We start from the raw sequence: 225,558 nt of genomic DNA on the forward strand, positions 1-225,558 counted from the left end.
CACGGCGGCCGCCCCGCCTTCGAGGTCCGCGCCGTCCTCGCCGCCACCCTCTCGCCCACCTGGGGCATCTACAGCGGCTACGAACTGTGCGAGAGGATCCCGCTGCGGGAGGGCAGCGAGGAGTACCTCGACAGCGAGAAGTACCAGCTCCGCCCCCGTGACTGGGAGGCCGCCGAACGCGAGGGCCGCACCATCAGCCCCCTGCTCACCAGGCTCAACACCATCCGGCGTGCCCACCCCGCTCTGCACCGGCTCAGGAACCTCCGCTTCCACGAAACCGACAACGACGCGCTCATCGCCTACAGCAAGCGCACGGGATCCGACGTCGTGCTGGTGGTCGCCAACCTCGACCCCCACCACACCCAGGAGGCCACGATCTCGCTGGACATGCCGCAACTCGGCCTCGACTGGCACGAGTTCACGCCGGTCCACGACGAACTGACGGGCGAGACCTACGACTGGGGCAGGACCAACTACGTGCGACTGGAGCCCGGGCGGGCCCCCGCGCACGTCTTCCATGTCCAGCGATCGTCCGCCGCCCCGCAGAACGGAGGGCCAGGAACGTCATGACCGTGAACGAGCCCGTACCGGACACCTTCGGGGACACGCCCGTCAAGGACCGGGACCCGGAGTGGTTCAAGCGCGCCGTCTTCTACGAGGTCCTCGTCCGCTCCTTCCAGGACAGCAACGGTGACGGCGTAGGCGACCTGAAGGGACTGACCGCCAAGCTCGACTACCTGCAGTGGCTCGGCGTGGACTGCCTGTGGCTGCCGCCCTTCTTCAAGTCACCGCTCAGGGACGGCGGCTACGACGTCTCCGACTACACCGCCGTCCTGCCGGAGTTCGGCGACCTCGCCGACTTCGTGGAGTTCGTCGACGCCGCCCACCAGCGCGGCATGCGGGTCATCATCGACTTCGTCATGAACCACACCAGCGACCAGCACCCGTGGTTCCAGGAATCCCGCAAGGACCCCGACGGGCCCTACGGCGACTACTACGTGTGGGCGGACGACGACAAGCAGTACCAGGACGCCCGGATCATCTTCGTGGACACCGAGGCGTCCAACTGGACCTACGACCCGGTCCGGGGTCAGTACTACTGGCACCGCTTCTTCTCCCACCAGCCGGACCTCAACTACGAGAACCCGGCCGTCCAGGAGGAGATCCTGGCCGCCCTCCGTTTCTGGCTGGACCTGGGCATCGACGGCTACCGGCTGGACGCCGTGCCCTATCTCTACGCGGAGGAGGGCACCAACTGCGAGAACCTGCCCGCCACGCACCAGTTCCTCAAGCGCGTCCGCCGCGAGATCGACCTGCTGTATCCGGACACCGTGCTGCTGGCGGAGGCCAACCAGTGGCCGGAGGACGTCGTCGACTACTTCGGCGACTACCCGAGCGGCGGCGACGAGTGCCATATGGCGTTCCACTTCCCCGTGATGCCGAGGATCTTCATGGCGGTGCGCAGGGAGTCGCGCTACCCGGTCTCCGAGATCCTCGCCAAGACGCCCGCCATCCCGTCGGGCTGCCAGTGGGGCATCTTCCTGCGCAACCACGACGAGCTGACCCTGGAGATGGTCACCGACGAAGAGCGCGACTACATGTGGGCCGAGTACGCCAAGGACCCCCGCATGCGCGCCAACATCGGCATCCGCCGCCGGCTCGCACCGCTCCTCGACAACGACCGCCACTGCATCGAACTGTTCACGGCCCTGCTGCTGTCCCTCCCCGGCAGCCCGATCATCTACTACGGCGACGAGATCGGCATGGGCGACAACATCTGGCTCGGCGACCGCGACGCCGTCCGCACGCCCATGCAGTGGACCCCGGACCGCAACGCCGGGTTCTCCTCCTGCGACCCCGGACGGCTGTGCCTGCCCACGATCATGGACCCGGTCTACGGCTACCAGGTCACCAACGTCGAGGCCTCCATGGCCTCACCCTCCTCGCTGCTGCACTGGACCCGCCGGATGATCGAGATCCGCAAGCAGAACCCGGCCTTCGGTCTCGGCTCCTACACCGAACTGCAGTCCTCCAACCCGGCGGTGCTGGCCTTCCTGCGCGAGGCGCCCGCCACCGAGGAAGGCGGGGACGACGTGGTGCTGTGCGTCAACAACTTCGCGCGGTTCGCGCAGCCGACCGAGCTCGACCTGCGCGCGTTCAGCGGACGCCACCCGGTCGAACTGTTCGGCGGGGTCCGCTTCCCGGCCATCGGTGAACTGCCGTACCTGCTCACCCTCGGGGGCCACGGCTTCTACTGGTTCCGGCTCACCCGAGTCGCATCCCGCATCGGCCGGCGACTGTGAGCGTACGCCGACGAGAGGAGGCGTCACCATGACGAAGACCGCATTCCTGCGCCCGAGAACCGCCCATCTCTCCGAGCCCCTGGAGTCGCTCGGCGGGCTGCTGCGTGAGTGGCTGCCGCGGCAGCGCTGGTTCGCGGGCAAGGACCGGCCCGTCACCGACCTCAGTCTGCTGTCGATGACCGAGCTGTTCCCGGGCTGTCAGCATCTGCTGGTCCACACCGGACACGGCCCCCTGCCCGGTGGTGCTCCCTCGGCCGGCGACTGCTACCAGCTGCTGCTCGGCGTACGCAAGCACCCGTCGCCGCGGCTCGGCCGGGCCCTGATCGGCCGGGTGGAGGACGGTCCGCTGGCCGGCCTCACGGTCTACGACGCGCTCCACGACCCCCGGTCGGCCCAGCGACTCCTCGATCGGCTGCGGCGCCCCGGCACGGCCGGCCCGCTGCGCTTCGAATGCGACCCTTCGCTGCCGGTGCCCGCGGGCCTCGTGCCGCGTCTGCTGGACGCCGAACAGTCCAACTCCTCGCTGGTGTACGGCGACGAGTACATCCTGAAGGTCTTCCGGCGCATCCAGCCCGGCGTCAACCCCGACCTGGAGGTGCCGGGCGCACTGGCCCGCCAGGGCTGCCGCCGGGTCCCCGCACCCGTGGCCTGGTACCGGACGACGCGTCCCTTCGAGGCGACCCTGGGTGTGCTGCAGCCTTTCCTGCCCAACGCCTCCGACGGCTGGACCCTGGCCCTCCACGCGCTCGCCGCGGGCGACGACTTCACGCCGCAGGCCCACGAGCTGGGCCGGGCCACGGCCGAGGTGCACCTCGCGCTGGCCGAGGCCTTCCCCGCCGGCGCCCCCGGCGAGAACGGCCGGACCGCGGCGGCGATGACCGAGCGCCTCGACATCGCCGCGCACTGCGTACCGGCCCTCAGACCCTTCGTCCCCGGCCTGCGGGCCGCCTTCGCCGCGCTCGCCACCTGCGACGTCGGACCCCCCGCCCAGCGCATCCACGGCGACCTGCACCTGGGGCAGGTACTGCGCGCCGGCCGCGAGTGGTTCGTCATCGACTTCGAGGGCGAACCGTCCCGCCCGCTCAGCGAACGGGTGAGCACCCACTCCCCCGTGCGGGACATCGCCGGCATGCTGCGCTCCTTCGACTACGCGGCCCGGCAGCGCCGCCCCTGGCGCCCCCAGTGGGCGCGCCGCTGCCGGGAGGCCTACTGCGCGGGCTACGCCGCTCACGCCGGGTGGGACCCGCGCAAGAAGCACGGCCTGCTGCGCGCCTACGAGACGGACCGGGCCGTGTATGAGGTGCTGTACGAGGCCCGGCACCGCCCGGACTGGCTTCCCGTGCCGATGGCGGCGATCGAACGACTCGCCGTGAGAGGAGACTGAACCGTGGCTCTGCGCAACACCTCCCCCTTCGAACCGGCCGGCCCCGGGCCGTGCGGAAACGCTCCGCCCCTGGATCCCGCCGACCGGGACCGCCTCCTGGCCGGCGCCCACCACGATCCGCACGCACTGCTCGGTGCCCACCCGGTCCCCGGCGGGATCGTGTTCCGGGCGCTGCGGCCCTTCGCCCGTGCCGTGAGCGTGGTCGTCGACGGCGCGCGCACCCCTCTCACCTCGGAGGGCGGCGGCCTCTTCACCGGCGTGCTGCCGCTGTCCGAGATCCCCGCGTACACCCTGCTCGTGTCGTACGAGAACGGAGAGCACGAGGTACACGACCCGTACCGGTTCCTGCCGTCCCTCGGCGAGTTCGATCTCCACCTCATCCGGGAGGGCCGGCACGAGCAGCTCTGGAAGGCGCTCGGCGCGGAGCCGATGACGCACCAGGGCGTGTCCGGCACGCGCTTCACGGTCTGGGCGCCGAACGCGCAGGGCGTACGGGTCGCCGCCGACTTCACCTACTGGGACGGGACGCAGTTCCCGATGCGGTCGCTGGGCGCTTCCGGAGTGTGGGAGCTGTTCCTGCCGGGCGTCGGCGAGGGCACCCGGTACAAGTTCGAGATCACTTCCCGGTACGGCCACCGCTTCCTCAAGGCCGACCCGATGGCACGCCGCACGGAGGAACCGCCTCACACGGCGTCGATCGTGACGGCGTCCCACCACCGGTGGGGCGACCAGGACTGGATGGCGCACCGCGCGGACACCCCGGTGCACGAGGCGCCCTTCTCGGTGTACGAGGTCCATCTGCCGTCCTGGCGGCCGGGCCTCACCTACCGGCAGCTCGCGGAGGTGCTTCCCGCGTACGTCAAGGACCTCGGCTTCACCCATCTGGAGCTGATGCCGGTCGCCGAGCACCCCTTCCACGGCTCCTGGGGCTATCAGGTCACCGGCTTCTACGCGCCCACGGCCCGCCTGGGCTCCCCGGACGACTTCCGGTACTTCGTCGACGCGTGCCACCGGGCCGGGCTCGGCGTGATCGTGGACTGGGTGCCGGCGCACTTCCCGAAGGACGACTGGGCGCTGGCCCGGTTCGACGGGGACCCGCTGTACGAGCCGGGGGACGCGCGGCGTGCGGAGCACCCGGACTGGGGGACGTACGAGTTCGACTTCGCCCGCACCGAGGTGCGCAACTTCCTCGTGGCGAACGCGGTGTACTGGTGCGAGGAGTTCCACATCGACGGGCTGCGCGTGGACGCGGTCGCCTCGATGCTCTACCTGGACTACTCGCGCGAGGACGGCCAGTGGGAGCCCAACGCTCACGGCGGCCGGGAGGATCTGGCCGCGATGGCGTTCCTGCAGGAGATGAACGCGACCGTGTACCGCCGCTGCCCGGGGGTGGTCACCATCGCGGAGGAGTCCACGGCGTGGGGCGGGGTGACCCGGTCCACCGACAGTGGCGGCCTCGGTTTCGGGCTGAAGTGGAACATGGGCTGGATGCACGACTCGCTGGAGTACATCGCGCACGAGCCGGTGCACCGCAAGTACCACCACCACGAGATGACCTTCTCGATGGTGTACGCCTACAGCGAGAACTACGTCCTGCCCATCTCGCACGACGAGGTGGTGCACGGCAAGCAGGCGCTGGTGTCGAAGGTGCCGGGCGACTGGTGGCAGCGGCGCGCCACCGTCCGTGCCTACCTCGGCTACATGTGGGCCCACCCCGGCAAGCAGCTGCTCTTCATGGGGCAGGAGTTCGCGCAGGGCGCCGAGTGGTCCGTGGAGCACGGGCCGGAGTGGTGGCTGCTCGACGACGACTACCACTCCGCGGGCGACCACCGTGGTGTCCGTGACCTGGTCCGCGACCTCAACACGGTGTACCGGGCGACTCCGGCGCTGTGGCAGCGCGACACCGACCCCTGCGGCTTCCGGTGGGTCGCCGTGGACGCCGCCGACGACAACGTCTTCGCGTTCCTGAGGTTCGACGCGGACGGCACCCCGCTGCTGGCGGTGTCGAACTTCTCCCCGGTCGTCCGGCACGACTACCGCCTGGGAGTTCCGGACGACGTCGTCGCCTGGCAGGAGGTCCTCAACACCGACGCCTTGCGGTACGGCGGCAGCGGCGTGAGCAGTGCCGGCCCCGTGAAACCGGAGGACGGCTGTGTCCGGATCACGTTGCCGCCGCTCGCCACGGTGTGGCTGATGCCGTTCGCTCTGTGAAGCCACGCGGCGCGACCAGGTGTTCGACCCGCCTCGGTGGGGCAGTCGGGGTCGTACGACCGGGACACACCTCGTCGTCGCTGCGGTAGGCCACAGAAGGGCGGCATCACGTGCGCACCGTCGGAGTGGAGGAGGAGCTCCTCCTGGTGGACCCCGAGACCGGCGAACCGCGGGCGCTGTCCGCCGCGGTGCTCGCGCGTGCCTCGCAGGACGCTGCCGAGCAGGACGTCTTCGAGAAGGAACTCCACGACCAGATGCTGGAGTTCGCCACTCATCCGCAGTCGGACATGGAGCGTCTCAGGGCGGAGATCGTGCGCTGCCGCAAGGAGGCGGCCCGGCACGCCGGGGAGATCGGCTGCGCCGTCGCCGCGCTGGCCACCTCTCCCCTGCCGGTCAGCCCGGCCGTAGGGATGAACCACCGGTACCAGTGGATGGCGGACGAGTACGGCATCGCCACCCAGGAACAACTGGTCCTGGGATGTCATGTCCACGTTTCGGTTGACTCCGACGAAGAGGGCGTCGCGGTCGTCGACCGGATCCGTCCGTGGCTGGCGGTGCTGAACGCGCTGAGCGCGAACTCGCCGTTCTGGCAGGGCAAGGACTCGGGATACAACAGCTATCGCAGCCGGGTGTGGCAGCGCTGGCCGTCGGCCGGCCCGACCGAGATCTTCGGCTCGGCCGAGGCGTATCACCGGCGGGTCACGGACATGCTGGCCACCGGCGCCATTCTCGACGACGCGATGGTCTACTTCGACGCGCGTCTGTCCCGGCGGTACCCGACGGTGGAGATCCGGGTCGCGGACGTCTGCCTGCACGCGGACACCGCCGCACTCGTCGCCGCCCTGGCCCGCGGGCTGGTCGGGACCGCCGCGCGCGAGTGGCGGGAGGGCCTGCAACCGGTCGACCACAGCGTGAGTCTGCTCCGGCTGGCCGACTGGCGGGCGGCCCGGTCGGGTCTGACGCAGGAGCTGCTCCATCCGGCGACCATGCGGCCCATGCCCGCGGAGACGGTCGTGCGGGCCCTGCTGGACCACGTCTCCGACGCGCTGGCCGACACGGGTGACCTCGACCGGGTCCGGGAGGCATGCGCGGATCTGCTGCGGCACGGCAACGGCGCCCAGGTGCAGCGCGAGCTGCTGCGGCGCACGGACAGCCTGCGGGACGTCGTCACCGGGTGCGTGCGGCACACGCAGGCGTGAGGCGTCTCGTTTCCTTCCGGCGGCCCGGGGCTCACAGGATCAGCACGAGGGCGTACACGAGGAAGAAGGCCGCGATCAGCACGACGAGGACGAGGATCAGGGACAGCGGTCCCTTGGCCCAGCCCTTGGGCGGGTTGTGCGTCTCGCGCGGGCCGGCCTCGGGCAGGCTGCTCTCCGCGGGCGGGGTTTCCCCCGGAGGCACACCGCCGCCGGGTTCCAGGCCGGGAGTGCGCTCGGGTTCGGGGTCGGGGTTGGTGTAACTCATGCCGTCCGGGTCCCCCGAACCCGCCGAGAACATCAGCACGGGACCACTTCTGGCGTTCCATGCCCCCGTCGGCCTTCACCTCGGCTACATTCGAGCACCGCCGATAACGGTACTCGTCGGTGAAGTCACACCCCGTACACGTCAGGAGCAGTGCATGCGCGACTTGGCCCTCGCTCGCCCGGCCGTCTCGCCCATGACCGGAGGGCTCGCCGACAGTCTCTTCGAGACGGCGGAACGCAGTCCCGCACTGCCGATGCTGGCCCGTCGCCCGAGCTCCTCCTCCGAGGCCTGGGAGGAAGTGACGGCGGTGGAGTTCCGCGACGAAGTGGTCGATCTGGCCAAGGGGTTGATCGCCTCCGGGATCGCGCCGGGACACCGCGTGGCGATCATGGCGCGTACTCGTTACGAGTGGACGGTGCTCAGCTACGCGCTGTGGACGGTGGGTGCCGAGATCGTCCCCGTCTACCCGTCCTCGTCGCGGGACCAGGTCGAGTGGATCCTCCGGGACGCCGGCTGTGTGGCCGTGGTGGTCGAGGACGAACAGGGTGTGATGACGGTCGGTTCGGTGTGCACCTCGCTGCCGCTGCTGCGCCATGTGTGGCAGCTGGACGCGGGTGCGCTGGAGCAACTGGTGGCCCGCGGTGACGACGTCCCGCTCGCCACGGTCGACTCCATGCGCCGTATCGTGATGCCGGACTCCACCGCGGCGATCACCTACACCTCCGGCACGACGGGCCACGCCCTGGGGTGCGCCCTGAGCCACCGCGGCGTGGCCAGCCCCTGCGACACGCTGCTGGCGGGGTGGGGCCGGACCGTGGCCCGCCCGGGAGAGCAGGGATCCGTCCTCGCCTTCCTGCCCTTCTCCCATGCGTACGGCCTGATGATCCAGAGTCTGTGCGTGCGGGGCGGCCTGCTGATGGGGCACGAGCCGGAGGTGAGCGAGAAGGCGCTGTCCTCGGCTCTGCGCTCCTTCCGTCCGACGTACCTGTACGCCGTCCCGTCGCTCTTCGAGAAGATCTACAAGAACTTCCTGCGCACGGCCCAGCGGACCGGCCGCGGCGCGCTGTTCGAGCGGGCCGCCGACACGGCACGGGCCTTCGCCGCGGCCGCGGAGCGCCAGCGGCTGGGCAGGGGGCCCGGGCCCGGCTTCGACCTGCGGCTGCAGCACGCCCTGTACGAGCGGACGGTGTATCGCAGGCTGCGGGCCGCGCTGGGCGGGCGGGTGTGCCGCGCGACGTCCGGCGGCTCGCCGCTCAGCCGTGAACTGTCCCTCTTCTACGAGGGCATCGGCGTCTACGTGCACGACGGCTACGGGCTGACGGAGACCGCCGGCGGGGTGACCATGCAGCCGCTGGGCCGGGAGAAGTCCGGGACCGTCGGGCAGGCCCTGCCGGGCTCGGAGATCCGGGTGGCCGAGGACGGGGAGATCCTGGTGCGCGGGCCGTCGGTGTTCCAGGGCTACGTCAACGACGAGGCCGCCACCCGGGCGGCACTGCGCGGGGGCTGGCTGGCCACCGGGGACCTCGGCCGGCTGGACTCCGAGGGCTATCTGACGATCACCGGCCGCAAGAAGGACATCATCGTCACCAGCGGCGGCAAGAGCGTCGCCCCGGCCGTTCTGGAGCAGCGGCTGCGGATGCACCCGCTCATCCACCAGGCGGTGGTCGTGGGCGACAACCGGCCGTGCGTGGGCGCCCTGATCACCCTGGACCCGGAGTTCCTGGCGCACTGGCGGGCCGGCCTGGCGCTGCAGGGCGACGCGCCGATGAGGGAGGCGCGCGAGGAGAACGCCCTGCGGGAGGAGGTGGCCCGGGCCGTGGCCGCCGCGAACAGCGCCGTGTCCCGCTCGGAGTCCATCCGGGTGTTCCGGGTCCTGCCCGAACCGTTCGACGTGGCCAACGGGCTGCTGACGCCGTCGATGAAGCTGCGCCGGGACGAGATCGCGCGGCACTACGCGTTCGAGATCGACGCGATGTACGAGGCGCGCTCGCGGTCCCGGCGGCCGCGTATGCCGGACGAACTGTCGAACTGGGACGAATCCGACAACGTATTCCTCCGGTGAGAGCGGGGCGCACCCGCCCTCACCAGCACCGGCGGGGCGCGTACGGCCCGTCGTGCACGACGTACGCGTAGGCCACGCGCCCCCGGGAACTAGCAACAGTGGCGACAGAAGAGAAAGCGAGCGAGAACGACAGCCCTGCTGACGCCGGGCCGGAAAGGCGACATGGCAACCGAGCCGCGTGGGGACGACACACTGGCCTCCGAGGAGATCCCGAGCCGCACAAGCAGCTTCGCGGGCGAGCCGCACGACGTGACAGGTGCACGCCTCGCCGCGGAGGAATTCCTGCACGTGCTCGCCCGGGCCTCCCCGCCGGCCGCCCCCGAGTACTGGGACGACATCCTGCTGGTGGTCACGGAACTGGCCGCCAACGCGGTGCAGTATGCGCCGGGGCCCTTCGCCCTCAAGATGCGCCGCACCTTCGACGGCGTGCACGTGACGCTGCACGACACCAGCACGACGCCGCCGGCGCCGCGCCCCTTCGATCCGCGCAGCGGCGGCGGCGGCATCGGCTGGCATCTGATCCACACCCTGTGCGACCAGGTCAGCGTGGTGACGGGCGAGCGCGGCAAGGACGTGCACGTCTTCCTGCCCTGGTGATCCCCGGCCCGCCAGGGCGGCACCGGGTCACACCGCGGTCGTCTCCCGCGGTGGCAGCCGGTGGTAGTAGTCACCGACGGAGGTCAGGTACTCCCGGTCCATGGTCTCGCTGTCGGTCCTGAAGCGCGGGGCGGCCTTGGCCTCTCCCCCGGTGCACGACAGCGTGATCCTGCGGGCCCGCGGATCGACGCCGGTCACGATCCCCACCGGCACCAGCACGCTCCGGCCGAACACCCAGACGCCGGTGTCGACGACGAGGTGCCGCATCCCGTGGGGGGCGGCCTCGCGGTCGACGTGACCGATCGTGCCGTCCGTCCCCGCGACGGTGAATCCCGTCAGGTCCTGTCCCTCGACGTGACCGCTGTCCGGTGTGTACGACCAGATGCTGTCGATGGCCACGCTGCTCCTCCTCCCGAGCGGTGGACGGCGGGCGGTTCCCGCTCGCCGTTGCCCCACAGCAGCCAAATACCCTTCTCTCGCACCCCCATTCGATGCGTGCCGGAGGTGTGCATCACCCCTGCCGGGGCACTTGGACGCCTGCGATGCCGCCCGGTGATCACCGGCGTTCTCCCCGGAGGTGCACGATGACCGACGCCCGCCAGCAGCAGGACCCCACCCGGCAGCATCCCCGGCCGGACTTCCCGCAGCAGGACCAGCCCCACCCGGGCTGGACGGGACCCATGGACCCGCCGCCGGACCACGGGGAGGAGTCCTACCGGGGCAGCGGACTGCTGACGGACCGCAAGACCGTGCTGACGGGCGGTGACTCCGGCATCGGCCGCGCCGTGGCGATCGCCTTCGCCCGCGAGGGCGCCGACGTGCTCTTCACCTATCTCCCCGAAGAGGAGAAGGAGGCTCGGGAGACCGCTCGCCTCGTCGAGGAGGCCGGCCGTACGGCGCTGCCCGTGGCCTGCGACATCCGCGAGGAGCAGCAGTGCCGGGATCTTGTGGACCGTGCGGTCTCCGCCTTCGGGCGGATCGACGTGCTGGTCAACAACGCGGCGTACCAGATGTCCCAGCCGGACGGCATCGGCGCCATCTCCACCGAGCAGTTCGACCGGGTCGTGCGCACCAACCTGTACGGCATGTTCTGGCTGTGCAAGATGTCCCTGCCGCACATGCCGTCCGGGGGCTCGATCATCAACACCACGTCCGTGCAGGCCTACAAGCCGAGCCCGCACCTGCTGGACTACGCCACCACCAAGGGCGCCATCGTCACGTTCACGCAGGGGCTGGCGCAGATGGTCGCCGAGGACGGGATCCGGGTCAACGCCGTCGCTCCCGGGCCCGTGTGGACCCCGCTGATCCCGGCGACGCTGCCGGACACGCAGACGTTCGGCAAGCAGGCGCCGCTCGGGCGGCCCGCCCAGCCGGCCGAGATGGCCCCGGCCTATGTGTTCCTCGCCTCCCAGCACGCGAGTTTCGTCACGGCGGAGATCCTCAACGCCACCGGTGGCACACCTCTTCCCTGAACGGCTCCTTCGGTGCCGGGCATGAGGGACGCATTCCGGGGTAACCGCCGGGCGCGGTGGACGACCGGCACCGCCATGCACCGCGGGCGCCCCCAGGGGTGACCGCAGTGGCCGTCAGCACTCGTGGGAGGTATTCGTGCCCCTTGCCCAGAACCCGCTGTCCGTCGAGGTGGACGTGCCCCGGGAGGACGTGGCCCTGGTCACGGTCGAAGGGTATTTGGACGTCGACACCGCGACCGAGTTCCAGCATCATCTGGCCAACCAACTCCACCACGGCCGACGGCATTTCCTGCTCGATCTGTCGGCCGTCCCGTTCATGGACTCGTCGGGCATGAACATCATCCTGCGGGTGTATCAGGAGACCCGCCGCACCGACGGAAGCGTGCACGTGATCCATCCCACATCGGCAGTGCGCCGAATCCTGGACCTGACCGGCGTCAGCATCACGGTGCCGGTCTCCGAGAGCGTCGAGGAGGCACTCGAACGCGTCGACCGGCAGCCGGAGGTGCCGCCGGAGGATCAGGAGGCCTGACCGGTCCGGGGAGCGGGCCGCGGCACGCCCGCGCCGTGTCCGGGCGGCCGTCGTGCCCGCCCGGGCCGAACGGCGGTTCCCTCCTCGGACGCACGTCACGGCGGCGTCAATTCACCGTGCCGATCAGCCGGATCACTTGTGCGGGACGCGGTGTCGTACGAGGTAGGCCGGTGGTTACAGTTGTCGCCCGGCAGGAGTCACGCCACCGTCTCGTTGCCTCCAACGTGCGGTGCGACGCAATGCGAACGAGGAGAGAAACAGGTGCCGGAGCACGTAGCGGAGGGTCAGCTCGGATCGCCGACGCAGGAGGTGAGGGACTTCCTGCGGCGCCGCCGCGAGCAGATCGCCCAGAGATGGGCGGACGAGCCCCTGTTCCGCACCGTGTTCACCGTCTCGCGGGACGAGGCGGTGGAGGCGGGCAAGGCCGTGGTCGACGCACTCGCGCAGGTGGCCGACGGGGACCGGGTGGAGGACCCGGACGCCGCCGGATTCACCGTGGTGCGTGAGCAGTTGGCCCGGATGCAGGTGGCCCGCTCCCGTGCGGGTCTGAGCACCGCGCAGGTGTCGACCGAGCTGGACACCCTGCGGCCCCCCGTAGAGAACCTGCTGGTCGACGACCTCGCGGACGCGCCGGCCGAGCATCTGCGGGCGTGCACGAACACGCTGATCGTGCTGCTCGGGACCCTGCGGGTCGTCGTGATGCAGACGGCGCTCAGTGAGGGGCAGGCCCTCATCGACCGGCAGCGGCTGCAGCTGCTGGAGGTGGCGACGCCCGTCATCAAGCTGTGGGACGGCATCGTGGCGGTGCCGCTCATCGGGACGCTGGACAGCGCCCGCAGCCAGGTGGTGATGGAAACTCTGCTGGAGGCCGTCGTCGAGCAGCACGCCCGGTTCGCGATCCTCGACATCACCGGGGTTCCGACGGTCGACTCGCTGGTGGCCCAGCATCTGATGAAGACGGTGGCGGCCGCGCGGCTGATGGGCGCGGAGTGCATCGTCTCCGGCATCCGTCCGGCGATCGCGCAGACCATGGTCCATCTCGGTCTGGATCTGGGCACGGTGGTCACCCGTTCGGGGCTCGCCGACGCGCTGGCGTACGCCCTGCACGAACTCGGCGCGGGCATCGTGAACGCCAAGCCCCACGGTGCGGGTCAGCGGTGAGCGACGCGTTCTCCGGCTCCGTCCCGGGGCACGTGCCGGTGCTCCGGCTCGGCGACGTCCTCCTGGTCACCCTCCAAGGGGATCTGCACGACAGCACGGCACAGCAGCTCCAGCAGGACATCGCCGAGACCATCACCAACAGCAGGGTCACCGGCGTCCTGCTCGACATCTCCGGCGTGGAGATCGTCGACTCCTTCCTGGGCCGGGTGCTGGCCGAGATCGCGGCGCAGGCCAAGCTGCTGGCCGCGGACACCGTGGTGGCCGGTATGCGTCCCGCGGTCGCCATCACCCTCGTGGAACTGGGTCTGGAGCTGCCGGGGCTGCGTACCGCGCTGAGCACCGAGGCGGCGATGGACCTCCTCACGAACGGCAACGCGTCGTTCCGCTCCCGCGGCCTGCGCCAGGAGAGTCCGTGATGTCGACAGCAGCGGGCGTCGAAGCCCGCCTGCCGATCCGTTCGGACATGGATCTGGTGTGGGTGCGCCAGCACGTGCGGCAGGCGGCCGCCCAGCTCGGTTTCGGCCTGGTCGATCAGACCAAGCTGATCACCGCGGCCAGCGAGCTGGCCCGCAACACGCTCGTGCACGGCGGTGGCGGCCACATGGAGGTGGCGGCCGTCAGGAGTGGGGAGGTGCCCGGGATGCGGCTGACCTTCACCGACGAAGGGCCGGGCATCGCGGATGTGGAGCAGGCGCTCAGCGACGGCTACACCTCCGGTGACGGGCTGGGTATGGGTCTGGGCGGCGCACGGCGCCTGGTGCACGACTTCGCGATCGAGAGCACGCCGGGGTCGGGGACCACGGTGCGGGTGACGTCCTGGGTGGCCCTGCCGCCGCGTCCGCGTGAGGGGTCCTGATGCCGCGGGTGTGGGATGTCCCGGTCCACGACTCCACCCGGGTGCGTGATGCCCGGGTGGCGGCGGAGCACGCGGCCGCCCTGGCCGGGCTGGACGAGAAGCGCACGGCGGCCGCCGCGCTGGTGGCGACCGAGCTCGCGACCAACCTGCTCAAGCACGCGGGGGGCGGCCAGGTCCTGATCGACGTGGTGGCCCCGCCGGTCCTCACGCAGTGCCGGGACGGGGCCCGGGCCGTGCAGATCGCCACGGTCGACCACGGCCCGGGAATCGCCGATGTGCCCGCGGCCCTGGGCGACGGGTTCTCCACGACCCGCTCGCTCGGCGCCGGTCTCGGCACATGTCTGCGGGTCGCCGACGAGTTCGACCTGCACAGCGTCCCGGGCCGGGGCACGGTGGCGCTGGCCCGGCTCGGCAGCGGTGACGCGACCTCGCGCGAGGCGGTCGGTCTGCGGGCCGGCGGGGTGAACATCCCCTTCGCCGGGGCGGAGTACTCCGGTGACGCCTTCGCGTGGGTCCGGGCGGACGACCGGCTGACCCTGATGCTGGCCGACGGACTGGGCCACGGTCCGGAGGCGGCCCGCGCCTCGACCGCCGCGGTGGAGGCGCTGCGCCGCTCGGCACACCTGGGGCCCGCCGAGTTACTGCGACAGCTGGACACGGCACTGGGCGGCACCAGGGGTGCGGCCGTCGCCGTGGCCCAGGTCGACACCCGCGCCGAACGGCTGCGGTTCGCCGGGATCGGGAATGTGGGGGCCCGGCTGCGCGAGGGCGACAGGTGGCGTCATCTGGTGTCCCGGCCCGGCATCGTCGGCGTGCACCGGCACGCGTCCCTGCGCGAGGAGGAGGTGGCCTGGGGGGCCGACCGGCTGCTGATCCTGCACAGCGACGGCCTGCCCAGCCGCTGGGTCCCGCCGTCCGACGGCTCTCTGGCGACGGCCGACCCGGCCGTGACGGCCGCCGTGACGATACGTGACGCCAGCAGTCCCGCCAGCCCGGTGCGGGACGACACCGCCGTGGCCGTGCTGACTTCGACCCCGCCGGACCGCCCATGATGCGCACTTGGCAGATCACCACCGTCACCGACGCGGCGCGAGCCCGTATCGCCACCGCGCGCCTGGCCGCCGCGTACGGCGTGCCGCCCCTGGACCGCACCCGCCTGGCGGCCTCCCTCAGCACTCAGCTGCGCCAGTGCCTGACCAAGGGCGGCACCTGGGAGCTCACCCTGGAGGCGAGCGCGGTCCCCGGTGAGGGAGGCCGGCTGCACGCCGTGGTGACGCCGACGCGGGACGCGTGTGCCGCCGGGGAGCCGCCGTGGCGGATGACGGTCGCCTGTCCCGAGAGCACGGAGGCCGCGGACGGCGGCGGCGTGCCGGAGGACTCCGCCGTGCTGGCCGAGGCCCTGCTCGGGGCGGACGAGGACACGGCCGTCGTCCTGGAGAAGCTCACCGAGCAGGAGCAGCTGGTCGCTTTCCACCGGGAGGAGCTGCACCAGACCAACCAGGGCGTCGTGGCGCTGCATGCCGAGCTGGACGCCGCGGGACGGGCCCAGCGGGAGGCGTTCGCCGCCGAGCGCAAGGCCCGCAACGAGGCGGAGAACGCCCGCCGCAGACTCACCTTCCTGGCAGACGCGAGCGCCGTGCTGACGGCGTCGCTCAACCACGACGAGATCGTGCGCCGGCTGCCCGACCTGCTGGTGCCCGAGTACGCCGACAGCGTCGACGTATGGCTGTTCGACAACGACGACGACCGGTACCGGGCCACACCGCACGCGGCCGCCGCCGTCGTCGCGGCCCGTACCGGCCGGCCGCAGTACGCCGCCGACCATCCCGGTGGCCTGCCCGGCGTCGACGACCAGCCGCCCTCGGCGCTGAATCCCACACGGCCCCTGCTGTGCATCCCGCTGCCGACCCGGCGGGCACCGCTGGGCGTGCTGACCCTGTCGCCGCCCGGGGAGCGCTGGGACCCGGACGACGCCGTGATGCTGATCGAGCTCACCCGGCGGGCCAGCATCGCGATCGACAACGCCCGGCGTTTCGAGCACAACCGCGACATCGCCGAGACGCTGCAGCGCGCCCTGCTCACCGACCTGCCCGCCACGCCGGGCCTGAACCTGGCCGCCCGCTATCTGCCGGCCACGCACGGGCTGAACATCGGCGGAGACTGGTACGACGCGTTCCGTCAGCCCGACGGCAGCGTGATCACCGTGGTCGGCGACGTGACCGGGCACGGGCTGCACGCGGCCGTCATGATGAGCCAGCTGCGCACCGCCCTGCGCGCCTACGCCGTCGACGGCGGCAGCCCGGGCCGGCTGCTGACGCGGCTGCACATGTTCCTGCACCATCTGCAGCCCGACCTGTACGCCACCGCGGTCATCGCCCGCTTCCACCCGGACGACCCCACGATGACGTGGGCCGCCGCCGGCCATCCGCCGCCCGTCCTGCGCACCCCCGACGGGCGGGTGCGCATCCTGGACGCCAAGCCGGGGGCCATGCTCGGCATCCCGCTCCGGCAGGAGATCGACGACCACACCGTGCGGCTGTCGCCCGGTTCGACGCTGGCGCTGTACACGGACGGGCTGGTCGAACGGCGCGCCCTGGGCATAGACCCGGGCATCGAGCGGCTCGCGGCGGCGCTCGGGGGGTTCCGGTCGGCGGAGCTGGACGCGGACCTGGAGGGTTCGGCGAACCGGATCCTGCACCCGCTGCTGAGCGACTCCGAGCGCGACGACGACGTGTGTCTGCTGCTGTGCCACTTCCGCGGCCCCGAATGAGCGCTCTCCGCCACTGAGCCGTGATCACATCAAGACCGCACGCACACACGGCATTCACTTCCGGCCGGTGCGTTTCGGCCGTCGGGCGGGCATGGTGGTCATCAACGCGTTCGTCCGCGCCGTCCAGGGGCACGCGAATGGCGTTCGAGGCAGACCGCGTGGAGCCGCAGAAAGGGATGAACACCGTGACACGACCCAGGATCCTGGTGGTTGGCGCAGGCTTCGCCGGTGTGGAGTGCGTCCGCCGCCTGGAACGGAAACTCTCCCCCGACGAGGCCGACGTCACGCTGGTGACGCCGTTCGCCTACCAGCTCTACCTGCCACTGCTGCCCCAGGTCGCCTCCGGCGTGCTGACGCCGCAGTCGATAGCCGTGTCCCTGCGCCGCAGCAAGAAGTACCGCACGCGCATCATTCCGGGCGGGGCCATCGGCGTGGACCTGAAGTCCAAGGTCTGTGTCATCCGCACCATCACCGACCGGATCGTCGACGAGCCGTACGACTACATCGTGCTGGCCCCCGGCAGCGTCACCCGGACCTTCGACATCCCCGGGCTGACGGAGCACGCGTTCGGCATGAAGACGCTCGCGGAGGCCGCCTACATCCGTGACCACGTCATCGCCCAGCTCGACCTCGCCGACGCCAGCCAGGACCCGGCCGAACGGGCCTCGCGGCTGCAGTTCGTGGTGGTCGGCGGCGGCTATGCGGGCACCGAGACCGCGGCGTGCCTGCAGCGTCTGACGCACGCCGCCGTCAAGCGCTACCCGCGCCTGGACCCCGGGCTGATCAAGTGGCATCTGATCGACATCGCGCCGAAGCTGATGCCCGAGCTGGGCGAGAAGCTCGGGAGCAGCGCACAGGAGATCCTGCGCAGGCGCGGCATCGACATCTCCCTGGGGGTCTCCATCGCCAAGGCCGGTCCCGAGGAGGTCACCTTCACCGACGGCCGGGTGATCCCGACCCGCACCCTGATCTGGACCGCGGGCGTCGTCGCGAGCCCGCTGATCGCCACGCTGGGCGCGGAGACCGTCCGGGGGCGGCTGGCGGTCACCGGCGAGATGTGCCTGCCGGGCCACGACGGGGTGTTCGCGCTCGGCGACTCGGCCGCCGTGCCCGATCTGGCGAAGGGCGAGGACGGCGCCGTCTGCCCGCCCACGGCCCAGCACGCCATGCGGCAGGGCAGGCACGTCGCCGACAACGTCATCGCCACCCTGCGCAACCAGCCGATGCGGCCGTACGTCCACAAGGACCTGGGGCTCGTCGTGGACCTCGGCGGCACCGACGCGGTCTCCAAGCCGCTCGGCATCGAGCTGCGCGGCCTGCCCGCGCAGGCCGTGGCCCGCGGCTACCACTGGTCGGCACTGCGCACCAACGTGGCCAAGACGCGCGTGATGACGAACTGGCTGCTCAACGCGGTCGCCGGCGACGACTTCGTGCGCACCGGCTTCCAGGCCCGCAAACCCGCCAAGCTGAAGGACTTCGAGTACACCGACCAGTACCTGACACCGGACAAGGTACGGGCGCACGTCGACGGGACCGACCGGCAGGACCAGTGACCTGCCAGAAGGCCTCCGCTCACGGCATGACATGCTGAGCTGCGGATCTTGACGTGAAACGGAAGAGAGTACGGCGGCGTGAGGGCAGCGGGACGCTCGGTGCGGACACGACTGCGGGTCCGACTGGCGGCGTCCGACCCTGGCCTGCTGCGGCTGACGGCCGGGCTGCGGACGGTCGGCGCCATCGCCCTCACGCTGGCCGTGCTCGCCCCGCTGGGGGCGGACATCACCCATCTGGTGGCGGGGGCGATGGCGGCGATGGTCGCCACCTTCGCCATCCGGGAGAAGCAGCGCGGCCCGCAGGCCGTCACGCTGGCGCTGGGCCTGCCGGTCGCGCTGGCCTCGGTTTCACTGGGCGCCCTGCTCAATGCGCGGGTCGTCGTCGGTGACGTCTTCTTCGTCGTCCTCATCTTCTGCGCCGTCTACGGCCGCCGGTTCGGCGACCGCGGCACCGCGCTCGGGCTGATCGGCTTCCAGGTCTACTTCCTGTCCCTGTTCGTCGGCGCCACCGTCGCGGCGCTGCCGGAGCTGTGCGGCGTGATCAGCGTCGCGTTCGGGTGCAGTGCCGTGATGCGCTTCGCGGTCGTCGCGGTGTCCCCCGCTGGGATCCTCCAGCGGCTGCGCCAGGCGTTCCGCGCCCGGCTGTCCCAGCTGATCTCGGCGCAGATCGATCTGCTGGACGCCGCACCGGACGACGTCGACAAGGCGCTGGAGGCCGTACGCGAGGGCACCGGGCGGCTGCACGAGACGGCCCTGATGATCCAGGCCCGGCTGGAGGAGGGCACCCCGGACGAGTCCACCGCGCGGCTGGTGCAGCGCCGTGTCGCGGACGCCGAGATCGCCGCCGAACGGCTCGGGCTGCTCCTGCTGTCCGCCCGCAGCGCCGAACGGGCCGACACCCTCACCCTGCACCTGCCGGGCGCGCCGGCCCCCCCGGTGGGCCGGCTGCCCGCGCCGGACGAGGCCACGGCCACGCTGCGCCGCGATCTGCAGGCGCTGCGCGAGCTCGTCCTGCGGGCCGGTGCCGGGGACTCGGGCACCGCGCTCGCCCACCTGCGCAACCGGCTCCTCGGCTACCGCGACGAGGAGAACCTGCCGGTCGCGCCGCCCGCCGTCCAGGACGTGTTCCGGGCCATCGGCGAGGGCGCCCGTGCCGTCCTGGGGCTGCGGACCGCACTCGACGGCCCGCAGGACGAGTCGGACGACACCCCGGCGACGACCCGCTCCCGCGAGGAGCTGGACGCCGAGGACGCCGCCATCGACGCCCGCGAGGAGACCGAGGGCGAAGAGGAGCTCGCCGGGCTGCAACGGCCCACCACACGCGCGGCCGTCCAGGTAGCCGTCGGCTCGACGCTCGCCATGGTCGGCGGCGAACTCCTCTCCGCCCAGCGCTGGTACTGGGCGGTTCTCGCCTGCTGGATCGTGTTCCTCAACACCGCCTCCACCGGCGAGATCCTCGTGAAGGGCTACCGCCGGGTGCTGGGCACCGTGCTAGGGGTCCTGGCCGGGATCGTGCTGGCCGGAGTGGTCGGGCACCACACATGGACGGCGTTCGCGCTGGTGCTGCTGTTCATCTTCGCGATGTTCTACACGGCCCCGCTGTCCTACACCCTGATGTCGTTCTTCGTCACCGCGGCGCTGGGACTGCTGTACACCCTGCTGCACACCTACAGCCTGTCCGTGCTGGTGCTGCGGGTGGAGGAGACGGCGCTCGGCGCGGCCTGCGGGATCATCGCGGCGGCGTTCGTCCTGCCGGTGCGGACGGACCGGCGCACGAACGAACTCCTGGTCACGGTGCTGGAGCGGCTCACCGACGTCACCGAGGGGGCGGTGGACCAGCTCAGCGGCGGGCCCGCGGCGGACCTGCTCGACAAGGCGCGCGACCTGGACCAGGCGCTGGGCGACCTGCGCGCCGCCACCCAGCCGCTCACCCACCCGATCACGCCCCTGCGGGCCCGGCGCGACACCGCACGCTACGTCGTCGCCCTCCTGGAGACCTGCGCCTATCACGCGCGGTCCCTGGCGGCGACCGCCGAGCTGCTGCCCACCCACCCGTCGATCGCGGCGGACCCGCGGCTTCGCGGGGCGGTGCGGCGCACTGTGCGCAACATCGAGGCGATCGCCGCGCGGGTCGGGGACGAGCACGCCGTCGCGGAGGTCGAGACCGGGCCGAGCATCGCCTCGCTGCTGGAGCCCGACGCCGCCGGGACACCGCGCTACGGCCGTATCACCGGCCGTGTGCTGCGGCACCTGGAGCGCCTGGACGAGGCGGTGGCCGGCCTGGCCCGCCCGCTGGGCGTGCCCGTCGTCGCACCGAAGAGGTGACCGTGGTCGTTCAAAAGTCCGTGGGCAGGCCGCTGACTTCCGCGATGCCGCGCAGCTCCTCGTTCTGGCGGTGCCGTTCCCTCAGGTAGTCGGCGATCTCGCTGAGGCGCACCGGGTCGGAGGCGGTGGTGGCGTCGGTGACCACCCTGACCGGGCCGGTCTCGTCGGTATGGATCTCGATCACCTCGTTGTCCAGCCGGCCGGTGACGGCGGTGGCGATGACCAGGGCGGCCTCCTCCCGGATCTCCTGGGGCAGATCCTCGGCCTCCTCGCCGTCGAGCGAGAAGTCGAGGGTCGGCAGCTGGTGTTCGTCGATCGCCCGCAGCACTGGTTCGACCACGCTGAGCAGGAGGCGGTAGTCCTCCGTGTCCATCCGGATGCGCAGCAGGTCGAGGTAGACGTCCACGGGACGGCCGTCCGGCGGAATCTCGTGTTCGTTCATTCGATCCGTGTTCCCCGTGGTGCGCCCGTCAGACCCTGCGCCAGCGGGCCATCGCGAAGGAGAACACCCCGAACAGCACGAGACCGGCGGCGACGCAGACCAGCAGCCAGGGGCCCAGCGGGGTGTCGGCGAAGGAGCGGAGGGTGTCGTCGAGCCCCTTGGCCTTGTCGGGTGAGTAGTCGGCAGCGGCACGGATCGCGAAGGCGCCCGCCGCGGTGAACACCACTCCGCGGGCCACGCCGCCGGCCACACCCGTCACGTCGACCAGCCGCCGCGTCCGGGAACTCATCTCCCCCATCTTCAGCTTGCGGTGGTACGAACGCCGCACGGCCTGGATGCCGATCCCCACGCCGGTCACGACGATCGCGGCCCCGGCCACACCCACGAGCCACTGCCCCGCGGGCACCTCCATGACCCTGGCCGTCACGTCCCGGGACTGCTTGTCGCTTGAGCCGCCCCCGCCCCCACCCGGGCTCGCCGCGAACGACAGGACGGAGTAGGCGACGAACGCGTAGAAGCCGCACCGGGCGGCCGCGAGCAGCCGTTTCCGTGCCTTGCGGCCGTCCGGCCCGACGGAGCCGAAGAGCACTTCGGACAGTCGCCACAGGGCCATGCCGGCGAGTCCGAGACCCAGCGCCCAGAGCAGGACGGCGCCGAACGGCTTCTCCGACAGTTCGGCCAGCGCGCCGCTGCGGTCCGCCTGCTCGTTCTTGTCGCCGAAGGCGATCTGCAGTGCCAGCGCCCCGACCAGCAAGTAGATCACGCCGCGTGCGGCGAGTCCGGCGCGTGCGGCGCTCTCGGTCGCCGAGCCGTTCGCCGCCCGCCGGGCCCGAGCCCGCCCCACCCTTGCCATGGCTTCCGTGTCCATGTCCACCTCCGGGAGTCCGGATGCCCCGGCTCGGCCGCCGCACACGCCCGGTAGCGACACGGGTACGCAGCGGCGCACCGGAGGCGGCAGGGCACCACACCAGTCATGAAACTCCCTCGCCTCCGATCGCGTGACGCGATCGGAGGCGAGGGGCGTGTGTCACTCGGCCGCGGCCACCGGCACGGGCTCGTGCCCGGGTGTCGCGGACGCGTACTCGGGGACGGCGGAGAGCCAGCGCCGCGCGGTTTCCAGGGCCGCTCTCACGTCCCGGGTGCCGGTCGACACGCACAGCGTGTACGCCAGGTCACGTGCCCGGGGGCCGGGGCGGGTACCGTCGGCGGGCTCGGTCGCCGACACCGCCCGGTACTCGTCGACGAGCCTGCGTAACACGGCGGGATGGGGCCTCAGCAGCATGTGTCGTGGTCCTCCTTCAGGCTGTCGTGTGTCCGCCGGTGGTCCGGCGGTTCGCCCGCTGTCCCAGCACCTCGTCGCGCACCCGGGCGCAGCTGCGGCTGATGAGCCGGGAGACGTGCATCTGGGAGATGCCCAGCTGGTCGGCGATGCGGCTTTGTGTCATGTCCTCAAAGAAACGCATGTAGAGGATGGCGCGCTCGCGTTCGGGCAGGCGGCGCAGGCCTTCCTTGGCGGATTCGCGGTCGACCACGACGTCGTACGAGGAGTCCGACGCGCCGAGGGTGTCCGCGAGGCTGTAGCCGTCGTCGCCGGCCGACAGCTCGGCGTCCAGCGACAGGGTGCTGAAGCTCTCCAGTGCCTCCATTCCGGCGCTGACCTCTTCCTCGGTCAGGCCTGTGTGAGCGGCGATGTCGGCCACCGACGGTTCCGGGGAACCCGGGCTCTGTGTGAGCTCGCGCCGTGCAACCCGTACCTTGTTGCGCAGTTCCTGCACCCGGCGGGGCACCCTGAGGGCCCACATCCGGTCGCGGAAGTGCCGCTTGATCTCCCCCGTGATGGTCGGCACGGCGTAGCTCTCGAAGGCCCCCCGGTCCGGGTCGAACCGGTCGATGGCCTTCACCAGCCCCAGTGCCGCCACCTGCCGCAGGTCCTCGACGGACTCTCCGCGGTCGCGGAACCGGCCGGCGATCCGGTGGGCCATGGGCAGCCAGGCCGTGACGAGCTCGTCGCGGACGGCATCCCGTTCGGGCCCGTCCTCAAGGGCCGCCAGCCGGATGAAGAGCTCTGCGGTCTCGGGGGCGTCGTCGTGCCGCCGCCGGGCGGACGAGGTCGGCGTCTCGGGCGTGCCGGAACGGTCGGTGGGCGTTTCGATCAGCATGCGGAATCGCTCCTGAACGGTCGTTTCAGGGACTTACCGCGGGAGGGGCGCTGTCCGGTTCACCCGGAGGGGGCCCGGAGCAGCCACACCGCTCCCGCTGGGGGCGCCTCCGGTCCGAAGCACGATCCTCCGTTTGCCCTGCCACCGCTGGAACAAACTCCGCTTTCCCGAAATCTCATGACAGCGGCACCACGACGGTGATGCACTTTCCGCCCGAGGGCAGATCCGAGACACGGACGTCACGTGCCAGCCGGCAGACGATGGGCCAGCCGCGGCCGCCTACCCGTCGGCGCCCCTGCCGATCGGTCGGCGGCATGGCCACGGGCATCTCGTCGCTGCGGTCGCTCACCGAGACGCGGACACCGGGCCCGACGATATCGACCCGGAAGTCGGTGATGCCGCCGCCGTGCAGGATGGCGTTGGTCGTCAGCTCGGAGGCGACGAGCACGGCGTCCGAGAGGGCGTCCGCGTCGCAGGGTGTGTGGGTGGCACGGCAGCGTTCGGTGACCGCGCGCACCACGGCCCTGCGTGCCTCGGCGGGCTTGCATGGTCGCGGCTGCCGGGCCCGGTCCGCGCCGGATCGCGCGATGGCGGATTCGGTCGTGTGCTTCTCGCACATCCGTCTGCTCCCTGGTCGGTGGAGAAGAATCCGGAACCGGCGTTCCCCCGCGGCGGCCGCGCTGGACGGGCGCGATGTCCGCACCCGGCAGGCGGCTCTCGCCTGTCGCACGTCGTGTGCGTGCCGCGGGTCTCTTTATGTCGGCTGACCTCTCCCCGTGCTGCCAAACCCCCTCGTCCGTGCGAACCATGGCCATTGAGCCGTGTTGTCGGGGGTACGCGGAGTGCATGACCGATGTTGTGGACTCGGACGAACTGCTGCGGCGGATGCAGCGGGCCAGGGCCTGCGCGGTGGACGAGGAGCGAACGTGGCGGGCGCGAAGCGACGAGCTGCGGCCGACGGACCCGGACGGGGCACGTGAGGCGGCCGTACGGGGGACGGCGTACGAGGTCGTCGTCCGCGTGCTGGACGAGGTACTGACCCCCGGGCGGCACGGCGAGGGGTGACCGGCGCTGATTGGTGACGGCCCGCACCGGGAAGCCGGATGTGCATGACCGTCGACCACAATCGAGCACCTGTACTGGAAGCGCTGGAGGACTATCGCCGCCGTGGGCGGTTGTCGTTCACCCCGCCCGGGCACAAGCAGGCCCGCGGAGCCGATCCCGCGGTGCGGGACGTGCTCGGCGACGCCGTGTTCCTCGGTGACGTCCTGGCGTCGGGCGGACTCGACGACCGGCTCACCCGGGGCCGTGTGCTGCAGCGCGCCCAGGAGCTGATGGCCGACGCCGTGCACGCCGATCACACGTTCTTCTCGACGTGCGGGAGTTCTCTGTCGGTGAAGGCGGCGATGCTGGCCGTCGCCGGGCCGCACGAGAAGCTGCTGATCGGGCGGGACGCCCACAAGTCCGTCGTGTCGGGCCTGATCCTGTCCGGCATCGAGCCGGTCTGGGTCGAGCCCCGGTGGGACACCGACCGGCACATCGCCCACCCGCCGTCCGCCGAGGAGTACGCGCGGGCGTTCGCCGCCCATCCCGACGCCAAGGGCGCCCTGGTCACCAGCCCGACGCCGTACGGCGCCTGCGCGGACCTCCGGGCGATCGCCGAGGTCTGCCACCGGCGCTCGGTCCCGCTGATCGTGGACGAGGCCTGGGGGGCTCATCTGCCCTTCCATCCCGATCTGCCGTCCTGGGCGATGGACGCGGGCGCCGACATCTGTGTGACCAGCATCCACAAGATGGGCAGCGGTCTGGAGCAGGGCTCCGTCTTCCATCTGCAGGGCGACCTGGTGCCGCCGAAGCTGCTGGGCATGCGCGCGGACCTGCTGGGCACCACCAGTCCGTCGGTGCTGATCATCGCCGGGCTCGACGGCTGGCGCCGGCAGATGGCCCTGCGGGGCAAGGACCTCATGGGCGCCACGCTGGAGCTCGCGCACGACGTCCGTGCGGCCGTCGAGGAGATCGACGGGTTGCACGTGAACGACCGCGCCGACTTCTGCGGCCCGGGGCTGGCCGACGACTTCGACCCGCTGCCCGGCGTCATCGACATCAGCGGACTCGGCATCACGGGCTTCCAGGCGGCGGACTGGCTGCGCGAACACCGGGGCGTCGACGCGCATCTGACGGACCATCGGCGGATCGGGGCGCAGATCACCCACGGCGACGACCGTGAGACCGCCGGCGAGCTGATCGCAGCGCTCAAGGACCTGGTGCGGGCCGCCCCCGGCCTGGGTTCCGCCCCGCGGGTCGACGTGCCCTCGCCGTCCGAGCTGCGGATGGAGCAGGCCCATCTGCCCCGGGACGCGTTCTTCGGACCCACCGAGGACGTTCCGGTGAGCCGGGCGGCCGGCCGTGTCGCGGCGGAGATGATCACGCCGTACCCGCCCGGCATCCCGGCCGTTCTGCCCGGTGAGCTGCTGACCGAGCCCGTCCTGCGCTATCTGCGGACCGGTCTCGCCGCCGGAATGCATCTGCCCGACCCCAGCGACCCCGAGCTGGACACGATCAGGGTGATGGCCCGGCGGGCGGAGTGACACGGCGTGAAACCGGTCACGTGGCCTGGTTCCGATTGGGCGGAAGCCGCGGAGATGGTTTACCGTTCATTCATACGTGGTGACGGAGTCGACCGGAGCGTCCTTCGTACACCACCGCTGACGGCCCTGGCTGGCTTCCCCCGTCCAGCCAGGGCTTTCTCATGTTCTCTCGGTGACGCGCGCGGTCCGGTGCGGTCCGGCGTGGTCCGAGGAGGTGCTCTCGGGGCCGACAGCGGCTGAAATGGGCGTAGGGAAAGCACCGGAACCGAACCGCCGGCGAGGAGCCCCGCGTCATGACCAAAGCGATCAAACTCCTGACCGCCCTGCCTCCGCCCCAGCGCGGGCGTCTGATGGCCCTCGCCCGGGAGGTCTCCTTCCCCGAGGACGCCCGGATCTTCGAGGCGGGAGGCACCGCCGACCGCTTCTGGGTCATCCGCTCCGGTGCGGTCTCCCTCGATCAGCGGGTGACCTCCCTGCAGCGGGTGACGGTCGCCACGCTCGGCGCGAACGACCTGCTCGGCTGGTCCTGGCTGTTCCCGCCGTACCAATGGGACTTCGGCGCCGAGGCCTTCAGCCCCGTCCGCGCCTACGAGTTCGACGCGGCGGCGGTACTGGAGCTGTGCGAGGAGGATCCCCGGCTCGGGCTGATCCTGGTGCGGACCGTCGCCGAGATCCTCGCACACCGGCTGGAGACGACCCGGGGCAAGCTCATGGAGCAGTACGCGTTGCAGCGGCGGGGTGCCCGGTAGGTCGCCCCGGACGGATACGCCGCGGCCGCGGGCCCCGACTGGGCACGGCGGCTCGGAGGCCTCAGTCGGCTGAGGGCCCGCCAGGGGACCACTGGCTCACCCGGCCGGCGTCCGCCTGGGCGTACCCGGCTGTGCCCCTTCAGCCGACTGCGGCCCGCCACCGCCCACTCGGCCCGCCCCCACCCAACTGCCGTCCGCCACCGCCCACCCCGCCGAGACCCCGCCACCGCGCACCCGGCCAACAAGGACCGCCGCCAACGCCACGGCCCGCCCGAGTCACACCCGGTACCGCCGAAGCGCCGGTACCGAGAAAGCCAGGGTCAGCATGACGGCGACGACCAGGAGGCCGCCGCCCGCGACGGCCGGGCGGGCGCCGAAGGCTGAGCCCGCGGTGCCGTGCAGGACGTCGGCGAGGCGTGGGCCGCCCGCGACGACGACGGTGAAGACGCCCTGCATGCGGCCGCGCATCTCGTCGGTGGCGGCGGACAGCAGGATCGCCCCGCGGAAGACCATGGAGACCATGTCGGCGACGCCGGCGAGGGCCAGGAACAGCACGGCGAGCCACAGGTTGCCGCTCAACCCGAAGCCGGTGATGGCGGCGCCCCAGGCGACGACCGCGCCGATGACCATCCAGCCGTGCCGACGGGCGCGGGAGAACGTGCCGGAGAACAGTCCGCCGAGCACCGCACCGACGGGGATCGCCGCGAACAGCAGGCCGAGCGCGAGCCCTTCGCCGTAGGGCGCGTAGGTCTGGGCGGCGAGCTGTGGGAACAGGGCTCGGGGCATGCCGAGGACCATGGCGACGATGTCGGCGAGGAAGGACAGCAGCAGCACCGCGTGCCCGGAGATGTAGCGGAAGCCGGCCGCGATCTCCTTCACCCCCGCGCGCCGCGTCACCATGGCTGCCGTCGGCGGCAGCGAGGGAAGCCGGTAGACCGCCCAGACCGTGACGCACAGGGTGAGGGCATCGATGAGGTAGAGCTCGGGCAGGCCGATCACGGGGATGAGCGCACCGGCGAGCAGCGGCCCGACGACCTGGCCGGTCTGCATGACGGTGGAGCCGAGGGCGTTCGCGGCGGGCAGTTCGTCCCCGGGTACCAGGCGGGCGATGGAGGCGTTGCGGGCGGGGGAGTTCAGGCCCCAGAAGGCCTGCTGCACCGCGAGCAGGAGCATCAGCGCGGCCACCGACTCAAGGCCGGTGACGGCCTGCAGCCAGAACAGCAGCGAGGTGACCGCGATGCCGCTGTTGGTGATCAGCAGCAGCTTGCGGCGGTCCATGCTGTCGGCTATCGCCCCGCCCCACAGTGCGAACACGATCAGCGGGACCAGACCGGCGAGGCTCGCGGCGCCGACCCACGCCGAGGAACCCGTGATGTCGTAGATCTGCTTGGGCACGGCAACGGCGGTGAGCTGGCTGCCGACGGCCGTGACGATGGTCGAGGACCACAGCCGGCGGTAGGCCGGGCGGCGCAGCGGGCGGGTGTCCATCGCCCAGCGGCGCCGGCCGCGCCGGGCCGGTCTCGCCGGGTCGGGTGCCGTCTTCTCTGATCCGGTGCTGTTCTCGCTGGTGTCCACGGGCGTCCTGAGTGGTCGTTACATCTTTCGGGTCCGGGGTTCACTATCGCAGCACGCGCTGGGTGTGCTTCAGGGGCCCGCTCAGCTTCCGGCGATGAGGGCGACGCCGAGGGCGACCATGGTGGCGGCGACCAGGCCGTCCAGGACCCGCCAGGCCGCGGGCCTGCTCAGGAAGCGGCCGAGGAAGCGGGCACCGAAGCCGAGTGCGGCGAACCAGCACAGGCTGGCCAGGGCGGCACCGAGGCCGAAGTTCCAGCGCAGCGGGCCGCGGTCGGCGGCGACGGAGCCCAGCAGGAACACGGTGTCGAGGTAGACGTGCGGGTTGAGCCACGTCATCGCCAGACAGGTCAGCACCGCCCGTCGGCGCGAGCCGGCGGCATCGCCGTCCGCCCGCAGCGCACCGCCCGGCCGGAACACCCGCCGGGCGGCGAGAGCGCCGTAGCAGAGCAGGAACACGCCGCCGACCCAGCCGACCGCCGTCAGCGCGCCCGGCCAGGCCGTCACCACCGCGCCGACGCCGGCGACGCCCAGGGCGATGAGCACCGCGTCGGACAGGGCGCAGATGCCGACGACGGCGAGGACCGCGTCGCGGCGGATCCCCTGGCGCAGGACGAAGGCGTTCTGGGCGCCGATGGCGACGATGAGCGAAAGGCCGGTGCCGAAGCCGGCGGCCGCGGCGGTCAGTGCGTTGGTCATGCCGTCGACGCTAAGCCGGTGATCATCGGGAGTACAGCTAAAGATTCTTACCTATCATTAGCTCTCGTGATGTCCAGTCATCCCGGAGATCTGCCGCTGGACCAGGTGCGAACCCTGCTCGCGGTGGTGGACGAGGGCACGTTCGACGCGGCCGCCGCCGCGCTGCACCTGACACCGTCCGCGGTCAGCCAGCGGGTCAAGGCGCTGGAGCAGCGCACGGGCCGGGTCCTGCTGCAGCGCACCAAGCCGGTGCGGGCGACGGAGTCCGGGGAGGTGCTCGTGCGGCTCGCCCGCCAGGTGGCGCGGCTGGAGCGCGACGCGTACGCGGAGCTGGGGCTGAGCACCTCCGGGGAGCCGACCCGGGTGTCGGTGGCGGTGAACGCGGACTCTCTGGCGACCTGGTTCCTGGGCGCCCTCACCCGTGTGCCCGAGGAGATGCGGCTCTGTTTCGAGCTGCGCCGCGAGGACGAGGACCACACGGCGGCGCTGCTGCGTGAGGGACTGGTGATGGCCGCGGTGACCTCCTCGCCCGACCCGGTGCCGGGCTGCTCGGCGCGGGCCCTGGGGCGTATGCGCTACCTCCCCGCGGCGAGCCCGGACTTCGCAGCGCGGTATCTGGACGGACCGCTGCCGGAGGTGCTCGACGAGGCGCCGGTGGTGTGTTTCGACCGGCGGGACGACTTCCAGGACGGGTTCATGCGCCGGCTCGGGCGTGGCGGCGCGAGCGCGCTGCGGCACTACGTGCCGACCTCGGAGGGCTTCGCCGAGGCCGTCGCCGCCGGCATGGGATGGGGCATGGTGCCCGAGGCGCAGGCGGACCCCCTGCTGCGGGCCGGCCGGCTCGTCGCCCTCGACGCGGACCCGGTCGAAGTCCCGCTGTACTGGCAGCAGTGGAAGCTCGACTCCCCCGCGTTGGCGACCGTGGCCGAGGCAGTGCTGTCGGCGGCCACCGGAGCGCTGCGCCACTAGATCCCGCGTTCGGATCAGGCCGGCCGTGAGGGGCGGTGCGGTCCGACAGTGGCCGAATCCCAGGGTTCTCGGCTGTTTCATCCACGCGTCGGCAGGTGACCCGAAGGCGAGCAAGGCATTCACGAGGGCACATACACATTCGATCGTAGGTGATCTACTGATGGACAACTGGCGAGACCACGCCGCGTGCCGGCAGGAGGACCCCGACCTGTTCTTCCCGATCGGCACCACCGGCCCGGCCCTACTGCAGACGGAGCAGGCGAAGGCGGTCTGCCGGCGCTGCCCCGTGCAGGAGGAGTGCCTGCAATGGGCGCTCGACACAGGACAGTCCATCGGTGTGTGGGGCGGGACCAGCGAAACGGAGCGACGCGCGCTGCGGCGGCGCATCGGTTCCCGCAGGAGTTCCTGACAGCCCGGCTTCAGGCCCGGCTCGCGAGCCTCAGCGGCCGGTGCGGCGCAGCGGCCCCCACGGCTTCTCCTGCCGGGCCACCTCCGCCCGTGCCTCGTCGATGACCCCGGATTCGATCCAGCACCGGGGCCGGACGTCCACCACCAGCGGCTCGTTGTCGGGCCCCCGCCCACTCTCCCGGCCCTCCAGTGCCCAGGGCCGTACGCCAGGCCCCTTGTCGTGCGGCAGGTGCGCGTAGTCGTGCAGCCGACGGGCCACCCACACCCGGACGGGCCGGTCCTCCCACCACTCCTCGACGTCGAGCGGGTTGGCGGACAGGCCTGGCATCGGCGCGCCCGTCAGTTCATCGGTGCTGGACACGTCGGCGAGGTCGGTCTCGGGACCGCGCGACCAGCGGACGTACAGGCCCTGGTGCCGTTCGACCAGGTCGGTGAGTTCGTCGAGTGTGCGCACGACCGGCAGGTCGTCCGAGGTGCTCATGTCGTGACCTCCCTCGTCGCCGTCAGGCGGACGGAGTACCCGTACGGCGGAAACGGAATCGGAGGTCGTTCGCCGCGTCGGCGGTGCTGAGCAGGTCTCGGATCCCTGCCGGTTCAGCGGGACAGCGACCTCGCGTCGCCCATGACGACGACGGGGTGCCGGCCGGGGTCCAGGGCCCGGAGCAGTTCCCGCATGTGGTTCTCGGCGATGCCGACGCAGCCGTGGGTGGGGCCGCCGTGGTCGACGTGCAGCCATATGCCGCCACCGCGGTCCGCGCCGAGGGGGCGGGTCCGGTCCAGGGGTGACGTGCCGGGCCTGCGGTTGTAGTTGATGGCGATCACGTAGTCGAAGGCACCCGCCAGCGGCTCGCCCTCGAATCCGGTGCCGGGTGCGATGAAGCCGTCGGAGCGGTCGTACGGCAGCCGGGTGCCCGGGTCGGCGCGCCGCCCGCCGGCGTCGGTGAGGGTGAACACGCCGATGGGCGAGCGCAGGTCACCGACCATGTGGTGGTCGGTCCAGCCCTTGAGCGCGTTGTGCGCGGGCCAGTTCGCCTCGGCCTTCCAGCCGGCCGCGGTGCGCTCGTACAGGACGACGGTGGAGCGCGGGGAGTTCCTGCCGCGGCCGGTCACCACGACGGCCTGCCGGGTACGGGAGGGCACCTTGGCCCACGTCCTGGCTCCCAGTCCCGGCAGTCGCCGCGGGGCCGCTTCGAGACTGCGCGCGGGTGGAGGTGTGCGGGGCTCGGCGTCCGATGTCGCCACGGCGCCGCTTCCGCAGCCGGTGAGCAGCACGGAGGCGGCGAGCAGCGCGACAGGGGTGCTGCGTGTGATCATGAATTTGCCTGGTCGACAGTGGTGCGGAGCATGTCGGTTTCTCAAGGCCGGTCCGGTTTGCCGGGCGCGTACAGCCAGGTCCGGAAGAGCGCGTCCAGGTCCTTGCCGGACCGCCGTTCCGCGAGGCGGACGAACTGCGGGGTCGTGCCGTGCCCGTCCCGGTGCTCGGTGGCCCAGGCGCGCAGGATCCGGTGGAACGCCGGGTCGCCGACCGCCTTGCGGAGTGCGTGCAGGGCCATGGCGCCGCGTGCGTAGACGGGGGTGCCGAAGATGTGGGCGCCGCTGCCGGGATCGCCGGGCGGGAAGGCCCACAGGTCGTCGCTCGCCGGGCGGGCGTAGAGCTCGTCGAAGGTCTGCTGGGCGCTCGCGCCGCCGTGCTGTTCGCTGTAGAGCCATTCGGCGTAGGTCGCGAAGCCCTCGTTGAGCCAGATGTCCTTCCAGGAGGTGAGGGTGACGGAGTCGCCGAACCACTGGTGGGCGCTCTCGTGGACGAGGGTGCTGAGGTCGGGTGCGGCGGAGTACACGGGCCGCGACTGGGTCTCCAGCGCGTACCCCACGTTCGGGGCCCGGTCCACGATGGCGCCGGCGGCGCGGAACGGATAGGGGCCGAACAGCTTGCTCTCCCATTCCAGGACGGACGGCAACTGCTTCAGGACGGGTGCGGCCGCCTTGGCCTCGCGCGGGTCGACGGCGTTGTAGACCTGGATGCCGTCGCGGGTGGTGTAGCGCTCGGCCTTGAACTTTCCGATCGTCGCCGTGGCCAGGTAGGCGGCCATGGGTTCGCTCTGGCGCCAGCGGAACGTGGTGCGTCCGTGTGCGGTTCGGCGGCCGAGGAGGACGCCGTTGGCGACGGCGGTGCGCCCTTCGGGCACGGTGATCGTGAAGTCGTACGACGCCTTGTCGAGGGGGTGGTTGTTCGCCGGGAACCAGGTCATGGCCCCCTGCGGCTCGCCGGCGACGAAGGCTCCGTCGTCGGTGGGGATCCAGCCGTCGAGGGAGCCGTCGGGGTCGGTGACCGGACCGGGGGTGCCCTGGTAGGTGACGGTGACGCGGAACTCCTGTCCCTTGCGCAGAGCGCGGCGCGGGGTGACGACGAGTTCCTGGCCGTCACGGCGGAAGTCCGCCCTGGCGTGGCCGACGGTGAGGCCCGTGACGTTCAGGCCCTTCAGGTCGAGGTGGAAGCGGGCGAGGGACTGGGTGGCTCGGGCGGTGAGCACGGCCGTGCCGTGCAGATGACGGCTCTTCGGGTCGTAACGGAAAGTCAGGTCGTAGTGGCGGACGTCATAGCCGCCGTTTCCGGCGAGCGGGAAGTACGGGTCGCCGACGCCTGCCGCGCCGTCGGTGCCCGCCGTCGCGGGCCCGGCTGCCGCGAGCAGCGCGGCGAGGGCGACGGGGACGGTCGCGGGCACGGTTCTGCGGCGGAGTACGTCGGTACGTCGGGCGGACTGCCTCACGTGCGCTCCTGCGAGGTGGGGGGTGATCGATGGCCACAGCGTAGGATCCGCCTGCCCCGGGAGTCGCTCACGATCAGGTCAAGTCGTGCCGCTTCCCTGTCCTTCCGTTCCCCGGCAGTACGCTCGCGGCACGACCCGAACACCGCAAGAAGGGGCCGACCGTGAGCGTTCGCCTGCGCCGTGTCTACGAACCGCCCGAGCCGGACGACGGCGTGCGCGTCCTGGTGGACCGGCTGTGGCCGCGCGGCCTGGCGAAGGACGCGGCCCGCGTGGACGAGTGGCCCAAGGCACTCACCCCGTCGACGGAACTGCGCCGCTGGTATCACGCGGGCGAGGGGTCGTACGAGGAGTTCAGCGAGCGGTACGAGGCGGAGCTGGCCGCTCCCGAGGCGGCGGAACTCCTCGAAGACGTCCGGGAGTTGGTGCGCAAAGGGCCTGTGACGCTGCTGACGGCGTCGAAGTCGCCCGAGCAGAGCCACGCCGCGGTGCTGGCCCGCCTCCTCGGAGGGTAGGAGACGGGCAGCTTTCGTGAGCAGGCCGCTGACAGTGACTCAGCCGGTCTGCCGGGCCGCGGCTCGTCCCGCCGCACGGCCCGAGAAGAGGCAGCCGCCGAGGAAGGTGCCCTCCAGGGCGTTGTAGCCATGGACGCCGCCACCGCCGAACCCGGCGACCTCGCCCGCCGCGTACAGCCCCTCGATGGGCTCGCCGTCGGTGCCCAGGGCGCGGGAGTCCAGGTCGGTCTGGATGCCGCCGAGGGTCTTGCGGGTGAGGATGTGCAGCTTGACGCCTATCAGGGGGCCGGCCTCCGGGTCGAGGATGCGGTGCGGGGTGGCGACCCGGCCGAGGCGGTCGCCGATGTAGCGGCGGGCGTTGCGGATGCCCTGCACCTGGGCGTCCTTGCTGAACGCGTTGGCGATCTGCAGGTCGCGGGCCTCGATCTGACGACGGATCACGGCGGGGTCGAGAAGCGGCTTGTCGGTCAACTGGTTCATCCTGCCGACCAGTTGCTCCAGATCGGGCGCGGTCACGAAGTCCGCGCCCTTGCGCAGGAAGGCGTCCACCGGTCCCGGTGCGCCCTTGCCCAGGATGCGTTCCTTCAGGAACCCGGCACGGTCCTTGGCGGTGATGTCCGGGTTCTGCTCGGAGCCCGACAGGGCGAACTCCTTCTCGATGATCTTCTGGGTGAGGATGAACCAGGAGTGGTCGTACCCGGCGATGTCCTCGGTGGTCCGCAGGTGCTTCAGGGTGCTGAGGGTGTCGTAGCCGGGCAGGCAGGGCTCCGGCAGACGGCGGCCGAGGGCGTCGAACCACATCGAGGACGGCCCGGGAAGGATGCGGATGCCGTGGCCGGGCCAGATCGGGTCCCAGTTCTGCAGGCCCTCGGTGTAGTGCCACATCCGGTCCCGGTTGACCAGCCGTACGCCGGCGTCGGCGCTGATGTCGAGCATGCGCCCGTCGACGTAGGCGGGGACGCCGGTGACCATCTCGGTGGGCGGGGTGCCGAGGCGTTCGGGCCAGTAGCGGCGGACGATGTCGTGGTTGGCGCCGATGCCGCCGGTGGTGACCACGACGGCCTGGGCGGTGAGCTGGAACTCGCCGATCCCGTCACGGTTGGAGGCGACGCCCCTGGGTGAGGTGTCCTCGGCGAGGACCGTGCCGCGTACGCCCCGCGCGGCGCCCTCCTCGATGACGAGCTCGTCGACCCGGTGCCGGTGGTGGAAGGTGAGCAGCCCGTCCCGCGCGGCCTGCCTGGCGTAGCGGACGAACGGTTCCACGACCCCCGTACCCGTCCCCCACGCGATGTGGAAGCGGGGCACGGAGTTGCCGTGCCCGCCCGCCGTGAGGTCGCCGCGCTCGGCCCAGCCGACGGTGGGCAGCAGCTTGATGCCGTGGCTGTCCAGCCAGGACCGCTTCTCCCCCGCCGCGAACTCGACGTACGCGCGGGCCCAGCGCACTGCCCAGGAGTCCTCGTCCTCGACCCGGTCGAAGCGCGCGCTGCCCTGCCAGTCGCTCCAGGCGAGGTCGAAGGAGTCCTTGATGCCCAGGCGCCGCTGCTCCGGGGAGTCGACGAGGAACAGCCCGCCGAAGGACCAGAAGGCCTGGCCGCCGAGGTTGGCGGCGTTCTCCTGGTCGACGAGGGCGACTCTCCTGCCCCGGCTGGTCAGTTCGTGTGCCGCGACCAGGCCCGCGAGGCCCGCTCCGACGACGATGACGTCCGCGTCCATGGCGACCGTTCCCTTTCTCATTCGGGGTTGCCGCTGCCGTCGGTGAGCAGCGCGGTGAGCAGTTGCTTGAGCCAGGCACGGGCGTGCTCGACGTCCCGGTCCAGCAGCAGTTGGGTGGTGACGCCGTCGTACGCGGCGACCACGGCGTGCGCCGCGCCCTCGACGTCGCCGAGCACGACGGGCAGTCGCGTGTGGCCCCGCGCCCGGGCGAGCCGGTCGGCGATCGCGCGGCGCAGGCGAGCCCGGTGCTCCAGCAGGGTCTGGGCGACGGCCCGGTCGCGGGCGGCGTGCACCAGGAAGTCCGTCTTCACCAGGAGCCAGTCCCGGTCGAGGAGCAGCACCTCGGTGACGCGGTCCACGGCGGTCGGCACGTCCAGGTCCGGTCCGTCCAGGGCGAGCACCCCGGACACCTGCTCGGCGATGAGGTCGGCCCGCTCGCGGTAGAGGGCGAAGAACAGCTCGTCGAGGCTGCCGAAGTTCGAGTAGAAGGCCCCTCTGCTGTAGCCGGCGGCCTCGCAGACCTCCTCGATCGACACATGGCCGAACCCCTTCGCCGCGAACACCGCGAACGCGGCGTCCAGGAGGTTGGCGCGCGTGCGGACCCGGCGCCTGGTCACCCGCCCGGACTTCGCCTCCGCCGCCATGCCACCGCCCTCCGTTCGATACGGGAATGTATCCGATACATCGATGTATCCAAAGCCCCTGCGCCACGGCGATCCAGCCCCGCCGCGGTGACCGACCCCGCCCGCCCGATATATAGAACGCACTTTCGATTCAGGAGTACGCTGGGTCCATGACCAGGCACCTCCAGGGCTCGCTCTTCGACCAGACCGACGAGGTACGGCTCGGCCCCCTCGACGGGCTGCGCCGCACCGAGCTGGGGTTCGGCGCCTGGATCGACGTGCTGCCCGGCTGGCTGAGCGGATCCGACGTCCTGTTCGAACAGCTGGCGGCCGAGGTGCCCTGGCGCGCGGAGCGGCGCACGATGTACGACCACGTCGTCGACGTCCCTCGCCTGCTCGCGTTCTACGACATCGACGACGCGCTGCCGCACCCGGTGCTGGCCGAGGCGCGCGACGCGCTCTCCGCCCGGTACAGCGAGGAGTTGGGCGAGCCGTTCACCACGGCCGGGCTCTGCTACTACCGCGACGGCCGGGACAGCGTGGCCTGGCACGGCGACCGGATCGGACGGGGCGCGCACGAGAACACGATGGTCGCGATCCTCTCCGTGGGCGCACCCCGGGACCTGCTGCTGCGCCCGATGCGCGGCGGCCGCGCCACGGTACGCAGACCGCTGGGCCATGGGGACCTGATCGTGATGGGCGGGTCCTGCCAGCGGACCTGGGAGCACTGCGTACCCAAGAGCACGCGCGCCACGGGACCGCGGATCAGCATCCAGTTCCGCCCGCACGGCGTGCGCTAGGCACTGTCGTTTGGATCAGGCCGGCCGTGAGGTGCGGTGCGTTGCAGCCGGGATGATCCAAACGACAGTGCCTAGTTTCTAGGCCGCGCCCGAACCACCCCTGGCAGCACAGCCGGTGGTACCGGACCCGTTGCCCGCGCGGTCGTCGCGGTCTGCTTTGCTGGTCGCCGACCGGGCAGACAGCAGGACGCGGGGCGATCATGCGGGCGGATGTGCGACACGTTGCGGACGGCGTTTATCTGGTGCACGGCACCAACACCAACTGGGTGATCCTCACGGAAGGCGACGCCGTCACGCTGGTCGACACCGGCTACCCCGGCGACCGGGAGCAGGTCCTCGCGTCGCTGGCGGAGATCGGCAGCTCACCGGAAGCGGTCGAGGCGGTGCTGATCACCCACGCCCACAACGACCACCTGGGCTCCGCCGAGTACCTGCGCGGCACGTACGGCATGCCGGTCTACCTCCACGAGGCGGAGGTGCCGCACGCGCGCCGGGAGTTCCTGCACCAGGTGGGCGTCGGCGAGGTCCTCAGGAACGGCTGGCGGCCCGGTGTGCTGCCGTGGGCGGTGCACGCGCTGCGCTCCGGCGGCACGGCTCACATCCCGGTCACCACTCCCCAGCCGTTCCCGACGGCGGGCCCCCTCGACCTGCCCGGCCGCCCCGTGCCGGTGCACACACCCGGCCACACCGACGGGCACTGCGCCTACCACCTGCCGGGCGCGGGAGTGCTGCTCTCGGGCGACGCTCTGGTCAGCGGCCACCCCACATCGCGCGCCAAGGGGCCGCAGCTGCTGCTCGGCGTGTTCCATCACGATCGCGCCCGTACCCTGGCCTCGCTGGACGTCCTCGCCGGGCTGGAGGGCGACCTGATGCTGCCGGGGCACGGGCCCGCGCACCACGGTTCGCTGCGGGAAGCGGCGCAGCAGGCCAGGGAGCTTGCCCTCGGCGACCGGGGAGCGCGCCCTTCGACGGGACATGCCCCGTAAAGTTGTGCCGATCACCGGCGAGGCAAGGACACCCGACCCATGGCACTGCAGATCAGCGCGACCAACCCGGAACATCCGGCGCTCCTGCTGGAACTGCCGTGGCACCTGCCCCTGGAGGAGTGGCCGGACGAGTACCTCGTGCCGCTGCCGCGCGGCATCTCCCGGCACGTCGTCCGCTACGCCCGCGCCGGCACCGAGGTGATAGCGGTCAAGGAGCTCGCGGAACGGCCCGCGCTGCGCGAGTACGAGCTGCTGCGCGACCTGGACCGCCTCGGCATCCCCGCCGTCGACGCCCTCGGCGTGGTCACCGGGCGGACCGACGCGGACGGCGCCCCGCTGGAGCCGGTACTGATCACCCGGCATCTGCGCGGATCCATGCCGTACCGGTCCATGTTCGAGACGACGATGCGTCCCGCGACCATGCACCGCCTCATGGACGCGCTGGCCGTGCTGCTGGTACGGCTGCACCTCGCCGGGTTCGCCTGGGGCGACTGCTCGCTGTCCAACACGCTGTTCCGGCGCGACGCGGGCGCGTACGCCGCGTACCTGGTGGACGCCGAGACCGGCGATCTGCACCCGCAGCTCAGCACGGGGCAGCGCGAGTACGACCTCGACCTCGCCCGGGTGAACATCAGCGGCGAGCTCCTCGACCTGGAGGCGTCCGGCGCGCTGCACCCCTCGGTCGACCCGGTGGACTTCGGCATGGAGATCTGCGGGCGTTACCGGGAGCTGTGGGACGAGCTGACGCGTACCTCCGTCTACCCGGCGGGCAAGTACCACTACATCGAGCGCCGGATCCGCCGCCTCAACGACCTCGGTTTCGACGTGGCCGAGATGCAGATCGAGCACGCGTCGAACGGCGACACGGTCACGTTCGTGCCCAAGGTCGTCGACGCGGGCCATCACCAGCGGCAGCTGCTGCGCCTGACGGGCCTGGACGCCGAGGAGAACCAGGCCCGGCGGCTGCTGAACGACCTGGAGAGCTGGATGGCCACCCAGGACGACTACGCCCCGGGCGACACCCTCGGCGCCCGCCCTGAGGTGCTCGCCCACCGCTGGGTGCGGGAGGTGTTCCGGCCGACCGTGCGTGCCGTGCCGCCCGAGCTGCGCGGCGCCATGGACGCGGCGGAGATCTACCACGAGCTGCTGGAACACCGCTGGTATCTGTCCGAGCGGGCGCAGCACGACATCGGTCTGGACACGGCGGTGCAGGACTACATCGACAACATCCTGCCCAAGGCCCGGGAGACGCTGCAGCCCACGGTGGGCGAAACGCCGGCGCCCACCGCGGAGTGAGTCACGCGTGCGGGACCACGGCCACCGGGCATCCCGCGTGGTGCAGGACCCCGTGTGCCACCGAGCCGATGCGGGCGCCGACGGCCGTACGGTGGGCGCGGCGGCCGACGACCATCAGCTGGGCCTGCCCGGCCACCGACAGCAGCACCTGGCCCGCGCTGCCGATCTCCACGTGCTCGATCACCGGCACCTCCGGGAAGCGTTCCCGCCACGGCTTCAGCGCCTCGCCGAGCGCCTTCCTCTCGTAGGGCTCCAGTCCCCCGGCCTCGTCGAGGAGCTTCATGGAACCCGGGCTGTAGGCGAACACCGGCGGCAGGGTCCAGGCCCGTACGGCACGCACGGTGGCACCGCGGACCGCGGCCGTCTCGAACGCGAACCGCAGCGCGTCCGCGCTGTCGTCGGGCGCGCCCTGCTGGCCCACGACGATCTCGTGGCCGGCGACCTCGGCGGAGGGCTGGTCGCCGGCGCGCACGAGGACGACGGGCCGCGACGCCTCGGCGATCACCTGCTGGCCGACGGAACCGAGCAGGAAGCCGACGACCGGCCCGTGGCCGCGGGAGCCCAGCACCAGCATCTCGGCGTCGGCCGCCGCGGCGACCAGGGTGTCGACGGTGTCACCCTCCAGGACGTCGGTGGTGACCTCCAGGTCCGGGTGCCGCTCGGTCACGGTCCTGGCCGTCTCGGCCACCGCGTCCCGCACCCACCGCTCCTGGGTGTCCCGGTCGCCGGCGTCGATCGCCTCGTGGGACTGGAACCGCCAGGCCTGCACCACGCGCAGGGCGAGCCCCCGGCGCACCGCCTCGCGCGCCGCCCAGGCCAGCGCGGCCAGGCTCTCCTCCGATCCGTCCACCCCTGCCGTGATCGGGCGTGTCATGACGGCTGCCTCCCTGTGTCGCGGTCATGTCGATCGGGCCCAGTCTTCACCACGCTGCCCTCATGGCGCTGGATTGGGAGCAGGTGGTCGTCGACGCGGCCGATCCCATGTCCCTCGGTCGCTGGTGGGCCGAGGCGCTCGGCTGGGTGGTGGTCAGCGACGCCCCCGACGAGTACGAGATCCGGCCCGAGCAGGTGACCCTGGCGGGCCCCGAGGGCAACGAGTTCTGCGCGCTCGGCCCACGTGGGGGACTTTCGCATACCTGAGCGAAGCGAACCGCACGGATCTACGATGGGGATCAGGTCGGCGCGGTGACGGGCACGCCGTGCCGGGATCCGACCGCCCGACGTGGGGACCGTATGGCACAGGCCGGCGACGCGGCGCGCACCGTCATCATGACCGTCGACGACGACCCCGGGGTCTCCCGGGCCGTCGCCCGGGATCTCCGGCGGCGCTACGGCGCGTCGTACCGGATCGTGCGCGCCGAGTCCGGCGAGTCGGCCCTGCAGGCGCTGCGTGAGCTGAAGCTGCGCGGCGACCTCGTGGCCGTGATCCTGGCGGACTACCGGATGCCGCAGATGAACGGCATCGAGTTCCTCGAACAGGCCCTGGACGTGTATCCGGGCGCCCGGCGGGTGCTGCTGACGGCGTACGCGGACACCAACGCGGCGATCGACGCGATCAACGTCGTCGATCTCGACCACTATCTGCTCAAGCCGTGGGATCCGCCCGAGGAGAAGCTGTACCCGGTCCTGGACGACCTGCTTCAGGCGTGGCGCACCAGTGACCACCGGCCCGTGCCCAGCACCAAGGTCGTCGGGCACCGCTGGTCGGCGCGTTCCTCGGACATCCGCGAGTTCCTGGCCCGCAACCAGGTGCCGTACCGCTGGTACTCCTCCGACGAGCCCGAGGGCCGGCGGCTGCTGGCCGCGGCGGGCGCGGACGGGCAACGGCTGCCGCTGGTGGTGACGCCGGACGGGACGCCGCTGGTCGCGCCGGAGGCGCCCGAGCTGGCCGCCCGGGTGGGGCTGGCGACGACGCCGACGGCCGACTTCTACGACCTGGTGGTGGTCGGCGGCGGCCCGGCGGGGCTGGGCGCGGCCGTGTACGGCGCCTCGGAGGGGCTGCGGACGGTACTGGTCGAGCGGTCGGCGACCGGCGGGCAGGCCGGGCAGAGCTCCCGGATCGAGAACTACCTCGGCTTCCCCGACGGCGTGTCGGGCGCTCAGCTCACCGACCGGGCACGGCGGCAGGCGGCGAAGTTCGGCGCGGAGATCCTCACCGCGCGGGAGGTGACCGGTCTGGAGGTCAGCGGGGCCGCGCGGACCGTACGGTTCTCGGACGGCTCGGCGGTCGCCGCGCACAGCGTGATCCTGGCGACCGGGGTGTCGTACCGGCAGCTGGACGCGCCGGGCGCGCGGGAACTCACCAGCTGTGGCGTCTTCTACGGGTCGGCGCTGACGGAGGCGCCCTCCTGCCAGGGGCACGACGTGTACGTCGTCGGCGGCGCCAACTCCGCCGGTCAGGCGGCGATGTACCTGTCCCGGGGCGCCAAGTCGGTGACCCTGCTGGTGCGTGGTCCGTCCCTGGCCGCGTCGATGTCGCACTACCTGATCCAGCAGATCAACGAGGCGCCCAACATCTCGGTGCGCTGCGGCACGGTCGTGGAGGCGGCTCACGGAGAAGGCCATCTGGAGCGGCTGACGCTGCGGGACGTCGGGACGGGCGAGAGCGAACTCGTCGACGCCCAGTGGCTGTTCGTGTTCATCGGCGCCGCCCCGCTCACCGACTGGCTGGACGGCACGGTGCTGCGGGACGAGAGCGGGTTCATCCTCGCCGGCCCCGATCTCACCCCTGACGGCCGGCCGCCGGCGGGCTGGGAGCTGGACCGGCCGCCGTACCACCTGGAGACCAACATCCCGGGCGTGTTCGTGGCGGGCGACGCGCGCGCCGAGTCCGCCAAGCGGGTCGCGTCAGCCGTCGGAGAGGGAGCCATGGCCGTGATGCTCGTCCACCGGTACCTGGAGCAGTCGTGAGCGGCCGGCCGATGCCGTGCAGCCCGCGGGAGATCGGGGCGCTGTTCCTGTTCGAGAAGCTGACGCCCGAGCAGCTGGGCCGGCTGTGCGCCGAGGGCCGGGTGGAGCTGTTCGAGCCCGGGCCGGTGTACGCCGAGGGTGACCCCGCCACCTGCTTCTACGTGATGATCGAGGGCACGGTCGTGCTGTCCCGCCGGGTCGGCGGGGACGACGTGGAGGTGAACCGGACCTCCCAGCGCGGGGTGTACGCCGGGGCGATGCAGGCGTACCTCGGGGACCGGGTGCCGCAGGTCTACAACAACTCCATGCGCGTCACCGAGCCGACGCGGTTCTTCGTGCTGCCCGCCGACACGTTCGCGAGCATCATGCAGGAGTGGTTCCCGATGGCGGTCCACCTGCTGGAGGGGCTCTTCTTCGGCTCGAAGAACACCCAGCGGGCCATCGGGCAGCGTGAACGGCTGCTGGCGCTCGGTTCGTTGTCCGCCGGTCTCACGCACGAGCTCAACAACCCCGCCGCAGCGGCCGTACGGGCCACCGCGACCCTGCGGGAGCGAGTGGCGAAGATGCGTCACAAGCTCGCCGTCATCGCCGAGGGCCCCTTTTCCCGTGACGTCCTGGCCGGCCTCATCGACATCCAGGAGCGCACGGCCGAACGGGTCGCCAAAGCGCCGGTGTTGAGCCCCCTGGAGGCCGCCGACCGGGAGGACGCCGTCACCGACTGGCTGGAGGACCACGGCATCGCGGAGGGCTGGCGGATCGCCCCCACCTTCGTGCAGGCGGGCCTCGACCTCGACTGGCTGGACCAGGTCGCGGCGGCCGTGGACGAGGAGATCCTCCCGGGGGCGATCGGGTGGCTCAACTACACGGTCGAGACAGAGCTGTTGATGGACGAGATCGAGGACTCCACCACCCGCATCTCGCACCTCGTCGACGCGGCCAAGCAGTACTCACAGCTCGACCGGGCCCCCTACCGGGTCGTCGACGTGCACGAACTCCTCGACAGCACCCTGCTGATGCTGTCGGGCAAGATCGGCCCGCGGATCAAGGTCGTCAAGGAGTACGACCGTACGCTCCCGACGATCCCGGCGTACCCGGCGGAGCTCAACCAGGTGTGGACCAACCTGATCGACAACGCGGTCTCCGCCATCAACAGCGCGGGCGGGGACGGCACCTTGACCGTGCGCACCGCGCGCGACCACGACCGTCTGCTGGTGGAGTTCCGCGACACCGGCGTCGGCATTCCGCAGGAGATCCGGGGGCGCATCTTCGATCCCTTCTTCACGACCAAGCCGGTGGGTGAGGGGACCGGGCTCGGCCTGGACATCTCCTGGCGGATCGTCGTCAACAAGCACCGCGGCAGCCTTGAGGTCGAGTCCGAGCCGGGCGACACGCGCTTCCACGTCCTCCTTCCGCTCACCACCGCGGACCCCGACACGCCCGAGGAGCCGACATGACCGACGACACCGGAATCGATCCCAGCGTCCCGCCGAGCGGCACCGGGTGCGTCGAGTGCGACGCGGCCGGCGGATGGTGGTTCCATCTGCGGCGCTGCGCTCAGTGCGGGCATGTCGGCTGCTGCGACAGTTCGCCTGCGCAGCATGCCACCGGGCACTACCGGGCCACTGGGCACCCTCTCGTGCAGAGTTTCGAGCCGGGTGAGGGATGGTTCTGGAACTACGACACGAACGAGTTGTACGAGGCCGGTCCAGAGCTGGCTCCTCCGGCGAGCCGCCCTGCGGATCAGCCGGCGCCAGGGCCTGCGGGGCGGGTGCCGGTGGACTGGGCGAAGACATTGCGCGCCTAGGCCGTGTCCGCAAAGTCCCTCCTGCGGACACGGCCTAGGAGGTGCAGGTCGGCCCAGACGCTGTCGATCACGAGTGACAGGATGTAGGCGTGTCGCCAACCTCATTCGTCACGCCGTTCGTCGGCCGGGAGAACGAACTCGCCCGCCTCACCGGTGTATTGGAACGTGCCCGTGGTGGTGAAGCCCGAGCGGTGCTGATCGCGGGGGACGCCGGGGTCGGGAAGACACGGATGCTGGACGAGGTCGCGGGACGGGCCGTCGAGGCCGGTACGACCGTGCTCACCGGGCACTGCGTCGATCTCGGTGACGTCGGTCTGCCGTATCTGCCGTTCACCGAGATCCTGGGCGCGCTCGCCGGAGACGAGCGGTTCGCGTCCGCGCTGGCCGCCCACCCTGTGGTGGACCGGCTGCTGGGGGCCGGGACGGACGCCGTGCCGGAAGTGGGCGGGCGGCTGCGGCTCTTCGAGGGCATGGCGGGGCTGCTGGCCGACCTGGCGGACATCGCGCCGGTGCTGCTCGTGCTGGAGGACCTGCACTGGGCCGACCAGTCCTCCCGTGACCTGCTGAGGTTTCTGCTCGGCAGGGGCGTCCTCCAGCGGTCGGCGGGCGGTGCGCCCACCCGTCGGCCGGCGGTGTTCGCCTCGTACCGCGCCGACGACCTGCATCGCCGCCACCCGCTGCGTCCGCTGCTGGCCGAGCTGGTGCGGTTGCCCGCCGTGGAGCGACTGGAGCTGCGGCCCCTGGCCGACGACGACGTGGCCCGCCTGGTGCGCGCCCTGCACGACCGTCCGCTGCCGGACGGGACGGTCCGGCGGATCGTCGAGCGCGCCGAGGGCAACGCCTTCTACGCGGAGGAGTTGCTCGCGGCCACGGACACCGAGGCGGGGGGCGTGCCGAGCGGGCTGGCCGACGTTCTTCTGATCCGGTTCGAGCAGCTGTCCGACACCGCCCAGCAGGTGCTGCGCACGGCCGCCGTCGCCGGGCGCCGCGTCGAGCACGATCTGCTGAGGGACGCCGTGGGGCTGCCCGAGGAGGAGTTGGAGTCGGCGCTGCGCGAAGCCCTGGGGCGGCAGCTCCTCGTGCCCGGCGACGACGGCACGTACGCCTTCCGGCACGCCCTCGCCCGGGAGGCGGTGTACGCCGACCTGCTCCCCGGTGAGCGGGCCCGGCTGCACGGCACGTTCGCCCGGCTGCTGGCCGGGCGGGAGCACCGTGCCGAGAGCGCGGCGGAGCGCGCCCACCACTACCGCGAGAGCAACGACCTGGCCGAGTCGCTCGCCGCGTCCCTGGAGGCCGCCGACCACGCCCGGCTCCTCGGCGCGCCCGCCGAGGAGCTGCGGCACCTGGAGGCGGCCCTCGACCTGTGGTCGGGGGCGTCCACGCGGCCTCCCGGGACGGACAGCGTGTCGCTCACGCTGCGCGCCTCGGCCGCGGCCGCGCACGCCGGGGAGCTGCACCGGGCGGTCTCCCTCGCCCGGTCCGCGCTCGCGGGCATCGACCCGGACGCCGACTCGGAGCTCGCCGCCCGGGCCCGCTACACGCTCGCCGGGAACCTGCTCAGCGTCGACAGCCTGACGTCCGCCTTCGCCCACAGCAGCGAGGCGCTCGCCATGATCCCCGCCGAGCCGCCGTCGCGTACCTGGGTGTGGGCGGCGTCCACCCATGTCCTGGCGGCACGCCAGGTCGGGGAGAACGAGACGGCGCTACGGCTCGCCCGGCAAGCCCTGCGCGTCGCCGAGGAGTTGCAGGTCACGGATGCCATCGCCGACCTCCTGACCTCCCTGGCCGTCCTGGAAGGGGGCGGCCGGCGTACACCGGAGGGCCGGGAGCGGCTGCGCGAGGCCCGGGATCTGGCGCGGCGGTCGGGCAACGCGCCGGTGGAGATGCGCGCCCTGTTCAACCTGGCCGTCGGCTGCTTCGAGTCCGGCGACCTGGCGGGGTGCCTGCCGTGGCTCACCGAGGGCCTGGACCGGGCCCGCCGTGCCGGGCTGCTGTCCTCGCCGTATCCGCTGGAGATGCGGTATCTGCAGCTGCTGGCTCTGTACACGCTGGGCCGCTGGGACGAGTGCGTGCGCGCGGCGGCGGCCGATGCCGAGGTGCTGCCCGCCGCGGGCGGTTACACGGCCGGCCCCGCGCTGTACGTGGCGCTCGCGCGGGGCGACGCCGACGTCGCCGACCGGGCGCGTGCCCTGTTGGAGGGGCCCTTCGACTGGATGGCCACGCTCGTCGCGGGCCTCGTGCTGACCGGCGCCGCCGCGCTGCGCCGTGACGCGGAGGCGGCCGTGCGGCGGATGCGGTCCACGGTGGAGGCGCTCACCGACGAGGCGGGCACGCCGCCCTCCGTCACGGTCCGGCTGGCCGCCCTCGCCCTGTCCGCGGTCGCCGACACGGCCGCCGAGTTGCGGCTGGCCGGCGACGAGGGCGGGGCGCGCCGCTGGGCGGACACCGCGTCGGAGCTGGTGGAGCAGGCTCGGGCCTCCGCCGCCCGTGGGGAGGACGGCACACCGCAGGGACCGGAGGGTCAGGCGTGGCTGGCCCGCGCCGAGGCGGAGCGGATCCGTGCCGAGTCCGGTCCGGACGCGGCGGCCTGGGCGAAGGCGGTCGCCGCGTTCGACTACGGCGACGCCTACGAGCGGGCTCGCTGTCAACTGCGCCTGGCGGAAGCCCTGCTGGTGGCCGAGCGCCGTGCGGAGGCGGCCGCCGAGGCCGCCGCGGTGCGGGAGACGGCCGCGCGGCTCGGCGCCACACCCCTGCTGGAGCAGGTGGACGCCCTGGTCCGCCGCGGCCGGCTGTCGGACGACGCGGTGGCCGGCGACCGGGCTTCGGCGCTCACCGCCCGTGAGCAGGAGGTGCTGCGACTCCTCGCCCTCGGCCGCAGCAACCGGCAGATCGGCGAGGAGCTCTTCATCAGCGGCAAGACCGCGAGCGTGCACGTGTCCAACATCCTCGCCAAGCTGGGCGCCGCGAGCCGTACCGAGGCGGTGGCGATCGCCTACCGGCAGGGGCTGGTCGCCCCGGAGCCGACGGCTTAGGGGTCAGGAGCGGGCCTCAGCGCCGACGACCGCAGTCGAGGTCCGTCAGGTCCACGGCGTCGGCCATCGCCTGCATTCCCCTGTCGTTGGGGTGCAGATGGTCGCCGCCGTCGAAGGCGGGGCGGATCCGTTGGTGGTCGTACGGGCTGCGCAGGACCCGGTCGAAGTCGGCGACGGCGTCGAACTCCCCGCTGCCGCGGATGAAGGCGTTGACGTCCCGGCGGACCGCCTCGGCGGCCGGGTCCCATTCCGACCAGCCCTTGAAGGGGGCGATGGTCGCGCCGACGACGCACTTCCCGGCCGTGTGGGCACGGTCGATGATCGTCCGGTAGCCGTCGATGAGGTCCTGGGCGGTGACGCCGGTGTGTGCCTTGATGTCGTTGACGCCCTCGAAGAGGAACACGGTGCGCACGCCCGGCTGGGCCAGGACATCCCGGTCCAGCCGGTTGAGGGCACTCTGGCCGTCGCCGTCCGCCAGGATCTTGTTGCCGGCGATCCCTTCGTTGGCCACGCCCTTGACCGCCGTGCCGGCCCGTTGCAGTCGCCGGGCGAGGTAGTCGGGCCAGCGGCGGTTCCGGTCGGAGGTGGAGTGCCAGCCGTCCGTGACGGAGTCGCCGACCACGACCACGGCACCGGTGCGCGGGCGCGTGCGGACGGAGACGGCGTCCAGGTAGAACCAGGAGCCCATCCTCCCCGTCCAGTGGGCGCCGCTCTCCTCGGCGGTGTGGTCGCCCTGGGTGGCGTACGACGTCTGCAGGGCCATCCAGTGACCGGTCACCGGGCCCTCCGCGTCGGGCGAGTGGATGCTGATCACCAGGTTGCTCGCGGCGGGCAGTCTGCCCGGCCGCGGGTCGCTGAGGGCGGTGGCACCGGCGGGCACCGTGACGGAGCGCTCGCCGGCGAAGGTGAGCCGCCGGTTGCTGCCGCGGACCAGTTCCGGGCCCTCCTTCTGGAGGCCGGCGTAGACGCTGTCGAAGGTCACCGGCCGGTCCCCGTAGGCGTTGGAGAGCCGGATCCGCAGGCCGCTGCCGCCGACGCTGGTGTGCACGACCATGCGGTAGCCGCGGTCGGCGCCGGCTTCGCCGACGCGGTCGGCGCTCGCTCCCCAGGTGATGACGCCGTCCGGCGGGTCGGCCGCGGCCTGCACGGCCTGTCCGGGAGTGGCGTCCAGAACGGCGGCGGCCAGGGCGACGGTGAACAGGCGGCACGCCCGCTGGTACCGGCCCGTCACGGGGCGAAGTCCTCGGGGAGGGATTCCGGGTGGTCGGCTCGGGTGTGCAGCAATATCTCGATCATGGCTGTCGGGGTACCCCAGATGGGCCGTCGACCCGGACGATACCGCAGCGCTTGTCCGACTCCCCCACCAGGTACCTGGCCTCGATCGGGGGCCGGATCTGTCCTGACGGGTGACGCACGCACCCGTAAGACCGAATATCCACTCTTCATCCCTTTCCCGGCGATACCTTGCGAACTCTCCGCTCGTTGATCACCGAGCACATCAGCTGACGCGCCGGCAGAAGGCGCCGCGAGGACGGGAGAGAGCCGGATGCTCTCAGCAACACTGCGCCGGGCCACGACGGCGGGCACGGTCCTGCTGTCCCTGCTGGCCGTCCCCGCGCACGCAGCGTCCAGGGAGTCGGCCCCGCCCACGGTCGGCGAGCTGCCGGAGCCGGACCCCACGGGCCTGCGCCGCGTCCTGAGCAGAGCGCTGACGCAGGGCGCGCCGGGCGCGATGGCACGGGTGGACGACCACGGCACGGTCCTCCAGACGGCCGACGGGGTCGCCGACCGCACGACCGGACGGCCCCTCACCCACGCCGACCGGTTCCGCATCGGCAGCGTCACCAAAACCTTCTCCGCCGTCGTGCTGCTGCAACTGGCCGACGAGGGGAAGCTGAACCTCGACTTCCCCGTCAACCGCTACCTGCCGGGTCTGCTGCCCGACGACCGGATCACCGTGCGGCACGTGCTGAGTCACCGCAGCGGCCTGTACGACTACACGAACGACATGTTCGCAAGGACGGTCCCCGGCTTCGAGGCGGTCCGCGGCCGGGTCTTCACGTACCGCGAGCTGGTGGACCGTTCACTGCGGCGCCCCCGGACCACCGGGCCCGGCGGAGCCTACTCCTATTCCAACACCAACTTCGTGGTCGCCGGGATGCTCATCGAGAAGCTGACGGGCCACTCGGTGCGGACCGCGTACCAGGAGCGGATCATCACCCCGCTGCAGTTGCGCGACACCTTCTACGTCCACCCCGGCATGCGGATCCCGGGCCGTCACGCCCGCGGCTACCTCACCCCGGACGAGGCCGACACGGCACTGGTCGACGCCACCGAGCAGACGGTGTCCTGGGCGCAGAGCGCGGGCGCCCTCATCTCCAGCACCCGGGACCTGAACACCTTCCTCGCGGCCCTCCTCGGCGGCCGGCTGACCTCCGCCGAGCAGTTGGCGCAGATGCAGCGGTGGGTACCGTCGGGCGGCTCGCAGGCGTACGGGCTCGGTCTGCGGCGGCGCGACCTGTCGTGCGGGGTGTCGGTGTACGGGCACACGGGCGCCGTTCAGGGCTACTACACGTACGCGTTCGCGTCGAAGGACGGACGGCGCAGTCTCGCCGCGCTCGCCAACACGTCCAACAACGGCAAGGTGCTGAACACCATGCTGGGGACCCTGGAGTCCGCCTTCTGCGGCAAACCGGTCAAGGTCCGGCCTGCCGCCTGACGGGAACCCGCTCGCCCCGCCGGACGTTTCCCGGACAATCCCCTCGGGGCGCGAACAACGACACACCAGGGCGGCACGATGGGCGAGTTGGTCCCCGGCGGCAATCTGGTGCTCCCGGGTGGTTCCGTGACCGTCCGGGTGCCCGGCCGTTTCGACGTGTCGGCGCTCATCACGGATGACGGCGGCAAGGTCAGCGGCGACGGGGACTTCGTGTTCTACAACCAGCCGCAGGCTCCGGGTGCCCGGTTGCGGGGTGACACGCTGACCGTCGACCCGCCGAGACTGCGGCCCGGGGCCACCCGGGTCACGGTGGCGGTCAGCCCCGCCGAGCCGGAAACTCCACTCGGTCGTCTGCCCTCCCCCACGCTGCACGTCACCGACGCGGTCGGGCGTCCCCTGGCCCGGTTCACCCCGCCGCGCCCGCGGCAGGAGACCGTCCTGCTGCTGGCGGAGATCTACCGGCGCGGCGACCACTGGAAGCTGCGTGCGGTGGGCCAGGGATACGCCGACGGACTCGCGGGCCTCGCCCGGGACTTCGGGGTGGACGTCGTGGACGACCCACCGCCGGCGCCCTCGCCGCAGGCCCCCTGCTCCGGCTCCGACGGCGCCCCTGGCCCGGTCGGCTCCTCCCCTGCCGTCGGCTCCCCTCCCGGCTCCTGCGACCCCGACGGCTTCCTCGGCCTGGTCAACTCCGCCCGCACCGGGGCCGGTTCTCCTCCCGTCTCCCTCGACGCCCGGCTGACCTCCGCGGCCCGGGACCACGCCACCGCCATGGCGACCGCCGGTCGCCCGGGCGTCGAGGGCCAGGACGGCGTCTCGGTTCACCAGCGCGTCATCGCCGCCGGATACCGGTACCTCACCGTCGGCGAGCACCTGGTCTCCGGCCCGCGCACACCCGCGGAGTTCGTCGCGTACTGCCTGCGCACCGACCAGCCCCGGCGCGTCCTGCACGACCCGGCTTTCCTCCACGCCGGTGTGGCGTCCGTCGCCGCCGGACCTTCCGGGGACACCTACTGGACCGCACTGTGGGCCCGGCCTCTCACGCCGGGCGGCCTGGCCCGGACCGAGGCCGACGTCATCGGCCTCACCAACCGGGAGCGCGCCCGGGCGGGGCTGCCGCCCCTGGCCCCCGATCCCCTGCTCGCCACCGCCGCACGGGCGCACAGCGCGGACATGGTGGCCCGTGACTTCTACTCCCACACCTCGCCCGACGGCAGCAGGCCCTGGGACCGAGCCGCCGCCGCGGGCGCCACCCGGCGCGCGATCGGCGAGAACATAGCCTGCGGTCAGCGCTCCCCCGCCGAGGTGGTCGAGGGGTGGATGAACAGCCCCGGTCACCGCGCCAACATCCTCGGTCCCGAGTTCACCCACATCGGAGTTGGCTTCGCCGGCGGCGGCCGGGCCGGCACGTACTGGACCCAGCTCTTCGGCGGCTGACGGCCGGTCGGCTCGTCCGCGATCTTGGCGGAACGAAGTCGTCCGGGCCAGGATGCCTGCATGAAGGGTGACCTCTTTTCCAGCGAGCACATGGTGCAGCCCGCCACCGCGCCGGGCATGATCGTCGAGAACGCCAAGTGCATCAGGTATGCCGTGAGCGGCGAGATGCTCGCCCGGCAGGGCGCGATGGTCGCCTACCGCGGCAACCTCCAGTTCGAGCGCAAGGGGCAGGGCCTGGGCGGCATGCTCAAGCGCGCGGTCACCGGGGAGGGGCTGCCGCTGATGTCGGTGCGCGGGCAGGGCGAGGCCTGGTTCGCGCACGAGGCGCAGAACGTCTTCGTCGTCGAGGTCGACCCGGGCGACCAGTTCACCGTCAACGGCCGCAACGTCCTGTGCTTCGACGCGTCGTTGTCCTACCGCATCGAGACGGTGAAGGGCGCCGGCATCGCCGGTGGCGGGCTGTTCAACAGCGTCTTCTCCGGGCACGGCCGGCTGGGGCTGGTGTGCGAGGGCAATCCGCTGGTCATCCCGGTCTCGCCGCAGTACCCGGTGTACGTCGACACGGACGCGGTCGTCGGCTGGACCGCGGGCCTGGGGACCTCCCTGCACCGCTCGCAGTCCCTGGGCTCGATGCTGCGCGGCGGCTCCGGGGAGGCCGTGCAGCTGATGCTCCAGGGCGAGGGGTACGTCGTCGTACGGCCGAGCGAGGTGACACCTCAGAAGGCACAACAGCACTGAGGGGCAGGTGATCTGCGCCTCACAGGCAACCCGCCCGGTTCCGCCGACGTCTTGATCGACAACAGGTGATGCCCTGGCCTCCTGGGCCAGGGCTGGATCTCCATGTGCTATACACGCCGTGTATACGCTCTGTGTATACACGGTGTGTGAGCGGAACCGAAAGGCATGCATGTACGGCAAGGCATTCGCCCCGGAGTATCAGGGCGCCCTCACCACCCTGTCCGTCAACTCCTCGCTGACCGACGTACTGGCAGCCGGAACCGAGCAGTTACGTGCGGCCGAGCGGGCCGGGCGGCACGACGAGGCGGCGCGGTCCGGGCTCGCGGTGGCCGAGGCCCACCGGCGGCTGGGCCGGATCGGCGAGGCCGACCGGGCGTGGAAGGCGAGCTACCGGGCCGCTCGCACGGCCGGGGACACCGCGGCGATGGCCTGGGCGCTGTGGAGCGGCGGCACCCTCGCCCGGCAGCGCGGGGCCTTCCGGCTCGCCCGGCGGCTGCTGGAGCTCGCGGCCGGACTCGGCGAGCGCGGCGGCGACATCGTGGTCCGCGGCTACTCGCTGGCCGGGCTCGCGGAGACCGGCCGGATCCAGGGCGACTACGAGGCCGTCGGCAGGCTGCACGAGCAGCTGCTGGCCGAGGCGCGCAAACGCGGGGAGGCCCGGCACACGGTGTGGGCGCTGGAGGGCATCGCCCAGATGCACCGCAACACCGGCCGGTACGACAGCGCGTACGCGCTGTTCGAGGAGGCGGCCGGGATCGCCGCGCGTGCCGACGACCGGCGCGGTCACGCCTGGGCGCTGCGCGGGCTCGCCGACGTCGTCTCCGTGCGGGACGGTGACGTCGGGCGGGCGCTGGAGCTGCTGTCCGAGGCGGAGGTGACCTGCCGTGCGATGAAGCTCACCAGCGCGCTGGCCTACAACCACAAGATGCGCGGCAACGTCCTGTACCGCGCCGGGCGGTACGCCGAGGCCCGCGACCTCTACGAGCAGGCGCTCGCGGAGTTCCGCGAGATCGGCGAACCGCGCGGCGAGGCGCTCTCCCGGCTCGGGCTGGCCAAGTCCCTCGCCCGGCTGGGGCGCGACCGGACCGAGACGGCGGCCGAACTCGCCGACCTGGCCCGGACGCTGGAACGGATCGGCCTCAAGCACGCGCGCGAGATGGTGGGGCGGGCCCAGGAGGAGTTCGGCATACAGAGCGGCCCGGCGGTGGCGGCGGAGGCCGTACGGTGAGGGCGCTCTCCTCGACGGTCCACGCGCCCGCCGGTGCTCCCCGGCTCCTCGCCCGCTGCCGCGCGTTGGTGCGGCCCGCGCTGGAGGAGGCCGTCGGGCGGATGCATCCGTGGGTGGGTGAGATGGCCGCGTACTCCTTCGGCTGGTGCGAGGTGGGCGGCGCCCCGGTCGTCGCCTCCGGCGGCAAGGGCGTACGGCAGGCGCTGGCCGTCCTCGGGGCCGAGGCCGCCGGTGCGTCCGGGCGGGCCGGGGTGCCCGCGGCGGTCGCGGTGGAGCTGGTGCACACCTTCTCCCTGCTGCACGACGACATCATGGACGGCGACCCGGCCCGGCGCCGCCGCCCCACGGTGTGGAAGGCGTACGGCACCGGGCCCGCGGTCCTCGCGGGGGACGCTCTGTTCGCGCTGGCCGTCGAGACGCTCGCCGCCACCGCGGCGGGCCCGGAGGCTCTTCGGGTGCTGTCCGCCGCGCTGGGCGACCTGGTGCGTGGGCAGGCCGACGACCTGCTGTTCGCCGCGCGGCCCTGGACCGGACCGGAGCGGGTGCGGCCGGACCAGTACCGGACGATGGCCGAGCACAAGACGGGAGCCCTGCTCGGCTGCGCGGCCGCGCTGGGCGCGCTGCTCGGCGGCGCGGCGCCCACGACGGTCGACGCCCTCGACCGGGCCGGGCGGCACCTGGGGATCGCCTTCCAGGTCGTCGACGACCTGCTGGGAATCTGGGGCGATCCGGCCGTCACCGGCAAGCCCGTCCACGGCGATCTGCGGGAGCGGAAGAAGACGTTTCCGGTACTGACCGCACTCGGCGCCCCCGTACCCGCCGCCCGGCGCCTCGCCGCGCTTCTGGAGTCCGGCGCCGAACCCGAGGAGGCGGCCGTGCTGATCGACGAGGCCGGCGGCCGGTCGGCGGCCCTGGCGGAGGCACGCCGTCAGATCCTCGCGGTGGAGGCCGCGCTGGCCGACGTACCGCTGGAGGCCGGCGCGGCCGGTGAGCTGCGGTCGCTGCTGGACTTCCTTGTGCGGCGGGACCTTTGAGCCGGGTGTGGTCACTGCTCCCGGACCCACCTGCTCCGTCCCACCGACGGGCAAGCCGAGTTGACCTGCGTGGCCATGGGCAGCAGGGTTCCACCGTGCGCGGATCCCCGCCCCGCGCCGGGAGGATGACTGTCTTGATCGGAATCACGGAGATCCAGGCCGCGGCCGAGCGGATCGCCGGACACACCGTGCGCACCCCGACCGTGTCGAGCCCCGGCCTGTCCGCGCTGCTGGGCGCCCCCGTCACGGCGAAGCTGGAGCTGCTGCAGCGCACCGGCTCGTTCAAGGCGCGCGGGGCGACGGCGAAGCTGCTGTCGCTGAGCGAGGCCGAGCGGGCCGCCGGTGTCGTGGCGGTCAGCGGCGGCAACCACGGCATCTCCGTGGCGGTGATGGCCTCGGCCCTCGATGTGAAGGCCACGGTGGTCATGCCGCGCTCGGCGCCCGCCCGGGCCGTGGAGATCGCCCGGGACGCCGGCGCGTCGGTGCGGGTGACCGACGACATGGACGGCGCGTTCGCGCTCGTGGGCCGGCTGCGGGAGGAGGGGCTGACCCTGGTCCACCCCTTCGACGACCCGGTGGTGATCGCCGGGCAGGGCACCGTCGGGCTGGAGTTCGCCGACGACGCCGGCGAACTCACCGACGTACTGGTCAGTGTCGGGGGCGGCGGGCTGATCGCCGGCGTCGCGGCTGCGCTGCGGGCCCGCCGCCCGGACGTGCGGGTCTGGGGCGTGGAGACCGAGGGGGCGCAGGCCATGTCCGAGGCGCTGGCGGCGGGCGGCCCGGTGCCGGTCGCGCTGTCGTCGATCGTGTCCACGCTCAGCGCGCCCTCCGCGTCGCAGCTGACGTACGACCATGTGTCCGCCCTGGTCACCGAGGTGCTGGTGGTGCCGGACCGGGAGGCGGTGCAGGGGTCGCTCGACCTCGCCGACCACGCGAAGGTGTGGGCCGAGCCCGCCGCCGGCTGCCTTCTGCCCGCGGCCCGGCGGGTGCTGGAGCGGGTGGGTGACGGGGCACGGCTCGGCTTGGTGGTGTGCGGAGGCAACGCGACCACCACCGATGTGATGGCCTGGTCGGCTCGCTTCGGCCTTCGCTGACGGCTCGGGCGCCCCGTCGATTCGCCGGTGAATTCCGGCCGGGGGCGCGCGAGTTCGTTCACACGCCATTTTACCGGTGGTTACCCCCAGGTCGGCCGAAGATATTCGTTTCCGCGGCCACCGGTGGTGGAATTCCACGCCGTCGGCAGCCGAGCGGGAGGCCGAGGTCGGGCGCGCGTATCACCCCGAATGACTCCCTTCTTCGCACACTTGCACGCATCTTTTGAATAAAAGCCAGGAGCGCCCGGGAGTTTCGGATCCATTTGAACGCAGCCCACCTCACTCGTCGTACCTCTGGGAAAGCTGAAAGCCACGGTGCAACGAGGGATGGCCATGGGCAGGGCGCACGTCTCCACACACGAGTTGGTCGCCGGAAGGTATCGCCTTCTCGAGGTCGTCCATCGCGAAACGAACCGCATGTGCTGGTACGCGGAGGACACCCAGGACGCACGCCCGTGCCTGGTCACGCAGATCGGCCTCCCGGACGACCCCGACGGCACCGCGGGCCGGGTCACCAGCCGCTTGGTCCACACGAGCGAGACCGTGGCGCGCCTGTGCCCCGGGCGGGTCGCCACGGTCGTCGACGCCGTCGAGGAGTACGGCTCCCTGTGGACGGTCACCGAGTGGATCGACGGTGTTCCCCTGGGCGACATCCTCGCCGAGCGGGGCCCCTTCGATCACGTGCGGACGGCGCGGACCGGGCTGCAGATCCTGGAGGTGCTTCAGGCCGCGCACGGGGAGGGCATCACGCACGGCGAGCTGAGTCCGGGCCAGGTGTTCGTGCGCGAGGAGGGCTCCATCGTGGTCACCGGCTTCGGGCTGGCCGGCGCGACCCTCGCTCCCCGGCTCGCCGCGCCGTCGTACGCCTCCCCAGAGCAGGCCCGCGACGAGCGGATCGGACCGGCGGCCGATCTGTGGGCGCTCGGCGCGATCCTCTACACGATGGTCGAGGGGCGCCCGCCCTTCCGGGACCGGGGCCGGCCCGAGGCCACGCTGAAGGGCGTCGACCGGCTGCCGCTGCGCACGCCGGTGCGGGCCGGTCCGCTCGCCCAGGTCGTACAGGGGCTGCTGCGCAAGGACTCGCGGGAGCGGCTGACCCGCCCCGTGGTCCGCGAGGCGCTGACCCGCGTGCTGACGGAGGACCCCGACGTGGCCCTGCAGGCCGCGCCCGGTCCCCGCCTGCGCGGCGCGTACGCCGCCGCCTTCCACATGGGCCGGGCGTGGAGCAGACGCACCATGGTCGCCGGCACCACCCTGGCCGTCGTCACCGTCGCGGTGGGCGTCCTCGCAGCCACGCAGGGACTGCCCGGTACCGACACCGGCGCCGACGACTCCGCCACCGGAGCGCAGCAGCTGCCCTCGGCCCCCGCGTCCGGGATTCAGCCCAGCCCCTCGGCCTCCGCACCCGGTACGCGCACGCCCAGCCCGTCGGCCTCCGTCTCCCCGCCGGGCGACAGGACCGAGGAGAGCACCCCCCGCCCGACCGCCACCCCGTCCCCGTCGGCCCCCGCCCTGCCGCCCGGCTACCGCAGCCACCACTCGCCGGAGGGCTTCTCCGTAGCCCTGCCCGAGGGCTGGAAGCCGCTGCAGACCAGGCGCGCGGAGGATGCGACCCGCGTCATCTTCGGCGCGGACGGTGACCATCGCACGCTCACGGTCACCTACAGCGAACGCGGCGTCGAGGATCCCGTGGCCGTCTGGCGCGACGAGGTCGAGCCCAATCTGAAGCAGGCGGGCGGCTACCGGCGGATCGGGGAGATCCGCGCGACGACGTACCAGGGCCGCGAGGCCGCCGACATGGAGTGGGTCGCCACGATCGACGGCGTCCAGCTGCGCACCTTCGGCCGCGGCTTCCTGCTCGAGGGGGGCCGGAGCTTCTCGCTGCGCTGGACGACCCCGGCCGACGACTGGGAGGACGCGGAGAACGAGGAGGCGCTCAAGACCTTCCTGCGGACCTTCCGGCCGGCCTCAGACTGAGTGACGTGGGGCGCGCAGGGTGCGGAGCGGCCCGGCGTGCAGGGGGCTCGTGCGCCACCGCGCCGTGAACGTCCCGTCCGCCAGGGAGCACGTCACGATCAGATGGTGCGGTGTCTCCAGGAACGCCACGTCCACGACAAGGGTGCCGGCGTCGGCCCATCCGCCGCTCACCGCCGTTGGAACCGGCTCCTCGGTGACGGTCCACCCCTGCGCGCCGAGCCGCAGCTCCAGCCGGTCGCCGTCCTCGGTGAGGCTGAGCGTCCAGCCGTCCGGACCCGCTGTGACGTCGGCCGCGGTCACGCCCGGCTGGTCCGCGCAGACACCGCCGTACGGCGTGAACGCGGCGCCCGACCAGTCCTCGGCCCGCTCCTCGGGCGCGGACTTGCCGGCGGCCGGCGGCAGCGCGAGCCGGGCCAGCCGCTCCCGCAGGGACGCGTCCTGCTCCTCGCGTCCGGTCAGCGGCGCGGGCCGGAACGCGGGCAGCAGGTGTTCCCAGGCGAAGTCGAGCACCTGCTGCATCCTCACGGTCTCGCCCGTCAGAGCGATCACGGCGTCGTGCTCGGGCAGCACCAGGCAGAACTGGCCGTACGCGCCGTCGCCGCGGTAGCCGTGCCGGGACTTCCAGAACTGGAAGCCGTAACCCTGGTGCCAGTCGTTGCGTTCCGTCTCGCCGAAGGCGTCCGTCGTGGCGATGTGCGGGCGCGTGGCCTCGGTGACCCACGCCTGGGGAAGCAGCCGCTCGCCCTCCCAGACCCCGCCCCGCAGATACAGCTGGCCGAGGCGGGCGACGGCGTCGGTCGTGGCGTGCAGACCGCTGTAGCCGAGCTCCCGGCCGGAACCGTCCCGCAGCCAGGCCACGTCGCCGATGCCCAGCGGGTCCAGCAGCCGGGGCCGCAGATAATCGGTGAGCGGCTGCCCGGTCACGCGCTGCACGATCGCGGCGAGCGTGTACGTGGTGGGCTGGTTGTACGCGAACACCGTGCCGGGATCACGGTCCGGCGGCAGCAGGAGGAAGCCACGCACGGGCTCCGCCGGATCGAGCGCGAGCGTCTGCTCGATGGTCTCCGCCTCGTGCCCGCTGGCCATGGACGCCACGTGCCGGACGAGCATCGCGCGGCTGCGCGGGTCGGTGATGTCGGCCTCGAACTCCGGGAAGTACGAGAGCACCGTGTCGTCGAGGCCGATCAGTCCCTCCGCCACGGCGAGCCCGGCGGCCGTGCCGGTGAAGCTCTTGCTGATCGAGTACAGCAGCTGGGGGCGCTCGGCCGTGTACGGCGCCCACCAGCCGGAGGCCACGACATGGCCGTGGCGCAGGATCATCAGGCTGTGCGGCTCGATGTCCGGGGCGGCTTCGAGTGCGTCGAGGAAGGCGTGGACACCGGACGCGTCCACTCCCTGGTCGGCGGGGGCGCTGGAGGGCAGCGGGCGAACACTCATGCGAGCATCCTGCCCCTCAGACCGGTGGTGATCGAGAGGTTTGTTCGCGCCAGAGGTGCCGGTTTTCACCCCCGGCGGCCCGGGGACTCGCCCCGCATGGTGCGAATCGGATACACGATGATGACCGAGCAGGCCGGTCCCCGTGAGCTCGTCGACCATGTGGTGCGGGCCGAGGAGGCGGGCTTCGACTTCTCGGTGACCTCGGACCACTACTTCCCATGGCTGCGCTCGCAGGGTCACTCGCCGTACGCGTGGAGCGTGCTGGGCGCCGCCGCCCAGGCCACGTCCCGCATTCCGCTGATGACGTACGTGACGTGTCCGACGTTCCGCTACCACCCCGCGGTGGTGGCGCAGAAGGCGGCGACGCTGCAGTTGCTGTCCGAGGGCCGGTTCCGGCTGGGGCTCGGCTCGGGCGAGAACCTCAACGAGCACGTGGTGGGCGGCGGCTGGCCGTCCGTCGACGTACGGCACGAGATGCTGGAAGAGGCGGTGCAGATCATCCGGGCGCTGTTCAAGGGCGGCCATGTGAACCACCGCGGCACGCACTTCGACGTGGAGTCGGCCCGGCTGTGGGACCTGCCGGACAGCCCGCCGCCCATCGGCATCGCCGTCTCCGGCGAGCAGTCCTGCGCCCTGGCGGGCAAGTACGGCGACCTGGTGATCGCCACGGAGCCCAAGGCGGGGCTGCTGGAGGCCTTCGACCGCAACGGCGGCGAGGGCAAGCCCCGCGTGGGCCAGCTGCCGGTGTGCTTCGACCCCGACCGGGACACGGCCATCAAGCGCGCCCACGCGCAGTTCCGCTGGTTCGGCAGCGGCTGGAAGGTGAACTCCGAGCTGCCGCACCCGGATGCGTTCGAGGCGGCGACCCAGTTCGTCACGCCGGACGACGTGGCCGACTCGATCCCCTGCGGCGACGACCCGGAAGCCTTCGTCGAGGCCGTACGCCCGTACGCCGAGGCCGGATTCACCGAGATCGCCCTGGTGCAGATCGGCGGCGAGTCGCAGCCGGCGTACCTGGACTGGTCGGAGAAGACCCTGCTGCCGGCGCTGCGGGACGCCTTCGGCTGATCCACACCCGGTCGGCGCGGACCCGTCCTCAGGAGCGGATAGGCTTCCCGCCTGCACGTTCGTGCAGGGAAGATCAGTGAATACCCTGTCCTGACCAGGAGAGCCATCCGTGACACTGGCGATCGCCCCGTCCGAGACGTCCCCCGTGCCCCTGTCCGACCTCGTGGCGCGGGACGCCCGTGAGTTCGGGGTCTACGCCCGGACCGGAGGCTGGGCCTTCGGGCTGATGGTGGCGCGCAGCGTGCGCCCGGGCGGGCAGAGCGCGAGTGAGACGCCGAAGGTGTCGGCGAAGGAGTTCGCCGAGCTGGCCGGGTGCTCCCCCGAGCGGGTCATGCGCTACTACAAGGCCTGGGACCGGGCCGCCGACGACGGTCTCGTTCCGCACTTCGAAGCGCTGACGCCGGGTCAGGAGGTGCAGCTGCCGGACGCCGACGTGTGGCTGAGCTACTACGTCTCCCGCTCCGGCGCCACGTCCGAGCGCGGCACCGCCATCGCCGAGGCCGCCGAGGCGGAGGGCATCCGCCCGACGAAGGCGCTGGAGGTCGCGGAGAACCCCACCGCGCTGCGCGCCGCGATCCTCGCCGACCCCTCCACGGCCCGGGCCGCGCGCCGGGCGCTGCTGGACCGGGTCGGTGATGACCCGGAGCTGCAGGCCGAGTTGGCCCGCGACATCGTGCGCGCCGACGACCTGAAGAAGGCCGTCGCCAGCGAGAGCAGGGCGGCCGACCGGATCGGGTACGTACGCCAGATCGCCGAGTCGGGGCAGATCAGGACCCCCGCCGGGCAGACCGTGGACGCACCCGCCGACCTGCGCCAGGAGGCCGAGCGGCATCTGTCGCTGATCGACGGACTGGACGAGGACGAGGACACCGGCGAGTGGGCGTCGGAGGCGTACGACACCCTCAGGACCCTCGTCGCCGAGACGGTGGAGGCCGATCCCGAGCTGCGCGTGACGGAGCGGCGCACGCGGTTCTACAGCAGTGTGCAGAAGGCGACGCGGGCCTTCGAGGAACTGACCTTCGACGATGCCCGGGAGTTCTACGAGGACGACATGGTGCAGCGGCTGGAGGAGTTGCAGCGGGCCGTGGCCACGTGCATCGAGGCACTTCGTGGGGCGCGGGTAAATCACCCGCTCGATTGAGCATCTTGTGCGCGGACGGGGTACTAGAGGGCTCTACGTCTGTTCTCCGCGGAGGCCCTGTCGTGAACTCGTTCGTGCACAAGACCCTGGTGGTGCAGCTCCAGTCGGGCGTCACGGACCGTTTTCCCGTGCTCGCCCATCTGAGCTACGACATCGCCGACCCGTTCGCCGTCACCGTGGTCTTCAGCCATGACGGCCGCGTGCTCGCGCGGTGGCGGCTGGACCGGGAGATGCTCGCCGAGGGCCTCGCCGGCCCGGTCGGCGTGGGCGACGTGCGGTTGCGCCCCGTCTCGCGCGGCGTGTGGGAGGAGCTGCGGATGGAGCTGCTCGGCGACGCGCGTCCCGACGGGGGCCGCCATCACGCCGTGGTGTTCGCGTGGGCTTCGGCGATCGACGCCTTCCTGCGGGAGACCCACAGGATCGTGGAGCCCGGGCGGGAGGAAGTCCACGTAGACGACTTCCTGGCGGAGATCCTCGCCCGGGGCTGACGGAGGCCGGCCGAAGGCCGTACGCGTGCCATCGGCCGTGCCGTCCGTCATGGGTCACCGCGACGTGTGGCGGTGCCGCGTCCACAGCGGCAGGGCGAACCAGCACAGCAGGTACCACCCCACCACGGCCGCGACCAGAAAGGGCACGAAGCCGTCGTGGGTCGCGACCCGCAGGATCAGCAGCAGTGAGGCCGTCGTCGTGGCGAGCAGCAGCACGAGGCCGAGCAGGGTCAGCCGGGACGCCACCTGTACCGCCTGCGGCTTCACACGTCGCCCGGAGACCAGGCGGTGCAGGGACACCGGGCCGATCAGCGCGCCGGTCGCGCAGGCGCCGAGGACGACCGTCACGATGTAGATGACCCGGTCCGTGTCCGCCAGGTCGTCGTACTTCGGTGTGAACACGACGGTGAGCAGGAAGCCGAACAGGATCTGGACGCCCATCTGAGCGACCCGGACCTCCTGGATCAGCTCCTGCCACATCCGGTCCGCTCTCTCCTCCTCGGTCTCGTCGCGCCCCCTGCGCCTGCCCGCCCCGCCTGCCGTGTCCGACACAGTGCCTCCTCGTTGCCGGCGACCTTCCGTCCTTCTCCTTCCGCGAGTTCCCCGTGCGCGGCCGTCCTGTCGCCTGTTTGAGCGATCAGCGGGCGGTTACACGGACCGCGGACTGAACACGACAGGCCGAGGAGGTCCCAGGCGATGACCGACACGCAGCTCACCGTGACGCTCAGCGGTGGCGGCATCGAGGACGCGCGCGAGGTCGTGCGCACACTTCAGGGCGTGTTCGGGGAGCCGGACGACCTTCCGGCCAACGAGCACGCGACGGTCCGTACGGCCGTCTTCACGTCCCCGGCGACGGTGGAGGCCTCGGGTTCGCCGCAACCGGGCGCCGTCCGGCTGTCGGCACCCGTGACGGTCACCGTCCAGGGCTCCCCGCAGGCCGTCGCAGCGGCGAGCGACACGCTGGCCCACGCCTTCAGGACCCGCGACGAGGGGGTGGCCTCCGGCGACCAGGAGCAGGAGAGGCAGCTGCTCCTGGTGCCGTGAAGAGGCTGCCTACCAGCGGCCCTCGACCTGGTCCTTGATACGCCGTTCGTACAGGTCGCGGATCTTCGTGAGCGTCTCCTCGGACAGCTCCGGCAGCCGGGCCGCGTCCGCGTTGGCGCGGGCCTGCTCGGGCGAGCGGGCTCCCGGGATCACGGTGGTCACACCCGGCTGCTGGATGATCCAGCGCAGCGCCAGCTGTGCCGGGGTGCATCCCAGCGGGGCGAGTGCGGCGAACTCGGCGGCGGCCTCGACGCCGGTCACGTAGTCGACGCCGGAGAAGGTCTCGCCCACGTCGAAGGACTCGCCGTGCCGGTTGTAGGTGCGGTGGTCGTTCGCGGGGAAGACGGTGTCCTTGGTGTACTTGCCGGACAGCAGGCCTGAGGCGAGCGGCACCCGGGCGATGATGCCGACGCCCGCTTCCCGCGCCGCCGGCAGAACCTCGCGCAAGGGCTTCATACGGAACGGGTTGAGGATGATCTGCACGCTCGCCACGTTCGGCCGGGCGATCGCGGTCAGCGCCTCCGCGCAGGTCTCCACACTGACGCCGTAGGCGGCGATCCGCTCCTCCTCGACAAGGGTGTCCAGGGCGTCGAACACCTCGTCCGTGGAGTAGACAGGCGTCGGCGGGCAGTGCAGCTGCACCAGGTCGATACGGTCGACGCCGAGGTTGCGCCGGGAGCGGTCGTTCCAGGCCCGGAAGTTGTCCAGGACGTAGTTCTCCGGGATCTGGTCCACGCGGCGGCCCATCTTCGTGGCGACCAGTACGTGCAGATCGGGCCGCGCGCTCAGGAACGTCGCGATGGTCTGCTCGCTGCGTCCGTCGCCGTAGACGTCCGCCGTGTCGAAGAAGGTCACCCCCGACTCGGCTGCCGCCTCCAGCACGGCCAGGGCTTCCTTGTCGTCGACGTCTCCCCAGTCGGCCCCCAGCTGCCACGTGCCGAGACCGACCACGGAGGCGTGCTGACCCGACCTGTCGAATGTGCGCTCGTCCATGGGCGTCAGTCTGACATCCGTCACGTCCGTGCGTGGAAGTACCCGCTCCGGCGCGACTTGTGAAAGTTTCACTCACAGGAGTGATGAGACAGGTCAGGAGCAGGGCTCTTGTGGACCCGGCTCCTAGCGTGAGTCCGTGACCGACCTCCACCTGCCCTCGGACGACTCGGACGACAGCCGTCCCGCTCCCTGGACCCGTCGGGGTTTTCTCCGCACCGCCGCCGCTCTGTCCGCCGTACCCGTGGTGCTCTCGGCGGACCCGGCCGTCGCCGCGCAGGAGTTGCCTGACTTCCCTGCGGGCGTCGCCCTCTACCGCTCGGCGTACCGGAACTGGGCCGGCGAGATCACCGCCGACGGCCTGTGGGCCTGTGCTCCGGCCGACGCGGACCAGGTGGTCGCCGTCGTCAACTGGGCCTGGCGGCACGGCTGGAGGGTGCGTGCCCGGGGTTCCTCGCACGGCTGGTCGCCGCTGACGGTCACGGAGGGGACCCGGTCGGCCGCGCCCCTCCTCCTGGTCGACACCGCCACCCACCTCACCGGCCTGGCCCTTCGGTCCCCGACCGCCGTACGGGCCGGGACCGGCGTCACGATGGAGGCCCTGCTCACCCACCTGGAGCAGCACGGCCTCGGAGTCACGGCCACGCCCGCGCCCGGCGACCTGACCCTGGGCGGGGCGCTGGCCGTCGACGCGCACGGCACCGCCGTACCGGCGGAAGGCGAACAGCGGCCGCCCGGCCACACGTACGGCTCGCTGAGCAATCTCGTCCTGTCGCTGACGGCGGTGGTGTGGGACGAGGCGAGCGACGCCTACGTACTGCGGACGTTCCGCCGCGACGAGGAGGACTGCGCCGCGTTGCTCACGCATCTCGGGCGGTCCCTGGTCACCGAGGTGGTGCTGCGGGTGGGGGCGAACACCCGCCTGCGGTGCGTGAGCCGTGTCGACATTCCGGCCGGTGAGCTCTTCGCGGCCCCCGGCAGCGGCGGTCGCACCTTCGAGAGGTTCCTTCAGGAGTCCGGACGGGTCGAGGCGATCTGGTTCGCCTTCACGGAGTTCCCGTGGCTGAAGGTGTGGAGCGTCTCCCCCAGCCGGCCGCCGACCTCGCGGCGGGTGACGCGGCCGTACAACTACCCGTTCTCCGACAACGTCCCGACCCCGGTGGCGGACCTGGCCGGGCGGATGGTCTCGGACGGGGCCTGGCATCTGGCGCCGGCGCTCGGCCAGGCGCAGTACGACACGGCCGCGCTGGGGCTCGTGGCGACCCTGTCGGCGGACATCTGGGGGCCGTCCAAGAACACCCTGCTGTACCTGAAGCCCACCACGCTGCGGGTCCACGCCAACGGGTACGCCGTGCTCACCCGCCGGTCCCGAGTGCAGCGCGTGATCGCCGAGTTCACCTCCTTCTACCGGGAGCGGCTCTCGGCGTACGCGGCCCGGGGCCGCTTCCCGGTCAACGGCTCGGTGGAGATCCGGGTGACGGGCCTCGACGACCCGGCCGACACCGGACTCGACGGCGCCCGCGCCCCGCTGCTGTCGGCGCTCCGGCCGGCCACGGAGCATCTCGAGTGGGACACGGCCGTGTGGCTGGACGTGCTGACGCTGCCCGGCACACCGTACGCGGAGGCGTTCCTGCGTGAGATCGAGCGGTTCCTGCTGGGCGCGTACGACGGTGGCCACGCCCTCGCCCGGGTCGAGTGGTCCAAGGGCTGGGCCTACACGGACCAGGCGGTGTGGAGCGACGAGGAGGTGCTGGGCAGGGTGGTGCCCGGCTCCTTCGGTACGGCCGTGTGGCAGCGGGCGTCCGGCGTCCTGGACCGGCTCGACCCGCACGGCGTCTTCGCCAACGCCTTCCTGGACCGCCTGTTCGGCTAGGGCGTGAGGTGGGCCTGCACCGCGGGCGCGTACCGGTCGACCAGAGCGTCGACGGTGGTGGCGCGCAGGTGGGTGCCGCGGGCGATGCCGTACATCACGCCGAGGCCGAGCAGGGTGGCGACGGCCAGTTCGGCGCGCAGGCCGGTGTCGGGGCCGGTGAGGCGCTCGGTGAGACGGTCGGTCACCTGGGTGCGGAAGTTGGCGCGCAGGATGTCGCCCTGTGCGCCGTGCAGGGGCGCGAACACGATACGGAGGAGGGGGTCGGCGCCGTGCTCGGACTGGCTGACCAGCACATGCCGGACCATGTGCCGGCCGAGTTCCTCCAGCGGGGCGTCCAGCAGGGCGTCGGCGTCGGACTCGAAGGACATGACGCGGGCGAAGAGGGCGTCCTTGTTGCCGAAGTACTTCAGGATCAACGGCGGGCTCACCCCGGCGCGTTCGGCGACGGCCTTGAGCGTGATGTCGGCGTGGGCGTGACGCGCCAGGAGGTGGCGGGCCGCCTTGAGGATGGCCGCCTTGGTGGCCTCGGCGTCCCGGCGTGGGGGCGCGGACGTGGGGGGTGGGGTGCTCACGGCACTCATGCTCCCTCCATCGCCTCGTCCCGGGCACGGCGGGTGCGGCTGCGAGCGCTGTCCGGCACGCGGTCTCCGGGTATGGACAGTGCCGTCGCGCAGGCCGCCAGGGCGACCGCGCCGGCCATCGCGAAGGCCAGCAGATAGCCGTGCAGCGTCGGTACCGGCGCCCCGCCGACCAGGCTGGTGCGGTGCACCAGAACGGCGGCCACGGCGGCGCTGGAGACGGCCTGCCCGATGGTGCGCATCAGGACGTTGACGCCATTGGCGGACGCGGTCTGTCCGGCCGGTACGGCGCGCAGGATGAGGGTGGGCAGCGCCGAGTAGGCGAGGGTGGTGCCGGTCGCCACGACCGTGGCACCCAGGATGATCATCCAGAGGTCACGGCTGTCGACGATGCGCAGCCCGTAGCCGAGGGCGATGACGCCGGCCCCGAGGGCGAGGGTGACGCGCGGCCCGCGCGCCGCGGAGACACGGGCCGACAGCGGCGAGAACAGCAGCATGGTGACGCCCCCGGGGAGCAGGCACAGGCCGGTGGCGACGATGGACAGCCCGAGCCCGTACCCGGTGGCCTCGGGCGCCTGCACCAGCTGGGCCGTGACGAGGGAGTTGGCGTAGAACGCGAACCCGGTCAGCAGGGCGGCCACATGGGACAGGCCGACCCTGGGCCGCGACACGAGCCGCAGGTCGACCAGGGGCCGTTCGGCCCGCAGCTGCTGCCACCACCACAGGGCCAGTACGACGACGGCGCCGGCGAACAGCGCCACGATCCGCGGGCTGCCCCACCCCCACTGCCCGCCCTGGGACACCCCGAGCAGCAGGCACACCAGTCCGGCCGCCAGCCCCAGCGCACCCGGCACGTCGAACCGGCCGGGCTCGCGCACCGGCGACTCCCTTACGGCCCACCGGACCAGCGTCACCCCCGTGGCGCCGAGGGCGCTGGTCACCCAGAACATGGTGTGCCAGTTCGCGTACTGCACGATCACCGCGGCGAGCGGCAGGCCCAGCGCGGCCCCGATGCCGACGGTGGAACTCATCAGCGCGACCGCGCTTCCCCGGCGCTCCGGCGGGAGTTCGTCCCGCAGGATGCTGATGGACAGGGGGACGACGGCGGAGGCGGCGCCCGAGAGGGTGCGGGCGGCGATGAGCACGCCGATGTCGGAGGTGACGGCGCACAGGACGGAGCCGGCGGTCATCAGCCCGAGGGCCGCCATCAGTACCCGTCGCTTGCCGTACATGTCACCGGCCCGGCCGAGGACCGGGGTGAGGACGGCCCCGGACAGCAGGGTCGCCGTGACCATCCAGGAGACCGCGCCCGCCGAGGCGCCCGTCAGCCGCGGCAGGTCCGGGAGCAGCGGGACGACGACGGTCTGCATGACGGCCATGAGGATGCCGCCGAACGCCAGCACCGGCACGGTCGACCGGGCCCGCAGGCCGGTCCGTCCGGTGTGCGGTGTCGGGGCGGCCTGGTCCATCGGCCCTCCAGGGAGCGGACGAAAAGAATGGTGAATGGCAATTCACCTTAGCCGGTGAATTGCCATTCACCCAAGGCCGGGTTCCGTCATGTGAGGCGCACGGGCAGGCGCAGGCCGCCGAGGCCCGCCCGCGCGATCGCGTCAGCTTCGCGGCGTGAGGCACGCCACTGGCGGCACACCGGCCCGCGAAAACAGCCCCCGAACTGGCCCTCCAGGGGGAGGAATTCCCCCTTCCGGGGCCCTGCGACCCCTGGGCGCGACAAGATCATCTTCGTTCAATCTTGCACGGCATGTGGGCAATTGTCCTGATCACAGCCAACCAACTGTGAGGGATTTCTCCCGGTCTCGGCCGGGCCGATAGGCATGCGGCGTCGTCCCACCGAACGAACCCAGGAGGTCCGTATGCCGGAACTCAGCCGCCGTCGCGCACTCACCGCCGCAGCCGCCCTCGCCGCGGCCGCCGGAGCCCAGACGGTCACCATCCCGTCCGCGTCCGCCGCGGAGCACCACCACTCCCCCGAGGCCTTCGACGAGGTCTACAAGGGCCGCCGCATACAGGGCCGGCCGGTCGAAGGAGCCGGTCACCACCACGGCTCCGGCTACGCCGTGTTCATCGACGGGGTGGAGCTGCACGTGATGCGGAACGCCGACGGCGGCTGGATCAGCGTCGTCAGCCACTACGACCCGGTGACCACGCCGCGCGCGGCCGCCCGCGCCGCGGTCGACGAGTTGCAGGGCGCGCCACTGCTCCCCTTCCCCGCCAACTGACGCCTTCTCGCACGCATCCTGTTCTCGTACGCACCCTGGGAGCCACCCGCACATGACCGTCCGCAAGAACCAGGCGAACCTCACCACCGACGAGAAACGACGCTTCGTCGCCGCGGTTCTGGAACTCAAGCGCAGCGGCCGTTACGACGCCTTCGTCACGACACACAACGCCTTCATCGTCGCCGACACCGACGACGGCGAGCGGACGGGCCACCGGTCACCGTCCTTCCTGCCCTGGCACCGCAGATTCCTCCTGGAGTTCGAGCGGGCGCTGCAGTCGGTGGACGCCTCGGTGGCGCTGCCGTACTGGGACTGGAGCACGGACCGCTCGGCGCGGGCATCGCTGTGGGCGCCGGACTTCCTGGGCGGCAGCGGGCGCAGCCTGGACGGGCGGGTGATGGACGGGCCGTTCGCCGCGTCCACGGGAAACTGGCCGATCACCGTGCGCGTGGACGGGCGTACGTTCCTGCGCCGTTCGCTCGGCGCGGGCGGGCGGCAACTGCCGACCCGGGCCGAGGTCGAGTCGGTGCTGTCGATATCCACGTACGACATGGCGCCCTGGAACAGCGCCTCGGACGGTTTCCGCAACCATCTGGAGGGCTGGCGGGGCGTGAACCTGCACAACCGGGTCCACGTCTGGGTCGGGGGGCAGATGGCGACCGGCGTCTCGCCCAACGACCCCGTGTTCTGGTTGCACCACGCCTACATCGACAAGCTGTGGGCCGAGTGGCAGCGCCGCCACCCCGGATCCGGCTATGCGCCCACCGCCGGGACGCCGGACGTGGTCGACCTGCGGGAGCCGATGAAGCCGTGGAACGACGTGACGCCGGCCGACCTGCTCGACCACACCGCCCACTACACCTTCGACACCCACTGAGCCCCCTCGACGCCGGCCGACCGCCCGAATCGACGGTTCGCTCCGCAGGTCAGGGGTACCCACGCGGGGCAGAACGGAAGATGTCGAAGGCACTGAAGGAGGAGTCGCGTCGTGTCGAAGGTCGAGGAATCCATCGAGGTCGGCGTCCCCGTGCACACCGCGTACAACCAGTGGACGCAGTTCGAGTCGTTCCCGGAGTTCATGAGCGGCGTGGAGCGCATCGAGCAGCGCACCGACACGCTCACGCACTGGGTGACGAATGTGAACGGCGTTCACAAGGAGTTCGACGCGGAGATCACGGAACAGATCCCGGACGAGCGGGTCGCCTGGACCACGATCGCCGGTGAGGCCAGGCAGGCCGGTGTCGTCACCTTCCACCGCCTCGACGACGACCACACCAAGGTGATGCTGCAGATGGACTTCAGTCCCGAGGGCATCACCGAGACCGTCGGCGACAAGCTCGGATTCGTGAAGCGGCAGACCAAGGGCGACCTGGAGCGCTTCAAGTCGTTCATCGAGGAGCGCGGCCGGGAGACCGGCGGCTGGCGCGGCACGGTCGTGTGAGCCGCCCGGGGGCTACCCGGCCGCCGCCGTGCGGCACTCCGGGTGGCCCCAGCCCTGGTCGTTCTTGGCGATGGGTTCCCCGGCCGCGTAACCGCGTCCACAGACGCAGCGGCCGGGGAACTTCGCCTTGATGGTGCGGGACGAGCTTCCGCCGCGCGACCGGGACGCGGCGGGCCGGCGGCGCGGGGCCTTGGCCGGCGGGGCGTCCGGCGCGGACGGCGGCTCGGGCGAGCCGAGGGCGCTGCCCGCGGGCTCCTGGACGGTGGCCGCCTGGCTGGCGGCGCGGTCGGCGAAGTCGTTGAGCCGGTCTCCGTCGACCTGGTGGGCGGGGACGTAGCGGAACTCGACCGTGCGACCGTCGAGCAGCTCGTCGATGCGTACCACCAGGTCCCGGTTGGCGACCGGCTTACCGGCGGCCGTCTTCCAGCCGTTGCGCTTCCAGCCGGGCAGCCAGGTGGTGACGGCCTTCATGGCGTACTGCGAGTCCATCCGGATCTCCAGCGGCACGTCCGGGTCGGTCGCCGCCAACAGGCGTTCCAGCGCGGTGAGTTCCGCGACGTTGTTGGTGGCCTTCCCCAGCGGCCCCGCCTCCCAGCGGGCCGGGATCTCCGTCTCGTCGGCGACGACCCAGGCCCAGCCCGCCGGCCCGGGGTTTCCCTTCGAAGCCCCGTCGCACGCGGCCACAACACGTTCACGCATGGACACGATCATGCCATGGGCGGGCCGGGTGGTCGGCACGGGTCATGCGTCCCGGGTCGTTCAGGAGACGTCGGTCATGGCCGGCATCTCGCCCTCGGTCCGGGTGACGTCGATCACCGAGAAGTTCGCGCCCTGCGGGTCGCTCAGCGCCGCGAACCGGCCGAACGGGGTGTCCATCGGCCCGAACCGCAGGACGCCGCCGAGCTTGGTGGCCGTGGCCACGGCGTCGTCGCAGTTCTCCACGGAGAAGTAGACGTTGATGTAGGGCGGCACCTCGGGCGGGAAGTCCTCCGTCATCTTCATCCGGCCGAGGGCGGGGCGCTCACCGAGGTTGTAGACCCGGAAGTCCATCGCGTCGTCCTGCATCTGCTGCGCCTTGTAGCCGAAGACGGCGGGGAAGAACGCGTCGGACTTCTCCGGCTCGCGGGTGAAGACCTCGGCCCAGCAGAAGGAGCCCGGTTCACCCATCTCCACCTCGAACCCCTCGTGGCTGCCGGCCTGCCACACTCCGAAGGCGACGCCGCCGGGATCGCGGGCCAGGCACATCGTGCCGAAGTCGCCGACCTGCATCGGCTCCATCAGCACCTCGCCGCCTTTGTCGCGGATCTTGGACGCCGTGGCGGCGGCGTCGTCCGACGCGAAGTAGAGGCACCACTGGGGCTGCTCCTCCTGACCCGGCATGGGCGGGACGACGGCGGCGGCCGCCTTGCCGTTCACATAGGCCTGGGTGTAGTTGCCGTACTCCGACTGCGACTCGCCGAAGGTCCAGCCGAGGACGTCGCCGTAGAAGGTCTTGGCTCCCTCCAGGTCACCGAACATCGCGTCGGCCCAGCAAGGGGCTCCCACAGGTTGTACGGCCATGGCCGCCTCCCCAATCGGTGGATGGTCCGTTCCTCACGCTAGCCACCGCTGGGCCGACCCGCGCGCCGAGCGGCCCGGACCGCAGCAGACTGGAGGGCGTACGGCGAGGCCTGCGGCGGGACGGGGAGCGGGATGGCGGACGGGACGATGCACGCGTGGTCCGTGGTCGAGCCGGGGCCGGTCGGTGAGGGCCCCCTCCGGTTCGTCGAGAAGCCGGTGCCGGTGCCGGGCGCCGACGAGCTGCTGGTGCGTGTGCGGGCCTGCGGAGTGTGCCGCACCGACCTGCACGTCACCGAGGGTGACCTGCCGGTGCACCGGCCGGGGGTGACGCCCGGCCACGAGGTGATCGGCATGGTGGCGGGTTTCGGAGCGGCGGTGGAAGGCTTCGCCGTCGGCGACCGCGTCGGGGTGGCGTGGCTGCGCCGCACCGACGGGACCTGCGTCCACTGCGCGCGGGGCGCGGAGAACCTGTGCCCGTCCTCGCGGTACACGGGCTGGGACGCCGACGGCGGATACGCCGAGTACACGACGGTCCCGGCCGCCTTCGCCTACCGGCTGCCCGGCGGCCTCGACGACGTGGCGGCGGCGCCGCTGATGTGCGCGGGCATCATCGGATACCGCGCTCTGCGGCGGACGGCACTGGCGCCGGGCGGACGGCTCGGTCTGTACGGGTTCGGGGGCAGCGCCCACCTGTGTGCGCAGGTGGCGATCGCCGAGGGCGCCACCGTGCACGTCCTGACCCGGGGCGCTGCCGCGCGGCGGCTGGCGCTGGAGCTGGGGGCCGACTCCGCGCAGGACGTGTACGCGGTGCCGCCGGAACCGCTGGACGCCGCGATCCTGTTCGCGCCGGCCGGTGAGCTGGTTCCGGTCGCGCTGCGCGCCCTCGACCGGGGCGGTGTGCTGGCGATCGCCGGGATCCACCTCAGTGACATTCCGCCGCTGCGCTACGAGAGCGAGCTGTTCTACGAGAAGGAGCTGCGCAGCGTCACCTCCAACACGCGCGAGGACGGCCGCGAGTTCCTGACCCTCGCCGCCCGGCATGGCGTGCGCGCCACCACGCACACCTATCCGCTGACGCGGGCGGACGAGGCACTGCACGACCTCAAGGCCGGACGCTTCGACGGGGCCGCGGTGCTGGTGAACGACATCGAGGTCTGACCCGCCGTCACTCCGTGGGCCACGGCACGCTCCCTGGCCGACGGGTGTCTTCCCCCTCGGGCCCGGCTGTGCTTGCCTGGGGAGCCGTTTCGGTGGCCGGGGCGGGAGTTGCCGTATGCGCAAGCCGTGGATCGTGGGGGTACTGGTCGCCGGGGCGCTGCTCGGCGCATGCGGCGATCCGTCGTCCGGGCCCGAGGGGCCGCCCCGGGAGCCCACCGCGCCGAGCGCGTCGGCCACCACCCACCAGCGGGCCGCCGCCTCCCCGAGCGCCCCGGCGAAGCCCCCGGCCGTGCTGTACCTCGGCGACTCGCTCGCCATGGAGAACCAGAAGGTCCTCGGGCAGGAACTCCGCAAGGACCTCAAGGCGGAGTACACCAGCGCCCCCTACTCGGGCACCACCCTGTGCGACTACCTGGAGGGCACGGCCGAGCGGTCCCTCGTACCGGCCGGGGACAAGGCGGCCGCCCTGGTGCGGGCGCTGCGCCCGGACGTCGTGGTGCTGCAGTTCTGGGGCAACGCCTGGGGATACACGCCGTGCATGGACGGGATCACGTACGACGCCTCCCGGAAGAAGTACTTCGAACGGTACGAGGCCGACGCGCGGAAGCTCACCGAGCAGATCACGACGGCCGGCGGATCCCACCGCCCGCGCATCGTCTGGGTGCTGCAGGGCCCGGACCCCATCACCCCCGACCGGGTCCGCGAAGTGAACGCGCTGTACGAGCGGCAGGCCGCCGCATCGGGCGACCGCGTCGCCGACGCCGGGAGGGCGGTGAGCCCGGCCTCGGCCCGCTACACATGGACACAGCACCTGCCGTGCACCGCCTACGAGCGCGCCCACCCCGACTACTGCACCCAGCCGGGCCGGGACCGGACCGCGCTCCATCGCGACGACGACTACCTGCACTTCTGCCTCGCGCCCACGACATCGACGCCGAAGCCCTGCCCGGTCCGCTCCCCCGGGATCCTGCGCATCGCCCGCGAAATCACGAAAAGCGTTCGACAGGCCGTGAGTTGAGCGCTGAGATGGGCCGCATGTGTGCCATGAAGATGCGCGAGAACGAGGTGGACATCGACGACCACCTCGTCCGGCGGCTGATCGCCGGGCAGTTCCCTCAGTGGGCCGGTCTGCCCGTGCAGCGCCTGGAGTCCTCCGGGACCGAGAACGCCATGTTCCGGCTGGGTACGGACCTGGTGGTACGGCTCCCCCGGCACCCCGGTGCGGTCGACAGCGTGGAGCACGAGCAGCGATGGCTGCCCCGGCTCGGACCGCACCTGCCCTTCGCCACGCCCGAGCCGCTGGCCGAGGGCGGTCCCGGCGAGGGTTTCGCGTGGCCCTGGTCGGTGTACGGCTGGCTGGACGGCCGGAATCCGGTCGTCGGCTCCCTCGATCAGGCCGAGCTGCTCGCGAAGGACCTGGCGGCGTTCATCCGCGCCCTGCGCCGGATCGACCCCGTGGGCGGGCCGACGGGCTACCGGGGCGTCCCGCTGGCGACGCGGGACACGCTGACGCGTGAGGCCATCGCCCAGCTGGAGGGAAGGGGGGTCGACACGGCGGCGGCGACAGCGCTGTGGGAGGAGGCGCTGCGCGTCCCTCAGTACTCCGGGCCGCCGGTCTGGGCCCATGGCGACCTGATGCCCGGGAACCTGCTGGTCCGCGAGGGGCGGCTCTGCGCCGTGATCGATTTCGGCGCCGCCGGCGTGGGCGACCCGGCCGCCGATCTGATCGTGGCCTGGAACCTGCTCCCCGCGGCGGTGCGCGGCGCCTTCCGCGAGGCCGTGGGCGCCGACGACGCCGAGTGGGCGCGCGGGCGGGGCTGGGCACTGTCGATCGCGCTCATCGCGCTGCCCTACTACTGGGTGACCAATCCGCCGGTGGCGGAGAACTCCCGGTATGTGATCAGGGAGATCCTGGCAGAGAAGGAGTAGCGGCGGACGGGCCGCCGCTCTCCCGGGTGCGTCACTCGCCCGCGTACGCCTTCTCCAGGGGGGCGATGTCGAGCTTGCCCATCGCGAGCATGGCTTTGGTCGCGCGGGCCGCCTTCTCCTGGTCGGGGTCGCTGATCATGTCGATCAGAACGCTCGGGACGACCTGCCAGGACACGCCGTACTTGTCCTTGAGCCAGCCGCAAGGGCCCGGCTCCCCGCCGCCGTCGGTGAGCCTGGTCCAGTAGTAGTCGATCTCCTCCTGGTTCTCACAGAGGATCTGGAAGGAGATCGCCTCGGTGAACTTGAACTCCGGGCCGCCGTTGAGCGCGACGAACTTCTGCCCGTTGGCCGTGAACTCCACGGTCAGCACGGACCCGGCCGGTCCCGGGCCGGCCTCGCCGTAGCGGACGACCCGCCCGAGGCTGGAGTCCTTGAAGACCGAGACGTAATGGTGCGCGGCTTCCTCGGCCTGGCCGTCGAACCAGAGACACGTGGTGAAACCGTCGGTGGTCATGAGTACCTCCTGGGGCGTGGAACGCGGTCATCAGTGTCGACCGGTCCACGCCGCGGAACTCATCGGTCGGGCGAGCTGTTCCTACGAGTCACCCGGACGGCCGCGCCCACCTAGGCCCTGTCGTTTGGATCATCCCGGCGTCGCAGGGCCTGGCCCCGCCGGGCCGGCCGACCGCTCTGCCCGCAGCAGATCGGCTGCGGGCAGAGAAATCCCCGGCGGGGGCCGTCCCCGGCCGAGAGTGGGGAGCGCGGTGCACATCAGCCGCGTACCACCAGCCTCGACGACTCGACAAGGAGCGCCGATGTCTCCACTCACCACCGGCCCGGTGCCGGCCCTGCTGCCCCGGGCCGAGGAGGGCGACACCCCTCCGACCCGGTTCGACGACCACCTGGCCGCCCAACTGCTCGCGCAGCGCATCGTCCTGCTGGGCACCCAGGTCGACGAGGTCTCCGCGAACCGGGTCTGCGCCCAGCTGCTGATCCTGTCCGCGGAGGACCCGCGCACCGACATCAGCCTGTACATCAACAGCCCCGGCGGCTCCGTGCACGCGGGACTGGCCATCTACGACACGATGCGGCTGATCCCCAACGACGTCTCCACGCTCGCCATGGGCTTCGCGGCCAGCATGGGCCAGTTCCTGCTCAGCGTCGGCACGCACGGCAAGCGCTACGCCCTGCCGAACGCGCGGATCATGATGCACCAGCCCTCCGCGGGCATCGGCGGAACCACCGCCGACATCGAGATCCAGGCGGAAAACCTGGAGTTCACCAAGAGGACCATCGAGCGCATCACCGCCGAGCACACCGGGCAGACCCCCGAGACCATCTCCCGGGACGGCGACCGCGACCGCTGGTTCACGGCCGAGGAGGCCAGGGAGTACGGCATGGTGGACCGGGTCGTGGAGTCCCTCGCGGACGTCCGCCCGGCCGCGTCGAAGCGACGGATGGGGCTCTAGGCATGGGGACGTACACGATTCCGAACGTCGTCGAGCGCACCCCGCAGGGCGAGCGGTCCTACGACGTGTACAGCCGGCTGCTGGCCGAGCGGATCATCTTCCTCGGCACCGAGATCGACGACGGCGTCGCCAACGTCGTCATCGCGCAACTCCTCCATCTGGAGTCGGCGGCTCCGGAGAGCGAGATCGCGATCTACATCAACTCCCCCGGCGGCTCGTTCACTTCGCTGATGGCGATCTACGACACGATGACGTTCGTGCAGGCACCCATCTCGACGTTCTGCGTCGGGCAGGCGGCCTCCACGGCGGCCGTGCTGCTGGCGGGCGGGGACCCCGGGCGGCGGTTCGTGCTGGAGCACGCGCGGGTGCTGCTGGGGCAGCCCGCCACCGGGGGCAGCCGCGGCATGGTCTCCGATCTGGCGCTCCAGGCCAAGGAGATGGTGCGGATCCGCTCCCAGGTCGAGGAGGTGCTGTCGCGGCACACGCACCACGACGTGGCGACGCTGCGCGCGGACATGGACCGCGACAAGGTGTTCACCGCGCAGGAGGCGGTGGCGTACGGGCTGGCCGACGAGGTGCTGGGCCGCCGCCTCGTCGGCCTCTGACGGCCGGTCAGGCGGCCAGGCACATTCCGTCGTACCGGGGAGTGGATGTGCTGCGGCCGTGGTTCGGGTGCCGTGTGGTGAGCCGGGTGAGGCGGCCGTGGGCCCGCGCCAGCAGGTCCTGCAGGCTCAGGCCGAGGGCCTGGGCGGCGGCCGCGAGAACCTCCGACGAGGCCTCCTTGCGGCCGCGTTCCACCTCCGACAGGTACGGCATGGAGATGCGGGCGGCCTCGGCGACGTCCTTCAAGGTGCGTTCCTGCGCGAGGCGTTCGCGGCGCAGGACGTCGCCGACCAGGTCCCGCCACAGCGGTTCCCTGGGGGCGGGGCGGGCCCCCGGGCCGGGCTGCGGGCGCGTGGCCGGCGGACGCAGGGGGATGACGCGGGCTTCGTTCGGCGCTTGGTTGCTCACCACTTCAGCCTAGGAGCCGTGCCCCGGAAGGGAACGGAGAAAGAAGGGATCAGCGTTCTGCCCTGAGTGGAATCACCGTGCAGAGTTGCGTCACCAGGTGTCAACCGCCGGTGCATACAGATATCCTGTGGGGGCAAAACCGAACATATCACCAGAAGCTCCACCGATTTCGGCCGTGCGGTCGGACGGTGAGCATGGTCGGCCACGACCTGGGTACCCGCAACCGCGAGAGAGCTCAGGGAGACGTCAGCACCGTGACTTTCGTGGGAGAGGTAATGGACACCGCCGTGATCCGGTCGGAGGCACAGGTCGTCGAGCAGACCGCCGGGACCAGGGCGGGTGACGAACCACTGCCGGGAGTCGTGGACCCGAGGAGTGTGGCGCCGCGGGACGCACGGGAGCTGTCCCGACAGTTCTTCCAGCGCCTGACGGAACTGGAAGAAGGCACGCACGAGTACCAGTACGCGCGCAACACGCTCATCGAGATGAACATGTCGCTCGTGCGGTTCGCGGCCGGCCGTTTCCGCGGCCGTGGCGACGACATGGAGGACATCGTCCAAACGGGCATGATCGGCCTGATCAAGGCGATCGACCGGTTCGAGCTGGCGCGAGAGGTCGAGTTCACCTCCTTCGCGCTGCCGTACATCGTCGGTGAGATCAAGCGCTTCTTCCGTGACACCACCTGGGCCGTGCACGTGCCGCGGCGGCTGCAGGAGCTGCGCGTGGAGCTGGCCAAGGCCCGCGAGGAGCTCGCCAGCCGCCTCGACCGCGAGCCGACGGTCGCCGAGCTGGCCACGCTGATGAACATCAGCGAGAAAGAGGTGATCGAGGCGCAGATCGCCTCCAACGGGTACAACTCCGCGTCGCTGGACGCCGCGCTCACCGGTGACGGGCCCGAGAACGGCGAGGCGGTCCTCGCCGACTTCATCGGCGTCGAGGAGGACGGGCTGCGGCTCGTGGAGGACTTCCACTCGCTCGCCCCGCTCATGGCCGAACTCAGCGAACGCGATCGGCGGATCATCCATATGCGGTTCGTCGAGGAGGCCACGCAGGCGGAGATCGGGGAACAGCTCGGCTGCTCGCAGATGCACGTCTCCCGGCTGATCAAGCGGATCATCACGCGGCTGCGTGAGGGCATGCTGGGCGAGCTCGGCTGCGCCTGAGCAGGAACCGGCCGGGCCCGGCCCACCGGCACATGGGTGCCGCCCCACATCAGATGTGGGGCGGCATTTGTGTCCTGGCGAACGAGGAGTCGGCCGCGCGGCTCACCCGCCGTTCAGTTCCACCACTGCGCGCACGCGCTTTCCGACCGGCACCAGCTCGACGCTGACCTCCTGGGCCAGGGCGTGGACGATCTCCAGGCCGTGCCTGCCGATGCGTTCGGGGTCGCGGGGGAAGGTCCGGGGCAGTGCGGCGCTGCTGTCGTAGACGGACACCGCCACCGAGGCGTCCGTACCCTCCAGCTCCAGGATGTACGGCCCGTTGCTGTGCCGGTCGGCGTTCGTGACCAGTTCGCTGACCACGAGCTGGACCGCGCCGTCGGCCCGGTCGCCGATCGTGGCGCACCACTCGGTCCTGAGCTGGTCCAGGAAGTGCGCGGCGAAGGACCGTGCCTCGGCTATGCATCCTGCCTCGCCGGTGTAGTGCGCCGCCCGCCGTAGCGGTTCCACGGGCACGTCGAAACCAGTCGGTATCACTGCCCCGTCCAGGTGCTCGATCATGCGTTTCTCTCTAGGACGCCGGACTGGCCGGACGCTGCTGCACCAGTGCTCGTACCCCGAGCCGGGCCGCGCAGTCCCGTGACCCGTGCCGCGGGCATCGTCACAGCCGGGCGGGGCACCCGGAAGACACCGGGAGCCGTCTGGGGCAGCCCGGGCCGCGACGCCGGAGGTGGACGGTGGCCTGGTGGGTGTGGTTGGTCGTGGTGATCGCGGCGGTGGCCGCTGTGGCGCTGCTCGCGCTGGGCGTACAGGCCCGCAGGCGTTCGGGAACGGTGATCGCGGTACGTCGCGGGCGCCGGGTCGGCGGAAGGGGCATGCGATGAACGAGCTGATGGCCGCGCGGAGCCTCACGACCCTGCCGGTGGTCACGCTGGGCGGGGACGCGGTCGCCCAGGTCAAGGACACCGTCTTCGACGACTCCGCCGGACGTGTCACCGGCTTCACCCTCAGCGGACGGGGCCTGCTGGCGGGTCCGCTGAAGCAGAGCCTGCCCTGGTCCGGGGTGCACTCGCTGGGCCATGACGCGGTCATGGTCCGCGACCGGTCGGCCCTGGTCGAGACGGCGGTGGTGGTGGCACGCCGGGAGGCCCGGCAGGGGCGGGTGCTGGGGGCCGAGGTGCTGACGGACGAGGGCGCCGAGGTCGGCACGGTGCTCGACGTGGTCGTGGAGGGCGGCACCAGCGGCCGTGTCGTCGGCTTCCGGATCGCCGCGAGCAAGGCGCTCGTGGAGGGCTCGAGACGTCACCGGCGCAGGGTGTACGTGCCGCGTGGGGAGACCTTCGCCGTCTCCGGCCGGGCACTGGTCATCCCGGCGGACGCCACCCGGTACGTCGCCGAGGACCTGCCGACTTTCATCGCCCGTGTGGGTGCCTTCCACGACTCCCGCAAGGACTCGCTGCAGTGATGCTGTTCTCTCAGGTCAAGGGCCTGCCGGTGGTGACGCTGACCGAGGCGGCCGAGCTCGGTGTGGTGACGTCCCTGGCCGTCGACGCGGCCTCGGGGACGGTCACCCATGTCCGCGTTCACGGCAAACGGCCCCGCAGGGACACGGTGCTGGCCTGGGACGCCCTGCACGCGGTGGGCGCCGACGCCGTCCTCGTCCGCTCGACGGCCGACGCGGTCGAACCGCCGCCCGGCCACGAGGTGCTGGGCCGCAGGGTTCTGGCCGAGACGGGCGACGAGCGCGGCACGGTCCAGGACGTGGCGTTCGATCCGGCCACCGGCCGCGTCCTGACCGTCCTCACGGCGCTCGACGAACTGCCGGCGGATCGCCTGCTGGGTCTCGGCGACCACGCCCTGGTCGTCCGGGCCGACTGAGTCAGGTGGCCGGGGAGGACCCGGTGAACGGGTCGGGGGCCCCTCCTGACCCCCGTCCGAAGGAGTACCTCGCGAGCGCGCGGCCGGCCCGGAACCGCAGCGGCCGTGGTGTGCCCCGGTCCCGTGGCGTGGGCGAGCCGATCGCGCGCGGGCGCGGACGGCCCTCCCGGCAGGCGCACCGTCCTGGTGCTGCTTAGCGTGGCAGCGTGAGTTCGCAAACACCCTCCGACCGGGCAGTCACCCGCCACTCCGCCCAGGCGGTCGCCCGCCACGGGTGGGTGCAGGCTCTCCTCACGGTGCTCGCCGGGCTGGTCACCATGGGGGTCGTGGCGTCACTCGGACTGTGGGCGGCAGGCGCCACGGACCTCCCCGACAACGCGTTTCCCCGGGTCGTCGCGGCGACCGTCGTCACCGCCGTCGGGGGCTCGATCGAGCTCTCCGGCAATGCCGGAGCCCTGGCCGAGACCGATGTCGGGCTGACCGTGATCCCCCTGTCGGTCACGCTCGCCGGGGCACTGGTGACCGCCTGGGGCTTCCTGCGGCCGCTGCGCCACCGGGCGGAGGCCGGCACCGCGGAGCTGGCCGGCTGGGCCGCGAGGATCGCGGTCCTGTGGCTGCTCGGCCTGCTCGGGGTGGCGCTCGCCGCCCGGCAGACCTTCGCCATCTCCGTCGGCGGCGAACTGGAGGACCTGGGCGACCTGTTCGGCATCTCCCCCGAGGTGGGCTTCACCACCGACGTGCCGCTGACGCTGGTCTTCGGCCTGCTGTGGCTGGCGGGCGTACTGGTCCTGGCCCTGCTGGTGTCACGCGGTGCCCCGCTGCCCGGGCGGCTGGTGCCGTTGCAGACGTCGGTGCGGCCGGCGGCGTACGCGATGGTCGCGCTGCTGCTGGCGTACGTGGTCCTGGGCCTCGTCGTCGCGCTGGTCGTCGCGGCGACGCGGGACTACGCGGCGGAGACGTTCGCCCTGATTCTGCTCGGCCTGCCGAACCTGGTGTGGCTGGCGCTCACGATCGGTCTCGGCGCCACCTGGAACGGCAGGGTGCAGGGGCCGTTCGCGCTGCCCATGCCGCACGTGCTCGACGAGGTGCTGCGCGGGCCGGAGGTCTCCGAGCTGAATCTGGGCACGCTCGCCGAGTACGACGGCCGGGTGTGGTGGCTGGTGGTCGTCGACGCGGTGCTGTTGCTGGCCGCCGCCTTCGTGATGGCGGCGCGGTCCCCCGCCGGGATGCGGGCGTGGCAGCACGCGGTGCACATGGCGGTCGCGCTCACCCTCACGGTGCTCATGATCTGCCTCGTCGGCCGGATCTCCGCGCACTACGGCCTGTCGGTGCTGGGTATCGGCGACCTGGGCTTCCTGTCCGGGGACCTGTTTCTCAGACCGCAGTGGTGGACCGCTCTCGGACTGGCCCTGTTGTGGGGTCTGGTCATCGGCTTTCTCGGGGCGCTGCTGGCGCGGACGGTGAGCCGTAAGGGCCGGGCCGGAAAGGAATGGCAGCGATGACGTCGGGCAGGGGAGTGTACGCCGAGTCGAGGGAAGGGCAGAACATGGCGTTGGCTCTCGAAGACCGCCTGGCCATCACCGAGTTGATCGCCCTGCACGGGCACCTGGTCGACGAGGGGGAGCTGGACCGCTGCCAGGAGGTGTTCACTCCGGACGTGGTCTACGACCTGTCAGACGTCGCTCAGGGGCCGGTCACCGGGCTGGCCGCCCTGAAGCAGGCGGCCTTGGCGCTGGGCGCCGCCAATCCGGTCGCGCACCACGTCACCAACGTGGTGATCGAGGAGGTGGCCGACGGCCGGGTCCTCGCCCGGTCCAAGGGGCTGGGGGTGATGGCGGACGGCTCGTGCGGGTCCGTGACGTACGAGGACACCGTGGTCCGCGTCGAGGCGGGCTGGCGGATCTGCCACCGGAAGGTCTCGGCACGGCGCGCGCCGCTGGGCGGCCTGGGCCAGGAGCGGCGCGGGAACGGCGGGTCCTAGCTCCCTCCGGGAGGCGGGCGAGTCCGGGCGGCGGCCTCCCGCGCGGGCATCGCGTGCTGCGGGACGACGTGGGTGGATCCGCGCACATGGGCGCCTGGTGTGACGGGCGGGGTTCAGGCGACGGGCATGACCAGCGCCGGGAGGATGCGCTGCATGCGTACGGCGTCGACCGACTCGGCGAGCAGTTCGTACTCGGTGGTGTCGTCGCTGGTGGCGATGCGTACCAGCCGTCCGGCGGCCAACTCCTCGGCGACCAGCTCCTGCTGGGCGACGTCGCCGCACCAGGCGCGCAGTACGGTGGGCACGTCGGGCACGGTGTCGGTGACCGGGACCAGCGCGCCGGACGGTAAGTGCTCGGCGTCGGGCTGCGGGTCGAGGCGCTCGGCGATCCAGGACGCGCGGTCCCGTAACCACCACAGGGCCAACGCGAGGGTGGGAGCCCGGTAGGTTCCCAGGGGTACGCCGATGCGGCGGCCGCCGCAGACGCCGTACGCGGTGACATGGCACAGGAACTCGTCGTGCACGATTCACTCCCCCGTTGCATGGCTCGCCTGCCGGCCGGCCTCGCTCTCCGTGCGGCTCGTGTGCTGCGGCTCCGTGCTGAGCGTGAGGACGCTGTCGCGCGACGTGAAGCGCTCTCCAGTCGAGTATGTTCACCAATGAAACACTGTCACCACGGCTTTCCGGCCAGTCTCCTGGCATATTCACGGCCCTTGTTGGCCGAAAAGCAGTGGTACCTGCCGGGACCGCCTCCGTTCCTGATCGCCGTGCGACGTCCCACGGCTTCGCCGGGCGGGCGGCCTACGACTTGATCACCGCGTCGATCCGGTCCAGCTCGTCGGCGTCGAAGTCGAGGTTGCGGATCGCCCCGACGCTGTCCTCCATCTGCTGCGCGCTGCTGGCACCGACGAGGGCGGAGGTCACGCGGCCGCCGCGCAGCACCCAGGACAGCGCCATCTGGGCCAGGGTCTGGCCGCGCGACGTGGCGATGTCGTTCAGGGCGCGCAGCTTGCCCACCAGATCCTCCGTGACCGCGTCGGAGTTCAGGAAGGGGCTGTCGCTCGCGGCCCGCGAGCCCTCGGGGATGCCGTCGAGGTAGCGGGCGGTGAGCAGCCCCTGCTCCAGCGGGGAGAACACGATGGAACCGACCTGGAGCTCGTCCAGCGCGTCCAGCAGGCCCTCGTCCTCCGGGCGGCGGTCGAGCATGGAGTAGCGCGGCTGGTGGATGAGGAGCGGGGTGCCGAGGTCGGCGAGGATGCGGGCGGCCTCGCGGGTCTGCTCGGCGGAGTAGTTGGAGACGCCGACGTACAGCGCCTTGCCCTGCTGGACCGCCGAGTGCAGGGCGCCCATCGTCTCCTCCAGAGGAGTGTCCGGGTCGGGGCGGTGCGAGTAGAAGATGTCGACGTAGTCCAGGCCCATCCGCTTCAGGCTCTGGTCGAGCGAGGACAGCAGGTACTTGCGGGAGCCCCACTCGCCGTACGGGCCGGGCCACATCAGGTAGCCGGCCTTGGTGGAGATGATCAGCTCGTCGCGGTACGCCGCGAAGTCCGCCCTCAGCGCCTCACCGAAGGCCGACTCGGCGGCGCCCGGCGGCGGGCCGTAGTTGTTGGCCAGGTCGAAGTGGGTGACGCCGAGGTCGAAGGCGCGGCGCAGAATGGCGCGCTGGGTCTCGACGGGGCGGTCCGGGCCGAAGTTGTGCCACAGGCCGAGCGAGAGCGCGGGGAGCTTCAGGCCGCTGCGTCCGGTGCGCCGGTAGGGCATGTCCGCGTAGCGATCGGGGTGTGCGGTGTACAACGCGACTCCAGAGGGGTTGGCACGAGGGCACCGTGTCCGGGACAAGTCCGGATCACCGGGGCCGGGAAACCGGGGTCCACTCTTTCGCGACCTGCGGCCAGTGGTCCAACAGAAGAATCCGATGGGATTCAGCGGATACGCTTCTCAGTCATGGAACTGCGCCATCTCCAGCACTTCGTCGCTGTCGCCGAGGACCAGCACTTCACCCGGGCGGCCGAACGGCTGCTGGTGTCGCAGTCGGGTCTGTCGGCCTCGATCCGCGCGCTGGAGCGCGAGCTGCAGACGCCGCTGTTCGTGCGGACCACCCGCCGGGTGACGCTCACCCCGGCCGGACGGGCGCTGCTGGGTGAGGCGGAGCGGATCCTGGCGCAGGTGCGGGCGGCCCACGAGGCGGTGGCCGCGGTGCAGGGCGTGCTGCGCGGCATGCTCGCGCTCGGCACCGAGCAGTGCATCGCCGGGGTGCATGTGGCGGGGCTGCTGGCGGCGTTCCGGCGGCAGCACCCGGACGTGGAGATCTGCCTGAGGCAGGCGGGCTCGGGCGCGCTGGCGGAGGAGGTCGCGGCCGGGCGGCTGGACCTGGCGTTCGCGGTGCGCACACAGGAGGACACCGACCAGCTGAGGTCCGTACCGCTGACCAGTGAGCCGATGACGGTGCTGTGCCACTCCAGCCACCCGCTCGCGGCCGTCGGCGCCGCCGTCACGCCGGAGGATCTGGGCGGTGAGGTGTTCGTCGACTTCCACCCGGACTGGGGGCCGCGCCGCACCACCGACGCCGTGTTCGCCGCGGCGGGCGTGCGGCGCAGCGTCGCGCTGGAGGTGAACGACGTGCACAGTCTGCTCGATCTGGTGGACGAGAACCTGGGCATCGCCGTCGTCCCCCGGCACTTCGCGCACAAGCGCGCATCACTGACCGCCCTGCCGGTGAAGGGCACCGGCGAGACGGTGTACGAGACGGTCGCCATGCTGCCGCCCCCGCAGGCCACGAGCCCGGCGGCGCGGGCGCTGATGGCGCTGATGGAACAGACAGGGGGTCCGGCGACAGCCCGGGAGGAGGCCCGGGCCTCCTGACCCGGCCGTCCTCCGCCGCACTCTCCTGACCGTCCCCGCGACCCAACCGCGGTCGGGAGAAGGGACCATGACGATGGCGGACCCCACACGACGGAACGTGCTGCGCGGCGCGGCCGATGCGCCGTCGCCCACGTGCGCAACCCTGGCCGCCCGGGCTGCCCCGGGAGCCGGGTTCCGGGCGCATGACGGGGTGCGATGCGCGATGGTGGACGTATGTACGCGAAGGACATCCTCATCGACGGCTACGGCCGCATCCAGGAAGAAGTCCATGCCACCGTCGAGGGCCTCGGCCCCGACCACCTCAACGCGCGTCCCTCCCATGACGCCAACTCCATCGCCTGGCTGGTCTGGCATCTCACCCGGGTCCAGGACGACCATGTCGCGGACGCCTTCGAGCTCGACCAGGTCTGGCTGTCACAGGACTGGGATAAACGCTTCGGGCTCGGCCTGCCGCGCCACGACACCGGGTACGGCCACAGCTCGACGAAGGTCGGCAAGGTGCGGGTGGATTCCGCCGACCTGCTGACCGGCTACTACGACGCCGTCCACGAGCAGACCCTGGGGGCTCTGCGGCAGCTGACCGCCAAGGACCTGGAGCGCGTCGTGGACGACAACTGGGATCCGCCCGTCACCTTGGGCGTACGGCTGGTCAGCGTCCTGTCCGACGATCTGCAGCACATCGGACAGGCCGCCTATGTGCGGGGGCTCGTTCAGAGCACCCACTCGTAGCCCGGCAGGACCACGTCCCGGATCAGGGCGTTGCGCTCGTCGAACGGGATGAAGGCGCTCTTCAGGGCGTTCACCGTCACCGTGCGCAGGTCCTCGGCCGTCCACCCGGCCTCTTCGACCAGCAGGGACATCTCGCGGGTCATCGTCGTGCCCGACACCAGCCGGTTGTCGGTGTTGAGGGTGACGCGGAAGCCGAGGTCCTTCAGGGCCGTGATGGGGTGCTCGGCGATCGAGGTCGCGGCGCCGGTCTGGAGGTTGGAGGTCGGGCACATCTCCAGGGCGATACGGCGATCGCGCACCCAGCCGGCGAGGCGGCCGAGCTTTCCGTCCACTATGTCGTCGGTGATGCGCACCCCGTGGCCGATCCGCTGGGCGCCGCACACCTGGAGGGCCTGGTGGATGCTGGGCAGGCCGTGGGCCTCGCCGGCGTGGATGGTGAAGGGCACGTTCTCGCGGCGCAGGTGTTCGAAGGCGGCGAGGTGGTCGGCGGGCGGGAAGCCGTCCTCGGCGCCGGCGATGTCGAAGCCGAGGACACCGGCGTCGCGGTAGGCGACCGCCAGGTCGGCGACCTCCCGGCTGCGGTCGAACATCCGCATCCCGCACAGCAGGGTGCCGACCCGGACCGGGGTGCCCGCGGCCGCAGCCTTCGCCATGCCCGCCGCCAATCCCTCCTGGACGGCCTCGACGACCTCCGGCAGGGCCAGCCCGCCCTTGGTCATCAGCTCCGGGGCGTAGCGGACCTCGCCGTAGACGACACCGTCACAGGCGAGGTCGAGGACGTACTCCTCGGCGGTGCGCAGCAGGCCCTCACGGGTCTGCATCACGGCGAGGGTGTGCTCGAAGGTGGCTATGTAACGGACCAGGTCACCGGAGTCGGCGGCCTCGACGTACCAGGCGGCCAGCTCGTCCGGGTCGGTGGTGGGCAGGGGGTGGCCGACCGCGTCCGCGAGCTCCACCACGGTGGCGGGGCGCAGGCCGCCGTCGAGGTGGTCGTGCAGCACGGCCTTGGGCAGCCGGCGGAGGGTGTCGGTGTCGATGCGGGGCGCGGTCATGTGCGTGTTCCTCAGCAGGTGGATCAGTGGGTGGCGGGCTGGAGCAGGTCCCAGCGGTTGCCGTACAGGTCCTGGAAGACGGCGACGATTCCGTACGGCTCGTGGCGCGGCTCCTCCAGGAAGGTCACGCCCGCGGCGATCATCCGGGCGTGGTCGCGGGCGAAGTCGTCGGTGTGCAGGAAGAAGCCGACGCGCCCACCGGTCTGGTCCCCGACCCGGGCACGCTCGGCCTCGTTCCTGGCGCGGGCCAGCAGCAGCGCGGTGCCCTGTCCCGGCGCACCGGCCTCCACGACGACCCAGCGGGAGCCGTCGGGCCGGGGCGTGTCCTCGGCGAGCCGGAATCCGAGGGCCTCGGTGTAGTGGCGGATCGCCTCGTCGTAGTCGGCGACGACGAGGGTGACCAGGGCGATACGGGGCATCGGGGCCTTTCGGGGCAGGTGATTGACCGGAGAGGTTATACGTAAAACGCGGCACGCGCCAGTCGGCACCCGACCGGCCTCTCGATGGCTGTCGGACCGCCGTCCCGGGCCTCCCGCCCGAGGCGCCCGGACCCCGCCCCCGGTTGGCGTCCCGCCATGGAGATCACCGGTCCGCAGCGCAGTCGCGAGCAACGCAAGCAGGATGTCCCGGCCCGCCTCCAGCGGGAGGCCGGCATCTGGGTGGCCACGGCGGACGCCGGCGGGTTGCCGTGTCCGGTCCTCCTGTGGTTCGTCCGGGACGGCGAGTCCGTGTGGCTGTCGACGCGGCTCACCAGTCCCACCGGCCGCAATCTGCGCGACGGCGGCCGGGACCGGCTGGCGTCGGCGGCGGCCGACGCGTTCCTCGCGAAGCACGGCCGGGACCCTCGCGAGGACAGCCCGTCGTACGCCTCCTTCCAGGTGCGCCCGCGGGCTGTGCAGGCACGGTGCGAGCACCATGAGCTGCCGCAGCGGCATCACATGCGGGACGGGGTCTGGATCGACTAGCTCGTCGAGCCGCCCCGGGGACTCAGGGCGCCGAGTCGCGCCACTTCCTCGTCGGTGAGGTGCAGCGCGCCCGCGGCGACGTTCTCGGCGAGGTGGTCGGGGTTGCCGGTGCCCGGTATGGCGAGGACGTGCGCGCCCTGTCGCAGGGTCCAGGCGATCCGGACCTGTGCGGGGCTCGCACCGTGCGCGCGGGCGACAGCGAGCACTTCCTCGCCATGGGCCGTGGGCGCGCCCTGCGGACCTCTCTCGCCGGCGATGGCGAAGAACGGCACGAAGGCGATGCCCTGTTCGCCGCAGATCCGCAGCAGTTCGTCGGTGGCGGGGTCGCGGAAGCCGATCCCGTACTGGTTCTGCACGCACACCACGGGCGCGATGGCCTGCGCCTCAGCGAGGTGGCGGGGCTCGACGTTCGAGATGCCGAGGTGACGGATCAGTCCTGCCTGACGCAGTTCGGCGAGGGCGCCGAAGTGTTCCGCGATCGAGTCCTGTCGCATCCGGCGGAGGTTGACGACGTCCAGGTGGTCGCGGCCGAGCTGGCGGAGGTTCTCCTCGACATGGCCGCGCAGGTCCTCGGGCCGGGCCGAGGTGCCCCACTCCCCCGACCACGTGCGGTAGGGGCCGACCTTGGTGACGATGACCAGGTCGTCCGGGTACGGGGCCAGCGCGCTGTTGATGAGTTCGTTGGCGGAACGCAGCGACGAGAAGTAGAAGGCGGCCGTGTCGATGTGGTTCACACCGAGGTCGGTTGCTTTGCGCAGTACGGCGATCGACCGGTCTCGGTCGCTCGGCGTGCCGAGGTGGAAGGCGGCGCTGCCGGTGAGCCGCATCGCGCCGAGGCCGATGCGGCTCACGGGCAGGTCGCCGAGTTTCCAGGTGCCCGCGGAGTCCGCGGTGATCGTTTCCGAGCTCATCGGCGGAGTCTCGCACACGCGTCCGACGCCACAGGGTCGGCTTTACGCACACATGGCCGGGCCTACCCGCCCTGGGGGTGCCGGCCCGTGGTCGCAGAGCCGGCGCGGTCGCTTCGTGGGGTGGCGCGGTGTCCACCGCCGTGGTCGGCGAGGCGCCAGCCCGGTTCCACGCCACGGCAGCGAAGCTGGTGGAGCGCGGGAGCACCGGGCCGGCGGCCTGACGCACCGGCGCAACAGGGTGACTACCGCTTGAGTGCGTCCCGGCGCCCGACGAGGAACGCGCGCTGCGCCGGGCTCTCGGCGAGCGCGATGGCCGCCTCGTACGCCCGTACCGCATCCGTGCCGCGGCCCAGGCGGCGCAGCAGATCGGCGCGGACGGCGTGGAAGACGTGGTACGTGCCGAGGTCCAGCGCGTCGACGAGGCCGAGGGCCTGGCTCGGGCCGTCCGTCTCGGCGACGGCGACCGCCCGGTTCAGGGCCACGACCGGGCTCGGGGCGAGGGCCATGAGCTGGTCGTACAGCCGCAGGATCTGCCCCCAGTCCGTGGCCTCGGTGCTCCGCGCGTCGCTGTGGACGGCCTGGATGGCGGCCTGGATCTGGTACGGCCCCGGCCGGTTCCGGCGCAGGCAGCGGCGGACCAGCTCCTGTCCCTCGGTGATCAGGTCGCGGTCCCAGCGCCCCCGGTCCTGCTCGGGCAGCGGCACGAGGGCTCCGCTGTCGTCCTGCCGAGCGGCCCGGCGCGCGTCGATGAGGAGCATCAGTGCGAGCAGGCCGGTGACCTCGGGTTCGTCCGGCATCAGCTCGGCCAGGAGACGGCCGAGGCGCACGGCCTCCGCGCACAGGTCGGCCTGGCCCTCGTACCCCTGGTTGAAGATCAGGTAGACGACGGCCAGGACCCCGTTCAGCCGGTCGGGAAGGTCGGCGTCGCGGGGCACCCGGTACGGGATCCGGGCGTCGCGGATCTTGGCCTTGGCCCGGACGAGCCTCTGGGCCATCGTCGGCTCGGGGACGAGGAAGGCGCGGGCGATCTGGGCCGTGGTCAGCCCGCCCAGCAGCCGGAGCGTCAGCGCGACCCGGGCCGGGAGGGCGAGGGCGGGATGACAGCAGGTGAAGATCAGGCGGAGCCGGTCGTCGCGCACGGGGCCCTCCTCGGGCGGGGCGTCGGGGGCGTGCAGCAGGGCGGCCTGCGCGTGGCGTTCGCCACGTCCGGCCTCCCGTCGCAGCCGGTCGATCGCCCGGTTCCGCGCGGTGGTGATGATCCACCCGGCCGGGCTCGGCGGGACACCGGTCTCCGGCCAGCGCCGCACGGCCGTGGTGAAGGCGTCCTGCACCGCTTCCTCGGCGAGGTCGATGTCGCCGAGGAAGCGGACGAGGACGGCGACCGCGCGGCCGTACTCCGCGCGGAAGACCGCCTCGACGTCCGTGGTCATCACGCCTCTGCTTCGTGCATGAACGGGCGCACTTCGATGGGCAGGGTGGTCGCCAGGGCCGCCTTGCGCCCCCAGTCGAGGGCCGCGTCCAGATCGGGCGCCTTGATGAGGCAGATGCCGCCCAGCATCTCCTTGCCCTCGGCGTAGGGGCCGTCGGTGACCAGGACGTCGCCGTCGCGGGGCCGCAGCACGGTGGAGGACTCGGGGCCGTGCAGTCCCCCGGCGAACACCCAGGCACCCGCCTCGCGCAGCTCACGGTGGAAGACGTCGAGATTCCTGCCGATCTCCGCGAGGATCTCCGGGGCGGGCGGTTCCCCGACGGGCTGCATCACACTGAGCAGGTAGTACTTCATGACGGCCTCCTCGGATTCCAGACGCCCCTGCCGGCGTCGTGGCGTTCTCTCACCTCCTACACGAACGGCACACCCCCGGATCGACACCTCGCCCCACCGCACCGCGAGAATTCCCTCATGACCACCACGACACCCCACTCCCTCGTCACCCACGCCCGCCGGCTCGCGGACGACCTGCTCGTCCCGCACGCCGAGCGCGTCGACCAGGAGGGCGTACCGGTGAGCCACATCGAGGCGATCAAGCGGTCGGGGCTGCTCGGGGTGGGCGCGCCGGAGGAGTACGGCGGGGCCGACGCGCCGGCTGCCGTGGCACGGGAGACGGCGGAGATCCTGGCCGGGGCGTGCTGCTCGACGTGGTTCGTGCAGACACAGCACCACACGCCGGTGAAGCTGCTGGCGCAGTCGGACGGGCCGGTGCGGGAACGGCTGCTGCGGCCGCTTGCCACGGGAGAGCTGCTGGCCGGGATCGCGTACGCCCATGTCCGCGCCTTCCCCCGGCGTCCCGTACGGGCCGCTCCCGAGCGGGGCGGCTGGCGCTTCGACGGCACCGTGCCCTGGTACACGGGCTGGGGCCTGAACGACGTGATGCTGCTGGCGGGTGTCACCGACGGCGGCGAGGTGGTGTTCGCGTTCGCCGAGGCTCGCGAGCAGCGGGGACTGCGCCCCTCGGAGCCGATCCGGCTCGCGGCGCTCACCGCCGCCCGCACGGTGTCCCTGGAGCTGGACGGCCTGTGGCTGCCGGAGGAGGCGGTGGTCCTGCGGGCGCCGTTCGAGCGGTGGAGCGCCGCCGACCGCACGAAGACGGTGAGCGCCTCTCCAGCGGTGTTCGGCATCGCCGAGGCGGCGCTGACCCTGCTGGACGAGGACGTCGCCGGACCACTGCGCACCCGCCTCGCCGAAGTCCGCAGCCGGGCCTACGCCCTGGCCGACCACCCGGTGCCGGACGCGCACCTAGAGGAACGACTGGCCCTCAGGACGCAGTCGTACGAGGTCATGCGGACGGCCACCACGGCGGCCGTGGTGGCCGGGGGCGGCCGGGCGATGACGCTCACGAACAAGGCCCAGCGACTCGCCCGAGAGAGCATGTTCCTCTTGGTCCAGGGCCAGACGGAGCTATCACGCAGGGCACACTTGAACGCCCTGACGGGCGACGCCCCGTAAGCCACGTCCTCGTGCTCGACGCCGTTTCCTCGACGGGAACGCCCACCCGGGACGGTTCACTCCTCGTCGCGGGCCGGTACCACCACCAGGAAGGCGTCCGTCTTCAGATCCATCACGACGGTCGCGGGCTTGCCCTCGGCACGGCAGCGCGCCGCGTACTCCTCCGCCGGCCACGATCCGCGCGGAGCTCCCGCAGGAAAGCGCTCCAACACCTTCGCGCCCATAGCGGCAGACACCTCCATTGTTCTTCTGTTCTTCGTCCGTCGTCGTACAGGTGTGGTCGTACACATCCACGTGCCCCCGATCCGCGAGGACATGTACCGGGCACCCCCTCCACCCTCTACACATAAAGGAAAAATAAGGACAGAATGGGCTTACGTGGCGCTTTTGAAGGAGACAGCTCATGGCCAACGTCTCGCACACCAGAGGTGACATGTCGAGTCACCCTGATGTCTTGGAAATGCGGGCGCGCTACGCCCGCGTGCTCGGCGGTCGCGATGTACCGCTCGTCGACGGACCGGTGTTCCTGCTCGGCCTGTACTGCGCGGTGTCGCCGTGGATACTCCACTACACGACGAGTCAGCCGCCACTCGTGACGCACAACCTGATCGTGGGCATCGCGATCGGCCTGCTGGCCATCGGGTTCACCACGACTCCGGAACGCATGTACGGCCTCAGCTGGGCCATGTGCGCCATGGGCGTGTGGATGATCATCTCGCCGTGGATCGTCGGCGACAGCCCGGACGCCGGCGTCATCTGGAACAACGTCGTCATCGGCGCCCTGGCCGTGCTCCTCGGGATGGTGTGCGCCGGCACGGCGGCGAGGGCCACCCGCAGGCCGTAGGGCCTCACCAGGAAGGAACGCCCCGTCGGCCGGCCCGTGACCTCCACGGACCGGCCTCCGCGCCTCCGCACCCCCTTGAGCGCTGGAGCCCGCCGCCGACCGGGTCATGGTCAGTACAGGCAGGCGCCCAGTTCCCGCCGATGGGCGGCGACCCAGTCGTGGGCGCCGCGTACCTCGGCCACGACGCCCCGCTCGCGCAGCGCGGCCATGGCCGGCTCCCCACGCTCCGCCCCCGCCTCGATGCCCCGCCGGCACCGGTCCTGCCACCACAGGACGGTGTCGAGAAGCCGGTGACGGCTTTCGAGGCCGTACGCGCGGCAGATGAGGCCGATGCGGCGTGCGGCTTCCGGCACGTCGGTCACGCCCGGGCCGAGGTCCAGGTACTGCCAGCAGACGTGGGCGACGTCATGGATGCGCTCGCCGGGGGCGGCGATGTCCCAGTCGATGACGGCCAGTGGGCGCCACTCGGCGCCTTCCACGGCGTACACGGTGTTCTTGGGCGCGAGGTCGTTGTGGCAGACGACCTCCTGGTCGCCCGCCGCCTCGGTGCCCCGGGTCACGTCGTGGAACGCGCGCACCAGTCGCGCGACGCCGACGAGACTGGCGTCGGTACGGGCCGCCGCCCGCTCTCCGGCACTGAGCGGGACCCGTCCCGCCACATGGGTCAGCACCTCCCGCCCCTTCTCGTCCGTCCCGAGGAACCGCGGCGCCCCGGGCCACCCGCGCCGCTCGAACAGCCTGAGCAGGTCCTGCACGTACTCCGACCGCTGTGACGGCGTGCGCCGTACGGTGGCTCCGACGCGCACCACCGTGCTGACCGCCCCGCCGTGGAGGACGGACTCCTCGGGATCAGGATCGGGATCGGTGTACGACGACCTCTCACCGGGCGGCAGAGGCACCGACGGGGTCATCGGCCGGCCGCCCGCAGCGCGGCGAGGCCCTCGCGGCTGGACGCATGCACCGGCGTCCAGCCCAGTTCCCGTTCGGCCTTCGCCGTGGACACCCGCAGTGTCGTGGACATCATGGCGTGCGCGTACGACATCGGTCTCATCAGCCACAGTGGTACCGTCACCGGCTTCGGCAGCCCGAACTCCTCGGCCACGCTCAGGACATGGGCGCGGAACCCGAACGGCGTGCGGTCGGCGATGTTGTACGCCTGGCCGGGGCGGCCGCGTTCCACGGCGGCGACGACCGCGCGCGCCGCGTCGGTGAGTTCCACCCACGGCAGCACACGGCCCCGGTCGGCGGGCACGGGCAGTTGCCGCCGGCGCAGCAGGGGCAGGAGGGCGTCGGTGCCGCCGGGGCCGTAGAACAGGCCGAAGCGGAGCGCGATGCCCTCCAGTCCGGGAGTGTGGAGGGTGAGGTGCTCCTTGGTGCGCATGCCGGCGATGTGCCGTTCCAGCTCCGGGGTGCGCCCGGGTGGGCCGAAGGGGTCGCCCTCCTCGGTGAGCGTGTGCTCACCGTGGTCTCCGTAGCCGTATCCGAAGACCATCGACTCCGAAACGAACCGGCGGGCGCCGGTGACCCGGGCGGCCTCGACGAGGTGGGCGGTGCCCTCGGTGCGCAGCGCGTCGGTCGCATACATGTCGCGGTGGCGCAGGGGCGCCTTGCGCAGGGCGGTCGCCACGTGGATCACGGTGTCGAAGTGGTGCCCGTCGACGGCGCGCAGCAGCGCCTCGCGATCCATCAGGTCGGCCCGGATGCCGCTGTCCGGTCCCCGGCCGAGTCCGGTGACCTGGTGGCCCGCCTCGCTCAGGGCGTGGGCGATGTGCCGGCCGAGGACACCGCCGGCGCCGGCGAGAAGGACGCGCCGGCTCGTGTCCGTCCGCTGTGTCTGGTTCCCGTGGTTCGGCCTCATACCTGTGCGACGGACCGGGCGCCCTCGGGTGTGACATCGGGTTCGTACATGTACGGCGTCGTCGTGGTCAGCGGGGCGAAGCCGAGGCGTTCGAGGATGGGGCGGCTCTGGCTGGAGGCGTCGACCTGGAGGTAGCGGTAGCCGCGGTCGGCGGCGGCGCGGGCCCGGTGGGCGACCAGGGCACGGTAGATCCCGCGCCCCCGCCAGCTTTCCACGGTGCCTCCGCCCCACAGTCCGGCGAACCTGGTGCCCGGCACGAGTTCCATGCGGGCCGCGCTGACCGGCTCGTCGCCGGCGAGGGCCACGACGGCGACGACGGTGTCCGGGTCGGCCGTGAGGCGGGCGAGCAGTTGGTGCCGCAGCCGTGAGCTGTCCGTGCCGAACGCCTTGTCGTGCACGTCGGCCACCAGGTCGACGCCCGCCCGGTCGGTGACGGGGAGGATGTGGATGCCCGCGGGTGGCTCGGCGTCCAGGGTCAGGTCGGCGACCTCGCCGACCATCAGTGTCTCCTCCTGCCCGGGCGTGAATCCGGCCGCGAGGAGACGCTTCCCGAGGTCGACGGGCTGGTCGTGCCCGTACAGCTTCCACTCGAACTCCCGGCCGAGCCCGGTGAAGCAGCCGATCTGTTCGGCGATCGCCGCGTCCGCCGTCGAGTCGTCCAGGGCCGACCAGACGACGCCGTTCCAGCCCTGGGCGGAGGCGACCTGGCGCACCACTCCCCCGGTCCGCTCGATCCGGGCGTCCGGGCCGTCCGGCTGCGCCCCCTCGCGCAGATCCCGGTCGAACAGGGCGAGCACGCCTTCATGATCCATGGGCTCACTTCAACACGGGCCCGGGACGGTGGCAACGGGATTACGGCGTGGGCGCCACGGCGAACGTAGGGTGCGTTGTGGAGATCACCGCGTGAGGGAGGGCCTGCGCCATGGTTGTGAAGGATGCCGAACTGCCGCACCTGCGCCGCTGCGTGGAGCTCGCGGCCGAGGCTCTTGAGGCCGGGGACGAGCCGTTCGGTTCGGTGCTGGTGGGCGGGGACGGCACGGTGCTCGGCGAGGACCACAACCGGGTGGCTTCCGGCGACCGTACCCGGCACCCAGAGTTCGAGCTGGCTCGCTGGTCCGCCGCCCATCTGACGCCCGAGGAGCGGGCGGCCGCGACGGTGTACACCTCCGGCGAGCACTGCCCGATGTGCGCGGCCGCGCACGCCTGGGTGGGCCTCGGACGCATCGTGTACGTCGCTTCGTCGGAGCAACTCGCCTCGTGGCTCGGCGAGTTGGGCGTGCCCGCCCCGCCGGTGCGGACGCTGCCGGTCCACGAGGTCGCGCCCGGCGTGACGGTGGAGGGCCCGGTCCCGGAACTCGTGGGCGGCGTACGGGAGTTGCACCGCCGTTTTCACCTCGGGCGAGCCTGACGCGGCACGCCGGGCGACCGAGGCCCCACCGGTCGGCGGCACGGTGGGGCCTGTCCTCGTCCGTCAGCTGTCCGCCCTGGGGCGGAAGCGCCGGTAGAGGACCGCTCCGCCCAGGACGAGCGCGGCTCCCCCCGCGAGCGCGGACAGGGCATGGTCCGCTCCCGTGTGGGCGAGGGACGCCGTGACCCGGGGCGGGGAGTGGGGGGTCGGCTCGGTGTGCGAGCGCCCCTCGGGTGGTGCGGTCGGCTTCGGCGCCGGCCGGATGGGGCGCTCGGGCCGGTCGGGGCGGTCGGGGCGGTTGCCGGAGGTGTTCGTGGACTCGTTGCCGTCGGCGGAATTGCCGACGCCCACCCCGTTCACGCTGTTTCCGCTGACGTTCACCGGAAGGTGGACGGGGAGCTGTGCGCTGTTGCCGGAGAGCACGCCCGGCGAGTCCTCTCCGCCTCCCTGGGCGACCGCTCCGCCGGGTGCGTCCGCCCCGTTGCGCGCCTTGTCCTCGTTGGCGCACTTGTTGCCGACGGCCGGATTGAGGATGCCCGCCACGTTCACGGTGTTCCCGCACACGTTCACCGGGACGTGCACCGGGAGCTGGACGGTGTTTCCGGAGATCACCCCGGCTGAGCCGGCCGCGGTGCCGGCGGCCTCGGAGTCGGCGTACGCCGGGAACGTCACGGCCATCGCGCCCGAGGCGGCTGCGACGGCGATCACACCGTTTCGGGTAGCCCGTCTCATAGGGTCCCTGCCTTCCAGACATGGTCGCGGGCGCTCGCCCGCACCGGGTAAAACGCAGGAGAACCATCCGAGTTATGGCTTATCCGCCTTTCACCCCATCGAGTGGCACGTTTGTCGAACGAGACACAAAGAGGCCGCATCCGGCCCGAAAGGGTCGGAGTGTAAGGCGCTCCGCACGGTCCCGCTCGTCCGGAGGCGAGCCCTCCGGACGCCGCTTATGGTGAGCGAGGACGCCGTTCCCCGGTCCGCGACGGGGCGTCCCTGGAGGCATCGATGCTGGCCAAGCTGTCGTCAGAGCCCAGGCCCTCGGTCCGGCGCTGCGCGGTCACCGGTGCGGCCGGACTGGCCCTGCTGGGCGCGGGGCTGCCCGCCGTGGCGGCGGACGGCGCCGAGCCCGGTCTGGCCCGGTTCTACGGCCAGAAGGTCACGTGGTCGGCGTGCGAGACCACCGACGCACCGAAGGACCTGCAGTGCGGGAAGGTCACCGTCCCCCTGGACTACTCCAGGCCCGAGGCGGGTACGCTCGACCTGGCCCTCGCCCGTTACCGGGCGACCGGCGAGTCGAGGGGCTCCGTGCTGCTGAACTTCGGCGGGCCGGGGGGTGCCGGCGTCCCGGAGCTGGCGGCCGCCGGCAAGGACTTCCTGCCTCTCACGAACGGCTACGACGTGGTGACCTTCGACCCCCGGGGCGTCGGCAGGTCCTCCCCGGTCACCTGCGGCGAGGAACCGACCGGCGTCCTGAACGCCACGGACGGCGCCGAGAACGTCGGTCACCCGCAGGACGTGCTGCGGAAGGTGCGGAAGGCGGCCGCCGAGTGCACCGAGCACGCGGGACCGGTCCTGCCCCACATCGGCACCGTCAACGCCTCGCGCGACCTGGACGTGATGCGCCAGGCGCTCGGCGACAAGAAGCTCAACTACCTGGGGTTCTCCTACGGAACCCGGCTCGGCGCGGTGTACGCGGCCCAGTTCCCCGACAAGGTGGGCAGGATGGTGCTGGACGGCGTGGACACGTTGACGGAGACGCTGTCCGAGCAGGCCCTGGCCGGTGCGAAGGGGCAGCAGACCGCGCTGGAGAACTTCCTCACCTGGTGCGTGGAGGACATCGCCTGCCCGTTCGGCCAGGACGCGCGCGACGCCCGGCGGCAGGTCGTACAGCTCGTCGCCTCGCTCGACGACGAGCCGGTGCCGTCGGCCTTCGGGGAGGCGTTCACCGGCCAGGACCTGGTGGGCGCCATCGGGCAGGCGCTCTACAGCAGGAAGTTGTGGCCCTCGCTGGAGCGGGCCCTCGCACAGCTCGTCGAGGACGGGGACACCCGCGGCGTGGAGAGCTTCGCCTCCGGCGGAGTCGGGCTCCCGGTGCGGGGGAAGGGCGGCGGTCTGGTCGACGAGGAGGACGTGCCGCTCGACAATCTGCCGGCGGCGCTGATGGCGGTCAACTGTGCGGACGACCCCGACCGTCCCACCGCCGAGCAGATCACCCGTGACCTCGGCCGGCTGCGCGCCGCGTACGAGAAGGCGTCGCCGGTGTTCGGCCGGTACCGGCTCATCCAGGTCCTGATGTGTTACGGCCGCCCCAGGGGCACCGACTTCATCCGGGAAGAGGTGAAGAACGTCGACACGCCGAAGATGCTCCTCGTCGGCACCCGCGGCGACCCGGCGACGCCGTACCGGTGGACGGTGGAGACCGCCGAGCGGCTCGGCTCGTCGGCGGTGGTGCTCGACAACAAGGGCGAGGGGCACACCGGGTACGCCTCCTCCAAGTGCGTGCACCGCAAGGTCGACGCCTTCCTGCTGTTCGGCACCCTGCCGCCGAACGGCAGCTCCTGCGGCTCGGAGGACGACGGCGACTGAGGGGGCGACGGCGGCCGGTGCGGGGAGCCGACGCGCCCCCCGCACTCCTGAGCGGCTCAGTCGAGTGAGATCTCCGGCGTGTAGAGGTCCATCCACAGCGCCAGGTCCAGGGTCCGTTCCAGGCCGCGCCGTGCGGCCTGGGTGCTCACCGGGGTGTCGCGGTGCGCAGCCCGCCGGACCCGTTCCCGGTCGACGAGGTCGAAGACCGGGTGGCCGGAGCGGGCGAGGAGGTCCCTGGCCTGCTCCTGGAGGGCGGCCGCGTACGCGGGGTCCTGCGTGGACGGGTAGGGGCTCTTGACCCTGTCGTACACGGACTTCGGGATCAGGTCCGCGGTCGCCTCCCTGAGCAGGCTCTTCTCCCGGCCGTCGAAGGACTTCAGCGCCCACGGCGTGTTGTAGACGTACTCGACGAGCCGGTGGTCGCAGAACGGCACGCGGACCTCCAGGCCGACGGCCATGCTCGCGCGGTCCTTGCGGTCGAGCAGGATCCGTACGAACCGGGTCAGGTGGAGGGGGCAGATCTGCCGCATCCGGTACTCGAAGTCGCTCTCGCCGTCGAGGCGCCGGATGTCCGAGACGGCGGTGCGGTAGCCGTCGGCCACGTACGACTCCAGGTCCAGGGCCTTGGTCAGGTCCGGGCGCAGTACCTCGGCGTCCTCGCCGAAGTCCCGGCCGAACCGCACCAGCCAGGGGAAGGTGTCGGCGCTGCGGGCCTCCTCGTCGAAGAACTGCAGGTAGCCGCCGAAGACCTCGTCGGCGGACTCGCCGGACAGGGCGACCGTGGAGTGCTCCCGGATGGCCTTGAACAGCAGGTACAGGGAGGCGTCCATGTCACCGAGGCCCGCGGGCAGGTCCCGGGCGCGGATCACCTTGGCCCGTACGTCCGGGTCGGCGAGGGCGTGCGCGTCCAGCACGATGTCCTGGTGGTCGGTGCCGGCGGTGCGGGCCACGTCGTGCACGAAGGGCGTGTCGGGGGTGCCGCGCAGTTCGTCGGCGACGAAGTTCTCGGCCTGTCCGAGGAAGTCGACGGCGAAGCTGCGGACCTTCTCGCCGTGCTCGGCCAGCTGCCGGGCGGCGAGCGCGGTCATGGCGGAGGAGTCGAGCCCGCCGGAGAGCAGGGTGCAGCGCGGCACGTCCGCGACGAGCTGGCGGCGCACGATGTCGTCGAGGAGCGAGCGCACCCGCGCCACGGTGGCATCCCGGTCGTCGGTGTGGGGGCGGGTCCGAAGCTCCCAGTAGGCGCGGCGGTGCACGCCCGAGCGGTCGACGGTGACGACGGTCCCGGGCTCCACCTCGCGCATGCCGTCCCACACGGCGTGTCCCGGCGCCTTGATCATGGTGAACAGCTCGCGCAGGCCGTCCAGCCGCACCCGGCGGCGGGCCAGGGGGTTGGCGAGGATCGCCTTGGGCTCGGAGCCGAAGAGGACGCCGTCGGAGGTCGGGTGGTAGTAGAAGGGCTTGATGCCCATCCGGTCGCGGACCATGACGAGCTTGTCCGCGCGGCCGTCCCAGACCGCGAAGGCGTACATGCCGTTGAGGCGCTCAGCGAGCGCGTCGCCCCATTCGAGGTAGCCGCGCAGGACGACCTCGGTGTCGGAGTCGGTCGTGAAGCGGTGGCCACGCCCGGAGAGCTCGCGGCGCAGCTCGGTGAAGTTGTAGGCCTCCCCCGAGTACACGAGGGCGACCGTCCCGTGCGGGGTGTCGGCGGTCATCGGCTGACGGCCCCCCGGCAGGTCGATGATCGCGAGCCTGCGGTGCCCGAGGCCCGCGGGTCCCTCGGCCCAGGTGCCGCGGTCGTCCGGGCCGCGGCAGGCCATCGTCTCGGTCATCGCATCCAGTGTCGCGGCCTCGGCGCGCAGGTCACGGTCGAAGGAGACCCAGCCGGTGATGCCGCACATGCTCTACCTCCTGCATTCCTGTCCGTGCGAAAGCGCGCTCACCTGCGGCTCTGCGGGCGGGGGCAGCACTTCGCCGAACAAGTTGTATCTACCATCTATATGACGAGCGTGCGTCATACACGGCGGGCCGGTCAACGCGGATCGCACGCACACGGCTCCGCCACCCCCGCACTTTCAGCCGGGCTTTGCACATGCGATACCGCTGAACCGCTCTCTCCCGGGGGATCACCGTGGGGAATCAGCCAACGGCAAAGACTTCCTCAACTTCCGGGCGACCCGTTCGGCATCGGAGTGGGAGACGGCGAGCCGGGCGAACGGGACCGGCCGCCACAGATCCACGAGCACGACGGGCACGCCCACCCGTACGGCGGCGAAGTCCCGGCCCTGCGGATGATGCCGCTCCCCCACGCGACCCCGGCCCGAGCACGGCGTCCCTCGCAGAGCACGCCACCAGTCCGGCTCGACCCGCACGTCCTTCACGTCCGCGAGAGGGACCCGCACCTCGCGGCGCCGGGCCCGCAGCCGCTCCCGCCACGTCAGACGGACGACGACGTCCTTCCCGGTCACGTCGAGACGTGCCATCGCACGACACCTCCTCCGCAACCTCGACCCCCGGAACAGCCTCCTTGGCGAATTACCCCAAATGCCCGACACGCGAATCGGTTCTATCGTGCTGACATGGAGCACGATCTCAGCCCCGCGACCCTCGCCGAGCTACGGCGCCCCCGCCCCTATCCCGCGGTGTCCGTACTGACGCCGACACACCGCCGCGAGCCCTACAACGCCCAGGACGCCGTCCGGCTGCGCAATGTGGTGACCGAGGCGAAGAGGCAACTGGAGGCCGATCCCGCGGTCACCCGGGACCGGCGCGTCGAGGTCGCCCGGCAGCTCGACCGGGCCCTCGCCGAGGTCGACCTGACGCACGCCGAGGACGGCCTGCTGATCTTCGCGGCCCCGGGCGAGCACCAGGTGTGGACGATCGCCCGCAGCGTGCCCGAGCGCGTGGTGCTCGCGGACACCTTCCTGACCCGCAACCTGGTCGCCGCGCAGGCCGCCGAGCGCCCGTTCTGGGTGCTGTCGGTCGCCGCCGACCGCGTCACGCTGTGGAGCGGCGGCGTGGACCGCGTCGTCGAGGACCACACCGGCGGCTTCCCGCTGACCAGACGCGCCGAGAACTTCGACCCCGAGCGCCGGGAGCGGATCGGTGACGTGCGGAGCACCTTCCGCGACGAGGGCATCCGTCACTTCCTGCGCGAGGCCGACATCGCGATGACCGCCGTCCTGCGCGAGCATCCGCGGCCGATGTACATCACCGGCAAGCCGGCCGCGCTGACCGCGCTGGAGGAGGTCGGCGGCATCGCCAAACGCGCGGTGCACGTCCCGCACGGCGGGCTGGCGCACGGCTCCCCCGAGGCCGTGTGGCAGGCGGTGCAGCCGGTCGTCGCCGCCGAGGAGCGCAGGTCGGCCGACGACGTGACACGGGAACTCACCTCGGCCCGCGGGCGCAGGGACTTCGCCGCCGGTGTCGACGAGCTGTGGCAGAGCGCCCGGGCGGGCCGCGTCCGGCTGCTGGCGGTCGAGGAGAACTACCGGGTGACGGTGCGCGACGCCGGTGACCATCTGCTGCCGGCCGAGAGCGGCGATCTCGACGCCCATGAGGACATCGTGGACGAGATCGTCGAGCAGTGCCTGGAGACCGGCGCCGACGTCCGCTTCGTACCGGACGGCACGCTGGGAGAAGCGAGCGGAATCGCGGGGGTGCTGCGGTACTGATCCCCCACTGAACCCGTCGGCCACTCTCCCCGCTCCAGCCCTCGCCGCCCCCATGGAACACAAAGGCGTCGAACACCAGAATGGAATGCCCCGAGCCGCCCCGCCGTTCCGTCAAGTAACGTAGAGGGCCTACGTGTTGACCTCTCACGGACGTACGCCATCCATGCGCCGGAATCACTCCGTGAAGACTGTGGCATATGCCAGAAGCACCACCGTATCGTGTGGTGCCAAATCCCTTACAGGCCGTCGCGGGCTGTGCAACAGTCGTAACGGTCCTTCCGTCAGCCTTGGTCGTACCGTCCCGCATCGGAGTGCGTCATGCCGTCCCATCTGTCTGCGGACCACCCAGCCGCCCAGCCGCCAGGGCGCGGTTCGGTCGACGCGCTGATCTCGCAGGCCCGGCGGCTCAAGGGCGACGTGGACGCCGTCCGGCGCGACACGCAGGGTGACGGATCGGACCCCCAGGAAAGGTGGCAGCGCGCACTGTACGACCTCGCACTGCACCAACTCAACGACCTCGACGAGCACTTGGCACAGTTGCGGGACGGACCGCTGCCCGTGCCCGCGGCTCCTGAGGCGCCGGCCGCCGCGCCCCGCCCGGGCTCGCTGCTCAGCCGCGTCGGCAGCGCGGAGTGGAACCTGCTGACGGACGAGGCCAGCTGGTCCGGGGAGCTGTACCACATCCTCGGTCGCGACCCCGCCGCTCCCGCGCTCACCCTCGACGAGCTGCCGTCCCTGGTACTCGCCGAGGACCGGCCGAAGCTGACGGCGATGGTCACGGACTGTCTCGTCGACGCCCGGCCCATCGACGGGGAGTTCCACATCGTGCGCCCGGACGGCGAGGTGCGGACCGTGCACATGATGGGCGAACCCGTGATCGACACGGACGGCAGCACCGCCTCCATGTGGGCGGTCCTGCGGGACGTGAGCGAACTGCGCCGCAGTCAGCTGGCGGTGAGCGAGACCCGTGACTCGCTCCACCGCCACGAGCACCGCGCGCAGACCGAGCACCGGGTCGCGGTCGAGTTGCAGGAGGCCGTGCTGCCGCCCTGGCGCGGCTCCCTGCGGCTCCCGCGCCAGGGACGCCAGAGCCTGGACCTCGCCGCCCACTACCTGCCGTCGTCGACGAACACGCTGATCGGCGGTGACTGGTACGACGCCCTCGAACTCACCGACGGCGAGACACTGCTCAGCGTCGGCGACCTGACCGGGCACGGCATCGCCGTGACGTCGGGCATGGCGATGCTGCTGGGCGCCGTGCGCGGGATGGCGATGGCGGGCTCCCAGCCCGGGCAGGTGATGTCCTGGCTCAACCAGTTACTCGACGCCACCGTCCAGCCGGCCCTGGGCAGCGCCGTGTGCGGCCGCTACCGCCCCAGCAGCCGCACCCTGGTGTGGGCACAGGCCGGACACCCCGCCCCACTGCTGTTCCGCAACGGGACGGGGCGCAGGCTGCACGCACCGGACGGCGTCCTGCTCGGCACCACCTCGGGTGCCGTCTACGGGCAGGCCGAAGAGATGCTTGAGGTGGGCGACCTGCTGCTCCTGCACACCGACGGACTGGTGCCGCAGCACACGGGGACAGCGGCCGTGAACCGCCTCCTCGACCTCGCCCCGCGGTTCGCCGAGGGGTACACCGCACAGGACTGCGTGCGGACCGTGGTGGAGGAGTTCGGCGAGACCGAGCGCGAGGACGACGCCTGCGTGCTCATCGCCAGGGTGATGCCGTGAGCGATGTCCTGAGAATGCCGGCACAAACCCCCTGTGCCTGGGCACAACCCCCTACGCCTGAGCTGTGCTACCGCCGCCCCTCGCCCTGGCCTGGGACTTGGGCAGTGCCAGTCTGATCTCCTCCCGCAACTCCTGGATCTTCGGGTAGCCGGCGTACTCGGCGGTGAGCCGGTACATCTGGCGAAGCCGGTCCCAGGTCCGCTGGGAGGAGTTGGATCCCATGGACACCAGGGCCAGCCGCGCGTACCGGTCCGCCTGTTCGGGGTCGTCGGCGATGAAGCAGGCGGAGGCCATCGACAGATAGTCGAAGATCTTCGACCGCTGCCGGCCGTCGATCCTGAGGGCCAGGGCCTTCTCCGCGTAGTGCTGCGCGTGCACGGCCGCGCCCGGCTCGAACTCCGCGAGCGTGCGGTAGGCGAGGGCCTGCATGCCGTACAGGTCCTCCTCCTTGAAGGTCTGCATCCAGTCCGGCGGCGGTACCTCGGCCTTGTCGGAGACGAAGAGATCCTCCGCCTGTCCCAGGGTGCGGCGCATCGCCTGGCCCTTTCCCATGGAGGCCTGAGCCCAGGCCTCGACGGTGTAGAGCATCGCCTTGGTGCGCGGCAGCACCTCTTCGCCCGAGCCGGACATGGCGAGCTTCATCAGGTCCAGCGCGTCGTCGGGCCGGCCGAGGTGCACCATCTGGCGAGCCGCCCGGGAGAGCGCCTCCCCGGCGCGCGGCCGGTCACCGCCCTCTCGCGCGGCATGGGCGGCGATGACGAAGTACTTCTGGGCCGTGGGTTCCAGGCCGACGTCGTGCGACATCCAGCCCGCGAGGACGGCGAGGTTGGCGGCGACGCCCCACAGGCGCCGCTGGAGGTGAGGGGGGTGACGGTAGGCGAGCATGCCGCCCACCTCGTTGAGCTGGCCCACCACCGCCTTGCGCTGGAGCCCGCCACCGCGGGCGGCGTCCCAGGCGCGGAACACCTCGACCGAGCGCTCCAGTTCCTCGATCTCCTGCGACCCGATGGGCGCGGCCTCGTAGCGGTCGAAACCGGCGGGGTCGGCGTGCAGGGGGTTGTCCAGGTCGGGAGCGTCGGCAGCCAGGGCAGGGTCGGTGTGCAGCCAGTCGTACATGGCGCTGCTGAGTGCGGATCCCGCGGCGAGCGCAGCGCCCGCGCCCACCAAACCGCGTCGGTTGAGCATGAGGTCCATTCCCGTGAATTCGGTGAGGACCGCGGCGGTCCGTTCGGGCGCCCACGGCACTCCGTCGGGATGCTCCACGCTCCCGCCGCCCTGCCGTTTCCCCGCACGCCCGTGCCGGACCAGACCGAGGTCCTCGATGGTCACGACACGGCCGAGACGCTCGGTGAACAGAGCCGCCAGCACCCGCGGTACGGGATCGCGCGGGATCTCTCCCATGTCGATCCACCGCCGCACCCGCGAGGTGTCGGTCGCCAGCTGGGGGTGGCCCATCGCCGCCGCCTGCCGGTTGACCAGCCTCGCGAGCTCGCCCTTGGACCAGCCGGCCAGGCCGAACAGGTCCGCGAGCCGGGTGTTGGGTTGTCCGCTCACAACAAGCCCCCAGGTTCTCGGCTGAGTTGACAGTAGCCCGGCCGGAGTTGCCGGGCGACTATTCGCCAGGGTTCGCCAGGCCTCGCCAGATGGTGTGCCACTGGGCATCGCGTGTGAGGTAGGAACGCGCCACCCCGACCCGGTCGCCACAGGGGCATTCCCCAGGTGTATCCCCGTGCGGCCGGGCCGGGTGGGCGATGACTTCAGGCAGGCACAGCAGGCACACGAAGGGATCTGTCTCTCCCATGTACGCAGCATCGTCCTCCGTGTCCGCTCCGCCCCGGTCGCTGCACCCCCGTCCGGCGGGGAGCGGCCCCTACCTCGCCCCCGCGCGCCCGGCGGCGCCCGTGCTCGGTGCGGGCAGGACGCGGCGCGTCGCGGGGCCCGGCACGCAACCGCTCAGCGGGAGACTCGACTTGTCCGGCCCTCAGGGCGCCCAGCTGCGCACGGCCATCGCCTCGGTGCACCGGATCTGCCCGGAGTTCGCTCCGGTGCAGGTGCTGCGCCGCAGCGGGCGGTCCGTGCTCCTGGTCGGCACGACCGGGCGCAGCACGGCCGTCGCCAAGTGTTTACTGGACCACTCTCCCGCGTGGGCCGAGCGGATCAGGCACGAGATAGCCGCATACCGCTCGTTCGTCCGGCACCGCCCTCCGGTGCGGGTGCCCCGGCTGATCGCGGCGGACCCGGACAACTGCACGCTGGTGATCGAGCGGATGCCGGGCCGGGTGGCGGCCCTGCAGCGGCACCCGGCGGAGACGCCGCCGCGGGCGGACATCAGGGCGGCACTCGGCGCCATCTGCCGGCTGAACTCCTGGCGGCCGCCGGCGGGCACGTTCGACGCCCCGCTGGACTACGGGGCACGGATCTCCCGGTACCACGAGCTGGGCCTGCTCACCGACCGGGACATGGGCGATCTGCAGAAGCTGCTGCACGACATCGCACAGGCAGCCGGGCGCCAGGGGATGCGCCAGTTCTGCCACGGCGACGCACTGCTGTCGAACATCCTGCTCTCACCGGCTGGTCCAGTGCTGGTGGACTGGGAGCACGCGGGCTGGTACCTGCCGGGCTACGACCTGGCGACGCTGTGGTCGGTGCTCGGGGACGCACCGGTGGCGCGTCGTCAGATCAGTCAGGTCGCCCAGTCGGCGGGGCCCGCGTCGCGGGACGCGTTCCTGGTGAACCTGATGCTCGTGCTCACCCGCGAGATCCGCACCTACGAGACGGCCGTGCAGCGTTCGATGCACGACACGACCCCGGCGGCACCGGGAGTGGCCCACCCGGGTGCTGCGCCGTCCGGCGAGGAACAGCGGCTGCTGCTGCGGCGGCTGCACGACGACTGCCAGATGGCCCGGAGGGCCGTGCGTGCGGCGGTCGGCACTCGCTGAGGGGGACGATGGTCCGTGGTGCCCCTGGGGCGGGGCACCACGGACCATCGTGTCATCGTGTGTCAGCCTCCTTCTGCTCCAGCAGAAGGACCCAGGCCCCCCGGCGACGACCCGGTCGCCCTGAGATTCGCCCGATCAGTCTCCTGGTGACGCGCTAATCGCCTTCCTGTGGGCATGCTTGACGGGTCGTCGGCTCACAGGAGGCTGCCTTGAGACGATCCGTCACCGTCGCCGCGGCCGCGGCGGCCCTGCTCCTGCCGCTGCTCGGCGCGGCGCCGTCCGAAGCCCGGCGCTCCGCGGACGACCTCCAGTCGGCGTTCGCCGCCGCGGCCGCCGAGTACCAGGTGCCGCAGAGCGTGCTGCTGGGCGTCTCCTACCTGCAGTCCCGCTGGGACGCGCACGGCGGAGCGCCGAGCGTGACCGGCGGCTACGGCCCGATGCACCTCACCGACGCCCGCACCGCGCTCGCCGAGGTGCCGCACCACAGTGAGGGCACCGAGGACGCCCGTGGCGACGACGCCCGCCCGGCGCTGCATCCCGTCAGGAAGATCCCGGCAGGCGGCGAACTCCCGGCCCGCCTCCGAACACTGCCGAAGGCGGCCGAGCTGACCGGGCTCAGGCCGGACGACCTGCGGACCGACCCGGCCGCCAACGTGGCGGGCGGTGCCGCTCTGCTGGCCGCAGCCCAGAAGGAGCTGGGCGAGCGGCCGAGCGCCGATCCGGCGGACTGGTACGGGGCGGTGGCCCGCTTCTCGGGCGCGGACGACACCGCGACCGCGGCGGCGTACGCGAACGATGTGTACGAGGTGATCCGCACCGGCGCGGACCGCACCACGGACACCGGGCAGCGGGTCGTCCTGACGGCCCGGCCGGGCGTGGACCCCGACACCGCGCAGCTGCGGCGCACGGGCCTGCGCACGGCCTCCGCCGCCGGCACCGAGTGCCCGTCGACGGTGTCCTGCGAGTGGATCCCGGCTCCGTACGAGCAGTTCGGGGACGGTGACTACGGCAACCACGACCTGGGGAACCGGCCCGCCTCCCCGTCCATCCGGTACATCGTCGTCCATGACACCGAGGGAGCGTGGGAGGGGGTGCTGAACATGGTGCAGGACCCCACCTATGTGTCGTGGCACTACACGCTCCGCTCCACGGACGGCCACATCGCCCAGCATGTGAAGGCGAAGGACGTGGCCTGGCACGCGGGCAACTGGTACGTCAACGCGAAGTCGATCGGCCTGGAGCACGAGGGGTTCCTGGCGCGTCCGGACGCCTGGTACACGGAGGCGATGTACCGCTCGTCGGCTCGGCTGGTGACGTATCTGGCGAAGAAGTACGGTGTCCCGCTGGACCGGCAGCACATCCTCGGCCACGACACCGTGCCGGGCCCGACGACGGGAACCATCCCGGGCATGCACACGGACCCGGGCCCCTACTGGGACTGGCGGCACTACTTCGAGCTGCTCGGGCACCCGTTCGAACGCGCCGCCCAGCAGAACGGCGGGCTGGTGACGATCCTCCCCGACTACGCCGCCAACCGCCCGGTGTACACGGACTGCGTCACCAAGGGCGAGCCCTGCGCGGTCCACGGCTCCAGCGCGGTGCGGCTGTACTCCGGCCACGACGAGAACGCCCCTCTGATCAAGGACATCGGGCTCGGCACGACCCCGACCACCGGGGTGAACGACCTGTCCTCGCGGGTTTCCACCGGCCAGCAGTACGCGGTCGCCGGCCACTGGGGCGACTGGACCGCCATCTGGTACCGGGGTCAGAAGGCGTGGTTCCGCAACCCGCGCAAGCAGCCGACGGCGGTCCCGGCGTCCGGCCGGGTCGTGACGCCGAGAGCGGGCCTGGAGAGCGTCCCGGTGTACGGGCGCGCGTACCCCGAGCAGGCGGCCTATCCGGCGGGGGTGCCGGCGCAGTCCGTGTCCCCGCTGCCGTACCGGCTCCCCAAGGGCCAGAGGTACGTGGTCGGTGACAGGGTGCCCGGCGAGTACTACTACGCGGTCACCTTCGACGAGGCCTCGCACAGGGTCGTGGTCGGCAAGGACCTGTACTACGAGATCCAGTTCGGCCACCGGGTGGCGTTCGTCCGCGCCGCCGACGTACGACTCCTGCCCTCGGCCTCGTAGCCGGACCTCAGCCCTGCTGGAAGAGCTCCGCGGGCAGCGGCTTCAGCAGGGCGTACAGGTCGTCGGTGATGGGACGGTCCCAGGCGGCGATGGTCACCAGGACTTTGTCGCTGCGGTCGAACTGCACGCAGGAGATCCGGCTCTCGGAGAGCTTGACGCGGCGCACGATCAGCAGGTTGTCGCCCTGCATCACCGGCACGTCCTCGGTGCCGACGACGGTCACCTCCTCGTCGTTCTCCAGGGCCAGCAGCAGCTGGGCCACCTCGAACGGGACCTGCCCCTCGGGGACGTCGCGGGCCGGGGAACCCTCCGGCAGATTGCCGATGATCATCGCGGGGCCGCGGCCGCCGAACAGGTCGTAGCGCAGGAACACGCCCTGGCAGGTGCCGTCGGGGGCGGGCAGCAGCCCGGCGCCCAGGTTGCCGGGCCAGTCGCCCGGGTCCATGGCCAGTACGTCGAAGTCGGGCCCGGCGGGGGTGGCACTGCGGCGGCGGAGGAACGACATGTCGCCATGGTACGGCGTGCCGTCCGGCGGCGGGGCGGAGGGAGCGTCCGGGTGCGAGGGCGTCGTTCGGGTGCGGGTTGTCCGTGGCTGGTCACGCACTCTTCTTGTGCCGTTCGTGGTGACGGGCCACGCGTGCCCGGTTGCCGCAGGACGGCTTGCACCACTCCTGGCGCGGATGATCCTTGAGGAAGTAGCGCACGCAGCGCGGTGCGTGGCAGGCGCGCAGCCGCTCCCGGTCGGGGCTGGCGAGGAAGGCGATCACGGCCTGCGCGAGGGCGGCCGTGAGATCGTCCTCGCCGTCCCGAGGCTGCCGGTGTACGGCGGGGCCCGCGTCCTCGGTCCAGTGCAGGACGGGGACGGTGGGGGTGCGGGCGGCCGCCGCGTTGAGACGCCGTACGGCTTCGGGGACGGGCAGGAGGCGGGCCGCGTCGGCGGGGCTGGGCTCGGCGGGGCGCACGGCGTGGGCGAAGAGGGCGCGGACGGCGGCGCGCAGGTCGCGGACGGCGGCGAGGCTCGCGTCGTCGGCGACGAAGCGGCCGGCGTCCGGAAGGGTCTCGGGGTGGGTTCGCACCCAGGCGGTGAGCCCCGCCGGGTCGGTCAGGTCGTCGGCGACCGAGCCGTTGCCGTCGTGCCGGATGGTGACGGCGAGGTCGAGGGCGAGCCGGGCGTCCCTGGTGATCGAGGCCTGCATAGGGCTAATGATAGGAGCGGCGTCAGCCATTAGCCGCAGCGGAGGTGCTCACTCCTCCGGCGGGGCGGGCGGCACCACCGCGACGGGGCTCGCGGCGTGCAGCAGGACGGAATGGGTGACCGAGCCCATCAGACGGGCGGGGGCGAGCAGGCGGCGGCGGTGGCGGCCCACGACGACGAGCTCGGCGTCCTTCGAGGCGGAGACGAGGTGACCGGCCGCGTCGCCGGGCAGCACGTACGGCTCGGCCCGGACATCGGGGTGCCGTTCGCGGTGCGGGGCGAGGAAGCCCTCGGTGAGGGCCCGCGTCTCGCCCTCGACGGCGACCTGGTCGATCACCGGCGGCACCGGCCCGGCGGCGCCCGCCCAGGACGCCACCGGCCACGGGTAGGCGGCGATCACCTGCAGGCGGGCGTCGCGCAGGGCCGCCTCGGTGAAGGCGAAGGCCAGCGTGGCCTCGTCGGGGCTGTCGGCGTGCAGGCCGACGACCACCCGGGGCCCGGGCTCGGCCAGTCCCTCGTCGTGGACCTGGCGTCCGGGGCGGGGAACCACGACGACGGGGCACTCGGCGTCGCGGGCCGCGGCCATGCCGTTGGAGCCCAGCAGCAGGCTGGCGAAGCCGCCCCGGCCCCGGGAGCCGAGCACCAGCAGCTGCGCGGTGGAGCCCAGTTCGGGCAGCAGGGCCTCGGAAGCGCCGTCCAGGCCGACGTACTCCGTCTCCGGCAGGCCGGCGTGTCCCTCCAGGCGGGCGCGCACCTGGGCGAGCACCGGGTCCTCCTCCGCGTCCGGAGAACCGGCGACCAGGACGTCGGGCTGCGCCCACACGGCGTACTGCCGTACGTGCACCACCCGCAGCGGCGCCGCGCGCCAGCGGGCGGCGTCGAGGGCCCACTCCAGGGCGCGCAGGCTGTCCTCCGAGCCGTCGACCGCCGCGATGACCGGCTGGGTGCTCATGGGTCTCTCACCTCCGGAACAGGACCGTCCCCCTCCCGGGGCCAGCCTGGCTCAGGCGTGGGCCCCGGGAGCGTGCTCAGGGTCGCGTGTCCGGAAAAACGGGTGGAACACACCCGGATCGGCCGGTCGGCTCAGGTCCGGCTCCGCCGGTTCACGTGAGGTCGAACTCTCCTTCCCGCGCTCCCGACACGAACGCGCCCCACTCCGCGGGGGTGAAGATCAGGGACGGGCTTTCGGGGCGGGCACTGTTCCGCATGGCGATGAACCCCTCGACAAACGCGATCTGGACATCCCCCAGGCCGCGGCTGCTGGACTGCCACTGCGCGTTGCTGAGGTCCAGCTCCGGCTTGTCCCAGCCGATGAGCGGGCGCTGTTGGGTGGTGGTCTCGGCCACGTCCGTGCTCCTCCCGAGTCGTCGTCCGCGGCCAGCCTAGCGATCGGTTCCGATGGCCAACAGGCCACGTGAGGGGTACCTTTCAGGCGCTCGGCGGCTGTGATCCCACCAGCCACATGGAGAAGAACTGCGATCCGCCGCCATAGGCGTGTCCGAGCACCCTGCGCGCCCCGTCCACCTGGTGTTCCCCGGCCTGTCCGCGCACCTGGAGCGCCGCCTCCGCGAAGCGGATCATGCCGGAGGCACCGATGGGGTTGGTGGACAGCACGCCGCCCGACATGTCGACGGGCAGGTCGCCGTCGAGTTCGGTCACCCCGGACTCGGTGAGCTTCCAGCCCTCGCCCTCCTCGGCGAAGCCGAGGTTCTCCAGCCACATGGGCTCGTACCAGGAGAACGGCACGTACATCTCGACGGCGTCGATCTCCCGGCGCGGGTCGGTGATCCCGGCCTGCCGGTACACGTCGGCCGCGCAGTCCTTGCCGGCCTGGGGCGACACGCAGTCCTTGCCCGCGAAGAGGGTCGGTTCGCTGCGCATGGCGCCGCCCAGCATCCAGGCGGGCGGCCGGGGCGCGCGGGCGGCTCCCGTGCGGTCGGTGAGGATCATGGCGCAGGCTCCGTCGGAGGAGGGGCAGGTCTCCGAGTAGCGGATGGGGTCCCACAGCATCGGCGAGGACTGCACCTTCTCCAGCGTGATGTCGTGCTCGTGGAGGTGGGCGTAGGGGTTCTTCAGCGCGTTGCGCCGGTCCTTGTACGCGACCAGGGCGCCGACCGTGTCGGGGGCACCGCTGCGCCGCATGTACGCGCGCACGTGCGGGGCGAAGAAGCCTCCCGCGCCGGCCAGCAGGGGCTGCTGGAAGGGGATCGGCAGGGACAGGCCCCACATGGCGTTGGACTCGGACTGCTTCTCGAAGGCGAGCGTCAGCACGGTGGCGTGCACGCGGGCGGCGACCAGGTTGGCGGCGACGAGTGCGGTGGACCCGCCGACCGAGCCGGCCGTGTGCACGCGCAGCATGGGCTTTCCCACCGCGCCCAGCGCGTCGGCGAGGTACAGCTCCGGCATCATCACGCCCTCGAAGAAGTCGGGCGCCTTGCCGATGACCACGGCGTCGATGTCCGCCCAGGTCAACTCGGCGTCGTCGAGGGCCCGTCGGGCGGCCTCCCGGACGAGTCCCGCGATGGACACGTCCCGGCGTGCCGCGACGTGCTTGGTCTGGCCGATGCCGACGACGGCGACGGGCTCCTTGCTCATCGGGGATCCCCTTCGAGTACGGCGACCAGGTTCTGTTGCAGGCAGGGGCCGGAGGTGGCGTGGGCGAGGGCCCGGTCGGACGCGCCGCGGTGGATGGCGGCGGCGGCCTCTCCGATGCGGATGAGTCCGGCGGCCATCATCGGGTTGGCGGCGAGGGCGCCGCCGGACGGGTTGACGCGCACGCTGTCGCCGAGGCGGAGGGCCTTGCGCAGGACGATCTCCTGGGAGGTGAAGGGGGCGTGCAACTCGGCGGTGTCGACGGGCCGATCGAAGGCACCGGCCCGCTCGGCGGCCAGACGCGTGGACGGCGAGTCGGTCAGGTCACGGACGCCGAGGCCGTGCGCCTCGATGCGGTGGTCGAGGCCCCGGATCCAGGCGGGCCGCGGGCACAGCTCACGGGCCCGCTCCCCCGCCGCGAGGACCACGGCGGCGGCCCCGTCGCCGATGGGCGGGCAGTCGCCGGTGCGCAGGGGCCGTACGCGGTACTCGCCCTGCGGGGCCGGACCGCGAAGCTGCGCATGGGGGTTGGAGGTGGCCGCCTCCCGGCTGCGGGCGGCGACGGCGGCGAGGGCGGGTTCGTCCGTCTCGCCCGCGTCGATGAGCGCCTGTGCCTGGAGGGCGGCCAGGGCGACGGAGTCGGGCCACAGGGGGGCGACGTAGTACGGGTCGAGCTGCCTGGTCAGGACGTCGCGCACGGAGCCGGGCGAGGACTTGCCGTAGGAGTACACGAGCGCGGTGTCGGCGTCCCCGCTGCGCAGTTTGACCCATGCCTCGTACAGCGCCCAGGCGCCGTCCATCTCCACGTGCGACTCGGAGATCGGCGGCCAGGCGCCCACCCCGTCGAGGGCGAGCGTGAAGGAGAAGGCGCGGCCGGCGAGGTAGTCGCTGGAGCCGGAGCAGGTGAAGCCGATGTCGGCGGTCCTCAGTCCGGTCCGGTCGAGGACCTCGTGCAGGACCGGCATGAGCATCTCCACCTCGGAGAGCTCCTCGCTGGTGCGCCGGTGGACGGTCTGAGCGAAGGCGACGACCGCGATGTCCCTCGTCACAGCAGCTCCTTGTACGTCTCGTAGTCGGCGTCGGGTTCGCCGGTGGGCCGGTAGTGGTCGGGATAGCGGGCTCCCTCGGTCCACACCGGCTCCACGCGCAGGCCCATCCGTACCTGGTCGTAGGGGATACCGGCGATACGGCCGTGCAGGGCGAGGTCGGCGCCGTCGAGGGCGATGTGGGCATAGACGTAGGGCACCTCGATGTCGAGGTTCCTCGCTTTGATGTTGACGATGCAGAACGTGGTCACCGTGCCGCGCGGACCCACTTGGACCTGTTCGGATGTGGCCACCCCACAGGTCGGGCACGCCCCCCTGGGCGGGACGTACACCTTGCGGCAGACCGGGCAGCGTTCGCCGACCGTGCGGCGTTCGGCGAGGGCGGTGATGTAGGCGGACTGCGCGCGGCCGGGTGAATAGGTGTAGTCGAGGCGGGCGGCGGCGACGATCCCGGTGACCGGGTCCGCGAACTCACCGGTGTGGCCGGAGGGTCGGTGCGGATCGCCGTGGTGCGGCTCGAAGCAGGCGATGTCCGTGATGGCCCCGGTGCGTTCGGTGGCCCAGCGGACGCGGACGCGCATGCCGGTGTGCACGGCGTCGGGGCCGGGGGCGTCGAGGGCGTGCAGGAGGGCGGTGTCGGCGCCGTCCAGGCGGACCAGGGCCCAGGCGAAGGGGGTGTCGAGGGGCTGGCCGCGGCGGGGTTCGTGGTTCCAGGCCCAGGTGGTGACCGTGCCGGTGGGGGCGACCTCGACGAGGTCGCGGATCTCTTCGGCGGTGACGGGGTCGTACTCGACGGGCGGCACGAGGGTGCGGCCGTCGTTGGTCTTCACACCGAGGAGAACGCGTTCGCGCAGGCCGCTCAGGAAGGCGCTCTGCACGGGGCCGAGGGAGCGGGTGAAGGGGAACTCGACGACGAGAGGGGCTTTGAGGACTTCGGGCATCGAGCGCGTGCCTCCTTCGGAGGTCGGCGTGCTGGGGGCGGGCGGTGGCTGAGCAGGATCGGCACGGCGCGCCGCCGATTGGGCGCGTGGCAGCGACCTGGGCGGCTCCGCGGCGTGAGCGCGGCCGGCACGAGCGGATCGCAGCGTCCGCACCTGACGGCGGAGCGCCTACGCGCGCTTGTAGACGGGCGGTCGCTTCTGCGCGAACGCGCGGGCGCCCTCCTTGGCGTCGGCGGTGTCGAAGATCGGCCGGCCCCGCTCCAGTTCGGCGGCGAGGCCGTCGGTCTCGGTCATCTCCGCCGTCTCGTACACCGACGCCTTGACGGCCTCGACGGCCAGCGGGCCGCAGGCGTTGATCTGTTCGGCGATCTCCAGGGCCTTCTCCAACGCGCTGCCGTCGGGGACGACATGGCCGATCAGGCCGATGGCCGCGGCCTCCCGGGCACTGTAGGGGCGGCCGGTGAGCAGCATCTCCAAGGCGTGGGTGCGGGGGATCTGGCGTTGCAGCCGGACCGTGGAGCCGCCGATGGGGAACAGGCCGCGCCTGACCTCGAAGAGCCCGAAGGTCGCGGACTCGCCCGCGACGCGGAGGTCGGTGCCCTGGAGGATCTCGGTGCCGCCCGCGACACAGTGCCCCTCGACGGCGGCGACCACCGGCTTACGGGGCCGGTGGTGGCGCAGCATGGCCTTCCAGTGCAGGTCGGGGTCGGCCTTGAGCCGGTCGCGGTACTGCTCGCCCTCCATTCCCCGCCCCGCGAGGGCCTTGAGGTCCATGCCCGCGCAGAACGCGCCGCCCGCCCCCGTCAGCACGATCGAGCGGACCGTGTCGTCCTCGTCGGCTTCGACCCAGCCGTCGTACAGGCCGACGAGCATCGGCAGCGAGAGCGCGTTCTTGGCTTCCGGCCTGTTGAGCGTGAGCACCAGTGTGGCGCCTTCGCGCCGCACGGTGAGGTGTTCGGTCCCACCCATTGCCGTCCTCCCGTCTGACGGAACGAGAACAGGTTGCAGTAGTGGCCGGGCCAGTACAAGGGTTTTCTGACAGTCAGTCAGATTTCTGCTGCGCGGTCTCTTCCCACTTGGACCGCCCTTTGCTCTGATGACCGGCGAACCGACGGATGCCGGGCACTGCGGGGGTCAGGAGGAGCGGTGGAGTACAACCTTGCCGACCTGTTCGAGTCCGTCGTCGACGTGGTGCCGGGCCGCGAGGCGCTGGTGTACGTCGACCACCCGGGTACGGGCGCGGAGCGCCGGCTGACGTACGCGGAGCTGGACGCGGCCGCGAACCGCATCGGCCACCATCTGCTCGACAGCGGGATACGGCCCGGTGAGCATGTCGGGCTGCACCTGTACAACGGGGTCGAGTACCTGCAGACGGTGCTCGGCTGCCTGAAGGCGCGGATCGTTCCGATCAACGTCAACTACCGTTACGTGGAAGAGGAGTTGGTGTACCTCTACCGGGACGCGGATCTGGTGGCGCTGGTCTTCGACGCGGAGTTCGGCGACCGGGTGGCGGCAGCGCTGCCGCGTTCCCCGAAACTGCGGCACCTGGTGTGCGTGGGGGCTCCCGGGCCGGCCGATGTGTCCGCCGTGGCCTTCACGGACGCCGAGGCCGCCGGGTCCCCGGAACGCGGGTTCCCGTCGCGCTCGGCCGACGACCAGTTCATCATCTACACCGGTGGCACGACCGGGATGCCCAAGGGTGTGATGTGGCGTCAGGAGGACCTGTTCTTCGCGGGGCTCGGCGGTGGCGCCCCGACCGGTGAGCCGGTGAAGAAGCCGGAGGAGCTGGCCGAGCGCGTCGCGGCCGGCGGGGACGGGATCACCTTCTTCCCCGCTCCCCCGCTGATGCACGGCACGTCCACGCTCACGGCGTTCATCGGCTTCCACTTCGGGCAGCGTGTCGTGCTGCACCGCAGGTTCGTGCCCGAGGAGGTGCTGCGGACCGTCGAGAAGGAGAAGGTCACCAGCATGGCGCTGGTGGGCGACGCGATGCTGCGTCCGCTGATCGACGCGCTGAACGGACCGATGAAGGGCACCGACTGCTCCTCGCTGTTCAGCGTGTCCTCGTCGGGCGCCGTCATGTCGGAGACGGTCCGCCGGCAGTTCCAGGCGCTGGTGCCGAACGCGCTGCTGCTGAACAACTTCGGCTCCTCGGAGTCCGGCTTCAACGGCACGGCGACCGAGGACGCGGGCGTCGAACGGGGCTTCCGGATCCGCGTCCACTCCCGGACGCAGGTGGTCGACCCGGTGACGCACGAGCCGGTCGCCGTCGGCGAGGTGGGCCGGATCGCGCAGTGCGGGCACGTGCCGCTCGGCTACTACAACGACCCGGTCAAAACCGCCGAGACCTTCTTCGAGAAGGACGGCGAGCGCTGGGTGCTGCTCGGCGACATGGCCACCGTCGACGCCGACGGTGTGGTCACCGTCCTCGGCCGGGGCTCGCAGTGCATCAACACCGGGGGCGAGAAGGTGTACCCGGAGGAGGTCGAGCAGGCGCTGAAGTCCCATCCGGACGTGTACGACGCGCTGGTGGCCGGGGTGCCGGACGCCAGGTGGGGCCACCATGTGGCGGCCGTGGTGCAGTTGCGCGAGGGCGCGGCGCGGCTGTCCCTGGAGGATGTCCAGACGCACTGCCGGGCCCGGCTGGCCGGGTACAAGATCCCGCGTCAGCTGGTGCTGACCGACACCATCCAGCGGTCACCGAGCGGCAAGGCGGACTACCAGTGGGCGCGGCAGGTGGCGGTGGCGGCGGACGGATGAATTCCGCACCCGGTCGATTGAACCTAGGGTGACGTGCGGACGTACTGGGTGGTGGCAGGCTCGGCCGTCGGGCCCTGTTTGCCATGCCCTCGCAAGACCGCACGGAAGGACCCCCGGGTGTCGCTCTTCACTCGCTCTCGTCAACGGCCGGACACCACCGAGGGCGGGGCGGACGCGGACGGCGACACCGCCGAACAGGAGGAAACGGCCGAGGAGACCGGCCCCGGGGAGGCGTCCCACCCACCCGGGTGGTTCGGCTGGCGGCGCCGTTATCCCCGTACGGCACGCGGCGTCACCGTGGCGACGACCGTGCTGGCCGGTGCGCTGGTGCTCGCCGTGCTGCTCGTGCCCAACCGCCTCGACCGGATCACTGTCCACTCGTTCCTCCGCCTCCCCGTCGAGGCGATCTTCCTCGGGGCCGTCCTGCTCGCACTGCCGTCGACGAGAGCACGGCGGATCACGGCCGTCGCCCTGGGGGCGATCCTCGGGCCGTCCGCGATTCTGAAGTGCCTCGACATGGGGTTCCGTCAGACCCTGGCGCGGCCGTTCGACCTGGTCTTCGACTGGGTTCTGCTGAACGACGGGGCCGACTGGGTGAAGGACTCGTTCGGGCGCTCGGGCGAGGTGCTCGCGGTGGTCGGGGTGATCCTCCTGGTCATCGCCGTGCTCGTGTCGAGCGCGCTCGCGATGGTGCGGCTGGCGGACGTGCTGGCCCGGCACCGCGCCGTGGCCGTACGCTCCACGCTGGTCCTCGGCGTCGTGTGGATCATCTGCTTCACCCTGGGGGTGCAGTTCGGCGGCACCACGGTCGCCACCAAGGGCTACGCCCAGTACCTCACCAACCGGGTCCAGTACGTCCGCGACGGCCTCGGGGACGCCGACGTCTTCGAGAAGCAGCTGGCCGTCGACGCCTTCGCCAGGACGCCGCCCGACCAACTGCTGGCCGGACTGCGCGGCAAGGACGTGATGTTCACCTTCATCGAGAGCTACGGCCGGGTGGCGATCGACGATCCGGCCATGGCCCCGGAGATCGACGCGACGCTCAAGCAGGGCAACGCGAGGCTCAAGGCGGCCGGCTTCGCGGCGCGCAGCGGCTGGCTCAGGTCGCCCGTGACGGGCGCCGGCAGCTGGCTCGCCCACTCGACGTTCCTGTCCGGTCTGTGGATCAAGAACCAGCAGCGGTACCGGACCCTGACCACCAGTGACCGCGCCACCCTCACCGGCTACTTCCGGAAGACCGGCGCCTGGCGCACGGTCGGCATCGTCCCGGGCGTGCGCAAGGCCTGGCCCGAGGGCAGGTACTTCGGCCTGGACCACATCTACGACTCCACGCACCTCGGCTACCACGGTCCGTACTTCAGCTGGACGCCCGTGCCGGATCAGTTCAGCCTGGAGTCCTTCCAGAAGCTGGAGCACGGCAAGAAGAACCGCGACCCGATCATGGCGGAGATCATCCTTGCCTCCAGCCACAACCCCTGGTCCCCCGTCGCCCACATGATCGACTGGGACGACCTCGGAGACGGTTCCGTCTTCCACAAGATCAAGAAGCAGGGGACGAACCCCACCGAGGTCTGGAAGAGCTCGAAGCGCGTACGGACCGAGTACCGCAAGGCCATCCAGTACTCCCTGGACAGCCTGACCGAATGGGTCCAGCGCTACGGCGACGACAACACCGTCCTGGTCTTCCTCGGCGACCACCAGCCCGTCCCGACGGTCACTGCGGGCAGTACGAGCAGGGACGTCCCGGTGACCGTCGTCGCCCGCGACAGGAAGGTCCTGGACAGGATCGCCGACTGGGGCTGGACGGACGGCCTGAAGCCCGCGGAGAACGCCCCCACCTGGGGTATGGACAAGTTCCGCGACCGCTTCCTGACGGCCTACGCCAAGTGACGGCTCACTCCGCGAGGAACGGCTCCACCACGGCCAGGAACTCCTCCGGCCGCGTCTCGTGCACGAGATGTCCCGCCTCGACGGTCACCAGCCGGGCGTCGGGGATCAGCCCGGCGAGCGTGGCGATCTGATCCTGCGGGATCAGACTCCCGGCGCCCCCGCCGATCAGCAGCGTGGGCATGGCGATCCGCCGCATGCCCTCCCACCATGCGCGAGAGGGGGCGTTGCGCTGCTCGTCGGTGGCCCGCACCATCGCCCAGTCGAACGACAGCTCCCCGTCGGGCCGTTCGGCGGGCGGCCGGGGCGGGTCGAGCGGGATCGGCGCGGGGACGTCCTCCAGCACGAGCCGCCGTACGACGCCGGGGTGCCGTTGCGCGAGCAGGTAGGCGACCGCCCCGCCGAGCGAGTGGCCCACCACGTCGACGCGGTCGGCGCCGAGCGCGGCGAGGAAGGCATGGATGTCGTCGCACATCGTCTCGTAGGCGTACACGTCCGCCGTCGCGCCCGGATCGGCGCCGGGCCAGTCGCTGTGTCCGTGACCGCGCAGGTCAGGGGCGTACACCCGGCGGGGCCGCGCCCCCGCGGCGAGCCGTGCGGCGATCGTCGTCCAGTCCCCGCCGTCGGCGCCACGGCAGTGCAACAGGAGGACGGGGGCAGCGTCCTCGGGACCCCAGGCACGGTAGGCGAGGGTGATGCCGTTCGCCTTCACGGTGTGGATCTCCATGGCGGGGACCCTAGCCGGAGGGGCGCCGGCGCACCCTCCCGGTCTGCCGACGGCAGAAAACGCGCCGACGGGCTCTTGCTTCCGGCGCGGTGGCCTGGATTACTGATCTCCAGCAGATCGACCGAATGATCGGTCGTCCCGATTCACGTGATGGGTGAGGGAGAGTCCCATGGCGGAGGCGGCGGAGCTGCTGGACCCGGCAGAGCGGCTCGACGCGGCAGCGCTACGGGCGCTGCAACTGGAGCGGCTGCGGGCGTCGCTGCGGCACGCGTACGAGAACGTGCCGTTCTACCGGGAGTCGTTCGACAAGGCGGGTGTCCGTCCGGAGGACTGCCGTACGCTCGCCGACCTGGCCCGCTTTCCCTTCACCACGAAGGCGGACCTGCGGGAGAACTACCCGTACGGGATGTTCGCCGTACCCCAGGAGCGTGTCCGCCGTATCCACGCGTCCAGTGGGACCACCGGCCGCCCCACGGTCGTCGGCTACACCGACGCCGACCTGTCCATGTGGGCGGACATGGTGGCCCGGTCGATCCGGGCCGCGGGTGGCAGGCCCGGGGACACGGTCCATGTGGCGTACGGCTACGGGCTGTTCACCGGCGGGCTGGGCGCCCACTACGGCGCCGAGCGGCTGGGCTGCACGGTCGTCCCCGCCTCCGGCGGCATGACGGCCCGGCAGGTGCAGCTGATCCAGGACCTGAAGCCCGGGATCATCATGGTCACCCCTTCCTACATGCTCACGCTGCTCGACGAGTTCGAGCGGCAGGGCGTCGATCCGCGCGGCACCTCTGTGCGCGTGGGTGTCTTCGGCGCCGAGCCCTGGACCGAGGAGATGCGGCGCGAGATCGAGGAGCGGTTCGCGATCGACGCGGTCGACATATACGGGCTGTCGGAGGTGATCGGCCCGGGCGTCGCGCAGGAGTGCGTGGAGACCAAGGACGGGCTGCACATCTGGGAGGACCACTTCTTCCCCGAGGTCGTCGACCCGGTCACCGGTGAGGTGCTCCCGGAGGGCGAGCAGGGCGAGTTGGTCTTCACCTCGCTGACCAAGGAGGCGATGCCGGTCGTCCGGTACCGCACACGGGACCTGACGCGTCTGCTGCCGGGGACGGCGCGTGTGTTCCGGCGGATGGAGAAGGTGACCGGCCGCAGCGACGACATGGTGATCCTGCGCGGGGTGAACCTCTTCCCCACCCAGATCGAGGAGATCGTGCTCCGCACGCCGGGCGTGGCGCCCCACTTCCAGCTCCGGCTCACCCGTGAGGGCCGTCTCGACGCCCTGACCGTGCGAGCGGAGGCCCGGCCCGACGCGGACCCCGGGACCCGGGAGGCCGCAGCGCGGGCCATCGCGACGGCCGTGAAGGACGGCATCGGTGTGTCGGTCGGCGTGGAGATCGTCGACCCGGAGTCGCTGGAGCGGTCGGTGGGAAAGATCCGGCGGATCGTGGACCTGCAGCCGCGCTAGCCATGGCCTGGCGGCGGATCAGCCTGCCGTGGCCGTGCAGGAGGAGTGCGGCGGTCGCCGCTCAGGCGCCGCACCACGAGGGTGAGGCGATCGCCGCGGCCGCGAGCACCCACGCGACGGAGGTGGGGCCCCCTGCTCGAAGGGCTTGGGAGAGCGTGCCGGGCGTCGCGGGGCAGGCGGGACTGTGCGGACACGCCCTACCGGCCGGCGTAGTGCTCCCTCAGTTCCCGTTTCAGGATCTTCCCGCTGGCGTTGCGCGGGAGCTCGTCCACGAACACCACACGCTTCGGCGCCTTGAAGGGGGAGAGCTTCTCGCGGGCATGGGCGATCAGTTCGTCCTCGGTGACCTCACCGCGCGGGACGACGACCGCCGTGACGGCCTCGATCCAGCGCTCGTCGGGGAGACCGACCACAGCGACCTCGGCGACGGCCTCGTGGGTGTACAGCGCGTCCTCGACCTGGCGTGAGGCGACCAGGACGCCACCGGAGTTGATGACGTCCTTCACCCGGTCGACGATGGTGAAGTAACCGTGCGCGTCCCGCACGGCGAGGTCGCCGGAGTGGAACCAGCCGTCGCGGAACGCCTCGGCCGTCTCCTCCGGCTTGTCCCAGTAGCCCTCGCACAACTGCGGGGAACGGTAGACGATCTCGCCGGGCGTGCCGTCGGGAACGTCCTTGCCGTCCTCGTCGACCACGCGCGCGTCCACGAAGAGGACGGTGCGTCCGCAGGAGTCCATCCGCCCCTTGTGCTCGTCGGGGCCGAGCACGGTGGCCAGGGGGCCGATCTCGCTCTGCCCGAAGCAGTTGTAGAAGGCGAGCTTCGGGAGCCGCTCGCGCAGCCGCTCCAGTACCGGCACCGGCATGATCGACGCCCCGTAGTAGGCCTTGCGCAGACCTCCGAGGTCCCGGGTGGGGAAGTCAGGGCGGTTGGACAGGCCGATCCACACGGTGGGCGGCGCGAAGAGGCTGTCCACGCGGCCCGCCTCGATCAGGTCGAAGAGCCGGTCGCCGTCGGGCGCGTCGAGGATGATGTTCGTCGCGCCGACGGCGAGGTACGGCATCAGGAACACGTGCATCTGCGCCGAGTGGTACAGCGGCAGCGCGTGCACGGGCCGGTCGCCCGCGCTGAGGTCCAGGGCCGTGATGGCGCTCAGGTACTCGTGCACGAGCGACCGGTGGGTCATCATCGCGCCTTTGGGCAGGGCGGTCGTCCCCGAGGTGTACAGCAACTGCACGAGCTCGTCACCGCGCGGCTCCGCCCCGTCGTACGCGGGAGCCGTGGCCAGCTGCGCGAGCAGGGAGCCCTCGGCGTCGCGCAGCGGCAACGACCGTACGACGTCCGGAAGTCGCCCGGCGAGGTCCGGGTCGGCGAGGACGAGTGCGCTGCCGGACTGGCCGACGATGTACGCGAGGTCGTCGCCGGTCAGGTTCTGGTTGACCGGCACGTGCACCAGCCCCGCGCGGGCGCAGGCGAGGAAGGCGATGAGGTAGGCGTCGGAGTTGTGGCCGTAGGCACCGACGCGGTCGCCGGGGTTGAGCCCCTGGCCGAGCAGGACGCTCGCCGCGCGGGAGACGGCGCTGTCGAGTTCCTCGTACGTCCAGGAGCGGTCGCCGTATTCCACCGCGACGCGCGCCGGGGTGCGTCGGGCGCTGCGCCGCAGCACCCCGTCGACCGTGCTGCTGTGTCCGGGCGTCATGACAGACGATCCTCGGTTGACCACCGGGGCAGGTCAAGACGCCGCGTCGACGTCAGGCCACCGTGCCGCCCACTCCGGTGCGGCCGTCCGGGACTCCGGCGACGGTCACGATGGTCTGCCGGCGGACGTCCTCGCCGAGGACGCCGGCCACGGCGTCGGTCGTGGCGGCCACCAGCCGGGCGGGGGCGTCCGGCACCTCGGGAAGGTGGTAGGCGGCCTCGCGCATGCTGAGGGTGACGAGCGGGGCGTCCTGGTCGGTCGATACGCCGCCGACGCCCCGGCGGTGCTGCGGGATGCCGATCAGGTCGACGCCGACCAGGCGGCGGAACTCCTCGCCGTAGACGGTGCCGACCGCGTCGGCCAGGGCGCTGATCAGTTTCGGTTCGACCCTTCCGTCGAGGGCTTCTTCGCGGATGTGGACGGTGTAGTGCGGCATGGCGGTATCTCCGTTCGCGCCGGTGCGTACCATGGCGGACAGTTCTGAAGACAAGCAAAGCATCTTTGAGATCAAAGGTAAATGGCATGAGTGAACCCGGTGGCGTCGACGACACGGTCCGGTCCCTGCTGCTGCTCATGCCGCGGCTGGTGGGCCGGGCGAAGAAGATCCCCGTGCCCGAGGCCCTGCGGTCCTTCCGGCTCGCGCCGCGCCATCTCTCCCTGCTGGCCTGCCTGCTGTTCGACGGTCCGATGACCGTGAACGAACTGGCCGCCCGCCTGGAGGTGGCACCCACGACGGTGAGCCTGCTGATCGGCGACCTGAGCCGTAAGGGCATCCTGGAGCGGCGGGAGGACGAGGCGGACCGGCGCCGCCGGATCATCGCCATCGCGCCGGCCCACGAGCCTGCGATCAGCAGCTGGCTGGCCCCGGGCGCGGCCGCGTGGCGTAAGGCGCTGACTCCCCTGACGCCGGATCAGCGCCGGGTGTTCGTGGATACCCTGCTCGCCTACGAGGCGGCTGTCACCGGCGAGGAGCGCGACTGAGCGCGCCGGTCTCCGCACCGGCGCCGGGACCGTTCCGGCACGGAACCGCCTGACGTACGGTCATACCGGCCGGGCGCGCCCCTCCCAGTAGGGATCCCGCAACCGCCGCTTGTAGAGCTTTCCGTTGGGGTCGCGCGGCAACTCGGCGACGAAGTCGACGCTCTTCGGCCGCTTGTACCCGGCGAGTCGCCGCGCGCAGTGATCGAGGATGTCGGCCGCCAGTGCGGGCCCGGGCACGTGGTCGGGGGCCGGTTCGACGACGGCCTTCACCTCCTCGCCCCAGTCGTCGTGCGGGATGCCGAAGGCGGCGGCGTCGGCGACGGCGGGGTGGGCGAGCAGGACGGCCTCGATCTCGGCGGGATAGATGTTGACCCCGCCCGAGATGATCATGTCGATCTTGCGGTCGCGGAGGAAGAGATAGCCGTCCTCGTCGAGGTAGCCGAGGTCACCGACGGCGAAGAAGTCGCCGATGCGGTTCTTGCGGGTCTTGGCCTCGTCCTTGTGGTAGGAGAAGCCGCCGGTGCTCATCCTCATGTAGACGGTGCCGAGTTCACCGGGCGCGAGCCGGTTGCCGTCCTCGTCGAAAACGGCCAGTTCGCTGATGGGCCAGGCCTTGCCGACCGTTCCCGGCTTCTTCAGCCAGTCCTCGGCCGTGGCGAAGGCTCCGCCGCCCTCACTGGCCGCGTAGTACTCCTCGACGCAGTGACCCCACCAGTCGATCATGGCGCGTTTCACATGGTCGGGGCAGGGGGCGGCGCCGTGGATGGCGTGCCGCATGGAGGAGACGTCGTAGCGCGCCCTCACCTCCTCGGGCAGGGCCAGCAGGCGATGGAACTGGGTCGGCACCATATGGGTGTGCGTGCACCGGTGGCGGTCGATGAGGCGGAGCATCTCCTGCGGTGTCCACTTGTCCATCAGCACCAGGCGATGCCCTATGTGCAGGGACGCGCCCGCGAACTGGAGCACGGCCGTGTGGTAGAGCGGCGAGCAGACGAGGTGCACGTTGTCGTCGAAGGGCCTGATACCGAAGATGCCGAGGAAACCGCCCAGGTACGCCTCCTCGGGCAGCTTGCCGGGCAGCGGGCGGCGGATACCGCGCGGGCGGCCGGTGGTACCCGAGGTGTAGTTCATGACCCAGCCGAGCGTGCGGTCCCCGGGCGCCGACTCCGGTCGGCCGTCGAGGAGCCGGGCGTACGGGCGGAAGCCCTCGACGGCACCGACGGCGTACCGGTGGGTGGCCGGGAGGCCGGCCTCGTCGGCGGCGTCCCTGGCAGGACCGCCGTACCGCTCGTGGGCGATGAGCACCTTCGCTCCCGAGTCGGAGACGATCCAGGCGATCTCGGGGCCGACCAGGTGGTGGTTGACGGGTACGAGGTAGAAGCCCGCCTGCGTGGCGGCCAGGTACGCGGTGAGGAACTCGACGCCGTTGGGCAGGACGACCGCGAAGGCGTCGCCGCGCTCCAGGCCCGCGGCGCGCAGTCCGTGGACGAGGCGGTTGGCGGCGGCGTGCAGGCGTCCGGCGGTCCACTCCTCGCCGTCGGGTGCGACCAGGACCTTGCGGCCGGGGTCCTGCGTGGCCTGGGCCCAGAAGCCGGGTGCGCTCACGACTGGCCGCTCCTTCCGGCGATGCGGTTGATGCGGTCGACGGCCCGTTCGAAGCCGCGGGTGAGGTCGTCGAAGACGGCCTGGACGCTGCGTTCGCCGGTCATGCGTCCGACGATCTGTCCGACGGGCGTGCCCAGCAGCGGTTCGACCTCGTACTTCTGGATGCGGGAGACCGCCTCCGCGACGAGCAGCCCCTGCAGCGGCATGGGGAGGGTGCCGGGTCCGGCGGGGTCGTCCCAGGCGTCGGTCCACTCGGTGCGCAACTGGCGCGCGGGTTTGCCGGTCAGAGCGCGGGAGCGCACGGTGTCGCCGGAGCCGGCGGCGAGGAGCTTGCGGGTCAGGGCGGGTGAGTGGAGGTCGGCCTCGGTGGTGGTCAGCCAGATGGAGCCCAGCCAGACGCCCTGTGCGCCGAGCGCCAGAGCGGCGGCCACCTGCTGCCCGCTGCCGATGCCTCCGGCGGCCAGCACCGGCAGCGGGTCGACCGCCTCGACGACCTCGGGGGTGAGCACCATGGACGCGATCTCGCCGGTGTGGCCGCCCGCCTCGTAGCCCTGGGCCACGACGATGTCGATGCCGGCCTCTTGGTGTTTCCGCGCGTGCCGGGCGCTGCCCGCGAGTGCGGCGACCGGCACGTCCCTGTCGTGGGCGCGGGCCACGACGTCGGCGGGCGGGGAGCCGAGCGCGTTGGCGAGCAGCCGGATCGGATAGTCGAAGGCGACGTCGAGCTGGGTGCGCGCGACCTGTTCCATCCACCCGGTGATGCGCCAGCCGGACGCCTCTCCGTCGGCCAGTTCGGGCACCCCGTACTTGGCGAGGGTGTCCATGACGAACTGTCGGTGCCCCTCGGGGATCATCGCCTCGACGTCCGCCTCGGTGACGCCTTCGACCTTCTTGGCGGGCATGACGACGTCCAGGCCGTACGGCCTTCCCCCGACGTGCGCCTCGATCCAGTCGAGGTCACGCTTCAGGTCGTCCGGGGCCGTGTAGCGCACCGCGCCGAGCACTCCGAAGCCGCCGGCCCGGCTGATGGCCGCGGCGACGGCGGGGAACGGCGTGAAGCCGAAGACGGCGTGCTCGACTCCCAGTTTCCTGCTCAGCTCCGTCTGCATGGGCGCAGGATGCCGGAGTCCGGCGGAGGACGGAAGGGGTTTTCTGATGCTCCGTCAGATTCATGGAGCGGATGGACGGACATACTGTCGGGGACGTCCAGGGCGGCTCGGCGGAGGGATGCGCGGTGACCGAAGGAGCGGCGGACAGAGCGACGGCAACCGGCAGGCTGACACGCAGACGCGCCCTCGCGCTGGGCGGCGCTCTGGCCCTCGCCCCCATCCCCGCAGGCCCCGCCGACGCCGCTCCGGCCGCCGGTCACCCCACTCTGCGGCACGGTTCCGCCGAACGCGCGGGCCTGCTCACCGCCCCTCTCGGCCGGCTGGTCACCGACGCCGAAACGTTCCTCGGCCCCTCCCCCAAGCACCCCTGGTACGCGGGCGCCGTGCTGCTCGCCGGACGTGGCGGCACGGTGGCGCTCCACCGGCCGATCGGCATGGCGCTGCGCTACCGGGCGTACGACGAGAAGACCGACACCGGCATCGAGTTACCGGCCGACCAGCAGATCCCCATGGCCGAGGACACGGTGTTCGACCTGGCGTCGGTGTCCAAGCTGTTCACCTCGATCCTCGCCGTGCAGCAGATGGAGCGGGGCGCGCTGGCACTGGAGGCGACGGTCGCCTCGTACCTGCCGGAGTTCGGCCGGGCGGGCAAGCAGGACATCACGATCCGTCAGCTGCTCACACACACTTCGGGGTTCCGCGCCTGGATCCCGCTGTACAACGCGCCCACCTACGAGGAAAAGCTCCAACTCGTCTTCGACGAGGCGCCGGTCCACCCGCCCGGCACCGCCTACCTCTACTCGGACCTGAACCTGATCTCCCTCCAGCTGGTGCTGGAGAGGATCACGGGCCGCGCCCTGGACATCCTGCTCCACGACGAGATCACCGGCCCCCTCGGACTGCGCCGCACCCGCTACAACCCGCCCGCCTCCTGGCGGCCGAAGATCGCGGCCACGGAGGACGCACGCAAGCCCTGGTCCGGGCTGGACCGCGGGTTGGTTTGGGGACAGGTGCACGACGAGAACGCCTTCAGCCTCGGCGGCGTCGCGGGCCACGCGGGCGTGTTCTCCAACGCCTGGGATCTGGCGGTCCTCGGCCGGACGCTGCTCAACGGTGGCTCCTACGGCCGGGCGCGCATCCTGAAGCGCGCGTCGGTGGAGCTGATGTTCACCGACTTCAACACCGCCTTCCCGGGGGACGAGCACGGCCTCGGTTTCGAGCTGTACCAGCACTGGTACATGGGCGCGATGGCCACCCCGCGCACGGCCGGGCACACCGGGTTCACCGGCACCTCGCTGGTCCTCGACCCGACGACCGACTCCTTCCTCGTGGTGCTCGGCAACTCCGTCCACCCGGTCCGCAGTTGGCGCTCCGGTTCCGCGCCCCGGGTCGCCACCGCCAACGACCTGGCGCGGGCCGTACCGGTCCGGCCGGCGCGTGGCCGTACGGCCTGGTTCTCCGGGATGGCGAGCGCCACGACCGCCACGCTCGCACTGCCCGCCCTGGACACGTCACCCGGTGGCGCGCGGCTGCGCTGCGCGCTGTGGTGGGACACCGAGCCGGGGTCGGACGTCCTCGCGCTGGAGGCCGCGACCGACGGCGGCGCCTGGCAGCCCGTGCCGTTCACGACCACGCGCCGGGGCGAGGAGCCGCAGCGGCACCCGGCGGGCTCGGTCACGGGGTTCTCGGGCCGCGTGTGGCGATCGCTGATCGCGGATCTCCCGGCCGACCGAGGGCTCACTCTGCGCTGGCGGTACGCCACCGACCGCCTGTACGTGGGCCGCGGGGCGTATGTCGACGGGCTGCGCGTCGAGGCGGCCGACGGCGTCCTCTTCGACGAGGCGCGCCCGGCGGACGCGGCGCGGATCGTGGCTACGGGATGGACGCCGTCAGCCGACTAGACGGTTACGGACGGGAGCCGTCCGCTACTGGTTGAAGACGGCCTTCTGTACCTCGTTCGGTCCGTCGAAGTGGTCCTGCTTCAGATTGTCGAGGCTTCGGACGACCTTCTCGTCGGCCTTGTTCTTGCGGGCACGCTCCACCAGGTGCTTCTTGTCCGTCGGGTAGTCCATGCCGCTGAGGGCCTTCTGCAGGTCGATGGGGCTGAGTTCCGCCATGACAGCCTCCCTGTGCCGTATGGGACGGATGTACGGAATCCCCGTTATGTCGCGGTACCCCTCACGCCCCGACGCATGCAGTCCCTCAGCCGCCCCGCACCTCCAGCACCGCCATGGCCGCGTTGTGTCCCGGCACCCCGCTCACCCCTCCCCCGCGCACCGCGCCCGCCCCGCACAGCAGTACGTTCGCATGCCGGGTCTCCACGCCCCAGCGGCCGGTGCCCTCCTGGGCATACGGCCAGGTCAGGGCACGGTGGAAGATGTTTCCGCCGGGCAGTCTCAGGTCCCGCTCCAGGTCCAGCGGGGTCTTCGCCTCGATGCAGGGCCGTCCGTCCGCGTCGGTCGCCAGGCAGTCGGCGAGCGGCTCGGCGAGGTGGGCGTCGAGCTGGGCGAGCGTCGCCTTCAGGAGGTCCTCCCGTACGGCGTCGTTGTCCCGTGCGAACAGACGGGCGGGTGTGTGGAGGCCGAAGAGGGTGAGCGTCTGGTAGCCCCGCTCGGCCAGGTCGGGGGCGAGGATGGTGGGGTCGGTGAGCGAGTGGCAGTAGATCTCGGAGGGCGGGGCGGCGGGCAGCTCTCCGGCCGCGGCCTGGGCGTGCGCGGCGGCCAGCTGGTCGTAGCCCTCGGCGATGTGGAAGGTGCCGGCGAACGCCTCGCGCGGGTCGACCGAGCGGTCGAGCAGCTTCGGCAGCCGCCTGAGCAGCATGTTCACCTTGAGCTGAGCGCCCTCGGCCGGCGCCGGGGGCGTGTCGCCGGTCAGGGCCGCCAGCTCCTGCGGGGAGGCGTTCACCAGGACGTGCCGTGCGGCGGCGACGCCTTCGCCGGTGGCCGTCCGGTAGGTGACCTCGGCCGTCCGCCCGTCCGTGTCGATCCGTACCGCCTCGTGCCCGGTGGCGAGGACGGCGCCCGCCTCGCGCGCCGCCGCGGCCAGCGCGTCGGTGAGGGCGCCCATGCCGCCGACCGGTACGTCCCAGGCGCCGGTGCCGCCGCCGATGACGTGGTAGAGGAAGCAGCGGTTCTGCCGCAGCCCGGGGTCGTGGGCGTCGGCGAAGGTGCCGATGAGGGCATCGGTGAGGACGACGCCCCGCACCAGGTCGTCGGCGAAGTGCTCCTCGACGGCGACGCCGATCGGCTCCTCGAAGAAGGTCCGCCAGGCGTGCTCGTCGTCGACACGGCGGCGCAGTTCGTCGCGGGTGGGCAGCGGCTCGGTGAGGGTCGGGAAGACCCGCTGGGCGAGACGGCCGGTCATGCCGTAGAAGCGCTGCCAGGACTCGTACTCGCGGTCGGAGCCGGTGAGCCGGGCGAACGCCTCCCGGGTGCGCTGCTCACCGCCGCCGACGAGGAGGCCGGTCGGGCGTCCGCCCCGCTCGACGGGGGTGTACGAGGAGACGGTGCGGGAGCGGACCCGGAAGCCGATGCCGAGGTCCCGCACGATCTTCTCCGGCAGCAGGCTGACCAGGTACGAGTACCGGGACAGGCGTGCGTCGACCCCGGCGAACGGGCGGGTGGACACGGCCGCCCCTCCGGTGTGGTCGAGCCGCTCCAGCACCAGCACGGAACGCCCGGCCCGGGCCAGGTAGGCGGCGGCGACCAGGCCGTTGTGGCCACCGCCGACGATGACGGCGTCGTACGTCCGGGATCCCTCGTGTGCGGTCATGGTTCTTCGTAACACGCGGTGATCCGGGTCGGCCAGACGGTCAGTGCCCTCCTGAGGTGCGCTGCTGCCGCAGCACGGCGACCCTGCGGTACAGCTCGGCCGCCTCCGCGCGGTGGCCGAGCTGTTCCAGGCAGTGGGCCTCGTCGTTGCGGCTGGCGAGCGTGTCGGGGTGGTCCGCGCCGAGAACGCGCTCGCGGGCGGCGGCCACTGTCCGGTACTCGGCGAGGGCGTCCGACCAGCGGCCCAGCCAGCCCAGGCCGACGGCGACCTCGCGGCGGCTGACCAGGGTGTCCGGGTGGTCCGGGCCGAGGACGCGCTCACGGGACGCGCAGACGTCGCGGGACTCGGCGAGGGCCTCCTCCCAGCGGCCCAGCCGGCCGAGGTTGACGCCGAGACCATGGCGGGCGCGCAGGGTCTCGGGGTGGTCGGGGCCCTGGACGCGGGTGCGGTCGGCGATCAGGTCGCGGTAGAGCCGCACCGCTTCCGCGCTGCGGCCGAGGCGGCCCAGGCTGATGCCGACCTCGTAGCGGGCGGCGAGTGCGTCGGGGTGGTCGGGGCCCAGCGCCTGGGCACGGGCCTCGGCGACCTCCTGATAGGTCCGCAGTGCTTCCTGCCAGCGTCCCAGCTGCCCGAGGGCGTAGGCGACCTCGTAACGGGTGACCAGCGTGTCGGGGTGAAGGGCTCCGAGTACGCGGGCGCGGGCGGCGGCCACGTCGCAGGCCATGCGGTAGGAGTCCTCCAGGCGGCCGAGTCTGCTGAGGTTGAACGCGAGGTTGTGGCGGCAGCGCAGGGTGTCGGGGTGGTCGGCCCCCATCGTGCGCTCCCGGGCGTCCAGCACCGACGTGTAGACCCGGTGGGCGTCGAAGTGGCGGCCCAACCGGCCCAGTACGTAAGCCATTTCCTGACGGGCCGCGAGGGTGTCGGGGTGGTCGGGGCCGAGCACCCGGATCCTGGCCTCGGTGACGTGCTTGTACTCGCGCAGCGCGTCGGCTGGGCGGCCGGTGCGGCTGAGAGTGAAGGCGACCTCGTAACGGCTGGCGAGGGTGTCGGGGTGGTCCGGCCCGAGGAGGTGCTCGCGCTCGGCGGCCACCGCGCGGTGCACCTCCCCGGCCTCCGGCCAGCGGCCGAGCCGCCCCAGGCTCAGGCCGGCGTTGTGCCGCCCGGCCAGCGCGACGACGGCCTCCGGCGGCGGTGCGGGCCGCTCGTCCGGTACGGGCTCCGGCGTGTCGCCGGTCTTGGGCCGCGGGATCCACTCCCCGGACAGGCCGGCCCCCGGATCCGGCGGTGTCGTACGCAGCCCGGTACCGGCCGCCTTGGGGCCGGTGCTGATGCCGTACGTCCAGGACGGCATCCGCCGTCCACCGAGCCCCACCGGCTGCGGACGCGGCGTCAGCACGGTCGGCAGGTACAGGGGGGCCGTGCGCCCCGCGGCGATCCGGCGGGCCAGCTCACGGGCGTCGCGCGGGCGCTGCCCGGGCTGCTTGGCCAGCAGGTCCAGGACGATCTTCTCCAGGTACTCGGGCAGCTCGGCGCGGTGGCAGCGCGGGGGCTGCGGCGGGGTGTCGCGGTGGCCGACGAGGACCGCCCAGGCGTCGTCGAGGTCGAAGGGCGGTACGCCGGTGGCGATCTCGTAGAGCACGCAGCCGAAGGAGTACAGATCGCTGCGGTGGTCGACCTCGTCGCCGCCGATCTGCTCCGGTGACATGTAGTGCGGGGTGCCCATCGCGATGCCGGTTCCGGTCAGGCGGGCGGTGAAGCCGACGTCATGGCCGAGCCGGGCTATGCCGAAGTCGCAGATCTTCACCGCGCCGTCGGCGAGCCGCACGATGTTCGCGGGCTTCAGGTCCCGGTGCACGATGCCCCGTTCGTGCGTGTAGGCGAGTGCGGCGGTGACCTGTTCGGCGATGTCGACGACGTCGTCGACCGGCAGCGGGTGCCCCTTGTTGTCCTCCAGGAGCTGGCTGAGGTTACGGCCCTCCAGCAGCTCCATGACCAGATAGAGGATGCCCTCGGACTCGCCGAAGTCGTGCACGACGGTCACCCCGCGGTGCTGGAGGGCGGCGGCCACGCGTGCCTCACGACGGAACCGCTCCCGCAGCACGCTGCTGAAGGACTGGTCGTGGTGCGCGCCCAGCGGCTTGAGGCACTTGACGGCGACGTGCCGGCCCAGCGACTCGTCCCGCGCCCGCCACACCTCGCCCATGCCGCCGCGCCCGATCAGGTCGAGCAGCCGATAGCGGCCGTGGATCAGCCCGCTGTCCCCCATCTCCTGCGCCCGCCCCCGTAACTGTTTCGCCCTGCCCTCCCCTGGCTCGCCCAGTATGGCGGGCTATCGTCCGACTTTGTACGGCGCCGGACGCACGCCCGGCCCGAGCCGTGCCATGGCGCGGAGGATGTGTTTGGGCGGGAGTTGCCAGCGCAGACGTGCGGGAACGCAGCGCAGCAGGGTACCGGCGACTCGCAGGCGCCGGGTGACGGCGGCGGACGAGGGGGCCGGTCTGCCGTACAGCTCATGGGCGTAAGGCGGTAGAGAGGCGTACGCCAGTTGTGCCACGCGCCGCCACAGCACCTCGCGCGCCGGGACGAGGAGTGGGTGCGTCGGCGGGCGGAGCAGGAAGTCGTCGACGTCTCGTGCCTCGTCTCCCGCGGCCAGTTCGGGGCGCACCGTCTCGAAGTAGGCGGCCAGCTGTGCGCGGTTCGCGGGGACGGTGCCGGGGTCGAGGCCCACCAGGCGGGCGCTCTCCCGGTGTTCGGCCACGTAGCGGTCGGCGTGCGCGTCGGTGAGCGGGAATCCGGAGCGGCGCAGGACATGCAGGTAGGAGTCGATCTCCGCGCAGTGCACCCACAGCAGCAGCTCGGGTTCGTCGATCCCGTACCGCTCCCCCGTGTCCGGATCGGTCGCCTGCAGCATGCTGTGGATCTTCCGTACACGGGCGCCCGCCCTCTCGGCGGCCTCGGTGGTCCCGTACGTCGTCGTGCCGACGAAGTTCGCGGTGCGCATCAACCGGCCCCAGGCGTCGCGCCGGAAGTCGGAGTTCTGCATGACGCCGCGTACGGCGCGGGGGTGCAGGGCCTGGAGGTAGAGCGCGCGGATGCCGGCGATCCACATCATGGGGTCGCCGTGCGCCTGCCAGGTCACCGACTGCGGGCCGAAGAGCCCCGGGTCGGCCTCGGTCGTATCGCTCGCCTCCGCCACAGCCGCCACGATGTCACAGCCCGAACACGCGGTCAGCCGTGAAGCCGGAACCACCATGTCCTTCGCGGACGCCTCTTGCGGCTGAGTTCTCCGGCCCCATACAGGTTCGCCGCGGTCGGCCGTATGCCGACGCACCCAATGTCCGGTCTTGCCCTAGCCTGCCGGGCCGGAATGGTTTGCGGCGAAGTGCGATGAGAAGCGGGACGGGCGTCGGGTGAGAGGTCGAGGCAAGGGCCGGCAGGAGGCGCAGTACGGGCTGCTGACGAGCATCGCCAGTGAGGCGGGCGTCTCGCTCAGCACCGTGTCCAAGGTGGTGCACCGGCGCCGGGACGTGGGCGCTGCGACACGGGCCCGGGTCGAGGACCTGCTGGAGTGGGCCTCGGGGCGGCGGGGATCGTCATCGTGATCTCGATGCTGTCCGAGGAGGACCAGCGCCGGATCGTCGAGCAGCGGCTGCCGGTCGTACTGATCGATCCGCTCAGCGCACCCACGGAGGACATTCCCGGCATCGGGGTGACGAACTGGAGCGGGGCCCGGGAGGCCGTACAGCACCTGCTGGGCCTCGGGCACACCCGGACCGGGATGGTCGCGGGCCGCTCGCACTCACTGGCGGGGGCGGCACGCGTGCAGTGCTGGAGGCCGCGCGCCGGCAGGGGCTCGCCGTTCCCGACGACCTGGCGGTCATGTCCTTCGACGACACACTGGTGGCGGCCATGGCCTGCCCGCCGCTCAGCTCGGTCCGCCAGCCGTTCGAGGAGCTGGGGCGCGAGGCGACCCGGGTGCTTCTGGAACTCGCCCAGGGCCCGAGCTCGCCACGGAGCTGGTGCTGCGGACGTCGACGTCCGCGCCACGTGGCGTCCGGACCAGGTCTCACTCTCCCTCGGCGGTCACGGGTACCGCGTGATGCAAGCCTCCCCTAAGGCTCGATGTCCAGTACGTCGTCCACCGGGCGACGTGGTGTCACCGGGCCCGGCTCGCCGTATCCCAGACGCAGCACCATCTGTACGAACCCCATCGCCGACTGCGGATCGCGCACAGCCCAGCGGAGTTCCCGCCATTCGAGCGCGTGGGACGTGAGCGAGGTTGCCAGTCCGTCGAGGGTTGCTTCGAGCAGGACGCGCTCCATGGCCTGCCCGGCCTTGAGCCAGTCCTCCGGCCAGTCGCCGGTTGTGCCCAGCAAGGCCAGATGGGGTTTGCTCTCGAACGTGGCCACCTCGCGGTTGCTCACGGGACGCCGGCCCGCGAAGTCGCGCACCGGGGCCCTGCCGTCCCGCTTGCGCGGGCCGAAGGCGTAGTCGGGGATTCCGTCCGACGACGCGGCGACGGCATCGGCACCGATACGGGTCCAGTGGACGAGGTCCTCAAGCCGGCCGGGGTCCGACGCGTCGCGTCCCTCGGCATCCTGGACCAGGTCGAGCACGGACTCCACATGCCATTCGGACGGAAAGAGCAGCCGCGCCCCTTCCCGCAGGGCAGCACCGCAGAGGGCGTCCTGTACGGCGCGGGGTATGTCCTCGTCCGAGAACGGACGGCGGCTGGTGTGCCGACGGCTGATGGCGGGGTACAGCGGGGCGAGCTCGGTCTCCGGGCGTACGGGACCGGTCAGGTCCACCGTCGCGAGCAGTTCCGGGTCCGCTGGGTCGGGCAGCAGTCGGGTGGCCGGCTCCCAGCCCGCGTGAGCTGCGGCGACGCGCAGGTTGAACAGGGCCGCGCCGCATCCGATGTGGAGGGCGCGGGTGGTGGGGTCGGCGTGTGGCATGGCGCGCTCGGGGTCCGCGCGCACCTGGAAGGTGCGGTCGGCGGCCAGGAAGCGGAACTTCCATGGCTGTGCGTTGTGCATGGACGGCGCGGCCGTGGCGTCGCCGACGAGGGCCGTCACGGTCCTGGTGTCGAGAGGCTGTGCGGACACGAGGACCTCCCTCCGGGAGCAGATCGGCCTGGGCGCCACAGCGGCCGGCCTCTCCTCACGGTAGTCGCGGCGCGCCCGCACCGCAGAGGTGAACCGAGACGATAATGTCACTATTCATCCCTTTTCTGGCAAGATGCTCTTCTCCACCAGTCGCGCAGAGCCGCACTGGCGGTACGCCGGCGGTCAGGACCGAACAGGAGACGGACTGTGAGCTTCACCGAGCGCGAGTGGTGGACCCTCATCCACGGCATGATCCTCGGCGCCGCCTTCCTGCTCGCCTTCGCCGGTGGGCTGGCCGAGCTGTACAGCCTCAAGCCCGCTCTGATGACCCACGAGGGAGTGGTGCAGCGGATGCGGCGGGTGCGGATCGGGGTCACCGCCATGGCGGTGGCGGCATGGGCGACGGTGATCACCGGCACCTGGGTCGTCTATCCGTGGTACCGAGAGGACACCCCGGACAGCCCGAGGTCACAGTTGCTCGCCGACCCGGACACGGCGGACTGGCACGAGTTCGGCATGGAGTGGAAGGAGCACATCGCATGGCTCAGCCCGATTCTGGCGACCGCCGTCGCCTTCATCGTCTGGTACTACGGCCCCGGCCTGATCCGGCACAACCGCGTCCGCCACACCACCATCGCCCTGTTCGTCCTCGCCTTCGCATTCGCTGCGGTGGCCGGGGCATTCGGCGCCTTCATCACCAAGGTGGAACCCGTCCAGTGACCAGGCTCTGAAAGGAGGCCACGGGCATGGAGGCCAAGAACCCGGGGACACCGTCCGGAGGCGGACGGGAAGAGGAGTTCCCCCTCAGCGAGAAGGCGGAGGGGCCGATCTCGGCAGCGATCATCGCCGCGGGTGTCGGATGCACCGCGCTGGGCCTGCTCACCACGCTCACCGAGGCCGATACGACCGTCCGGGACGGCCTGGAGTGGAGCGACTCGGTCGGCCCGCTGTCCGGCAAGACCATCCTGGCCGTCGTCGTGTGGCTGCTGGCCTGGGCCGTCCTGCACGTCGCGCTGCGCAACAAGCCGTTCGAAACCGTGCGCGCCCTTGTCATCAGCCTCGTGCTCATCGCGCTCGGCGTCCTCGGAACCTTCCCGACCTTCTTCCAGCTCTTCGCTTGATCATCGGCGGTCCGGCTTCGGGTCCGGTCCCTGATCACCACCAGCAACCAGCTGCCGACTCAACAAGCGTTCGGGGAATAGAAGTTAGTCTCACGACACCGACTTCAAGGAGGTCCGGATGCTTCAGGGAGTGCTGATCGCCGAGAGCCTGCGGGTCGGAGCCCAGCTGACCGGGGTCCCCCTGCAGATCACCAAGCTGACACGGATCGAGATGACGGACCGGGGAGATGACCAGCCACGGCACTGGACACTCATGGAATTCTCCGCCGAGGAGTCCGCCGCCCAGCGCCTCGCGGATCAGCTTGCTTCCTGCCTCGCCTCATCGGGAGGTTGGTACACCGACTTCCATACCGCGGACGAGACGTTCGTGGTCTTTGCCGACAAGGTCTTCCGCTACCCCCGTGGGCAGGCCGAAGGCCGCAGCGAAGCCCAGCGCTATGGGCGGTCCGTCGGTGTCCCCGAGCCGCAACTCGACTGGCGGGTCTGACCCCGGATGGGGAACGGCCGCATGCCCGCCGAGCACTGCGTGGCTGACATCCACGACCGCTTGCCGGAGGTCAGTTCTCCGGCAGCGGGAGCGTGCGCGTCTCTCCCGGTGCGATGGTGACCGTCCGGTCGGTCAGGACCAGGCGGACGGGTGATTCCTCCGAGTCGGGGATGCCGATCCGCAGCTGTCCGCTCTGCAGCCGTACACCGACGCCCCAGTGGCCGCGGTAGCGCAGTGAGAATCCGTATGCGGACAGCGCCGGAAGCGGCACCGGGTCCAGCCGGAGGGCGTCCTCGCGGGTCTCCAGACCGGTCAGGCCGCGTTGGACCAGGTCCAGGGTCCCGGCCATGGCGCCGAGGTGGACGCCCTCGCCGGTCGTGCCGCCCTGAAGGTCGGCGACATCCTGTTCCAGGGCCTCCTGGCAGTACTGCCATGCCTCCGCCTGCCTGACCCGCGCGAGGACCCAGGCGTGGACGACGCCGCTGAGAGTGGAGCCGTGGCTGGTCCGCCTCAGGTAGTAGTCGACGGTCCGGCGCCACACCTCGTCGTCCAGGTCGTGGCCGAGACGGCGGAACAGCCCCCGCAGTTCGGTGGGCGAGAAGAGATAACCGAGCATCAGGACGTCGGCCTGCTTGGAGGCCTGGTAGCGGTTGACGGTGTCGCCCTCGGCCTCCAGGATCCGGTCCAGGCGCCGGATGCTGTCGTAGCGTGCGCGGTAGGCGTCCCAGTCGAGCTCGGCGAGATCGCCGTAGCCGTCGAACTGGCTGATGACACCCCGATGGAAGGGCACGAGCAGCCGCCGGGAGACGTCCTCCCACTTCGCGAGTTCGCCGCTGTCCAGCTCGATGCGTTCGAAGAGTTCCTCCCTGCGCCATGCGGGCATGCCCCGCGCGAGATCCAGAGCGCGACTGAGGACCCAGGCGGCGGTGACGTTGGTGTACGCGTTGTCGTCCAGGCCCGGACGGGCGGCCTCCGGGTAGCTGTCGTGGTATTCGTCGGGGCCGACCACACCGCGGATGCGGTAGCGGCCGAGTTGCGGGTCGAGTTGGGCACCGTCCGCCCAGAAGCGGGCGATCTGCAGCAGCATCTCCGCGCCCTTGGTGTGCAGGTACTCGGTGTCGCCGGTCGCTTCGCAGTACTGCCACACGTTGTAGGCGATGGCGGAGCCGACATGGTGCTGGAGCCGGGAGTTGTCCGGCAGCCAGCGGCCCGAACGGGGATTGAGATGCAGCTGTTGGGATTCCTCCCGCCCGTCACTGCCGCTCTGCCACGGGTACATGGCCCCCGCCCGGCCTGCCGCGTGGGCCGCGCGGCACGCCTGCGGCAGGCGCCGGTGACGGTAGTTCAGCAGCGCCCGCGAGACCTCGGGAAGGTGCAGGTTCAGATACGGCAGGACGAACAGCTCGTCCCAGAAGACATGGCCCCGATACGCCTCGCCGTGCAGCCCGCGGGCCGGCACCCCCACGTCCAGCTCCGCGGTGTGCGGCGACAACGTCTGCAGCACATGGAACAGATGCAGGCGCAGAACGCGGCCCGCCTCCCCGGGCACCTGCACGTCCGCGCGCCGCCACAACCGCGCCCACGCCGCGACGTGGGAGTCCAGCAGCGCCGAGAAGCCGGGGGCCGCGGTCACCCGGTCGAGCGCCGCCTCCAGCGGGTCGCTGATCGCCAGGTCACGTGAGGTGTGCAGGGCCATGGTCTTCTCGACCACGGCGGGTCGGCCCGGGGCGATCGGCAGCACCAGCCGGTGCGCGGCGCGCCGGCGGGAGGGCCGCAGCTGCGACGATGTCGGCGGCCGTCCGACGGCGACGGTACGGGCCGCCATACCGATACCGACGTGGGAGGCGCTGGTGCGGCACCGCAGCCAGGCCGTGTCGTCGTTCGCTGTCCCGGTCCGCACATGGGCCAGGTGGTTGCGGTTGAGGGACCGGTACCGGTGCACATTGCTGTTCATCACGTCGCCGTCGAGGACGGATTCCACCTCGATCTCCCCCGACCACTCCTCGGTGGTGAACACGGTCCGCAACGCGGCCAGGTGGGGGTCCCCCATGTGCACCAGGCGGATCTGTTGCACGCTCAGCACACCCGCCTCGCCGTTCCGGAACCAGAAGGTGCGCGTCAGCGTGGCACGGCGCAGGTCCAAGGTGTGTCGGTGGTCGAGCGGCTGCCGCACGTCGGGAGAGAACCACGGGCCCACTCCTCCGTCGGCGGAACGGAGACGGAACCGCAGGAGCAGCCAGTTCGGGAGGTTCACCAAGTCTTCGTTCACCACCTGGCGCCCCGCCACGGTCGACTCCAGGCGGTTGTAGACCCCGGCCACGTAGGTGGCCGGGTAGTGCACCAGGCCCGCTCTGCACTCGGGCACTGCGCCGCGGGTGGCGAAGTAGCCGTTGCCGAGCGTGCACAACGATTCGCGCAAGCGCTCGGCGGCGGGGTCGTACCCGTCGTACTCCCAGGTCCACTCCGACATCTGCGGTCTCCCCCTCTCCCATCACCCAGGTGCGGGAGTTCTGGCTCGCTGAGGGTGCGTGCGGCAACGAGACCTCCTGTGATTACCGTCGCACCGCCCTGTGCCCGTCGCGACCCATGGACCGGCTTTCGTGACACGCGGATCGGCTGTCGTGCCGGCCGCGGCCCCGGTTGCACCCCGCCGGTAAGTGGCGATCGTGGACTGTGATGGAGGCGAGGCCCGCCTCCACCTTCGAGGCCATGGAGAAGGGAAGACCATGGTGACGAGACCCGGCGTTTTCGGCGCCCTGACCAAGGAACATCGCGAGGAGCTCATGTCGCTCGCTCGGGAGGTGTCGTTCGCAACGGGTGAGCGCATCTTCGACGAGGGCGGAAAGGCCGACCGCTTCTGGATCATCCACACCGGCACGGTGGCTCTCGATCTCCATGTGCCCGGCCGGCGAGCAGCGGTCATCGAGACCCTCGGTGCCGGGAGACTGCTGGGCTGGTCCTGGCTGGTCCCTCCCCATCACTGGCATCTGGGGGCCGAGGCCGCCAGCCCGGTGCGCGCCTACGAGTTCGACGCGGCGGCGGTCCGTGAGATGTGCGCGAAGGACGCGGGGCTGGACCACGAGCTGTGCACCTACGTCGTCGGCGTGCTCGCGCGCCGGCTCAGGTCCGCCCGAGTGCGGCTGCTCGACCTGTACGCACCCCACGGCGCGGGCGAGGTGCCCGACTAGGTCTGCCGGCCGCCCGCCCGGACGGGCAGGTCGGCTTCCGGTGCTGAGTCACACCACTGTGACCGGGCTCGCTAGTTGGCACCAGGCCACGCGGTCTCCTCGCTGGCCGGGATCTGCCACCGAGCCCGCTACGAGGCGCAGGCCGCCATCGAGCTGGAGGCGGCGGTCCTCGCGTGGGCGGGCGTGCGGCCCGTCAGTGGTGCGGGGTGGCTATGGCGGCGAGATGCGTGCCGGGGCGGACGGAGAGTCCGTTCATGTTGTAGACGATCTTTCCGGTGGCGTTGGCGGTGATCTTGTGCTCGGTGCCGTCGACCGGGTCGATGATGCGGCCGATGGTCTGTCCCTCGGTGACCTCGTCGCCGGTGACATGCGTCCGGGTACCAGAGGCCTGCGGCCGGAGACTCGACGTCGCCCGTCCAGATCCACTCGCGTGGCTGCACGGTCGGCTGCTTGATGTGCTCCGACGCCCCGATGGCACCGAGGTGGTGCAGGAGCCGGTACAGGGCGTCGAGGAGCCTGCGCACGGTGGCGGGGTCGCGGTCGCCGAGCTTTCCGGTTTCGACGAGGATCGCGGGGATGCCCTGCCGGTTCGCCGCGGCGTGGCTGTTGCCGCCGTCCGGGCTGGTGCCGAAGATGACCCGCTCGTATCCGACCGCGTGGGCCATCGCCTTGTTCTTCGCGTTCAGCTCGTCGTCGCCGGTCTCCTGCCCCCGTAGACGGCCGGCGGATTGGTCACGGGGCAGATCACCAGCTGGCCGGCGGCCTCGTCCGGTTCCAGCAGCCCGGCCAGGCGGGTGGCGGCGTCGACGCCGATGAACTCGCCGCCGTGGACACCGCCGGTGATCACGACCCTGGGGCCGGGGCGGGAGCCGTTGACGAGGATCAGAGGAACGTCCACCGTCGTGGTGCCCAGGTCGGCGGGCAGGCTCCCGCGGGCCTTCTGGCCGGGCTCAGCCCTCAGCGCGCCGATGGTCAGGGTCATGTGTTTCCTCGTTTCTGACTCAGGCCGGGAACGGCCGTTTGTGTGATGAAGTCGATCGACTGGGAGGCGCGGCGCTCCAGGGCGAGGTCCGTGGCGATCCGCCCATGGCGGGCCTCAGTAGGCGGTTGCCCGTCTCAGGACTGAACGGCCGAGCGCAGCTCGGGCAGGGACAGGACCTCGTCCAGCACGTCGACGTAGAGATCCACGTGCTCGCGGCGGAAGGTCATGGGCGGTTTGATCTTCAGTACGTTGTCGTGCACGCCATTGGGGAAGACGATGACACCTCGCTCCTTCATGAGCTCGGTGACCATGAAGGCCTGCTCAGTGGCCGGCATCTTGGTGGTGCGGTTACGGACCAGTTCGACGCCGAGGTAGAGGCCTGCGGCCCGTACGTCACCGATGAGCGGTTGGCGCTGCTGGAGCTCGCGCAGCGACTGGGCGAAGTACCCGCCCACACTCACGGCGTTCTCCCTCAGCCCATCCTGCTCGACGATGTCGAGCACGGCCTCGCCGATCGCGCAGGAGACCGGGTTGCCGCCGAAGGTGTTGAAGTACTTCATGCCCGTGTCGAACGCGTCGGCGATCTCCCGAGTCGTGACCACCGCCGCGAGGGGATGCCCGTTCCCGAGCGGCTTGCCCATCGTGACGATGTCCGGGACCACCCCCTGGAGCTCGAACCCCCACCAGGGCCCGAGTCGTCCGACGCCGACCTGGACCTCGTCGGAGATGCACAGGGCGCCCGCCCGCCTGGCAGCGGTGAACACGCCGTCGAGATAGCCGTCGGGGAACACGATGTTCCCACCCGATCCCATCAGGGACTCGGCGATGAAGGCGGCCGGGGGTCGGCCGTCGGCCGTGATCCGCTCGATGACGGCCGCGGCGTCGCGCGCGTACTTGACTCCGGCGTCCGCGTCGTCGTACCCGTAGGTGCTGCGGTAGCGGTCCGGGATGACGACCTCGTGGGTGGTCGCGGGCGCACCGGCGCCGCCGGGGCCCTTGTAGCGGTTCGGGCTGATCCCGGTCACCACGCCGGTGTTTCCGTGGTACGCGCCGTCGATGTTGACGATGTGCTGACGACCTGTCACCTGGCGGGCGATCCGCAGCGCCAGGTCGTTCGCCTCGCTGCCAGTGCACACGAGGAAGACGACCTCGAGCGGGTCGGGCAGGGTGGCTACCAGCTTCTGTACGTAACTGGCGATCTGCGGGTAGACGAAACGGCTGTTGGTGTTGAGCTTGCGCAGCTGTCGGGTGGCGGCGGCCGTCACGCGTGGCTCGGCATGGCCGACGTGGGTGACGTTGTTCAGCGAGTCCAGATAGGCCAGGCCGTCCTCGTCGTGGAACCACACGTCCCGCCCACGCACAAGGTTCATCGGGGTGCGGTAGTAGTTGCGCTGGGAGCGAGCGATGTGGCGACGGCGCACTGAGACGACGTCGTCGATGGTGGGGACCGCGGCGGGGGATTCGGTGAACCCGAGGAGCCGGGCGGGGTCGGGTGACAGGTGGCTCCACACCTGCCGTGCGGAAGGCGGCACGACACGAGGCGGCGGCCACGTGGCCATCCGCGCGGTGCGGTGGACCTGCACCTGGACGCAGGACCCGAGCGGGTCCGTCTCCTCGCTCGCGCAGGCGCGTCCCAACGGCGCCCCGGCCGGGACTGTCGCCGCGACGGGCGGCGTGTCGTCGAGTCCCCACCAGCACGTCCAGAACTCCAGCCCCTCGACCGCATGTCGCAGTACCAACGGCATCCCGGCGCCACCGCGGGCCTCGACGACGCCGGACAGCGGGCTGGAAACCTCCTCGGCGTCGGCCACGATCAGCGAGCCGCCGACCTGAACCGTCGCGGGCTCGTCGGCTCCCGGGCGGCGCCGGCCCCCCAGGAGCAGCGATGCGCTGAGGTGGGGCACGTAGCCCCGCCGCCGTCGTCCGTCGAGGACGTCGTCGATGCTCGCGCGCACCGCCCTCGCGTCGTGCCAGTCGACTTCGTCGTAGAGATCACTTGCCGGTCGCAGGTCGAGCAGCTGCGGGGCCGGTGCGTACGGGGCACCGTCTCGGGCCGCCTCTGCCAGGACCTCTTCCAAACCCCGCTGCTCCCGCGTCGGGGGGAGCCCACACGCGACCCGGAACGTCGCCTCGGCGACGTCGGGGCACACCTCGGCCACCTGCGCGATCGCGGGCCAGGTGTGTTGCATGCGGGTCCGCCCGTACGGGGTGTCGCTCTCGGCGACCCGGCGCGTCCACGTCACGGCGTTCATGCACAGCCGGGCGGCCGCCAACGGATAGACAGCCGCCAGTTCCTCAGCCGTGAGGGGGAGCACCGAGTGGAAGCCGGCCACGACTTCGGCCGCCGCGGCGAGCGGGTCGGCCTTGCGGACCATGGCGTAGCCCGCCGCGATCGCCACCTCCGCCGCGCGCACACTGTAGAGCGAGTCGCCCAGGTCGACGATGCCCGAGATCCGCAGCACCCCGTCCTCGTCGGCGTCGGCCAGGACGTTGGCGTCATTGAGATCCTGGTGTACGACGCTCCGCGGCAGTCGGTCCCATGCCGGCAGGAGATCGTCGTACCAGCCCATGATCGTGCGCACCGACTCCCGCTTGTCCGCGTCCTGTACAGCGTGCAGCGACGCCTCGACGATCTCAGCGGCCCGGCGCATGTCCCAGTCGTGCGGTTCCAAGCCCACCGGTGGCTCCACGCTGGAGAGTCCGAGGCTCAGCCGCCCGGCGGCTTCTCCCAGCTGACGCAGAAGCGCCGCGGGGTGGTCGTCGAGTTCCGCCAGGACCCGGCCCTCAAGCCAGCTCATCACGCGTACCACGTGCGTTCTGCCCTCGTGGACGACGGCGGCAAGGAACTTCCCCTCGCGTGTCGGGACCAGCCGTGGTACCGGAAGGTCGGGAACGGTGGCGGCCAGATGCTGGAAGAGCGAGTTCTGCCAGAGGACGTCGGCCGAGTCCGGCTCCGCGCGGGTGACCCGTACGAAGTAGCGCATGCCGTCGTCGCCGGTGATCCGGACGTTCTGGTCGATCTCCCCTCCCAGCGGGTGCTGGACGTATCCCTCGAGCCCGAAGGACTGCCGCAGCACGTGATCGAGGAGCGGGCCCGGCAGTTGGCCGGTGTGACCGGGGATGGTCGTTCCGTCCTGGCCGGTGGTGGTCGCTGAGGTCATCGGTGCGTTCTCTCTCTCGTCGTCAGGTCGCTCATCACTCACCGTGGGCCTGCGTCACGACGCTCAGGGCGTGGCCGGTCCCCCGCCGCTACCCGTGCGGACCTTTGCCCGACGCTGTCAGCCGGCTCCCGGACGGTCCGATCGATTGCGGTTCTTGGGGGGCGCCGGGCAGGGCTGCCGCGGCTGTGTCTCGGTCGCTTCTCGGGCTGCGCGGACCTCGGCCAAGTCGACGAGCGACAGGTCCAGGGCGGACTCCCCGGTTTGGTACTTCCCCTCGATGCGCCACTCCGACGGCCGCAGGGGCCCGGTCCAGGACGCGCTTCAACACCTGGGGCCAGTCGGCGATCAGGTCCGAGGCGGGCGGTCCGGCAAAAGGGGAGCGCTCATCGAGACCGGGCATCAGCTCACGCGGCGGCGGTTATGACGTCCCAGGCGACCCTCGCCTTGAGCTCGGCGTAGTCTCTGGGGGCGTCCTGGGTGATCTCGCTCCCGCTCCGCCTGGCGAACCGCTGATACTGACCCGAGGAACGCGGCGCCCTCAGCAGCGCCTGCTCAAGGTGGCGGACTGGGGATCAGGTGCCTAACGGAAGTGCCATTGGCTGCTCCAAGTGCGTGGTCATGTCACGAGCTCTCTCCAGCCCGAGGTGATGCGTCAGATGAAACACCGCGGAGAATCCGGCAACAAGGGACGCGAGGCCGCGACATCGACCCCGTATTTTGTGCCTGTGCACAATCTCTGTCAGGGAGCCCCAGCGGCATGTCAGCGGCATTACCCGGAGACGGCCCCGGATCCGTCCGGTGACGGCTGTCGCCGGGAGAGGCGGTCCTCGTGAGCGGCCCGGGGCGCCGTCAGGGCGGGGCTCGCCACGACGCCGTGCAGGCGATCGCGCGCCGGCTCCTCGAGGAACGACTCGACGAACTGACCTCTCGTGCTCTCGAACAACTGGAGGCCGAGGAGCCCGCCTACGCGTCGGCGGACTGGGACCCGGTCCAGAAACGGGAGGGGATGCGACGAACCCTCGAACTCGCCCTGACCCGGCTGGCCGGCGGTCCCGTGCCCCGGACGGTCTCGCGCGCCACCGAGGACGTGGGACGCGAGCGAGCGGAGCAGGCGTTCCCCCTGACCGCTCTGATGCACTCCTTCCAGCTGGACCTGAGGACCCTGTGGGAGGCCGTGCTGGCAGAGGGGCGGGCACGGGGCATCAGCGCCGATCCCGACTTCCTCGACGGGCTGATCCGCGTCTGGGAGGCGACGGACGCCAACAGCGTCGAGGTCGTCGACGCCTACCGCCGCACCGAGCGCGACCTGGCGAGCCGTCGTACGGAGGTGCGCAACCGCGCCTTCAGCCGCCTCGTCCTGGAAGGGGAGCAGGATCCCTCCACCGTCGCCGAGGCCTCCACGTTGCTGGGCTTCTCCGAGAACGTCGCCCTGACCGTGGTCGTGGTCGAATCCGTTCCTACCGGGGACCCGTCTGTGTCCCAGGTCGACGATGCGCTGCGTCGGGGCGGCCTGGTACGTCACTTCGGATGGATGGGTGACGAGCTCCTCGGCATCATCGGTCACGGACGGCGCGATGAAGAGGCCATGCTTGCCATGCTGCGGCCGTTCGCCCCGTGGCGCTGCGGCGTCGCGGAAGTCCCCGGCCTGGCGCTGACGGCGCGGGGCATCCGGTTCGCACGTGCCGCGATCCGCAGCTCCGCGCAGCCCGGAGTGCGGCACGTGGAGGACCACTGGATCGGGGCGATCATGTCGGCGCAGGAGGAGCTCACCGGTGCGATGGCCACCGGCGTGCTGCGCCCCCTGCTCGAGCTGCGCGACAGCGACAGCATCGTCGAGACCCTGCGCTGGTACTTCGACCTGGGCTCGGTCGCCGAGGTGGCCGCACGCACCTACCGGCACCGGAACACGGTGGGAAATCGCCTGCAGGCCGCGGAAGAGGCGACCGGGCTGAAGCTGTCCCGACCGAACGACGCCGCCCGGCTGGTCCTCGCCCTGGCTTGGCTGGAGACGGACGCGGGCGCCCGCTTCCGGGCGACGATGTCCTGATCCACCGATCGCTGACGGGGCGAGGCAACCGGCCGGGCCGCGACCGGGAGAGCTGGAGCCGAAGCGTGGCGGTCAGAGGCCACATGCCCTTCATGAGGACGGCAGCCTTGGCGGCCGACAGCCCGGTCACGCCGCCGGGCAGCGGCGCCGAGGGGCCGCAGTCCGGAGCCGCTCGCGGTGCCTCTCAGAGACCATGCTGTTCGAGCGGAACTGCAGGGGACCCCTGACGGAAATTGTGCACAGGCACAAAATGCGCGGTCGATCTCGCGGCCTCACGTCCCTTGTCGCCGGATTCTCCGCAGTGCTTCACTGACGCATCGCCTCAAGCCGGACAGAGGCTCATCGCATCGGAGCAGCAAGGATGCTGCCGCCGACTACCTGATCAGCATTCGCCGTCCCCGTCGTGTCCGGGGGCTCGTCCTCCAGCGGCGGCCCCTCGGGCACCTCCTCAGCCCCCAGGCCCCCTCAACAGGTCGCCACCCCAACGCCTCGGCAGCCTCCTGAACTTCCGATGCGGCCGACCTGGCCGCACTCGACGAGATCGTGACTCCCGGTAAGCGGAATATCCCATATGCCCGGAAAGGGGTTTAATATCATGCGCCAGATCGTCACCTTCGATGCCTACGGCACCCTGGTCGACTTCCAGCTCGGCCCCACCACCCTGAAAGTCCTGGCCGACCGGCTGGACCTGGACCGTCTGAACGTCGACGAGTTCCTCGACGACTTCCGCATCATGCGGTTCCACGCCGTCCTGGAGGCATACCGCCCCTTCCGCGAGCTGCTGCCCGTCAGCCTGGAGACAGCGATGCGTCTGCACGGCCTGGAGTACCGGCAGTCCGACGGCGAGGCCCTGGTCGCGGCCGTGCCCACCTTCGGCCCCCACCCCGAGGTCCCGGCCGCCCTGCGGGCGCTGAAGTCCCGGTACGAGATCGCCATCATCTCCAACACGGACGACGACCTCATCGCCCAGAACCTGGCCAACATGGGCGTCGAGTTCGACCATGTCATCACCGCCCAGCAGGCCAAGGCGTACAAGCCGTCCCGGCAGACCTTCGAGTACGCCTTCCAGACCATGGACATCGACCCCGCCCAGGTCATCCACGTCGCCCAGGGCTGGGAGTACGACCTCATCCCCACCCGCGACCTCGGCCTCGCTCGCCGCGTGTGGATCAACCGCTACGGCCACAACGGCTCCATCGGCGCCCGCGGCAGCGCCGACTACCAGCCCTTCGACGAGCTGCCCGACCTGTCCGGCCTGCCGGCCCTGCTCGGCTGCTGAAGCCGGGACTAGACACAGCTCCTGCCTTCCCCGACCGGACCGGCAAGCCCCTGCCCGAGCAGGCGGACCTGGTGGTCATCGGTGGCGGCCTCACCGGCCTGTCCACCGCCTACCACGCGGCACTCAAGGGCGCCCACGTCGTCCTCGTGGAGAAGGACAAGGTCGGCTCCGGCGCCTCCGGGCGCAACGGCAGCATGTGCACCCAGGGCATCACCATCAGCCCCGCCGAGGCGCGCAAGCGCTACGGGCAGCCGCGGGCCCGGGAACTGTACGACGCCTTCCGCGAGGCGGTGACCGTGGTGGAGGAGCTGACGGTCAAGGAGCAGATCGACTGCGACTTCCACCGCGTAGGGCGTCTGGGCGTCGCGTTCAAGCCGCAGCACTTCGAGAGCATGCGGGCCAAGCAGCGCGACCTGGCCGACAACTTCGGCCACGACACCACGCTGCTGAGCAAGAGCGATCTGCGTGCTGAGCTGGGCTCCGACTACTACCACGGAGCCCTGCTCGACCCGCTCAGCGCGCACCTTCACGTCGGCAAATACGTCCATGGCCTGGCCGAGGCCGCCGAACGCGCCGGGGCTCAGATCCACGAACGCAACGCCGCCACCGCGCTGCACCGCCTCCCCGAGGGCGGTTTCCTCGTCGAGACCCTGCACGGCACCATCCGCGCCACGCAGGTCATGGCGGCCACCGACGCCTACACCGACAAGGCCATGCCCTGGTTCCGCAAGCGGCTGATCAACGTCGGCAGCTTCGTCATCGTCACCGAGCCACTGGGCGAGGAGCGGGCCCGGCAGCTCATCCCCAACAACCGCGTGGTCGTGTCCTCCAAGAACATCGCCCACTACATTCGCATCACCCCGGACAACCGCCTGGCCTTCGGCGGCCGGGCCCGCTTCGCCCCCTCAGACCCCGCCTCGGACATCAAGAGCGGTGACGTTTTGAGGCGGGAGATGACCGAGATCTTCCCGCAGATGGCCGGGGTGAAGATCGACTACGTATGGGGCGGCATGGTCGGCTTCTCCTACGACCGCGTTCCGCACGCGGGCGAGGTCAACGGCCTCTACTACTCCATGGGTTACTGCGGTCACGGCGTCCAGATGGCCACCTACATGGGTCGCGCCATGGCCGAGGTCATGGACGGCCACCCGGAGGCCAACCCCATGCGCGGCTTCGGCTTCCCCAAGGTTCCGGTGCCGTTCTACAACGGCACCGCCTGGTTCCTGCCCTTCGCCGGGGCGTACTACAAGGCCAAGGACCGGCTGCGCTGACCCTCTCGCCACATCCACGCTAGCGCCGCACCCGTGGCATCCCCAGGCCGATCCAGGCGATGATCTCCCGCTGGATCTCGTTGTTGCCGCCGCCGAAGGTGAAGATCACCGCCGAGCGGTAGCCGCGTTCCAGTTCCCCGTGCAGGACGGCGCCGGCCGAGCCCTCCTTGAGCGCGCCACCCGCGGCGACGACCTCCATGAGCCAGGCGTAGGCGTCGCGGCGTGCCTCCGAGCCGTACACCTTGACGGCTGAGGCGTCCTGCGGGGTGAGGGTGCCGTCCTGGACGGCACTGACCATCTGCCAATTGAGGAGTTTCAGCGCCTCCAGTCGCGTGTGCGTACGGGCGAGGAGGCGACGCACCCACGCCAGGTCCACGACACGGCGGCCGTCGGCGAGCTTGGTCTCCCCCGCCCAGCGCTGGACGTCGTGCAGGGCGCGGATCGCCATCGTGCCGTGGGCGGCGAGGGTGACGCGCTCGTGATTGAGCTGGTTGGTGATCAGCCGCCAGCCCTGATTCTCCGCGCCGACCCGGTGGGAGACGGGGACGCGGACGTTCTCGTAGTAGCTGGCCGTGGTGTCGTGCCCGGCGAGGGTGCGGATGACGGTGCACGAGTAGCCGGGGTCCGTGGTCGGCACCAGCAGCATGGTGATGCCCTTGTGGGGCGGGGCGTCGGGGTCGGTGCGGACCGCCAGCCAGACCCAGTCCGCGGTGTCGCCGTTGGTCGTCCAGATCTTCTGCCCGTTGACGACGTACGTGTCGCCGTCCCGGACGGCCCGGGTCTTCAGCGACGCCAGGTCGGTGCCCGCGTCGGGCTCGCTGTAGCCGATGGCGAAGTCGATCTCGCCGGAGAGGATCCTCGGCAGGAAGTACGCCTTCTGCTCGTCGGTGCCGAACTGCATGATCGTCGGGCCGACGGTGTTCAGCGCCATCAGGGGCAGCGGGACGCCGGCCTGGGCGGCCTCGTCGAAGAAGACGAACTGCTCCATCGCCGTCAGGCCGCGCCCGCCGTACTCCCTGGGCCAGCCCACACCGAGCCAGCCGTCCGCGCCGAGCCGCCGGACGGTCTCGCGGTAGAACCGCTTCTGGGCGGCCGGGTCGGCATGCCGGGTGTAGGCGTGATCCGGCACCAACTCGGCGAAATAGGCGCGCAGTTCGCTGCGCAGCCGCTGCTGCTCGGGCGTGTGGGCGAGATGCACGGCGCCTCCAGGCTCCCCAGGCCGGTCCTGACGGCGCACACCGTAGAACGTGTTTCAGAAATTGGGAATGGCGGTGCCGCACCGAATGCGGCGCCCGGAAGACTTCGGCCGGGTCCTCGGAACAGCTCTCCGAGGGCCCGGCTCAATGGGCGTCCGACCGCATGCACGTCAGGCCGAGGGCCGGCTCAGCGGAGCCGCCCCGGCCCGCACCGCTCCCCGCCTCAGCTCAGTGTGGCGAGGAAATCCGTGCATGCCCTGGCGCAGGCACGGCAGGCAGCGGCGCTGTCCTCCGCGCCGGGCTGGCTGTCGAAGACGTGGGCGCTCTCCAGACACACCGTCCGGCACCACTCCAGCTGCACCCGGATGGCCGCCTCGTCCACCTGGTTCTGCTCGGACAGCACACGGCAGGTCGCGTCGCACACCTCCGCGCACATGATGCCCTTGCGTCGTACGAGTTCCTGGTTCTCTGTCCCGTCCGGGTCCACGAGGCTCGCGCGCAGTGCGCACGCCCGCGCGCACTCAGTACACGCCTGCGCACACGCGAAGCGATCCTCCAGGAACCGGAAGAGCTCCTGTTGGGATGTCGTCGATGTCACACCACGCGGGTTGCCGCAGCCGATCGCGTCAAACCCGGAGTTCCCAGGGGTTTGCGCCGTTTTTCCAGGCCCGGCACCGGGCACCCGGCAAGCCTCCGGACGCGACTACGGAGGTGAGTGACGTGCCCGGACGAGAAGAGCTGCCGTCCACGCTGGAGCGGTCCCCGAGGGACGCCCAGCGCACCTGGATCAAGGCGCACGACTCCGCCGTGGACCAGTACGGCGAGGGTGAGCGGGCGCACCGGGTGGCGTTCGGCGCGCTCAAGCACAAGTACGAGAAGGTCGGCGACCACTGGGAGCGCAAGGAGGGCGGCCGCAAGGGCCCCTCCGACCCGCAGGCCGCCCGGCCTCGCCGGCAGCGCGACCGCACCGGCGAGGGCGTCGACGAGAACGCCTCCAAGGAGCACCTGTACGACATCGCGAAGCGGCTCGGTGTAGAGGGCCGGTCGCGGATGTCGAAGCCGGAGCTGCTCGGGGCGATCCGCAAGGCGAACCGTTCGCAGACTCGATCGGCCCGGTCCAGGTGAGCCGGTTCGTGGCCGACGCCCGGGGTACTCGCGCGCCATGAGTACCGCATGGATGGAGATGGCCGCGGGCCGGGGCGCCCTGGGCGTCGGGCTGGCCGTGGCGGGTGTGGTGGTCGTGGCCCTGCTGATCGGCGCCTTCTTCCTGGGCAGCCGCATCAGGCGCCGCGAACCCGGCCCGCCGGACCCCGCGTCGCAGCCGCGGGTGCCCGAGTCAGGCCCCGTTCGCGAGACCCACGAGAACCGCGAGCCCGACGAGGTGCCGAGAAGCGACCACCGGGTGCTGCCGCACGAGCAGCCGGCCCACGGCAACGTGCCGAGCCGGTCCGCGCCGCACCGTGAGCGGCCGCGCTGGAACGAGGGCAGCAGCGGCTCCTTCGGCAGCGGCGGACCGGGCGGCCGCTGACCGGCACACCCGTTCCGGGCCGCCGTACCGAGGCCCGCACAGGCCGTCGTACCGAGGGAAGTGAGAACCATGGCCGACCCTGCCCGCAACACCCTGCCGCTACCCGACTACGACCACCTGCCGATCGGCAGTTTGGAGAGCCGCATCCGGTCGCTGGGTGTCGAGGAGGTGGAGGAGCTGCTGGCGTACGAGCGGTCGCACGCCGACCGTCTGCCCGTGACCGAGCTGCTGTCCTCCCGGCTGGAGCAACTGCAGGCGGGCGCGCAGCCGACGTCCGGCGACCCGGGGGCCCTGCGCCCCGAGCAGGCCGAGGGCCACGGGGGCTCCCCGGTGTCACCCGCGACCTCACCACAGCCTTTCAGCCCGCCGCCGCACGGCACCCCCGACCAGCGGGGCAAGCCGAAGGGAGACCGCACGTAGCTGTTTCCGGCACGGGTGCGAGGGCACCCGTGTCGCCGTGCTGCTGAGAAGGAGAAGGGCCCGCGCCGGTGCGCGGGCCCGTCACGTGGGTGAGCGCACCGCCGACTGGGCGGACGGACGCCTTCCGGTCACCGAGGGCGGCGGCCTGCTGCTGCGCAAGGCGTTCCCGGAGCACTGGTCGTTCCTGCTGGGCGAGATCGCCCTCTACAGCTTCGTCGTCCTGCTGCTGACCGGGGTCTGGCTGACGTTGTTCTTCCACCCGTCGATGACGGAGGTCGTGTACGACGGCTCGTACCGGCCGCTCGACGGGGTGCGCATGTCGGAGGCGTACCGCTCGACGCTGGACATCAGCTTCGACGTGCGCGGCGGACTGCTGATCCGGCAGCTGCACCACTGGGCGGCGCTGGTGTTCCTGTCGGCGATCGGCGTGCATCTGCTGCGGATCTTCTTCACGGGCGCGTTCCGCCGGCCCCGCGAGGCCAACTGGATGATCGGCGTGACGCTGTTCCTGCTGGCCCTCGCCGAGGGCTTCGCCGGCTACTCGCTGCCGGACGACCTGCTGTCGGGGACGGGCCTGCGCATCGCCCAGGGCATCATGCTGTCCGTCCCGGTGGTGGGGACGTACGTCGGCATGTTCGCGTTCGGCAGCGAGTTCCCCGGCGAGGACCTGGTCCCGCGGTTGTACTCGCTGCACATCCTGCTGCTGCCCGGCCTGCTGCTGGCGCTCGTCACCCTGCACCTGATCCTGGTCTTTCATCTCAAGCACACCCAGTGGGCGGGCCGGGGCCGCACCAACCGCAACGCCGTGGGCAGGCCCATGTTCCCGCAGTTCGCGGCGAGTTCGGGCGGACTGTTCTTCATCGTCTTCGGTGTGCTGACGCTGCTCGCGGGCGTCGCGCAGATCAACCCGGTCTGGGCGTACGGTCCTTACCGCCCGGACATGGTGTCGACGGGTTCGCAACCGGACTGGTACGTCGGTTTCCTGGAGGGCGCGCTCAGGCTGGTGCCGCCGTGGGAGACGGCGGTCGCCGGGCACACGGTGATGTGGAACGTGCTGCTGCCCGCCGTCGTGCTGCCGCTCGCCCTGTTCGCGGTGCTGTACGCGTACCCGTTCTTCGAGCGGTGGGTGACCGGCGACGACCGTGAACACCATCTGTGCGACCGGCCGCGGGACAACCCCGTGCGCACGGGTCTGGGGGTCGCCGCGATCTGCTTCTACGGAGTGCTGCTCGCCGCGGGCGGCAACGACATCATCGCGCACTCCTTCAAGGTCTCTCTCAACACGCTGACCTGGGTGTTCCGCATCACCCTCGTCACAGTGCCGCCGCTGGCATTCCTGGTGACCAAGTGGGTCTGTCTCGCGCTGCAGGAGGCGGATCTGGAGCGGCTGACCGAGGGTGAGGAGACCGGCGAGGTGCGGCAGACGATCGCGGGTGGCTACGAGGAGAGCCACGCACCGCTCGACGAGGGGCGGCGGTACGCGCTGGAGAGCTACGGCTACCGCGTCGGGGAGCGGGAGTCGTCGGAGGGCGAGTCGGAGCCCTGACCGTCCCGTCCCGCGTACTGGAACACCATGCCGAACACACCGTGCGCGAGGACTCCTAGGCCGAGCAGCGCCAGCCACAGGCCGTAGACGACACCGAGCGCGAGAAGGACGGAGCCCAGCGCGATGGTGATCGGCCAGGTGCTGCGCGGCGGGAAGAAGTCCAGCGGGCCCGCGCTGTCCACCACTTCGGCGTCGGTCCGGTCCTGGGGCCTGAGCCCGCGCCTGCGGTGCTGCATCTGCAGGAAGAACCCGACGAGCGCGGCCATCAGGCAGGCGACGGCGAGCACGGCGGTGCCGGCGGGCTCTTCGGAGCGCCAGCCGTAGCCGAGCGCGGTCACGGCGAAGAAGAAGGCGACGCCGGCGAACAGGCGGGACTCGGTCCGCATCAGCCCTCCTTGCGCAGGTCCGGATGGTGCAGGTCGAACGCCGGGGACTCGGAGCGGATCCTGGGCAGCGCGTGGAAGTTGTGGCGCGGGGGTGGGCAGGGGGTGGCCCACTCCAGGGAACGGCCGTAGCCCCAGGGGTCGTCGGAGTCCACGCGCCGTCCGTAGTGGGTGGTGCGCCAGACGTTGTAGAGGAAGGGCAGCGTGGACAGACCCAGCAGGAACGCGCCGATCGAGCTGATGGTGTTGAGGAGGGTGAAGCCGTCCGCGGCCAGGTAGTCGGCGTAGCGGCGCGGCATGCCTGCCTCGCCGAGCCAGTGCTGGACGAGGAACGTGGTCTGGAAGCCGATGAAGAGCGTCCAGAAGTGGATCTTCCCGAGGCGTTCGTCGAGCATCTTCCCGGTGAACTTCGGCCACCAGAAGTAGAAGCCGGCGAACATCGCGAACACGACCGTGCCGAACAGCACGTAGTGCAGGTGGGCGACGATGAAGTACGAGTCGGTGAGGTGGAAGTCCAGCGGCGGGGAGGCGATGATCACGCCGCTCATGCCGCCGAGCAGGAACGTCACCAGGAAACCGCACGACCACAGCATGGGCGTCTCGAACGACAGGGAGCCGTGCCACATGGTGCCGATCCAGTTGAAGAACTTCACGCCCGTCGGCACCGCGATGAGGAAGGACATCAGGGAGAAGAACGGCAGCAGCACCGCGCCGGTGGCGAACATATGGTGGGCCCACACCACGGCGGACAGCATGGTGATGGCGATGGTGGCGCCGACCAGGCTGGCGTAGCCGAAGACCGGTTTGCGGCTGAACACCGGGATGATCTCGGAGACGATGCCGAAGAACGGCAGCGCGACGATGTACACCTCGGGATGGCCGAAGAACCAGAACAGGTGCTGCCACAGCAGCGCGCCGCCGTTCGCGGCGTCGTAGATGTGCGCGCCGAACTTGCGGTCCGCCTCCAGGGCGAGAAGGGCGGCGGTGAGCACGGGGAAGGCGGGCAGCACCAGGATGGACGTGAACAGCACGTTCCAGCTGAAGATCGGCATCCGGAACATGGTCATTCCGGGAGCGCGCAGGCACAGGATGGTGGTGATGAAGTTGACCGCGCCGAGCGTGGTGGACACGCCGGTCACCACCAGCCCCATGACCCACAGGTCACCGCCCGAACCGGGGCTGCGCACCGCGCTGTTGAGCGGCGCGTAGGCGAACCAGCCGAAGCCGGCCGCTCCCCCGGGCACCAGGAACCCGGACACCACCATCAGGCCGCCGAACAGGTAGAGCCAGTACGACAGCGCGTTGAGTCGTGGGAACGCGACGTCCGGAGCGCCGATCTGCAGCGGCATCACCGCGTTGGCGAACCCGGCGAACAGCGGTGTCGCGAACAGCAGCATCATGATGGTGCCGTGGATGGTGAACAGCTGGTTGTACGGGTGCTCGCTGAACAACTGCAGCCCGGGCCGGGCGAGTTCGGCCCGCATCAGCAGGGCGAGGACACCGCCGAACAGGAAGAAGGAGAAGGCGGTCGTCATATACAGATTGCCGATCACCTTGTGGTCGGTGGTCGTCGCCCACCGCACCACCGCACGCCCCAGTGTCCTGCCCGTCCGCGACCGCGCCGGCGTCTGACGCGGCAGCGTCGGCCTCCTGCTGTCCACCGCCATGCGCGGCCGGGTACCCGGGGCTGGTCGGACCAGTCGCGGGTACCCGTTCCGCGCGGCGTGATCGTCAGCCCCACGGTCGATCCGCTGTCTCTCTCTGCCGACATCGACGTGCTCGCCCGTTTCGGACGGGCCCTGGCCGACCCGATCCGCTGCCGCATCCTGCTCGAACTGCGCAAGGCCCCGGCCTACCCCGCCGACCTCGCCGACGCACTGGGCATCTCCCGCAGCCGGCTCTCGAACCACCTGGCGTGCCTGCGCGACTGCGGCCTCGTCGTCACCGTTGCCGACGGCCGCCGCACCCGTTACGAACTCGCCGACGAGCGCCTCGGCCACGCCCTCGACGACCTGCGCTGCGCGGTCGTGGCCGTCGCGGCCGACCGCACCTGCCCGAACGCCGATGAGAAGGACTGCTGCTGATGACCGCGATTTCCCTCGGCCCCGCCCCGGCCCGCCGCGACGCGCTGACCCGGCGCATACGCCTGCTGGTCACCGCGACGATCACCTACAACGTCATCGAGGCCATCGTCGCGGTCACGGCCGGCGCCCTCGCCTCCTCCACCGCCCTGATCGGCTTCGGCCTCGACTCCGTCATCGAGGTCTCCTCCGCCGCGGCGGTCGCCTGGCAGTTCTCCGCCCGCGATCACGCCCTGCGCGAGGCCCGTGAGAAGCGCACCCTGCGGATCATCGCCGTCTCCTTCTTCGCCCTCGCGCTCTATGTAGCCATCGACTCGGTCCGCGCGCTGACCGGCACCGGCGAAGCCGACCACTCGGTCCCGGGCATCGTGCTGGCCGCGCTCTCCCTGGCGGTCATGCCGTTCCTCTCGGCCGCCCAGCGCAGGGCCGGCCGGGAACTCGGCTCCACCACGGCAGTCGCCGACTCCAAGCAGACCCTGCTGTGCACCTCCGCCGTGCTCCTGGTCGGCCTGCTGGCCAACCTGCTGCTCGGCTGGTCCTGGGCCGACCCGGTCACCGCCCTCGTCATCGCCGCCATCACCGTCAGGGAAGGCCGCGACGCCTGGCAGGGCAAGGGCTGCTGCTCTCCGGCCGCCTCCGCCGCGGCGCCGACGTCCGCGGGGACCGACCTCTGTGGCTGCCGCCCGGGATGCGCCTGCTGCTCCTGAGCCGCCACGTTCCGATTGCGTCTGTTGCCCATGCCTGTGACGGCGTTTTTGCGGGTAAGCGGGCTTGGTAACCAAGCGCTTCGAAAGTGAGGCGGACTGTGGTCCTGACTGGGGACGGTGAAGGCCGGCAGTCGCTGGACGGTGCCCTTGTATCGGTGTCCGCCACGTTCGAGGCCAGTGAAGAGATCGCCGCGGCCCGTGACCTGGCCTGTTTCTTTCTGTCGGATGTGCGGGCCGTGCATGGGCTGCCGGTGTCCGGTCCCGTGACGGGCATGGTGCAACTGGTGGTGAGCGAACTGGTGACCAATGCCCACAAGCACGCGCCCGGCCCGTGCCTGCTGACTCTGGAGGCCGAGGACAGAGCCGTCCGGGTGAGCGTGTGGGACAGCGATCCCACGCCGCCGGCGGTCATGGCGCCCGATCCGAGCCGCATCGGGCAGCACGGACTCGAGATCGTGATGGCGGTCTGCGAGAGCTTCGCCGTCCACCGTGAGCCGGTGGGCAAGCGCGTCACAGCCGCCGTGACGCTGGCCGACGGCCCCGATGAGGACGCGTCCGGCCACCGGTTGATGTGATCGAGCAGCGGGGAAGTCGGCTGGTCCGGGACGGCCGGTCGGTCATACGGTCCCGGAGCAGAACACCGGCACTCGCTGGACGAGGTTGTTGGCGAACCCGCCTCGGTTCCAGGGCTGTTCGACTGGTTGGGTGTTCCCCGCTTCGTCGTGGGCACGGGCGCCGAGGACGTAGTCGCCGGGGTGGGCCGACCACCCGCAGGACCACCGGCGCCAGGCCCATCGGTGGCCGTGGTCCGGTTCGAGCTCGGCCGGATGCCACGTCACTCCGTCGTCCGTGCTCACCTCTACCGCCGTCACCGGGGCGCGTCCCGACCATGCTCGTCCCTCCAGCGTGACCGCGCCGGGCGCGACCACTCGGGTGCGGGACATGAAGTCCGGAAAGCCCGGAGGGATCAGGAGCGCGCGGGGAGCGATGAGGGTGACCGGTTCTCCCACTTCCCCGGGCCCTTTCCTGATCCGGTAGGCGACGGATTGCTGGAAACCGGTGAAGGGGATGTCGAGGACCGTGATGTCGCGCAACCACTTCACCTGGGCCATGCCGTACCAACCGGGCACCACGAGGCGGAGCGGGCTGCCGTGCTGGGGCGGCAGCGGTTCACCGTTCATCGCGTAGGCCACCAGCACCTCGGGATCGCCGCCGGTGGCGACCTCGATCGGAAGGCTCCGCTGGTAGTCCTGCTCGACACCGCGCTCCACGCCGTGGTCCGCCCCGGTGAACACGACGTCGACCGCGCCGGGCTCCACCCCGGCCTCATGGAGGAGCACACGCAGCGGCACTCCCGTCCATTCCGCCGTGCCGACGGCTTCCACCAGCCACGGCTGACTCACCGGCCTCGGCATCAGCAGGGCCCTGCCATTGCCCGCGCACTCCAGGGTCACGCGCGTGGTGCTCGCGGGGTAGGTGCGGAGCCGGGCCGGCGAAAGGCTGAGCGTACGCCGTACACGACCACTCACCGACAGCCGCCAGGCGGCGGCGTCGGGCACATAGGGGATGTCGTAGTGCGTCAGAACGTAGTGGAGGCCGGGCGGGGTGATGTCGTAGCGCATGGCCTCCAGCGGCAGGCCGTGGTTCCGGGCCGCCAAGGCCAGCTCGTCCTGCCCCAGGCCCTCGCCCGGTGCGGCCAGCCGGGCGGGAGTGCTCACGTCGGCGATGCGACGTCCCATGCCCTGATTATCGTCCGCCCTCTCCGGTCGCGCCTCGGCAGCCGCGCCTTCGTCAAGCACGGGCGAGTTGCGCGGCGCGGAAGGAGACGTCGAAGCGGTGGCACCCGCGCAGACCGGGTCCGTCGCTGGTGCCGAGCCCCTCCAGCGCACCACGTGGCTCGCCGACGTCACCGGTGCTCGGGGTTGTCCGCGCCGGGGCGGCAGCCGGCGTCCCACTGGGAGCGCTGGTTGCCGTAGGCGGGGATGCCTCCGGTGCGCTTCAGCAGGGCGGCGAGGTGCATCAGATTCCAGGTCATGAAGGAGGTGTTGCGGTTGGTGAAGTCGTTCTCCGGGCCGCCCGACCCCGGGTCGAGGTACGACGGACCGGGGCCGGCCGCGCCGATCCAGCCTGCGTCCGCCTGGGGCGGGATCGTGTAGCCGAGGTGCTGGAGGCTGTAGAGGACGTTCATCGCGCAGTGCTTCACTCCGTCCTCGTTGCCGGTGATCAGACAGCCGCCGACGCGGCCGTAGTAGGCGTACTGGCCCTGGGAGTTGAGCAGCGAGGAGCAGGCGTAGAGGCGCTCGATGACCTGCTTGGTGATGGAGCTGTTGTCGCCCAGCCAGATCGGGCCGGCCAGGACCAGGATGTCCGCCGCCATCACCTTCTCGTACAGCCCCGGCCAGGCGTCGGTGGCGAAGCCGTGCTCGGTCATGTCCGGGTAGACGCCGGGTGCGATGTCGTGGTCCACGGCGCGGATCACCTCGGTGGTCACGCCGACGGCGTCCATGATGGCCCGGCTTCTGTCGATCAGCCCCTGGGAGTGGCTGAGCTGCGGGGACGGTTTGAGGGTGCAGTTGACATAGAGGGCGGCCAGGTCGTCGAAGCGGTACGCGGCGTCGGTGGAGGCATCGACGCGGGGTGAGGTCGTCATGGGGGCAGCGTCTCGCGCGATGTCCGCTTTGTCCCGGTCCGACGCGCCCCCGCATGCCGTACCCCTTACGGAGTCATGACATACAGGCGCGGTCCCGTGGTGTGGCGGCGGCGCGGGCCTAGCGTGGCCGCATGCGCGTACTGGTCACCGGCGGTGCCGGGTTCATCGGGTCCCATGTCGTCACCGCTCTCCGAGAGCGGGGGCACGAGCCGCTCGTGTTCGACGTGCGGGAGGACCCCGGCGCCGACGTGCGGGACCCGGCGGCCGTCGGCCGTGCCCTGTCCGGTGTGGACGCCGTGTGCCACCAGGCCGCGATGGTCGGGCTCGGCGACGGGGTCGCCGACGCGGCCGAGTACGTCTCGCACAACGACCTGGGTACGGCTGTGCTGCTCTCCGCCATGGCGGAGGCGGGTGTCGGTCACCTGGTGCTGGCCGGCTCGATGGTCGTCTACGGGGAGGGACGGTACGAGTGCCCGCGGCACGGGGTCGTACGGCCCGGGCCGCGGGCCGTCGCCGACCTCGACGCAGGCCGGTTCGAGCCCGCCTGCCCGGTGTGCGGGGACGAGCTCTCCCCCGGCCTGGTCGGCGAGGACGCCCCGGCCGATCCCCGGAACGTGTACGCGACGACCAAGCTCGCCCAGGAGCACCTGGCCGCCGCCTGGGCCCGCTGCACCGGCGGATCGGCCGTGTCACTGCGCTACCACAATGTGTACGGCCCCGGAATGCCCCGCGACACGCCGTACGCCGGTGTCGCCTCCTTCTTCCGCTCGGCGCTCGCCCGGGGCGAAGCACCGCGTGTGTTCGAGGACGGACGTCAGCGCAGGGACTTCGTGGACGTCCGGGACGTGGCGGCGGCGTGCACGCTGGCGCTGGAGGCGGAGGCCGCCCCGGGTGTGCTCAGGGCCTACAACACCGGCAGCGGTGACCCGCACACCGTCGGCGAGATGGCGCGGGCGCTGGCCGCCGCGTACGGCGGACCCGAGCCGGTCGTCACCGGCGAGTACCGGCTCGGGGACGTACGGCACATCACCGCGGACTCGTCGCGCCTGCGAGCCGAGTTGGGGTGGAAGCCGGAGGTCGGGTTCGAAGAGGGCATGGCGGAGTTCGCTCGGGCCGGGATGCGGGAGGCGTAACCCCCGAGGGGCTGGTGGTACTGCCCGCGTGCAGACAACGGTTGCCGCAGGTCCTACGGGGACATCCGGGCGGGGGTGAGGGGCAGGGCGCCGGCGTGGATGCGGGAGCGCGCGTCGAACACATGACGAAAGTCTGACGTCTGGCCCGGAGGGCGGTCCGGGACCGTCCGTCCGGCCTAGCGTTCCGGTGTGATCCGCACTCTGCCCTCCGCCCGGCCCGATACCGCGCACTCCGGCGTGTCGCGCCGCCTGCGCCATGACCTGTACGCCGCCGGTGCCGCCGTACTGCTCGTCACGGCGGCCGTACTGGCCGGCCGCCACATCCAGGGGACCAGCCACACGCTGTTCGTCGGCTGGCCGCCGCTGCTGGCGTCCTGGCAGCCTCATCTGGGACCCGGCACTCCGGCGGCCGTGCTGGTGGCGACCGCCACCGTGGCGTACGGCCCCGCACTCGCGGCCCGCCTCCCGTGGCGGGCCCTGCTCCCCCTGACCTGGGGCACGGCCATGGCGTGGATCTACTCCCTCGCCCTGATCGACGGCTGGCGCCGGGGCATCGCCGTCCGGCTCACCACCCGCTACGAGTACCTCCAGGTCATCGACCGCTTCCACGACATCCCGGCGGCACTACGGGACTTCACCCAGCACATCCTTCTCCACTCCCCCGACAACTGGCCCGCCCACATCGCCGGCCACCCGCCCGCCGCCACGCTCACCTTCGTCCTGCTCGACCGGATCGGGCTGCGGGGCGGAGGCTGGGCCGGGGTGTGGTGCATCACCGTGGGAGCGACGGCCTGCGTGGCCGTGCTGGTCACGATCCGCGCCCTGGCCGACGAGGTTCTCGCGCGCCGTGCGGCGCCCTTCCTCGCCCTGGCACCGGCCGCCGTGTGGATGGGCACCTCGGCCGACGCGTACTTCGCGGCGGTCGCGGCGTGGGCGGTGGCACTGCTGGCACTGGCGGTGACCGGACGGTCCCTGTGGTGGGCGGGAGCGTCCGGGCTGCTGTTCGGCCTGACCTGCTATCTGTCGTACGGCCTCACGCTGGTCGCCCTGATCGGGGCGACGGTACTGGCGCTCGGCCGGCCGGGGGTCCGGGAGCGTCCGGCCCTGCTGGTGCCGCTGCTCGCCGGGCTGGCCGTGGTGCCGGCGGCCTTCACACTCGCCGGGTTCAACTGGTGGGAGGCGTACCAGCTGCTGGTCACGCGCTACCAGCAGGGCGCGGGCGGCATCCGTCCCTACGGCTACTGGGTGTGGGCCAACCTGGCCTGCACGGTGCTCATCGCGGGCCTGGCGACGGTGGCGGGTCTGCGGCGGACCGGGGCGGTGCTGATCCGGCGGCGAACCGAGCCGCGAGGGGACGTCCGGCTCGCGTTTCTCGTGGCCGCCGCCCTCCTCGCCCTGCTGGCAGCCGACCTGTCGGGCATGAGCAAGGCGGAGACGGAACGCATCTGGCTGCCCTTCGCGATATGGCTGCTCCCGGCGTGCGCGTTCCTCAGCCGCCCCCGCGCCTGGCTCACCGCCCAGGCGGTACTGGCCCTCCTCCTCAACCATCTGCTGCTCACCGGTTGGTGACCGCTCCCGAGGAGGCGCAAGCTCGATCCCATGACGATCGACGTGACGGCCGAGCGGGTCATCCCCCTGCCGCCCGAACGCGTGGCCGCGTACGCGATGGACTGGCGTCACGACGCCGACTGGACCCAGGGCATCCGCACGGCGGAACTCACCGCGGAGGCGGACGGGGGCGGCTTCGGAACCGGAGCCCAGGTCACCCGTACGGCGTACTTCCTGGGCCGGCGCATCGACTACGTCCTGCGGGTCGCCGCGTACGACCCGCCACGGCTGCTGGACATGGTTTCCGTGGCGGGCCCGATGCCCATGCACGTCACGTACACCTTCGAAAGCCACCCGCGCGGCACGCACGCCCGCATCCGTGTGCGGGGCGGCGAGGGAGGGTTCTACCGGCTGGCGGCACCGCTGCTGGCCCGGCGGGTCCGCGCCGATCTCGCGAAGGACCTGCGCGACCTCGAAGCGAGACTCATGGCGCAGGGGTGAGACGACCATGGCGTACGACGAAGGACTCGCGCAGCGGATCCGCGAGCGCTGGGCTGGGGATCCCGAAGTCGGCGAGAAGCGCATGTTCGGCGGGGTGGCCTTCTTCTACCAGGGCAACATGGCCGTCGGCGTCACCGGCGACGACCTCATGGTCAGGGTGGGCCCGGACGCGACCGACGCGGCGCTCGCCCGGCCGGGGACGCGCGTCTTCGACATGACCGGCCGCCCGATGCGCGGCTGGGTCGTGGTCGAGGGCGCCGCGGTCGCGGAGGACGACACACTCGGCGCATGGCTCGACGAGGGGCGCGCCTTCGCCGCGAGCCTGCCGCCCAGGTGAGACACCGCCCACGAGGCACACGGCCCGCTGGTCCCGCTGCTTCAGGGCTGCGCACGGCCTCGACCGTGGTCGGCGGCGTAGGCGGCGAAGACATCGGCAGGCGTGCCTCCGGTGTGGAGGAAGCGCTGGTCAAGGATGGCGGCAAGGTCTTTCAGCGCACCGGTGAGCAGATCGCCGGCCAGTCGCACCTCTGGCCGGCGCGCTGCCTGAGCCCGCTCGGTGAGGGCACCGGCGTAGCCGACCATGGCCGCCAGCGACGAGTGGTCCTCCCCGTCGTGGAAGTAGTACGCCTCGGCGTACTGGGTGAAGTCGATGCGGACGCGCGCGATTTCCGTCGCCAGGCTGTCCAGCAGCACCGCCCCGGCCGTGCAGTCGATCTGTGGCGTCGTCGGGTCCGCGTCACGCAGCAGCGCCAGGCGGATGGCCAGGACCCTCCTTCGCGTCAGTGCCGGGTAGATCTCCAGCACCCAGGACACGGTGGCCGTCAGCAGGATGAAGCCGACGAGGGCTTCGAGTGGCGAGACCAGGCGGAGCCAGCCCTCGCCGGGTGCGATGTCCCCCAGGCCCAGGGTGGCCACGGTGACCAGCGAGAGGTACACGGAGTCGAGCAGCGCCGGCTCCTGAGCCGCCTTGGAACCCGGTGAGAAGGTGAACGCCCCGGGCATGTGGGGCCAGTAGACGATCGCCCAGCCGAGGATGACGATGACGGCCCACATGCCCACGACCGTGACCATGGAGAGCGGCCCGACGAGCCCGACCACGCGCCTGCGGGCACGGAAGCGCCGGGCCAGCCGCCAGAACGCCGTCATGACCAGGCGGCTCAGGCCGCCGTGGCGGGTGGGGTGCCAGAGGGTGTGGAACAGGTCCCGCAGGGTGATCATGACGAGCCCGGCACCGACGAGCGACACCAACCACTTCATACGGCCAACCACTTCATGCGACCAACCACTTCATGCGACCAACCACTTCATGCGTGTCTCCCACAGACCCGGCCCCGGACGCGGACCCCCGTTTTCGGAGCCACGTCCCAAGGTGACGGAGCCTCAGGCCGGCTGAGGGATGACGGCGACCGGGCACTTGGAGTGGTGCAGCAGGGTGTGGGCGACTCTGCCCAGTTGCAGACCGAGGTGACCGTGCCGGCGTACAGCGCCGACGACGATCAGGTCGGCGTCGGACGATGCCTGCAGCAGAACGCGGTGGGCGGGGCCTTCGACCGGCAGGCGGTGCACCTCCACGCCGGGCCGCTCCCGTTCGGCCTCACGGAGCGCCTCGGTGAGGCGGTCCGAGGCCCGCTCCTCCTGCACGTCGGCGGCGACCGCGACCAGAGGCTGGTCCTCCAGGTGCTCGTGGGCCGGGCTGCGCCAGGCCCGTACGGCGGTCAGGGCGTGACCGCGCCTGTCGGCCTCACGGACGGCGAACCGTACGGCGCCCGTGCCTTCCGCCGAATCGCCGACTCCCACCACGATCCGGCCGAAGGATCCCTCCAGGTTCGGCTCCGCGCCACGGACCACGATGACCGGGCAGACCGCGCGACCGGCCACTGCCAGGCTGACCGACCCCAGCAGCAGCCCGGCGATCTCACCCCGTCCGCGGGCCCCTGTCACCACGGCGAACGCCTCGTGCCCTGCGTGCAGCAGCACGGACACGGCATCGTCGGGCAGCACCTCGCCCGACGCCTTCACCTCGGGATTGCGGAGCCGGGCGCGTTCCAGGCAGGAGGAGATGATGTGCTGCGCCATGACTTCCTCGGCGGGACGGCCGGTGCCGAAGGACGGCCGGGCCCCCTCGTAGCGTTCCCACAGGGAGGCCTGGAGCAGCCGCAGCGGCATCCCGTGCCGGGCCGCCTCGTCCACCGCCCAGTCGACGGCCCGCAGACTGGAGTCCGATCCGTCGACGCCCACGACCAGCGGGAGTTCCATCGCCGCCACCGCCTCTTTCGTCCGGCTGCCGAGAACCCCCTCTGAATACCGTCGCACCGTCCGCGCATCGCCGCGACATCAGTGCCGTGCCGGTCGTGGAGGGCGACGGGCGGGTTGTCGGGGTGGTCTCCAGGGCCGGCTGCAGGGCATCGTCAGCCGCGCCGACCTGCTCAAGTGCACGACGGGGTCGTCACGCTCAGCGGACGGGCCAGGACAGTCACGCCCTTACCTGTCGGCGGGGATGATGCGACGGCCCGTGAGGCTCGTGGGCCGGATCGACACCCACATCTCGCGTTGACCGCCCGCCCATGGTGTGGTGTGGGCGCCCCGGGCGAGCCTGCGCACGGCGTCGGGCTCCGTGACCACGCTCGCGGGACCGACGGCGAGCACGCTCCAGCCCTGACTCAGCGCCTCGTCCACATGGTCGACCTCGAAGGCGACCTCCGTTCCCACGGCCTCCGCGGGAACGGAGTCGGGCGCGGTCCGGAAGACGATCGTGTCGTCGACGACCTCGTAGTTGACGGGGACGACCGCCGGGTGGCCGTCGGACGTCGACACCGCGATGCGCCCCACGCCGTGCGTGGAGAGCAGGGTGCGGCATTCCTCCGGGCTGAGGTCCCGCAGCTGCGGATGCAGCAGCGCCATGCCCTGGCCGGGTGGGAGGTCGATGCCTCCGCCGCGCAGAGCGGTGACGGTGGTGCCCAGCGCGTCGGCCAGCCTGATGAGAGTCGCCACGCTCGGGTCGGCGGGCCGTTCCTCCAAGTAGCCGAGGTATTCGGGCGACATGCGGGCGCGGCGGGCTGTCTCCCCGCGGCTGAGCCGCTGCCGGTTGCGTTCGACGGCCACGCGCCGGCCGATGTCGCCGGGGTTGGGGGTCGCGGCCGACGGGGCCGCTGCGGGCCTGGCCACCGCCTCACCCGCCTCCGGCTGCGCGGACTCTTCGGCCGTTCCGGGCCGTCCGTGCCCGACATGGCGGATGTGTGCGTCGGGCCCGGGGAAGACGAGCGTCACTTCGTCCGTGTCCGACCAGCGCACGTCGTAGGGAGGTGTTCCGTCCTCGTGGTGGAGTCCGACGATCTCGCCGTCGCGCCTGCCGATACCGGTCGCCGGGCTTTCGATGACGAGTTGGTCGCCGAGGTGAGCTCGCATGATCGCCGCCCTCTCCTCAGAATGCTGCTGTATCCAACGTGCCAGGCGCCGCGGGGCGCCGCATGGGGCGAGAGGCCGCGCCAGGCGGCCGGAAGCCGCCCCACGCGTGGGTCGCTGCGCCGTGGTCGGTCACATGGGCCATCCGGCGACCTGTCGGGTCTTCGGGCGGGCCGCGCCCACTGCCTCGATGTCGTGTTCGGCCGCGTCCAGCAGTTGCCGGGCGAGGTCGTTCATGGCCCTGCCCGCCGCCAGTTCGTCGCCGATCTCCGGCACGTTGGTGTCCGCCGGATGGCAGTGCGCGGCCCCGTGGCCGGTGAATGCCGTGGCGCCGGTGTCCAGGACCACGTGCGCCTTCGTCGTTCCCTCGTCGTCCTCGAAGAGGTGCAGACGCATCTTCCATTGCACGGTGTGTGGCATCGCTTTCCTCCTCACCCCGGTACGGGCCGATGCGTTCCGGGTGCTGTTCGCTCCGGGCCCATGGGCTGTGCGTCGGCGGTCGATGTCCGTTCCTCGATGCGACGCCGGACGCGAGCGGCGAGTGCGCCGAGATGCTCGGAGGCGGTCGCCCGGGGCGCGACCGGGTCCCGGATCCGACGGGCCGCCGGCGGCAGTGCGCTCAGGTCCGCGGCGAATCTCGCCCGGCACTCGTCGAGCGTGGGCCCGCTGCTGGTCCGCCGCCCGCCCCGCATCACCGTCTCCAGCATCGGTTTGCCGTCGTCGGGTGGCCGCTCGTCGGCGAGACGGATGACGTCGGTGTAGCAGGTGCGGCGAAAGACCTGTTTGGGGCCGGGGGCCGTCACTTTCGCCGACGAGAGCTTCATCACCGGCCGTCCGTCGTACTCCACCATCTTGTACGCGGAGTCCAGGTACGGTGCGTCGGCCGAGACCCCGACGCGGGTGCCGACGGCGTAGGTGTCGATCGGCGCTCCGGAGCGGACCAGGTCGTCCACGGCGTATTCGTCGAGACCACCGCTGGCGGTGATCCGTACGTCCGGCAGGCCCGCCTCGTCGAGGAGGGACCGTGCCCGGGCCGCCAGGTGTCCGAGGTCGCCGCTGTCGAGCCGTACGGCCGACCCTGGCCCGCGGTCCAGGTCCCGCAGGACACGCGCAGCGACGCGGACGCCCTCCTCGGTGTCGTAGGTGTCCACCAGCAGCGTCACCGGTCCCGGGTGAGCACGTGCGAAGGCGCGGAAGGCGTCTTCCTCCGTGGGGAACGCCTCCACATAGGAGTGGGCCATGGTCCCGACAGCAGGGATGCCCAGGGCGGTGGCCGCGGCCACGTTGCTGGTTCCGGCGAATCCGACCATCGCGCCGAGGCGGGCGGCCTGGAAACCGGCCTGCGGGCCGTGCGTGCGGCGCAGGGAGAAGTCCACGACCGGATGCCCGGCCGCCGCGAGCACGCAGCGCGCGGCCTTCGACGCGATCGCGGTCTGGTGGTTGAGCTGGTTGAGCAGGTACGTCTCGGCCAACTGTGCCTGGGGAAGGGGCGCGGTCACCTCCAGCAGGGGCTCCCCCGCCAGCACGATCCGCCCCTCCGGCACCGCCCGCACGTCACCGGTGAACTCCAGACCGAGCAGAGGCTGAAGATCCCTCGGCGGCCGGTGCAGCGCGGAAGCGAAGGCGTCGACGTCCTCGGGGCCGACACGGAGACGGGACAGGTAGTCCAGGGCCGACTCCAGCCCCGCGGCGACCAGGAAACCCCGCTCAGGAGGCAGGTCGCGAACGAAGAGGCTGAATGTCGCGGGGCCGGTCATTCCCTCCCGCAGGCAGGACAGGACCATCGTCACTTCGTACAGATCGGTGGTGGTCGCGTCGGACATCGGCGGCCTCCTCGGCTTCCGTCCAGTCTCTGCCCGTCACCGGCGGAAGCGCCCGGACCACAGGGGCTCCACCTGATCCCACTCGGCGTCCCACTGCGCGTACCTTCTCCGGTCCAGCGCATGGCGCATGCCTGCCCGCGCCGCGTAGCACCCGGCGGCCAAACCGATCGCCGCCGTACCGCCCACGAACCAGCCGTTGGTCCTCGCGGTGAGCGCGCTCATCGGTGGGCTGGTGACGGTTCCGTTCCGGTCCACCCACACGCGCACGGTGGCGCCCTTGGACGTCCCCGCCTTCACAAGCGCGGTCGCGGTCCGCACGGTGCCGTTGCCGTCGGTCCAGCGGACCTGCGCCCGTTGTCTCGCTTCCTGGAAGCCACCCTTGACGTTCGACGTCAGCCGGGCGGTGACCTCCTGCCGCTGTGCCGACTGGGCGTGCACGGTGCGCATCGACGACTGGTAGGCCGTCTGCCCGGCGCTGAGCGCGGCCACGGGCAGTCCGAGGACGAGAAAGAGCATCAGGAAGCGATCGAACCAGAATTCCACTCTGTCGGACGTACGCCTCAGAGGGTTCGCCCCTTTGGGCTTGTGATACTTGCGCTGCGGGGGCGGGCCGGGTGCGTGGGGTGAACTCTGTGCACTCATGCGTCGGCCTCCAGCAGGTCCGCTGGTCTGTTCCCCCACTCGGTCCCACCATCGAACGGCGGCGGGCTTTGGTCATAGGGCCGAAAGTCCCTGCGGCCGGGGCCGCACGGAACGCGAACGGAACGGCCGGGCCGCTGCCCAGCCCCTGTCTCCTCTCTCCTCCGCAGGTCCACATGCGCGGCGGAGAAGAATGAGGTACTCCTCGAAGGAGGCGACGAACCTCGTTCGTGTCGGCGACGTCCGGACCGTCCGGTTCACCGGTCTCGTTCACCGTCACTTCCAGCTTCTTACGAGACGGAGGCCGCCGCCATGCAACCAGTCGTCACCGTTGGCCTCGACGGCTCACCCGCGAGTCTTGCCGCCGCCCGCTGGGCCGCCGACGAGGCCGAGAAACGCAAGCTCACCCTGCGCCTGCTGCACGCGTGGCCGCTGCTGGCACCGGAACCGGCCCGCGTCCCCGCGGCGGTCGATCAGAACTACTGGGCGAAGCGTCTGGTGCACACCGCGCAGGCGGAGCTCCAAGCACGTCACCCGGGCCTGTCCATCGTCGGGAACCTGGTCGCCGACGACGCCCGGAACGCCTTGCTCCACGCCGCGTCGGAATCGGAGATGCTGGTGCTCGGTTCGCGTGGGCTGGAGCCCGTCGAGAGCTACTTCCTGGGCGACGTCAGCATGCCCGTCGTGGCACGGGCCGAGCGGCCGGTCGTTCTGGTGCGCGCCGGAATCCCGGAGGAAGAGCCGGCCCCGGCACGCGTGAGGCGTGTGGTCGTGGCCATGAAACTGCACGGCTCCCCGGACGAGCTCCTCGACTTCGCCTTCCACACCGCTGCGGCCCGGGACCTGCCTGTCCTGGCCGTCCATGGCCGAAGCGTGCCACTGCACGCACATGTTCCCTGGGGTGTGGACCACCACGTCACCGAAGAGATGACACGGGACGCGCGGGAGCAGCTGAGCAAGGCGCTGCGCCCCTGGCACGAGAAGTACCCGCAGGTGGACGTAGCCGACAGCTTCCGTCTCGAAAGCCCCGCCAAGGCCGTCGTACGGGCCGCCGAAGGTGCCAGGCTGCTGGTCGTCGGCCGCCGCCAGCATCGTCACGCCCTGGGGACCCGCCTGGATCCCGTCGCCCACGCCGCCATCCACCACGCGCGCTGCCCGGTCGCCATCGTTCCCCATGACTGAGCACGACGAGCCGCTTCCGCGCGCCGAGGTGAGCGAGACGCACACCGCGATCGTGTTCTTCGCAGGCGACCGCGCCTACAAACTCAAAAAGCCGGTGGATCTCGGGTTCCTGGACTACACGACGGTGACGGGTCGCCGGACCGCGTGCGAGCGCGAGGTGACGCTCAACCGCCGCTTCGCCGCCGACGTCTACCTGGGCCTGGGCGAGATCCGCAGCCCCGACACGCAGGAGCCCGAACCACTTGTGGTGATGCGCCGCATGCCGGCGGACCGCCGCCTCTCCCACCTGGTGCGATCAGGGGCTGACGTCGACGACGTCCTGCGGACCGTCGCCCGGCATCTCGCCGCGTGGCACGCCGAGGCGCCCCGCGGCCGGGACGTGGACGAGCAAGGCACGAGGGACGCGCTGTTCTCGCGTTGGGAGGCCGGATTCGCGCAGGTCCACGCGTTGGCCGAGACCGGCTCGGTGCCCGACGGGGTGGCGGAGGCCGAGAACCTGGTGCGGCGCTACCTCGCCGGCCGCGAGCGGTTGTTCCACTCCCGCATCGAGCAGGGGCGGGTGGTCGACGGCCACGGCGACCTGCTCGCCCAGGACATCTTCTGCCTCGACGACGGCCCCCGCGTCCTGGACTGCCTGGAGTTCGACGACCATCTCCGCTACGTCGACGGCCTGGACGACGCCGCCTTCCTCGCCATGGACCTGGAACAGCTGGGTGCTCCGGAGTCCGCCGCGTACTTCCTCGCGCAGTACAGCGAGTACTCCGGCGACCCCGCACCGCCTTCCCTGTGGCACCACTACATCGCCTACCGCGCGTTCGTCCGCGCCAAGGTCTCCCTCATCCAGGCGCGCCAAGGCGCGCACGGCGCGGAGGCGGCGGCACGGCGGCTGGTCTCGACCGCACTGCGTCACCTGCGTACCTCCTCCGTCTCACTGACGCTCGTCGGAGGACTGCCGGGCAGCGGGAAGTCCACCCTCTCCGGTGCGCTGGCCGACCGGCTGGGCGTCACGTTGCTCAGCAGCGACCGCATCCGCAAGGAGCTGGCGGGCATCCCCGCGGAGCAGTCCGCCGCGGCCGACTACGGCGAGGGCCTCTACACACCCGAGTGGACCGCCAGGACCTACGCCACCCTGCTCGACCGCGCAGCCGCCCTGCTGTCCTCGGGCGAGTCCGTCGTCCTGGACGCCACCTGGTCCGACGCGGCCCACCGTGAGGCGGCACTGCGCGTGGCCGATGGCACCAGCTCCGACCTGGTGGCCCTGCACTGCCACGCGCCGAGCGAGGTGTCAGCGGCCCGCCTGAGCACGCGCGCCCCGGGACCGTCCGACGCCGGCCCCGCCGTCGCCGCCGCCATGGCGGCCAGGGAACCGCCGTGGCCCGAGTCGGTTGCGGTCGACACCAGCGGCCCGCTGGAGTCCGCGGTGGCCCGGGCACTGGCAGCCGTACGCCCATGGGGCACCGGACAGGCCCCGGTCTTCCGCCGCCCCTACAGGGAGCCGGACTAGACGAGCGGGCGCGTCGGCCCCCCGTCCGGCCACCATGTCACTGTCAGCGAAGGAGGTGTGTCATGGTGAACCCGGTCGTTGTGGGAGTGGATGGCTCGCCGTCGAGCCTGGCGGCGGTGGAGGTCGGGGCGCACGAGGCCGCCCTGCGCGGCGCGGGGCTGCGGCTGGTGCACGCCTTCGGGTGGCCGTCGATGCACGTACCACCAGGCGGCCCACCGTGGCATCCGGCGGTGGCGGGTGTGCGCGAGCTGGTGGACGGCACGCTGGTGAAGGCCGAGGAGCGGGCGCGCGGCGCCGCCCCGCGCCTGGAGATCACACGCGATGTCACCGTCGGTGATCCTCTGACGGTGCTGGAGATCGAGTCGCGTACCGCCTCACTCGTCGTGGTCGGCAGCCGTGGACTGGGCGCGTTCGGCAGCCTGCTGCTCGGTTCCACCGCCGTGCACCTGGTCGCCCACGGCCGCTGCCCCGTCCTGGTGGTGCGCGGTCGGCTCGACCGGAGCGGTCCCGTGCTGCTCGCCGTCGACGGCTCACCGGCCGGCGAGTCGGCCGTCGGGTTCGCCTTCGCCGAGGCGTCGCTGCGTGGCGTGGAGCTGGTGGCACTGCATGTGTGGAACACCTGGAGCGAGGGGGCGTACGAGGGTCCGGGTGATCCTCTGAGCGTGGTGGTGGACGTCGAGCGGCTCCGCGGGGTGAGACAGCGGCTGCTGGACGAGACGCTGTCTCCGTGGCAGGAGCGCCATCCCCGGGTCGCCGTGGAACGGCGCCTGGTCCGCTCCCGGATCCGCCCGGCCCTGATCGAGGCCAGCCGCGACGCACAGCTGGTGGTGGCCGGTGCTCGCGGCCGCGGCGGCTTCACGGGCCTGCTGCTCGGCTCGGTCAGCCAGGCCCTGCTCCACCACGCGCACTGCCCTGTCGCCGTGGTCCGCGGCGAGGAGTGACGGTGCGCACCTGGCGCCTGCGGTGACCGAGTCGCCGTCGTCCGGCGGTCGGTGACGGCGTCGGCCCGGCCACCTTGACGGCCCGGCGGACGGGGCCTCAGTCGTGCGGGACGAGAGCGACCGGGCAGCTGACGTGGTGGATCAGGGCGTGCGCGACCGGTCCCGTGCGCGGCCCGACCCCCGCAGGGCGCCTACGGCTGCCGACCACGAGCAGCCCCGCGCCGTCCGCGGCCCGGGCGAGAACGTGTGCCGGGCGTCCCTCGTACAGCTTCCTCTGGACAGCGACGGCGGGGTACTTCTCGCGCCACGGCTGGACCAGCTCCGCCAGTTCGCGTTCCGCTTCCGTCCTGGCCCGTGCGCGCTCCTCGGTGTCCGGGAGGACGTGGGGGTACGGCAGGTGCCAGACGTGTACGGCCCGCAGAGAGGCCCGGCGGAGCTCGGCGGCGTGGAACGCGAAGTCCAGTACCGCTTCGGACGGTTCATCGACGTCGACGGCGACCGCGACATCACGGAAGGGGGTGTGGACCGACGGTTCCCCGTCGTCGTCCGGAAGATGCTCGTCCTCGGCGGTCTCGCCGGCCCGTACCAGGACGATCGGCCTCTCGATGCGGGCCACGGTGGCCATGGCGACCGATCCCGAGACGAATCCGGCCAAGCCGCCGGCTCCTTGGCTGCCGATGACCAGGAGGTCGGCCGACTCCGCCTCGGCGAGCAAGGCGGAACGGGGCAGCCTGAACACCTGCTCCGCCGTGATGGACAGCTGCGGGTACCGCTGGACCAGCTGGTCGAGCGCGCTGAGCAGCACATGGGCGGCGTGGTGCTGAGGCACCCGCAACTCGGGCAGGGTCACCTCGGGGTCTCCCTCCGGCAGACCCGCTTCCCAGGCGTGCACAAGCCGGAGCGGCAGTTCTCGGCGCAAGGCCTCCCTGGCCGCCCAGTCCGCCGCGGCGAGCCCCTCGGGCGAACCGTCCACTCCGGCCACGACCGGCCTGATCATCACCGTCACCTCCTGTCATGTGGTGCACGTGCGGGGACGGGGCGCGGGCCCCGCCTGTCATGGATGACGCCGGAACCGGGCACGTGAGACGGTCACACCCGTTGCGGCACCACCGCCACCGGGCAGGCGGCGTGGTGCAGCAGGGTGTGGCTCACCCGGCCGAGCTGGAGACCGAAGTGGCCGGGCCCGCGCCGGGCTCCCACGACGACGAGATCGGCCGCGGCCGAGCGGTGCACGAGCACCTTGCGGGCCGGTCCCTCGACCGTCGTACGGCTGACCCGTACACCCGGGTGCTCGGCCGCCGCGTCGGCGAGCAGCGCGTCGAGGAGGGCCGCGGCGCGTCCTTCGTGCTGATCGGCCGGCCCCCCGGCCGGTGCGGCATGGTGCGTCGTCCCGTGCGCGGGACAGCGCCAGGCGCGTACGGCGTCCAGCGTGCTCGCACGTGCCTCGGCCTCGCGGAAGGCGAACCGTACGGCCTCACCGGTGGTGTCAAGATCCCCGGCGCCGAGCAGGATCCGCTCGTGCGTGCCGGCCAGGCCCGCCGCGTCACCCCGGACGACGATCACCGGACAGGACGCGCGCGCGGCGACGGACAGGCCGACCGAGCCCAGCAGCAGGCCCTGCACCTCCCCGCGGCCTCGCGATCCCGTCACCACGGCCGAGGCGTTGTTGCCCTCGTACAGGAGGGCGTCCACGGCTTCCTCGGGGATGATGCCGGTGGACACCTTGACGCCGGGATGGCGCCGGCCGGCGCGCTCCGCGGCGGAGGCCACCGTGTGTTCCGCCGGCACCCGCTCCGAGGGACGTCGTTCCCTGTTCTTCGCCGGCACCGTCGGCGGGGCGCTCTCGTAGCGCTCCCACAGGGAGGCGTGCACCAGTCGCAGCGGGAGTCCGTGCCTGGCGGCTTCGTCCACCGCCCAGTCGACCGCCAGCAGGCTGCCGTCCGATCCGTCGACGCCCACGACCAGGGGCAGTTCCATCTCCCCACCGCCTTACGTCGGGCTGTCACTCTCACCGTCGCATCCGGCAGCCGACGCCGCGAGGGCCGGCCAGGCCCCGCTGGGGGGACCTTCGGCCCCTGCCGCGTGCGGGATGCATCCGTCCGGCGTCCGGGCGCCGACGACGACGAGGGTCACGGGTCCCCGGTCCGCTGAGTGCTCTCAGGCCGCCTGCACGGGGACGACCTCGCGTTGCGGCCCGCCGAGCACGACCTTCAGCGCCCCTGTCTCAGCGGGCTTTCCGAAGACGTCGTACGCCTCCTGCATGCGCTCCAGCGGGAAGGTGTGGGTGACCAGCTGGGCCGTGGGCAGGCGCCCGGCCGCCGCCATCCGCAGCAGGGTGGGAGTGGAGCGGGTGTCCACCAGGCCCGTGGTGATGGTCACGTTCTTGATCCAGAGGTCTTCCAGGTGCAGCGTGGCGGGCCTGCCGTGCACGCCGACGTTGGCGACACGCCCTCCCGGCCGCACCATGCGGGTGCACAGCTCGAAGGTCTCCGGAACGCCCACCGCCTCGATGACCACGTCCGCGCCGAGGCCGTCGGTGAGGTCCGCGATCAGCTGTTCGGGAGTTTCCCGGGCGTCGGCCACGGCCTCGGCCCCGACTTCCCGTGCGGCCTCCAGCCGGGCGGCGGCCACGTCCACGGCGATGACCCGCTCGGGCGCGAACAGGTGGGCCGTGGCGATCACGGCCAGTCCTACGGGTCCGGCCCCGACCACGGCCACGGTGTCGCCCGGCCGCACACACCCGTTGAGCACACCCACTTCGTAGGCGGTCGGGAAGATGTCGGCCAGCAGCACGGCGTCCTCGTTCGTGACCGCGCCGGGCAGGGTGTGCACGGAGAGGTCGGCGTACGGAACCCGGACGAACTCGGCCTGGGTTCCGTCGACGAGGTGCCCGAGGATCCAGCCCCCGCCGCCCCGGCACTGGCCGTACATCCCCTCTCGGCAGTAGCGGCACCGCCCGCAGGCGGTGATGCAGGAGATCAGAACCCGGTCTCCCGGCCGCACGGAGCGCACCTCGCTGCCGACCTCGACGATCTCGCCGACCGCCTCATGGCCGAGCACCGTGCCGGGACGCACCTCGGGCACGTCGCCCTTGAGGATGTGCAGGTCCGTACCGCAGATCGTGACCGCGTCGACCCGCACGATCGCGTCGGCGGCCTCCGTGAGGTCCGGGTCGGGAACCTCTTCCCAGGCGGACTGTCCGGGGCCGTGGTAGACGTAGCCTTTCATGCCGTTCCTCACCCTCTTGCTGTTCGGGCGGGCGCAGGACTCGGGGAACCGCCGGCTCGAACGTCAGCCGCACGCCGACACGGCACCGGGATTTCCCCGTGCATCCAGCTTGTCCCGCACGTCGGTGTTCCGCACCGGCTGCGGAACACCGCCGCGGCGCCCGGCGTCGGGCTCCAGCCGCGCGTCGTCCCGGCCGGTCGTCGGGTGCGGTGGATCCGGGTGCGGGCTTCCCCGCCGGAACGTACGGTGGCGTCCTGGTGTTCGGTACCGGGCATGGGTGACGCGTCATGCGGCAGCGCGGTTCACCGGGGCGGAGGCGGCATGGCCGACAAACAGGCGGCGACACTGCCGCGCAAGAGGCACGAAAAGGAACTGCTCCGTCTGCAGGCGGAGTTGGTGAAGGTCCAGATCGTGCTGTTCGACTGGCCAGCGGTTCCTGCGCCAGTGCCCGGTCTTCGAACGGATGCTGGTGGAGGACGGGATCCCGCTGCGCAAGTACTGGTTCTCGGTGAGCGACGCCGTGCAGCAGGAACGCTTCCGGCGCCGGCTCGCGGATCCGCTGCGGCGATGGAAGCTGTCGCCGATGGACCTGGAGTCGATCATCCCTACCGCGAGGTGCCGCCGCCCGTCTGTGGGCTCACACCTGCTCCGGCGGAGCCGAAGCCCGCACCGCCGACATGCCTGGAGGATCGCCCCGCGTGACCGTCGCAGCCGCAAGGTCGATACTTCCGGCAGAGGGCTCCTGTCTCAACGCAACGATCCGTCCACGTCACTTGACACTCCATCATCAAAGTCGGCGCCAAGTCGGCATCAGCACCGCCGGAACCCGCTTCCGACCGCCGTCGACGATCAAGATCAACAACTGGTCCAACCGACTCTGACCTGCGAAAATAAGGGTCAGAGGCCCACTGCTAGCCGCACCAGGAGGTACTCATGAAGATGCTGATCAACGTCCCGGAAACCGTGGTCGCGGACGCGCTGCGCGGCCTGGCAGCCGCTCATCCCGAGCTGACCGTGGACGTGGAGAACCGGGTGATCGTACGGCGGGACGCCCCCGTGGCCGGGAAGGTCGCCCTGGTGTCCGGCGGCGGATCGGGGCACGAGCCCCTGCACGGTGGATTCGTGGGTCCCGGGATGCTCTCGGCGGCCTGTCCGGGTGAGGTGTTCACATCGCCGGTGCCGGACCAGATGGCGCGGGCCGCGGCGGCTGTGGACAGCGGCGCCGGGGTGTTGTTCATCGTGAAGAACTACACCGGCGACGTCCTCAACTTCGACATGGCCGCCGAGCTGGCCGAGGACGAGGGCATCCAGGTCGCGAAGGTGCTGGTCAACGATGACGTCGCGGTGACGGACAGCCTCTACACGGCAGGGCGGCGCGGCACGGGCGCGACCCTGTTCGTGGAGAAGATCGCGGGCGCCGCGGCGGACGAGGGGCAGCCGCTGGAGCGGGTGGAGGCGATCGGGCGGCAGGTCAACGAGAACTCCCGCACCTTCGGCGTCGCGCTCAGCGCCTGCACCACCCCGGCCAAGGGCAGCCCCACCTTCGACCTGCCGGCCGGGGAGCTGGAGCTGGGCATCGGCATCCACGGCGAGCCCGGCCGGGAGCGGCGGCGGATGATGACCTCCGGTGAGATCGCCGACTTCGCCGTCGGCGCGATCCTGGAGGACCTCAGCCCGCGCAACCCCGTCCTGGTGCTGGTCAACGGAATGGGCGGCACCCCGCTGCTGGAGCTGTACGGCTTCAACGCCGAGGTGCAGCGTGTGCTCGCCGAGCGCGGTGTCGCCGTCGCCCACACGCTCGTCGGCAACTACGTCACCTCCCTCGACATGGCGGGCGCCTCGGTCACCCTCTGCCAGATCGACGAGGAACTGCTCAGGCTCTGGAACGCGCCGGTGAAGACACCGGGGCTGCGCTGGGGCATGTGACACAGAAGGGGTAAGGGATCACAAGGCACCTACCAGGCAAGGAGATCCAGTGCTCGACGCCGACTTCTTCCGCCGTTGGATGGCGGTGACCGCAGCGTCCGTCGACCGTGAGGCGGAACGGCTCACCGCCCTCGACTCGCCCATCGGGGACGCCGACCACGGCACCAATCTGCAGCGCGGGTTCCGGGCCGCGACAGCCGCGCTGGAGAAGGAGGCGCCCGACACACCCGGAGCGGTCCTCGTCCTCGCCGGGCGTCAGCTGATCTCGACGGTCGGCGGCGCCTCCGGGCCGCTGTACGGCACCCTGCTGCGCCGCACCGGCAAGGCGCTCGGAGACGCAGCCGAGGTCGGCGAGGAGCAGCTGGCCGAGGCGCTGCGGACGGGGGTGGACGCGGTCATGACGCTCGGCGGTGCCGCGCCGGGCGACAAGACCATGATCGACGCTCTGGTGCCGGCCGTGGAGGCGCTCGGCGACTCGTTCACCGCGGCCCGTGCCGCCGCCGAGGAGGGCGCCCTGGCGACGACGCCGATGCTGGCCCGCAAGGGCAGGGCCAGCTATCTCGGGGAGCGCAGCATCGGGCACCAGGATCCCGGCGCGACCTCGGCCGCGCTGCTGATCGCGGGGCTCTCCGAGGCAAGGGAGGCCGGTGGTGAGTGACGAGAAGCTCGTCGGCATCGTGCTGGTGTCGCACAGCGCGGAGGTGGCCGCGTCGGTGGCCGAGCTGGCGAAGGGGCTGGCGGGCGGCGGCACGGCGGTGCCCGTCGCACCGGCGGGCGGCACCGAGGGCGGCGGGCTCGGCACCAGCGCCGAGCTGATCTCCGCGGCGGCCGCGTCCGTCGACCGGGGCGCCGGGGTCGCCGTCCTCACCGACCTCGGCAGCGCGGTGCTCACCGTGAAGGCGCTGCTCGCGGAGGGCGACGAACTCCCGGGCAACACACGGCTGGTGGACGCCCCCTTCGTCGAGGGTGCGGTGGCCGCGGTCGTCACGGCGGCCGCCGGGGCCGATCTCGCCGCGGTCGAGGCGGCGGCGTCGGAGGCGTACTCGTACCGCAAGGTCTGAGCCTGAGCGGTTCGGCCGGGCAGGCAGCGTGAGACCCCCGGGCTGATGCCCGGTCAGTCACCGTCGGCAGCGCTCAGCGTGACGCCCACCCAGCCTCGACGGGCAGTGGATAGGCGTCCGGCCGGCGCCCGCCCGGCCGTCCCACGAACTGTCGCGCCAGCCGCTCCCCGGCCAGCGCGGCGGCGTCGCGGTCCTCGATGGGCTTCACCCGGCTGTTCCTGAAGACGATGTAGGTGACGTCGGAGGGCGCGCCGCCGCGGCGCGGGTCGGGGCGGATGCCGAGGGCCTTGGCGGTGGCGTAGGAAGCCTCACCGATGACACGGCGCGGGCCGATGTCGCCGACGACCGCGTACTGCACGCGGTCCCCGTAGACGACGGCCGCGACCGACCCGCCGCGGACGCCGTGGTCGCGGTGGTCCCAGATGCGGCTCGGGGCGGGTACGACGATGAAGGGGAGCCGTTCGGCGGAGAGCGCGCGGCCGTTGGACTGCGCGTAGGCGGTGGCGGAGGAGAAGAGGGGGTCGGTGCGGCGGTTGCAGCGACGACCTGGCCGGCCGTCACAGTCGATGTCCATGTCGGCCGTCCAGTAGACCACCTCGCGGGTGCCGCAGACCGGGATCCGCGCGGGTGCCCCGGCGTCACGGCGGTAGCGGCCGCGGGAGACTCGGGTGCAGTCCCGGACCTTGGCCAGCAGGTCGGCGGCGCGGACGGCGTCGTCACGCACGGCCACCGGTTCCACTCGGGGCCGGGACGGCGGGGCGGGGAGCGTCGTGGGGGTGAGCAGGGCGGCGCTGGCCGCGACCAGGGTCAGCGACTTGACACACACCATGAGCGAGCCTCTCGTGGGGGACACTGACGAGCACTCGGCGACGAGCGCTCAGCTCAATCTGGTCCCGGAACGATCACTCGGCCAGCGTTGGAGGGGCCGGACGGCGTATGTCCCCCCGGATGCCGGACAGGGGCCGGGAGCCGGAGCCGGCACAGCCTCACGGCCCCCGGCCGCCCGGCCGGCGCGGGATCAGCGACGACAGCGGTCCGCGCCGCAGGCATGAACTCCCCGGCGCTGGCGGGGACTTCAGCCGTGAGGGACTTCAGCATACGTAATCCCCGGCTGGTCACCAACGACGGCCCTCTTGATGCGATCGCGACACCCGCGCCATATTGGTCCGGACCATTGCCGTCGTTCGTGCCCTCCCGAGGAGGCGGAGTCGTGCGAGGCGTGTCCGTTTCCGCCGCCCTGTTCCGGGGCGCCGTGCTCTGCGGTGCGCTCACGCTGGTCACTTCCTGCGGCTGGAGCGCGGCGGACGACGGTGCCGACGGCAGGCTCCCCGCAGCGCCCACGGGCGTCACGGCCGCGGCGGGGAGCGCGACCAGCGTGCACGTCATGTGGAACAGGTCGGCCGGGGCCGACGGGTACGAGGTGTATCGCGGCACCACCAAGGTGCGGGACGTGCCCGGTTCCGAACGCATGGTGGACGTCACCCGGCTCCGGCCGTCCACCGCGTACGTCTTCACCGTGCGGGCGCGGGACGCCGACGGGCGGCTCGGGCCACCCAGTCGGCAGGCCCGGGCCACGACACCCGCGGCCGCCGCGGCCGACCGCTCGGCCCCGACACGTCCTTCGGCGCCACGGGGCCGGGCGGTTGGCAGCCGGGCCGTCCAGCTGTCCTGGTCCGCCTCGGCCGACGACCGGGGCGTGGTGTCGTACGACGTCCACCAGGGCGGCACGAAGATCCACAGTGTGGGCGGGGACCGGACGGCCACCGTGGTCACGGGGCTGCGGCCCGGTACCCGCTACTCCTTCACCGTGCGGGCCAGGGACGCGGCCGGCAACGTCTCCCCCGCCGGCACCGCCGTCCGGCTCACCACACCGGGCAGCGACGACGGGCGCTCCACCGCCCCCGCCGGCCTGCGGGTGACGACCCACCGTGCCGACGGGGCGTACCACATCGACCTGAGCTGGGTCCCGCCGCGCACGGACGGTGTGATCACGGAGTACGAGATCCACCTCGACGGCCGTCCGGCGACGTCCCTGGTGTACGGCGGGGACGCGCCCCGGGGCCGGGTCACCTACAGCTTCTACGCGGGGCGCGACGCCGGTGTCACCCACCGGGTGCGGCTCCGGGCCAGGCTGCCGGACGGGACCTGGGGCGGTTTCTCGGCGGAGCGGACGGTGACGACCGGCGCGCGGAGGTGAGGGTCCGTCCGCCGGACGGAGCAATCCGTCACCTGCCCGGACGCGCCCGGCATGCCGAGCGGGCCGTGGCCGCGTTGGCTGCTCATGAGGCAGCACGGGCGTTTCCCGATCCTCGGCGGCGCAAGGGATGTACCGCCAACCGTGCCGCCGGAGGGCAGTCCACATGCGCAACTCATCGCCACTCCTCCGCAACGGCCTGGCCGTGGCCGCCGCGCTGCCGATCGCCCTGGCCGCCGGGCCCGCTGCCGCCGCTCCGGGAATCTCCGTGAGCACCACCGGGTCCACGGTCTCGGTCACGACCAGCGCGTGCACCCAGATCAACGGCAGCTGGGGCAACGCCTCGCTGCTCACCAGCAGCCAGTCGAACTTCTCCCAGGGGCGCCAGGTGGCCCTGACGGGGACCAGCGTCAGTCAGTCCGCCGCGTGGTCGAACGTCAGCCCGGGCACGTACACGGTCATCGTCATCTGCTCGAACGGCAGCACCGCGGGCACCCAGACCGTCATCGTCTCGCCCACCCCCACCCGGTCACCCACGGCCACCCCCAGGCCCACCGTCTCCCCCACCGCCTCGCCGACGCGCGGCGTCATGGGCGGGGCCGGCGGGGGCATCAAGGACTACGGCACCGTCACGCTGGTGGCGGGCGGCGCCCTGGTCGGGTCCGGTGTCATCGCCGGGGTCTGGTACCTGCGCCGCCGGTCGAAGCCGTACCGGTTCTGAGGCGTACGGGTTCTGAAGCCGCACCGGCTTCTTGCGGCGCCGGGCTTGCACGGCGGCGACCGGCCCGACGGCGGCCGCACCACCCGGTTACCCGGGGCGGGCGGCCGCCGTCAGGTCGGCTCGTGGCCGGGCAGCTCGGCGAACTCCGCCAGCGCGTGCCTGAGCCACTGCGTCCAGAAGGTCTCCAGGTCGATGCCGGCCCGCAGGATGAGGTGCTGGAGCCGGTCCTGGGGGCTGTCCTTCCCGGGCGGGAAGTCCCGCTGCTCGATCTCCTCGTACTCCGCCAACTGCCGTTCGTGCAGCTGGAGATGGCGTCGCAGATCGGCCTCGATGCCCTCGGTGCCGACCACGGCGGCGGCCCGCAGCCGCAACAGCAGAGCGTCGCGCAGGGGCTTGGGGTCCTGGGACGCGGCGGTCCAGCGGGCCAGTTCGGCGCGGCCCGCGGGCAGGACCTCGTAGCTCTTCTTCTGCCCGCGGACCGGCTGCTCGGCCGGCAGGGCGCGGATCAGGCCGTCGGCCTCCAGCCGCCCCAGCTCGCGATAGATCTGCTGATGCGTCGCCGACCAGAAGTAGCCGATCGACTTGTCGAAGCGGCGGGTCAATTCCAGCCCCGACGACGGCCTTTCGAGCAGGGCGGTGAGGATCGCGTGCGGGAGTGACATGCGCTCATCCTAGGGACGGCCGTACCGTCCCCTCACAGTGCCGCCGCCAGCTCGGTGCCCTGCTTGATGGCGCGCTTGGCGTCCAGTTCGGCGGCCACGTCGGCACCGCCGATCAGGTGCGCGCTGCGTCCGGCGGCGAGCAGTTCCTCGTACAGGCCCCGGCGCGGCTCCTGGCCCGTGCACAGGACGATCGTGTCGACTTCGAGCAGCGTGCTCTCGCCGTCGACGGTGAGGTGCAGTCCGGCGTCGTCGATCCGGTCGTAGCTGACGCCCGGAACCATGGTGACGCCGCGGTGCTTGAGCTCGGTGCGGTGGATCCAGCCGGTGGTCTTGCCGAGTCCGGCGCCGACCTTGGAGGTCTTGCGCTGGAGGAGGTGCACGCGGCGCGGCGGGGCGGGCCGCTCGGGTGCGGCGAGGCCGCCGGGGGCGCGGTACTCCATGTCGACGCCCCAGTGCCGGAAGTAGGTCTCGGGGTGCTCGCTCGCCTTGTCGCCGCCGTCGGTGAGGTACTCGGCGACGTCGAAGCCGATGCCGCCCGCCCCGAGGATCGCGACGCGGTCGCCGACCGGGGCGCCGCCCCGCAGGACGTCCAGGTAGCCGACGACGCTCGGGTGGTCGACGCCGGGGATGTCGGGGACGCGTGGGGTGACGCCGGTGGCGACGACGACCTCCTCGTAGCCGTCCAGGTCCGCGGCCGTGACGGGCGTGTTCAGGCGCACGTCCACGGCGTGTTCGTCGAGCTGCGTGCGGAAGTAGCGCAGCGTCTCGTCGAACTCCTGCTTGCCGGGGACCCTGCGGGCGACATTCAGCTGTCCGCCGATCTCACTCGCGGCGTCGAAGAGCGTGACGGCGTGGCCGCGTTCGGCCGCCGAGACGGCGCAGGCCAGTCCGGCCGGCCCGGCGCCGACGACCGCGACGCGCTTGCGGGTGCGGGTCGGGGACAGCACCAGCTCGGTCTCGTGGCAGGCGCGGGGGTTGACCAGGCAGGAGGTGATCTGGCCGCTGAAGGTGTGGTCGAGGCAGGCCTGGTTGCAGCCGATGCAGGTGTTGATCGCCTCGGGGCGGCCGGCCGCGGCCTTGGCGACGAAGTCGGGGTCGGCGAGCATCGGGCGGGCCATCGACACCATGTCGGCCGTGCCCTCGGCGAGCACCTGCTCGGCGAGTTCGGGGGTGTTGATGCGGTTGGTGGTGACGAGCGGGACCGACACCTCGCCCATCAGCCGCTTCGTCACCCAGGTGTACGCCCCGCGCGGCACGGAGGTGGCGATGGTGGGGATACGGGCCTCGTGCCAGCCGATGCCGGTGTTGATGATGGTCGCCCCGGCTGCCTCGACCGCCTTGGCGAGGGTGATCACCTCGTCCAGCGTGGAGCCGCCGGGCACGAGGTCCAGCATGGACAGCCGATAGACGATGATGAAGTCCTCGCCGACGGCCTCGCGGACCCGGCGGACGATCTCGACGGGGAAGCGCATCCGGTTCTCGTACGAGCCGCCCCAGCGGTCGGTGCGGTGGTTGGTCTGCGCGGCGATGAACTCGTTGATCAGGTAGCCCTCGGAGCCCATGATCTCGACGCCGTCGTAGCCGGCCCGGCGGGCGAGGCGGGCGGTGCGGGCGTAGTCGTCGATGGTCCGCTCGACCTCGGCGTCGGTGAGCTCCCGGGGCGGGAAGGGGCTGATCGGCGCCTGGAGCGGGCTGGGTGCGACCAGGTCCCGGTGGTAGGCGTACCGGCCGAAGTGCAGGATCTGCAGCGCGATGCGACCGCCTTCGCGGTGCACAGCTTCCGTCACGACCCGGTGCTGCTCGGCCTCCGCGTCCGTGGTGAGCTTGGCGCCGCCCTCGTAGGGCCGCCCCTCCTCGTTGGGTGCGATGCCGCCGGTGACGATGAGCCCCACTCCCCCGCGGGCCCGGGCGGCGTAGAACGCGGCCATGCGGTCGAAGCCGTGCTCGGCCTCCTCCAGGCCGACGTGCATGGACCCCATGAGGACGCGGTTGGGCAGCGTGGTGAAGCCCAGGTCGAGTGTGCTCAGCAGGTGCGGGTAACGGCTCATCGGGCCCTCCGTGCGCGGTGTCGTGTCTGTAGTTGTAGAGGACGACCCCGGGTTTGTGCAACTAGTTGCACAAGGACTCCGGGGTGCACAGTGGCCCCATGGCCGCAGACCTGACGGAGTCCGTGGTGGCCCTCGCCACCGAGCTCGTCCGCCGCCCCAGCCGGGCCGGGATCGACGACTACGGGCCCGTCCTCGGCGTCCTGGAGGGCTGGCTGGGCGGACGCGGACTGCCGCATCGCCGCCTGTACGACGGCGAAGGGCGGCTGGTCGGGCTGCTGGTGGAGGTCTCCGGGGGCCGCCCGGGCCCCTGGTGGGCGCTGGACGCCTGCGTGGACACCGCCCCGTACGGCGACGAGGGCGCCTGGTCGTTCCCGCCGGACTGCGGGGACGTCGTCGACGGCTGGCTGCGCGGCCGGGGCGCGGCCGACTCCAAGCTCGCGGCGGCACTGTTCTGCCACCTCGCCGCCGAGTTGCACGGCCGCGCCCATGACCTGCGCGGCGGGCTCGCCGTGCTGCTCGACGTCGACGAGCACACCGGCGGCTTCGGCGGGGCGCGGGCCTATCTCGCCGACGCGGAGGCGGCGCGCCCGGCGGGGGTGATGATCGGCTACCCGGGGCTGGAGGAGGTCGTCACCGGCGGGCGCGGCCTGTGGCGGGCCACGATCGCGGTGCACGCGGCGTCCGGGCACTCCGGGTCGAGGCGGGCCACGGTGGGTGCCGTCTCACGCGCGGCCCACCTCGTGCGGCTGCTGGAGGCGGCCGAACTCCCGGGAACCGACGCGGAGTTCCCGCTGCCGCCGAAGCTGTCGGTGACCTCCTGCCACGGCGGTCAGGGCTTCTCGGTCGTCCCGGACCTGTGCGAGCTGGGCGTCGACATCCGCACCACCCCGGCCTTCGACGCCGGCGCGGCCGAGGCGCTGGTCCGCAGGGCGGCGGCCGAGCTGGACGCGCGGTTGCCCGGCCCGCGGCCGACCGGGATCACGCCGGTTGCCGCCTGGCCGCCGTACCGGCTCGCCGAGCACGAGCAGCCCGCCGCCGCGCTGCTCGACGCCGCGGCCCGCGAGGGGCTGGCGGTGCGGGCGAAGACGGCGGGCCCGTCGAACATCGGCAACCTGCTCGCGGCCGAGGGCATCCGGGCCACGGCCGGCTTCGGCGTGCGGTACGAGGGGCTGCACGGCGTGGACGAACGGGCCCGGCTCGCGGAGCTGCCCGTCGTCCACGCCGTCTACCGGCGGGCGGTGCTCGGTCTGCTCAGCTCGTAGTCACCGGCTCTCCAGCCGCACATGCAGCTCCCGCTCCTGGTCTCCGGACGCCGTGCTCAGGTCGTGCACGGTGAACAGGGAGTCCAGGGTGGTGCGGAACTGTTCGATCGCCCAGTAGCCGCCCTGTACGTCGGCCTCGACGGAGCCCCGCAGCCGCGCGGGACCGCACTCGCCCTGCTGGGCGTCGGCCACGTCGAAGGTGCCGAGCCACACGGTCGGGCGTACCTCGTGGTAGTCCCGGGGCACGTCGTCCGCGCGCCGGTCGGAGGCGTAGCAGGCGCGCAGGGTGTCGAACACGATCCGGGCGTCGTCCTTGCTGCATCCGCTGATCTCGACCGAGACGGATTCCGGGTGCGGTCGCTCGCCGTCCATGGTGATCGCGCTCCTCTCGTGGTCCGCACCCCCACACCCAGAAAAGCACCACCTGCGGCGGAGCACTACCGGCGGACGAGCCGTCTCAGCTCCGGGTGAAACGGTAGGTCTTGCTGTCGGTCAGCACGCAGAAGCCCGGTGACACCACGATGACGCGCAGGGTGCCCGTGCGGCGGTCGTAGTCGATGCCCTCCGCCTCGAAGGTGCCCGAGCAGGCGCTGCGCAGCGGCAGCTGACGCAGGGCGGTGACGTGGCCGGTCACGTCCGTGCCGCCCGGTTCGGCGGAGAGGTCGATCCGGAGCAGCGGCTTGGTGATGCCGAAGAGCGTGCCCGCCGGGTCGTCCGAGGAGCACAGGAGTGTGGTGGCGTCGGCGAAGTCGCAGCCCTGTACGTCGCGTACGGCGTGGTCCAGGTGGACGGTGGCGGCCTGGGGGAGGTCTGCCGAGGGGGACGTGGCCGGGTTGACGCCCGGGGTCGGGAAGACCAGCAGGCGGTTCATGGTGCCGTACTCGCCCGCCAGCATCCACTGGCCGCCCGGCGAGACGGCGACCCAGGAGTTGTTCAGGGCCTCACCGGCGCCGAGCGTGTGAACGTACTCCGACCAGGTTCCGTCCGGTGCCTGCACCCGGAACATCTTCGTGCTGCCCGCATCGCGCTGGTACGGCTCGATGTAGTGGCCGTCGTAGGAGGCGTCGGGGTCGCCGACGTGGTTCCAGCCGCGGCCTCTGACGCCGGCGGGGATGGTGCCGATCCCCGTGTAGCGGTTGGCGCTGCCGACCGGGAGCTCCACGGAGGTCAGGCCCTGGCTCTCGGTCAGCGGGTCGGCGCGGTCGGAGCCCACCTCGGTCCAGGTGTCGGTGGCCGAGGCGGGCGGGGCGGCGGACAGGACGGCTGCGGTGGCGAGGGCGACGAGACCGGTCAGGACCGCGGGACAGCGTCTCCGGGCACGCAGGGGCATGGGGCGGCTCCTCGATGGGGGGTGGGGACACGCGTTCGGCGCACAGTGTGGCCGTCGCACGATGGTCATGTACAGACCAAGCTCTTCCCGGCCACCCCTGCTACGGCGTTGCGGGGCGACCGCCGCCGTCTTGGGAGAAGGTGGAAGGAGACGGCAGGGGCGTCGAAAAACGGTTCTGTGCGCGGTAGAACAGGGCAGTCGGCACCGGGAAGGCGTGCCGCTCGGATCAGAAGGCGGGCGTGGGATGAGTGCAGCCGGGTCCCCCGAGGGCGACGTACCGCCACGCGGCCCGGTGCGGCCCAGCGGGCTGCTCGACGTACTGGGCGTGGCCTCGGTGGTGCTGGACGCCGAGGGGCGGATCGTGCTGTGGAGCCCCCAGGCCGAGGAGCTGTTCGGGTATCCGGCGCAGGAGGCGCTGGGGCAGTACGCCGCCCGGATCATGATCCACGACCAGCACCTCGATCTGGTCGTCAAACTGTTCGCCGACGTCATGGACACCGGTCAGAGCTGGGCCGGGGCCTTTCCGATCCGGCGCAAGGACGGCACCACGCGGCTCGTCGAGTTCCGCAACATGCGGCTCCTGGACGACCAGGGGGACGTCTACGCGCTGGGGCTGTGCGCCGACCAGTCGACCGTGCGCCAGGTGGAACGGGACGTGGCCCTGTCGACGCGGATGATCTCGCAGTCACCGATCGGGCTGGGCGTCCTGGACACGGATCTGCGGTACGTCTCGGTCAACGCCGCGCTCGAACAGCTCAACGGCATCCCCGCCGAGCAGCACATCGGCCGGACGATCAGGGAGTTGCTGCCGGGTATCGACGTGGACGCCATGGAGAGCGTCATGCGCGAGGTGCTGCGGACCGGCCGCCCGCTCATCGACCAACGCCTCGTGGGCCGTACCCCGGCCCATCCGGACGAGGACCGCGCCTGGTCCGTCTCGCTCTACCGGCTGGAGGACACGCGGGGCACCGTGCTGGGCCTGGCCGGTATGGCCGTGGACGTCACCGAGTCCTACCGGTCGGGCCTCGAAGCGGAGGCCGCACGGCGGCGTCTGGCCCTCGTCGCGGACGCCTCCACCCGGATCGGCACCACGCTGGAGCTGGAGCGCACCGCCCATGAGCTGGCCGGCGTGGCCGTGCCGGAGCTCGCCGACATCGCGGCAGTGGATCTGCTGGACGCGGTGGTCAAGGGCCGTCGCAGCAGCCTGGGCCCGGCCGAGCCCGCCGTGATCCGCGCCCTGGCCGTCCAGGCGCACGACGCACCGGAGGCCCTGCTGGCGGTCGATCCACCCGGCAGGGTGGCCCGGTACGGGCCCGACCGCCTCATCACCGAATGTGTGCGCAACGGTCAGCCGGTGATGGTGCCGCAGGTCAAGGACGAGGACCTGCCTCGCATCGCCCGCTCCCCGGAGGGGGCGGAGCTGCTGGGCCGGGCGGGCGTCCACTCCTACCTGGCCGTGCCGCTGATCGCGCGCGGCGAGGTGCTCGGCGCCCTCGACCTCAAACGCACCCACAATCCCCTGCCGTTCGGCGAGGACGATCTGCTGCTGGCCCGGGAACTGGCCGCCCGCGCGGCCGTGCAGATCGACAACGCCCGCTGGTACCAGAACGCCCGTGACGCCGCCCTCACCCTCCAGCGCAGCCTGCTGCCCAGCCATCCGCCGGTGACGGGCGGTCTGGAGGTCGCCTCCCGCTACCAGCCCGCGGAGGCCACCAGCGAGGTCGGCGGCGACTGGTTCGACGTCATCCCGCTGGAGGGCCGCAAGACCGCGCTGGTCGTGGGCGATGTGATGGGCAGCGGCATCACGGCGGCGGCGACCATGGGGCGACTGCGCACGGCGACGAACACCCTGGCCTCCCTCGACCTGGACCCCGCCCAGGTCCTGGAGCACCTGGACCGGAGCACCGCGGGCCTGGACCAGGCCATCGCCACCTGTGTGTACGCCGTGCACGACCCTCATCTGCGGCAGTGCAGGATCGCCAACGCCGGGCACCTGCCGCCGGTCCGCATCCGCGCCGGACACCCCCCGGAGCTGCTCGACCTGCCCACCGGGGTGCCGCTGGGCGTGGGCGGGGTCGCCTTCTCCACCACGACCGTCGGCCTCGGACCCGGCGACCGGCTCGTGTTCTACACCGACGGTCTCGTCGAGACGCGGCGGCATCCCCTCGACGAGCGCCTCGGCACGCTCCTGTCCCTGCTTCAGGGTCCGGACCGCCCTCTTGAGGAGGTCTGCGACCACCTCCTGCGCGCTCTGCACGAGCCGGACAACTCCGACGACGTGGCCCTGCTCATCGCACGGGCGACGACACCGGCATAGGCCGGCGAACAGTCCGCAACCGCCGTCGGGCGGCGCGGTGGCCCGGCTCCGAGCGTCGCCCGCTGTCCTCTGCCTCGGCCCGCTGCCGCTGCCCGCTGTCCGTACGAGAGGGCCAGGACGTGCTCACGGCCTGACGCCGATCACCACGGTGGCGTACCGCTCCTCGGAGACGGCCAGACGTGTCGTCAGTCCGCCGCGGCGGAAGGCGTCCACGGCCGTCGGCGCCTGGCGTTCGCTCGTCTCGACCAGGACGCAGCCGCCGGGCGCGAGCCAGCCGGCCGCCCCGGCGGCGACCCGGCGCAGTACGTCCAGGCCGTCCACGCCGCCGTCCAGGGCGACCAGCGGCTCGTGGTCCCGGGCCTCGGCCGGCAGCAGACCGACCTCGTCGCTGGGAACGTACGGCACGTTGGCCGCGAGGATGTCGACACGCCCGCGCAACGCGCCGGGCAACGCGTCGAACAGGTCGCCCGCGTGCACCCGACCCCCGACGGCGGCGACGTTGCGGCGGGCGCAGCGCACGGCGGCGGGGTCGATGTCGGCGGCGTGCAGCTCGACCCCGCCGAGCGCGGCGGACAGGGCCGCGCCGACGGCTCCGGAGCCGCAGCACAGGTCCACGACGACGGCCGCCTCCGGCGACTGGGCGAGGGCCTGCTCCACCAGGAACTCGGTACGGCGGCGGGGGACGAAGACGCCCGGTTCCACGGCGATGCGCAGTCCGTGGAACTCGGCCCAGCCGAGGACGAGTTCGAGGGGCAGGCCGGCGACGCGGCGGTCCACCAGGGCGGCGAGCTCCTCCGGGGTGCGGGCGGTGGCCAGGATCAACTCCGCCTCGTCCTCGGCGAAGACACAGCCCGCCGCGCGCAGCACGGCTGCGACGGAGTCACGGGAGGAGGGGGAGGCAGGGAAAACAGGGGGCATGGAAGCCGAGAGCCTTTCGGGAACCGAAGGGCGCTCCCGCGGTCACCTACTGCCGGTGATCCGCACGGTGTTGAGGTGAGAGCACCCGAGCCGACACAGCGGTGATGGGTCTCACCTCCTCGGCGTCCGACGACCGGGACGATCCGCGGCCGGACGGCCACACTACCCGAACGACCTCGACGCCGGGCGACGGGGCAGCCCCCTCGGCTTCTGTCCACCTTGCGCATCCGCCATGTTCACGGGCCGCTCCGGGACTACCATCATGACCGGCCGCGAAGCGACACTCACCATGTGTCACCAAGACGGCCTGATCATCGGGGGGCTCATGAAACGGTCAGTCGTCTTCGTGCACGGCACAGGTGTGCGGGAGAAGTCGTACAACTCGACCTTCGCCACCGTACGCACGGAGATCCACAGAATCCGGCCGGGCTGGGAGGTGCGGGGCTGCCTCTGGGGGCCCGCGCAGGGCGCGAAGTTCGTCCGGGGTGGGATCTCGGTTCCCGGTTACGCCCGGTCCGGCGGCGGCGACAGGACGGCGGATCGAGACGCGTCCATCGCCGAGTGGGACGTGCTGTACAACGACCCCGGGTACGAGCTCCGCCTGCTCGGCCTGCGCCCACCGCCCAAGGCCGGGGTGGTTCGCGGCATCCCGCCCACCAAGCGTTTCCTCCGGACGGTCCAGGAGTTCCGGCCTTCTGCCGACCTCGTGGAGCGGCTCGACCGGCACGGCCTGTGCGCGGACTTCGAGACGGCGCTTCGCGCGGTGGCCGACTCGCCGGAGGTGCGCGACGCCGCCACCACCATCGACCAGAACGGCTACGAGCACCGGCACGCCGTGGCCAAGGCCGTCGTCGCGGCCACGCTCGCCGGTGCCGAGGCTCGCGGCGCCGACGCCCTCGCCGGCCCGGCTCGCGACGCCCTGCTCGCCGCCCTCAGCACCGAGTTGTCCGGAGAGAGCCGGGCCCTGACCGGCAAGGTGGCGCAGGCCGTGAAGACCTCCGCGCTCCGGGCGGCCACCCGGTGGACGGTCGACCGGCGCGGCTCACTGAGCGACGGCATGCTCCCGATGGTGGGCGACATCCTGCGCTACCAGGCCCGCGGAGAGGGCATCCGCGAACTGATCCGGCGCACCGTCGAGCACACGCCCGGTGACAAGGTCACGCTGCTGGCCCACAGCCTGGGCGGTGTCGCCGCCGTGGATCTGCTGGCCATGGAACGGCTCGACCGGGTCGACCAGCTGGTCACCGTCGGCTCCCAGGCAGCACTCCTGTACGAATGCGGGGCCCTGACCGCCTGCGAACACCCGGACACCCTTCCGGCGCACTTCCCGGCCGCGTGGCTGAACATCCACGACCCATGGGATCTCCTCTCCTACGCCGCAGCGGCGGTGTTCAAGGGCCACGCGCACGATCTGGAGGTCTCCAACGGGCAGCCCTTCCCCCACGCGCACAGCGCCTACTGGTCCAACGCCGAGGTATGGGACGCCGTTTCCGCATGGCTGAGCTGAACCGGACCGACCCCGGCGACATCCACGCCGTCGTCGTCGGACTGGAGAACTATCCGAGGGCCGCGGAGATGAGCCTGCGCGGGGCGGCCGACAACGCCCTGCGCTTCGCTCGCTGGCTGCGCGGCGGGGGCGTCCCGAAGAAGAACATCACCGTGCTGCTCTCCGCCCTGGACGAGGACGAGTGCGTCACCGCCGCGGCCGAGGGCGCGGACGTCACCTGGCGGCCCGTCGGCACGGCGGAGGACATCCGTACGGTCTTCGTCCATGAGCTGGCCACCGTCTCCGGTGGTCTGCTGTACGTCTACTGGGGCGGTCACGGGGCCCTGGGCAGGGACCACGGCGGACGGCTGCTGTTCACACCGGACGCCTGCGCCGACGATCTGCGCTGCGTCGGCGTCGAGGAGCTGCGCGACTTCCTGACGCGCGACGACCTGTCCGGCTTCACGCAGCAGGTCTTCTTCTTCGACGCCTGCGCCGCGTTCGTGGAGCAGTACCAGCTCGATGTCGGCCCGGTACGCGTCCCCTTCCCCCGGCGCCCCCGACGCGAGGTGGAGCAGTTCCTGCTGTACGCGGCCCGCGACGGCCAGGAAGCGGAACAGGACAGCGCGACGGGCACGGGGCTCTTCTCCCGCACCGCCCTGGACTGGCTGGAGAAACGCGCGACCGACCTGCACCCGGACCTGCCCCGGCTCGAACGGCATGTGCGGACCAGTTTCGAGGACGGATACACCGATACGGGTCCGCTGCAGACACCGATGGCCTATCACTACCGTGCCCTCGACGGCACGGGGTTCAGCACGGCCTTCGCCCGCACGGACCGGGCGGCGCTGCTGGAGGTCGTCGGCACGCTGCACAAGGTGTTCGGAAAGGACGACAGCGCCTGCCTCATGTACGCCGCGCGGATCGGCAAGGCCTGTGGTCACTCGCCCGCCACCGCGAAGGACCCCGCGCAGTGGTTCGCGGGAGCCCTGCTGACCAGGCCTCGGATGATGGCCACGTTCATCGAGGCCCTGGTCCACGACAAGAAGAACAAGGCCGCGCGTGCCTTCCTCAGACTCGCTCTGGCCCACGGGGCTCCCGGTCTGCTGTCCGTCCAGGAACACGCCGATCTGCGGGACCTGCTCGCACGCTGGCCCGCCCTGTCGCCCGTCACGGTCAACATGCTCACCGACGCCGCGGCGCCGAGTGCCGACGCTCACGTGACAGCGAACGGCGTGCTGAGCACCGCACAGCTCATGGACCACGTCGCACGCCTGGAGGAGTACCCCGGGGGATGGAGTCAGGTGACGAAGCGGTTCCGGGTGCCTGCCCTCGTGGCGTTCACCAAGTACCTGACCGTCCATACCGGACCGTCCTCCGTGCCCTACCCCTTACGGAACAAGCTGGACCGGTGGGGCGACCGGGTCGCCGAGCGGCTGTTCGTGGAATCCGCCGACGTGGACGGTGTCCGTGACCGGGCGGCCGAGTGGGACGAGGAAGTCAGCGCATCCAGTGCACCCCCGCGTGTCGTCGTCCAGGTCTACCCCCAGGACGAGCCGGACACCTTCGTCTGCGTGGTCTGGTCCGACGCCGGGACGGGGAAGCTCGCCCAGTACAACGACCCGGACAACGGAGTCCCCCTCAGTTCCGCACGCGGCGTGCGGCTCGTCCAGCGAGCTCTGGGGTCACTCACCGCGGAGGACGGCAGCACACCCGTGGTGGAGATCGTGCTGCGGCGCGAGCACATCGTGGACGTCCTGGTCCACGCGTGGGACGGCGCGGGTGGCACGGGCTCGCCGCTCCTGTTGGGAGTGGAGCAGGGTGTCACGCTGCGTTGCGCACCCTTGGCCGCCGCCCACAGGGAGCAGAGCCGTCGCGCCTCTCTCAAGCGACGATGGGCGCGTCGATCTCTGGGCAAGGTCGTGCATCTGGACGAATCACATGCCGACGACGATCCCCGGGCGACGAGGGCGTACGGGGCGCTCAGCACCGATGGCGACGCGTCACGCGCGGTCGTGCTCAGTGGCCGAAGAGCCGGCGCACTGCTGGTCCGGGCCGCGCTCGCCGTGGGATACCCCGTCGTCCTGTGGGACAGCGAGGACTCACAAGCCCTGGACCCCGCCGTCTTCGCGCCGCTCCAGCCAGAGGGCGATCTCGCCCACCTGCCCGAACGCGTGCGGTCGTACTGGGCACGGACCCGTCTGGATCCGGTGGGTCATCCCGTACGGCCGGCCCTCCTCCTCGAAGACCACGACCGGCAGCTTCCCCCGGTGCTGTCGCTGACCCGATCGCCCGACCCCGAAGAGGAAGCGAGTTGCTGATGACCGGCTCGACCGGTGCGGCCGCCGAAGATCCCGCATGGAGGATCTTCCGGGGCGACGGCACGAAACACACCACAGAGATCCCCGAAGCCCCGCCGTGGCGTAGCTTCACCGGCCACGCCGACGAGGCGGACGGCGACAACGCCCCTGCGGACGACGCACTGCGGGCCGGGCCGAAGGCCCGTTACGTGATCGGCGAGGAAGAGGTCGACGTGATCAACGCCGCCCTGCATCTGCGCCGCCCGCTGCTGGTCACGGGCCATCCGGGCGTGGGGAAGACCATGCTGGCCGACGCCATCGCCCATGAGTTGGACCTGGGCCGGGTGCTCCGCTGGCCGGTCAACAGCCGGTCCACCCTCCAGGACGCGCTCTACCGGTACGACGCGATCGGCCGCCTCCAGGAGGGCAGTCTGCCGTCCGCCGACGGTCAGGTGGCGCCGGGCATCGGCAAGTACGTCCGCCTCGGCGCTCTGGGCACCGCGCTGGTGCCGGCCGCGCGGCCCCGCGTCCTCCTCGTCGACGAACTCGACAAGGGCGACGTCGATCTCCCGAACGACCTGCTCACGGTGTTCGAGGAGGGCTCCTTCGAGATTCCCGAGCTCTCCCGGCTCCCCGAAGAGCAGTCGGAGGTCGATGTGTTCACGGCGGACCGGGGCGACCAGGTGACGGTACGTCGAGGGTTCGTACGCTGTACGCAGTTCCCTGTCGTAGTGATCACCAGCAACGGCGAACGTGACTTCCCGCCGGCGTTCCGGAGGCGCTGTCTGCCCCTGCACCTGCACGATCCGCGCAAGGAACGCCTCAAGGAGATCATCGTCAGTCATCTCGGCCCGGACGCACTCATGGAGGCCGACGATCTGATCGACACGTTCCTGAAGGAACGCAGCGTGAAGGAACTCGCCACCGATCAGCTGCTCAACGCCGTCTTCCTGCGCAGAGGAGGAGCCCGGCTCGACCCCAGGGGTCTCCTGCGGACCGTGCTGCACCAGCTCAACCCGGGCGGCTGAGAGGTGTTCGGGGAGCTGGAGCGGATTCTGCGCCTCGCCGGGCTGGACCTCGACGACGAGGATGTGCTCGACGCCCTGTGGCTGAGCAGGCGGCTGCCGCAGGGGGCCGGCACACCGCTGGCCCGCATGGTGCCCGACCTGCCGGGCACGGCAGCGGCCGACACCATGCCGGAGACAGCTCCGGCGCCCTCCACGGGCGCGCACGACCCCGGTACCGACGGTGTCCCTCGCTCCTCCGACATCCCGGGCACGTCGACGGCTCCTCCGGGATCCGGAACCGCCTCTCAGGGCCTGGCGGCCGTCGTCGGGGCCCCCTCGTCGGTCGCCGCGACCGGCAGGGACGGACTGCTGCTCCCGGGCGCCAAGGTCCTGGGCAGCGAGCTCGCCCTCGGGCGCGCTCTGCGTCCGCTCAAACGCCGCGTCCCGAGCGCCTTCCGCACCGAGCTCGACGAGGAGGCCACGGCCGCGGCCAAGGCCGACACGAAGATTGCGAACGTCGTGCTGCGAGCCCTGCCCGAACGCTGGCTCCGCCTCGCGCTGGTCATCGACAGCGACGTGTCGATGGTGCTGTGGGAACGGCACTGCCGCGAACTCCAGACCGCTCTGGAACGCAGCGCCGCCTTCCGGCAGATCGAGGTCCACCAACTCTGTTACGGCGCGGCACCGAGAGATCCGGCGTCGAAGAAGCGCGACGTCCTCCTGGTCCGTCCCTGGTGCGGCAACAGGACGAACGCGCTGCCCACCACCGCGCTGAACGACGCCTCCGGGCGCACGCTCATCCTGGTGATCACGGACGGAGCGGCCCCTTCGTGGCGGGACGGCCGGATGCGCGCCGAACTGGAGCAGTGGGCCAAGGCCGGACCGACGGCCGTGGTCCATGTGCTGCCACGCCATCTCTGGGAGGGCACCGGGGTAACGGCCGACACCTGGCACATCACCGCACCTCGCCCCGGCTGCCCCAACACCGCCTGGCGGGTTTCCGACCCGCTGCTGCCACCCAGCGTCTCGTCGTTCGACGGCGTGCCGGTGCCCGTCGTCGAGCTGACGCCGTCCGGGCTGCGGGCCTGGGCCACCGCGATCACGACGGTCAGCCGCCCCGTCCCCTTGCCGCTGTGGGAACCTCGCGCCCCGGACCTCCCACGGTCGGCCGGCACAGCACCGCGTCCCAGCGCACAAGCGTTCGTCCGCACGGCCTCGCCCTCGGCCGTGCGACTCGCCGCCCACCTCGCGGCCGTGGCACCGGTGACGGTTCCGGTGATGCACCTCGTGCAGTCGTGCCTGCCCAAGACCGCCGGGACGACAGCGCTGGCCGAAATCTTCCTGGGCGGCCTCCTGCGGCCCGTCGCACGACCGGGGCGGACGCGTCCCGAGGGGCCCATGAAACACCGCCTGTTCGACTTCACCGCGGAGACGAAGGACCTCCTGCTCGACATGGTTCCGCTGCGGGAACTCATCGCCTCCAGCTGTCGTGTGGGTGAGCGCATCGAGCAACTGGTGGGCAGTTCACCCGACTTTCCGGCATGGCTGATGCCCACCCTGCTCGGCGCCGAGCAGGGCGGCGAGCCTCATCCGTTCGCCCGGATCGGGGCCTCCCTTCTGGCCCGGCTCGGGTACGACGACGGTGAGGACCTCACCGAGGACGACGGCGAGGAGGATGCGGCGGAAAGCGAGGAGCCGTCCACGCCCGTCTCCACCGCGGTGGTCTTCACCGCGCTCGCGGTCGAGTACGCCGCCGTGCGATCCCACCTGGTGGACCGGGAGGAACTCGTCCACCAGCGCGGAACTCGTGTCGAACGCGGCCGACTCGACGGCACCGAGTGGACCGTGGCGATCGTCGACATGGGTGCGAGCACCCCGTTCAGCGCCGATCTCACCGAACAGATCATCACCTGGCTGCGCCCGCAGACGGCGCTGTTCGTCGGTCTCGCGGGCAGCCTCAACGACGACATCCAGACCGGGGACGTCGTCGTGGGCACGAAGTTGTACGCGATCCACGGGGGCACGAAAACCTCTGACGGCTTCCTCGGCGGGCCCGAGGCCTGGCGGCCCTCGCCTGCGCTGGAGCAGGCCGTCCGATCCGCTGTGCGGGACATGCCGGATCTCTGTGTTCATTTCAAGCCCATCGCCATGGGCCACGTCGCCCCGACCGGCAGGCAGTCCGAAATGACCCGGTTCATCCATCAGCACTACAACGACGCCGTCGCGATCGAGACGGAGGATTCCCGCATGGTCCAGGTGGCGTATCTCAACGGGCAGTTGGACGCCCTCGTGGTCTGCGGGATCAGCGACCTCGTCGATGCCAGGGAGCACTGGGCCTCACCGGAGCCGGCTGCGGCGCGGGCAGCCGCGGTGGCCATGGCGGTACTGCGCCGGTACCGGCCCGCACCGGACGCCTCGGGCTTCAGGACGGGTCGCGAGGCGGAGACAGATGTCCGGGGCGGTGAGTTCAGGGGACCTGTCATGGGGAAGATCGAGCAGCGCGAAGCGCCCTACCCGAGCGCTGTCGCGCCGGCCGCCCTCCCGCCGACGACTGCGGGATTCGCCGGGCGCGGTGCCGAGTTGGCCCAGTTGCTGGATGCCCTCGACCCCCACGGCCGTGGATCCGGTGATGTGACGGCCACCGTGATCTCGGGGCTCGCCGGCGTCGGGAAGACCAGTCTGGCGGTGCAGGCGGCACACTCGGCGAGCGTCATCGGCTGGTTCCCGGGAGGCATGTTCTTCGTGGACCTGCACGGCTACGACGACGCTCCGGTCACCGCGGACCAGGCCCTCCAGGCTTTGCTGCTGGCTCTCGGCGCAGCGCCGGAGCACATTCCCGCCACGACGGACGAGCGGGCGGCGCTCTACCGCTCGATGCTGGCCGAGCGAGCCGCAGAACACGGCAGGGTGCTGATCCTGGCCGACAACGCATCGTCGTCGGAGCAGGTCCGCCCTCTGCTCACCGGCAGCGGGGCACACCATTTCCTGGTCACCTCCCGTCACCGGTTGGTCCCCCTCAAGGCACGGATCGTGCCCTTGGAGCAGCTCACCCCTCGTGACTCCCAGGATCTTCTCGACCTGGCCCTCAAGATCGCCGATCCCTCCGACAGCCGGATCGAAGACGACGCCGAGGCGGCCAGGAAGCTCGCCCAGCTCTGTGGGCATCTGCCGTTGGCGCTGCAGATCGCGGCCGCACTGCTCGTCGAGGACCCGGGCATGCCGGTGACGGAGTTCGTCGGCCAACTCGCCGCATCCCGCGACCGGCTGGACCACCTGGACGACGGCGTGCGCAGCGTCCGCGCCGCCTTCGACCTCTCCTACCGCAGGCTTCCGCGCGCCGATGCCCATCTCCTGGGCCTGCTCGCCCTCGCACCGGGTCCCGACGTGAGTGATCAGGTCATCGCCGCGCTCGTCGGGGCCGAGCGTCCCCCGACACCCAGCATGACGTCCCTGGTCCGCGCTCATCTCGTCGAGCGGGGCAGCGACGGAGAGCGCTGGCGGGTACATGACCTGGTACGGGAGTTCGGATCAGGGGTGATGGCAAAGGACCCGAGCTTGCGAGAGGAGGGAGCGGCGGCCCGGGAGCGGGTGCTGGATTTCTACCACCGCTGGGCGAACGCGGCCGATGCCCGGCTGCGCTGGCTGTCGGGGTCGCCGCAGCCGGAACTGTTCGAAAACCGGGCGCAGGCACTGGCATGGCTGGACGGCGAGCGGGCGGGGCTGGTGGCCGCGGTGCAGTGGGCGCGGGAGGAGCGTTACGCGCGTACGGCAGTGGCTCTCGCCGCGTGCCTTGCGCAGTACCTGTCCTGGCGTCGGTACTTCGCCGAATGGATCACCGTGAGCACCATCGCCCGGGACGCCGCCCAGCGCGCCGGTGACACGCTCGCAGAGGCCATCGCGTGCAGCAACCTCGGCAGTGCCCTGCAGGAGGCAGGGCGTGTGGAGGAGGCGATCGACGCCCTCACGCGGGCCCGCGACCTGCAACAGGCAGCGGGAAATCGTGCCGGTGAAGCCACGGCGTGGAGCAATCTCGGCAATGCCCTGCGGCTGGCGGGGCGCGTGGAGGACGCGATCGACGCCCTGTCTCGGGCACGCGACATCCACCAGGCCGTCGATGATCTTCAGGGCGAGGCGCTGGCATTGAACAACCTCGGCCTTGCGCTGAACGCATGGAATCGGACGGACGACGCGATGACGTCGCTGATCCGTGCCCGTGATGTGTATACGGCAACCGGAGACCGCCACGGCCAGGGAGTCACCTGGCACAACCTGGGCCTCGCCATGTACACGACTGGTCGGCTGGAGGAAGCCGTCCATGCATACGACGAGGCCCTGGGGGTCTTCCGGGAATTCGAGGACTGGTACGCGGCAGGCCGGGCCCTGGACGACCTGGCCGCCACCCATATGGCCGCCGGAGACTCCGCTCGGGCCCGGGACGCCCTGCTCCGGGCCGCCGATGCCTACGACCGTGCCGCCGCTCTCCCCGAAGCCGCTCAGTCACGGGCTCGCGCGGAAGAGCTGGCCTGAGGCCGTCGGCGAGGACGCCCGCAGGAACAGGCTGATCCGCGCCGTCGCCGCGGACGGCGGGGTCGGCGACGGTTCTCGGGCGACGGGCATGTCGCGGTGCACCGTACGGTTGAGTGCACACGCACTGATCAACTGAGTACATACTTTTGAGCGACATGAACATCACCCGAGGCTTCACCGGGCGCCCCCGCGTCCCCAACCCCGGACTGCCCCCTGGCCAGTACGACGCCGGAGACGACTGGCCCGTCCTGTCCGCCGAGGTCACGCCGGACCTGGCGCCCACCGGCTGGACGTTCCGCATCGACGGCCTGGTCGAGGAACCCCGCACCTGGTCCTGGGAGCAGGCGCACGAGTTGCCGGCGTCGGGGTACGAGGGGGCCATCCACTGCGTGACGGGCTGGTCCAAGTTCGGGGTGCGGTTCCGGGGCGTGCAGCTGGACGCCTTCCTGGACGTGGTCCGGCCCGCTGCCTCCGCGACCCACGCCGTGGCCTACGCGCACACCGGCTACACCACGAACCTGCCGCTCGCGGACCTGACCGGCGGGCGGGCGTGGATCGCCTGGGAGTACGACGGCGAACCGCTCGCGCCCGAGCACGGTGGGCCGGCGCGACTGGTGGTGCCGCACCTGTACTTCTGGAAGAGCGCCAAGTGGATCGCGGGCCTGCGGCTCCTCGACCGCGACGAGCCGGGCTTCTGGGAGCAGAACGGCTACCACGAGCGGGGCAACCCCTGGGAGGAGCAGCGGTACTCCGGTGACTGAGACCTTCACTCCCCCCACGCGGTTCGCCGTGCCCGGGCGTATCGCCGTGAACGGCGAGACCGCCGGGCGGTGGCAGACGGCCACGCTCACCGGGATCCGCCGCGAAACCCCCCGTGCCGCCACCTTCCGGTTCGCCGTGCCGGAATGGGCGGGGCACCTGCCCGGTCAGCACCTGATGCTGCGGCTGACCGCCGAGGACGGTTACGTCGCCCAGCGCCACTACTCGATCGCGTCCGCGCCGGACGACTCCGGGCACATCGAGCTGACCCTCGACCATGTGGAGGGCGGCGAGGTCTCCGGCTGGTTCCACACGGTGGCCCGGCCCGGCGACCGGGTCGAGGTGCGCGGCCCGTTGAGCGGCTTCTTCGCCTGGCCGGGCGACCGGCCCGCGCTGCTGATCGGCGCGGGCTCCGGCGTCGTGCCGCTGATGTCGATGGTGCGGCACCACCGGGCGCGCGGGCTCACGGTGCCGCTTCGGCTGCTGGTGTCCGCGCGCAGTCCGGAGGAGCTGATCTACGCGCGGGAGTTCGGTGCGGAGACGACGGCCGTGTTGACGCGGAGCGCACCGGAGGGTGCGCCGGTGGGGCGTATGACGGCCGCCCATGTGGCGCCGCTGCTGGCCGAGCGGCCGCCGGGTGGGTGGGAGGCCTACGTGTGCGGCTCCAACTCCTTCGCCGAGCACGCGTCCCGGCTGCTCGTGGCGGGCGGCCAGCCCGTGGACCGCATCCGGATCGAGCGCTTCGGCTGACGTGGGTGAGGCCGGGTTTCTCACCGCCCCTGACGGGCACCTGTCCGGCGGCGCGGATCAGTCGTCCGGCATTCCGGGATGGGCGACGTCGTGAGCGATGTCCGCCGGACGGGGTACCCGGATCGGTACGGGCACTCGCAACGTGGCGCGATGCGGAGGGAGCGGCGGTCCCGCCCTCGTACGGCCGCCCTGTCCGGCCCTCCGGCTGCGGTGACGGCGAGGAGGTCGACATGCGAACCCGGGTGCGCGGCTGGCGCTGGCGGCGCAGTCCGCTGCGGCGCCGGTCGGACGTCATCGAGGCGTGGACGGTGCTTGTCGTCGCCCTTCTGCTGCTGGTGGGGGCCCCTCTGGCGGGCGCGGCCGCGGCCTGGTGGGCCCATGGAGAGGCCCGGGCGATCGCGGTGGAGCAGCGCGCGGAGCGTCATCGCGTGCGCGCCGAGATCATCGGCAAGACCCCCGACAGCCTCCCCGCGGTACAGGCCGGCGGGCAGCACTCGTACCGCGCGACCGTGCGCTGGACGGAACCGGGCGACGGTCAGCGGACCACCACCGCGCGTGTTCCGGCGGACACGCGGCAGGGTGACGTGGTGAACGTGTGGCTGGACTCGCGGGGCAGGAGCGTTCCGGCGCCGGCAGGGGACTCCGCGATCTGGCAGCACACGATGACCATCGGCGTGTGCGGGGCGGCCGGTACGGCCGTCGTGGTACTCCTCGGCCACTGTGCCGTGCGCGGGGTGGCCATGCGGCACCGTCTCGCCGAGTGGGAGCGGGAGTGGGCCCGTACGGAGCCGCAGTGGACGCATCGCCGGGCATGATGTGCGGTCGTCCGTGAAGGAGGCAGCGATACATCCGACGACCGGGGGCCGGCACGAGCCGTTCCCCGCACGGGGACGGCAGCAGCTGCGGAAAGGGTCTGGCAGGTCCTCCGACCTCCGACGTACGGTGTGATCATCCGCTCTGTCCCTTCACAAAGGCGGTCCTAGATGGCCCAGTTCGACCTTCCTCTCGACGAACTCCGTGAGTACCGGAGCGCTGCCACCGAGCCGGAGGACTTCGACGCGTTCTGGAGCAAGACCCTCCAGGAGTCACGCGAACACGACCTGGACGCCCGCTTCGAGCCGGTCGACACAGGCCTGGTCACGGTGCAGGTGTACGACGTGACCTTCGCCGGGTTCGGCGGTCACCCGGTCAAGGGCTGGCTGACGCTGCCGGCCCGCGCCGAGGAGCCGCTGCCGGTGGTCGTGGAGTTCATCGGGTACGGCGGTGGTCGGGGCCTGCCGCACGAGCACCTGTTGTGGGCGTCCACGGGCCGGGCGCACTTCGTGATGGACACCCGCGGTCAGGGCAGCGGCTGGGGCGGCGGGGGCGGGACCGCGGACCCGCTGGGCGGCGCGCCCGCGTACCCGGGGTTCATGACCCGCGGCATCGACGCGCCCGAGAACTACTACTACCGCCGGGTGTTCACGGACGCGGTGCGCGCCGTCGAGGCGGCCCGCTCGCATCCGCTCACCGACCCGGCGCGCACGGTGGCCCTCGGTGCCAGCCAGGGCGGCGGCATCACGGTCGCGGTGGGCGGTCTGGTGCCGGATCTGGCGGCGGTCGCGCCGGACGTTCCGTTCCTGTGCGACTTCCCGCGCTCGACGACTCTGACGGACCGTCACCCGTACCGGGAGATCGGCCTCTACCTCAAGACCCACCGCGGCCGCAGCGAGGACGCCCTGCGCACCCTGTCCTACTTCGACGGCGTGCACTTCGCGGCGCGCGGCCGGGCGCCGGCGCTCTTCTCGGCGGCCCTGGAGGACCAGACCTGCCCGCCCTCGACCGTCTTCGCGGCGTTCAACGCCTGGGCGCACGACGACAAGGCGATCGAGGTGTACGACTTCAACGACCACGAGGGCGGCGGGCCCTACCAGGAGGCGGCCAAGCTGCGCTGGCTGCGCTCGTACGTCTGAAACCGGCCCGTCGGCCGCAGGGCAGGGTCCCCTGCGGTCCGTTCCGTCGATACGTTCGTGCCCGGCCCGGGTCGCACCGCGGCGGCCCGGGTGTCCGGCGGAACGACGGAGGGTGCATGTCCGAGCACGAAGCACAGGTACACGGCCACTGCGACGCACGGTTCGTGGCGGTGCGTTCGGCGTTCGAGGAGAACTTCCGGGACCGGGGCGAGCTGGGCGCCGCGGTGACCGTCACGGTCGACGGCGCGACGGTGGTGGACCTGTGGGGCGGCTGGGCCGACGAGGCGCGCACGCGGCCGTGGCAGCGGGAGACGCTCGTCAACGTGTGGTCGACCTCGAAGGGTCCGGTGGCGCTGTGCGCGCACCTGCTCGCCGACCGCGGACTGCTCGACTTCGACGCGCCGGTGGCCACGTACTGGCCCGAGTTCGCCGAGGCGGGCAAGGAGAAGGTCCTCGTACGGCATCTGCTGTCGCATCGCGCCGGTCTGTCCGGACTGCGGGAGCCGCACTCGGTCGGCCAGCTGTACGACTGGCAGTTGACCGTGGACCGGCTCGCTGCCATGGAGCCCTGGTGGGAGCCGGGCACGCAGTCGGGTTATCACGCGCTGACATACGGCCACCTGGTCGGGGAGGTCGTGCGGCGGGTGTCGGGGCTGTTGCCCGGGGCATTCCTGGAGCGGGAGGTGACCGGGCCGCTCGGGCTCGACTTCACCGTCGGACTCCCTGACAAGCAGTCCGCGCGGGCGGCCGAACTGGTGCAGCCGCCGGTCGCCGGGACCAGCGAACAGGCCGCGGTGTTCGCCCAGTTGGCGCCCGCCGCCATCGCCGCGCTGACCAACCCCGGGGTGGGCGCGGCCGAGGCCAACTCGCCCGAGTGGCGGGCCGCCGAGATCCCGGCCGCGAACGGACACGGCACCGCACGGGCCGTCGCCGCGCTCTACGGCATCTTCGCCGGCGGGGGATCGTACGACGGCCACCGTGTCCTCTCACCCGAGGCGGCCGAGCGGGTACGCGAGGGACAGGGGGCCTGCCGCGACCTGGTGCTCGGCGCCGGGTTCGCGGGTGAAACGGAGGCCGGGCTCGGGCTGTGGCTCAGCGGGCCGAACGGCTCGTACGGCCCCAACCCACGGGCCTTCGGGCACGACGGCTTCGGCGGGTCCTGCGGCCTCGCCGACCCGGAGGCGGGTGTGTCGCTGGGCTATGTCATGAACCGCATGGGCCCCCACGTCGCCGACGATCCGCGGAAGATGGCGCTGATCGACGCGCTGTACAGCGTGCTGTGACGGACGGCCGGCACGGGCCGTGGGTCTGCGAGTCCGCCCTCCGGGCGGCGGGCTGAACCGGGGGCTCTGTCCGGACAGCGACAGGCCGGGACGCGGGGCGGGGCGCGCGCAGCCCGGCGCTGCGGGGTGCCGCTGCGCCCACCCGTGCCGCCCCGGCGGCACTACCGCCGCAGCTACGGTGGCGGCGGCGCGAGGGCGCCACGTCGCGGCTTCCCGCACCCCCGCCGACCCTGTCCGCAGACCGCCCCGCACCCCGCCGCCCTGCCGCCGGCCGCGCGGGTTCGGCTCACCGATTGCCCTGGTGCGCACCTGCAGGGACGTCATCCGCGGCTGACTCGGTGCCCGTCCGGTCCGGCCGCCGGCCCACCACCAGCCGCGCGCGCGGGCTGCCGTCCCGTCGCCGCCCGAATTCGGGCAGGGCGTACAGCTCCACCTCGAATCCGGCCCGTGCCAGTTCCCGCCGTACGTCGCCGAACCGGAAGGCCCGGTAGTACATGACGAAAGGCGGCCGCCACACCGCGTTGCGCACCCGCATCACCGCGTCGAAGCCCAGCAGCATCCAGTATCCGAGGGAGCCGGGCCGGGGCGGGGCGAGGACCGGGAAGGCGAAGCGGCCGCCCGGCCTGAGCACGGAGTGGACCTGGGCGAACAGGCCCGGCAGCTCGCGGGGCAGGAAGTGCCCGAACGCCCCGAAGCTCACCACGAGGTCGAAGGCGGGCTCGAACGGCAGGGCGCGGGCGTCCGCGCGGACCCAGGTGACCGGCGGGCCGACGGGCGGGGTCCGCTCCCCCGCCACCTGGAGCATGCCGGTGCTGAAGTCGACCCCGGTGACGCTCTCCCGGCACACCCGTGCCAGCACTCCCACTCCCGCGCCGGTACCGCAGCACAGGTCGAGTCCGGCGTCGAAGGGCCCCATCCGCTCCAGCGCCGAGCCGACGGCGTCGAGCACCGAGTCGGGCGTCCGGAACGGGGTGTGGTCGAACTTCGGGGCGAGCAGGTCGTAGCCACGCTCGACCGACGACAGCGCCTGGACGGCGAGTTCGCGCAGACTGGGTCCCTCGGGGCTGAACATCTTTTCAGCCTAGGGGAGCCCGCTGTCTCAGGACCGCGAGTACGCGCTCGCACCAGCGCACGTTCTCCTGCTCGAACGCGATCCCCGCCATCGGGGTGAGGTAGGGGCCGACACGTTCGGCGTCCCCCAGGTACTCCTCCTCGGTGCGGCGTCGAGGAGCCGGTCACGGACGTGCTCGTAGCGGGCGGGCTACCCGCACGCCCACGCCTTCCGCTCCTCGACCAGCGCGCGGGTGTCCCCCGGGTCGGTGCCACACGCCAGCAGCAGGTGCCTGATCCACTCCGCACCTACTCCAATAATTCACTATGGCGGTCTCCGATGCGCGCATTCCGCGAGGCGGTGGGTTCGCACGACCTCGACGCCGCCGAGGCGCTGCTGGCCGAGGACGTCGTCTTCACCAGCCCGGTCGTCTTCAAGCCGTACCACGGCAAGGCGATCACGGCGGCGATCCTGCGCGGCGCCGCACGCGTCTTCGAGGACTTCCGCTACGTCCGCGAGATCAACGATGTGGGCGACCGCGAGGTCGACGGCTGCGACTTCCTCCACCTCGACGACAACGGCCTGATCGACGAGCTGACGGTGACGGTGCGCCCCCTGTCGGGCGCCCAGGCCCTGGCGGAGGCCATGGGCGCGCAGTTCGGGCGGATCGCGAAGGAGGCGGAGGCGCGGTCGGCCTGAGCCGGACGCTGCGACCGGCGGGGCGGTGATCTCGCCGCATCAGGCGCATGTCGCCGTGGCAGTGCCGGTCTTGCGCTTGGATGTCCTCATGACCTCCGAGGAGCACGCGCGGCTGATGCGGGCCAACCAGGCCAACTGGGACGCGCGCACGCCGGTCCATGTCGGCAGCCGGTTCTACGGGCTGGACCAGGGCCTGGACCCGGATCGCTGGTTCGCCGCGTTCGAGTGGGAGGACCTCGGCGAGCTGACCGGGCGTGACGTGCTCCACCTGCAGTGTCACCTCGGCACTGAGACGATCGCCTTCGCGCGGCGCGGGGCCCGGGCTGTCGGTCTCGACTTCTCCGCGGCGTCCGTGACGGCCGCGACCGGCATCGCCGCGAAGGCGGGCGTCGAGGTGCGGTACGTACAGGCCAATGTGTACGACGCCGTCGAGGCGCTTCAGGGGCGCCGCTTCGACGTCGTCTACACCGGCAAGGGCGCCCTGTGCTACCTGCCCGACCTTCGGCGGTGGGCGGAGGTCGTCGCCCGGCTGCTGCGTCCGGGCGGCCGGCTGTACGTCGTCGAGTTCCATCCACTGCTGAACGCGCTGGGCCCGAAGCCCGGCCCCGGCGAGGGGCCGGAGCTGCTCCTGCGCCATGACTACCTGGGCGGCGCCGGGCCCGTGCACCGGGACGCCACCCACACCTACACGGACGGACCCGCCGTACAGGGCGCCACCGACTGCTACGAGTGGACGCACGGAATAGGGGAGGTCCTGAACGCGTTGGTCGATGCGGGACTCACCGTCCGGCGGCTCCGGGAGAGCGACGAGCTCCCCTGGCCGCGGTGGCCGCGGATGGTCCGCACGGAGTCCGGCTGGTGGCGACTGCCCGAACCGCGGATCCCGCTCCTGTACGGCCTGTCAGCCACCCTCTGAGGCCCGTCGCACCGACACGCCACCACCCCTCGTGGTACGGTGCCGTCAGCACCTGTGTACGCCCCGTCCGGGCGCCGGTGCCAGTTCCTCTCAGTTCGCTGACCCGCCCGTTCTTTTCCGACCGGGGCATCAGCTTCACCGCACCACCTCGTGAGCAGGGCTTTCCCGCCGTACCCGAGGTGCTGTTCCCGCCGCTCGAAGGCGCGCCCGCGCCCTTGTCCCGCGGCTCTCTCCCCGCATCCCTCATGTCTTCCGTCCGTGAAAGGACCGACCACCATGACCACCACACTCGAACATCCCCCTGTCCGGCAGCAGCCCCCGGCCCAGGTCGTCACCGGTGTCCTCGACATCGACGCGAGCGGGAAGGGGCACCTGCGAGCGGAGAACTGCCTGTCCTCGCCGGCCGATCCCCAGGTCTCCCCCGCACTGATCCGCCGGTACGGCCTGCGCAAGGGCGACCTCGTCGACGGCGTCCGCGGCGACCGGCGCTCCCTGACCGAGATCGCGCGCGTCAACGGCCGTACGCCCGAGCAGCTGCGCGGCCGCCGCCACTTCCGGGACCTGACCCCGCTGCACCCGCGCGAGCGGATCCGCCTCGAACATCCTGCGGCCGGTCTGACCGGACGCGTCGCCGACCTGATCGCACCGGTCGGGAAGGGCCAGCGCGGGCTCATCGTGGCCCCGCCCAAGACCGGCAAGACCGTCCTCCTCCAGCAGATCGCGGCCGCCGTCACCGGCAACCACCCGGAGTGCCGGCTGATGGTGGTGCTGCTCGACGAGCGTCCCGAGGAGGTCACCGACATGCGGCGCTCCGTGCGGGGCGAGGTGTACGCCTCGACCTTCGACCGGGCGCCCAAGCAGCACATCGCCCTGGCCGACCTCGTGATCGAGCGGGCCAAGCGGCTGGTCGAGGCCGGCGAGGACGTCGTCATCCTCCTCGACTCCCTCACCCGGCTGTGCCGGGCGCACAACAACGCGGCGTCCTCCGGTGGCCGTACCCTCAGCGGCGGCGTCGACGCGGCCGCGCTGCTCGGCCCCAAGCGCTTCTTCGGCGCCGCTCGGCTCGCCGAGGAGGGAGGCTCGCTCACCATCCTCGCCACCGCCCTCGTCGAGACCGGTTCCCGTGCCGACGACTTCTACTTCGAGGAGCTGAAGAGCACGGGCAACATGGAGCTCCGGCTGAGCCGTGAACTCGCCTCCCGCCGGGTGTTCCCGGCCGTCGACATCAACCCCTCCGGCACCCGCCGCGAGGAACTCCTCCTGTCCGCTTCCGAGTTGAGCGCCGTACGCGGACTCCGGCGGGTCCTGCAGGCCCGGGACGGTCAGGCCGGATTGGAGACACTGCTGGAGCGGATGCGCGCAACCCCGGACAACGCGACGTTCCTGCGCCGGATCCAGCCGACGCTGCCCGCCGACTGACGGCCGGCCGCGCCCTCGGCATCCCCCGTCCGGGTGCTCGCACCGCCCACTCGGCCCGGGCAGCGCGCTGTCCGGCGGGTCCATTCCTACGTTTGCGGTATGAAGATCGGATTTAATTCCCGGGTTGCCGCATCCACCTACGTCCTCTGCGTGGCGGGCCTGCTGGCGCTCGCGCCCGCCGCCGCGGCTCCCCGTACGGGGCCGGACCCCAGCGCGCGGGGCGGCCCCAGCACGAGGGTCCCGGGGCCGTCCCTGCTGTACCGCTCCGGCACGCAGGTGCGGCAGCGCCCCGGAGTTCCCGAACTTCCGGACGTGTCCGCCCTGTCGTGGCTGGTGGCCGACGCCCGCACCGGCGAGGTCCTCGCCGCGCACAACGCGCACCGCAGACTGCCGCCCGCCAGCACCCTGAAGACCCTCTTCGCCGTCACGGTGCTGCCGGGCCTCCCGGGAGGCCTCCGTCACAGGGTCAGGGCGGAGGAGCTCAGGGGAATCGGCCCCGGCAGCAGTCTGGCCGGGGTCGCCGAGGGCCACACCTACCGTGTCGCCGACCTGTGGCGCGGGGTCTTCCTCAACTCGGGCAACGACGCCGTGCACGTCCTGGCCGCGCTCAACGGTGGCTGGCGCACCACGGCCGCGCGGATGCAGGCCAAGGCCCGGGCCCTCGGCGCGCGCGACACACGCGTCCTGTCGCCCGACGGCTACGACACGCCCGGCCAGGTCTCGTCGGCGTACGACCTGGCGGTGTTCGGCCGGGCGGGGCTGGACAACGCCGAGTTCGCGCGGTACTGCTCCCTGGCCGTGGCCCGGTTCCCGGGCACGGACGGAGGGTCGTACGAGATCCGGAACACCAACCGGCTGCTGACCGGCGCGGACGGCGTCAGACCGTACCGGGGGCTGATCGGCGTCAAGAACGGCTATACCAGCAACGCGGGCCACACCCTCGTCGCCGCCGCCCGGCGGGGCGAGCGCACCCTCGTGGTGACGGTGATGAACCCTCAGCAGGGCGGTGGCTTCACGGTGTACGAGGAGGCACGCTCGCTGCTCGACTGGGGGTTCGAGGCGGCCGGCCGGGCCCGTCCGGTGGGCTCGCTGGACGCCCTGCGCGCCACGCCGCGGCCCGGTCCCAAGACCGCACCCTCTGCGGTGGCGACCGCGGCCGCCGCGTCGGGGGGCGGGCCCGACGGGCTGCTGACGGGGGCGCTCACCGGCGCCGTCCTGCTGGGCGCGGGAGTCGTGGCCCTGGTGCTGCGGCTCACCTGGGGGCGCGTGGAACGGAGCTGACCGGCCGGCAGCCACAGCAGCAGGCCGAGGGTGATCCAGGTGTAGGTGTTGCTGCCGAGGAAGCCGTCGACGCCGGACGCGTCGTCGAACCACAGCCACACCACGCTGGAGCACAGCACCGCGTACAGGGCACCCGCGACCCTCGGGTGCCCGGTGCGGACCAGCACCGCGAAGGACGGCAGCAGCCACACCAGGTGGTGCACCCAGGTGACCGGGCTGACCAGACACGCGGTCAGCCCGGTGAGGGCGAACGCGGCCGTCCAGTCCCCCGCGGCGAGGGCCCGGCGGGTCCGCCGGGCCCACACGCACAGAACCAGCAGCACGACCGTCGCCCAGACGGCGCGGTCCGTTTCGCCCAGCCGGGCCAGGACGCCCTGCAGGGACTGGTTGGAGACGTAGTCGAGGCGGCCCACCCGGGTGGTGTCCCACATCGCCTCGGTCCAGTAGAAACGGGAGGCGTCCGGGGCCACCCAGGCCGCGAGCGCGGTCGCCCCCGCCGCCACAGCCGTCGCCAGCGCCGCCGCGCGCCACCGCCGGGCCACCAGCAGCAGGCCGATGAACAGCGCGGGTGTGAGCTTCACCGCCGCCGCCAGGCCGATCCCGGCGCCCGCCCACCGTCCCCGCCCGCCGGCCAGCAGCCAGGCATCGGCGAGCACGAGGGCCAGCAGCAGGACGTTGACCTGGCCGAAGCTGAACGTGTCACGGAGCGGTTCGAACAGGGCGAGTGCGCAGCCGCCCAGGGCGCAGCCGTACCAGCCGTGGCGCCGCCAGGAGGACCCGGCGACGATGCGCAGTACCACAGCCAGAGCGGCCAGGTTCAGCAGCAGGGCCACGGCGATCGCGGTGCGCAGGTCGAGCAGCGCCATCGGCAGCATGGCGACGGCCGCGAACGGCGGGTAGGTGAAGCCGTACGTCGTGCCGGGCACCCGGTAGTCGTAGATGCGGCCCCCGTGGTGGACCCAGGTGTCGACGGTGCCGTAGTAGACGCGCAGGTCGAACCAGTCCCGCAGCAGCGGCACGGTCGCGGTGAAGACGGTGACTGCGGCGACCAGCGTCAGGACCAGCAGCAGCCGGCCGCGGTCGGTGCGGGGCGTTCTGGCCCACGTGCGGAAGACGTTCATGCCGTGCGCTCCAGCGCCGGGGCCAGTGCGGCCTGCTGGGCCTGCCAGAGCACGACGACGGCGAGAGCGCCGCCGGAGACGGCCAGCAGCAGTTGCCCGGTGTCCGCCGGGCCGCCGCTCGGCAGGACGGAGAGCGCGAGGACGCCGGTCACGGCGGCCATCCGGTCCCGTACGGAGGTGCTGGGCGCGGCGGCGGCGATGAGGAACAGGCCCCACAGGGCGTACCAGGGACGGATCGCCGGGCCGAGGGCGGCCACCGCCGCGAGGCTCAGGCCGAGCGCGTACACCGGGCGCGGGCGCAGCCGCAGCCAGATGACGAGGATCGCCGCCACGGCGGCCCCGATGCCGAGGGCGTGCCAGGCCGGTACGGCCAGCGGGGCCAGGTCGCTGCCGAGGTGTTCCAGGAGGGCGCGGGTGACGCGGCCGAGAATGCTGGTGAGGGCCCAGTTGCGAGGTGATACGGGGGTGTCGAGCGCGCCTGTCCAGCCGTATCCGGTGCCGGCCGCGGCCGTCGCGGCGACCGTGGTGAGCGTGGCCGCGACAGCGGTCGTCACGACGGCCCGCACCGGGCGGCGGCCCGTGCGCACCTGGAGGACGACGACCGCGGCGAGCCCGAGCGCGGCGGGTGCTTTGACCAGGGCGGCGAGGGTGACGAGCACGGCGCCCAGGACGGGCCACCGGCCCAGCGCGGCGACCAGGCCGACACCGAGCAGACCGAGCATCATGGCGTCGTTGTGGGCGCCCGCGACCAGGTGCAGCAGCACCAGGGGGTTGAGGGCGCCGAGCCAGAGCGCGGCGGCCGGGTCGGCGCCGCTGTGCCGGGCGAGGCGGGGCAGCGCGGCCGCCATCAGCGCCACGCCCGCCAGTGCGACGATCCGCATCCCGAGCACGCCGGCGGGCAGTTCGCCGCGGGTCAGTCCGGACAGCGCGGAGGCGACGGCGAGGAACACCGGGCCGTACGGTGCGCCGGTGTGCCGCCAGATAGGGGCGACCTCGGCGGCGAGCGGCCCCCCGAGCCGGGACGGGCCGTGCGCGTACACGTCGATGTGCGCCTCGACCATGGCGCCCTGCGCGAGGTAGCTGTAGACGTCACGGCTGAACAGCGGCGGGGCCAGCAGCAGAGGGGCCGCCCAGACGGCGAGGACGAGCAGCAGGGCGCGGGGCGTCGGCGGCTCGGGCCCGCGGACCACCCGCCCCAGCAGTGCCCAGGCCGCGATCAGCAGGACGACGCCGAAGTACACGCCGACCAGGCCGAGAGCGGCACGGGCGGAGGCCGGGGCGAGGAGTTCCCGTACGGGCAGGGCTCCGGCCGTCTCACCGCCCAGTGCCAGGGAGGCGGTACCGGCCAGCCCGATTGTCTGGCAGCGGCGGAGATCGACGGGGAAAGCCATGGCCAACACTCGGGCAGCGTGTCAACGCCGGGTGGCCGGAAGTTGACGCGCCGCCCGCCGGTCGGCAGCGCGCACGTGACCGCCATGTGATCAGGATTGACGTCGTGCGATCAGGATCAGTGCCGGACGATCAGAAGACGGACAGTCCGGTCAGGGTCGTGAAGCGGTCCAGAGCGGCCACTCCCGCCACCGAGTTCCCTCGCTCGTCCAGCCCCGGACTCCACACGCACAGCGTGCAGCGGCCTGGTACGACGGCGATGATGCCGCCGCCGACGCCGCTCTTGCCGGGCAGGCCGACCCGGTAGGCGAAGTCACCGGCGGCGTCGTACGTGCCGCAGGTCAGCATGATCGCGTTGATCTGCTTGGCCTGGCTGCGGGTGAGCAGGCGGGTGCCGTCGGCGCGGATGCCGTGCCGGGCGAGGAAGGTGGTGGCAAGGGCGAGGTCGGCGCAGGAGGCGGCGATGGAGCACTGGCGGAAGTACTGGTCGAGCAGGACCGGCACCGGGTTGTCGATGTTGCCGTACGAGGCCATGAAGTGGGCGAGAGCGGCGTTGCGGTTGCCGTGGGCGGTCTCCGAGGCGGCGACCTCCTTGTCGAAGGTCAGGTCGGGGTTGCCGCTCTCCGCACGCAGGAAGGTGAGGAGTTCGCCCGCCGCGTCGCCGGTACGGGTGTGGAGCCGGTCGGTGACGACGAGGGCGCCCGCGTTGATGAAGGGGTTGCGTGGGATGCCGTTCTCGTACTCCAGCTGCACCAGGGAGTTGAAGGGGTTGCCGGAGGGCTCGCGGCCCACGTGCTCCCACAGGGCGTCGCCCTCCCGGGCCAGGTCGAGGGCGAGTGTGAAGACCTTGGTGAGGGACTGCGCGGAGAACGGCTGCCGCCAGTCCCCCACCCCGTGGACCGTGCCGTCCGGTTCCGCGACGGCCATGCCGAAGCGGCGCGGGTCGCAGGCCGCCAGCGCCGGGATGTAGTCGGCGGGACGACCGCGGCCGGGCGTCCGTTCGATCTCCTCGGCGATGCGTTCCAGGACCGGCTCGAAGGTCTGCGACGACGTCATGATCACTATTGTCCCTGCGGCCGGTTCCTGGAGCGCGTCCGCAGGTCAGGCGAGGGCCTGCCCGCTGCCGGCCACGACCTCCGGCCGCAGCAGGTCGGCGAGCGTCTCGGCGGGCAACAGGCCCTTCTCCAGGACCAGTTCGGCGACTCCCCGGCCGGTGACGAGGGCCTCCTTGGCGATGTCGGTCGCGGCTGTGTACCCGATGTGCGGGTTGAGAGCCGTGACCAGACCGATGGAGTTCTCCACGGTCGCGCGCAGCGCCTCGGTGTTGGCGGTGATGCCGGCGATGCAGCGCTCGGCCAGCGTCACGCACGCGTTCCGCAGGTGCGTGATGCTCTCCGACAGGGAGTGCAGGATGATCGGCTCGAAGGCGTTGAGCTGGAGCTGTCCGGCCTCGGCGGCCATGGTGATGGTGACGTCGTTGCCGATGACCTCGAAGGCGACCTGGTTGACGACCTCGGGGATCACCGGGTTGACCTTGCCGGGCATGATGCTCGAACCGGCCTGCACCGGCGGCAGGTTGATCTCCCCGAGGCCCGCGCGCGGCCCGGACGACAGCAGGCGCAGGTCGTTGCAGCTCTTCGACAGCTTGACGGCGATGCGCTTGAGCACGCCGGACATCTGGACGAACGCGCCGCAGTCCTGGGTCGCCTCCACCAGGTTGGCCGCGGTCACCAGCGGCAGCCCGGTGATCGCGGCGAGGTGGCGGCGGGCCGCCTCGGCGTATCCGGCCGGGGCGTTGAGGCCGGTGCCGATCGCCGTGGCACCCAGGTTGATCTCATGGATCAACTCGACGGCCTCGGCAAGACGGGACCGGTCCTCGTCCAGCATGACCGCATAGGCCGAGAACTCTTGACCCAGCGTCATCGGGACCGCGTCCTGCAACTGTGTACGGCCCATCTTGAGCACATCGCGGAACTCCACGGCCTTGGCCGCGAACGCGTCCTGCAGTACGGACATCGCCTTGAGCAGTCCACGTACCGCGAAGACCGTCGCGATCTTGACCGCGGTCGGATAGACGTCATTGGTCGACTGGCCCAGGTTGACGTCCTCGTTGGGGTGCAGGTACTGGTACTGGCCCTTGGCGTGGCCGAGCAACTCCAGCGCCCGGTTGGCGACCACCTCGTTGGCGTTCATGTTCGTCGAGGTGCCGGCGCCGCCCTGGATCACATCGACGACGAACTGGTCGTGCAGCCTGCCGGCGCGGATCTCACGGCACGCCTCCACGATCGCGGCGGCCTTCCGCGGCTGAAGCAGGCCGAGTTCCTGGTTCGCGAGCGCGGCGGCCTCCTTGACCGCGGCCAGGGCGTCGATCAGGTGAGGGTAGGCGGAGATCGGCGTGCCGGTGATCGGGAAGTTCTCCGTGGCGCGCAGGGTGTGCACGCCCCAGTACGCCTCGGCGGGGACGTCACGGTCACCGAGCAGGTCGTGCTCGCTGCGGGTGGCTGCGGCGGTCATGGCTGTGCGGGCCTTCTCTCAGACGGCGGTGTGGGTGAGCTGGGATATCGGGTCGAGCGCACGGACCGGCCGGATGCTGCCGACCGGTTCCCCGCCGCCGAGCAGCGGCTCCCCCGCGAACTCGGCGAGCGCCGCCGGGTCGACGCCGGCCCGGGCGAGCGCGGCCGCGGCGACGGGGACACGGGCGCGATTGGCACCGTCCGCGATCTTCACGGCGACGGCGCGGCCGTCCGGCAGGGCGGCGACCTGGACGCCCTCGAAGCCGTCCTTGGTGAGCAGTCCGGGGACGGCCCGCATCAGCGCGGCGACGTCCCGGCCGGAGCCGGAGGCCATCTCGGCGTACTCACGCATCGCGTCCGCCACCCGGGCCTCGGGGGTGCCGGGCGCGGCGCCGGTGATGCGGGCGACGGCGCGGGCCAGGCCGTGCAGGGAGATGGAGAACAGGGGCGCGCCGCAGCCGTCGACGGTCACCCGGGCGATGCGCTGCCCGGTGAGGTCCTCGACGATCTCGGCGATGGCCTGCTGCAAGGGGTGGGCGGGGTCGAGGTAGTCGTCGAGGGACCAGCCGTTGAGCACGCAGGTGTAGAGCATGGCCGCGTGCTTGCCGGAGCAGTTCTGGGCGAGCCGGGAGGGTACGCGGCCCTCCCGCACCCAGGCGTCCCGGACGACCGGGTCGAACGGCAGGTCCGGGACATTGCGCAGGTGGTCCTCGGTGAGCCCGGCGAGGTCGAGGATGCGCCGGGTGCCGGCGAGGTGGTGTTCCTCGCCGGAGTGGCTGGCCGCGGTGAGCGACAGCAGGGCGCCGTCGAGGGGGAGCCCCGCCCGTACCATCGCGACGGCCTGGACGGGCTTGAGCGCGGAGCGCGGGTAGAAGGCGGCCTCGATGTCGCCGATCTGGAGCTGGACCTCTGCGTCGGTGCCGAGGACGACGACGGAACCGTAGTGGATCCCCTCCACGACCCCACCGCGAACGAGGTGGGCGACGGGGGCGTGGAGGGGTTCGCGGACGAGGGGTGCCTCCGCGAGGGAACTGCTGTACATCACTGCCTGGGTGTCGGGGAGGGACGGAGAACTGCCGTGGCCGGGGGCGTGGGTCACACGTCGGCCTTGGCGGAGGTGCGCGCGATACGGCCGCGGATGGCGAACCAGCCCGCGACCAGCGCCGCGACGATCAGCGGCAGACACAGCACGGTGGTGCGTCCGGCGCCGCCGTCGGCGTACATGAGGACCAGGACGGAGGCGAGGAAGGCCAGCGTCACGAGTTCGGTCCAGGGGGAGCCCGGCAGACGGTAGCCGGGGCGGGTCAGCTCGCCCTTCTGGGTCTTCTGCCAGAACAGCAGGTGGCAGACCATGATCATGCCCCAGGTGGCGAGGATGCCGATCGCGGCGAAGTTCAGCACGATCTCGAACGCCTCGGCGGGGACGACGAAGTTGAGGCCGACGCCGAGGACGCAGATGCCGCTGGTGAGCAGGATGCCGCCGTACGGGACCTGGCTGCGGCTCATGACCGACGTGAACCTGGGCGCGGAACCCGCCATCGCCATGGAGCGCAGGATGCGGCCGGTGGAGTACAGGCCGGAGTTGAGCGAGGACATCGCCGCGGTGAGGACCACGAGGTTCATCACGCCGCCGGCCGCCGGGACACCGATGTTGGACAGCACGGTCACGAACGGGCTCTCGCCGGCGGTGTACTTGTCCCAGGGCAGCAGCATCGACAGCAGGACCACCGAGCCGACGTAGAACAGACCGACGCGCCACATGATCGAGTTGATCGCCTTCGGCATGATCTTCTCGGGGTTCTCGGTCTCACCGGCGGCGACACCGACGAGTTCGACGGAGGCGTAGGCGAAGACGACGCCCTGGACGATCAGCAGCATCGGCAGCAGGCCGTTGGGGAAGACGCCGCCGTGGTCGGTGATCAGGGACGGGCCGGGGGTGGTGCCGTCGACCGGGTGCTGGGTGACCAGCAGGAAGATGCCGATGCACATGAAGACGACGAGCGCGCCGACCTTGACGATGGCGAACCAGAACTCCAGTTCGCCGAAGATCTTCACCGAGATCAGGTTCACGGTGAGGACCACGGCCAGCGCGATCAGCGCGATCACCCACTGCGGGATGTCGGAGAACATGCCCCAGTAGTGGGTGTAGGTGGCGACGGCGGTGATGTCGGCGATGCCGGTGGTCGCCCAGTTGAGGAAGTACATCCAGCCCGCCGTGTACGCGCCCTTCTCACCGAGGAACTCCCGGGCGTACGACACGAAGGCGCCGGAGGAGGGCCGGTACAGGACGAGCTCGCCCAGGGCGCGGACGACCAGGAAGGCGAAGACGCCGCAGACCGCGTAGGCGATGAACAGGGACGGGCCGGCGTCGGCGAGGCGGCCGCCCGCGCCGAGGAAGAGTCCGGTGCCGATGGCGCCGCCGATGGCGATCATGTTGACGTGCCGGGACTTCAGGGACTTGCTGTAGCCCGCGTCGCCGGCGTCGACATGACCGGAGGTCGGGCGCGTCTCTTCTTTGAGGTGCTGCTCGCTCACGCCTCGGGTCCGCCTTCCGTGGGGGTGTCCGCGCGCCTGGGGCGCACGATGTCGGTGAGGGTCGTCTCGACGCGGTCGAGATGGTGGGCCATGGCCTCCACCGCGTCGTTCTCGGAACCGTCCATCAGCGCCTCGACGATCGCCCGGTGCTCCCGGTTCGACTGCTCGCGACGGCCGCCCAGCTCGTTGAGGAAGGCGGACTGGCGGGCCAGCGCGTCCCGGATCTCCTCGATGACCCGGCGGAAGACCGGGTTCTGGGCGGCCTCGGCCACGGCGAGGTGGAAGAGGGTGTCCATCGCGACCCACGCGGTGGTGTCCGTCTCCCGTTCCATGCGGTCGAGGAGATGGGCCAGGTGGTCGAGGTTCTCCGGGGTGCGGCGCTGCGCCGCGTACCCGGCGACCGGGATCTCGATGTGGCGGCGCACCTCCAGCAGGTCGCTGGCCGCGTAGTCGCCGAAGGTCGGGTCCTCGACGGTGCGGGCCACGACGAAGGTGCCCTTGCCGGTCTTCGAGACGGTCAGCCCCATCGTCTGCAGGGCCCGCAGCGCCTCCCGCAGCACGGGCCGGGAGACCTCAAGGGTGCGGCACAGCTCCGCCTCCGAGGGGAGCTTGTCGCCGATCGCGTACTCGCCGCGCTCGATGGCGCCGCGAAGGTGGGAGAGCACCGCTTCCATGGCACTGACGCGCCGCGGTCCCGCACCACCTGTCTGGCTGTCTGACAGGTTCACGGTGGTGATCCTGCGGGTGACATAAGGGGGCTGTCAAGGGGGTCGAATCGAAGAATGCAAGGGGTGTGAAGCCTGAATACCGAATCACACCCCGCCGCGCCGCACGGCTCAGCTGCCCAGCGCACCGGTGGAAAGCAGCCCGAACAGCAGCAGACCGACCAGGATCCGGTAGACCACGAAGGCGTTGAAGGAGTGCTTGGCGACGAACTTCAGCAGCCAGGCGATGGAGGCGTAGGCGACGGCGAAGGAGACAACCGTGCCGACGGCGAGCGGCGCCGCGCCCACCCCCGTACCCAGCGCGTCCTTGAGTTCGTACAGGCCGGCGCCGGTCAGGGCGGGGATGCCGAGGAAGAAGGACAGGCGGGTGGCGGCCACGCGGTCGAGGTCGAGGATCAGGGCGGTGGACATGGTGGCACCGGAGCGGGAGAACCCGGGGAAGAGCAGGGCGAGGATCTGGGAGCTGCCGACCAGCATCGCGTCCTTGAACGAGGTGTCGTCCTCACCGCGCTTGTGGCGGCCCATCTGGTCCGCCGCCCACATCACTCCACTGCCGACGATCAGCGAGCCCGCGACGACCCACAGCGAGGCGAGGGGCCCCTCGATGAGCGGCTTGGCGGCCAGGCCGACCGCGACGATCGGGATGGTGGCCCAGATGACCCACCAGGCGAACTTGTAGTCGTGGTGGTACCGCTCCTCCTTGTTGCGCAGGCCCCGGAACCACGCGGAGACGATCCGCACGATGTCCTTGAGGAAGTACACGAGCACGGCGGCGATCGCGCCGACCTGGATGACCGCCGAGAAACCGACCACGGCGTTGTCGTCGACGGGGATGCCCATGAGTCCCTCGACGATCTTCAGGTGGCCGGTGGAGGAGACGGGCAGGAACTCGGTCACCCCCTCGACGGCTCCGAGGACGGCGGCCTGACCGACGCTGATGACGCTCATGGGATCCAGTTCTGCTCGGGGACGGCGGGTGCGGCGGGGACAGTCTTACTACACGCCGCCCAGTACCGGCGCCTAAGCCCACACCGCGTCGGCGAGCGCCACCCCCAGGAACGCCGCTCCCAGACCGGCCGCCAGGCTCGCCGCCACGTTGACGACGGCGTAGAAGCGTGTGCCCGTCCCGGTCAGCCGGAGCGTCTCGTAGGAGAAGGTCGAGTACGTCGTCAGCGCCCCGCACAGGCCGGTGCCGAGCAGCAGCTGCAGGTGGGAACCGGCGGCTCCGGCGGCCGCCGCGCCGGTCAGCAGGCCCAGGATCAGACAGCCGGTGACATTCACGGCGAAGGTGCCCCAGGGGAAGACCGAGTCGTGGCGGGACTGCACCGCCCGGTCGGCGAGGTAGCGGAGCGGGGCACCGGCCATGGCACCCACGACGACCAGCAGCCAGTTCACAACGACTTCTTACCTTTCGCGTCCGCTTCGTCCTGTTTGTCGCCGCGGCCGACGTACCGGATGACCTCGCAGTCGTCGAGGATCACGAGGCCTTCGGTGACCAGTTCGTCCAACTGGGGCAGAAAGGCCCGCACGCGCTCCTCGCTGTCGACGATCACGACCGCCACCGGGAGGTCCTCACTCAGGGAGAGCAGCCGCAAGGTGTGGATCCGGGACGAGGCGCCGAAGCCCTCCACGCCCCGGAAGACACTGGCGCCCGCGAGTCCCGCCGCGTGGGCCCGGTGGACGATCTCCGAGTACAGGGGGCGGTGGTGCCAGGTGTCGTTCTCGCCGACGAAGACGGTCAGGCGCAGGGCGCTGCCGGTCAGCCTGGTCATGGCATTCTCCCCTTCAGGACGCGGCGGGTCGCCGCGGACGCCAGCCACACCGCCGTGAGGGCCGCGAGCGGGGTCGCCGCGAGGTAGGTCAGCCCCGTGCGGGCGTGGCCGGTGTCGACCAGCTTCTGGACGTCGACGGCGTACGTGGAGAAGGTCGTGAAGCCGCCGAGCACCCCGGTGCCGAAGAACGGACGCACAAGGCGGTGGGCGGCCCACACGTCGGTGATGACCACCATGAACACACCGATCACCGCGCAGCCGACCACGTTGACCCACAGGGTCGTCCAGGGGAAACCGCCCGTCTCGGCGGGCCACCGCAGGGAGGCGGCGTACCGGGCGGCGGCACCGATCGCCCCACCGAGCGCGACCACCGCGACAACCGGTGCCTGGGCACGCCAGACGGGTGGCCGTGGTGTGTCCGACCGTAGGGAAAGGGTCTCGGCTTCGGGGGCTGGCATGGACGTACGTCTCCTACTCGCTCAGGGGCCCGGCCGTGCGGGCGCGCGCCTTCACAAGTAGGGACCGTTGGCGGCGGCACGGCCGCGGTCGGGTACGGCGGGCCCCACCGCCGCGCCGCGAGCGGTGATCGCGGCCGGGCACCAGGGTAACGCGGGGGTCGGCCCGGGTCACTTCGGGGTGGGCGGCTCGCACACCGCCACACCGGACTCCCAGATGCTGCCCAGCACCAGATGCCCGGCGGCCTCGCAGACGCTGGTGACCATCCGGTATCCGGAGCGGTTGCGGGTGAGGTGGTGGACGACCGTGCCGTCGTCGTCGACCGCCAGGACGCCGATCGTGCCGACAGGGCGGTAGGGGGCGCGTACGGCGATACGGGCGGCGGCGCGCCGGACGGCGGGCGTAGCGCGGTGCAGCAGGTGCAGGGGCGGGACGCGGGGGCCTGCCAGGGCCACCCAGACCGGGCCGTCCGGGGCGCCGCGCCAGACGTTGTCGGGCAGACCCGGGAGGTTCTCGGCGAAGGGCTCGCCGCGTCCGGCCTTCGGGCCGGTCAGCCAGTAGCGGGTGAGCCGGCACGCGCCGGTCTCGGCGACGATCACGAAGGACTCGTCGGCGCTGAGTGCGAGCCCGTTGGCGAACTGCAGGCCGTCCAGCAGCACGTCGGGGGTGTCGCTGCCGGGTGCGAGACGCAGGAGCCGGCCCGTTCCGGTGTGCTCGACGATGTCGCCGATCCAGTGCTGAAGGGGGTAGCGGCGGCTGGAGACGGTGAAGCAGACGCTGCCGTCGGACAGAGCGACAGCGTTGCTGCAGAACCGCAGCCTCTCCCCCGCCACCGTGTCGGTGAGGACGCGGACCGTGCCGTCGGCGAGGTCGGCACGGAGCAGTCCGCGTTCCGCGTCGCACACCAGCAGACCGCCGTCCGGGAGGAGTTCCAGGCCGAGCGGCCTGCCACCGGTCTCGGCGAGCACCTCGACGCGAACCGCAGCCGGGTCCGCCAGATTGTCGAGGCGCAGGATGCGGCCGTCCTCCACGCCGGTCAGCACCCGGCCGCGGGCGTCGGCGACGACGTCCTCCGGGCCACGGCCGCCGACCGCGACGTACCGGAGAGGGACGAGATCGGTGGGACGGCCCATGGTGTGGTTCCCCTTCCTGCCGCGCCCCGTACTCACCAGCCCTTCTCGAACATCCGCGCCACCTCGGCGATCCGTACCTCGTCGCGCCAGTAGTAGGTGCGCCACCGTACCTTCCTGCTGCGCAGCAGGCCGAGAGCGGTGAGCAGGCGCAGGTGGGTGTCGGCGACCGGACGGGGCACGCCGAGTTTCGCCGCGACGGCGTCCGCGGTGACGCCGCCCTCGGTGGTGCCGTGGCGCTGTGGCGGGAAGTGCGTGGCCGGGTCCTTCAGCCACTCCAGGATGTTCAGACGGGTCTCGCCGGCGGGAGTCCTCAACATCGCGTCCCCCTCGGTCCGGGCTTCCTCGCCCGACGTGTTCCCCACTGTCGCGCAGTCCAAGCCCTCACGTCCGGGACTCCGGACGCTTTGTCCGATACCGAAAGGCCGGACGAGGCAGGGCAGTTCGCCGCTTGCTCCGCAACAACGGGCGAGGGCCCGGCCGCACGCGCGCGACCGGGCCCTCCACAGGGGCTCAGCGGTGGCTGAACCACGACATCGACGACAGCGCCTTGTCGTCGTACCCGAACAGGGCCTGGTTCTCCCAGCCGTTGCCGGAGGACGGGTCGGTCGGGTCCCAGCCGTTGCCCGGGACGGCGGTCCAGGTGGCCTCCCAGTGGAAGACCCCGAGGCCGCGGCCGTTCGGGACGGCCTCCACGATGCTCGCGATGTCCTTCATCCACTGCGTCTGCCCGGCCGTCGAGGCAGCGTAGCCGGACACGAGTTCACCGGTGGTGTCGATGATGTTCTCGTGGGCGTCCTCGCTGTCCAGACGGAAGGGGTAGGCCGTCTCCGCGACGAAGACCGGCTTGCCGTAGCGGGACGCCGCGTCGTCCAGGGTGGTCTGGAAGTCGTAGAGCGACCCGTGCCAGTAGCCGTAGTACGACAGGCCGATGGCGTCGAACTTCACACCGTTGGAGACCGCGCTGTCGAACCACCAGCGGGTGCCGGAGAGGTCACCGCCCTTGGCGAGGTGCAGCGCGACCGTGGTGGAGGAGTTGACCGCCTTGACGGCGTCATAGCCGGAGTTGAGCAGGCCGGCGAGTTGCGACCAGTTGGAGGTGGAGCCCTCGTTCCACAGCATGCCGCCGTTGATCTCGTTGCCGACCTGGACCATGTCGGCGGTGGTGCCCTGGGCCTTCAACGCGTTCAACACGTCGTACGTGTGGTTGTACACGTCGGTCTTCAGCTGACTGTACGAGTGCCCGGCCCAGGCGGACGGCTTGGACTGGGCGCCCGGGTCGGCCCAGGTGTCCGAGTAGTGGAAGTCGACCAGCAGCTTCATGCCGGCCGCCTTGATGCGCTTGGCCATGGCCAGCACGCGCGTCTTGTTGTTGTAGCCGTCGGCCGGGTTCACCCAGACCTTCAGGCGCGCGTAGTTCATCCCGGCGTTCTTCAGGATGGTGACCGCGTCGCCGGTGGTGCCGGAGCTGTACTTGTACACGCCGCCCTTGGCCTCGCTCTTGGCGAGGGAGGAGATGTCGGCGCCCTTGATCGACAGGCCGGACGTGCCGGACGCGAAGGTCAGGTCGTCGACATTGATCCAGTTGCCCGCGTTCGCGTCACTGTTGATGCTGATGGTGCACTGGTTGTTCGTGACATTGACCGGCACGACGATACGGATCCACCCGCTCGCGGACACCGGCAGATCGGTGCGCTGCTCCGAACCACCACAGTTCTTCAGCGCTATGTACGCCGCCTTCTGCCCGCCGCTGGAGCGGACCCACGCGGTGAGCTTGTAGTTCCCGTTGGTCAGCCCGGAGAGGTACTGGTAGGTCTCCACCTTGTACGCGGAGGAGGACCAGTGACTCAGTCGGTAGCTGCCGCCATGGCCGCCGGACTCCGTGAACGAGGCGCCCGTGTTGCCGTACTCGGACCAGCCGCTGGGTGAGGCCACGCCCGCACCGTCGGATTCGAAGCCGCCGTTGGTGAGAGTGGCGGCGGCCTGCGCGGTCTGGGCCGGCAGGGCGGTGAGGGCGAGTCCGGACACGAGGGGAGGCAGCAGGGCTTTCAGGGTGCGTCTGGGATGGAACATCGTCGTCCGTCGTCCCTTCGACGTAAGGGGGTTGGGGGTGCCCTCCCGATGGCTCGGGAGGTTCCCCCTCCGCCCGCGGCTCGTGCGGCTCACACGGGCGGAGGGGAGTCGGCTCAGCCGTCGAGTCGTACGACCCGGACGGCTCCGGCAGGGACCGCGAGGCGGCCCACTGCACGCTCACCGGTCAGCAGCTCGGTGCCGGGGGCGCCCAGCGGCACCTTGGCGTCGGAGGCGGTGTGGTTGATGGCGAAGAGGTAGCTGCCCGACTCACCCGTGCGGTGCACCACCTCGACGTCCCGGGGGAGATCGGCGCGCGGGGCGATCCGCGCGTCCTCGACGGCCCAGCCGAGCAGCGCGTCCAGGCCGTCGGCGCCGAGGCGGGTGGAGACGTACCAGGCGGTGCCCTCGCCGAGGCGGTGCCGGGTGACCGCGGGGTGACCGGCGGTCAGGCCGTCGGCGTACGTCCAGACGGTCTCGGCGCCGCGCGGCACCACGAACTCCGTCCACACGTCCCCGCTGAGCTCGGATCCGTCGGGGCCGGTGATACTCACCAGCTGGCCCGGCAGCAACGGCGAGAACTCCTCGACGGTCAGGCCGAGCACGTCCCGCAGCGCTCCCGGATGGGCGCCCTCGTGCACGGCGTCGTGCTCGTCGACGATGCCGGAGAAGTACGACACGACGAGGGTGCCGCCGTTCTCGACGTACTGTCCGAGGTTGTTCCCGGCCGCCTCGGTCATGAGGTACAGGGCGGGGACGACGACAAGGGGGTAGGCCGACAGGTCGGCTTCGGGGTGGGCGAAGTCGACCGTGAGGTGGCGGTCGTAGAGGACCTCGTAGAAGGCGTCGGCGCGCTCGCGCGGGTCGTGGTCCTCGCTGGGGCGCCACTGGAGGGTCTGCGCCCACCAGGAGTGCCAGTCCCACAGCACGGCCACGTCGGCCCGGGTGCGGCTGCCGCGGACCGTGCTCAGCGAGTCAAGCGCCGCGCCGAGTTCCACCACCTCGCGCCACACGCGCGTGTCGGTGCCGCCGTGCGGGACCATCGCCGAGTGGAACTTCTCGGCACCGCGCCGGGACTGCCGCCACTGGAAGAACATGGCCCCGTCGGAGCCCCGCGCCACGTGGGCGAGGGAGTTGCGGGCCATCTGGCCGGGGGCCTTGGCGGGGTTGCGGGGCTGCCAGTTGACGCCCGAGGTGGAGTGTTCGAGCAGCAGCCAGGGGGCGCCGCCCGCGACGGAGCGGGTGAGGTCGGCGGCCATGGCGAGGTTGACGTGGGTGCGGCGGCCGTCGGTGATCAGGTAGTGGTCGTTGGTGACGATGTCGACCTCGCGGCCCCAGGCCCAGTAGTCGACGGAGTCGCACTGGCTGAGCGCGGTCATGAAGTTGGTCGTGACCGGGATGCCCGGCGAGAGGCGGTGCAGGATGTCCCGCTCCATCACGAAGTTCTCGCGCATGGTGGCGTCGGCGAACCGCTTGTAGTCCAGCGCCTGCGCCGGATTGCCGGCCGTGGGCGTCACACGCGGCGGGTTGATCTGCCCGAAGTCCGCGTAACGCTGACCCCAGAAGGCGGTGCCCCAGGCCTCGTTGACGGCGTCGACCGTCCCGTAGGTCGTGGCGAGCCAGCGGCGGAAATGGGCGGCGCAGGAGTCGCAGTAACAGGCCGAGACGGGAACGCCGTACTCGTTGTGCACATGCCACATCGAAAGCACCGGGTGGCCACCGTAGCGCTCGGCGAGCCGAGTGGTGATGGCCGCGGCGGCCGCACGGTAGTCGGCGTTGCTGTGGCAGATGGCGGCGCGGGAGCCGAACTCGTAGCGCACGCCCTCGGAGGTCACGGGGAGCGCCTCGGGGTGGGCGCGGTAGAACCAGGCCGGCGGGGCCACGGTGGGCGTGCCGAGGTCGACGCGGATGCCGTTCTCGTGCAGCAGGTCCAGGAGCCGGTCCAGCCAGCCGAAGTCGTACACCCCCGGTGAGGGCTCCAGCAGGGCCCAGGAGAAGATTCCGACACTCACCATGGTGACGCCGGCCTCCCGCATCAGCCGGACGTCCTCGTGCCAGACGCTCTCCGGCCACTGCTCGGGGTTGTAGTCCCCACCGAAGGCGAGCCCGGTGAGGCCCGTGGGGGTGGTCTCCGGCATGGAATGTCTCCCGTTTGGGTCGGTCATGTGGGAACGTGCACACACAGCGGCGGCGGTGCGGGGCCAACATAACCGCACAGCAACAACCATTGACAAGTGTCCCGGATGTTTCTCTACTGTGAACGCTCACAGAAGCATGGCAGCCCTCGCAGCAGGCGAGGGCCCAGGTCAGGGGAGAGATCCATGCCGTACACGAAGCGCCGTCGCCTCGTGACATCCGCCGTCGCCGTCGCGCTCGGCGCCACCGCCCTCGCCGCCTGCGGCTCGGAATCCGGGGACAGCGAGACCGAGTCGGGACCGGTCTCGCTGACGTACTGGACCTGGACGCCCGGCATGGACAAGGTCGTCGACCTCTGGAACAAGGGCCCGGGCAAGAAGGACCAGATCACCGTCACGGTGAAGAAGCAGGCGTCCGGCGACACGCTGGTCACCAAGATCCTCACCGCGCACAAGGCGAAGAAGGCGCCCGACCTGGTCCAGGCCGAGTACCAGGCGATACCCACACTGGTCAGCAATGACGCGCTCGCCGACATCTCCAAGGAGGTCGGCGACGCGAAGGGCGAGTTCGCCGACGGCGTCTGGCAGCAGACCACCCTGGGCACCGACGCGGTCTACGCGATCCCGCAGGACATCGGGCCGATGATGTTCTACTACCGCGAGGACCTGTTCAAGAAGTACGGCCTGAAGGTCCCGACCACCTGGGACGAGTTCGCCGAGACGGCTCGCGACCTGAAGAAGAAGGCCCCCGACAAGGACCTCACCACCTTCTCCGCCAACGACTCCGGCCTCTTCGCGGGCCTGGCCCAGCAGGCGGGCGCCAAGTGGTGGACGACCTCCGGCGACAAGTGGAAGGTCGGCATCAACGACGAGGCGACGCAGAAGGTCGCCAAGTTCTGGGGCGGCCTCGTCAAGGAGGGCGCCATCGACAACCAGCCGATGTACACCCCGGCCTGGAACAAGGCGATCAACACCGGCAAGCAGCTCGCCTGGGT

At 71.7% G+C, this 225,558-nt stretch carries 213 protein-coding genes and 4 pseudogenes (1 of these 217 only partly in view); 116 read left to right on the forward strand and 101 right to left on the reverse strand.

Annotation, left to right across the window (positions count from 1 at the left end):
- From NW895_RS28650 to NW895_RS28670, 5 genes and pseudogenes are all read left to right on the forward strand, one after another.
- Positions 1 to 570 (forward strand): annotated as a pseudogene (locus NW895_RS28650) (alpha-1,4-glucan--maltose-1-phosphate maltosyltransferase); the annotation flags it as partial.
- Positions 567 to 2,303, forward strand: a complete 1,737-nt coding sequence (gene treS / locus NW895_RS28655; RefSeq protein WP_289939152.1) for a maltose alpha-D-glucosyltransferase — start codon at positions 567 to 569, stop codon at positions 2,301 to 2,303. The pseudogene NW895_RS28650 and the gene treS, both read left to right, overlap by 4 nt.
- A 28-nt stretch (positions 2,304 to 2,331) precedes the next feature.
- On the forward strand, positions 2,332 to 3,687 hold the full coding sequence (locus NW895_RS28660) for a maltokinase (RefSeq protein WP_289939153.1): 1,356 nt from the start codon (positions 2,332 to 2,334) through the stop codon (positions 3,685 to 3,687).
- 3 nt (positions 3,688 to 3,690) lie between these two features.
- Entirely contained in the window at positions 3,691 to 5,898 is a 2,208-nt protein-coding gene (gene glgB / locus NW895_RS28665; protein WP_289939154.1) for a 1,4-alpha-glucan branching enzyme, read from the forward strand.
- A gap of 110 nt (positions 5,899 to 6,008) precedes the next feature.
- Positions 6,009 to 7,097 carry a glutamate--cysteine ligase gene (locus tag NW895_RS28670; protein WP_289939155.1) on the forward strand — a complete coding sequence of 363 codons (1,089 nt, stop codon included), beginning with the start codon at positions 6,009 to 6,011 and terminating at the stop codon, positions 7,095 to 7,097.
- Between the two features lie 31 nt (positions 7,098 to 7,128).
- Here the strand turns inward: NW895_RS28670 and NW895_RS28675 are convergent, their stop codons facing one another.
- The gene (locus NW895_RS28675) at positions 7,129 to 7,362 is read right to left on the reverse strand and encodes a DUF6480 family protein (protein ID WP_289939156.1); all 234 of its coding nucleotides are present in this window, start codon (positions 7,360 to 7,362) and stop codon (positions 7,129 to 7,131) included.
- Between the two features lie 154 nt (positions 7,363 to 7,516).
- Here NW895_RS28675 and NW895_RS28680 point away from each other — a divergent pair, with 154 nt between their 5' ends.
- Both NW895_RS28680 and NW895_RS28685 read left to right on the forward strand, forming a co-directional pair.
- Positions 7,517 to 9,424 (forward strand): AMP-dependent synthetase/ligase, encoded by a 1,908-nt coding sequence (locus tag NW895_RS28680; protein WP_289939157.1) that lies wholly within the window; start codon positions 7,517 to 7,519, stop codon positions 9,422 to 9,424.
- A 162-nt stretch (positions 9,425 to 9,586) separates the two neighbouring features.
- The gene (locus tag NW895_RS28685) at positions 9,587 to 10,021 is read left to right on the forward strand and encodes an ATP-binding protein (protein WP_289939158.1); all 435 of its coding nucleotides are present in this window, start codon (positions 9,587 to 9,589) and stop codon (positions 10,019 to 10,021) included.
- Between the two features lie 27 nt (positions 10,022 to 10,048).
- Here NW895_RS28685 and NW895_RS28690 read toward each other — a convergent pair whose 3' ends face one another.
- The gene (locus NW895_RS28690; protein ID WP_289939159.1) at positions 10,049 to 10,420 is read right to left on the reverse strand and encodes a PRC-barrel domain containing protein; all 372 of its coding nucleotides are present in this window, start codon (positions 10,418 to 10,420) and stop codon (positions 10,049 to 10,051) included.
- A gap of 185 nt (positions 10,421 to 10,605) precedes the next feature.
- Between NW895_RS28690 and NW895_RS28695 the strand changes: the two genes are divergently transcribed.
- The 9 genes from NW895_RS28695 (at position 10,606) to NW895_RS28735 (ending at position 20,690) form a co-directional block, all read left to right on the forward strand.
- Entirely contained in the window at positions 10,606 to 11,493 is an 888-nt protein-coding gene (locus NW895_RS28695; protein ID WP_289939160.1) for an SDR family oxidoreductase, read from the forward strand.
- A 136-nt stretch (positions 11,494 to 11,629) separates the two neighbouring features.
- Complete coding sequence (locus NW895_RS28700) at positions 11,630 to 12,025, forward strand: STAS domain-containing protein (protein ID WP_289939161.1); 396 nt, start codon at positions 11,630 to 11,632, stop codon at positions 12,023 to 12,025.
- Positions 12,026 to 12,286: 261 nt separating this feature from the next.
- The gene (locus NW895_RS28705; RefSeq protein ID WP_289939163.1) at positions 12,287 to 13,186 is read left to right on the forward strand and encodes an STAS domain-containing protein; all 900 of its coding nucleotides are present in this window, start codon (positions 12,287 to 12,289) and stop codon (positions 13,184 to 13,186) included.
- Positions 13,183 to 13,602: an STAS domain-containing protein gene (locus NW895_RS28710; protein WP_289939164.1), complete on the forward strand. Its 420-nt coding sequence runs from the start codon at positions 13,183 to 13,185 to the stop codon at positions 13,600 to 13,602. Before NW895_RS28705 ends, NW895_RS28710 begins: the two co-directional genes overlap by 4 nt.
- Positions 13,602 to 14,042 carry an anti-sigma regulatory factor gene (locus NW895_RS28715; RefSeq protein WP_289939165.1) on the forward strand — a complete coding sequence of 147 codons (441 nt, stop codon included), beginning with the start codon at positions 13,602 to 13,604 and terminating at the stop codon, positions 14,040 to 14,042. Before NW895_RS28710 ends, NW895_RS28715 begins: the two co-directional genes overlap by 1 nt.
- On the forward strand, positions 14,042 to 15,094 hold the full coding sequence (locus NW895_RS28720) for an ATP-binding SpoIIE family protein phosphatase (protein ID WP_289939167.1): 1,053 nt from the start codon (positions 14,042 to 14,044) through the stop codon (positions 15,092 to 15,094). The genes NW895_RS28715 and NW895_RS28720 overlap by 1 nt, the downstream gene beginning before the upstream one ends.
- The gene (locus NW895_RS28725; protein ID WP_289939169.1) at positions 15,091 to 16,812 is read left to right on the forward strand and encodes a SpoIIE family protein phosphatase; all 1,722 of its coding nucleotides are present in this window, start codon (positions 15,091 to 15,093) and stop codon (positions 16,810 to 16,812) included. The genes NW895_RS28720 and NW895_RS28725 overlap by 4 nt, the downstream gene beginning before the upstream one ends.
- Positions 16,813 to 16,988: 176 nt before the next feature.
- Complete coding sequence (locus NW895_RS28730) at positions 16,989 to 18,365, forward strand: NAD(P)/FAD-dependent oxidoreductase (protein WP_289939171.1); 1,377 nt, start codon at positions 16,989 to 16,991, stop codon at positions 18,363 to 18,365.
- Positions 18,366 to 18,443: 78 nt separating this feature from the next.
- On the forward strand, positions 18,444 to 20,690 hold the full coding sequence (locus NW895_RS28735) for an FUSC family protein (RefSeq protein ID WP_289939173.1): 2,247 nt from the start codon (positions 18,444 to 18,446) through the stop codon (positions 20,688 to 20,690).
- Positions 20,691 to 20,700: 10 nt separating this feature from the next.
- On the opposite strand, the gene NW895_RS28740 is transcribed toward NW895_RS28735, so the two are convergent.
- The 5 genes from NW895_RS28740 to NW895_RS28760 form a co-directional block, all read right to left on the reverse strand.
- Entirely contained in the window at positions 20,701 to 21,132 is a 432-nt protein-coding gene (locus NW895_RS28740; protein ID WP_289939175.1) for a hypothetical protein, read from the reverse strand.
- Positions 21,133 to 21,160: 28 nt separating this feature from the next.
- On the reverse strand, positions 21,161 to 22,000 hold the full coding sequence (locus NW895_RS28745; RefSeq protein WP_289939176.1) for a DUF1206 domain-containing protein: 840 nt from the start codon (positions 21,998 to 22,000) through the stop codon (positions 21,161 to 21,163).
- 159 nt (positions 22,001 to 22,159) lie between these two features.
- The gene (locus NW895_RS28750; RefSeq protein WP_289939541.1) at positions 22,160 to 22,411 is read right to left on the reverse strand and encodes a DUF5133 domain-containing protein; all 252 of its coding nucleotides are present in this window, start codon (positions 22,409 to 22,411) and stop codon (positions 22,160 to 22,162) included.
- A 19-nt stretch (positions 22,412 to 22,430) separates the two neighbouring features.
- Positions 22,431 to 23,291 carry a SigB/SigF/SigG family RNA polymerase sigma factor gene (locus NW895_RS28755; protein WP_289939178.1) on the reverse strand — a complete coding sequence of 287 codons (861 nt, stop codon included), beginning with the start codon at positions 23,289 to 23,291 and terminating at the stop codon, positions 22,431 to 22,433.
- Between the two features lie 175 nt (positions 23,292 to 23,466).
- Positions 23,467 to 23,910 carry an ATP-binding protein gene (locus NW895_RS28760; RefSeq protein WP_289939179.1) on the reverse strand — a complete coding sequence of 148 codons (444 nt, stop codon included), beginning with the start codon at positions 23,908 to 23,910 and terminating at the stop codon, positions 23,467 to 23,469.
- Positions 23,911 to 24,137: 227 nt separating this feature from the next.
- On the opposite strand from NW895_RS28760, the gene NW895_RS28765 reads away from it, so the two are divergent.
- The 3 genes from NW895_RS28765 to NW895_RS28775 all read left to right on the forward strand — a co-directional run bounded on the left by NW895_RS28765 (position 24,138) and on the right by NW895_RS28775 (position 26,628).
- Entirely contained in the window at positions 24,138 to 24,356 is a 219-nt protein-coding gene (locus tag NW895_RS28765; RefSeq protein ID WP_289939181.1) for a hypothetical protein, read from the forward strand.
- 44 nt (positions 24,357 to 24,400) lie between these two features.
- Entirely contained in the window at positions 24,401 to 25,879 is a 1,479-nt protein-coding gene (locus NW895_RS28770; protein WP_289939182.1) for an aminotransferase class I/II-fold pyridoxal phosphate-dependent enzyme, read from the forward strand.
- Positions 25,880 to 26,172: 293 nt separating this feature from the next.
- Positions 26,173 to 26,628 (forward strand): cyclic nucleotide-binding domain-containing protein, encoded by a 456-nt coding sequence (locus NW895_RS28775; RefSeq protein WP_289939183.1) that lies wholly within the window; start codon positions 26,173 to 26,175, stop codon positions 26,626 to 26,628.
- 276 nt (positions 26,629 to 26,904) lie between these two features.
- Here NW895_RS28775 and NW895_RS28780 read toward each other — a convergent pair whose 3' ends face one another.
- Together NW895_RS28780 and NW895_RS28785 are read right to left on the reverse strand one after the other, a co-directional pair.
- The gene (locus NW895_RS28780; RefSeq protein ID WP_289939184.1) at positions 26,905 to 28,203 is read right to left on the reverse strand and encodes an MFS transporter; all 1,299 of its coding nucleotides are present in this window, start codon (positions 28,201 to 28,203) and stop codon (positions 26,905 to 26,907) included.
- Positions 28,204 to 28,284: 81 nt separating this feature from the next.
- Positions 28,285 to 28,899 (reverse strand): LysE/ArgO family amino acid transporter, encoded by a 615-nt coding sequence (locus NW895_RS28785; RefSeq protein ID WP_289939186.1) that lies wholly within the window; start codon positions 28,897 to 28,899, stop codon positions 28,285 to 28,287.
- Between the two features lie 69 nt (positions 28,900 to 28,968).
- Between NW895_RS28785 and NW895_RS28790 the strand changes: the two genes are divergently transcribed.
- Together NW895_RS28790 and NW895_RS28795 are read left to right on the forward strand one after the other, a co-directional pair.
- Positions 28,969 to 29,868 carry a LysR family transcriptional regulator ArgP gene (locus NW895_RS28790; RefSeq protein ID WP_289939188.1) on the forward strand — a complete coding sequence of 300 codons (900 nt, stop codon included), beginning with the start codon at positions 28,969 to 28,971 and terminating at the stop codon, positions 29,866 to 29,868.
- A gap of 160 nt (positions 29,869 to 30,028) precedes the next feature.
- The gene (locus NW895_RS28795) at positions 30,029 to 30,277 is read left to right on the forward strand and encodes a WhiB family transcriptional regulator (RefSeq protein WP_289939189.1); all 249 of its coding nucleotides are present in this window, start codon (positions 30,029 to 30,031) and stop codon (positions 30,275 to 30,277) included.
- A 30-nt stretch (positions 30,278 to 30,307) separates the two neighbouring features.
- Here the strand turns inward: NW895_RS28795 and NW895_RS28800 are convergent, their stop codons facing one another.
- The 3 genes from NW895_RS28800 to NW895_RS28810 form a co-directional block, all read right to left on the reverse strand.
- On the reverse strand, positions 30,308 to 30,757 hold the full coding sequence (locus tag NW895_RS28800) for a DUF6098 family protein (RefSeq protein WP_289939190.1): 450 nt from the start codon (positions 30,755 to 30,757) through the stop codon (positions 30,308 to 30,310).
- Between the two features lie 113 nt (positions 30,758 to 30,870).
- On the reverse strand, positions 30,871 to 31,590 hold the full coding sequence (locus NW895_RS28805; RefSeq protein WP_289939191.1) for a L,D-transpeptidase family protein: 720 nt from the start codon (positions 31,588 to 31,590) through the stop codon (positions 30,871 to 30,873).
- Positions 31,591 to 31,631: 41 nt separating this feature from the next.
- A complete protein-coding gene (locus NW895_RS28810; RefSeq protein WP_289939192.1) occupies positions 31,632 to 33,044 on the reverse strand; it encodes a M1 family metallopeptidase in 1,413 nt (470 codons plus the stop codon).
- A gap of 161 nt (positions 33,045 to 33,205) precedes the next feature.
- Here NW895_RS28810 and NW895_RS28815 point away from each other — a divergent pair, with 161 nt between their 5' ends.
- On the forward strand, positions 33,206 to 33,556 hold the full coding sequence (locus tag NW895_RS28815) for a DUF488 family protein (protein ID WP_289939193.1): 351 nt from the start codon (positions 33,206 to 33,208) through the stop codon (positions 33,554 to 33,556).
- Between the two features lie 39 nt (positions 33,557 to 33,595).
- Here the strand turns inward: NW895_RS28815 and NW895_RS28820 are convergent, their stop codons facing one another.
- Both NW895_RS28820 and NW895_RS28825 read right to left on the reverse strand, forming a co-directional pair.
- On the reverse strand, positions 33,596 to 35,269 hold the full coding sequence (locus NW895_RS28820; protein ID WP_289939194.1) for an FAD-binding dehydrogenase: 1,674 nt from the start codon (positions 35,267 to 35,269) through the stop codon (positions 33,596 to 33,598).
- Positions 35,270 to 35,286: 17 nt separating this feature from the next.
- Complete coding sequence (locus NW895_RS28825) at positions 35,287 to 35,913, reverse strand: TetR/AcrR family transcriptional regulator (protein ID WP_289939195.1); 627 nt, start codon at positions 35,911 to 35,913, stop codon at positions 35,287 to 35,289.
- Between the two features lie 149 nt (positions 35,914 to 36,062).
- Between NW895_RS28825 and NW895_RS28830 the strand changes: the two genes are divergently transcribed.
- The 3 genes from NW895_RS28830 to NW895_RS28840 all read left to right on the forward strand — a co-directional run bounded on the left by NW895_RS28830 (position 36,063) and on the right by NW895_RS28840 (position 38,974).
- Complete coding sequence (locus NW895_RS28830) at positions 36,063 to 36,692, forward strand: alpha-ketoglutarate-dependent dioxygenase AlkB (protein ID WP_289939196.1); 630 nt, start codon at positions 36,063 to 36,065, stop codon at positions 36,690 to 36,692.
- Between the two features lie 200 nt (positions 36,693 to 36,892).
- Entirely contained in the window at positions 36,893 to 37,678 is a 786-nt protein-coding gene (locus NW895_RS28835; protein ID WP_289939197.1) for an MBL fold metallo-hydrolase, read from the forward strand.
- Positions 37,679 to 37,717: 39 nt separating this feature from the next.
- Positions 37,718 to 38,974, forward strand: coding sequence for a DUF4032 domain-containing protein (locus tag NW895_RS28840; RefSeq protein ID WP_289939198.1), 1,257 nt, complete (start codon positions 37,718 to 37,720; stop codon positions 38,972 to 38,974).
- A gap of 1 nt (position 38,975) precedes the next feature.
- On the opposite strand, the gene NW895_RS28845 is transcribed toward NW895_RS28840, so the two are convergent.
- Positions 38,976 to 39,848 (reverse strand): universal stress protein, encoded by an 873-nt coding sequence (locus NW895_RS28845; RefSeq protein ID WP_289939200.1) that lies wholly within the window; start codon positions 39,846 to 39,848, stop codon positions 38,976 to 38,978.
- Between the two features lie 62 nt (positions 39,849 to 39,910).
- On the opposite strand from NW895_RS28845, the gene NW895_RS28850 reads away from it, so the two are divergent.
- The 5 genes from NW895_RS28850 (at position 39,911) to NW895_RS28870 (ending at position 46,720) form a co-directional block, all read left to right on the forward strand.
- Entirely contained in the window at positions 39,911 to 40,114 is a 204-nt protein-coding gene (locus NW895_RS28850) for a VOC family protein (protein ID WP_289939203.1), read from the forward strand.
- A 93-nt stretch (positions 40,115 to 40,207) separates the two neighbouring features.
- Complete coding sequence (locus tag NW895_RS28855) at positions 40,208 to 41,884, forward strand: FAD-dependent oxidoreductase (RefSeq protein WP_289939205.1); 1,677 nt, start codon at positions 40,208 to 40,210, stop codon at positions 41,882 to 41,884.
- The gene (locus tag NW895_RS28860; protein ID WP_289939206.1) at positions 41,881 to 43,338 is read left to right on the forward strand and encodes an ATP-binding protein; all 1,458 of its coding nucleotides are present in this window, start codon (positions 41,881 to 41,883) and stop codon (positions 43,336 to 43,338) included. Before NW895_RS28855 ends, NW895_RS28860 begins: the two co-directional genes overlap by 4 nt.
- Positions 43,335 to 43,688: a UBP-type zinc finger domain-containing protein gene (locus NW895_RS28865; protein ID WP_289939207.1), complete on the forward strand. Its 354-nt coding sequence runs from the start codon at positions 43,335 to 43,337 to the stop codon at positions 43,686 to 43,688. The genes NW895_RS28860 and NW895_RS28865 overlap by 4 nt, the downstream gene beginning before the upstream one ends.
- Positions 43,689 to 43,777: 89 nt before the next feature.
- Positions 43,778 to 46,720, forward strand: coding sequence for a helix-turn-helix transcriptional regulator (locus tag NW895_RS28870; protein ID WP_289939208.1), 2,943 nt, complete (start codon positions 43,778 to 43,780; stop codon positions 46,718 to 46,720).
- Positions 46,721 to 46,736: 16 nt separating this feature from the next.
- Here NW895_RS28870 and NW895_RS28875 read toward each other — a convergent pair whose 3' ends face one another.
- Entirely contained in the window at positions 46,737 to 47,951 is a 1,215-nt protein-coding gene (locus NW895_RS28875) for an SGNH/GDSL hydrolase family protein (RefSeq protein ID WP_289939209.1), read from the reverse strand.
- Between the two features lie 315 nt (positions 47,952 to 48,266).
- On the opposite strand from NW895_RS28875, the gene NW895_RS28880 reads away from it, so the two are divergent.
- The 7 genes from NW895_RS28880 (at position 48,267) to NW895_RS28910 (ending at position 56,947) form a co-directional block, all read left to right on the forward strand.
- Positions 48,267 to 49,439 carry a serine hydrolase domain-containing protein gene (locus NW895_RS28880; protein ID WP_289939211.1) on the forward strand — a complete coding sequence of 391 codons (1,173 nt, stop codon included), beginning with the start codon at positions 48,267 to 48,269 and terminating at the stop codon, positions 49,437 to 49,439.
- 78 nt (positions 49,440 to 49,517) lie between these two features.
- Positions 49,518 to 50,876: a CAP domain-containing protein gene (locus tag NW895_RS28885; protein ID WP_289939212.1), complete on the forward strand. Its 1,359-nt coding sequence runs from the start codon at positions 49,518 to 49,520 to the stop codon at positions 50,874 to 50,876.
- A 60-nt stretch (positions 50,877 to 50,936) separates the two neighbouring features.
- Positions 50,937 to 51,614, forward strand: a complete 678-nt coding sequence (locus NW895_RS28890) for an AIM24 family protein (RefSeq protein ID WP_289939213.1) — start codon at positions 50,937 to 50,939, stop codon at positions 51,612 to 51,614.
- Between the two features lie 169 nt (positions 51,615 to 51,783).
- Positions 51,784 to 52,842, forward strand: a complete 1,059-nt coding sequence (locus NW895_RS28895; protein ID WP_289939215.1) for a tetratricopeptide repeat protein — start codon at positions 51,784 to 51,786, stop codon at positions 52,840 to 52,842.
- Positions 52,839 to 53,876 (forward strand): polyprenyl synthetase family protein, encoded by a 1,038-nt coding sequence (locus NW895_RS28900; RefSeq protein ID WP_289939217.1) that lies wholly within the window; start codon positions 52,839 to 52,841, stop codon positions 53,874 to 53,876. Before NW895_RS28895 ends, NW895_RS28900 begins: the two co-directional genes overlap by 4 nt.
- A 134-nt stretch (positions 53,877 to 54,010) precedes the next feature.
- Positions 54,011 to 54,970, forward strand: a complete 960-nt coding sequence (locus NW895_RS28905; protein WP_289939219.1) for a threonine/serine dehydratase — start codon at positions 54,011 to 54,013, stop codon at positions 54,968 to 54,970.
- Positions 54,971 to 55,303: 333 nt separating this feature from the next.
- On the forward strand, positions 55,304 to 56,947 hold the full coding sequence (locus tag NW895_RS28910; protein WP_289939221.1) for a serine/threonine-protein kinase: 1,644 nt from the start codon (positions 55,304 to 55,306) through the stop codon (positions 56,945 to 56,947).
- Here the strand turns inward: NW895_RS28910 and NW895_RS28915 are convergent.
- A complete protein-coding gene (locus tag NW895_RS28915; protein ID WP_289939222.1) occupies positions 56,939 to 58,384 on the reverse strand; it encodes a serine hydrolase domain-containing protein in 1,446 nt (481 codons plus the stop codon). The genes NW895_RS28910 and NW895_RS28915 overlap by 9 nt on opposite strands.
- Positions 58,385 to 58,480: 96 nt before the next feature.
- Here NW895_RS28915 and NW895_RS28920 point away from each other — a divergent pair, with 96 nt between their 5' ends.
- The 3 genes from NW895_RS28920 to NW895_RS28930 all read left to right on the forward strand — a co-directional run bounded on the left by NW895_RS28920 (position 58,481) and on the right by NW895_RS28930 (position 61,081).
- Complete coding sequence (locus NW895_RS28920; RefSeq protein ID WP_289939223.1) at positions 58,481 to 59,452, forward strand: LLM class F420-dependent oxidoreductase; 972 nt, start codon at positions 58,481 to 58,483, stop codon at positions 59,450 to 59,452.
- Between the two features lie 109 nt (positions 59,453 to 59,561).
- Positions 59,562 to 60,593 (forward strand): hypothetical protein, encoded by a 1,032-nt coding sequence (locus tag NW895_RS28925; RefSeq protein ID WP_289939225.1) that lies wholly within the window; start codon positions 59,562 to 59,564, stop codon positions 60,591 to 60,593.
- Between the two features lie 62 nt (positions 60,594 to 60,655).
- Entirely contained in the window at positions 60,656 to 61,081 is a 426-nt protein-coding gene (locus NW895_RS28930) for an SsgA family sporulation/cell division regulator (protein WP_289939226.1), read from the forward strand.
- A gap of 54 nt (positions 61,082 to 61,135) precedes the next feature.
- On the opposite strand, the gene NW895_RS28935 is transcribed toward NW895_RS28930, so the two are convergent.
- Positions 61,136 to 61,633 carry a DUF6328 family protein gene (locus NW895_RS28935; RefSeq protein WP_289939227.1) on the reverse strand — a complete coding sequence of 166 codons (498 nt, stop codon included), beginning with the start codon at positions 61,631 to 61,633 and terminating at the stop codon, positions 61,136 to 61,138.
- A gap of 144 nt (positions 61,634 to 61,777) precedes the next feature.
- Between NW895_RS28935 and NW895_RS28940 the strand changes: the two genes are divergently transcribed.
- Complete coding sequence (locus NW895_RS28940) at positions 61,778 to 62,125, forward strand: hypothetical protein (protein WP_289939228.1); 348 nt, start codon at positions 61,778 to 61,780, stop codon at positions 62,123 to 62,125.
- A gap of 9 nt (positions 62,126 to 62,134) precedes the next feature.
- Here NW895_RS28940 and NW895_RS28945 read toward each other — a convergent pair whose 3' ends face one another.
- Entirely contained in the window at positions 62,135 to 63,118 is a 984-nt protein-coding gene (locus tag NW895_RS28945; RefSeq protein ID WP_289939229.1) for an aldo/keto reductase, read from the reverse strand.
- A 136-nt stretch (positions 63,119 to 63,254) separates the two neighbouring features.
- Between NW895_RS28945 and NW895_RS28950 the strand changes: the two genes are divergently transcribed.
- A complete protein-coding gene (locus NW895_RS28950; protein ID WP_289939230.1) occupies positions 63,255 to 64,988 on the forward strand; it encodes a cholesterol oxidase substrate-binding domain-containing protein in 1,734 nt (577 codons plus the stop codon).
- On the opposite strand, the gene NW895_RS28955 is transcribed toward NW895_RS28950, so the two are convergent.
- Together NW895_RS28955 and NW895_RS28960 are read right to left on the reverse strand one after the other, a co-directional pair.
- A complete protein-coding gene (locus tag NW895_RS28955; protein WP_289939231.1) occupies positions 64,985 to 65,569 on the reverse strand; it encodes a TetR family transcriptional regulator in 585 nt (194 codons plus the stop codon). The genes NW895_RS28950 and NW895_RS28955 overlap by 4 nt on opposite strands.
- Positions 65,566 to 67,035, reverse strand: coding sequence for an MFS transporter (locus NW895_RS28960; RefSeq protein ID WP_289939233.1), 1,470 nt, complete (start codon positions 67,033 to 67,035; stop codon positions 65,566 to 65,568). The genes NW895_RS28955 and NW895_RS28960 overlap by 4 nt, the downstream gene beginning before the upstream one ends.
- A gap of 402 nt (positions 67,036 to 67,437) precedes the next feature.
- On the opposite strand from NW895_RS28960, the gene NW895_RS28965 reads away from it, so the two are divergent.
- The 3 genes from NW895_RS28965 (at position 67,438) to NW895_RS28975 (ending at position 69,244) form a co-directional block, all read left to right on the forward strand.
- Positions 67,438 to 67,803: a tyrosinase cofactor gene (locus tag NW895_RS28965; protein ID WP_289939235.1), complete on the forward strand. Its 366-nt coding sequence runs from the start codon at positions 67,438 to 67,440 to the stop codon at positions 67,801 to 67,803.
- Positions 67,804 to 67,855: 52 nt separating this feature from the next.
- On the forward strand, positions 67,856 to 68,680 hold the full coding sequence (locus NW895_RS28970) for a tyrosinase family protein (protein ID WP_289939236.1): 825 nt from the start codon (positions 67,856 to 67,858) through the stop codon (positions 68,678 to 68,680).
- A gap of 111 nt (positions 68,681 to 68,791) precedes the next feature.
- Positions 68,792 to 69,244 carry an SRPBCC family protein gene (locus NW895_RS28975; RefSeq protein ID WP_289939237.1) on the forward strand — a complete coding sequence of 151 codons (453 nt, stop codon included), beginning with the start codon at positions 68,792 to 68,794 and terminating at the stop codon, positions 69,242 to 69,244.
- Between the two features lie 12 nt (positions 69,245 to 69,256).
- Here the strand turns inward: NW895_RS28975 and NW895_RS28980 are convergent, their stop codons facing one another.
- Together NW895_RS28980 and NW895_RS28985 are read right to left on the reverse strand one after the other, a co-directional pair.
- Positions 69,257 to 69,955, reverse strand: a complete 699-nt coding sequence (locus tag NW895_RS28980) for a ribonuclease H (RefSeq protein WP_289939542.1) — start codon at positions 69,953 to 69,955, stop codon at positions 69,257 to 69,259.
- A 48-nt stretch (positions 69,956 to 70,003) separates the two neighbouring features.
- A complete protein-coding gene (locus NW895_RS28985; protein ID WP_289939238.1) occupies positions 70,004 to 70,804 on the reverse strand; it encodes a VOC family protein in 801 nt (266 codons plus the stop codon).
- A 147-nt stretch (positions 70,805 to 70,951) separates the two neighbouring features.
- On the opposite strand from NW895_RS28985, the gene NW895_RS28990 reads away from it, so the two are divergent.
- The 3 genes from NW895_RS28990 to NW895_RS29000 all read left to right on the forward strand — a co-directional run bounded on the left by NW895_RS28990 (position 70,952) and on the right by NW895_RS29000 (position 73,891).
- Complete coding sequence (locus NW895_RS28990; protein ID WP_289939543.1) at positions 70,952 to 71,962, forward strand: zinc-binding alcohol dehydrogenase family protein; 1,011 nt, start codon at positions 70,952 to 70,954, stop codon at positions 71,960 to 71,962.
- 115 nt (positions 71,963 to 72,077) lie between these two features.
- A complete protein-coding gene (locus NW895_RS28995) occupies positions 72,078 to 72,980 on the forward strand; it encodes an SGNH/GDSL hydrolase family protein (RefSeq protein WP_289939239.1) in 903 nt (300 codons plus the stop codon).
- Between the two features lie 17 nt (positions 72,981 to 72,997).
- On the forward strand, positions 72,998 to 73,891 hold the full coding sequence (locus tag NW895_RS29000) for an aminoglycoside phosphotransferase family protein (protein WP_289939240.1): 894 nt from the start codon (positions 72,998 to 73,000) through the stop codon (positions 73,889 to 73,891).
- 31 nt (positions 73,892 to 73,922) lie between these two features.
- On the opposite strand, the gene NW895_RS29005 is transcribed toward NW895_RS29000, so the two are convergent.
- Positions 73,923 to 74,405, reverse strand: coding sequence for a VOC family protein (locus NW895_RS29005; RefSeq protein ID WP_289939242.1), 483 nt, complete (start codon positions 74,403 to 74,405; stop codon positions 73,923 to 73,925).
- Between the two features lie 301 nt (positions 74,406 to 74,706).
- On the opposite strand from NW895_RS29005, the gene NW895_RS29010 reads away from it, so the two are divergent.
- Entirely contained in the window at positions 74,707 to 75,360 is a 654-nt protein-coding gene (locus tag NW895_RS29010; protein ID WP_289939244.1) for an ATP-dependent Clp protease proteolytic subunit, read from the forward strand.
- A 2-nt stretch (positions 75,361 to 75,362) separates the two neighbouring features.
- Positions 75,363 to 75,965, forward strand: a complete 603-nt coding sequence (locus NW895_RS29015; RefSeq protein WP_289939245.1) for an ATP-dependent Clp protease proteolytic subunit — start codon at positions 75,363 to 75,365, stop codon at positions 75,963 to 75,965.
- Between the two features lie 7 nt (positions 75,966 to 75,972).
- Here the strand turns inward: NW895_RS29015 and NW895_RS29020 are convergent, their stop codons facing one another.
- Positions 75,973 to 76,371, reverse strand: a complete 399-nt coding sequence (locus tag NW895_RS29020) for a helix-turn-helix transcriptional regulator (protein ID WP_289939246.1) — start codon at positions 76,369 to 76,371, stop codon at positions 75,973 to 75,975.
- Between the two features lie 275 nt (positions 76,372 to 76,646).
- Here NW895_RS29020 and NW895_RS29025 point away from each other — a divergent pair, with 275 nt between their 5' ends.
- Entirely contained in the window at positions 76,647 to 77,534 is an 888-nt protein-coding gene (locus NW895_RS29025; RefSeq protein ID WP_289939247.1) for an RNA polymerase sigma factor SigF, read from the forward strand.
- 102 nt (positions 77,535 to 77,636) lie between these two features.
- On the opposite strand, the gene NW895_RS29030 is transcribed toward NW895_RS29025, so the two are convergent.
- The gene (locus NW895_RS29030) at positions 77,637 to 78,092 is read right to left on the reverse strand and encodes an ATP-binding protein (RefSeq protein WP_289939248.1); all 456 of its coding nucleotides are present in this window, start codon (positions 78,090 to 78,092) and stop codon (positions 77,637 to 77,639) included.
- Between the two features lie 319 nt (positions 78,093 to 78,411).
- On the opposite strand from NW895_RS29030, the gene NW895_RS29035 reads away from it, so the two are divergent.
- From NW895_RS29035 to NW895_RS29050, 4 genes are all read left to right on the forward strand, one after another.
- Positions 78,412 to 78,996 (forward strand): PRC-barrel domain-containing protein, encoded by a 585-nt coding sequence (locus NW895_RS29035; protein ID WP_289939249.1) that lies wholly within the window; start codon positions 78,412 to 78,414, stop codon positions 78,994 to 78,996.
- Entirely contained in the window at positions 78,993 to 79,409 is a 417-nt protein-coding gene (locus NW895_RS29040; RefSeq protein WP_289939251.1) for a PRC-barrel domain-containing protein, read from the forward strand. The genes NW895_RS29035 and NW895_RS29040 overlap by 4 nt, the downstream gene beginning before the upstream one ends.
- A gap of 206 nt (positions 79,410 to 79,615) precedes the next feature.
- Positions 79,616 to 80,911, forward strand: coding sequence for a streptophobe family protein (locus tag NW895_RS29045; protein WP_289939252.1), 1,296 nt, complete (start codon positions 79,616 to 79,618; stop codon positions 80,909 to 80,911).
- A gap of 44 nt (positions 80,912 to 80,955) precedes the next feature.
- A complete protein-coding gene (locus NW895_RS29050; protein WP_289939544.1) occupies positions 80,956 to 81,390 on the forward strand; it encodes a nuclear transport factor 2 family protein in 435 nt (144 codons plus the stop codon).
- A 113-nt stretch (positions 81,391 to 81,503) separates the two neighbouring features.
- Here the strand turns inward: NW895_RS29050 and NW895_RS29055 are convergent, their stop codons facing one another.
- Both NW895_RS29055 and mgrA read right to left on the reverse strand, forming a co-directional pair.
- A complete protein-coding gene (locus tag NW895_RS29055; RefSeq protein ID WP_289939253.1) occupies positions 81,504 to 81,914 on the reverse strand; it encodes a hypothetical protein in 411 nt (136 codons plus the stop codon).
- Positions 81,915 to 82,191: 277 nt separating this feature from the next.
- Positions 82,192 to 83,184 (reverse strand): L-glyceraldehyde 3-phosphate reductase, encoded by a 993-nt coding sequence (mgrA, locus tag NW895_RS29060; RefSeq protein ID WP_289939254.1) that lies wholly within the window; start codon positions 83,182 to 83,184, stop codon positions 82,192 to 82,194.
- 150 nt (positions 83,185 to 83,334) lie between these two features.
- On the opposite strand from mgrA, the gene NW895_RS29065 reads away from it, so the two are divergent.
- Together NW895_RS29065 and NW895_RS29070 are read left to right on the forward strand one after the other, a co-directional pair.
- On the forward strand, positions 83,335 to 84,252 hold the full coding sequence (locus tag NW895_RS29065) for a LysR substrate-binding domain-containing protein (RefSeq protein ID WP_289939256.1): 918 nt from the start codon (positions 83,335 to 83,337) through the stop codon (positions 84,250 to 84,252).
- A 213-nt stretch (positions 84,253 to 84,465) separates the two neighbouring features.
- Positions 84,466 to 84,981: a DinB family protein gene (locus tag NW895_RS29070; RefSeq protein WP_289939258.1), complete on the forward strand. Its 516-nt coding sequence runs from the start codon at positions 84,466 to 84,468 to the stop codon at positions 84,979 to 84,981.
- Here the strand turns inward: NW895_RS29070 and NW895_RS29075 are convergent.
- Positions 84,963 to 86,033, reverse strand: coding sequence for an adenosine deaminase (locus NW895_RS29075; RefSeq protein WP_289939260.1), 1,071 nt, complete (start codon positions 86,031 to 86,033; stop codon positions 84,963 to 84,965). The genes NW895_RS29070 and NW895_RS29075 overlap by 19 nt on opposite strands.
- Before the next feature lie 23 nt (positions 86,034 to 86,056).
- Positions 86,057 to 86,452, reverse strand: coding sequence for a VOC family protein (locus tag NW895_RS29080; protein WP_289939261.1), 396 nt, complete (start codon positions 86,450 to 86,452; stop codon positions 86,057 to 86,059).
- Positions 86,453 to 86,608: 156 nt separating this feature from the next.
- Between NW895_RS29080 and NW895_RS29085 the strand changes: the two genes are divergently transcribed.
- Complete coding sequence (locus NW895_RS29085) at positions 86,609 to 86,998, forward strand: pyridoxamine 5'-phosphate oxidase family protein (protein WP_289939263.1); 390 nt, start codon at positions 86,609 to 86,611, stop codon at positions 86,996 to 86,998.
- On the opposite strand, the gene NW895_RS29090 is transcribed toward NW895_RS29085, so the two are convergent.
- The 3 genes from NW895_RS29090 to NW895_RS29100 all read right to left on the reverse strand — a co-directional run bounded on the left by NW895_RS29090 (position 86,995) and on the right by NW895_RS29100 (position 89,692).
- Positions 86,995 to 87,909, reverse strand: coding sequence for an oxidoreductase (locus NW895_RS29090; RefSeq protein WP_289939264.1), 915 nt, complete (start codon positions 87,907 to 87,909; stop codon positions 86,995 to 86,997). The two genes, NW895_RS29085 and NW895_RS29090, sit on opposite strands and share 4 nt — an antisense overlap.
- 242 nt (positions 87,910 to 88,151) lie before the next feature.
- Positions 88,152 to 89,339 (reverse strand): RNA polymerase sigma factor, encoded by a 1,188-nt coding sequence (locus NW895_RS29095; RefSeq protein WP_289939265.1) that lies wholly within the window; start codon positions 89,337 to 89,339, stop codon positions 88,152 to 88,154.
- Positions 89,339 to 89,692 (reverse strand): YciI family protein, encoded by a 354-nt coding sequence (locus NW895_RS29100; protein ID WP_289939267.1) that lies wholly within the window; start codon positions 89,690 to 89,692, stop codon positions 89,339 to 89,341. The genes NW895_RS29095 and NW895_RS29100 overlap by 1 nt, the downstream gene beginning before the upstream one ends.
- A gap of 117 nt (positions 89,693 to 89,809) precedes the next feature.
- On the opposite strand from NW895_RS29100, the gene NW895_RS29105 reads away from it, so the two are divergent.
- Positions 89,810 to 90,853: an acyl-CoA dehydrogenase family protein gene (locus NW895_RS29105; RefSeq protein WP_289939270.1), complete on the forward strand. Its 1,044-nt coding sequence runs from the start codon at positions 89,810 to 89,812 to the stop codon at positions 90,851 to 90,853.
- Positions 90,854 to 90,909: 56 nt separating this feature from the next.
- On the opposite strand, the gene NW895_RS29110 is transcribed toward NW895_RS29105, so the two are convergent.
- Complete coding sequence (locus NW895_RS29110) at positions 90,910 to 91,077, reverse strand: hypothetical protein (protein ID WP_289939271.1); 168 nt, start codon at positions 91,075 to 91,077, stop codon at positions 90,910 to 90,912.
- Positions 91,078 to 91,256: 179 nt separating this feature from the next.
- Here NW895_RS29110 and NW895_RS29115 point away from each other — a divergent pair, with 179 nt between their 5' ends.
- Entirely contained in the window at positions 91,257 to 91,697 is a 441-nt protein-coding gene (locus tag NW895_RS29115) for an SPW repeat protein (RefSeq protein ID WP_289939272.1), read from the forward strand.
- Between the two features lie 110 nt (positions 91,698 to 91,807).
- Here the strand turns inward: NW895_RS29115 and NW895_RS29120 are convergent, their stop codons facing one another.
- Genes NW895_RS29120 through NW895_RS29130 form a run of 3 tightly spaced genes read right to left on the reverse strand, consistent with a single transcriptional unit; the run spans position 91,808 to position 94,367 of the window.
- Complete coding sequence (locus NW895_RS29120) at positions 91,808 to 92,596, reverse strand: phosphotransferase (RefSeq protein WP_289939273.1); 789 nt, start codon at positions 92,594 to 92,596, stop codon at positions 91,808 to 91,810.
- A gap of 8 nt (positions 92,597 to 92,604) precedes the next feature.
- The gene (locus NW895_RS29125) at positions 92,605 to 93,555 is read right to left on the reverse strand and encodes an NAD(P)-dependent oxidoreductase (protein ID WP_289939274.1); all 951 of its coding nucleotides are present in this window, start codon (positions 93,553 to 93,555) and stop codon (positions 92,605 to 92,607) included.
- Positions 93,552 to 94,367: a GNAT family N-acetyltransferase gene (locus tag NW895_RS29130; RefSeq protein WP_289939276.1), complete on the reverse strand. Its 816-nt coding sequence runs from the start codon at positions 94,365 to 94,367 to the stop codon at positions 93,552 to 93,554. The genes NW895_RS29125 and NW895_RS29130 overlap by 4 nt, the downstream gene beginning before the upstream one ends.
- A 110-nt stretch (positions 94,368 to 94,477) precedes the next feature.
- Here NW895_RS29130 and NW895_RS29135 point away from each other — a divergent pair, with 110 nt between their 5' ends.
- Positions 94,478 to 94,963, forward strand: a complete 486-nt coding sequence (locus NW895_RS29135) for a nucleoside deaminase (RefSeq protein WP_289939278.1) — start codon at positions 94,478 to 94,480, stop codon at positions 94,961 to 94,963.
- A gap of 63 nt (positions 94,964 to 95,026) precedes the next feature.
- Here NW895_RS29135 and NW895_RS29140 read toward each other — a convergent pair whose 3' ends face one another.
- The gene (locus tag NW895_RS29140) at positions 95,027 to 95,695 is read right to left on the reverse strand and encodes a chaplin (RefSeq protein ID WP_289939281.1); all 669 of its coding nucleotides are present in this window, start codon (positions 95,693 to 95,695) and stop codon (positions 95,027 to 95,029) included.
- Positions 95,696 to 95,968: 273 nt separating this feature from the next.
- Between NW895_RS29140 and NW895_RS29145 the strand changes: the two genes are divergently transcribed.
- On the forward strand, positions 95,969 to 97,549 hold the full coding sequence (locus NW895_RS29145) for an alpha/beta hydrolase (RefSeq protein ID WP_289939282.1): 1,581 nt from the start codon (positions 95,969 to 95,971) through the stop codon (positions 97,547 to 97,549).
- A 56-nt stretch (positions 97,550 to 97,605) separates the two neighbouring features.
- On the opposite strand, the gene asnB is transcribed toward NW895_RS29145, so the two are convergent.
- The gene (gene asnB, locus NW895_RS29150) at positions 97,606 to 99,447 is read right to left on the reverse strand and encodes an asparagine synthase (glutamine-hydrolyzing) (protein ID WP_289939283.1); all 1,842 of its coding nucleotides are present in this window, start codon (positions 99,445 to 99,447) and stop codon (positions 97,606 to 97,608) included.
- Between the two features lie 225 nt (positions 99,448 to 99,672).
- Entirely contained in the window at positions 99,673 to 100,029 is a 357-nt protein-coding gene (locus NW895_RS29155) for a hypothetical protein (protein WP_289939285.1), read from the reverse strand.
- Positions 100,030 to 100,125: 96 nt separating this feature from the next.
- On the opposite strand from NW895_RS29155, the gene NW895_RS29160 reads away from it, so the two are divergent.
- Both NW895_RS29160 and NW895_RS29165 read left to right on the forward strand, forming a co-directional pair.
- Positions 100,126 to 101,220: a chemotaxis protein gene (locus tag NW895_RS29160; RefSeq protein WP_289939287.1), complete on the forward strand. Its 1,095-nt coding sequence runs from the start codon at positions 100,126 to 100,128 to the stop codon at positions 101,218 to 101,220.
- A 318-nt stretch (positions 101,221 to 101,538) separates the two neighbouring features.
- Complete coding sequence (locus NW895_RS29165; RefSeq protein WP_289939289.1) at positions 101,539 to 102,951, forward strand: SpoIIE family protein phosphatase; 1,413 nt, start codon at positions 101,539 to 101,541, stop codon at positions 102,949 to 102,951.
- Positions 102,952 to 103,002: 51 nt separating this feature from the next.
- On the opposite strand, the gene NW895_RS29170 is transcribed toward NW895_RS29165, so the two are convergent.
- On the reverse strand, positions 103,003 to 104,505 hold the full coding sequence (locus NW895_RS29170) for a hypothetical protein (protein ID WP_289939290.1): 1,503 nt from the start codon (positions 104,503 to 104,505) through the stop codon (positions 103,003 to 103,005).
- Between the two features lie 245 nt (positions 104,506 to 104,750).
- Here NW895_RS29170 and NW895_RS29175 point away from each other — a divergent pair, with 245 nt between their 5' ends.
- Complete coding sequence (locus tag NW895_RS29175; RefSeq protein ID WP_289939292.1) at positions 104,751 to 105,890, forward strand: aminoglycoside phosphotransferase family protein; 1,140 nt, start codon at positions 104,751 to 104,753, stop codon at positions 105,888 to 105,890.
- Between the two features lie 209 nt (positions 105,891 to 106,099).
- Positions 106,100 to 108,019 carry an N-acetylmuramoyl-L-alanine amidase gene (locus tag NW895_RS29180; RefSeq protein ID WP_289939293.1) on the forward strand — a complete coding sequence of 640 codons (1,920 nt, stop codon included), beginning with the start codon at positions 106,100 to 106,102 and terminating at the stop codon, positions 108,017 to 108,019.
- A 7-nt stretch (positions 108,020 to 108,026) separates the two neighbouring features.
- Here the strand turns inward: NW895_RS29180 and NW895_RS29185 are convergent, their stop codons facing one another.
- The 8 genes from NW895_RS29185 to NW895_RS29220 form a co-directional block, all read right to left on the reverse strand.
- Positions 108,027 to 108,524, reverse strand: coding sequence for a hypothetical protein (locus NW895_RS29185; RefSeq protein WP_289939294.1), 498 nt, complete (start codon positions 108,522 to 108,524; stop codon positions 108,027 to 108,029).
- Positions 108,525 to 108,615: 91 nt separating this feature from the next.
- Positions 108,616 to 109,215, reverse strand: coding sequence for an ABATE domain-containing protein (locus NW895_RS29190; protein WP_289939295.1), 600 nt, complete (start codon positions 109,213 to 109,215; stop codon positions 108,616 to 108,618).
- A 48-nt stretch (positions 109,216 to 109,263) separates the two neighbouring features.
- Positions 109,264 to 110,166: a universal stress protein gene (locus NW895_RS29195; protein ID WP_289939296.1), complete on the reverse strand. Its 903-nt coding sequence runs from the start codon at positions 110,164 to 110,166 to the stop codon at positions 109,264 to 109,266.
- Between the two features lie 151 nt (positions 110,167 to 110,317).
- Positions 110,318 to 110,560, reverse strand: coding sequence for a DUF397 domain-containing protein (locus NW895_RS29200; protein WP_289939298.1), 243 nt, complete (start codon positions 110,558 to 110,560; stop codon positions 110,318 to 110,320).
- Between the two features lie 82 nt (positions 110,561 to 110,642).
- Positions 110,643 to 111,809 (reverse strand): thiolase domain-containing protein, encoded by a 1,167-nt coding sequence (locus NW895_RS29205; protein WP_289939299.1) that lies wholly within the window; start codon positions 111,807 to 111,809, stop codon positions 110,643 to 110,645.
- Entirely contained in the window at positions 111,806 to 112,855 is a 1,050-nt protein-coding gene (locus tag NW895_RS29210; RefSeq protein ID WP_289939301.1) for a thiolase domain-containing protein, read from the reverse strand. The genes NW895_RS29205 and NW895_RS29210 overlap by 4 nt, the downstream gene beginning before the upstream one ends.
- The gene (locus NW895_RS29215; RefSeq protein ID WP_289939304.1) at positions 112,852 to 113,793 is read right to left on the reverse strand and encodes an OB-fold nucleic acid binding domain-containing protein; all 942 of its coding nucleotides are present in this window, start codon (positions 113,791 to 113,793) and stop codon (positions 112,852 to 112,854) included. The genes NW895_RS29210 and NW895_RS29215 overlap by 4 nt, the downstream gene beginning before the upstream one ends.
- Positions 113,794 to 113,961: 168 nt before the next feature.
- Positions 113,962 to 114,762: a crotonase/enoyl-CoA hydratase family protein gene (locus NW895_RS29220; RefSeq protein WP_289939305.1), complete on the reverse strand. Its 801-nt coding sequence runs from the start codon at positions 114,760 to 114,762 to the stop codon at positions 113,962 to 113,964.
- A gap of 177 nt (positions 114,763 to 114,939) precedes the next feature.
- Between NW895_RS29220 and NW895_RS29225 the strand changes: the two genes are divergently transcribed.
- Together NW895_RS29225 and NW895_RS29230 are read left to right on the forward strand one after the other, a co-directional pair.
- A complete protein-coding gene (locus NW895_RS29225) occupies positions 114,940 to 116,553 on the forward strand; it encodes an acyl-CoA synthetase (protein ID WP_289939307.1) in 1,614 nt (537 codons plus the stop codon).
- Positions 116,554 to 116,670: 117 nt separating this feature from the next.
- Positions 116,671 to 118,443: a sulfatase gene (locus tag NW895_RS29230; protein ID WP_289939308.1), complete on the forward strand. Its 1,773-nt coding sequence runs from the start codon at positions 116,671 to 116,673 to the stop codon at positions 118,441 to 118,443.
- A 4-nt stretch (positions 118,444 to 118,447) separates the two neighbouring features.
- On the opposite strand, the gene NW895_RS29235 is transcribed toward NW895_RS29230, so the two are convergent.
- Positions 118,448 to 119,167, reverse strand: coding sequence for an alpha/beta hydrolase (locus tag NW895_RS29235; RefSeq protein ID WP_289939310.1), 720 nt, complete (start codon positions 119,165 to 119,167; stop codon positions 118,448 to 118,450).
- A gap of 169 nt (positions 119,168 to 119,336) precedes the next feature.
- Here NW895_RS29235 and paaK point away from each other — a divergent pair, with 169 nt between their 5' ends.
- On the forward strand, positions 119,337 to 120,632 hold the full coding sequence (gene paaK / locus NW895_RS29240; RefSeq protein WP_289939311.1) for a phenylacetate--CoA ligase PaaK: 1,296 nt from the start codon (positions 119,337 to 119,339) through the stop codon (positions 120,630 to 120,632).
- Positions 120,633 to 120,829: 197 nt separating this feature from the next.
- Here the strand turns inward: paaK and NW895_RS29245 are convergent, their stop codons facing one another.
- Positions 120,830 to 122,329, reverse strand: a complete 1,500-nt coding sequence (locus tag NW895_RS29245; RefSeq protein WP_289939312.1) for an acyl-CoA synthetase — start codon at positions 122,327 to 122,329, stop codon at positions 120,830 to 120,832.
- A gap of 52 nt (positions 122,330 to 122,381) precedes the next feature.
- The gene (locus NW895_RS29250) at positions 122,382 to 122,765 is read right to left on the reverse strand and encodes a hypothetical protein (protein ID WP_289939313.1); all 384 of its coding nucleotides are present in this window, start codon (positions 122,763 to 122,765) and stop codon (positions 122,382 to 122,384) included.
- A gap of 86 nt (positions 122,766 to 122,851) precedes the next feature.
- Here NW895_RS29250 and NW895_RS29255 point away from each other — a divergent pair, with 86 nt between their 5' ends.
- Positions 122,852 to 123,310 carry a MarR family winged helix-turn-helix transcriptional regulator gene (locus tag NW895_RS29255; RefSeq protein WP_289939314.1) on the forward strand — a complete coding sequence of 153 codons (459 nt, stop codon included), beginning with the start codon at positions 122,852 to 122,854 and terminating at the stop codon, positions 123,308 to 123,310.
- Positions 123,311 to 123,370: 60 nt separating this feature from the next.
- Here NW895_RS29255 and NW895_RS29260 read toward each other — a convergent pair whose 3' ends face one another.
- Entirely contained in the window at positions 123,371 to 124,915 is a 1,545-nt protein-coding gene (locus NW895_RS29260; protein WP_289939316.1) for an acyl-CoA synthetase, read from the reverse strand.
- Entirely contained in the window at positions 124,912 to 126,024 is a 1,113-nt protein-coding gene (locus NW895_RS29265; protein ID WP_289939317.1) for a nitronate monooxygenase family protein, read from the reverse strand. The genes NW895_RS29260 and NW895_RS29265 overlap by 4 nt, the downstream gene beginning before the upstream one ends.
- Before the next feature lie 71 nt (positions 126,025 to 126,095).
- Here NW895_RS29265 and NW895_RS29270 point away from each other — a divergent pair, with 71 nt between their 5' ends.
- Positions 126,096 to 127,925 carry a serine hydrolase gene (locus tag NW895_RS29270; protein ID WP_289939318.1) on the forward strand — a complete coding sequence of 610 codons (1,830 nt, stop codon included), beginning with the start codon at positions 126,096 to 126,098 and terminating at the stop codon, positions 127,923 to 127,925.
- 24 nt (positions 127,926 to 127,949) lie between these two features.
- On the opposite strand, the gene NW895_RS29275 is transcribed toward NW895_RS29270, so the two are convergent.
- The 4 genes from NW895_RS29275 to NW895_RS29290 form a co-directional block, all read right to left on the reverse strand.
- Complete coding sequence (locus NW895_RS29275; RefSeq protein ID WP_289939319.1) at positions 127,950 to 128,141, reverse strand: DUF2795 domain-containing protein; 192 nt, start codon at positions 128,139 to 128,141, stop codon at positions 127,950 to 127,952.
- Positions 128,142 to 128,226: 85 nt separating this feature from the next.
- The gene (locus NW895_RS29280; RefSeq protein WP_289939320.1) at positions 128,227 to 129,795 is read right to left on the reverse strand and encodes an NAD(P)/FAD-dependent oxidoreductase; all 1,569 of its coding nucleotides are present in this window, start codon (positions 129,793 to 129,795) and stop codon (positions 128,227 to 128,229) included.
- A gap of 40 nt (positions 129,796 to 129,835) precedes the next feature.
- On the reverse strand, positions 129,836 to 132,061 hold the full coding sequence (locus NW895_RS29285; protein ID WP_289939321.1) for a serine/threonine-protein kinase: 2,226 nt from the start codon (positions 132,059 to 132,061) through the stop codon (positions 129,836 to 129,838).
- A gap of 63 nt (positions 132,062 to 132,124) precedes the next feature.
- Positions 132,125 to 132,907: an oxygenase MpaB family protein gene (locus tag NW895_RS29290; RefSeq protein ID WP_289939546.1), complete on the reverse strand. Its 783-nt coding sequence runs from the start codon at positions 132,905 to 132,907 to the stop codon at positions 132,125 to 132,127.
- A gap of 298 nt (positions 132,908 to 133,205) precedes the next feature.
- Here NW895_RS29290 and NW895_RS29295 point away from each other — a divergent pair, with 298 nt between their 5' ends.
- Positions 133,206 to 133,397 (forward strand): LacI family DNA-binding transcriptional regulator, encoded by a 192-nt coding sequence (locus NW895_RS29295; RefSeq protein ID WP_289939322.1) that lies wholly within the window; start codon positions 133,206 to 133,208, stop codon positions 133,395 to 133,397.
- A gap of 277 nt (positions 133,398 to 133,674) precedes the next feature.
- On the forward strand, positions 133,675 to 133,911 hold the full coding sequence (locus NW895_RS29300; protein WP_354670124.1) for a substrate-binding domain-containing protein: 237 nt from the start codon (positions 133,675 to 133,677) through the stop codon (positions 133,909 to 133,911).
- On the opposite strand, the gene NW895_RS29305 is transcribed toward NW895_RS29300, so the two are convergent.
- Positions 133,908 to 134,900, reverse strand: a complete 993-nt coding sequence (locus tag NW895_RS29305) for a nitroreductase family protein (protein ID WP_289939324.1) — start codon at positions 134,898 to 134,900, stop codon at positions 133,908 to 133,910. The two genes, NW895_RS29300 and NW895_RS29305, sit on opposite strands and share 4 nt — an antisense overlap.
- A 207-nt stretch (positions 134,901 to 135,107) precedes the next feature.
- On the opposite strand from NW895_RS29305, the gene NW895_RS29310 reads away from it, so the two are divergent.
- The 3 genes from NW895_RS29310 (at position 135,108) to NW895_RS29320 (ending at position 136,508) form a co-directional block, all read left to right on the forward strand.
- Entirely contained in the window at positions 135,108 to 135,620 is a 513-nt protein-coding gene (locus NW895_RS29310) for a hypothetical protein (protein ID WP_289939325.1), read from the forward strand.
- Positions 135,621 to 135,646: 26 nt separating this feature from the next.
- Entirely contained in the window at positions 135,647 to 136,021 is a 375-nt protein-coding gene (locus NW895_RS29315; RefSeq protein ID WP_289939326.1) for a hypothetical protein, read from the forward strand.
- Positions 136,022 to 136,139: 118 nt separating this feature from the next.
- On the forward strand, positions 136,140 to 136,508 hold the full coding sequence (locus NW895_RS29320; RefSeq protein ID WP_289939327.1) for a hypothetical protein: 369 nt from the start codon (positions 136,140 to 136,142) through the stop codon (positions 136,506 to 136,508).
- Between the two features lie 70 nt (positions 136,509 to 136,578).
- Here NW895_RS29320 and NW895_RS29325 read toward each other — a convergent pair whose 3' ends face one another.
- A complete protein-coding gene (locus NW895_RS29325; RefSeq protein ID WP_289939328.1) occupies positions 136,579 to 138,978 on the reverse strand; it encodes a glycosyl hydrolase family 65 protein in 2,400 nt (799 codons plus the stop codon).
- Between the two features lie 256 nt (positions 138,979 to 139,234).
- Between NW895_RS29325 and NW895_RS29330 the strand changes: the two genes are divergently transcribed.
- Positions 139,235 to 139,696, forward strand: a complete 462-nt coding sequence (locus NW895_RS29330) for a cyclic nucleotide-binding domain-containing protein (protein WP_289939329.1) — start codon at positions 139,235 to 139,237, stop codon at positions 139,694 to 139,696.
- 128 nt (positions 139,697 to 139,824) lie between these two features.
- Here the strand turns inward: NW895_RS29330 and NW895_RS29335 are convergent, their stop codons facing one another.
- The 3 genes from NW895_RS29335 to NW895_RS29345 all read right to left on the reverse strand — a co-directional run bounded on the left by NW895_RS29335 (position 139,825) and on the right by NW895_RS29345 (position 143,839).
- Entirely contained in the window at positions 139,825 to 140,361 is a 537-nt protein-coding gene (locus NW895_RS29335) for a succinylglutamate desuccinylase/aspartoacylase family protein (RefSeq protein WP_289939331.1), read from the reverse strand.
- Between the two features lie 17 nt (positions 140,362 to 140,378).
- Entirely contained in the window at positions 140,379 to 140,678 is a 300-nt protein-coding gene (locus tag NW895_RS29340; protein WP_289939332.1) for a succinylglutamate desuccinylase/aspartoacylase family protein, read from the reverse strand.
- A gap of 134 nt (positions 140,679 to 140,812) precedes the next feature.
- On the reverse strand, positions 140,813 to 143,839 hold the full coding sequence (locus NW895_RS29345) for an aminotransferase class III-fold pyridoxal phosphate-dependent enzyme (protein ID WP_289939333.1): 3,027 nt from the start codon (positions 143,837 to 143,839) through the stop codon (positions 140,813 to 140,815).
- Positions 143,840 to 144,668: 829 nt separating this feature from the next.
- Between NW895_RS29345 and NW895_RS29350 the strand changes: the two genes are divergently transcribed.
- The 3 genes from NW895_RS29350 to NW895_RS29360 all read left to right on the forward strand — a co-directional run bounded on the left by NW895_RS29350 (position 144,669) and on the right by NW895_RS29360 (position 148,436).
- Positions 144,669 to 145,886: a helix-turn-helix domain-containing protein gene (locus NW895_RS29350; RefSeq protein ID WP_289939335.1), complete on the forward strand. Its 1,218-nt coding sequence runs from the start codon at positions 144,669 to 144,671 to the stop codon at positions 145,884 to 145,886.
- Between the two features lie 595 nt (positions 145,887 to 146,481).
- Entirely contained in the window at positions 146,482 to 147,165 is a 684-nt protein-coding gene (locus tag NW895_RS29355) for a haloacid dehalogenase type II (RefSeq protein ID WP_289939336.1), read from the forward strand.
- Positions 147,159 to 148,436 carry an FAD-binding oxidoreductase gene (locus tag NW895_RS29360; RefSeq protein ID WP_289939547.1) on the forward strand — a complete coding sequence of 426 codons (1,278 nt, stop codon included), beginning with the start codon at positions 147,159 to 147,161 and terminating at the stop codon, positions 148,434 to 148,436. The genes NW895_RS29355 and NW895_RS29360 overlap by 7 nt, the downstream gene beginning before the upstream one ends.
- 19 nt (positions 148,437 to 148,455) lie before the next feature.
- Here the strand turns inward: NW895_RS29360 and NW895_RS29365 are convergent, their stop codons facing one another.
- Complete coding sequence (locus NW895_RS29365; RefSeq protein WP_289939337.1) at positions 148,456 to 149,634, reverse strand: acyl-CoA dehydrogenase family protein; 1,179 nt, start codon at positions 149,632 to 149,634, stop codon at positions 148,456 to 148,458.
- A gap of 221 nt (positions 149,635 to 149,855) precedes the next feature.
- The gene (locus NW895_RS29370; protein ID WP_289939339.1) at positions 149,856 to 150,230 is read right to left on the reverse strand and encodes a ferredoxin; all 375 of its coding nucleotides are present in this window, start codon (positions 150,228 to 150,230) and stop codon (positions 149,856 to 149,858) included.
- A gap of 122 nt (positions 150,231 to 150,352) precedes the next feature.
- Here NW895_RS29370 and NW895_RS29375 point away from each other — a divergent pair, with 122 nt between their 5' ends.
- The 4 genes from NW895_RS29375 (at position 150,353) to NW895_RS29390 (ending at position 153,126) form a co-directional block, all read left to right on the forward strand.
- Complete coding sequence (locus NW895_RS29375) at positions 150,353 to 150,757, forward strand: ChaB family protein (protein WP_289939342.1); 405 nt, start codon at positions 150,353 to 150,355, stop codon at positions 150,755 to 150,757.
- Between the two features lie 37 nt (positions 150,758 to 150,794).
- Positions 150,795 to 151,160: a DUF6479 family protein gene (locus tag NW895_RS29380; protein ID WP_289939343.1), complete on the forward strand. Its 366-nt coding sequence runs from the start codon at positions 150,795 to 150,797 to the stop codon at positions 151,158 to 151,160.
- A 69-nt stretch (positions 151,161 to 151,229) separates the two neighbouring features.
- A complete protein-coding gene (locus tag NW895_RS29385) occupies positions 151,230 to 151,580 on the forward strand; it encodes a hypothetical protein (protein ID WP_289939344.1) in 351 nt (116 codons plus the stop codon).
- A 37-nt stretch (positions 151,581 to 151,617) separates the two neighbouring features.
- Entirely contained in the window at positions 151,618 to 153,126 is a 1,509-nt protein-coding gene (locus NW895_RS29390; RefSeq protein WP_289939346.1) for a cytochrome b N-terminal domain-containing protein, read from the forward strand.
- On the opposite strand, the gene NW895_RS29395 is transcribed toward NW895_RS29390, so the two are convergent.
- Together NW895_RS29395 and ctaD are read right to left on the reverse strand one after the other, a co-directional pair.
- Positions 153,078 to 153,512 (reverse strand): cytochrome c oxidase subunit 4, encoded by a 435-nt coding sequence (locus tag NW895_RS29395; protein WP_289939348.1) that lies wholly within the window; start codon positions 153,510 to 153,512, stop codon positions 153,078 to 153,080. The two genes, NW895_RS29390 and NW895_RS29395, sit on opposite strands and share 49 nt — an antisense overlap.
- Positions 153,512 to 155,176 carry a cytochrome c oxidase subunit I gene (ctaD, locus tag NW895_RS29400; RefSeq protein ID WP_289939350.1) on the reverse strand — a complete coding sequence of 555 codons (1,665 nt, stop codon included), beginning with the start codon at positions 155,174 to 155,176 and terminating at the stop codon, positions 153,512 to 153,514. The genes NW895_RS29395 and ctaD overlap by 1 nt, the downstream gene beginning before the upstream one ends.
- 84 nt (positions 155,177 to 155,260) lie before the next feature.
- Between ctaD and NW895_RS29405 the strand changes: the two genes are divergently transcribed.
- The 3 genes from NW895_RS29405 to NW895_RS29415 all read left to right on the forward strand — a co-directional run bounded on the left by NW895_RS29405 (position 155,261) and on the right by NW895_RS29415 (position 156,872).
- Positions 155,261 to 155,593: a metalloregulator ArsR/SmtB family transcription factor gene (locus tag NW895_RS29405; protein WP_289939548.1), complete on the forward strand. Its 333-nt coding sequence runs from the start codon at positions 155,261 to 155,263 to the stop codon at positions 155,591 to 155,593.
- Positions 155,593 to 156,297, forward strand: a complete 705-nt coding sequence (locus NW895_RS29410) for a cation transporter (RefSeq protein ID WP_289939352.1) — start codon at positions 155,593 to 155,595, stop codon at positions 156,295 to 156,297. The genes NW895_RS29405 and NW895_RS29410 overlap by 1 nt, the downstream gene beginning before the upstream one ends.
- A 155-nt stretch (positions 156,298 to 156,452) precedes the next feature.
- A complete protein-coding gene (locus NW895_RS29415) occupies positions 156,453 to 156,872 on the forward strand; it encodes an ATP-binding protein (RefSeq protein ID WP_289939353.1) in 420 nt (139 codons plus the stop codon).
- Positions 156,873 to 156,914: 42 nt separating this feature from the next.
- Here the strand turns inward: NW895_RS29415 and NW895_RS29420 are convergent, their stop codons facing one another.
- Together NW895_RS29420 and NW895_RS29425 are read right to left on the reverse strand one after the other, a co-directional pair.
- Positions 156,915 to 158,036 carry a sulfite oxidase gene (locus NW895_RS29420; protein WP_289939354.1) on the reverse strand — a complete coding sequence of 374 codons (1,122 nt, stop codon included), beginning with the start codon at positions 158,034 to 158,036 and terminating at the stop codon, positions 156,915 to 156,917.
- Positions 158,037 to 158,203: 167 nt separating this feature from the next.
- A complete protein-coding gene (locus NW895_RS29425; RefSeq protein WP_289939355.1) occupies positions 158,204 to 158,947 on the reverse strand; it encodes a flavodoxin family protein in 744 nt (247 codons plus the stop codon).
- A gap of 131 nt (positions 158,948 to 159,078) precedes the next feature.
- On the opposite strand from NW895_RS29425, the gene NW895_RS29430 reads away from it, so the two are divergent.
- The 4 genes from NW895_RS29430 to NW895_RS29445 all read left to right on the forward strand — a co-directional run bounded on the left by NW895_RS29430 (position 159,079) and on the right by NW895_RS29445 (position 162,466).
- Positions 159,079 to 160,080 carry an NAD-dependent epimerase/dehydratase family protein gene (locus tag NW895_RS29430; RefSeq protein ID WP_289939356.1) on the forward strand — a complete coding sequence of 334 codons (1,002 nt, stop codon included), beginning with the start codon at positions 159,079 to 159,081 and terminating at the stop codon, positions 160,078 to 160,080.
- A 237-nt stretch (positions 160,081 to 160,317) separates the two neighbouring features.
- On the forward strand, positions 160,318 to 161,649 hold the full coding sequence (locus NW895_RS29435) for a hypothetical protein (protein ID WP_289939550.1): 1,332 nt from the start codon (positions 160,318 to 160,320) through the stop codon (positions 161,647 to 161,649).
- A gap of 30 nt (positions 161,650 to 161,679) precedes the next feature.
- Positions 161,680 to 162,129, forward strand: a complete 450-nt coding sequence (locus tag NW895_RS29440) for an SRPBCC family protein (protein ID WP_289939357.1) — start codon at positions 161,680 to 161,682, stop codon at positions 162,127 to 162,129.
- A 7-nt stretch (positions 162,130 to 162,136) separates the two neighbouring features.
- Positions 162,137 to 162,466, forward strand: a complete 330-nt coding sequence (locus NW895_RS29445; RefSeq protein ID WP_289939359.1) for a TfoX/Sxy family protein — start codon at positions 162,137 to 162,139, stop codon at positions 162,464 to 162,466.
- Positions 162,467 to 162,507: 41 nt separating this feature from the next.
- Here the strand turns inward: NW895_RS29445 and NW895_RS29450 are convergent, their stop codons facing one another.
- From NW895_RS29450 to NW895_RS29475, 6 genes are all read right to left on the reverse strand, one after another.
- Complete coding sequence (locus NW895_RS29450) at positions 162,508 to 163,386, reverse strand: potassium channel family protein (RefSeq protein WP_289939360.1); 879 nt, start codon at positions 163,384 to 163,386, stop codon at positions 162,508 to 162,510.
- A 123-nt stretch (positions 163,387 to 163,509) separates the two neighbouring features.
- A complete protein-coding gene (locus NW895_RS29455; protein WP_289939361.1) occupies positions 163,510 to 164,385 on the reverse strand; it encodes a universal stress protein in 876 nt (291 codons plus the stop codon).
- 225 nt (positions 164,386 to 164,610) lie between these two features.
- Positions 164,611 to 165,534 (reverse strand): pyridoxamine 5'-phosphate oxidase family protein, encoded by a 924-nt coding sequence (locus NW895_RS29460; protein WP_289939362.1) that lies wholly within the window; start codon positions 165,532 to 165,534, stop codon positions 164,611 to 164,613.
- 129 nt (positions 165,535 to 165,663) lie between these two features.
- Complete coding sequence (locus tag NW895_RS29465) at positions 165,664 to 165,951, reverse strand: DUF1876 domain-containing protein (protein WP_289939364.1); 288 nt, start codon at positions 165,949 to 165,951, stop codon at positions 165,664 to 165,666.
- Positions 165,952 to 165,962: 11 nt separating this feature from the next.
- A complete protein-coding gene (locus NW895_RS29470; RefSeq protein WP_289939365.1) occupies positions 165,963 to 167,354 on the reverse strand; it encodes a nicotinate phosphoribosyltransferase in 1,392 nt (463 codons plus the stop codon).
- Between the two features lie 36 nt (positions 167,355 to 167,390).
- Positions 167,391 to 167,870, reverse strand: coding sequence for a hypothetical protein (locus tag NW895_RS29475; RefSeq protein ID WP_354670119.1), 480 nt, complete (start codon positions 167,868 to 167,870; stop codon positions 167,391 to 167,393).
- A 435-nt stretch (positions 167,871 to 168,305) separates the two neighbouring features.
- Here NW895_RS29475 and NW895_RS29480 point away from each other — a divergent pair, with 435 nt between their 5' ends.
- The 3 genes from NW895_RS29480 (at position 168,306) to NW895_RS29490 (ending at position 171,620) form a co-directional block, all read left to right on the forward strand.
- Positions 168,306 to 169,175, forward strand: a complete 870-nt coding sequence (locus NW895_RS29480) for a universal stress protein (protein ID WP_289939367.1) — start codon at positions 168,306 to 168,308, stop codon at positions 169,173 to 169,175.
- A complete protein-coding gene (locus NW895_RS29485) occupies positions 169,168 to 170,679 on the forward strand; it encodes a bifunctional aminoglycoside phosphotransferase/ATP-binding protein (protein WP_289939368.1) in 1,512 nt (503 codons plus the stop codon). The genes NW895_RS29480 and NW895_RS29485 overlap by 8 nt, the downstream gene beginning before the upstream one ends.
- 62 nt (positions 170,680 to 170,741) lie before the next feature.
- On the forward strand, positions 170,742 to 171,620 hold the full coding sequence (locus NW895_RS29490) for a universal stress protein (protein WP_289939370.1): 879 nt from the start codon (positions 170,742 to 170,744) through the stop codon (positions 171,618 to 171,620).
- A 97-nt stretch (positions 171,621 to 171,717) separates the two neighbouring features.
- Here the strand turns inward: NW895_RS29490 and NW895_RS29495 are convergent, their stop codons facing one another.
- From NW895_RS29495 to NW895_RS29505, 3 genes are all read right to left on the reverse strand, one after another.
- Positions 171,718 to 172,617 (reverse strand): universal stress protein, encoded by a 900-nt coding sequence (locus NW895_RS29495; protein ID WP_289939371.1) that lies wholly within the window; start codon positions 172,615 to 172,617, stop codon positions 171,718 to 171,720.
- A 92-nt stretch (positions 172,618 to 172,709) separates the two neighbouring features.
- On the reverse strand, positions 172,710 to 173,597 hold the full coding sequence (locus NW895_RS29500) for a universal stress protein (RefSeq protein ID WP_289939372.1): 888 nt from the start codon (positions 173,595 to 173,597) through the stop codon (positions 172,710 to 172,712).
- 180 nt (positions 173,598 to 173,777) lie between these two features.
- On the reverse strand, positions 173,778 to 174,848 hold the full coding sequence (locus tag NW895_RS29505; protein WP_289939373.1) for an alcohol dehydrogenase catalytic domain-containing protein: 1,071 nt from the start codon (positions 174,846 to 174,848) through the stop codon (positions 173,778 to 173,780).
- Positions 174,849 to 175,281: 433 nt separating this feature from the next.
- Here NW895_RS29505 and NW895_RS29510 point away from each other — a divergent pair.
- The 4 genes and pseudogenes from NW895_RS29510 to NW895_RS29525 all read left to right on the forward strand — a co-directional run.
- Positions 175,282 to 175,449 (forward strand): annotated as a pseudogene (locus NW895_RS29510) (polyphosphate kinase 2); the annotation flags it as partial.
- Between the two features lie 332 nt (positions 175,450 to 175,781).
- The gene (gene dhaK, locus NW895_RS29515) at positions 175,782 to 176,774 is read left to right on the forward strand and encodes a dihydroxyacetone kinase subunit DhaK (protein WP_289939374.1); all 993 of its coding nucleotides are present in this window, start codon (positions 175,782 to 175,784) and stop codon (positions 176,772 to 176,774) included.
- Between the two features lie 49 nt (positions 176,775 to 176,823).
- Positions 176,824 to 177,432 (forward strand): dihydroxyacetone kinase subunit DhaL, encoded by a 609-nt coding sequence (gene dhaL, locus NW895_RS29520; protein WP_289939376.1) that lies wholly within the window; start codon positions 176,824 to 176,826, stop codon positions 177,430 to 177,432.
- A complete protein-coding gene (locus tag NW895_RS29525; RefSeq protein ID WP_289939377.1) occupies positions 177,425 to 177,835 on the forward strand; it encodes a PTS fructose transporter subunit IIA in 411 nt (136 codons plus the stop codon). The genes dhaL and NW895_RS29525 overlap by 8 nt, the downstream gene beginning before the upstream one ends.
- A gap of 73 nt (positions 177,836 to 177,908) precedes the next feature.
- Here NW895_RS29525 and NW895_RS29530 read toward each other — a convergent pair whose 3' ends face one another.
- A complete protein-coding gene (locus tag NW895_RS29530) occupies positions 177,909 to 178,661 on the reverse strand; it encodes a glycoside hydrolase family 75 protein (RefSeq protein WP_289939551.1) in 753 nt (250 codons plus the stop codon).
- Between the two features lie 393 nt (positions 178,662 to 179,054).
- Here NW895_RS29530 and NW895_RS29535 point away from each other — a divergent pair, with 393 nt between their 5' ends.
- Positions 179,055 to 180,032, forward strand: a complete 978-nt coding sequence (locus NW895_RS29535; RefSeq protein WP_289939378.1) for a fibronectin type III domain-containing protein — start codon at positions 179,055 to 179,057, stop codon at positions 180,030 to 180,032.
- Between the two features lie 163 nt (positions 180,033 to 180,195).
- Positions 180,196 to 180,750: a hypothetical protein gene (locus NW895_RS29540; protein ID WP_289939379.1), complete on the forward strand. Its 555-nt coding sequence runs from the start codon at positions 180,196 to 180,198 to the stop codon at positions 180,748 to 180,750.
- A gap of 110 nt (positions 180,751 to 180,860) precedes the next feature.
- Here NW895_RS29540 and NW895_RS29545 read toward each other — a convergent pair whose 3' ends face one another.
- Both NW895_RS29545 and NW895_RS29550 read right to left on the reverse strand, forming a co-directional pair.
- Positions 180,861 to 181,412 carry a PadR family transcriptional regulator gene (locus NW895_RS29545; protein WP_289939380.1) on the reverse strand — a complete coding sequence of 184 codons (552 nt, stop codon included), beginning with the start codon at positions 181,410 to 181,412 and terminating at the stop codon, positions 180,861 to 180,863.
- A 32-nt stretch (positions 181,413 to 181,444) separates the two neighbouring features.
- The gene (locus tag NW895_RS29550; protein ID WP_289939381.1) at positions 181,445 to 183,460 is read right to left on the reverse strand and encodes an NADPH-dependent 2,4-dienoyl-CoA reductase; all 2,016 of its coding nucleotides are present in this window, start codon (positions 183,458 to 183,460) and stop codon (positions 181,445 to 181,447) included.
- Positions 183,461 to 183,558: 98 nt separating this feature from the next.
- On the opposite strand from NW895_RS29550, the gene NW895_RS29555 reads away from it, so the two are divergent.
- A complete protein-coding gene (locus tag NW895_RS29555; RefSeq protein WP_289939382.1) occupies positions 183,559 to 184,722 on the forward strand; it encodes a M20/M25/M40 family metallo-hydrolase in 1,164 nt (387 codons plus the stop codon).
- On the opposite strand, the gene NW895_RS29560 is transcribed toward NW895_RS29555, so the two are convergent.
- Both NW895_RS29560 and NW895_RS29565 read right to left on the reverse strand, forming a co-directional pair.
- A complete protein-coding gene (locus NW895_RS29560; RefSeq protein WP_289939383.1) occupies positions 184,723 to 185,094 on the reverse strand; it encodes a hypothetical protein in 372 nt (123 codons plus the stop codon). It abuts the gene before it with no gap.
- Positions 185,095 to 185,179: 85 nt separating this feature from the next.
- Positions 185,180 to 186,052 carry a hypothetical protein gene (locus NW895_RS29565; RefSeq protein WP_289939384.1) on the reverse strand — a complete coding sequence of 291 codons (873 nt, stop codon included), beginning with the start codon at positions 186,050 to 186,052 and terminating at the stop codon, positions 185,180 to 185,182.
- A 244-nt stretch (positions 186,053 to 186,296) separates the two neighbouring features.
- On the opposite strand from NW895_RS29565, the gene NW895_RS29570 reads away from it, so the two are divergent.
- Positions 186,297 to 188,369, forward strand: coding sequence for a SpoIIE family protein phosphatase (locus NW895_RS29570; protein WP_289939385.1), 2,073 nt, complete (start codon positions 186,297 to 186,299; stop codon positions 188,367 to 188,369).
- Between the two features lie 123 nt (positions 188,370 to 188,492).
- Here NW895_RS29570 and NW895_RS29575 read toward each other — a convergent pair whose 3' ends face one another.
- A complete protein-coding gene (locus tag NW895_RS29575; RefSeq protein ID WP_289939386.1) occupies positions 188,493 to 189,287 on the reverse strand; it encodes a putative protein N(5)-glutamine methyltransferase in 795 nt (264 codons plus the stop codon).
- A gap of 325 nt (positions 189,288 to 189,612) precedes the next feature.
- On the opposite strand from NW895_RS29575, the gene NW895_RS29580 reads away from it, so the two are divergent.
- The 9 genes from NW895_RS29580 (at position 189,613) to NW895_RS29620 (ending at position 203,351) form a co-directional block, all read left to right on the forward strand.
- Entirely contained in the window at positions 189,613 to 190,794 is a 1,182-nt protein-coding gene (locus NW895_RS29580) for a hypothetical protein (protein WP_289939387.1), read from the forward strand.
- Entirely contained in the window at positions 190,782 to 193,094 is a 2,313-nt protein-coding gene (locus NW895_RS29585) for a hypothetical protein (protein WP_289939388.1), read from the forward strand. Before NW895_RS29580 ends, NW895_RS29585 begins: the two co-directional genes overlap by 13 nt.
- Complete coding sequence (locus NW895_RS29590; protein WP_289939389.1) at positions 193,094 to 194,101, forward strand: MoxR family ATPase; 1,008 nt, start codon at positions 193,094 to 193,096, stop codon at positions 194,099 to 194,101. The genes NW895_RS29585 and NW895_RS29590 overlap by 1 nt, the downstream gene beginning before the upstream one ends.
- A 3-nt stretch (positions 194,102 to 194,104) precedes the next feature.
- Positions 194,105 to 198,607, forward strand: a complete 4,503-nt coding sequence (locus tag NW895_RS29595) for an SAV_2336 N-terminal domain-related protein (protein WP_289939390.1) — start codon at positions 194,105 to 194,107, stop codon at positions 198,605 to 198,607.
- A gap of 155 nt (positions 198,608 to 198,762) precedes the next feature.
- Positions 198,763 to 199,368, forward strand: coding sequence for a sulfite oxidase-like oxidoreductase (locus NW895_RS29600; protein ID WP_289939391.1), 606 nt, complete (start codon positions 198,763 to 198,765; stop codon positions 199,366 to 199,368).
- Complete coding sequence (locus NW895_RS29605; RefSeq protein ID WP_289939392.1) at positions 199,361 to 200,116, forward strand: ferredoxin reductase; 756 nt, start codon at positions 199,361 to 199,363, stop codon at positions 200,114 to 200,116. Before NW895_RS29600 ends, NW895_RS29605 begins: the two co-directional genes overlap by 8 nt.
- Positions 200,117 to 200,346: 230 nt before the next feature.
- Positions 200,347 to 200,931 carry a hypothetical protein gene (locus NW895_RS29610; RefSeq protein ID WP_289939393.1) on the forward strand — a complete coding sequence of 195 codons (585 nt, stop codon included), beginning with the start codon at positions 200,347 to 200,349 and terminating at the stop codon, positions 200,929 to 200,931.
- A gap of 168 nt (positions 200,932 to 201,099) precedes the next feature.
- Entirely contained in the window at positions 201,100 to 202,068 is a 969-nt protein-coding gene (locus NW895_RS29615; RefSeq protein ID WP_289939394.1) for an acetylxylan esterase, read from the forward strand.
- Positions 202,069 to 202,184: 116 nt separating this feature from the next.
- A complete protein-coding gene (locus tag NW895_RS29620; RefSeq protein WP_289939395.1) occupies positions 202,185 to 203,351 on the forward strand; it encodes a serine hydrolase domain-containing protein in 1,167 nt (388 codons plus the stop codon).
- A gap of 286 nt (positions 203,352 to 203,637) precedes the next feature.
- On the opposite strand, the gene NW895_RS29625 is transcribed toward NW895_RS29620, so the two are convergent.
- A complete protein-coding gene (locus NW895_RS29625; protein WP_289939397.1) occupies positions 203,638 to 204,423 on the reverse strand; it encodes a class I SAM-dependent methyltransferase in 786 nt (261 codons plus the stop codon).
- A gap of 4 nt (positions 204,424 to 204,427) precedes the next feature.
- Positions 204,428 to 204,672: pseudogene (locus NW895_RS29630) on the reverse strand (PadR family transcriptional regulator); the annotation flags it as partial.
- Positions 204,673 to 204,741: 69 nt separating this feature from the next.
- On the opposite strand from NW895_RS29630, the gene NW895_RS29635 reads away from it, so the two are divergent.
- The 4 genes and pseudogenes from NW895_RS29635 to NW895_RS29650 form a co-directional block, all read left to right on the forward strand.
- The gene (locus tag NW895_RS29635) at positions 204,742 to 205,101 is read left to right on the forward strand and encodes a nuclear transport factor 2 family protein (RefSeq protein WP_289939398.1); all 360 of its coding nucleotides are present in this window, start codon (positions 204,742 to 204,744) and stop codon (positions 205,099 to 205,101) included.
- Between the two features lie 88 nt (positions 205,102 to 205,189).
- Positions 205,190 to 206,017: a class I SAM-dependent methyltransferase gene (locus tag NW895_RS29640; RefSeq protein ID WP_289939399.1), complete on the forward strand. Its 828-nt coding sequence runs from the start codon at positions 205,190 to 205,192 to the stop codon at positions 206,015 to 206,017.
- A 276-nt stretch (positions 206,018 to 206,293) separates the two neighbouring features.
- A complete protein-coding gene (gene rho, locus NW895_RS29645) occupies positions 206,294 to 207,436 on the forward strand; it encodes a transcription termination factor Rho (RefSeq protein WP_289939400.1) in 1,143 nt (380 codons plus the stop codon).
- Positions 207,437 to 207,535: 99 nt separating this feature from the next.
- Positions 207,536 to 208,420: pseudogene (locus NW895_RS29650) on the forward strand (serine hydrolase); the annotation flags it as partial.
- A gap of 11 nt (positions 208,421 to 208,431) precedes the next feature.
- On the opposite strand, the gene NW895_RS41280 reads toward NW895_RS29650, so the two are convergent.
- From NW895_RS41280 to NW895_RS29725, 15 genes are all read right to left on the reverse strand, one after another.
- Positions 208,432 to 209,838 (reverse strand): glycosyltransferase 87 family protein, encoded by a 1,407-nt coding sequence (locus NW895_RS41280; protein ID WP_354670120.1) that lies wholly within the window; start codon positions 209,836 to 209,838, stop codon positions 208,432 to 208,434.
- On the reverse strand, positions 209,835 to 211,229 hold the full coding sequence (gene mptB, locus NW895_RS29660) for a polyprenol phosphomannose-dependent alpha 1,6 mannosyltransferase MptB (protein WP_289939403.1): 1,395 nt from the start codon (positions 211,227 to 211,229) through the stop codon (positions 209,835 to 209,837). Before mptB ends, NW895_RS41280 begins: the two co-directional genes overlap by 4 nt.
- Before the next feature lie 130 nt (positions 211,230 to 211,359).
- Positions 211,360 to 212,283, reverse strand: coding sequence for a glutaminase (locus tag NW895_RS29665; RefSeq protein ID WP_289939404.1), 924 nt, complete (start codon positions 212,281 to 212,283; stop codon positions 211,360 to 211,362).
- 45 nt (positions 212,284 to 212,328) lie between these two features.
- The gene (gene aspA / locus NW895_RS29670) at positions 212,329 to 213,741 is read right to left on the reverse strand and encodes an aspartate ammonia-lyase (RefSeq protein ID WP_289939405.1); all 1,413 of its coding nucleotides are present in this window, start codon (positions 213,739 to 213,741) and stop codon (positions 212,329 to 212,331) included.
- Between the two features lie 18 nt (positions 213,742 to 213,759).
- Positions 213,760 to 214,782, reverse strand: coding sequence for an asparaginase (locus NW895_RS29675; protein ID WP_289939406.1), 1,023 nt, complete (start codon positions 214,780 to 214,782; stop codon positions 213,760 to 213,762).
- Positions 214,783 to 214,835: 53 nt separating this feature from the next.
- Complete coding sequence (locus NW895_RS29680; RefSeq protein ID WP_289939407.1) at positions 214,836 to 216,275, reverse strand: amino acid permease; 1,440 nt, start codon at positions 216,273 to 216,275, stop codon at positions 214,836 to 214,838.
- A complete protein-coding gene (locus NW895_RS29685) occupies positions 216,272 to 216,949 on the reverse strand; it encodes a FadR/GntR family transcriptional regulator (RefSeq protein ID WP_289939552.1) in 678 nt (225 codons plus the stop codon). The genes NW895_RS29680 and NW895_RS29685 overlap by 4 nt, the downstream gene beginning before the upstream one ends.
- A 162-nt stretch (positions 216,950 to 217,111) precedes the next feature.
- Positions 217,112 to 217,948, reverse strand: coding sequence for an undecaprenyl-diphosphate phosphatase (locus NW895_RS29690; RefSeq protein ID WP_289939408.1), 837 nt, complete (start codon positions 217,946 to 217,948; stop codon positions 217,112 to 217,114).
- A gap of 72 nt (positions 217,949 to 218,020) precedes the next feature.
- A complete protein-coding gene (gene crcB / locus NW895_RS29695) occupies positions 218,021 to 218,395 on the reverse strand; it encodes a fluoride efflux transporter CrcB (RefSeq protein ID WP_289939409.1) in 375 nt (124 codons plus the stop codon).
- Positions 218,392 to 218,772, reverse strand: a complete 381-nt coding sequence (locus NW895_RS29700) for a DUF190 domain-containing protein (RefSeq protein ID WP_289939410.1) — start codon at positions 218,770 to 218,772, stop codon at positions 218,392 to 218,394. The genes crcB (NW895_RS29695) and NW895_RS29700 overlap by 4 nt, the downstream gene beginning before the upstream one ends.
- On the reverse strand, positions 218,769 to 219,230 hold the full coding sequence (gene crcB, locus NW895_RS29705) for a fluoride efflux transporter CrcB (RefSeq protein WP_289939413.1): 462 nt from the start codon (positions 219,228 to 219,230) through the stop codon (positions 218,769 to 218,771). Before crcB (NW895_RS29705) ends, NW895_RS29700 begins: the two co-directional genes overlap by 4 nt.
- 168 nt (positions 219,231 to 219,398) lie before the next feature.
- Positions 219,399 to 220,361, reverse strand: a complete 963-nt coding sequence (locus NW895_RS29710; protein WP_289939414.1) for an SMP-30/gluconolactonase/LRE family protein — start codon at positions 220,359 to 220,361, stop codon at positions 219,399 to 219,401.
- A 32-nt stretch (positions 220,362 to 220,393) separates the two neighbouring features.
- Positions 220,394 to 220,678 carry a helix-turn-helix domain-containing protein gene (locus NW895_RS29715; RefSeq protein ID WP_289939415.1) on the reverse strand — a complete coding sequence of 95 codons (285 nt, stop codon included), beginning with the start codon at positions 220,676 to 220,678 and terminating at the stop codon, positions 220,394 to 220,396.
- Positions 220,679 to 220,871: 193 nt separating this feature from the next.
- Complete coding sequence (locus NW895_RS29720) at positions 220,872 to 222,431, reverse strand: arabinogalactan endo-1,4-beta-galactosidase (protein ID WP_289939417.1); 1,560 nt, start codon at positions 222,429 to 222,431, stop codon at positions 220,872 to 220,874.
- A 113-nt stretch (positions 222,432 to 222,544) separates the two neighbouring features.
- Positions 222,545 to 224,566, reverse strand: coding sequence for a beta-galactosidase (locus tag NW895_RS29725; RefSeq protein WP_289939418.1), 2,022 nt, complete (start codon positions 224,564 to 224,566; stop codon positions 222,545 to 222,547).
- Positions 224,567 to 224,749: 183 nt separating this feature from the next.
- Here NW895_RS29725 and NW895_RS29730 point away from each other — a divergent pair, with 183 nt between their 5' ends.
- A protein-coding gene (locus NW895_RS29730; protein WP_289939419.1) for an extracellular solute-binding protein crosses the window boundary here: on the forward strand, positions 224,750 to 225,558 show its 5' portion. Its footprint extends 511 nt past the window's final position; only the first 809 of its 1,320 coding nucleotides appear in the window; the start codon lies at positions 224,750 to 224,752; the stop codon falls past the right edge of the window.

It is taken from the genome of Streptomyces sp. S.PNR 29 (assembly GCF_030386795.1).
In the GTDB taxonomy this organism is placed as follows: Bacteria; Actinomycetota; Actinomycetes; order Streptomycetales; family Streptomycetaceae; genus Streptomyces.

Coding starts and splice junctions, on each gene's coding strand:
- NW895_RS29130 (WP_289939276.1), bottom strand. CDS start 94,367: ATGGATCATGAAGGCGTGCTCGCCCTGTTCGACCGGGATCTGCGCGAG.
- NW895_RS29455 (WP_289939361.1), bottom strand. CDS start 164,385: ATGGAACTCCCGCTGGTCGTGGGCGTCGACGGATCGGACTCCAGTCTG.
- NW895_RS28680 (WP_289939157.1), top strand. CDS start 7,517: ATGCGCGACTTGGCCCTCGCTCGCCCGGCCGTCTCGCCCATGACCGGA.
- NW895_RS29600 (WP_289939391.1), top strand. CDS start 198,763: ATGAACATCACCCGAGGCTTCACCGGGCGCCCCCGCGTCCCCAACCCC.
- NW895_RS29100 (WP_289939267.1), bottom strand. CDS start 89,692: ATGAAGTACTACCTGCTCAGTGTGATGCAGCCCGTCGGGGAACCGCCC.
- NW895_RS28755 (WP_289939178.1), bottom strand. CDS start 23,291: ATGCTGATCGAAACGCCCACCGACCGTTCCGGCACGCCCGAGACGCCG.
- NW895_RS28970 (WP_289939236.1), top strand. CDS start 67,856: ATGACCGTCCGCAAGAACCAGGCGAACCTCACCACCGACGAGAAACGA.
- NW895_RS29000 (WP_289939240.1), top strand. CDS start 72,998: ATGTGTGCCATGAAGATGCGCGAGAACGAGGTGGACATCGACGACCAC.
- NW895_RS28895 (WP_289939215.1), top strand. CDS start 51,784: ATGTACGGCAAGGCATTCGCCCCGGAGTATCAGGGCGCCCTCACCACC.
- NW895_RS29380 (WP_289939343.1), top strand. CDS start 150,795: ATGAGTACCGCATGGATGGAGATGGCCGCGGGCCGGGGCGCCCTGGGC.
- NW895_RS29185 (WP_289939294.1), bottom strand. CDS start 108,524: ATGTCGTTCCTCCGCCGCCGCAGTGCCACCCCCGCCGGGCCCGACTTC.
- NW895_RS29320 (WP_289939327.1), top strand. CDS start 136,140: ATGCTTCAGGGAGTGCTGATCGCCGAGAGCCTGCGGGTCGGAGCCCAG.
- paaK (WP_289939311.1), top strand. CDS start 119,337: ATGGCGGAGGCGGCGGAGCTGCTGGACCCGGCAGAGCGGCTCGACGCG.
- NW895_RS29160 (WP_289939287.1), top strand. CDS start 100,126: ATGGAGCACGATCTCAGCCCCGCGACCCTCGCCGAGCTACGGCGCCCC.
- NW895_RS29495 (WP_289939371.1), bottom strand. CDS start 172,617: ATGATCAGGCCGGTCGTGGCCGGAGTGGACGGTTCGCCCGAGGGGCTC.
- NW895_RS28825 (WP_289939195.1), bottom strand. CDS start 35,913: ATGGCGGCGGAGGCGAAGTCCGGGCGGGTGACCAGGCGCCGGGTCCGC.
- NW895_RS28730 (WP_289939171.1), top strand. CDS start 16,989: ATGAACACCGTGACACGACCCAGGATCCTGGTGGTTGGCGCAGGCTTC.
- NW895_RS29620 (WP_289939395.1), top strand. CDS start 202,185: ATGTCCGAGCACGAAGCACAGGTACACGGCCACTGCGACGCACGGTTC.
- NW895_RS28995 (WP_289939239.1), top strand. CDS start 72,078: ATGCGCAAGCCGTGGATCGTGGGGGTACTGGTCGCCGGGGCGCTGCTC.
- NW895_RS29640 (WP_289939399.1), top strand. CDS start 205,190: ATGACCTCCGAGGAGCACGCGCGGCTGATGCGGGCCAACCAGGCCAAC.
- NW895_RS41280 (WP_354670120.1), bottom strand. CDS start 209,838: ATGAACGTCTTCCGCACGTGGGCCAGAACGCCCCGCACCGACCGCGGC.
- NW895_RS28945 (WP_289939229.1), bottom strand. CDS start 63,118: ATGGACGAGCGCACATTCGACAGGTCGGGTCAGCACGCCTCCGTGGTC.
- NW895_RS28775 (WP_289939183.1), top strand. CDS start 26,173: ATGACCAAAGCGATCAAACTCCTGACCGCCCTGCCTCCGCCCCAGCGC.
- NW895_RS29015 (WP_289939245.1), top strand. CDS start 75,363: ATGGGGACGTACACGATTCCGAACGTCGTCGAGCGCACCCCGCAGGGC.
- NW895_RS29275 (WP_289939319.1), bottom strand. CDS start 128,141: ATGGCGGAACTCAGCCCCATCGACCTGCAGAAGGCCCTCAGCGGCATG.
- NW895_RS29590 (WP_289939389.1), top strand. CDS start 193,094: ATGACCGGCTCGACCGGTGCGGCCGCCGAAGATCCCGCATGGAGGATC.
- NW895_RS29165 (WP_289939289.1), top strand. CDS start 101,539: ATGCCGTCCCATCTGTCTGCGGACCACCCAGCCGCCCAGCCGCCAGGG.
- NW895_RS28805 (WP_289939191.1), bottom strand. CDS start 31,590: ATGATCACACGCAGCACCCCTGTCGCGCTGCTCGCCGCCTCCGTGCTG.
- NW895_RS29135 (WP_289939278.1), top strand. CDS start 94,478: ATGGTTGTGAAGGATGCCGAACTGCCGCACCTGCGCCGCTGCGTGGAG.
- NW895_RS29290 (WP_289939546.1), bottom strand. CDS start 132,907: ATGATGTGGATCGCCGGCATCCGCGCGCTCTACCTCCAGGCCCTGCAC.
- NW895_RS28765 (WP_289939181.1), top strand. CDS start 24,138: ATGACCGATGTTGTGGACTCGGACGAACTGCTGCGGCGGATGCAGCGG.
- NW895_RS29385 (WP_289939344.1), top strand. CDS start 151,230: ATGGCCGACCCTGCCCGCAACACCCTGCCGCTACCCGACTACGACCAC.
- NW895_RS28695 (WP_289939160.1), top strand. CDS start 10,606: ATGACCGACGCCCGCCAGCAGCAGGACCCCACCCGGCAGCATCCCCGG.
- NW895_RS29540 (WP_289939379.1), top strand. CDS start 180,196: ATGCGCAACTCATCGCCACTCCTCCGCAACGGCCTGGCCGTGGCCGCC.
- NW895_RS28885 (WP_289939212.1), top strand. CDS start 49,518: ATGGGCGAGTTGGTCCCCGGCGGCAATCTGGTGCTCCCGGGTGGTTCC.
- NW895_RS29105 (WP_289939270.1), top strand. CDS start 89,810: ATGACCACCACGACACCCCACTCCCTCGTCACCCACGCCCGCCGGCTC.
- NW895_RS29720 (WP_289939417.1), bottom strand. CDS start 222,431: ATGTTCCATCCCAGACGCACCCTGAAAGCCCTGCTGCCTCCCCTCGTG.
- NW895_RS28845 (WP_289939200.1), bottom strand. CDS start 39,848: ATGACACGCCCGATCACGGCAGGGGTGGACGGATCGGAGGAGAGCCTG.
- NW895_RS28820 (WP_289939194.1), bottom strand. CDS start 35,269: ATGGACGCGGACGTCATCGTCGTCGGAGCGGGCCTCGCGGGCCTGGTC.
- NW895_RS29140 (WP_289939281.1), bottom strand. CDS start 95,695: ATGAGACGGGCTACCCGAAACGGTGTGATCGCCGTCGCAGCCGCCTCG.
- NW895_RS29025 (WP_289939247.1), top strand. CDS start 76,647: ATGGACACCGCCGTGATCCGGTCGGAGGCACAGGTCGTCGAGCAGACC.
- NW895_RS28980 (WP_289939542.1), bottom strand. CDS start 69,955: ATGATCGTGTCCATGCGTGAACGTGTTGTGGCCGCGTGCGACGGGGCT.
- NW895_RS29485 (WP_289939368.1), top strand. CDS start 169,168: ATGACTGAGCACGACGAGCCGCTTCCGCGCGCCGAGGTGAGCGAGACG.
- NW895_RS28660 (WP_289939153.1), top strand. CDS start 2,332: ATGACGAAGACCGCATTCCTGCGCCCGAGAACCGCCCATCTCTCCGAG.
- NW895_RS29175 (WP_289939292.1), top strand. CDS start 104,751: ATGTACGCAGCATCGTCCTCCGTGTCCGCTCCGCCCCGGTCGCTGCAC.
- NW895_RS28960 (WP_289939233.1), bottom strand. CDS start 67,035: ATGGACCAGGCCGCCCCGACACCGCACACCGGACGGACCGGCCTGCGG.
- NW895_RS29250 (WP_289939313.1), bottom strand. CDS start 122,765: ATGCCGCACTACACCGTCCACATCCGCGAAGAAGCCCTCGACGGAAGG.
- NW895_RS29430 (WP_289939356.1), top strand. CDS start 159,079: ATGCGCGTACTGGTCACCGGCGGTGCCGGGTTCATCGGGTCCCATGTC.
- NW895_RS29065 (WP_289939256.1), top strand. CDS start 83,335: ATGGAACTGCGCCATCTCCAGCACTTCGTCGCTGTCGCCGAGGACCAG.
- NW895_RS29145 (WP_289939282.1), top strand. CDS start 95,969: ATGCTGGCCAAGCTGTCGTCAGAGCCCAGGCCCTCGGTCCGGCGCTGC.
- NW895_RS29545 (WP_289939380.1), bottom strand. CDS start 181,412: ATGTCACTCCCGCACGCGATCCTCACCGCCCTGCTCGAAAGGCCGTCG.
- NW895_RS29450 (WP_289939360.1), bottom strand. CDS start 163,386: ATGAAGTGGTTGGTGTCGCTCGTCGGTGCCGGGCTCGTCATGATCACC.
- NW895_RS29715 (WP_289939415.1), bottom strand. CDS start 220,678: ATGTTGAGGACTCCCGCCGGCGAGACCCGTCTGAACATCCTGGAGTGG.
- NW895_RS28985 (WP_289939238.1), bottom strand. CDS start 70,804: ATGGCCGTACAACCTGTGGGAGCCCCTTGCTGGGCCGACGCGATGTTC.
- NW895_RS28760 (WP_289939179.1), bottom strand. CDS start 23,910: ATGTGCGAGAAGCACACGACCGAATCCGCCATCGCGCGATCCGGCGCG.
- NW895_RS29280 (WP_289939320.1), bottom strand. CDS start 129,795: ATGACCGCACACGAGGGATCCCGGACGTACGACGCCGTCATCGTCGGC.
- NW895_RS29685 (WP_289939552.1), bottom strand. CDS start 216,949: ATGGAAGCGGTGCTCTCCCACCTTCGCGGCGCCATCGAGCGCGGCGAG.
- NW895_RS28675 (WP_289939156.1), bottom strand. CDS start 7,362: ATGAGTTACACCAACCCCGACCCCGAACCCGAGCGCACTCCCGGCCTG.
- NW895_RS29265 (WP_289939317.1), bottom strand. CDS start 126,024: ATGCAGACGGAGCTGAGCAGGAAACTGGGAGTCGAGCACGCCGTCTTC.
- NW895_RS29085 (WP_289939263.1), top strand. CDS start 86,609: ATGGAGATCACCGGTCCGCAGCGCAGTCGCGAGCAACGCAAGCAGGAT.
- NW895_RS29075 (WP_289939260.1), bottom strand. CDS start 86,033: ATGACCGCGCCCCGCATCGACACCGACACCCTCCGCCGGCTGCCCAAG.
- NW895_RS29395 (WP_289939348.1), bottom strand. CDS start 153,512: ATGCGGACCGAGTCCCGCCTGTTCGCCGGCGTCGCCTTCTTCTTCGCC.
- NW895_RS28725 (WP_289939169.1), top strand. CDS start 15,091: ATGATGCGCACTTGGCAGATCACCACCGTCACCGACGCGGCGCGAGCC.
- NW895_RS29470 (WP_289939365.1), bottom strand. CDS start 167,354: ATGTCCGACGCGACCACCACCGATCTGTACGAAGTGACGATGGTCCTG.
- NW895_RS28940 (WP_289939228.1), top strand. CDS start 61,778: ATGACCGACACGCAGCTCACCGTGACGCTCAGCGGTGGCGGCATCGAG.
- NW895_RS29610 (WP_289939393.1), top strand. CDS start 200,347: ATGCGAACCCGGGTGCGCGGCTGGCGCTGGCGGCGCAGTCCGCTGCGG.
- NW895_RS29560 (WP_289939383.1), bottom strand. CDS start 185,094: ATGGACGGCGAGCGACCGCACCCGGAATCCGTCTCGGTCGAGATCAGC.
- NW895_RS29125 (WP_289939274.1), bottom strand. CDS start 93,555: ATGAGGCCGAACCACGGGAACCAGACACAGCGGACGGACACGAGCCGG.
- NW895_RS29220 (WP_289939305.1), bottom strand. CDS start 114,762: ATGGGTGGGACCGAACACCTCACCGTGCGGCGCGAAGGCGCCACACTG.
- NW895_RS29345 (WP_289939333.1), bottom strand. CDS start 143,839: ATGACCTCAGCGACCACCACCGGCCAGGACGGAACGACCATCCCCGGT.
- NW895_RS28685 (WP_289939158.1), top strand. CDS start 9,587: ATGGCAACCGAGCCGCGTGGGGACGACACACTGGCCTCCGAGGAGATC.
- NW895_RS29010 (WP_289939244.1), top strand. CDS start 74,707: ATGTCTCCACTCACCACCGGCCCGGTGCCGGCCCTGCTGCCCCGGGCC.
- NW895_RS29615 (WP_289939394.1), top strand. CDS start 201,100: ATGGCCCAGTTCGACCTTCCTCTCGACGAACTCCGTGAGTACCGGAGC.
- ctaD (WP_289939350.1), bottom strand. CDS start 155,176: ATGGCGGTGGACAGCAGGAGGCCGACGCTGCCGCGTCAGACGCCGGCG.
- aspA (WP_289939405.1), bottom strand. CDS start 213,741: ATGACCGCCGCAGCCACCCGCAGCGAGCACGACCTGCTCGGTGACCGT.
- NW895_RS29355 (WP_289939336.1), top strand. CDS start 146,482: ATGCGCCAGATCGTCACCTTCGATGCCTACGGCACCCTGGTCGACTTC.
- NW895_RS29255 (WP_289939314.1), top strand. CDS start 122,852: ATGAGTGAACCCGGTGGCGTCGACGACACGGTCCGGTCCCTGCTGCTG.
- NW895_RS29035 (WP_289939249.1), top strand. CDS start 78,412: ATGAACGAGCTGATGGCCGCGCGGAGCCTCACGACCCTGCCGGTGGTC.
- rho (WP_289939400.1), top strand. CDS start 206,294: ATGACCACCACACTCGAACATCCCCCTGTCCGGCAGCAGCCCCCGGCC.
- NW895_RS29710 (WP_289939414.1), bottom strand. CDS start 220,361: ATGGGCCGTCCCACCGATCTCGTCCCTCTCCGGTACGTCGCGGTCGGC.
- asnB (WP_289939283.1), bottom strand. CDS start 99,447: ATGTGCGGCATCACCGGCTGGGTCTCCTTCGACCGTGACCTGCGCGCC.
- NW895_RS29080 (WP_289939261.1), bottom strand. CDS start 86,452: ATGCCCCGTATCGCCCTGGTCACCCTCGTCGTCGCCGACTACGACGAG.
- NW895_RS29475 (WP_354670119.1), bottom strand. CDS start 167,870: ATGCTCTTTCTCGTCCTCGGACTGCCCGTGGCCGCGCTCAGCGCCGGG.
- NW895_RS28785 (WP_289939186.1), bottom strand. CDS start 28,899: ATGACCAACGCACTGACCGCCGCGGCCGCCGGCTTCGGCACCGGCCTT.
- NW895_RS28795 (WP_289939189.1), top strand. CDS start 30,029: ATGGACAACTGGCGAGACCACGCCGCGTGCCGGCAGGAGGACCCCGAC.
- NW895_RS29030 (WP_289939248.1), bottom strand. CDS start 78,092: ATGATCGAGCACCTGGACGGGGCAGTGATACCGACTGGTTTCGACGTG.
- NW895_RS29410 (WP_289939352.1), top strand. CDS start 155,593: ATGACCGCGATTTCCCTCGGCCCCGCCCCGGCCCGCCGCGACGCGCTG.
- NW895_RS28740 (WP_289939175.1), bottom strand. CDS start 21,132: ATGAACGAACACGAGATTCCGCCGGACGGCCGTCCCGTGGACGTCTAC.
- NW895_RS28835 (WP_289939197.1), top strand. CDS start 36,893: ATGCGGGCGGATGTGCGACACGTTGCGGACGGCGTTTATCTGGTGCAC.
- NW895_RS29110 (WP_289939271.1), bottom strand. CDS start 91,077: ATGGGCGCGAAGGTGTTGGAGCGCTTTCCTGCGGGAGCTCCGCGCGGA.
- NW895_RS29505 (WP_289939373.1), bottom strand. CDS start 174,848: ATGAAAGGCTACGTCTACCACGGCCCCGGACAGTCCGCCTGGGAAGAG.
- NW895_RS29325 (WP_289939328.1), bottom strand. CDS start 138,978: ATGTCGGAGTGGACCTGGGAGTACGACGGGTACGACCCCGCCGCCGAG.
- NW895_RS29420 (WP_289939354.1), bottom strand. CDS start 158,036: ATGGGACGTCGCATCGCCGACGTGAGCACTCCCGCCCGGCTGGCCGCA.
- NW895_RS28910 (WP_289939221.1), top strand. CDS start 55,304: ATGGGCAGGGCGCACGTCTCCACACACGAGTTGGTCGCCGGAAGGTAT.
- NW895_RS28830 (WP_289939196.1), top strand. CDS start 36,063: ATGACCAGGCACCTCCAGGGCTCGCTCTTCGACCAGACCGACGAGGTA.
- NW895_RS28955 (WP_289939231.1), bottom strand. CDS start 65,569: ATGAGTGCCGTGAGCACCCCACCCCCCACGTCCGCGCCCCCACGCCGG.
- NW895_RS29335 (WP_289939331.1), bottom strand. CDS start 140,361: ATGGCCCACGCGGTCGGATACGAGCGGGTCATCTTCGGCACCAGCCCG.
- NW895_RS29565 (WP_289939384.1), bottom strand. CDS start 186,052: ATGCCCCTGCGTGCCCGGAGACGCTGTCCCGCGGTCCTGACCGGTCTC.
- NW895_RS29095 (WP_289939265.1), bottom strand. CDS start 89,339: ATGACCACGGACGTCGAGGCGGTCTTCCGCGCGGAGTACGGCCGCGCG.
- NW895_RS28745 (WP_289939176.1), bottom strand. CDS start 22,000: ATGGACACGGAAGCCATGGCAAGGGTGGGGCGGGCTCGGGCCCGGCGG.
- NW895_RS29195 (WP_289939296.1), bottom strand. CDS start 110,166: ATGAGCACCCAGCCGGTCATCGCGGCGGTCGACGGCTCGGAGGACAGC.
- NW895_RS28770 (WP_289939182.1), top strand. CDS start 24,401: ATGACCGTCGACCACAATCGAGCACCTGTACTGGAAGCGCTGGAGGAC.
- NW895_RS28915 (WP_289939222.1), bottom strand. CDS start 58,384: ATGAGTGTTCGCCCGCTGCCCTCCAGCGCCCCCGCCGACCAGGGAGTG.
- NW895_RS29700 (WP_289939410.1), bottom strand. CDS start 218,772: ATGACCAGGCTGACCGGCAGCGCCCTGCGCCTGACCGTCTTCGTCGGC.
- mptB (WP_289939403.1), bottom strand. CDS start 211,229: ATGGCTTTCCCCGTCGATCTCCGCCGCTGCCAGACAATCGGGCTGGCC.
- NW895_RS29555 (WP_289939382.1), top strand. CDS start 183,559: ATGGCCGCAGACCTGACGGAGTCCGTGGTGGCCCTCGCCACCGAGCTC.
- NW895_RS28800 (WP_289939190.1), bottom strand. CDS start 30,757: ATGAGCACCTCGGACGACCTGCCGGTCGTGCGCACACTCGACGAACTC.
- NW895_RS28715 (WP_289939165.1), top strand. CDS start 13,602: ATGTCGACAGCAGCGGGCGTCGAAGCCCGCCTGCCGATCCGTTCGGAC.
- NW895_RS29245 (WP_289939312.1), bottom strand. CDS start 122,329: ATGACGCCCGGACACAGCAGCACGGTCGACGGGGTGCTGCGGCGCAGC.
- NW895_RS28965 (WP_289939235.1), top strand. CDS start 67,438: ATGCCGGAACTCAGCCGCCGTCGCGCACTCACCGCCGCAGCCGCCCTC.
- NW895_RS29445 (WP_289939359.1), top strand. CDS start 162,137: ATGGCGTACGACGAAGGACTCGCGCAGCGGATCCGCGAGCGCTGGGCT.
- NW895_RS29090 (WP_289939264.1), bottom strand. CDS start 87,909: ATGAGCTCGGAAACGATCACCGCGGACTCCGCGGGCACCTGGAAACTC.
- NW895_RS29625 (WP_289939397.1), bottom strand. CDS start 204,423: ATGTTCAGCCCCGAGGGACCCAGTCTGCGCGAACTCGCCGTCCAGGCG.
- NW895_RS29725 (WP_289939418.1), bottom strand. CDS start 224,566: ATGCCGGAGACCACCCCCACGGGCCTCACCGGGCTCGCCTTCGGTGGG.
- treS (WP_289939152.1), top strand. CDS start 567: ATGACCGTGAACGAGCCCGTACCGGACACCTTCGGGGACACGCCCGTC.
- NW895_RS29270 (WP_289939318.1), top strand. CDS start 126,096: ATGGACGGACATACTGTCGGGGACGTCCAGGGCGGCTCGGCGGAGGGA.
- NW895_RS28990 (WP_289939543.1), top strand. CDS start 70,952: ATGCACGCGTGGTCCGTGGTCGAGCCGGGGCCGGTCGGTGAGGGCCCC.
- NW895_RS29675 (WP_289939406.1), bottom strand. CDS start 214,782: ATGTACAGCAGTTCCCTCGCGGAGGCACCCCTCGTCCGCGAACCCCTC.
- NW895_RS29635 (WP_289939398.1), top strand. CDS start 204,742: ATGCGCGCATTCCGCGAGGCGGTGGGTTCGCACGACCTCGACGCCGCC.
- NW895_RS28920 (WP_289939223.1), top strand. CDS start 58,481: ATGGTGCGAATCGGATACACGATGATGACCGAGCAGGCCGGTCCCCGT.
- NW895_RS29550 (WP_289939381.1), bottom strand. CDS start 183,460: ATGAGCCGTTACCCGCACCTGCTGAGCACACTCGACCTGGGCTTCACC.
- NW895_RS29070 (WP_289939258.1), top strand. CDS start 84,466: ATGTACGCGAAGGACATCCTCATCGACGGCTACGGCCGCATCCAGGAA.
- NW895_RS29285 (WP_289939321.1), bottom strand. CDS start 132,061: ATGGGGGACAGCGGGCTGATCCACGGCCGCTATCGGCTGCTCGACCTG.
- NW895_RS29500 (WP_289939372.1), bottom strand. CDS start 173,597: ATGGAACTGCCCCTGGTCGTGGGCGTCGACGGATCGGACGGCAGCCTG.
- NW895_RS28720 (WP_289939167.1), top strand. CDS start 14,042: ATGCCGCGGGTGTGGGATGTCCCGGTCCACGACTCCACCCGGGTGCGT.
- NW895_RS29050 (WP_289939544.1), top strand. CDS start 80,956: ATGGCGTTGGCTCTCGAAGACCGCCTGGCCATCACCGAGTTGATCGCC.
- NW895_RS29205 (WP_289939299.1), bottom strand. CDS start 111,809: ATGAGCAAGGAGCCCGTCGCCGTCGTCGGCATCGGCCAGACCAAGCAC.
- NW895_RS28790 (WP_289939188.1), top strand. CDS start 28,969: ATGTCCAGTCATCCCGGAGATCTGCCGCTGGACCAGGTGCGAACCCTG.
- NW895_RS29465 (WP_289939364.1), bottom strand. CDS start 165,951: ATGCCACACACCGTGCAATGGAAGATGCGTCTGCACCTCTTCGAGGAC.
- NW895_RS29665 (WP_289939404.1), bottom strand. CDS start 212,283: ATGACGTCGTCGCAGACCTTCGAGCCGGTCCTGGAACGCATCGCCGAG.
- NW895_RS29300 (WP_354670124.1), top strand. CDS start 133,675: ATGTCCTTCGACGACACACTGGTGGCGGCCATGGCCTGCCCGCCGCTC.
- NW895_RS28850 (WP_289939203.1), top strand. CDS start 39,911: ATGGCGCTGGATTGGGAGCAGGTGGTCGTCGACGCGGCCGATCCCATG.
- NW895_RS29460 (WP_289939362.1), bottom strand. CDS start 165,534: ATGCGAGCTCACCTCGGCGACCAACTCGTCATCGAAAGCCCGGCGACC.
- NW895_RS28840 (WP_289939198.1), top strand. CDS start 37,718: ATGGCACTGCAGATCAGCGCGACCAACCCGGAACATCCGGCGCTCCTG.
- NW895_RS29585 (WP_289939388.1), top strand. CDS start 190,782: ATGGCTGAGCTGAACCGGACCGACCCCGGCGACATCCACGCCGTCGTC.
- NW895_RS29190 (WP_289939295.1), bottom strand. CDS start 109,215: ATGCAGGCCTCGATCACCAGGGACGCCCGGCTCGCCCTCGACCTCGCC.
- NW895_RS29215 (WP_289939304.1), bottom strand. CDS start 113,793: ATGCCCGAAGTCCTCAAAGCCCCTCTCGTCGTCGAGTTCCCCTTCACC.
- NW895_RS29425 (WP_289939355.1), bottom strand. CDS start 158,947: ATGACGACCTCACCCCGCGTCGATGCCTCCACCGACGCCGCGTACCGC.
- NW895_RS29490 (WP_289939370.1), top strand. CDS start 170,742: ATGGTGAACCCGGTCGTTGTGGGAGTGGATGGCTCGCCGTCGAGCCTG.
- crcB (WP_289939413.1), bottom strand. CDS start 219,230: ATGCCAGCCCCCGAAGCCGAGACCCTTTCCCTACGGTCGGACACACCA.
- NW895_RS29340 (WP_289939332.1), bottom strand. CDS start 140,678: ATGACCCTGACCATCGGCGCGCTGAGGGCTGAGCCCGGCCAGAAGGCC.
- NW895_RS28880 (WP_289939211.1), top strand. CDS start 48,267: ATGCTCTCAGCAACACTGCGCCGGGCCACGACGGCGGGCACGGTCCTG.
- dhaK (WP_289939374.1), top strand. CDS start 175,782: ATGAAGATGCTGATCAACGTCCCGGAAACCGTGGTCGCGGACGCGCTG.
- NW895_RS28855 (WP_289939205.1), top strand. CDS start 40,208: ATGGCACAGGCCGGCGACGCGGCGCGCACCGTCATCATGACCGTCGAC.
- NW895_RS29330 (WP_289939329.1), top strand. CDS start 139,235: ATGGTGACGAGACCCGGCGTTTTCGGCGCCCTGACCAAGGAACATCGC.
- NW895_RS29115 (WP_289939272.1), top strand. CDS start 91,257: ATGGCCAACGTCTCGCACACCAGAGGTGACATGTCGAGTCACCCTGAT.
- NW895_RS29440 (WP_289939357.1), top strand. CDS start 161,680: ATGACGATCGACGTGACGGCCGAGCGGGTCATCCCCCTGCCGCCCGAA.
- NW895_RS28890 (WP_289939213.1), top strand. CDS start 50,937: ATGAAGGGTGACCTCTTTTCCAGCGAGCACATGGTGCAGCCCGCCACC.
- NW895_RS29480 (WP_289939367.1), top strand. CDS start 168,306: ATGCAACCAGTCGTCACCGTTGGCCTCGACGGCTCACCCGCGAGTCTT.
- NW895_RS29155 (WP_289939285.1), bottom strand. CDS start 100,029: ATGGCACGTCTCGACGTGACCGGGAAGGACGTCGTCGTCCGTCTGACG.
- NW895_RS29580 (WP_289939387.1), top strand. CDS start 189,613: ATGAAACGGTCAGTCGTCTTCGTGCACGGCACAGGTGTGCGGGAGAAG.
- NW895_RS29315 (WP_289939326.1), top strand. CDS start 135,647: ATGGAGGCCAAGAACCCGGGGACACCGTCCGGAGGCGGACGGGAAGAG.
- NW895_RS29570 (WP_289939385.1), top strand. CDS start 186,297: ATGAGTGCAGCCGGGTCCCCCGAGGGCGACGTACCGCCACGCGGCCCG.
- NW895_RS29575 (WP_289939386.1), bottom strand. CDS start 189,287: ATGCCCCCTGTTTTCCCTGCCTCCCCCTCCTCCCGTGACTCCGTCGCA.
- NW895_RS28865 (WP_289939207.1), top strand. CDS start 43,335: ATGACCGACGACACCGGAATCGATCCCAGCGTCCCGCCGAGCGGCACC.
- NW895_RS29005 (WP_289939242.1), bottom strand. CDS start 74,405: ATGACCACCGACGGTTTCACCACGTGTCTCTGGTTCGACGGCCAGGCC.
- NW895_RS29235 (WP_289939310.1), bottom strand. CDS start 119,167: ATGGAGATCCACACCGTGAAGGCGAACGGCATCACCCTCGCCTACCGT.
- NW895_RS29690 (WP_289939408.1), bottom strand. CDS start 217,948: ATGAGCGTCATCAGCGTCGGTCAGGCCGCCGTCCTCGGAGCCGTCGAG.